Consider the following 223981-nt stretch of genomic DNA (forward strand, 5'->3'; position numbering starts at 1 on the left):
GCCGGACACCGATCTGGGCCCGGAGACCTGGGACGCCTTCCGGAGCTGGGACGGCATGGACGGCCTCGCGGACGCGCTGAAGGCGGTGTCGGCGCCACCCGGCTGGCGCGACGCGGCCGGGCAACGGTACTGGACGGCGGTTCTGGACGAGACCGTGACCGAACTGCGCGGGCAACTGGCCGACTACACGGCACGTGCCAGGGAGGCCGCCAGTGGAGTGGCCCGCCGCGAGGGATGGGAGAAGGAACTCGACATCCTCGACCAGGCGGCCCGGGCCGGTCTCGACGGTCTCGTCGACGAGGTGTTGCGGCGACCGGGGGAGTCGCAGTCCGACGCTCTGCGCGCCGAGATCCAGCGCACCCTCGACACGTGGTTCACCAGGCACCAGGACCGGCTGGAGCGGCTGCGGCAGTCGATCCGAAAGACCCGGGAGCGCGAGCGTGCCCGGCCCTCCTGGGCCGACTTCACGTCGCTGGTCACGGCACTGGAGACCGACGGGACGCCGGCCCCGGACGGGCCCGGCGGCGCCGCGGGACATGTCGAGAAGGTCGGGAGCATGCTGATCGGGGCGCTGAAGGTCGCGAGCGAGGCGGCCGGATCGACGTCCGGCCCCAAGACGCGGGTGGTGAAGGCGGCGGAGGGCGTGGGCAGGCACCTCGGCACCGCTGAGGCCTTCCTTCCCCTCGCCGTCTACCTGACCGACGTCGTCGGCAGCCGGCTGGCCGACCGTGCGCGTGCCGGCCAGGACCGGGCCGCGGCCGGGCAACGGGAGAAGGTCGCCGCCGAGGTCACCCGGCGCGTCCTCGACACCTGGCAGCCGTTCGTCGACGACGTGCGGGACGAGATCATCGCGGAGACCGCGGACCAGGTGGATCTCGACGCCGGTCTGCGCGAACTCGTCGAGCGGTTGCGGGAGGCGGTGGCCGAGGGCGAGAGCCTGCTCCGGCGCGGATAGACGGCGGCGGAGGCACACCCGGCCGGTGTGCCTCCGCCGGCGCGCCCACGGCGTACCGGAAAGGGGGTCTATCCTGCTCCGCCGACCTCGGCGAGGTAGGCGGAGGCCTTCTCCGGGTCGACGAACCAGTTGAGGAAGTCGTTGGGGTCGACGAAACCGGCCGCGAACCGGCGGGCGATCCGCTCGTTCTGCGAGGCGGCGCCGAGCAGCTGCTGCACGTGCGGCGGCAGCGGCTGGAGCATGGCGTTGGTCCAGCCGGTGACCGCCGCACCGTGCGCGACCCAGAAGCCCTCGAACGTCTCGGTCATCCACTGTTCGTCGAACGGCTGGTCGCCGTGGGCCAGGATCGCCTTCAGGTAGTGGTTCGCCGCCTTGGCCGCCGTGTTGCTGCCCTGCCCGGTGATCGGGTCGTTGGCGATGACGACGTCGGCGAGACCGAGGACCTTACCGCCGCCGGGCAGGTGGGCGACGGGCCGGCGGACGGTCGGTGTGTACCGGCCGTGCAGGGTGGACTTGGCGTCGGTGAGCCGCACGTTCGCGGCACGCTCGTGCACCCACGGCAGGTATTCGCGGATCAGGCCGAGCGTGAGGGCGAGGTGCTGGTCGGGTGCCATCCGGCCGTGGTGCCCGGCCCAGCGGTCCAGCGGCCCGCCCGGTACGGCCTCCCAGAACAGGATGTCGCACGGGCCGCTGTGCGTCAGGCCGGGGATGACGAACAGTTCCCCCAGGCCCGGGGTGGCGTGGAAGCCCACGTGCGGGACCGGCCACTCCGGATCCGGTTCCAGACCGTGCACATAGGCGACCGCCAGGCCCCGCTGCGGCGTGGTGTATGGCGACCGGCTCGGATCCCGGTCGAACATGGCGACGAGATCGCCCTTGCCGGCCGCGACGATGGTCAGGTCGTAACGGCCCAGCTGGGTGATCGCGTCCAGGTCCTGTGTGGTGACCGCGTTGTAGATGACGTCGACGCCGCGCTCCTGTGCGTCCTCCAGCCAGCGGGCCATCTTGATCCGCTGGTCGGTGGACTGGGCCGGCTTCTCCAGCGGCGCGGTGATACCCAGGGCCAGCTCCCCGGGCGGGGCGGCGAGGGCGACGCGCAGGCCGTTGATGGGCGGGGTCTGGTCCTCCCAGTGGTTCAGGCCGTAGGCCCGCTCGGTCTCCAGTGCCATGTCGAACATCGCCTGGGTCGAGGTGACCCAGCCGGTGCGGATCTCGTCGGGGGTACGCGCCGACATCAGGGTGACCTCGTAGCCCTCGGCCCGCAGGCTCAGGGCGAGCTGGAGGCCGGCCTGACCGGCCCCCACGATGAGAATGTTGCGCAAGGTTCCGCCTCCTGTAGAGCTTCTTCGTCTATCCGATGGCCTGTTTCGCCGCGTGGTCCACGACGGCCAGCAACGCACTGGCGACCTTGCGGGAGTCGCGGATGTCGGCGGCGATCAACGGCACGTGTGCGGGCAGCGCCAGCGCGTCCCGCACCTCGGACAGCTCGTGGGTGGCTACTCCGTGGAACAGATTGACACAGACGACCCACGGTACGTCCGCATCGTTCTCGAAGTAGTTGACGGCGGCGAACGAATTGGCCAGGTTGTTGGTGTCGACCAGGACCAGTGCGCCGACCGCGCCCCGGACCAGGTCGTCCCACATCGGCCAGAAGCGGGGCTGGCCGGGCGTACCGAACAGGTAGAGCACCAGCGACTCGTCGATGGTGACCCGGCCGAAGTCCATCGCGACGGTGGTGGTCACCTTGTCGATGCCCGGGTCGAGCCGGTCGATCTGGGCGGCGGCCGCGGTCATCCAGGACTCGGTGCGGATCGCCGGGATCTCCGAGATGGCGCCCACCGCGGTGGTCTTGCCGACCCCGAAACCGCCCGCCACGACGATCTTCGCCGAGGTCATCTGGCTCATCCGTACGCCGTCAGGTGAGTCGGGCAAGGCCGGCACGGAGTCTCTCCAGAAGTGCTAGATCTTGTGAGGAGCGGGGGTCGTGGACCTCCAGCTGGCCGATCTTGAGCAGGTCGCTGATCAGCAGGCGGGTCAGGCCCAGGGGCAGCCCGCAGTTGGCCGACAGTTCGGCCACCGAGCACATCCGCCGGGCCTGCTCGTAGAGCGTCCGCGAGGTGGGGGCCAGGCTGGCGGCGAGCACGGGGTCGTACCGGTTGCCGGTGGAGACCAGGGTGTGGATCAGCAGCGGACTACGGCTGCCGGTTCGCCCGCGGGCGGTCATGTACGGGCGCACCTTCCAGTGCAGCCCCGGCCTTCGAACCATGCCGGGCCTCCTAGCGACGTGCCGGTGCGGGCAGGGTGTTCTGGTGCAGCGCGTGCCGGGTCTCCGGGGTCAGGGCGTGACCGACGGACTGGCTGAACGTGGTCATCGCGTACCCGAGGTGGCCGATCTGGGTCTGTGGTTGAGCCGAGACCAGCAGCGCCGCGACGAAGTCGCCGGCCGGGTCGTCGATGCGCAGGAAGGCCAGGTGGCCGTGCGGGTAGCGGATGCTCAGGTTCTCCGGTGCGCCGAGCTGCAGCAGGCCGCCGAGCTGGCCGGTGATGCCGAGGAACCCGGCGGCCAGTGCGGCGACACTCTCCGCGTGGTCGCGGCTGAGGTGGCCGGAGGAGGCGAGTTGCAGCCCGTCGGCGGAGACCAGCACGACCGCGGTGATCGTCGGTACCTCACGGACGAGTTGGTCGATCAGCCAGGAGACGTCCGGCTGTCCGCCGTCGGCGGTGGTGCGGTAGTCGGTCATCGGGGTCCTTCGACGTTCGGGGGGCGCTCGTTGCGGTGGGGGGCCTTGGCCCGGGCGGCGTCGACACCGGCGTTGAAGTCGGCGGCGTCGTCGTGCCAGGTGGTCCGGTGAGCCAGGGTGCTGACCGGCGGGGGCGGCGGGTCGGCGCTGCGGACGCTGGCCGGCACCCGGCGCGGCATGGCCTGTTTCTGCACCGGCAGCACCATGGTCACCTCGTTGCCGGCGAGAGGTTTGCGGCGCGGCTCGGGGATGCTGCCGGCCGGTGCCGGCTCCGGCTCGGGCGGGCGCGGCGTCTCACAGAGCAGGTCCGCGCCGATCAGCAGCATGGCGACGGTGCCGCGCGGCTGACGGGGGACCAGGCGTACGCGCAACGACCGGTGCCGATGGGTGAGGACGGCCGCCACGGACAGTCCCAGGTGCGCCGGCCGCAGCTCGTCGGGGGCCGGGCCGTCCGGGCTGTCCAGGAGCCGTTCGATCCACGGCGTGTGTGCCGGGTTGACGCCGATGCCGCTGTCCTCGACCCGGATCACCACGTCGCCGTCGCCGGTCAGGTGCGCGGCGATGGTGACCGGCTCGGTCGGCGGTGAGTACCGGTCGGCGTTGTCGATCAGCTCGGTCAGGATGCGGATCACGTCGTCGGCGGCGACCGCGGCGACGGCGAGGTCGGCGATCGGGCCGAAATGCAGCCGCTCGTAGTTCTCCACGGCGGCGCCGGCCGCGTGCGTGACGTCCTGCAACGAGGTGACCTGCTGGTCCGGGTCGTCGAGCGGCTCGCCGGTGAGGACCCGCAGGTTCTCGGCGAGGCGCCGGACCCGGGTGACCGAGTGGTCGATGCGGAACAGGACCTTGCGCCGCTCGCTGTCCTGCTCGCGGAACTCGGCCTCGCCGATGTGGTGGACCGCCTCCCACGTGAGGGTCAGCAGCCGGAGGGCGAACTCGCCGGCGACCGGCCGCCAGGGGTCCGGCGCGGGGGGCGTGTCCGGCGCGCCCGGTGTCTCCGGTGCCGGTTCTGCCACCACCTCGACGGGCTCGGCCTGCTCGTGCCGCCGCCTGCGCCACCAGTTCGTCCAGCGGCCTGCCGCAGGCATCGATTGCTCCCCAATCAGCCTCGTGTCGTATCGAAACCGAGCAAAGATCACCGATTACGAAGTCTGTACCGTACCTGCCGGAATGCCGGACCGGCTATACGGTCCCGGCGTGCAGGTCTCCCGGTCACCAGCTTGGAAAGGCTCCTGAGCTGCCCTGTCGTGAACGCGGGAGCAGTCAGCTCCACTGTGGATCTTCCTGCTCTACGGGAAGCTTAGCGACCGCCGTGACCGTGGGGGTCGGGTGCCCTCAGCCTCCCGCCAGCCGAGCATGGCGCTGCGCTGTGACCCGGTGACGGACTGTGCGTACGTTGCCGCGCGGCCCGGGCGTGCGGCACCCGCGCCGGGTCATCGGTAGAACAACTCGGTCTCCAGCTCCTCCACCGTCATCGGCCGGGCGGCGCGTACCGCCTGCTCGAGCAGGGCCTCGTCGACCTCCGTGCCCGCCCCGGCCCGGACGACCGTGTCGCCCACCGTGCGGATGTACTCGTGCGCATCGGGACCGCGCCGGTAGCGCAGGCCGCCGCCCCGGTCCTGGCAGCTGATCTGATCCGGCCGCGGTTGCGGCGGCGGCGCCCGGTTCGGCTCCGGGAGCGGCCGATGGAGCGGGTCGGGGCCGCAGTCGGCACCCTGGACGGCGGTGTGCGTGAGGGCGACCTGGATGTTCTGGTGACCCCAGTACCTCACGGTCGTGTGGTCGGTGGCCTCGTAGGCGGTGGAGGTGGTGACCGGAACCGTCATGCGCCGGTATCCCGGGATCTGCGTGGTCCAGACCAGGTCGAGGGGGGCCTGCAGCATCCTCAGTACCCGGTTCCGGTCGTCCTCGGCGTCGTCGTGTCGCGTCTGCTCCCGCACCGCGTGCCAGGCGCCGCCGGTCAGCGCGACGATGGCGACGACGGCGGCCAGCCGGGTCCAGCGGCCGACGAACAGGGCGGCGACGAGGACGTACGGCACGCCGGCGGCCAGCGCCCAGGGCAGCATCTCGCCGTACCTCATGTCGAGGGCGACGGTGACCCGCGCGCCGCCGATCAGGCCGGCCGCCCCGCCGAGGGTCACGGTCACCGCCCACCAGAACCGCCGGGTGGTGCCGGTCCCCGTGCCGGCCAGGAAGATCAGGCCGCCGGCTCCGGCCAGTGTCGCCAGAAGCCCGGCCGCCGCGACGGCGGTGCCCCCGAAGGCCAGGGTCACGAACAGGAAGGCTCCGACCGGCAGGGTCAGGCAGCCGACCACGTAGACCGCGGCGAGCCGGGCCACGATCGGCGCGATGTCGGCAGGGCGATCCACAGGCACAGAGATCCTCTCGTCGGGCGGCCCCCGAGTCTGGCGTACATCGACAAGGGCTGTTGTCCGCCGGGCGCTTCGGGCGGCACACCGCGACCGGCAGGGGTTAGATTCACCGTCATGGTGGTCAGTGCCCGGGATGTCGAGGTGTTCGAGCGGTCCCGTGGCCGCCTGGAGGCGATCGCCTACCGGATGCTCGGCTCGGCCGGTGACGCCGAGGACGCCGTGCAGGACACGTTCCTGCGCTGGCAGGCCGCCGACCGTGAGCGGGTCGAGATCCCGGAGGCGTGGCTGACCCGGGTCCTCACCAACCTGTGCCTCAATCAGCTGACCTCGGCGCGGGCCCGCCGCGAGACGTACGTCGGCCAGTGGCTGCCGGAACCGGTGCTCGCCGGTGACCGGATGCTCGGCCCGGCCGAGACCGCCGAGCAGCGCGACTCCGTGTCGATCGCCGTGCTGACCCTGATGGAGCGGCTCACCCCGAACGAGCGGGCGGTCTACGTGCTGCGGGAGGCGTTCGGCTACCCGCACGCCGAGATCGCCGGCTTCCTCGACCTGACCGAGCCGAACTGTCAGCAGATCCACCGGCGGGCCCGGCAGCACATGGCCGCCGGGCGGGCGCGTACCGGAACGGATGTGGCCGCCGCCCGCCGGATCGCCGAGCAGTTCCTGGCCGCCGCCCTCAGCGGCGAGGTGGAGCCCCTCGTGCGGCTGCTGGCCAGCGACGCGGTCGGCATCACCGACGGTGGCGGCGAGGTTCCGGCGCGCACCACGCCGATCGTCGGCGGGCTCCAGCTGGCGCGGGTGCTGCGCGGCATCCTGCGGCCCGGCGCCGTCGACCGGTTCCTGCCGGAGGGCCCGCTCACCGTGCACGCGGCCGTCGTCAACAGCGGCCCGGCGATCGTGGCGGTCGCCGGTGGCCAGGTCGTCGGCGTCATCTGCCTCGAGGTGGGCGGCGACGGCATCACCGCCCTGAAGATCCAGGGCAGCCCGTCGAAGCTCAGGCGGTTCACCCGCGAGTGGGCCGCCGCCCACACCGAGTGAGCCAGGTCACTGTCAGGGATGCCGTGCCTGCCCGGTTCAGGTGGTGACCCAGCACCGACCCGGCAGGAGCACACCATGAAGCACCGCATCGTCGTCCTCGGCGCCGGATACGCCGGAGCCCACGCCGCCGGCCGCCTGGCCCGCCGCCTGCACCCCGCCGACACCGAGATCACCGTGGTCAACGCCGAACCGCACTTCGTCCAGCGGGTCCGCCTGCACCAGCTCGCGACCGGCCAGCACGTGGCCGGGCGCCCGCTGCGCGAGGTGTTCGCCGGCACCGGCGTCACGCTCCGGCAGGCCCGCGTCGTCGCCGTCGACGCCGAGAACGGCACCGTCACCTGCGAGGACGGCCTCCACCTCGAATTCGACACCCTGGTGTACGCGCTGGGCAGCACCGCCGCCACCGAAGGCCATCACATCGCCGGCGTCGAGGGTGCGCTGAAGGTGCGTGACCGCCTCGGCGAACTGACCGGCGGCGCGACGGTCCTGGTGGTCGGCGGCGGCCTCACCGGCATCGAGGCGGTCACCGAGATCGCCGAGTCCCGCCCCGATCTCGACGTCCGGATCGCCGTCCGCGGGGACTTCGGCGACTGGCTCAGCGACCGCGCCCGCACCCACCTGCACCGGGTCGCCGCCCGTCTCGGCATCACCGTCCACGAGCACACCGACGGTTCCCGGCTCGCTGCGGACCTGACCGTGTGGGCGACCGGTTTCCAGGCACACCCGATCGCCGCCGCGAGCGGTGTCACCGTCACCGACGGCCGGATCGTCGTCGACGAGACCATGCGCTCGGTGTCGCACCCGCACGTGTACGCCGTCGGTGACGCCGGGTTCGCCGCCGGTCCCGGCGACCGGCCGCTGCGCATGGCGTGCGCCACCGGCGGGCCGATGGCCTGGCAGGCCGCCGACGCGATCGCCGCCCGCCTGACCGGCGGCACGGTCCCGGAGAACACCATCCGCTACTTCGCCCAGTGCGTCAGCCTCGGCCGCCGCGACGGCATCATCCAGTTCGTCACCGCCGACGACCGGGCCACGCCGAAGGCGATCATCGGGCGGCCGGCGGCCCGTCTCAAGGAGATCGTCTGCGCCGGTGCGGCCTGGAACATCGCCCACCCGACGCTGCTGCTGCCCACCCGCCGTCGCCGGCTCGCCCCGGCCACCGCGACGGTCACGGGACAGCACTCTCGGGCGTGACGACGGCGGAGGCCAGCAGGGCGGCGGTGGACAGCGAGAGCAGTCCGTCGGCGCCGCGGTGGGCGGCGGTGTGCCGGTCGTACTCGATCCGGATCCGGTCGACGGTGGCGGCGTCCTGGCGCTGCATCACCGCGCCGTGCGCGCCGATCCCGGAGGCCGGGCCGGCCCACCACGATGCGGGGTCGGTGCGGTGGTTCCAGACGACGGTCTCGCAGCCGGCGTCGGTGAGCCCCGCCCGGCCCAGCAGTGCCGTCAGTCCGTCGGCGGTGCGGGGGAAGTCCCTGTCCGGGGCGACGCGCGGCAGGTCGGCGGGTCGTTCGACGCCCGCGGCGTCGAAGATCGTGCCCCAGAGCCGCTGGGCGGGCGGCGGAGGGTACGGCCAGATGGTGACGGCGACATGCCCGCCGGGCCGGACGACGCGCCGCAACTCGCGGACCGCGGCCACCGGGTCGCCGACGTGGTTGATGACGAAGTTGGCCACCGCCACGTCGAAGGCGCCGTCGGCGAACGGCAGCCGGGGCAGCGTGGCCCGGCGGACCTCGGCGCCGGGCACCCGGCGGCGCGCCATCTCCACCATGCTGGGTTCGGCGTCGACGGCGGTGACCCGCGCCCCCCGCGAACAGGCCAGCGCGGCGACCGTGCCGATGCCGGTCCCGACGTCGAGCACCCGGTCCCCGGCGCCGGTCCGCGCGGCGTCCAGCAGCGCGCCGGCGGGATGCGCGCAGAGGGCGGCGTAGCTGCCCGCGAAGGCTGTCGCCCGCCCCGCCCACTGCACCCGCTCGTACTCGTCGAAAGCCGTCGTCTCCACCGGCTCCGGCACCCGTCCGTCCGCAGTCATGATCGACAACGTAGCCGCCGCCTGCCAGTGGCGATCCGCGCGGTCCTACAGGTCGAGGACGAGACGGGGGCCCCGGGAACGGGACACGCAGAGGAACATGGTGTCGTCGGCGGCGCGTTCCTCCGCGGTCAGGAGGGTGTCGCGGTGGTCGACGGCTCCGGCCAGGACCGTCGTCTCGCAGGTCCCGCACGTGCCCTCCCGGCAGGACGACAGCACGCCGACACCGGCCGCCTCGACCACGTCCAGGATCGACCGGCCCGCGGGTACGGTCAGGGTCCGGCCGCTGCGTGCCAGTTCCACCTCGAACGCCTCGTCCGGGCCCTCGGCCGGGGCGGGGGTGAACCGTTCGAGGCGCAGCGGGCGGCCCGGCCATCGTGCGCAGCCCTCCTCGACGGCCCGCAGCATGCCCTCCGGGCCGCAGCAGTAGACGAGCGTGCCCGGCTCGTGCCGGCTGAGCAGGGCGTCCAGGTCGATCCGGCCGCACTCGTCCTCCGGGTGGAGCGTGACCCGCCGGTCGGCGGGCAACTCGTCGCGGAACGGCATGGAGGCGGCGGTCCGGCCCGCGTAGTGCAGCTCCCACGGTGCCTCGGCCGCGGCCAGCATCGGCAGGATCGGGGTGATGCCGATACCGCCGGCGAGGAACAGATAGCGGGGTGCCGGCAGCAGCGGGAAGTGGTTGCGGGGCTCGCCGACCTCGATCAGGTCCCGCTCCGACAGCCGGTCGTGGACATGCTGCGAACCGCCTCGCCCGGGTTCCTCCCGGCGCACCGCGATCCGCCACACCGACCGGTCGGCGGGGTCCCCGCACAGTGAGTACTGCCGGGTCAGCCCGGGAGCGAGGTGGACGTCGACGTGGGCGCCGGGGGACCAGGCGGGTAGTTCACGGCCGTCCGCGCTGCGCAACTCCAGCGCGACGACGCCTTTTGCGACGGGGGTGAGCCGGGTGATCCGTACCATCAGGGTGGTTGTCATCTGAGGTGCGCCGGAGGTCGCGGCAGGGTCGCTGCCTCGTCGGGGGTCGCGGGGCCGCCGGCCGGATGGTCGGGGTGGGCGAGCAGCCACTCCCACATCGCGACCGGCTCGCCGGCCTCGGCCTGCGCACCGCAGTGGCAGCGGCCGCGCAGCCGGTCGTCGCCGGGCAGCCAGGTGACCTGCAACAACTGGCCGCTCACCGGTCGCGCATCCGGGCGATCATGCGGCGCGCGGCCAGGCCGCCGGTGTCGATGTTGATCGACAGTTCCTGGTATCCGTCCGGCTCGCCGGCGATCACCTTCTCCAGGGTGTCGAGCGCGGCGACGTCCTGGAGCACGACGGTGCGGTTGCTCTTGGCGAGATAGTCGCTGACGTCCTCGTCGTCGAGGGCGAAGTCGCGGGCCACCGCCCAGAAGTCGTGGGTGGAACCCTCGGTCTCCGGCGTGATCGCGTAGACCACCTCGACGTGGAACGCGTCCGGGTCGCTGCCGTCCTCGTTCGGCAGCACCCCGGCCGGCGCGATCCGGCTGTGCAGCAGGTAGAGGCACGGTGGCGTGTACTCGATGTCCTGCCAGCGGGTGATCCGCCCGGTGATGCCGGTCGAGTTGGCGTAGAACGGCGGGCAGGCGGCGTCGGCCATGTGCCGCGAGACGTAGACGATGCCGGCCTCCTCGTCGACCTCGGTGGTGATCGGCGTCTCGGCGACCTCGGGCGTACCGATGTAGCCGCCGTGCAGGTACGTCTCGTGCGACAGGTCCAGCAGGTTGTCGACCAGCAGACTCGCCCGGGCGGCGAGCGGTTCCATGCCGGAGACGACGGTCCAGCCCGGCAGGTCCAGCCACGGCGCCCGCGGGATGCGGGTCGTCGCGGCCAGCGCCGGATCGCCGATGAACACCCAGACGAACGAGTCCTGCTCGACGACCGGGTAGCTGCGCAGCCGCGCGGTCCGCGGCACCCGGGACTGCCCGGGGACCGCGACGCACACGCCGTCGGCGCCGTAGGTGAACCCGTGATAACCGCAGACCACGGTGTCGCCGACCAGATGGCTGGGCTTCTCCGACAGCGGGAAACGGCGATGCACGCACCGGTCCGACATGGCGGTCACGGCACCGTCCACGGTGCGCCAGAACAGGATCGATTCACCGCAGACGGTACGTGTGAAGAGTTCCCTGGTCACTTCGCGTGTGTAGGCCGCCACATACCACTGGTCCGGAACGAATGCCGTCGTCATGCCTCGCAGTTTGTGACCTGGGTCGCAGCGGGTCATCCTGGGTTTCCGACATACGGAAGGAGCCGCCGATGGCACGGCGTGCGGCGACCGGCCCCGTCCTGGGGCGTGCCCTGCTGATCCTGGAGGCGTTCGGGCCGCGGCACACCGTTCTCAGCCTTACCGACCTCGCCCGCCGTGCCGGGTTGCCGCTGTCCACCGTCCACCGGCTGGCGGGGGAACTGGTGGCGTGGGGGGCCCTGGAACGCGACGCCACCGGCCGGTACAGCGTGGGCCTGCGCCTGTGGGAGGTCGGCTCGCTGGCCCCGCGCGGTCTCGGGCTTCGCGAACGGGCGCTGCCGTACCTGGAGGACCTGTCGCAGGTGACCCACGAGAACGTGCAGCTGGCGGTACGCGAGGGCGCCGAAGTGGTGTTCGTCGAACGGATCGCCGGCAGCCGCGCGGTGCCGGTGCACACCCGGGTCGGCGGCCGGTTCGCGCTGTCGGCCACCGGTGTCGGGCTGGTGCTGCTCGCCCACGCGCCCCGGGACCTGCAGGAGGAGGTGATCGGCTCGTCGATCGAACGGTTCACCCCGTACACCGTCACCGACCCGAAGGCCCTGCGGCGCATGCTGGCCGACGTGCGGACCAACGGATTCTCGGTCAGCGACCGGCAGGTCACCGAGGACGCCCTGTCGGTGGGCGCCCCGATCCACGACCCGCACGGGATGGTCGTCGCGGCGTTGTCCCTGGTCGTCCGCTACGGCACGGTCTCGCCGCACGCGCTGTCGCCGCTCGTGCGCTCCAGCGCCCGCGCCATCTCCCGGTCCCTCGACGCGGCCGGCAGCGACAGCACGAAACACGCGCCGCCGGACCGCCTGCGGTAGGCGACCGAGCCGCCGTCGGCCACGATCACCGTCCCCACGCTGATCATGCAGGGCGCCGACATCTGGGAGCCGATGCCCACCACGATGAACACGCTGGCCGGGTCGCTTCCCGCCGCCCGCCGGGTGATCTGGCCGGGCCAGTCGCACTTCGCCACGATGGCCGCGCCCGGCTGGTGGCCGACGCGCTGCGGGACTTCTTCAACCGCCCCTGAAATGCCACCCGCGGGATGCTCAGCGACGGGGCGGCGCGGCCGAACGGTGATCCGTGTCGGAACCCGATCGTCCCGTCTCCCCGCACCCGGGAATCGATGTCCCCGGTGATGCGCCCACCCACCGGCTGATCGCCGCCGTCATCGCGGTCCTCGGGGTGAGCATGCTGCTCACGCTGGTGCTGTCGGTGTGGGAATGGGAGGACGTCCTCGTCGACGGCGAGGCCGCCGAGATCGACGAATGGCTGTCCGTCGTCGCGGTCTGCTCACTACCGATGATCACCGCCGTCCTGGTGCGGTTGCTCGCCCTGCACCGGCGCATGCGTACCACCGCCCGGGCCGCGGTGCAGGCCTTCGAGAGCACCGTCCGGACCGTGACCGGATGGGTCTGGCGTACCGACGGCGACCTGCGCGTGACCTATGCCAGCGACGGTGTCACCACGTTGCTGGGCCTCGAGGCGCACCGGGTCGTCGGCGGCAGCCTGGACGCGGTGCTCTCCGATCAGGATCCGGCGGGCCCGGACGTACGGGCACTGGCCGCCTCCGGCACCACGGACTGGCACACGTCCACCCGGCACGCCGACGGCACGGTCCGGCATCTGCGCAGCAACGCCACCCCGCTGCGCGACGGCCGGGGCCGGGTCGTCGGCTATCACGGGTTCAGCACCGACGTCACCACCGAGGTCGAGGCGACCGCCGGGCAGCGCCGTGAGCAGCAACGGCGCGACGCGCTCCGGGCCGGGATCGCCGCCGTGCTGCACGACGAGGGCGCCCTGCGGATCGTCCTGCAGCCCATCGTCGACCTGCACACCCGGCAGCCGGTCGGCGCCGAGGCCCTGTCCCGTTTCGCGGCGGAACCCTATCGGCCGCCGAACGTCTGGTTCGACGAGGCCTGGGCGGCCGGGCTCGGACCCGATCTCGAACTGCACGCGGTCGCCAAGGCTCTCGCCCGTCTCCCGGAACTTCCCACCCACGCCTACCTGTCGGTCAACGTCGCCCCCGACACGCTCGTCGACCCGCGTTTCCTGGACCTGCTCGACGGGCTCGGCGCGGACCTGGCCCGGGTCGTCGTCGAGGTGACCGAACATGCCGTGGTGAGCGATTACGGCGCGCTCACCGAGGTCGCCGACCGGATCCGTCTGCGCGGTGGGCGCCTGGCCGTCGACGACGCCGGTGCCGGGTACGCGACGATGCAGCACATCCTCCAGTTGCGGCCGGACATCATCAAACTCGACCGCAGCATCGTGGGAAACGCCGACGAGGATCCGGCCCGCCGCGCGCTGACGGCGGCGATGGCCGCGTTCGCGAGCTCGCTCGGCACCACGGTCGTCGCCGAGGGTGTGGAGACCGCCGGGGAGATCGACGTGCTGATCGAGGCCGGAGTACGACTCGGTCAGGGTTTCCTCCTCGGCCGCCCGGCGCCCGGGTGGCCCGCGGTACTGGAGCACAGCCACTGATCGGTGGCAGTGATTTCCGCATTCGACGTATGTGCCGGCCTGTGAGAGGGAAGTGAGGAGGCGTAGTCACGTGGCGTAACGAGGAGAATCATGAGCTGGGCGCAGGCGGTTCGCGAGCGGGCCCGTACCACCTTGGCATCGGCGGCCAGCCGGAACGTGCCACCGCCGTTCACGGTCGGGCCGGAACTGCAGGATGCGGCCACCCCGGTGGTCCTGGTGGACCGGCGGCCGACCACCGACGACGTCCTGCCGTCCGGGGTCCGTACGGCGGGCGCCTGGGCGTGGCGGTTCATCCTGTTCGTCGTCGCGACGTACCTCTTCCTGCGCGTGGTGTCCCTGCTGAGTGTCGTGATCATCCCGGTGGCCGTGGCGACCCTGCTGGCGGCGCTCCTCCAGCCGGCCAGCGCGGCGCTGGTGCGGTGGGGGGTCACCCGGTCGCTGGCGGCCGCGCTGGTGCTGGTCGGCGGCCTGGTCGTCGTCTTCGGTGGGCTGGGCCTGATCGTGCGCACGTTCATCTCGCAGCTCGACGACCTGTCGGCGCGGGTCACCGAGGGCATCGACGAGGTGCAGACGTGGCTGTCGCGTGGTCCCCTGCACCTGACCGACGCGCAGTTGAGTCAGTACGTCGATCAGGCCCGCACCGCTCTCTCCGCGAACCAGGGCGCGGTCACCAGCGGGGCGATCAGCACCGCGACCACGCTGGGCGAGGTGGTGGCCGGATTCTTCCTGGTGCTGTTCACCCTTTTCTTCTTCCTGCGTGACGGCGCCAAGATCTGGTCGTTCCTCTGCCGGCTGCTGCCGCGTGAGGCCCAGGTGCCGATGGCGCGGGCCGGTCACTACTCGTGGCACACGCTGGTGTCGTACGTGCACGCCACGGTGCTGGTGGCGTTCGTCGACGCGGTCGGCATCGGGATCGGCCTGGCGGTGCTGCGGGTCCCGCTGGCCCTGCCGCTGGCGGCCCTGGTGTTCCTCGGCGCGTTCATCCCGGTGATCGGCGCGACCCTGACCGGCACCGTCGCGGTGCTGGTCGCCCTGGTCGCGAACGGGCCGGTGACCGCCGTGACGGTGCTGATCATCGTGATCGCGGTCCAGCAGCTGGAGGGCCACGTACTCCAGCCGCTGATCATGGGCCGGGCGGTGGCGCTGCACCCGCTCGCGGTGATCCTGGCGATCGCCGGTGGCATCGTGGTGGCCGGCATCGTCGGCGGCCTGATCGCGGTGCCGCTGCTCGCCGTGCTGAACACCGCGATCCGCTATCTGGTCCGGCATCCGTCGGGCGAACCGACGCCGGACCGCGAACCGCCGGGCACCGAGCCGACCGACGAGGAGCAGGCCGAGCAGCAGGAGCGGGCCGAGGACGCGCAGCGCGCCGCCGACCCGGCGACCCCGCCGCCGGCCAGCACCTCGGTGTCATGACGGCGGCGCCCGGCTGGTCATGATCAGCCGGGCGCCCGGGTGTCATGAGGCGACGACCACCCCGCCGATGCCGGTGCGCCCGGCGACGCCGGCCACCAGCTCGACCGTGACGCCGTCGCGGACGCGTTCGCCGAAGACATCGACGATCGCGTCGGTGACCACGGCGATGAGGCGGGCGATGATCTCGTCGGAGTCGGGCCGGCTGAACGCGGCCTCCTTGATGCCGAACGTGACGCTCGGCGCCGGTGCCTGCGCCGGCGCGCCGCCGATGCCCCACCGGTGGGGCGGCAGCCCGATCAGTTTCACGTCGACGAGTCCGCGAGCCCACTCGCCGTAGACGGTGACGACCGCGTCGGTCAGCCGACGGATGAGTGTCGTCTCACGGCCGGCCAGGTCGCTCTCCAGCACGTGGACGCTGAGGTGTGGCATACCATCCCCCGTGAACAGGTTTGACAACAAAATATCTTTGCAAACAAAGGTATTGGGAGGGATGGGTGGATGTCAACGGACGACACGGTCCGGGAACTGCTCCTGGTGATGCCCCGGATGGTCGGCCGGATCAAACGGCTGCCGCTACCCGACCAGCTGAAGACGCTCGATCTCGCACCCCGGCACCTGTCCTTGCTGTCCCTGCTCCTGCTCGACGGCCCGCAGACGGTCTCGGACCTGGCCGAGGTGCTGGGCGTCGCCCCCACCACGGTCAGCCTGATTGTCAGTGACCTCAGCCGCCGGGGCGTCCTGGTGCGCCACGAGGACGACGCCGACCGCCGCCGCCGGATCATCGACATCAGCCCGGACAGCCGCGACGCCATCGCCCAATGGCTCTCACCCGGCGCCGAGGCCTGGCGCCGCGCCCTGGCCCCCCTGACCCCGGCCGAGCAGCGAACCTTCGTCGACACCCTGCTGCGTTACGAGGAGGCCGTCGCCCGGCGCTGACCCGAGGCTGCGCTGGTCGTGGGGCAGGGCCAGGCGCAGCAGGGCCTCGGTGGCCGGTCCGGCCGGGGTGGTGGCGGGCAGCGCGACCGCCACCCGCCAGTCCGGGACCGGGCCGGTGACCGGAGCCGTGTGCAGGCCCTTCGCCTGCGGTTTGCGGGTCACCGGGGCCGGGACCAGCGCCACCCCGAGGTCCTGGTGCACGAAGTCGAGCAGGGTGTGCACGTCGTTGACCTCGACGGCGACCCGGCGTTCGGTGTCGGCGCGGGCGAAGGCCAGGTCGTTGACGCGGCGGGCGCCCCAGTCGGCGCTGAAGTCGATGAACTCGGCGCCGGCCAGGTCACCGACCGCGACCGTGTCGCTGTCGGCGAGCGCGTGTGCCGGATGGCAGAGCAGCACCATCTTCTCGGCGGCGATCGGCAGCAGGCGTACGCCGTCGGGCGCCGGACCGGGCAGGGCGACGAAACCGGCCTGCAGCACACCCAGCCGGACCTGCTCGATCAGATGCCCGGAGCCGGCGTAGCGCAGCCGGACCTCGACACCCGGGTGGGCCCGCCGGAACGAGGCGACCAGCGGGGCCATGTCGATCACGCCGAGGCACTGTTCGGCCCCGATGGTGAGGCTGCCGCGCAGCAGTCCACGGACGGCGGCGACGGCGTTGCGGGCGGCCGTGGCGCTGGCCAGCGTGCGGTGTGCCTCGGTGAGCAGGGCGCGCCCGGCGTCGGTCAGCTCGACCCGCCGGGTGTGCCGGGTGAAGAGGTCGGCGTCGAGTTCCCGCTCCAGGGCGCGGATCGAGGCGGACAGCCCGGACTGGGCCACCCGCATCCGCTGGGCGGCACGGGTGAAGTGCCGCTCCTCGGCGACCGCCACGAAGTATTCGAGATGCCGCAGTTCCACGACCGATCACCTTAGCTGCTCAATCCGAGCGGTTTCTTCTGTTGGACGCGGCGTGGGCGGGCATACAGGGTGGAGTCGTACACCATTCTCAGGAGGAACCATGCAGAGCCGTCGCATCGGTGACGTGCAGGTCAGCGCGATCGGACTCGGTGGCATGCCGATGTCGATCGAGGGCCGGCCGGACGAGGACCGCTCGATCCGTACCATCCACGCCGCCCTGGACGCCGGCGTGACCCTGATCGACACCGCCGACGCCTACCACATCGGGGCGGACGAGGTCGGCCACAACGAGTCGCTGATCGCCCGGGCGCTCGCCTCCTACGGCGGCGACACGTCCGGTGTGCTCGTCGCCACCAAGGGCGGTCACCTGCGGCCGGGTGACGGCAGCTGGACCATCGACGGCTCGCCGGACTACCTCAGGCAGGCCTGCGAGGCGTCGCTGAAGCGGCTCGGTGCCGACGCCATCGGCCTGTATCAGCATCACCGGCCGGACCCGCGGGTGCCGTACGCGGATTCGATCGGCGCGATCCGGGACCTGCTGGACGCCGGGAAGATCCGGATGGCCGGCATCTCCAACGCGAACCCGGAGCAGATCCGCCAGGCACAGGAGATCCTGGGTGGGCGGCTGGTGTCGGTGCAGAATCAGTTCTCGCCGGCGTTCCGGTCGTCCGAGCCGGAGCTGGAGCTGTGCACGGAGCTGGGCATCGCGTTCCTGCCCTGGTCGCCGCTGGGTGGCATCCGGGCGGCCGGTGAGCTGGGCGGCGCGTTCGCGCAGGTCGCCGAGCGGTACGGGGTGAGCCCGCAGCGGGTGTGCCTGGCCTGGCACCTGGCGAAGTCGCCGGTGTCGATCCCGATCCCCGGCGCGAGCCGCCCGGAGACGATCACCGACTCGACCGCCGCCGACACGCTGCACCTGACCGCCGACGACCTGGCCGAACTCCCGTAAAGAGGTACGACATGGAATACCGCCGTAGCGGGCGCAGCGGTCTGCAGCTGCCCGCCGTCTCCCTCGGCCTGTGGCACAACTTCGGCGACGACAAGCCGGCGGCCACCCAGCGGGCGATCCTGCGCCGGGCGTTCGATCTGGGCATCACCCATTTCGATCTGGCGAACAACTACGGCCCGCCGTACGGGTCGGCGGAGGAGAACTTCGGCCGGTTCCTGGCCACCGACTTCCGGCAGCACCGCGACGAGCTGGTGATCTCGACGAAGGCCGGTTACGACATGTGGCCCGGGCCGTACGGCAACGGGGGTTCCCGCAAGTATCTGACCGCCTCGCTGGACCAGTCGCTGAAGCGGATGGGTGTGGACTACGTCGACATCTTCTACTCGCACCGCCTGGATCCCGGGACGCCGCTGGAAGAGACGATGGGCGCGCTGGACGCCGCGGTGCGGGCGGGTAAGGCGCTGTACGTCGGCATCTCGTCCTACTCGCCGGAACGGACCGCCGAGGCCGCGACGATCCTGCGTGACCTGGGCACCCCGCTGCTGATCCATCAGCCGTCCTACTCGATGCTGAACCGCTGGATCGAGGGCGGGCTGCTGGACACGCTCGAACAGGTGGGTGCCGGCTGCATCGCGTTCTCCCCGCTGGCGCAGGGCATGCTCACCGACCGGTATCTGACCGGTGTGCCGGAGGACTCGCGGGCGTCGGCGGACAAGTCGCTGAGCACCGACCTGCTCAGCCCGGAGAACCTGGACAAGATCCGGGCGCTGAACGTGATCGCCGAACGGCGTGGCCAGAGCCTGGCGCAGCTGGCGATCGCCTGGGTGCTGCGGGACCCGCGGATGACCTCCACGGTCCTGGGGGCCAGCAGTGTCGCCCAACTGGAGAGCAACGTCGCGGCCCTGGACGGTCTCTCGTTCACCGCCGACGAGCTGGCCGAGATCGACAAGTACGCCACCGAGTCGGGCATCAACCTATGGGCGGACTCCAGTGACCAGTGAGAGCGACGGCAGCGTGAAGGTGAAGCGGGAGCCGCCACCGGGTTCGTCGTCGGCGGTGATGGTGCCGCCGTGTCGTTCCACGATGCGCCGGCAGATCGTCAGTCCCAGCCCGGTGCCCAGGTAGCCGCCGTCGACGTGGGCCCGGTGGAAGTTGCCGAAGATCGCCTCGTGCTGGCCCGCGGGGATGCCGATGCCGTTGTCCACGATCCGTACGGCGACCATCGTCTCGTCCTGCTCCGCGGTGATCCGCAGCGCCGGTAGCACGCCGCGGGCGGTGTACTTGACGGCGTTGCCGATCAGGTTGTCCACCAGCTGCCGGACGAGTACCGGGTCGGCCAGGACCGAGGGGAGGGGGCCGATGGTGAAGCGGGGTACCGGCGCACCGGAGGCCACCGCCGCGTCCGCGCGGGCGAGGGCGATCTCGGCGACCACCTCGGCCAGGTCGACCGGTGCCGGGTCGACCGTCGCCTCCCGTGCGGTGGCGTAGGACAGCAGGCCGTCGATCAGGCCACGCATCCGGGCCGAGGACCGGGCCACCCGGGTCAGGTCGGCGTACGCCTCGCCCACGCTCGGATGGTCCGGCGCGTCCGCCAGCGACTCCATCGCCGCCATCGTCCATCCGTCCACGCTGCTCAGCGGGTTGATCAGGTCGTGTGCCACCACCCCGGCGAAGCTGGTCAGCTCGTCGCGGTGGCGGCGTTCGGCGGTCACGTCGTGGAAGAGCACCACCGCGCTGTCGGCGCAGTCGGGGTGTGGCAGCGGGGTGGCGGTCACCCGGACGACCCGGTCCTCCGGCCCGTCCGGGGGGTGGACCACCAGGTCGGTGCTGGGTACGTCCGCACCGGCCAGCACCCGCAGCAGGGCCAGGTCGGCCTCGGCGAGCAGCCCCTCGGCGGCCGGGTTGCGCAGGGTCACCCGGTTGTCCGGGCCGATCACCGCGAGTCCGTCGGCCATCGAGTCGATGATCGCGGTGAGCAGCCCGGCGTGGTGTTTGACCTGCTCCTTCTCCTGGGCCAGGGCGGTCAGCAGCGCCTGCCGTTCCTCCCGTGCCAGGGCCAGGGCCAGACCGACCACGGCGACCAGGGTGACGAAGAGCTGCACCAGGACGGCGCGGAACGGGGCGTCGTCGACGGTGGCGAACGGTCCGTACCCGGTCAGCGTGTACCGCAGGGCGAGGACACCGACCACCAGGTTGTGCAGGAGCACCCACGGGGTGCTGAGCCGGGCGCCGACCAGGACGGTGATGGCGAGCAGGGCGAACGAGACCGGGAAGCGCTGCTCGTAGGCGAAGACGGCCAGGTGCCCGGCGATGCTGAGGGCGCCGATCCCGGCGATCTCGGCGATCCGGCGGGGTGCGACGGCGGCCGGCCGCCGGGCGGCGGGCCACCGGCTGAGGGCGGCGCCCGCACAGATTCCGGCCGATCCGAGGACCAGGATGCTGGCGGTGTGCCGGGCCACCGACATGGTCGTGACGACGACCGGCAGGGAACCGGTGACCAGCCAGCGGCCCACCAGGCTGACGGCGCTGGCCACGAGGGTCGCGGCGACGCCGGCCCGCAGCAGCGCCCACAGATCCCGCGGGGTGCGCAGCGGTGCGCTGCCGCCGGCGCCCCACAGGTGGGGACTCCAGCGGTGCAGCAGCCGCACGAAGACCAGGGCCTGGACCAGCCCGACCACCCCGGCGACGACACCGACCGCCGGGCTGGTGCCGGTCCACCAGTTGACCGTCCCGAGGATCACCGCCAGCAGCACCATGTCGAGGCGCCGGGTGGGCGCCGTGCGGTGCGCGCAGAACCAGACCACGGCGACGCCGGCGGCCGGCCAGGCCAGGTTGTGGTTGCCGACCAGGACGAGGCGCCGCCCCGCATAGCAGGCGGCGGCGTAGACGAGGGCGAAGCACACGGTCCGGGCCAGGGAGCTCCGGTAGCCAGCCTTCACGGCTTCCTCCCGCTGGACGGTCGACATCTCCCCATCGGCCGGTTCCCGCGGCGGCTGAGACCATCAGGCCACGCTGATCGCCGTCCAGGAGACCGGGGGCAGCGTGACGGTCAGGACGCCGCCGGTGAGCGCGGCGGTGTCGTTGGCCCGCGGGACGACCCGGGCCGGGTCGTCGCGGGTGTTGGCGGCGTACGGATCGTCGTCCCAGATGCCGGTCGCGGTCGCCGACGAGAGGGCGGGGAAGCCGCTCAGGTCCACGGTCACGGTCGCCGGTGTGGTGGTGTCGCGGTTCTGGAGGAACAGCTGGACCGTGCCGTCCTCGGTGGTGGCGGCCGCGGCCACCGCCGGCACGTCGCCGTACCGGGCGGTCGGGACGGTGTCCGCGTCGAGGGTGACCTTGAGGGCCGTACCCCTGGCTGCCTTGGACGTCAGGGCGAAGGGATGAAAGGTGGTCTGGCGCCAGGCGGGGCCGCCGGGCTCGGTCATGATCGGGGCGATGACGTTGACCAGCTGTGCCAGCGACGCCGAGGTGACCCGGTCGGCGTGGTTGAGCAGGCTGATGAGCAGCCCGCCGACGGTGACCGCGTCGGCGACCGTGTAGACGTCCTCCAGCAGGCGCGGTGCCACCGGCCAGTCGTCGATCGCGAAGGTGCCCTCCTGCTCGTTCCAGCGGGTGAAGTACCAGACGTTCCACTCGTCGAACGAGATGTCGATGCGCTTGTCCGAGCGTTTCACGGCCCGCACGTGGTCGATGGTGGCCACGACCGCGTCGATGAAGGCGTCCATGTCGGTGCCGGAGGCGAGGAAACCGGCCAGGTCACCGTCGTGTTCCTGGTAGTAGGCGTGGCAGGAGATGTAGTCGACGTCGTCCCAGGTGTGTTCCAGCACAGTGCGTTCCCAGGTGCCGAAGGTCGGCATGTCCCGGTTCGACGAACCGCACACCACCAGCGTCAGCCGGGTGTCGACCAGTCGCATCGCCTTCGCGACCTGGGAGGCGAGCCTGCCGTAGTCGTCGGCGCTGCGGTGACCGACCTGCCACGGGCCGTCCATCTCGTTGCCCAGGCACCACATCGTCACCCCGAACGGCTCCTCCCGGCCGTTGGCGCGGCGCTGGTCGCTGCGGGTGGTCCCGGACGGCACGTTGGCGTACTCGAGCAGGTCGACGGCCTCCTTCACCCCGCGGGTGCCGAGGTTGACGGCCAGCATCAGCTCGCTGCCGACCAGGTCCAGCCAGTCGTGGAACTCGTGCAGGCCGACCCGGTTGGTCTCGGTGGAGTGCCACGCCAGGTCGAGGCGCCGGGGCCGCCCGTCGACCGGCCCGACACCGTCCTCCCACTGATAGCCGGAGACGAAGTTGCCGCCCGGATAGCGGATCGTGGTGACGCCCAGCTCCTTGACCAGCTCGATCACATCGCGCCGGAACCCGTCCGGGCCGGCCGTGGGGTGGCCCGGTTCGTGGATGCCGTCGTAGACGTGCCGGCCCAGATGCTCGACGAAGCCACCGAACAGCCGCCGGTCGATCGGGCCGACCGGGAACGCCGGGTGCAGTGTGAGATGGGCGCGCGTCACGTGGGAACTCCTTCACGTCGGGCGGTGATCGAGAAAGACTAGGGACCCGTGACATCGTTTCGCACCGAACTGGCCTCCCCTCAGCCGGGCCGCGGCAGCCTTCCGGCCCGCGCCCACCTGCGGTCCGACGCGCCCCACCAGCCACTCGACGGCACCTGGCAGGTGCGCCGGCATCCCGGCGGCGCCTGGTCGGAGATCCGGGTGCCCGGCCACCTGCCGTTGCAGGGCCACGGTGCGCCGATCTACGCCAACGTGCGGTTCCCGTTCCCGGTCGACCCGCCCTTCCCGCCGGACGACAACCCGGTCCACGACCACCGGCTCGAGTTCGAGGCCGATCCCGCCGTGCTCGCCCACCCGTCGGTGCTGCGGTTCGAGGGCGTCGACGGCGCCGCGACGGTGTGGCTCAACGACGTCGAACTCGGCACCCTGCGCGGCAGCCGCCTGACGACCGAATTCGACACCACCGGCGTGCTCCGCGACGGCGTCAACGTGCTCGACGTGCGCCTGGCGCAGTGGTCGGCGCACAGTTACCTCGAGGACCAGGACATGTGGTGGATGCCGGGCATCTTCCGCAGTGTCACGCTGCTCGCGCGCCCCGAGGGCGGCATCCGGGACGTCTTCGTGCACGCCTCCTACGACCACCGCGACGGCTCCGGGACCCTGCGGGTCGACGTCGACAGCGATGCGGTGGTCACCGTCGGCGTGCCGGCTCTCGGCCGCGACGACCTGGGCGCGGGCGAGTCCCATCACTTCCGGTCCGTCGACCCCTGGACCGCCGAGAACCCCATGCTGTACGCCGTCCGCGTCCACACCCCCGCTGAGGTCGTCACCCTGCGCGTGGGTTTCCGGACGGTGCACGTGGCGGACGCGACCCTGATGCTCAACGGGCGGCCGCTGCTGCTGCGGGGCGTCAACCGGCACGAACATCACCCGCTGCACGGCCGGGCCGTCGACCTGGAGACCGCCCGCGCGGAACTGCTGCTGATGAAGAAGCACAACATCAACGCGGTACGGACCTCGCACTACCCGCCGCAGGCAAGCTTCCTGGACCTCACCGACGAACTGGGCCTGTACGTGATGGTCGAGAACGACCTGGAGACGCACGGCTTCGAGCCGAACGGCTGGCGCGGCAACCCCAGCGACGACCCGCAGTGGCGGGACGCCTACATCGACCGGATGCGGCGCACCGTGGAACGCGACAAGAACCACGCCAGCGTGCTCTTCTGGTCGCTCGGCAACGAGGCGGGCACCGGCGCCAACCTCGATGCGATCGCCCAGTGGGCCAAGCGGCGGGACCCGTCGCGGCTGGTGCACTACGAGGGCGACCGGCGTTCGCTGCACGTCGACGTGTACTCGCGGATGTACGCCGACACCGCCGAGGTCGCACGGATCGGCGCGTTCACCGAGCCGGAGGACGAGCACCGGCGCACGCTGCCGTTCCTGCTCTGCGAATACGCGCACGCCATGGGCAACGGGCCCGGCGGCCTCAGCGAGTACCAGGAGCTGTTCCACCGCTGGCCGCGGCTGGCCGGCGGCTTCATCTGGGAGTGGGTGGAACACGCACTGCACGGCGGCACCACCGCGGACGGCCGGACGATCCAGCTCTACGGCGGCGACTTCGGGGAACGTGTCCACGACGGCAGTTTCGTCATCGACGGCCTGGTCCACGCCGACAGGACGCCCGGACCAGGGCTCGCCGACGTGGCCCGGGTCTTCGCGCCGGTCGAACTCACCATCGACGCCTCGGCGTCCACGCTGACGATCGTGAACCGCTACCACAGCCTCGGCCTGTCCCACCTGGACGCCGGTTTCCCGCTGCCGCACGTCCCGGCGGGAGCCACGGTGACCGTGCCGCTGCAGCTGCGGTCAGCCCCGCCGCCGGGTGCGGACGGCGCGGTGGCCGTACCCCCGGATCTGCCGTTGACCGTGTCTCTGCGCGATCGGGACCAGGGGCATGAGGTGGCCTGGGCGCAGTATGTCCCGCCGCGCCCCCCGGTTTCTCTGCGGGCCACCGCCGTGCCGTCGGACGATCTGCGGCTCGGGCCGGCCGTCTTCGATCCGGGCACCGGGATGCCGGTGCGGCTCGGTGATCTGGACCTGCACGATGTGGCGGTGAGCCTGTGGCGGGCGCCGACCGAGAATGATCGCGGCCGGGGCTGGGAGGAGCACGACCTCCCGTCGATGGCCGACCGCTGGGCCGCGGCCCACCTCGACGACCTGCGGACCCGCCTGATCGACGTCACCGTCGACGGTGCCGCGCTGGTCGTGCGGACCCGCAGCGGCCCGCCGGTCATCGACGCCGGCGTGGACGTGACCTGGCGCTGGACCAGCGACGGTGAGGCGCTCGCTCTGGACCTGACCATCGAGCCCTACGGGCAGTGGCCGTGCGAGTGGGCCCGTGCGGGCATCGACCTGCGCCTCGACCGGCCGACGTCGCAGGTCACGTGGACCGGCTGGGGTCCCGGCCCGCAGTATCCGGACACCGGGCAGGGTGCCCGCTACGGCGACTTCACCGCCGACCGGGACACCTACGCCGAGCGAACGGTCCGTCCGCAGGAGCACGGGGCGCGCCGGATCGACGACGCGTTCATCGACGTCGGCGGGATCGGGCTGCGGGTGCGCGGTGTCGACGTGCCGTTGACCGTGCGGCCCTGGTCACGACAGACGGTCGCGGCCACCGCGCACGATCACGAACTGCCGGCCGCCACGTCCACGTGGATCTCGGTGGACGCGGCGGCCTCCGGGGTCGGCACGGCGTCGTGCGGGCCGGGGGTGCTGCCGGCCTACCGGCTCGCACCCTCGGTCCAGCGCCTGCGGGTGGTCCTTCAGCAGCCGATCCGGGAACTGCCGGCCGCCACGTCGTCGTACCAGAGCGTGTCGGAGCCCTCGCCGTAGCTCTCCCAGCCCAGCTTCAGGTCGGTGAGCCTCGGCCGGTACGTCCGGTTGAGCCACTGACCGTCGATGTCGTGCGTCGCCACCCCGTCCTGGAGCAGCCCCGGCACGGACACGTCGTTGAGCCAGGTCTGCATCGTCCCGTCCGCGCCGTTCACCTTGAACTCGACACAGTTCCAGGTGTCCACCGGCAGCGGCCGGGACAGGGCGACGCCGGCCGGGCTCTGTTCGGGCAGCGTGGCGTCGTCGGAGGCCCGGTTCCACTGGAGAGCGCCGTTCTGCCCGCCGAACCGCAGATCCCGGTCGCCGTCGTTGGCGTCCCGCAGCCCGACCATGGTGATGTGCGAGGTGGGCAGCGCGGTGGTGTGCTTCACCCAGTAGCGCACGTACACGGCGTCACCGAGGATGGCGGCGTTGCGGACGAAGACGTGGTTGCAGTAGCCGATCGCGCCGTTGATCCGCAGCGACGTGGTGCCGGTGTGTGCCACGGTCCGGTCCACCGTGGCCGTGCCGGTGCCCTGGCAGTCGGGGTAGGTGACGGCCCAGTCGCCGCCCGGTGTGCCGGCCGCCTGGCTCTCGAAGCCGTCACAGCGGATTCCGGTCCCGCAGACCGGCGCCGGGCCGGTGGACGTGCTGGGACTCGGACCCGTGCTGGGACCGGTGCTCGTGCTGGGGCTTGACGACGGCGGGACGTCGCCCGAGCAGGAGACGCCGTTGAGAGCGAAGTCGGCCGGTTTGACGTTGGACCCGGAGTAGGTCGCCTGGAACCCGAACGACGTCGCCCCACCGGTGGGCAGCGCGCCGTTCCAGCTCAGGTTCGACGCGGTGACCCTGGTGCCGGCCTGGCCGATCTGGGCGTTCCAGCCGTTGGAGACGGTCTGGTTACCGGCGAAGGTCCAGGACAGTGCCCAGGAACTGACGGCCGGGCCGGTGTTGGTGAGCTTGACGTCGGCGGTGAACCCGGTGGCCCACTGATTGACGGCGAAGTCGACGGTACAGACGGTGGCGGCCTGAGCTGCGGGGACGTGCAGCCCGGCGACGATCCCACCGGACGCGACGGCGACCGCCGCGACGGTGAGCAGGGGACGGAGGCGCATGGGGGAGACTCCTCGGGAACGGGGGTATGGGAGCGCTCCCAATATAGATGCTCGTGCATGAACGCGGAACCGTGCCGGGTACGGCTCCCGGCCCTCAGGGGCGGGGCAGCCGGCTCAGCGCCGCCGGGCCCCACCCGGTCGGGTCGTCGCCGGCCGGCACCATCGCCAGGCACTGCCAGAGCAGCAGGATGTCCAGCCAGTCCGCCTCCGCCGGGGTCAGCACCCGCTCGGATTCGTAGCCGGCGCGGAATTCCGCGTGCACCGCGGCCGGCACCGGCCCCCAGTCGTGATACCGGGTACCGAGCAGGACCGCCGCGCGGGCCAGGTCGACGATGCGGTGCTCGTGCCGGGCCTCCTCGAAGTCGAGGATCGCGGCGATCTCCCCGCGATGCCACAGGATGTTGGCCGAGCGGAAGTCGAAGTGGACGAGCTGCCGGGCAGACCGGTCGGCCGGCGCCGCGGCGACGAGCCCGCGCAGCGTGTCGCGGGCCGCCGGCGGCAGATGGCCCGCGGAGGAGTCCAGCCAGCCGGTGATCCGGTCGGCCAACGGCGGGAACGGTCCGGCGGCCCCGGGCAGCCGGCCGGCATCCGGATACGCCGCCAGCTCCTGCTGCAACCGGGCCAGCACGGCCCCGGCCGCCCGCACCTGCCCGGAATCGGCGGTGTCGAGGAGGCCGCCCACGATCTCCCGCTGCACGCCGATGGAGACCCCGTCGACCTCGATCTGCAGGCGCCCGTCCCGCGCCGCAACCGGCGCCGACACCGGCAGCCCCCGCTCGTGGAGCCAGCTGGTGAGCCGTGCCGTCTCCGCCAGGTGGGGGAAGATCCCGGGCACCACCGACCACTTCGCGAGCAGCCGCCCGGACGGCGTGGCGACCCAGGCCAGCGCGTTGCCGGCACTCATCACGATCCGCTCGCAGGAGTCGATGCGAACGCCCCAGTGCTTGTCCAGCGTGCCGGCGACCCAGCGGCCGGCCGCCGCTCCGTCGCTGAAACCGAACCGGCTGCCTAGCGTGTGACCGGGCTCCCGGGACTCCCACAGCATCTCCAGCACCGGCGCCTGCGATTCGACCATGCGGCGAATCCCACCACAGCACCGCAACCCCCGGCCGCCCGGCGCGATCAGGCGGCCGCTGCCGCGCTGCTCATCGTCCTGTCAGTCGTCGAACTCGCCGTTCTTCGCCCTGCCGATGAAGGCCTCCCATCCGGAGCGGGTGAAGGTGAGCGCCGGACCGTTCGGATCCTTGCTGTCCCGCACGGCGACGATGCCGGGCAGATTGTCAGCGACCTCGACGCAGTTTCCGGACGATCCCGAACGGGTGCTCTTACGCCATTTCGCACGAGACAGGTCCATACCCGCGCCCTCCTTGCTACGTCGCCAGGTCCTCAGAGATCTTGCCGAGCGTAGCCCGTGACTCTCTCGGACCGAGCGACAGCGCTTGCAGTTGCTCGTATGCGGCAGCGTAGGCGGAGATCTCACCCGGCCGCTCCAGATATAGCGCGCCGGTGAGGGTGTCGACGTACACCATCCGGTCCTCTGCGGCGTCGGGATACGGCTCGGGCAGCGGCGGGAAGTCGAGGATGACGAAGCTGCCGTCGAAACCGACGCCGGCCGCATACGGAAGCACGAGCACCTGGATGTTGCTCAGCTCCGACTGCTTGATGAGTCGATCGATCTGCGCCTTCATGACCGCAGGCCCGCCCACGAGACGCCGCACCGCTCCTTCGTCGAGTACGACACGCAACAGTGGCGGGTCGTCGGAGGTGAGGATCGCTTGTCGTTCCATCCTCAGGGCGACCTGTTTGTCGACCTCGTCAGGTCGCATCGGCACCGGTGCGCCCTCGAATGCCGCTCGCGCATACTCCTCGGTCTGAAGCAGGCCGGGGATCATCTGACATTCGTAACTGCGAATGACCGACGCCTCGGATTCCATGCCGACGAACGTGGTGAACCAGTCCGGCAGGACATCGTTGTATCGCTGCCACCAGCCGCGCTGCTTGGCCTGCCGAGCCACTGCGATGACCGCCTCGGCTTGATCGCCGTCCACCCCGTACACGTTCAGGAGCGCCCGTACGTCGTTGGGATGCGGCCGGACCTCGGCGTTCTCGATCCGCGAGAGCCAACTGGCGTCGTGGTCCACGCGCCGAGCGGCATCGGCCGCCGACAGGCCGGCGGTTGCCCGAAGTTGTTTGAGCGTGAGAGCGAGGCGCCGCCTGCGGACAGTGGGGCTCTGACGTTGAGTCACGCAATGCATCTTCCCGTTCAAACCGAATGCAGACAACATGACAGAGATTCGCAATACGCGTTTCCGCGAAAGTGTAATCCGCATGTTGCGGATTACATGTCCCCGTGCGACGGTGAGCCGAGGGGGTGCGGTGGTTGTGGATCCCGTGCTGTGGCAGCCGCACCCCTCCTGGCCCGTCACGCGGAAGGAGTGGCCATGCGAAGGCGACGGCATCGGCCGGTGCGTATGTGGCTCAAGCCCTGGAAGAGACGGTGCTCCTGCGGTTGGGGGTGGTTCCCCTGCCCGGACACCGTGACCAACGCCTGCCCGGCGGTCATCGACTCACTGGGTCTACCGCACGTCGATCCAGCCTGGAACGGGCCGGCGGCTCGCTACGCCCTCGCTCCCAGAAGTGACCAGCCGCCCCTGATGACGCGAGGTCAGCGGTGGCGCAGCCGTCACCGGTGACGGTCCATACCCCGCACCGTCCGTCGTGGGATTGCCTGGTATGCCACGAGCCCTGGCCCTGCGACCCGGCGCGCGACGAGCTGAGAGCCGACCACGACCACGTGCAGGTGGCCGTCTACATGTGGCAACAGCTCGAAGACGCGGTGCACGATCTTCCGCCGGCCCCGGCCGTCGTGTTCTTCGAGCGGTTCATCAAATGGACCGGCTGAACGACTCGCGTCGCTCAGTAGAGAGTGATCATCAAATCCAGGCCCCGGGCGGCGACGGTACGGCAATGGTCCGCCCAGGTGCGCAGGTCGCGCAGGTTGCGGGTGAAGCTCTCGTCGTCGTCCTCGTCGCGGTGGACCTTGTAGACGCCGATCTCGGCCATCTCCGCCACGGAGAACCCGCGCCGCGCCGCGACGACGTCGAGTTCGTCGATCAGCCGTACCGCGTCGGTCAGTTGCGCCGCCGTGGAGCACCGCCATGTGACGCCCTGACCGCTCCTGGCATGGTCGGCGAAGACCTCCGCTCCGAAGACCGCCCGGTGGGCCCGGGTCTGTTCGGCCTGCCGCCGGGTCCGGTCGGCGCGGTAGGCGGCCGGGTCCAGCAGATACCCGGCCTGCTCGTGATTCCTGCCCGGGAAGAAGTCATGGGTGAGCCGCGTGCCCTCCGGCAGGACGGCGAGCAGCTGCCGGGTGATCTCCGGCAGCTGCTCGCCCGGCCACGGGCCGCAGAACGGTGGCTGGTCCTCGACGATCGCCCACAGGTCCGGATCGGCGCGGATCCGGCGCATCGGCTCGTTGTCCAGCCGGACGGTCAGGCACGCGAAGTCGAGTCCCATGCGGCGGTCAGCCCTTGAGCAGCTCGGCGCCGATGGCGAGGATGCGGTCGATGGGGGCGCCGTGCGGCTGGCCGCAGTCGTGCACGGTCACGGTCGACGAGGGGGTCGCCACCTCGTACTCGAAGCCGTCGTTGCATGTCGGGGCCTCGGGAAGCGCCGCCTTGCCGCTGAACTCCGGTGTGGTGACCAGGCGGCGCAGCTCGTCGACGGTGGCGGCCGGCACGGTGACCTTCACCGCCGCCCGGTCCCGGGTCGTCACGGTCGCCGAACCGTTCGCCGCGATCTCCGCACGGTCGTCGACTCCGGCGAAACCGCCCCGGCGGCTGATCGTCAGCGGAAAGGCCGCCGACGATGCCGCGGTGGCCGTGGAAGAGGCCGAGGCGGACGCCGAGGGAGCCGTCGCCGAAGGCGACGCCGGCCCGGACGGGGCGGAAGGCGATGCCGGCCCGGCCGTGGCTGGTGACGACGGCGTGGAATCCGGGCTGTCGGCGCCGCATCCGGTCAGGCCGGCGAGCAGCAGGGTGGCCAGGACGATCGACGTGTATGACTTCGGCAACGGGTTTCCTCTGTTCGCGGACGGCATCGGCAATGGTAATTGCCCGCGGATCGGCAGCTTCCACCCATGGCAACCACAGGCTCAGCACAGCTGTGGTGGGGACTCTTCGCCACAGGTGTGCCGGCGTCCGGCCGGCCGCGCCGACCCGAGGAGAAGTCCGTGAAGAAGATCGGTGTGCTGGCCGCAGGTGCTCTCGCGGCCGGTGGCCTGGCCCTCGGCGGTGCCGCGGTGGCCAACGCCGCCCCGGCGACCCCCACGCCGAGCGCGTCGGCCGACGGGCCTGGCGGCAAGGCGGACCGGCCCGGCGGCAAGGCGGACCGGCCAGGCGGAAAAGGTCACGGTGCCGGCGGAAACGGCCGGCACGGCGGCGGTACGGCGGTGACCGGCGACGAGGCGGCGAAGGTGACCGCGGCGGTGACCGCCAAGGACGCGTCGGTCACGGTGTCCCGGGTGGTCAAGGGTGCCGACGGTGCGTATCACGTATTCGGGACCAAGGGCGGCGAGCGGGTGCACTTCGCGGTGAGCGCCGATCTCACGACCGTGACGGAGGGCAAGGCCGGCGGGGGTCGAGGCCACGGCAGGCCCGGCGGCGGTACGGCGGTGACCGGCGACGAGGCGGCGAAGGTGACCGCGGCGGTGACCGGCAAGGACGCGTCGGTCACGGTGTCCCGGGTGGTCAAGGGTGCCGACGGTGCGTATCACGTATTCGGGACCAAGGGCGGCGAGCGGGTGCACTTCGCGGTGAGCGCCGACCTCACGACCGTCACCGAGGGTAAGGCCGGGCGTGGCGGCGGCTTCGGGCCGAAGCGCGAGGGCCAGCGCCCCACGCCGTCGCCGAGCAAGACCAGCTGACCCGGCGGTTGATTAAGCCGAGCAACACCGGCGGACCCGGCTGGCCCGGCCGACCCTGCTGAGTCGGCTGAATCGGCTGAGTCGGCTGATCGCAAGGGTAGGCTGACCGGCTCACGTGTGAAGGAGCCGAGTACCGATGGTGACAGTCCGCCTGCCCGATGCGCCGTGACCGGCGCGCTGCCGTATCCGTCCGAGTTCAGGTGGGCGGATGTCGACCCGGCCGGCCGGACCTTCGACCGTGACACGGTGCCGAAGGTGGTGGCCGCGCTGGTCGGCAGTGCCGACGGGCTTGCGGCGCACCTGCTTCTGGCGACGGTGACAGCCGGGCTCGCCGAGCGGTACGGGTCGTGGACGGTCGGCTGGCGCTGGTCGTCGGGGGAGGACTCCGGCGGCCCGGTCACCGCCTGGTGCTGCCAGACGCATTCGGTGACCACACCGGAGGCGACCGCCGCCACGATCACCGCCGCACTGCTGGAGTGGCACGACTGGCTGACCGACATGGCGCAGCGGTTCGGCCGTTTCCTGCCGCTGCCCGCGGACGATCTGGACGGCTGGGAACGCGCGGTCGCCCACCTGATCACCGCGGTGGGGGAGAGCACCCGGTACGACTCCAGCTGGTACGACTGCTGCGAAACGGTGCTGGGCTGGTTCCTGGAGGCGGCCGGCATCGAGGAGTCACGACGCGCGGACCTGATCATGTACGCGGTCGGCGGCCGTTTCACCAGCTGGACCGATCCGCCACGCGAGTCGGTCCGGGCGGCCGCCGAGGATCTGGCGATCCGGATAGCCGTTGACCGCGACTGATCACCTGGCGGTGTGGCAGCGGGTGCGCGAGCAGGTGCCCTGGCGGGACGTCGTCCCGCATCCGGTCACCCCGGTGCCGGCGGTCCGGGACGGCTACCTGGACTTCGCCCGGCGGCGGCCCGGGCTGCCGGAGGCCTACGACGACGTCCGTGCGCAGGTCGCCGCCGGTGCGATCCTGACCCCGGACCTGCTGGCCCGGTGGAACGGGATCACCCGGGACATCCCGGCCGCCGGGTTCCGGCGCGGCACGGCATACGCCAAGAACGGCCGGGAGCGGTACGCCCTGCACGCCGACACCGAGAAGCGGTTCGCCGCCTGTGTGGCGCAGGCCGCCGACCGGGACGTCCCGGTGACCGCCCGCGCCGCCCGGCTCTATCTCGACGTCGCGTTCTTCCACCCGTTCGACGACGGGAACGCCCGCCTGGCCGGACTCGCGCTCCAGTTCGTCCTTCAGCGTGAAGAGGTACACCTGGACGAACCGGAGCCGATCCTCATCGCGGTACGCCGGGCCGACGACGCCGAGGGGGCGGCCGGGCTGGCCCGCCTCGTCCACGGCATCGCCGGCGCCACGCACCGCCGGTGGATGCGGGTCACGTCGTCGTGCAGGCCGTGCCGTTGAGCGCGAACGAGGTGGGTGCCGGGTTCGCGCCGGTGTGGGTGGCGTTGAAGCCGAAGGTCACCGTGCCGCCCGCCGGCAGGTTCCCGTTCCAGGACGTGTTGGTGGCCGTCACCTGGGTCCCGGCCTGGGTGACCGTGGCCGACCAGCCCTGCGAGACCTTCTGACCCGCGGTGTACGGGAAGGTCAGCGTCCACCCGTTGACCGCGGCCGGCCCGTTGGTGATCGTCACGGCGGCGGTGAAGCCGGAGCCCCAGTCGCTCGTCGTGTAGGCGATCCGGCATCCCGCGGCGGGCGACGGCGACGGCGAGGTCGACGGGGACACCGACACCGAGGGGGACACCGACACCGACGGCGAGACGGAGATCGACGTCGAGGGTGACGGGGACGATCCGCCCGGAACCGCACCCCAGACGAGTGCCGTCCCGTCGTACAGTGCAATCGCGGGGTTGGGGCCGGAGGCCGCCTGGTAGGACGGGTCGTTGGCCGGGTTCCACACGCCGCCCTCGGCGACACCGATCTTGAGCTGCACCTCCATCCGGTGTGCCGACTGCCCGGCGGGCGCGATCGTGTGCCCGGTGCAGTCGACCTCGACGTACCAGACGTCGCCGGCATGCTGCCTCGCCGCCGTCGGGCCGGGGCAGCCCTGGGTGTACGGCGAGCTGACCTGGAGGGCGGTGCCGTCGTCGCGGGTGAAGTAGTAGCGGAACCGTCCGGCGGTCAGCGCGCGGGCCGGGAACGCCGATTTGTTGTAGACGACCACCTTCACGCCGGTCGACCGGGTCTCGTTCTGCATGATCGTCGACTCGACCGACAGTTCCGGGATGTCCGGCGTCTCCGCGACCGGGAAGCCGGTCAGTGGCGCCCCGCCGAACTCGCCGTACAGCCGGGCGAGTGCGGACGTGAACCCGGCGTTGTAGTCGGTCGCCACCTCGTTCATCACGTAGTCGCCGCGGTTGTCGGTGTACTTGTCGTCCGGCGAGGAGGGTCCGCCGACCAGGGCGCCGTAGAGCACGTGCCGGGTCTCGGCCGGCACCTGCTGGCTGTCCCACCAGGAGCCGTGGGCCGTACGGTGATGGGGATTGCGCGGTGAGCCCGCGCCGAACCCGATCACGTAGCTGGAGTTCCGCGGGTTGTCGCCGAGGGCGTAGTTGATCTGCCGGACCGCGAAGTCGTGATAGCGCTGCTTACGGGTGGCGTCGGCGAGGTGGTCGCTGTGCACGAGGGCGACGAACGCGGTGTTGGCGGCGTAACGCAGCGCGCCCCACGAGTCGACGACCACCATGCCGCCCGGTGAGGTGCGCACCTTCTCGCCGTTGACGCCGACGGTGAACCAGTCGAGCCAGCGGTTCGCGTCGTCGAGGTACTTCTGCTTCCCGGTCAGCCGGGCGAGCAGCACGTAGTTGCCGTACTGCTTGTTGTCCCAGGAGATCGTCCACTTGTACATCTTGGTGCTGGTCTGATTCTCGTTGCCCTGCGCGTCGTAGCCGGCCTCGGCCTTCGCGAGGTAGGCGGCGTCGCCGGTGGCCCGGTGCAGCCAGATCGCACCCCACACCAGCTCGTCGGCGTAGCCGCTCCACGACTTGTAGAACGCCGTCGCGTCGGTGATGCACTCGTGGTAGTTCTTGCGCACCCGGTCGGCGAACGCGTACAGCTGCTTGGCGTGGGTGAGCAGGGTGTCGGCATACTGCGGGTCGGTGGGGCGGAAGACCAGGGAGCTGGCCGCCATCGCGGCCGCCGTCTCCGCCGCCAGCTCGCTGCCGCCACAGGTCGCGTCGATCTTGTACGCGGGACGCGCCATCGGCATCACCTCGGCCGGCCCCCACCACTTGTGGTCGTCGTCGCCCTTGCCGACCTGCCCGTAGAGCACGTCTGCCGACGGATGCGCCTTGATGAAGTAGTCGTTGGGCACCCGCAGGTTGTTCAGCAGGTGGGTCAACTGCCCGGAGGAGGCGTACGCGTCGCGGTTCTCCACGGCACCCCAGGCCAGCATGGTGGTGGTGAACGCCATCGGCAGGCCGAACTTGACGTGGTCGCCCGCGTCGTACCATCCGCCGGTCAGGTCCAGGCCCACGTCGGCGCCGTCGGTCATCGCCGAGTCGCCGCGCCAGGACACCCGGTTCCAGGCCGGCTTCTCACCGGCCACCTGCGCCTCGTAGAAGAGCAGTGACTTCTGGAGCGCCTCGCCGTAGCGGTAGGGCGCGGCGGCCGCATCGGACGGTACGGCGGCCCACAGCAGTCCGGCGCTGAGCGCGGCGGCGGTCAGGACGGTGGCGAGTTTCTTCAACATGCGCGGCCCTTCGCGGGGACAGTGACCGTCATCGTCACATGGGAGCGCTCCCACTTCAAGAGTGTGTCCATGGTGTTGCCGGAGAGGGTTCTCCCTGACGGTTCCCGGCCCCCCTGCGGATGGCACTCCGGCGCCGATTGAGAGGCAGATCTCCCGGCGACTCCCGAGAATGTGCCAGGCCACCGCCGCATGCCCGGACTTCGATCGATTGCGGGTCAGCCTTCTCCCCGCCGCGACGATCATGAAAGTGAGGGGCACATGGACGTCTCCGTACCACGGCTGTCGGTGGTGGTTCCGGTTTTCAACGAGGAGGACGTGCTGCCGCTCTTCGCACAGCGGATGCGGCCCGTGCTCGACGCGCTCGACCTGCCCTACGAGGTGCTCACCGTCGACGACGGCAGCCGGGACGCCACCCCGGCCGTGCTGGAGGGGATGCGCCGGCAGTGGCCGCAGCTGCGCGTCGTCCGGCTGCGCCGCAACAGCGGGCACCAGAACGCGCTCACCGCCGGCCTGCACCGCGCCCGCGGGCAGTACGTGGTGAGCATCGACGTCGATCTCCAGGACCCGCCCGAGGTGATCGCCGAGATGCTGCACCTGGCCGAGAGCGCGGGCCTCGACGTGGTCCACGGCGTGCGCGCCGACCGCAGCAGCGACAGCCGGTTCAAACGATGGACCGCCGGGATGTACTACCGCCTGGTGCGCCGGGTCGTCGGCGCGTCCGTACCGCACAACGCCGGCGACTTCCGGCTGCTCTCCCGGACCGCCGTGGACGCGCTCATCGACCTGCCCGAGCACGAGCCGGTCTACCGGCTGCTCGTGCCCTGGCTCGGCCTGCCCGGCGGCGAGGTCACGTACACCCGGGAACGGCGTGCCGCGGGCCGGTCCAAGTACCCCCTCGCCAAGATGGTCCGGCTCGCCCTGGACAGCGTCACCGGGTTCTCCGCCGCCCCGCTGCGGGTCGCCACCTGGCTGGGCTGTGCGGGCATCGCGCTGTGCGTGGCGATCGGCGGGGCGGCTCTGGCGGCGTACCTGTGGGGCACCGTCGTCCCCGGCTGGACGTCGATGTTCGTGGCCCTGATGTTCGTGGGCGCCCTGCAACTGCTCTGCCTGGGACTGCTCGGCGAATACGTGGCCCGGATCTTCACCACCCTCCAGGGCCGTCCGCCGTACGTGGTCACCTTCGACTCGGCGGCGACCGGCCGCCCGCTGGTGGAGACCGGCAAGGGAAGTACGCCGTGGAAACTCTGACCCCCGCTCCACCACAGCCGGTGGCCGCCGCGGTGAGCCACCGGCCCTGGCGGACGGCGTCACTGACCGGCCTGTCCGTCTGGGCCACCATGACCGTCCTGCACCTGGCCGTCAGCGCGCTGGCCCGGCTGCCCCGCCGTGCCGACGAGGCCGGTGGCCTCTGGTCGATCGCCCTGGCGTGGAACGGCTGGGACGCCGGGCACTACGTACGGATCGCCGAGGAGGGCTACCACATCGGGCCCGGCTTCCCGGCGTTCTTCCCGCTCTACCCGCTGCTGATCCGTGCCTTCGACGTCATCACGCCGGGCGGCCCGCTGCTCGCCGCCCTGCTCGTCGCGAACCTCGCCGCCTGGGGCGCCCTGGTCATGCTGCACCGGCTGGCCGACCACGAGTTCGGCCCGCGGGTCGCGCAGCGCGCCACCTGGTATCTGGCCGCCTTCCCGATGGGGTTCTTCCTGTTCATCGGCTACAACGAGTCACTGTTCCTGCTGCTGGCCCTCGCCGCGCTGTACGCCGGCCGCCGCGGGCACTGGTGGCTCGCCGGATCGCTGGGCGCGCTGTCGTCGGCCACCCGCCTGTTCGGGGTGCTGCTGATGGTCCCGCTGGCGGTGGAGTACCTGCGCCAGATCGGCTGGCGGCCCCGCGCGCTGCGGCCCGACGTGCTCGGGATCGCGCTGGTGCCCCTCGGGGTGGTCGCCTACAGCGTGTACTGCGCGATCGATCTGGGCAGCCCACTCGCCTTCAGCATCGCCCAGGACCAGTGGGGACGGCAGTACACCGTTCCGGGCGGAGCATGGCTGACCGCGATCGGGCAGGCCGGGCCGGGAGCGCTGGATCCGGCCACGATCGGCGCGGTCCTCGACGCCGGCACCACCCTGGCCGGTGTGGTGCTGCTGGCCCTCTGCGTGACCGGGCGGTTCAAGTTCCGCCGCGACCAGCTCTACCTGGTGGCCCAGGGCGCGATCACCCTCGTCATGCTGATGTCGACGGAGGTGAGTGGGCGTTCGATGCAGTCCGCCGCCCGCTACACCATGGAGGCCGTGGCGATCTTCCTGGTCCTGGCCCGGATGGGCTCGCATCAGCTGGTCGACCGGATGGTGCTGGTCGTCGGCGTCGGGCTGCACGCGGTGTTCCTGGTGGTCTTCATGTCAGGAACGTTCCTCGTCGCCTGACCCGACCTCGACGGTGGTGGTGATGCGGACCAGCGACGGGGAGCGTGGCGCCGAGCCGAAGCCGAACCGGACCGGCGGATCGACCGGTGCGAGACGGCCGAGGTCGGTGCCGTCGAAGACCGCGGTGGCCGTGGTGACGTGGTGCAGGTCGCGGACGGCGTACCACTCGCGGCGGCCGTTACCGGCGCTGCCGTACGTGCGGACACCCCGCAGGAGCCGGGCGGGCGGGTCGATCAGCCGCACCCACAGCAGATGCCGGGCCAGGGCCGCCGGGACCGCGTGCAGCAGCCGGCCCAGCACGCCCCGGCCACCGGTGGTGAACCGCAGGTGCAGCGGCCCGGCCGTCACCGTCCACGCGGCCGGGGACCGGTCGACGGTGATCGGCACCACGCGTACCTCGTCGAAGGTGTAGGTCCGGGCGACGAACCGGGCCAGCTCCGCGGTCTCCGCCAGCAGCAGGCGATGACCACCGGGCTGCTCGACCATGACGTCGGTGACCGGCCCGAACGGTGAGCCCGGCCAGTGCCCGACCACTAGGCGGGTGCCGCCGGTCGTGCCCAGCCCGGCGATCCATCCGTCGAAACGCAAGTGCACGTGATCCATCCCGATGTCATACCCCGCGGTTAGCGTTACCGCATGACCCGATTCGTCGTCACCAGGGATGTGCGTGCCACCGCCACCGCCACGTGGGACACGCTCGTCGATTGGCCCCGGCACGGTGCGTGGGTGCCGCTGACCGTCCTGCGGGTGGAGAGCGAGCGGGCCGGCGGCGTCGGTGCCCGGTTCGTCGCCCGGACCGGGGTGGGGCCGCTGGCCTTCGACGACCCGATGACCGTGGTGGCCTGGGAGCCACCGGGCGGCGACGACCCGGGCGACCGGCCCGGCCGGTGCGAGATCACCAAACACGGGCGGGTCGTGCACGGCGGCGCCGCGTTCTCGGTGACGCCGCTGCCCGGCCGCCGCTGCCGGGTGGAGTGGCTGGAGGACGTCACCGTCTCCCCGCGCCGCCTCACCCGCTACGCCGGGCCGCTGATCGCCCTCATCGGCCGGGCGGGTTTCGCCGCCACGCTGCGAGGCCTGGCCCGCGATGTGGAGGGGCGGCCGGCGTGACGGCGGTCAGTTCGCACCGGTGATGTCGATGCGCAGGGCGACCGGGAGGCCGTCCGCGTCGACGTCCAGGTGGACGAGGAAGAAGCCGTCACCCACCGAGGTCATCGCCATCAGGATGTCCGCGCCGGCGACCCGGATCACGCCGGCGTCGTGCTCGGAGGCCCGGACCGCCCGCATCACCTGCCAGTGATGCGAGTGCGGCCGGAAGTCGGCGGCGAAGCGCGGTGCGCCGGGCTCGTCGCGGCGGGCCTCCAGGGCCAGCGCCCGCTGGTAGGCGTCCTCGACGGGCAGGTCGAGCCAGCCGTACCGGACGTCGGCGGAGTCGTCGAGCCGGGGGACGCTGAACTCGGCGGCGATCAGGTCCTCGTCGCCGCCCCAGAGGACCAGATCGGCCAGGCCGTCCAGCGGCAGGACGTGTTCCCACGAGTTCAGCGCGCCGGCGTCGGCGAAGACGAAGCGGGCGTGATCGACCCCGAGCTCGCAGAACTCCCACGAGTCGGTGACCGGCTCGTTGCTGAAGGCGACCCGGATGGACTCCCAACCGGACTCACCGGGGACCGCGGTGACGGGCAGCGGCCGGTCGGCCGGGACCTCGATCGGCAGCACCGGGACGCCCATCATCTTGAACTCCGGCTGCCGGGCCTCGACCGCGTGCCGCACCCGCTCCCGGTGCGGGACCTGCCGGTCGAACGCGCGCAGCTTCGCGTCGTGTCCCTGCTCGCGGCAGTGCTCGTCGAACATCGCGGTGACATCGGCGACGGCGTGGACGGGAATGTCGTACAACCGGGTGCCGGTCTGCCGGTCGAAGGAGTCCGCCGCCTCCTCGGCGTCCGGCCCCTCGATCGCGAAGTCGATCGCCGGGTGGTCCTCGTCGTCCGGCACCCGATCACCGGACCACATCTCCAGGTAGCCGCCGTCCGTGATCACCAGGTGCCCGGACGGGCACGTCACCTCGCCGAGTACCACTTCTGTCGCCATGGTCACGGAGTGTACGACCGGAACGGTTTCTCGAAGACCGCGGCGAACAGACGCGCCGTCACCAGGCACAACGGGAGTACCACGGCCACGGTGACGCCGAAGACGACCGGCCGGGAATCGGTGTGCGGCGCGACGAGCAGCGTGCTGACCAGCGCGACCACCGGCATATGGATCAGATAGAGGCTGTAGGAGCAGTCGCCGAGCGACTGCAACGGCCGGCTGCTCAACGACCGGACCAGCCGGGCCGGCCGGCGGGTGGCCACACCGGCCAGGAACATCGCGATCGCGGGCCCCACCGCCAGGTCGATCCAGTAGTAGTTGGCGACCGTCCACACCGAGCCCCGGACGGCGATCAGCGTCAGCACCGGCGCGGCGGCCAGCGCGGAGAGGCTCAGCCACGGCAGGCGCCGGATCCGGTCACCGGCCGTGACGATTCCGGCGGCCAGCACCCCCACGGTGAACAGCGGAGCCAGCTCGAAGGTGTAACCGGTCGGCCGGGACCCGGTGGACAGGGCCGGGAAGAGCAGGCCGGCCACCACGACCGGCACGGTGACCACCGCCAGCGTCACCGCCGTGCCGGCCCGGCGGCGCAGCAGCAGCACCAGCGGGAACAGCAGGTACAGGCAGGCTTCGGCGGCGATCGACCAGAACGCGCCGTTCGGCGCGGGTGCGGCGACGACATCCTGGAGCAGCAGGGCGTAGACGGCGAACGAGTCGAGGGTCGGCGGTTCGCTGTGCGGGAGGTACGGGACGGCGGTCGCGATCACGGCGCTGGCGATGAGGGCCGCCCAGTAGGCGGGCAGGATCCGCCGGGCCCGCCGCAGGGTGTAACGCCGGGCGCCGCCGAGTCGCCAGGCGTTCCGGGCCGGTGCGATGGCCAGCGAGAACCCGGACAGGACGATGAACACGACGACCGCGAGCCGGCCGTGCAGCAGCCAGCCGAGCCAGCCCGGGCCGGTGTTCGCCGGATAGCCGGGGAACGCCAGCAGCCAGCAGTGATGCACCACGACGTAGAGGGCGGTCAGGCCGCGGATGCCGTCGAGCCCCGCCACCCGCCGGTCGTCGCGGGGTGGCCCGGCGGTCACGGCCGCCGGTTCCGCGGTGAGGACAGTCATGGTCGTCTCTGCCTTTCGGGCGCACGCCGGCCACCGGAGCCGGCCTACGGCCGGTCCGTCACACGGTGTGAAGGTGGGGGGTTAGGGGACGCGGACCTGCTGCCAGGTCAGACCGTCTTCAGACAGGTACGCCTCGGCCCCCGAGGACGGCATCAGGTACGGCTGATCCGCCTGCTCCGTGGTGATCTGCACCGACCGGATCGCGGCCTCGGGCATGCCGGACAGGGTGACCTGGGTGTATCGACCGGTACCACGGCCGGCGACGACGCCGGTGTAGGTCGGGATGATGTGCGAATCGTCGGCGGTGACATACCCCGGAAACGCCCGGACGCTTTCGACGGACTCGCCGGCCTTCCAGGTCGCCCCACCGTCGGTGGTGTAGTGGGAGTCGAACGTCCCGTCTTTCCGGCGGGTCATGGCATACGCCGTCGCCCCGGAGCCGGACGCGATCTTCGGCGTGAACAGCCCGGCCGGAAATCCGCTGTCGGCCGGCATCACCGCGGCACCGGTGAAGACATGGGTCTGCCAGGTCCGGCCGCCGTCGGAACTGGTCGCCACCGCCGGTCTCCTCGTGACCGGATCCAGCCCCGGCACCCAGAGCCGCTCGCTGATCGGCACGCTGATCTGATCCGTCCATCCGGGTTCGATCGTGATGCCGGTGGGCTGGGTGGCCAGGGGACTGAACCGGCCGCTGCCCGGGTCGAGCACACCGACCTTGCAGTCCGGGGCTTCCACGAGGTCACAGTCGACCGGTCGGGCACCCTCCGGAACGGCGTCGGCCGGTTCGGTGGCGGCTGCGGCCTGCTCCCAGTGGCGACCGCCGTTGCGGCTCACCCAGGTCTGCATGATCGAGACCGGCGCGGTCGGGCCGGCTGTCGGGCCGCCCGTGCTCTGCGTCTCGATCACGTTGCCGACGGGCACGCGCTGTTCACGCCAGATGAGAAGCCCCGGGCCCGGCGCGGCCAGCGACACCTGGCGCGGAGTGTGAACGTCGCCCGGCGTGGGCGGCACGCTGCGCGCCTGCCAGTTGCCACCGCCGTCCGGCGACACGTACAGCTCGGAGTCGCAGTTCTCGCATGACGTTACGAGTCCGTAGAGTTCGGAGCCGGTGCTCGCCGACGCCGTCATCCAGGGCCAGCTGCAGTCGGCCGTGCAGGTGACCTCCGGGACGGGATCGAGCGAACCGTAGTCGGGCGGGGCGTTCTGGACCGTGTAGCCGAAGCTCGCCGCGGCCAGCACGGTCACCACGAACACCGCACTCGTCGTGGCGGCCCGGCGCCGTCGGACCTTGCCGGCCCGCTGCCGGACGGTGGTGAACTCGGGCTGCCGCACCGCGTCGGCGACGTCCGACCGCAGCCGCTCGAATTGTGGTTCACGCATGGCGTACCCCCTCGGGCAGTGAGACCGGCACGTCGTCGGAGAGGAACTCGGCCAGCGCCGCCCGGCCCCGGGTCAGCCTGGCCTTGACCGTGCCCACCGGAACGCCGAGCGTGGCCGCGACCTCGGCCACCGACAGGTCGGCCAGATGGTGCAGCACCACCGCCTCCCGGGTCGGCCGCGCCAGCCGCCGCAGTGCCGTGACCAGGGCCACCCGATCGCCGGTGACGCCCGGCGTGGCGGCCGGAGTGGCCTCGACCCGGCCCGAACTGACCAGCCGGTCGAACAGCCATCGCCGCCGGTAGCGGGTCCGGGCGACGTTGAGGGCCACGACCCGCAGCCACCGCTCGGCGTCGTCGGCGCGCAGGAACGACCGCGGCGAGGCCAGCACCCGGGCGAACGCCTCGTGCACCGCGTCCTCGGCCTCGGCGAGATCACCGACCAGACCGAAGACCTGCGTCACCAGTCGCCGGTAGTAGGCCTCGTACGCCTGACGTACCGCGTCCTCGGCCTCCACGCACCCTCCCCGTCGTCGGTGCTCGTCCTGTCGTCGTCCCAGGAAGGACCGACACCTCGACCGTACGGTTGCATCGGGGTTCGAAGTTTTTCGGTACGGACACCGAGTGGCGGGCCGGGTCAGCCGGCCGGGGTCCCGTGGATGCGGACGAGGCCGTCGACGCCGCGCAGGAAGGTCTCGCAGATCGCGTCCGGGTCGAAGAGGCAGCCGGCCGCCATCGCGCCGTCGCGGAGCATGACGAAGTGCTGGGCGGCCGGCTCCGCTCTGGCTGCCTGGAGCTCGGCCATCAGCGTGTTGACGGTGTCGAGGAACCACCGCCGGTGGGCGAGGACGGCCTGGTGCACCGGGTGGGCCGGGTCCGGGTATTCGGCGACCGCGTTCAGGAAGGCGCATCCCCGGAAGCCGGGTGTTCTGATGCCGTCGGCGATGGCCGCCGCGATGGCCCGGACGGTGTCGCCGGCTGACGCGCCGGGCACGACGGCCGTGGTGATCTGGTGACGGATGGCCTGGTCGGCGCTCTGCAGATAGGCCAGGACCAGGTCTTCTTTGCCGGGGAAGTGCCGGTAGAAGGTCGCCCGGGTCACCTTGGCCTCGGCGATGATCCGGTCGACGCCGACCGAGTGGATGCCCTCGGCGTAGAAGATCCGGCTCGCGGTGGCGAGGAGCCGTTGCCGTGCCTCGGACGGCCGGGTCTCGGTTTCGGTGCGTGCCATCCACCGATCATAGCCAGACGGCGAGATAGAACGTTCGGTCTTGACAACGCGGCCGCCGCCCGTCATCTTTGGCCGAGACAGAACGTTCGTTCTACCTGTGAGGGATCGCCATGACCACCGTTACCGCCCCCGGCATCTCGACGACTGCGGCCGCCCTGCGGCGGCTGTACTTCGTCCGGTTCGCCTTCGCCGTCATTTGGGCCGGTGTGACGACCGCGGTCGCCGACGAGCTCAGCCCTCTCACCGCCGTGCTCTTCGTGATCTACCCGCTCTTCGACGTGGCCGCCGCGATCGTCGACGCCCGCGCCTCGCGCAGCACCGGCTCGCCCACCCTGCTCCACCTGAACATCGCGGTCAGCTCGCTCACCGCGATCGGACTGGCCCTCGCGAGTACCTCGGGGGTCCCCGCGATGCTGCGGGTGTGGGGTGCCTGGGCGATCGTGGCCGGTGTGATCCAGCTGCTGGTCGGCGTGCGCCGCCGCACGATGGGCGGCCAGTGGCCGATGATCTTCAGTGGCGGCCTGTCGGTGCTGGCCGGTGGCTCCTTCGTCGCGGCCGCCTCGGCGGCCCAGCCGGCGCTCGCCAACGCCGTCGGCTACGCCATCCCCGGCGCGATCTTCTTCCTCATCGCCGCCATCCGTCTCGGCCGCGCGGCGAAGGGCAACTGACCATGACGGAGTTGGCATACGACGTGATCGCGGCCATCCGTCTCGGCCGCGCGGCGAAAGGCAACTGACATGACCGACCTGACGTACGACGTGATCGTGCTCGGAGCCGGACCGGTGGGGGAGAACGTCGCCGACCGGGTCGTGCAGGGTGGCCTGACGGCCGCCGTCGTGGAACGGGAACTGGTCGGCGGCGAGTGCTCCTACTGGGCGTGCATGCCGACCAAGGCGCTCCTGCGCAGCGCCGCCGCACTCCGCGCGGCCCGGCGGCTGCCCGGCGCCCGGGAGGCGGTGACCGGCGACCTCGACGCGGCGGCGGTCCTGGCCCGGCGGGACGCCTTCGCCTCGCACTGGACCGACGACGGGCAGGTCGCCTGGCTCGAGTCGGCCGGTATCGCGCTGCACCGCGGTCAGGGCCGGATCGCCGGCGACCGGGTCGTCGAGGTGACCGGCGCGGACGGGGTCACCACGGTCCTCACCGCCCGGCACGCGGTCGTCATCGCCACCGGCACGGGGGCTCTGCTCCCGGACATCGCCGGCCTGCGCGAGGCGGCACCCTGGACCAGCCGGGAGGCGGCCGCCGCGACCGGGGTCCCGGCCCGCCTCGCCGTGATCGGCGGCGGAGTGGTGGCCACCGAGATGGCGACGGCCTACGCGAGCCTCGGCTCCGCGGTGACGGTACTGGCCCGTGACGGTGTGCTGCCGCAGGCCGAGCCGTTCGCGGGTGAACTGGTCACGGCCGCTCTGCGGGAGTCCGGCGTCACGGTCCGCGTCGGTGCCGAGGCGGCCTCGGTCGACCGCGCCGACGACGGTACGGTCCGCCTCGCGCTCACCGACGGCGACCGGATCGAGGTGGACGAGGTCCTCGTCACGATCGGGCGGACCCCGAACACGCGCGACATCGGCCTCGACACCGTCGGGCTCGAACCCGGCGCGTGGCTCGCGGTCGACGACACGTTGCGGGTGCTCGACGGTGGTGGCTGGTTGTACGCCGCCGGTGACGTCAACCGGCGGGCACTCCTCACCCACCAGGGCAAATACCAGGCCCGCGCGGTCGGCGACGTGATCGTGGCCCGCGCCGCGGGGGCGGTGGTCGAGGACGGCCGGTGGGGCCGGCACGTGGCGACCGCCGACGAGCGTGCCGTACCGCAGGTGGTCTTCACCGACCCGGAGGTCGCGTCGGTGGGGCTGACCGCGGCCGCCGCCGAGGCCGCGGGCCTGCGCACCCGGGTCGTCGATCACGATCTGGCCGCCGTGGCGGGGTCCGCACTGCACGCCGAGGGCTATCGGGGTCACGCCCGGATGGTCGTCGACGAGGACCGTCGGGTGATCGTCGGATTCACGGTCGCCGGCCCGGACGTCGCGGAACTGCTGCACGCCGCGACCGTCGCGATCGTCGGCGAGGTCCCACTGGACCGGCTGTGGCATGCCGTTCCCGCGTTCCCCACGGTCAGCGAGGTGTGGCTGCGACTGCTGGAGGCGTACGGCCGCTGACCCGCTCAGATGCTGACGGTGTCACCGGCGAGCGTCGCCTCGACGAGGGGGCCGTCGGCCAGCGGGAACTCCAGGCGGGTGGCCCCCGCCTGGATGGCCAGGACGTGCACGTCCTCGTAGCGGTGGTGCGGCGTGACCCGGATGTCGGAGATCCTGGCCCGGGGCAGAACGGTCCGGGCCAGCGACAGTTTGTCGCCGGTGCCGGTGAACCAGTCGCGCCGGTGGATGATCTGGATCTCCCGGTGGTCGGCCACGGTGATCGAGGCGTGCAGGGTGGTCGGCCACGGGTTGTTCCACAGCCGGTCGGGCCGGTGGAGCGGGATCACCTCGTGGCGTCCGGCAATGTTGATCAGCCGCATACCCGGCTCCTCGGCGATCATCCGCTGGTACTCGTTGAGCAGGCCGGCGTCCGCGGGATCCAGGGTCGGGCCGGCCCCCCGATAGGCCTCGGCGGCCGTCGACGAACTCTCCGGCAGATACCACCGGCGCAGCAGGGACGTCAGCTCCCGGATCGGGCCGCACGACGAGGCGTTGTACGTGACGGTCACGACCGGGCCGTCGAGCGTGTGCACGGTCAGCCGCCCGTTGAGCAGCCGCACACTGTCGACGATCGCCGCGATCCGGTCGAGGGGGACGTGCACCGTGTAGTAGGCCTCGTCGCGGCGGGCGAGGACGGTGAAGGTCTCCTCGTTGACGGCGAGCAGGTAGTCGTACAGGTGCATGGTCGGATGGGTGTTTCGTCCCTCGATGTCCCGGGGGACCTTGAGAACGCGGCGGTACGCCGCCGGGTCGATCCCGGCCTCCCGATAGAGACGCGGCAGGTCGTCGACGGTTCGCACCTCGTCGATCCACGGTCCGAAGCGGTCGAACTCCGGAGTGTTATCCGCGCTGGTCACAAGCGGTGAGCCTAACAACCGAATCCGTTTCGGGACCCCGGATCAGTGCAGCCCGGCCATCCGGTGGTCAGGGCTCGCGACCGGACTGGCCGAGGTCGTCGAGGAAACGGGTCATCGTCGCCACGTAGTCGGTCAGGAACCGCTCGGCGTGCGCCAGGGCGCGCTGGTACTCGGCCGCGGGCGTGCGCCCTGCGCCTGGCGGCCCGTATCGGCAGCACCGGTGTGCTGCGCCGGCTGACGGCACGGATCGGCCACGTGGCCCGGACCGGCCAGGCGCTTCCGGAGGTGGGCGGTCCGCCACCTCGGTAGGCGCCCGGCCGGCCGATCGGGTCAGAGGTTCAGGGACCAGCTGTTCAGATAACCGGTGTCCAGGTTGGCGGCGTCCTGGACCCGGAGCTTCCAGGCGCCGTCGGCCACCTCCGCGGAGAGGTTCACCGTGTACGTGGCGTCGATGTTGTCGGCGCTGCCCCCGCTGCGGCTGCGGAGCGGGTGGACCGTGCCGTCCGGGGCGACCAGCGACACCGCCAGGTCACCGACGTACGTGTGGACGATGTGCACCTCGACCGTGCTGCTCGCCGACGCGTTGCCGGCGCAGCCGTTGATCACGACGGTGGACTCGACCGTGGTGTTGTCCGGGATCGCCAGGTCGGAGGCGTTGCCGCCGGAGCAGCCGGGCAGGCCGTTGACGGTGAGCGCGACGTTCGCCCGCCGGACCGTCACCGGGGACGTGCCGGTCACGACCACGGTGTACTGGCCGCTGTCGGCGTCCTCGGAGGCGGTGAGCGTCAGGGTCGACGTCTCGCCGGCGGTCACCGACGGCGCGCTGAAGACGGCGGTCACGCCGGCCGGCACCCCGGACGCGGTGAGATCGATGGTCTGAGCCTCGCCGTTGACACTGGCGGTGGTGACCGTGACGGTGGCCGAGGTCCCCGGGTCCAGCGTCACGGTCGCCGGGTCGGCAGCGACCGAGAAGTCGTTGGTGACCGGGCATTCCGGGTCGTTGCCGGCGACGTTGACGGCGGTCCAGGCGGCCTGCACGGTCTTGTACTCGGTGGAGCACAGGCCGTACAGGTCGGTGGCGGCGGACAGGGTGTAGGCGCGGGAGGTGTTCGCCGGGGTGGTGGTGCTGACGTAGCGGGTGTTGGAGGTGAAGTACACGTCCAGCGCCCGGTACCAGATCTTCTCGGCCTTCTCCCGGCCGATGCCGGTGACCGCGGGGGCGTTGCCGCAGACGGGGGAGGTGCCGTACGCGGTGGCGCCGGTGCCCTCGGCCAGGTTGAAGAAGAAGTGGTTGCCCGGCCCGGACGAGTAGTGCACGTCGACACTGTTGGTGCCGGTCGACCAGCAACCGTGCGAGGAACCGTCCAGGGTCGGGTTGTACATGTAGCGCAGCGGTGCCCCGGTGCCCCGGATGTCGATCTTCTCGCCGATGTCGTAGTCGCCCGGGTCGCTCGTGGTGTCGGCGTAGAACTCGACCGCGGTGCCGAAGATGTCGCTGGTCGCCTCGTTGAGACCACCGGACTCGCCGGAGTAGGTCAGGCCGCCGGACACCACGTTCTCGGTCACGCCGTGCGCCATCTCGTGGCCGGCCACGTCGAGGGAGACCAGCGGCTTGGCGTTGCTGGATCCGTCGCCGTAGGTCATCTGGGTGCCGTCCCAGAAGGCGTTGACGTACGCGTTGCCGTAGTGCACCCGCGAGGGCACGCCGCGCCCGTCACCGAAGATGCCGTTGCGGCCGTGCACGTTCTTGAAGTAGTCGAACGTCGTCGCGGCGCCGAAGTGCGCGTCCACGGCCGCCGACTGCCGGCTGGTGGTGGCGCCGGTGCCCCACGCGTTGTCGGCGTCGGTGAAGGTGGTGCAGGTGCTGGTGCCGTTGTTCATGTCGCAGGTGCGGCCGTTGCCGCGGGTCGGGTCGATCATGCTGTACGTGGAGCCGGACAGCGTGGTCTCGACGGCGACGGTGCCGGAGTAGACGCCGGCGCCGGTGCCCGCGACCGCTTCGATCTCGTCGTACTCGCCGATGTGTGCGCCGGTGATCGCGTCGGTGATGACGTGCAGGTGGGAGGGGGTCTGCTTGTCGGGGGCCCAGCCGTGGATCACCGTCTCCCAGGCGAGCCGGCCGCGGGCGGTGCTGGCGTCGACGAACAGTTCCGGCTGGTCGTTCGCGGTCCGGGTGCCTTCGAAGCGGGCCTTGGCCGCCGACAGCGCCGTCGCGCCGGTGACCTTCGGGGTGGTCGCCAGGGTGAGGGGCGCGGCGAGGCCGACCGACGTGCCGGTGAGCGCCCCGGAGGCGTCGGTGTGCACGACGAAGTCACCCCCGTAGACGCGCAGGCCACGATAGGTACGGGTGTAACGGACGTGGGCGTCGCCGTCGGCGTCCACCTTGGTGCGGTAGGCGGTGTACGACTCGCCGCCGGCCGCGACGATCGCTGCCGGGCGGGTGTTGATCAGGCTGTCGGACCGGCTGACGGCCTGGGCCTCGGTGGGTGGGGGCTGCGACGGAGCTGCCGAGGTGCTCGCGGCGGTGGCCACGAGGGCGCTGCCGACCAGCGCGGTGACGCCGGCCAGCGCGAGGGTTTTCTTCACGCGGTTCCTCCCGAAACCAGACATGTACACATGGCAATGTGTGGATGAATTATCGCGTGAAGATAGTGATGAGCTTATATATCCTTCAGGTCATACCGTAAGGGCACACCTCGACCTCGCCGGTCAGGTCGTGAAGACGGTGAACTCGACCTGGTGGACGGCGCCGCCCGCCTGGAACTGGAGGAACATCCGCTTGTCGCCGCGTTCGGCGAACGCCGCGTGGAAGGCCAGCACGCCGTCGGCGGGGGCCTCACCACCGGCGCCGGCCGGGATCGGGTGCAGATGCTTGAGGCCCTGGGTGCGCACCTCGAAGTTGGACAGGTGGGCGTAGGCGCCGAGGTACGGCTCCAGCGCCGCCGGGCGGCCGTCGCGCAGCACCTGGAACTGGAGCGCCGTCTGGGTGCCGGAGGCCAGGTCGGCGGTGCCGTCGAGACGGCGCACCGTGTACGGGCCGGACCGGTCCTGTGCCTCCGGGGCCGGCACCGGGACCATCGTGGTGTCGCCGGCGATGACGAACGGCACGCCCAGCACCGTGGGTTCGGGGCCGTGCGGGCCCGCGGCGCGCCCGTGCGGGACGAACTCGAGGTACACCCGGTAGGCGCCGCCGTCGGGGATGGTCACCGGGGCCGTCCACGCTCCGTCGACGACGTCCGGGTGCAGGTGCTGATAGCCGGACAGGTCGTCGCGTAGCACGTACATGTGCATGGGCCTGGTGTGGATCGATGGGAAGTCGGTGACCGGGCCGGAGGGCCCGGTGATCCGCAGGGACACCGTCGCCGGACCGCGACCGGTGGGCAGCGACAGGGCCTCCACGCGGAAACCGTCGTAGCTGTCGGAGAGGCCGTCGCTGTTGTAGGCGACCGCTGACGGGGCGGGCGCGGGCGGTGCGGCGGGAGCGCGGCTGTCCAGGAACAGGTAGGCGGCGCCCACGAAGCCGGCCAGCGTCACCGCCGCGGTGAGGCGGCGGTGACGCGCGTTCTGGCCGGTCAGCTCACTGCCGCCGCGCCGGTGGGCCGGACCAGGAACAGCCCGACGCCGATGCTCTGGACGGCGACCACCCCGTTCTTCAGGTACGGCAGAGCCATCCAGCTGCCGCTGTAGCCGCTGGCGTTCGACGACGGGTCGACGTCGAAGTAACCGACCTCGGGCAGCTTGGCGGTGGCGGCGCTGGTGGTGTCGAGAATGCGCAGCCCGCCGCGGTAGGACGCCTGGAAGTGGCGGTTGCCGACCGTGTAGCCGTTGTGGTTGACGAAGGTGCCGCGGGTGCCGACGTCCTTGCCCACGTACCGGGCGGCGTCCAGCTTCTCGATGTTGTAGACGAAGTCCGGGCTGCCGCCGGCGGTGCTGATCGTCTCGTCGTTGACGATCATGTGCTTGTAGTCGCTGGTGGCGAAACCCTGGTGGATGAAGCTCGCGCCCGGGTGCGTGACACTGGACAGGACCTTGATGGCGGCCTTGTCGGTGACGTCCAGGATCTGGAACCGCCGGCCCTGACCGGTGTAGTTGAAGGCGATCTCACGGCCGGTGTAGCGGGTGTCCGGGCCGGTGTAGTTCACCACGACCGACTCGTGTGAGTAGACCTCACGGCTGTAGCACCCCGCCGACTTCAGGCTGAGCGGCGTCTTGATGTCGTAGATCGTCAGGCCCTTGCTGCACGTGTTCGCGCCGGACACGTACAGGAAACCGGTGTTCTGGTTGATCGACAGTGTGTGGCTGTTGGTCAGGCCGGTGAACCGCGCGTCGGCGGTGAAGGTCTGCGTCGTCGTCACGCCCTGCAGCTTGTTGAGGTTGAAGATCTGGATGCCGTGCGAGACCGAGTCCTTGCCGATGTAGGCGTAGTTCTTGTACGTGCGGACGTCGCACCAGGACGAGCTGACACCGTTCGACGACGGCAGGTTCCCCAGGTACCGCGGGTTGGACGGGTCCGTCACGTTGACGAAGGAGACGCCGTTGGACCGGCAGTACAGGATGTATTCGTTGCTGTCACGGGTGTCGGTCCAGTACCACATGCTCGACGATCCACCACCGCCCAGCGCCGACTGCGGCAGGAAGCTGAGCAGGTCGACGTTCTTGCACGGGTAGGTCCCGGCCATACCGTTGACGCAGGTCACCGGGGCGCCGGCGAGGGCTGTGCCGCTGCGCCAGGTGGGTTCGTAGATCCGCAGCATCTCGGCCTGTTCGGCCCGGCCCTCCGGGGTTTCCGGGTCGTGTGCCGTGGCCGGCGGGCCGGCCAGTGCCAGAAGGAGGACCGCGGTGGCGGCGAGCGTGATACGACGTACTCCTCGGAGCATGGGTGGGCCCTTTCGCGCGGAGTATGCAGCGCGCGCGGGGGTCGGCACGCGCCTCGAGTGCGTGCCTGAACGCTAAGCGCCAATTTGACTAACGTCAATGTTTGGCGCGTGCTCCACCGTCATATCGGGAAACGGATGGACGCAATGTTATGGAAACGTCCGGACCGTTGACCGTGTCGTTTTAATCAGCTCGTCGAACAGAGAAATTCCCCTTTCCGTCCGAGGTCCCGGAAAGGGGAATCGAGGTGGCGAGGGCCGGAGCGCACGTCGGGCGATCGTGGGCGCCGGCCGTCTGCCGTGATGGGTCGGACGTGATCAGAAAGGTGCGGGGCCACTACCTGCCAGGGACATCAGCACCTGCGTCGCGAGCAGCTTCCGGATGCCGGTGACGGCCACCGCCCCGACCTGATCGTAGGGCAGCTCCAGGAACAGCCCGTCACTTGCGTTGCGCACGTCCGCGCTGATCTGGTCCGGACGGAACGTGCCGCCCCAGCCCTCGACACCACCTCGCTGGTTGGTGCTGAGCGAAGCCATACCGGACACGTATGTGCCACCGACGAGGATCAGCCGCGCGGGACCGGAGTAGGTCGTCATAGTGTCCAACCGTATCCGGCTCCCGGCGCCGTGCCCCGGGCGGGCTCAGTTCCCGGCCGGGCGTGCCGAACAGGAGAACGGGGCTCGGGAGGGACCGGGGGTTGGACGGGCAACGGCGGATCGGGTACGCGGACCGGCTGGCCGCGGTGGATTCCACCGGCCTGCTGGCGCTGCCGCACGCCCCCGGCCTGGACCGGTTGACCCGGCTGGCGTCGCGGCTGCTGGGGGTGCCGACCTCGCTGGTCTCGCTGGTCACCGATGAGCGGCAGGTGTTCGCCAGTCAGCTCGGACTGCCGTCGCCGTGGGCCCGAGCGGGGCAGACACCGCTGTCGCATTCGTTCTGCCAGTACGTCGTGGACAACGATGCGCCGCTGGTCGTCACCGACGCCCGCGCCGACGAACGGGTGCACGACAACCGGGCCGTCGACGAGATCGGCGTGATCGCCTACGCGGGGATGCCGATCCGGATGGACGGGCACACCCTCGGGTCGTTCTGTGCCATCGACGCCGAACCGCGTACGTGGAGTGCCACCGACCTGGCCCTGCTGGAGGACCTCGCGGCGGCCGCGAGTTCCGAGATCGCCCTGATCAAGGCGGCCGGTGACGCCGGGCACGCCGCCCGGACGATGCGGGCCGTCCTGGAGGCGTCGCACGACGCCTACGTGTCCACCGACGCCGAGGGGATCGTGCTGGACTGGAACCCGGCCGCGGAGCGGCTGTTCGGCTGGTCCCGGGCCGAGGCGATCGGTGCGCCCGCGATCAGACTGATCATCCCGCCGGAGCACCGGGCGCGGTACGCCGCCGACGTCGCCCGGGTGCGCGGCGGCGGCGAGTCCGTTCTCGCCGGGCGCCGCATGGAGATGCCGGTCAAGGACCGGAACGGCCGGATCTTCCCCGTCGAGTACACCGTGCAGGTCACCGCCGTCGGCCGGCCGGTCTTCCACGCGTTCCTGCACGACATCAGTGCCCGGCTGCGGGCCCAGGGTGAGCTGGAGCAGCGCAACCGGCAGCTGGAGCAGGCCAACCTGCTGAAGCTCGACCTGATGGGCATGCTGTCGCACGACATCGGCACGCCGCTGGCCGCCATCAGCGGCTTCAGTGAGCTGCTGGCGGACGAGCCGCTGCCGGAGTCGGCGCTCGACCTGATCGGCCGGATCCGCAAGGCCACCCACCGCATCGACGAACTGCGGCACAACGTGCTGGCCATGTGCAGCCTCGACGCCGGCACCCTCACCGCCCGCCGCCAGCCGGTCCAGCTCGCCCACGCCCTGCGGGAGGCCCTCGACGCCGTCGAGGCCGACATTCCGGTCGAGTGTCCGGACAGCCTGTGGGTGCTGGTCAACCCGGCACACCTCACGCAGATCATCGTCAACTTCCTCACCAACGCCGCCAAGTACGGCGGGGGAGCCACCGCCATCACGGCACGGCTGGACGGGAAGGCGGTCATCGTCGCCGTCCACGACGAGGGGCCCGGCGTGCCGCCCGCGTTGCGGCCCACCCTGTTCGACCGCTACACCCGGGCCGAGGACATCTGTGGGCCCCGCGGGCACGGGCTGGGCCTGCACATCGTGGCCAGCCTGGCCGGCGCCAACCACGGCACCGTGAGCCACCACGACAACCATCCCCGGGGCAGCACCTTCCGGCTGACCCTGGACGCCGCCGCCCACCCCTGACCCGCCACGCGTTCGGCATTGACGACTCTCGGTGGACGGCACGGTTCCCCGGCGCGTGTTCGAGTGCGATCGGTATTGAACAGTGCCGATCGAGCGGTGGACGTGACCCTCCCTGCCGCACATATTGCGGTGAGGCGATCCCGCCGAAAGGGGAGAGTCATGAACAACCCGGTATACCGAACGGCGAAGGCCCGTTTCCTGATGGCGGTGGCCGGAGTCGTCGCTCTCGTCCTCGGCGGCCTGGCCGTGCCCCGGCCGGCCGCCGCCGCCACGACGCTGATCTACGCCACCTTCAAGGGTGACGGGGCGGCCGACCAGGAGCTGTGGATCTACCAGTCCACCAACGGCGGCACCAGCTACAACGTCCTGCACGACACCAACTTCCGGGGACCGACCGGGGTGCTGCGCGACCCGAGCATCATCAAGCGGGGCGGCACCTACTACATCGCCTACACGTGGCAGTCCTGGACGACCAACTCGACGTACTTCGCCGTCGCCCGCAGCACGGACCTGCTGAACTGGACCAACATCGCCACGGTCCCGTCCGGGATCAGCAGCACGAGGTTCACGTGGGCGCCCGAGTTCTACATCGAGGGCTCGACCGTCACCATCATCGCCAACGTCGCGCAGACCACCTGCTCCAACTGCTTCCGCCCGTACGTCTACACGGCCCAGAACAGCGACCTCACCTCGTGGAGCGCGCCGCAGCAGATGTGGGGCCTCGGCTTCAACCACATCGACGCCTACGTGGTGAAGTCCGGCGGCACCTGGCACTCCTTCGTCAAGAACGAGACCACCAAGTACATCGAGCACTGGACCAGCACCGACCGGCTCACCGGCGGCTGGATCAACCGGGGCAACCTGTGGAGTTCCGGTTACGAGGGCCCGTCGCTGGTCCGCATGGACAACGGCCAGTACCGCATCTACGTCGACAGGTACACCAACGGCGGCCTCTGGACCGCGACCAGTGCGGACCTCAACACCTGGACCGGTCTGAGCGCGGTCGGCTGCTCCGGCTGCCGGCACGGCACCGCTATTCCCCGCTGAACGGCGCGTCCTTCCCGGGACTCCGCTGTCCGGCCGAACGCCGGCCCGGCTTCCGTGGGGTCACGCCGTCGAGCTGTACTGATTGACATCGAAGTTGCTCGATAAATAGGCTCGTGGTGTCCTGATGCCATGAAACGATTCATGCCCTCGCGTTTCGTGGCTTGTGGGCCGGGCGCATCCCCTGACCATCGCGGCCGGCCGGCAGACGTGCATCCCCACGCGGAGGAACCATGCGCATGCTCCGGCACCTCATCGTCACCGCCCTGGCCGTACCCCTGATGCTGGCCGCCCCCGACGCCGCACCCGGACTCCCCGGATGCGGTTCACGGCCCGCAGCCGCGGCGGCGGCCGCCGCGACCACCACCGTCTGGCTCGCGGGCGACTCCACGATGGCCAACCCGTCGGCCGTCTGCCCGGTCGGCTGGGGCGCCCGGTTCGGCGCGCTCTTCACCAGCGACGTCGTGGTGAACAACCTGGCCCTCGGTGGCCGCAGCATTCAGACGTGGCTCTACGAGGGCAACGTCACCTCGACCATCGGCTCCGACGGCGAATGCGCCCTCACCTCGACCACCGCGTCCGCCCGCTGGCAGCGCGTACTCGACGGGATGAAGGCCGGCGACTACCTGTTCATCCAGTTCGGCATCAACGACGGCTCGGCCACCTGCCCCCGGCATGTCGGCACCGCCCGGTACCAGCGGCTGATGACGATGATGGCGCAGACGGCCAAGGCCCGGGGCGCCCATCCGGTGCTGCTCACCGCGGTCGCGGCGATCACCTGTTCGGGGGGCACCGCCGTCCGGAACCGCGGCTACGTCAACCAGACCCTCGCGGCCGGCGCCGCCACCGGATCGCCGGTCATCGACCTCCAGACGCTCAGCGTCAACCACTACAACGCGGTCCGGCTGTGTCCCCACAACGGCGACTACACGGCCGGGCTCGTCGGACAGTACTTCTGCAACGACCACACCCACTTCGAGGCGTACGGCGCCCAGCGGATCGCCGGCCTCGTGGCGGGCGCACTGCGCAGCCAGAACATCCCGCTCGCCGGATCGCTGCTGTGAAAGCCGTCGTCGCACTGCTCGCGGCCGCCGCTCTCGTTCCGGGCGTCCCGGCGCACCCGGCCGAGGCCGGGCGGCAATCAACCACCGGTGCCCCGGCCGGGCCGGCCACGGTCGAGCCGGAAGCGACGGCCGGGCCGGTCGCGGGGGAGCCGCCATCGACCGCCGGGACGGCTGCGGTGGAGCCGCAGCTGATCGCCAGGTCGACCTGGGCCGGCAGCGGGAGCTGACCGGAGTCGGGGCCGTCTTCACCGCGAGCGGCACGGTCCGGTACTGCGTGGAGACGTCGGCTGACGGGCGCCGGTGGACGACCGTGGCCCGCGACGTCACCGGCGGCCGGACCGGGTTCACCGGCCTGGGCTGGCACGTGCGGATTACGGCCACCGGCTTTACCGGCCCGGTCCGGCTCGATGCGGCGACGGTGCCGGGCACCCGGTAGACCCCGATCCGGTACGCACCACGTGGGCGCCCGGCGCGCGGGGCCCGGGGGTCAGTCGCCCGGCCCGGCCAGGGTGTACGCGACCAGGGCGTTGGCGTGCCCGTGCCCGAGCCCGTGCTCGGTCTTGAGCCAGGTGACCAGTTCGCCGTGCCGGGTCAGCGGGGAGGAGCGGATGAGTTCCGTCCAGTGCGCGATCGGCTGGCCGTACTTCTTCTCGATCGACGGAAAGTAGCTGGCGGGTCCTTTTACCGGTTCGGTCATGCATGGGTGGACCGGCTCGGGGCCGCAAACTCATCGGTCCCCGCAGGATCAGTTGGTGGCATGCGCTCCGTGGTCGCTGACCTGCGCGTCGAACCAGTGGTGCAGGGCTTCACGGAGGCCGGTGTCGGTGGTGGTGTAGGTGACACGGCCACCGTCGGTGGTCGGCGTGTAGTCGATGGCGACACGCCCGCCGTGGGCGCGGAGTTCCCGCAGGCCGGGCATCTCGGTGCCGTGGATGGCGGCCGGGTCGGTGAAGTCGCCGCCGCGGAAGCGTTCCACCTCGGCGGTCAGGTGATCGCGGATGAGGGAGACCTGGGTGGCGTCGCGTGGGTCGTCGGCGACCACGGTCTGCACGCCACCGGTGTCGTTCTTGGCGAACCGGTGGGTGGTGCGCTCCAGGTCGAACGGCATGACCGACGCGCCCCGGGAGGCGACCTCGGCCTGCCGCCCGGGGGTGTCCGCCGGTGTGCCGCCGCCGGTGCATCCGGTGAGAAGCAGGGTCGTGGTGGCGGCGAGCGCCAGGATGCGGTGGATGTCAGGACGTTTCATCGGCGGCCTCCGCGAGGATGTGCAGCGCGGCCACGACGGCGCCGCGCTGGGTGTCGGGAATGCGGTCGAGGACGGAGGTCAGCCGATCGCGGCGGGCGTCGGCCTGCCGGGCGGCGGCGGTGGCCCCGGTCTCGGTGAGCAGCAGCAGGACGCCCCGGCCGTCGTCGCCGGCGGTCTCGCGCCGGATCCAGCCACGGTTGACCAGGTTGGTGACCAGGCGGCTGACGGTGCTCTTCTCCAGCCGCAGCCGGCGTGCCAGGTCGACCTGACGGAGGCGGCCGTCCCGGGCGATCTCCACCATGGCGTGGGCCTCGGAGACCGGTAGCGGTTGCCCGCACGGGGTGCGGTCGGGTTGATGCAGGCCGAACTCGCGGACGAACCGCATGAGTGCTTCCTGGGCGGCGTCGACCTCACCGGGTTGCATGGTTCGACCGTACAACCAGTTGGTTCGATGATGCAACCATCACGTCGGAGAGTGCCGCGGCGCTGCACGAAGGCCTGGTGCCGGGCCCGGACCGGCTCGCCATCCGGACCGCCGGTCCCCGGGGTGTGCGCGGGAGCCGCTCCGGCTGGTTAACTGATGGCATGACCTTCTCCTCACGCCGCGCGGGCCGTCGGTCCGCCGCGACCGTGAGTGTGGTCCTGATGGTGTTCCTGTCCCTGCTGGCCGCGATCGGGTTCGCCCCGGCCGGGCCGGAGGCGGCCGAGGTCACGCGCGTCCATCACGAGGTCGTCTTCCTGGTCACCGACGCCGCGCCGCCGTCGTCGTGCGGGCACGACCACACCGGCGAGGAGTCGCCGTTGCACGGTTACGCCACCGCGTCGACGGTGACGCCGCGCCTGCGCCCGGCCGCCGACGATGCCTGTGTCACGGTCCTGCCCGTGCGTGCCGTCGGGGCCCACGTGTCCGCCGGCGCTCCGGCCGCCGTCGCCATCACCCTGCCTGACGCCGACCCGGCCAGGCTGGGCGTGTTGCGGGTCTAGAAGCCCGCACCCCCGCACCGCACCCCCGCACCGCACCCCCGCACCGGCACCGACGTGTGCCGTGTCCCCGGTGTCGTGTGCCGTTCCGCACTCCTCTTCTGCTCCACCACCACCGCCGGGCCCCGGGCCGCGGGCGGAGCCACCGCATCTCCCGTAACTCCAGAGAGGAACCGCGCCATGCCGTCGAAATCAGCCAGGACGCTCCCGAAGAAGAAGGCCGGCAGGGCCACCCGGCAGCTGACCCGGGCGCCCGGTATGAGTACCAACCTGAAGGTGACCCTGGGTGTCCTCGGTGCGGCCGTGGCCGTGCTGCTGCTCGTGGTCGTGGTCCGGCTGACCGAATCCGGACCGGCCGAGGGCGCCCGGGTGGTGCGCGACGTCAGCCACCGGTTGTCCACCGCCCCCGACGGCAGAGTCACCGTCGTCGAGTTCCTCGACTTCGAGTGCGAGGCCTGCGGTGCGGCGTATCCCGGCGTGGAACGACTGCGTGCCGAATACGGCGACCGGATCACCTACGTGGTGCGGTACTTCCCGATCGCGAGCCACCCGAACGCCTACACCTCGGCCCACGCCGCCGAGGCGGCGGCACGACAGGGCGCCTTCGAGCGGATGTACGTCAAACTCTTCGACAACCAGTCGGTGTGGGGACACCGGCAGGAATCCCAGGCCGCGATCTTCGAGGGGTACGCCGGCGAACTCGGCCTCGACCTGACGAGGTTCCGGGCCGACGTGGCGAGTGACGCGGTCGCCGAGCGGGTCAGGTCGGACGCTGCCGACGGGGAGGCGCTCGGTGTCACCGGCACACCGACGTTCTTCGTCAACGGTGAGAAGTACACCGGGCAGCCGTCCTACGAGGCGCTCAAGGCCACCGTCGACAAGGCACTCGGGCAATGACCGGCGAGGTGCGGACCGGTGAGGTGCGTGCCGGCGGAGTGCGGACCGCCGAGGTGCGGCCGGTGCTGACCGACCGGCTGATCGGCGCGATCCTCACCGTCGGCGGTCTGGCCGGGACGCTGGCGGCGTTCGTGCTGATGGTCGAAAAGGTGGCGCTGCTCAAGGACCCGTCCTACACGCCGTCGTGCTCGATCAACCCGATCCTGTCCTGCGGGTCGGTCATGACGACCGCGCAGGCGGAGGTCTTCGGGTTCCCCAACCCGCTGATCGGGGTGGCGGCCTTCCCGGTGGTGGCGGCGACCGGGGTGGCGTTGCTGGCCGGGGTGCGGCTGCCGTCCTGGTGGTTCCGGGCGGTGCAGGCCGGCGCCCTGTTCGGGGTCGCTCTCGTGCACTGGCTGTTCTACCAGAGCCTCTACCGCATCGGCGCGCTCTGCCCGTACTGCATGGTGGTCTGGGTCGTCATGATCGTGGTCTTCTGCTATCTGACGCTCTTCAACGCCGAACGCGGGTATCTGCCCGCACCGCGCCGCCCGACCCGGCTGCTGCTGATGGTGCACAGCACCGTGCCGCTGGTGTGGCTGCTGGTCCTGGCCGGGCTGATCGGCGTGCGGTTCTGGGGCTACTGGAGCACCCTGCTGTGAGCCGCGGGCCGGTGGGCTCCTCGGCTGAGCGTGCTCCGGGTGACGCTGTGGTGCCTAACGGGTGACGCAATGTGACTACAGGTGGGTTCGTTCTGCCGGCGGGTAGCGGAGGGTGCACAGCCCCCTGGATGAAGGAGCCACAGTGATCACTCGGGAGAAGATCGATTCGCTGTACGGGTACGACGTGTACGACAGCACCGGAGACAAGGTCGGCAGTATCGGAGCGGTGTGGACCGACGGCGCCGGAGAGCCGGCCTGGGCCAGCGTACGGACCGGGTGGTTCGGGCTGGGCGAGTCGCTGGTGCCGTTGCGTGACGCCGACCTGCAAGGGGAGCGGGTGGTGGTGCCGTTCGAGAAGGCGTACATCAAGGACGCCCCCGACGTCGACGCCGAGGTCGACGAGCCGCTGTCCGGCGACGAGGTGGTCCGGCTGTACCAGTACTACGCGATGAGCTGGGACGGCAGTGGCCGTACCGGCCGCGCGAAGGCACAGCGCGGCCGCCGGGCCGGGCAGGGTGGGACCGACGACGCGATGACCCGGTCGGAGGAGCGGCTGGCCGTCGGAACCGAGGCCGAGGCGGTCGGGCGGGCCCGGCTGCGCAAGTACGTGGTGACCGAGCAGCAGCAGGTCAACGTCCCGGTGGCCCGTGAGGAGGCGAGGATCGAGCGGGAACCGATCACCGACGCCAACCGGGCCCGGTCCGTCGACGGTCCGGACATCACCGAGGCGGAGCACGAGACCACCCTGTACGCCCAGCGTCCGGTCGTGGACACGGAGGTGGTGCCGGTGGAGCGGGTCCGGCTCGGCACCGAGACGGTCACCGAGCAGCGCAACGTGCAGGGCCGGGTCCGTAAGGAACGCATCGAGGCCGACCTGCCCGGCGAGGGTCGCCGCCCGGTCGACTGACCGGCGGCCCGGCCGGCGCCGACCCCACCGGTCGACGCCGGCCGGCGCCCGCGGGCCCGCCCGATCGGTCCGGACGGTGCGGTCACCGGCTCGGTAGCCGGGTGGCCGCGCCGGCCGAACGGGCGCGCCCGCCCCGCCGGACGATGACGGCCACCGCCAGCGCGCCCGCCGCCACCAGCACCAGCGCCGCCGGCAGGAGGAACCGGCCGCCGTTCCGGCCGGAGTCCATCGTGCCGGTGATCCATGCGGCGAGACCGTCCGTGCGGGCACCGAGGTCGGCGCCGGTGTGGGGGCATTCCGGGCCGGTGCTGACCACCGCCACCAGTTCGGGCGCTGCGTCCGGTCGTTCCCGGAAGTACGGTCCGCCGGAGTCGTGCGGGCATGCGCTGGTGTCCGGGCGCGGGGAACTGCCGGAGACCTCCAGCACCGACGCACCGACGCCGTCGACGATGAAGACTCCCGTCTGCAGCCGGGGTGACGTCTCGACGTCGGTGTCCTCGGTCCGGCCGTACCCGGTCAGCCGGACCTTCTCCCCGGCGGCGGGCGGGCTGGTGGCCATCCGCAGCGGCTCGATGCCGGTGACGGCCGTCTCCAGTTCGGCGAGTGCGACGTCGCCGGTCTCGGCCTGGTGCACCCCGATGACGTCGATCTGCCGGCCGGCCGTCCCGCGCAGGTCGGTGCGGCCGACGGTCGCGGTCGTGGAGCGGGCCACCGTACGGCTGACATGCCGGCCGTCACCGTCGCGGAAACAGTGACCGGCGGTGATCACCCATCGCGGTGCGATCAGTGCTCCGGAACACGAACTGTCCCGGGTACCGCCGTCGCCGGTCGGCAGTCCGGTCATGGTGAGCCGCACCGAGAAGGGATATCCGCCCTCGGGCACGTCGTCGCCGTAGGCGATCGCCGCCGCCGGCCGGGCGCCACCCATCACCGCGACAACGGCCACCACCAGGACGTGGAGACACCTGAGCAGGACCCGTCGCATGTGAACCACCCCGTCGAACCGAACACGTCAGAGGCGGCCATGATGCCGATCCCGTGGTCGGCGCGGCGTCAGCGGTGTCCTTATGGGATCTTTATCCCCGCGGCCGGGGAAGCTCCGGCCGGCATGTAGTCCTCCAGCAGAGCCGGGGTCAGGCCGGCCCGGTGGATGGCCTTCAGCGCGCCGACGAAATCGGCGCGGAACGCCTCGCGGAAGTGCATCAGAAGGATGTCGCCCGGCTTGACCGGTTTACCGGTCTGGTACCGGACCTTGCCCTTGTGCACCGTCTCGGTCCACATGAAGGCCGCCGTCATCCCGCAGTCCTTCGCCGCACGCAGCGTGGTGGCGTCCTTCTCGCCGTACGGGGGCCGGAACAGTGTCGGCCGCCGCAGGAACCACGCGCCGAGTTCGTCCGCCGAATCGCAGATCTCGCGCCGCTGGAACTCGTAGGACCGCCCGCGCAGCCCCGCATGGGTGACCGTGTGCGCCTCGACGACCGCGCCCGCGTCGATCATCGGCCGGAAGTATCCGGGATCGTCACGGATGGTGTCGGTCGTCAGGAACAGCGTGACCGGCACACCCGCGGCCGCGATCAGCTCCTGCGCCTCCGGCAGCTTCAGGGCACCGTCGTCGATGGTGAGGAAGGCGACCTTCTGGTCGGTCGGGATCCGGTGCAGATACTCCACCGAGTCGCCCTCGGGCAGGGTGATCGGCTGCGGCGGTGGAGCGGGGGCGAAGTCGGGGATGCCGTACCGGGCCCGCCGGGCCGCGAGCGCGGCCCCGTCGTCCGCGGCGGGCGGCGCCGGGGAGACCGCCGGCGATCCGGACGGCACGGGAGCGGACGCCGAGGTGCCCGGCTCCGGCCCGCCGGCGGTCGCCGAGCAGGCGGCCAGCACCGTCACCGCCGCGGCCGCCGTCATCGCCTGAACAATCTTCGCGTAACGCACCGCGCGATACTGGTCGGTCGGGTGTGAAGCAGCGGTGAAGGGGCTGCCGGTGGTGGCCTTGCTCACCCCTGCGGTGAACCCTCGGGGCGCTCCTTCGCGCGGCGGGGAGGGGCGGGCGACCTGGCACCCGACCCTCCCCGGGACGCGCCGGTTCAGCAGCCGCCCACAGTGTGCCAGGGGCCGTACGGGTCACCCGGCTCCTGGTTGCGGGTCCACCACTTCGCCTGCCACAGCCGGCCCTCGTGGTGCACCACCTCGCCGCCGGTGTAGATCCACGACGTCGTCCACCCGAGGTGACTGCCGGTTCCGCAGGTGACCGGTGTGCCGACCTCGGCCCAGGCGCCCCACGGGGAGGTCCCGGGCGTCTGGCCGCGCGTCCACCACTGCGCCGCGTAGTTGCGCCCGTCGTGCCGGACCAGGCTGCCGGTGGTGTAGACCGTGGTCGCCGACCAGGCCGCCGGGACCACCTCGATCCGGTGCGACGCCGACACGTGCGGCAGGGCGGCGGACGTCGCCGTGATGACGGCCGAGCCGTGGGCGATGCCGGTCACCACCCCGCCGGCGGACACACTTGCCACCGCCGGGTTCGACGACTGCCAGGTCACCGCCGGGTCGGCCTGCGCCGGCTCGACCCCGGCCACCAGGGTGACCTGCCGTCCGGGCGTCACCTCCGCCGGCCCGGTGACGGTGACCGCCTTCGGCACCCAGAACGGCGTGACCGGTGCGGAGGGTGCGGAGTGCGGTGAGGTGCCCGCGCCGTTGTGGGCCACGACCGTGAAGGTGTACGCCGTACCGTTGACGAGCCCCGGCACCCGGCATCCACTCACGTCCGTGGCGGTGCAGGTGGCATCGCCCGGCGAGGCCGTCACGGTGTACCCGGTGATCGGTGACCCGCCGTCGGAGTCCGGTGCCGCCCACGTGACCTGCGCGGTGGTGTCCCCGGCGACGGCCGTGACGCCGGCCGGGGCGTCCGGCGTGGTCCGGTTCACGGCGAGCCAGCTGATGACCGGGTCCTGCGATCCGGTCTTCGCCACCGTGTAGGTGACCACGGTCGGCGTGCCGACGGTGAACGACACCGTGCCGGTGGCGCGGGTACTGGTGGCGTTCAGGGTGACCGGGGTGCCGGTCACCGTGGTGCCGCCGACCGTGACGTTCTGCGACATGGGCCGGTTCTGGCCCCACCACTCGGTGAAACCGGCGGTCAGCACGTACCGGCCGGGGTCGAGTGGCAGCCGGTAGCGGATGGTCTTGTTGCTTCCCGCCCAGGTCCCGGTGGAGTACTTGTCCGCCGGGTCGGTGCCGCCCTTGACCGTGATGCCGTCGGCGACGTGGCCCCAGTCGCCGGCGCCGGCCGAGATCTGGTCGGCCGATCCGTTGCGCAGCGTCGTGACGGAACCGGAGACCGCCTGGAACTGCGGGGAGCTCTGCCCGGCGGCCAGTCCGGCGTCGATGTAGTAGACCAGCGACGGCGGTACCACCTCGTAGCGGACGGTGAACGCCTGCTTGCGGCCGTCGGCGTAGGCGTCGTTCGTCCAGCCCTCCAGCGTCACCGTCGTGTAGGCCGCCCGGGTGGTCCTGCGGCTGGCGGCGGTCCAGGTCACCTGGTGCGGCCGGCCGTCGATGACGACCGTGGCCGGCAGGTCTCCGCGGGTCGGCACGGCACCGGCGAGACCGAGGTCGCGCCGGGTGTCGGTGACGTCGGCGGGCCGCAGATCGTCGGCGGCGGCGGTGAGCCGGGCCGCGATCTGCGCGACACCGACCGTGTCCAGGCCCGGCCGGCCGTTCGATGCCGCGGTGGCCTGGTCGCGGGTGGCGGCGAACACCGCCCACGACTGTGGCGACCAGTCGGCCTCGACCGGGTCGCCGGCGGCGGTCAGCGCGTCCCGGACCGGGGTCGTGTCGACGGGCCCGTCCACGTCACCGGAGATCGCGGTGACGGCGTCGAGGACCAGCGTCCCCGACCGCAGCGTGAACGTCGCCGTGTGCGGGCCGTCGGCGAGACCTCTCAGGGTGTACGTGGCCTGGCGCTTACCACTGGCACGGGTGGTGGCACCGGCGGCCAGCGGCTTGCCGTCGACGGTGACGTCCAGGGTGGCGGTGCCGGTGTTGCCGCCGATCAGGTCGAGGCCGGTGCCGGTGAACCCGGCGGTGACCGTGGCGCCGGCGGTCGTGCCGGTGGAGGTCGACCGGTGCCAGTCCATGGCGTCGCCGGACGCGGCCCGGTGACTCCACGTGCCGGTGTAGGCCAGGGAGCCGTCCATGTTGTCGACAAGCGATACGGCGTACGGCGAGAAGCCCTTGATCTTCTCGATCCGGAGATTGTCGAAGCCGGTGCGGTGGAAGTCGCTGGACAGGTTGACCCGGCCGGCGAGTTCCGGCGTGGGGTCGGTCCAGCTGTGGACCGCGGTGCCGTCGACGAAGGCGGTGACGGTCGCGCCCTTGGCCTCCACGGCGAGGTGGTAGCCGTCGGCGGGGGGGCGGGTGCCGGTCGCGACGGTGGTGCCGTGCCTGCTGAAGGTCCAGGTGCCGGCGCGGTTGATCCGGATCAGGTAGGCGGCGCTGTCGGCGGTCATCCCGCTCTGCTGGCGTACGCCGAGGCCGGCGGAGCCACCGGCGGGGTCGGGGAACGAGACGTCGACGCCCGCCTTGTAGTTCTGCCAGTGGAAGTCGCCGACGAGGGTGTTGGGGGTGGTGCGGTTCCAGGCCGCGGTGTCCTTCATCGACTGGTCCATCAGCTGGTACAGGACGTCGCCGTCGACCTGCCAGGCGCCGGTCTGGTCGACCAGGTAGCGGGGTTCGCCGCCCCGTGAGGCCAGGTAGGGCCGGGTCTGCCCGCCGACCTTGACGTCGCCTTCCTCGGCGTAGTCGAAGTCGTCGGCGTACAGGACGGTGTCGCGGGTGTCGGGGGTCTTACCGGTCGCGTCGGTGTCCAGGACCGTACGGGGCAGCGTCTCGGGCAGCGGCTCCACCGGCTCGGCGTCGAGCGTGGTGAAGGTGACGATCGACCGCGGCGGGACCTGATAGGTGTAGTAGCCGTCGCCGGCCGGCCGCAGCGTGTCGACCAGGCGCATGTGGTGGGCGGCCCGGGTCTCCCAGACCTTGAGGGCCGGATCCGCGCCGAGGTCCATGTTGTCGGCCCTGATGCGGTAGGTCTTGATCAGGTCGCTGTCGTTGACCGCGATCGTGGAGAAGTCGGTCCGGTCCGGGGCGGCGAGTGTCAGATAGCTGGCCGCGCCGTTGGAGCCGTCCAGGTTCTCGGTGCCGCTGACCCCGCTGTAACTGGCCTCGGGGACGGTCCGCCAGATGCCGGCGGTGTTGGTGTCGTTCTCCCAGCCGGTGGTGGCGAATCTCGTGAAGTGCCGCATCACGTGGATCGCCGCGTCGTAGTGGATCATGCCGGACCACGGGTCGCGGGCGCTGAGCAGCTCCTTGTGGCTGTACTGGGCGCCCTCGTAGAACGAGCCGATCGCGGGCTGGAAGATGTAGTGGGTGCGTTTGGACCGGTGGTAGCCCTTGACGCTGCGGTTCGCGAGGTCCAGCGCGCTCTGCAGGCCGCCGATGCCGGTGCTCGCGCCGCCGGGGCCCTCGTTGTTGTTGACCCGGTAGTCGGTGAACCCGAACGAGCCGACACCCTCGCTGTACCAGACCTCCTTGTCCCGGAGGGTCGCCAGCTTCGTGTACGGCTCGTAGGTGTTACCGCCGGGGGCACCGTCGTAGCGGTCGTCGGTGTTGTAGTGGTACCCGACCGCGTCGACGATCTCGAACAGGGCGGGGTCGTCGAGCAGCGCCGGCCCGATGTTCTTGGTCTGGTTCTCGTCCGAGGCGACGACCTTGATCTTCCGGTACGCGCCGGCGACCGCTGCCTGCTCCCCGGCGGGGATGCCGTACCGCGGGTCGGCGAAGTCGGTGTCGGTGACGACCGCGTTCTTCCAGTACTTGATGAACCCGAGATCCGGGTTCGTCGTCTCGTTGGTGTCCGGGTTGACGTAGTCGACCATGTACCCGTACTTCTCGTACGCGTCGAGGATCGTCTCCTTGTACCACCGGTACATCTCGTCGCGGCCGGTGCCGGCACTCCACGCCGACTGCACCCAGTACGGCATGGTCCAGCGCAGGATCGACACCTTCAGCCGCGGGTTGACCGTCTTGGCGTCGGCGGCCAGCTGGAAGCCGGGGGAGCGGGAGGCGTCGGCGGGTTCGGTGGCCGTACGCATCGTCGCCGCGTCGGATCCGGTGGAGTTGTTGGTGTCCGAGCCCATCTCCACCTTGACGTGGTTGATCAGGGGGCGGGCGCCGCCGAACAGCACGTCGATGAGCTGCCAGTACCGGCCGGGCTGCTCGGCCTTGTAGTCCATCAGCAGGTTGCTGGTGCTGTTCGCGCTGATCAGCCCGAGTCCCTTGTAGGGCAGGCCGTGCACGTTGTCCGCGCGGACGTCGAGTCCGTCCACGATCACGTCGACCGGGTCGTCGGCGGCCGTGGCCGGCACCGCCGTCAGCGTCCAGGCCAGCGCCGCCGACACCGCGGCACAGCCTGCCGTCCACCGTCTTCTCCGCCGTGTGTTCATCCGCTGCGACTCCCCGGGAGATCGGTCCGATGACGAATCTGTTACGGGAGTAAACCGCTCACAACAACACACGTCAATGCTCGAACGAGCAGAAACGATCGCACCCGGTCACCAGTGAGGGCAGTATGCGGGGTTAGTGATCGAAAACGATCAGATGGTGAACGACGCCCACACGTGTTTGCCGCTGCCTTCGGGGTACCAGCCGACCTCCTCGGCCATCTCCGCCGCCAACCGCAGGCCCAGCCCGCCCGCACCCGGCGCACGCTGCCTGTCGACGGCCGGAACACGGTGGCCGGCATCGTCGGCGACGTCGACGATCACGTGCCCGTCCGTACGCAGCACCACGACCACCGGTGGACCACTGTGGCGCAGGGCGTTCCCGGCCAGTTCGGTCGCGACGATCAGCAGCCGCTCGGTGAGGTCCGGCGGGTCGGCGCGACGTGCGGGCGCCGTGAGCGCCTCGGTCAGGCCGGCCCGTAGGCACCGCAACTGGGCGGCGTCGTCCAGCCGCCACCGGCCGATCTCGTCGTCGCTGCCCGGCGGCCGTCGCATCCCCCATCCGCTCATGGTCATCTACTGCCCGCCACGGGCTGGTCGATGCCTGCGGGGGGTTACGGAACTCGTCCGGCCGTACGTCGTCCCGCCACGTGGAGCCCGTATGCTCCACGGCGCCATCCACGTGATCACCCGGGGGACCGTCGTGAACGACCTGAAGAGCTACATCCAGAACGTTCTGGAAGCCAACCACGCCGACAACGAGAAGATCGAGCGGCGGATCGCCCAACTCGAGAGCGAAGGGCGCCGGATCGTGGCCGGCGGGCAGATCAACGAGACCGCGTGGGACATCGTCGACTGGCGTACCAACGAGATCCTCGCCGCCGGTGACGACGGCCTCGACGGTTTCGAGGCCGCAGGCAAGGACCTCGACCCCGACGACAAGTGGATCCACTACGACCGCGTCCTGGAGGACACCGAACCCACCTGGGTCGAGGACGAGGGCCTGCCGGACGGCCTCGCCGACGTGATCGAGGAATGGGCGCTGTCCGGCGACGCCGAGGAGATCGCGGAGTTCATCGGCTGGCCGGTCGACAAGGTCGAGCTGTACCAGGACTAGGCCGTAGCGGAAGGCGGTGCCGGGATGACTCCGGCGGAGGTACTGATCCTGCTCGGCGGCGGCCTGGTGGCCGGGGCCGTCAACGCGATCGCCGGCGGCGGGTCACTGATCACGTTCCCGCTGCTGGTCGGGCTCGGCCTGCCCGGTGTCGCCGCCAACGTCAGCAACGCGCTGTCGGTGGCCCCGGGGTACGCCGCCGGCGCGCTCGGCAGCCGTCCCGAGCTGGCCGGCCAGGGGCACCGGATCCGGACGATCATCCCGACGATCATGGTCGGCACCCTGTGCGGCAGCGCGATCCTGCTGCTCACCCCCCGGTCGGTGTTCGACCTGGTCGTACCGTTCCTGCTGCTGGCCGCCGCCGGGATGCTGGCCTTCCAGGACCGGCTGCGGGCGCTGGCCGGAAACCCGAAGGCGGACCCGCCCCGCCGGACGGCCCTGCTCGTGCAGGTGGCGGTGTTCGGGTGCGGGGTCTACGGCGGCTACTTCAACGCGGCCATGGGCGTGCTGCTGGTCGCCGCGCTCGCGCTGGTCCTCGACGAGACGCTGCAACGGCTCAACGCGTTGAAGAACGTGTTCTCCGCCGTCGTCGGGGTGACCACGGTGCTGACCTACAGCGTGTTCGGGCCGGTCAACTGGGCGGTCGTCGCGGTGCTCGCCCCCGGCACCGTCGTCGGCGGCTTCGTCGGCGCCCGGCTGGCCCGGAGACTGCCCGCACCGGTCCTGCGCTGGACCATCGTGGTGTTCGCCGTCGTCGTCGCCGTGATTCTGCTGATCACCGGTTCGTGACGGTTCAGCGTGGTGCGAGCCGGCCCAGCGAGGCGTCGAGCAGCCGCTGCCGCAGACCGTCGGCGGTCATCGTGCCGCCGTTCTGCCGGATCTCGGCGACCAGCGTCCGGATCTCCTCGCTGAACCGTGGGTAGTACGGCGTCTGCAGTCGTTGCCGGCTGTGCCTGATCGCCTCCCGGATCGTCACCGCGTACGGGTGGGCGGCCCGGATCTCGTCCCGGTCGTAGGTGGCGCCGGTGGCCGCGGCGAACCCGCCGACCTGCATCAGCAGCCGCTGGGAGGGCTCGCCGGCCAGGAAGGTGATCAGGTCACGGGCGTCGTCGCCGCGGCTGGAGCCGGACACGACGGCCAGGTTCTGACCACCCAGCACGCCCGGACCGGGCAGCGGTGTCATCACGATGTCGGCGGCCGCGACCGTGGCCCGCTGGTCGCTGTCCTCGACCAGGGTCCGGAACGCCACCGGCCAGTTGCGCATGAAGACGACCCGCTTGTGCAGGAACTCCTCGGTGGTCTCGCTCTCCCGGTACGCGGTCGAACCCGGATCGACCACCCCCGGGTCGCCGGGCGTCCCGTACAGACGGGCCACCGCCGTCGACCAGATCGCCGGATCGGTCGACACCCCCAACGGGTGGCCCACCGCGGAGCCGCGCTCCATCTCCACCGTCCAGAGCGCCTCCAGCGCGTTGACGGTCAGGCCCTCGTAGCCGTCCAGCTGCCCCGCGAACGCGGCCCTGGGCGTGGCCGATCCGGCCGGCGGGCGCTGCGCCACGATGTCGGTCCAGGTGAAGGCGGCGGGTGTCGTCGGCGGCGGGGGCCGCAGGAGGCCGCGCCGGGCGAACAGCACCCCGGCATCGGCGTTGAACGGCAGCGCCCACAGCTTCCCGCGGTAGTAGCAGCTCTCGCGGGGCTTCTCCAGCAGCTCGGCGAGCAACTGCCGGGGTGTCGCACCGGCCGGCCACTCGGCGATGTGCCCGAACTCGGCGAACTCGGCGATCGCCGTCACGTCGAGGTTCAGGATGTCGGCCTTGACGGGTTCCTCGCCCTTGGCGTACCGGATCATCGCGTCGTGCTGTTCGTCGGCGCTGCCCGAGACCAGCTCGATCCGGGCCAGCCGGTCCGGATGCGTCTGATTCCACAGGTCGATGAGGGCCTGCCGGGCGCCGCCCTCGCCGTCCTCGACACCGCTGACGATGACCAGTTCGCCCGACGTGGCGGCGGACGGTCGCAGCGCCGCCGGCATCGTGCCGCCGAGCACCGCACCGGCCACCAGCCCGGCGCCGAGCATCAGCCAGGAACGCCGGCCCATCTCACTGATCACGTCGCCTCCTTCTGCCACAGTCGTTCGATCTGTTTCGCCACCTCGACCTCGACCGCCCCGGACGACACCCCGACGCAGTCACCGTGCCTCTGCGTCAGGGCCCGGAGCCGCGGGTCGGGGCATCCCGACATCCCCACGTTGACCACGACGACCCGGACGGCGTCGTCGGTGAGCCGGGGCAGCCGGTGCCCGGTGGTGTCCCTGCCGTCGGTCAGCACCACCAGGATGCGGTGCCGGTCGTCGTGCGGTTTCGCGCGCCGGTCCTCCCGCAGCCTGCGCACGCCGTGGTCCACGGCCAGGTAGAGGGGCGTTTCGCCGGCCGGCCGGTAGCCGCGGGCCCGGTCCATGCTCTTCGCCGCGCTGCCGGTGATCTCCCACAGGTCGCCGCGGACCGCGGTGGAGAAGACGAACAGGCGGAAGTCGTCGCGCGGGCCCATCATGCCGATCGAGGCGGTGATCCCGTCGAGGGCGGCACCGAACCGGGTCCGGCCGCCGTCGGCCGCCGTCATCGAGCCGGACCCGTCGACGGCGACGACGACCGTCGCCGGTCTCTTGGCCGCCTGGTACGCCGACCCGGCCCGCTCCAGGTCCGGCACGCCGGTGGCGTAGCCCTGTTTGGCGTACCAGTTCGGCGAGGCGCCGTTGCGGCTGATGATCCCGGTGTCCGGGCCGGTGTTGCGCGGTCGCAGGCCGCGGTCGGCGAACGCCCGGCCGCCGGCGGGGGAGCGCATCCAGGCGGTGAAGGCGTCGGCCGTACGGCGGATCCGGTCACCGGCCGGGTGCGCCCACTCGGGCTGGGTCGTCGGATAGTCCAGCACCCGCGTGTCACCGGGATACCAGGAGTTCCACGTGACCGCACCGCATCGATGCAGGTTGTGCCGGACCAGCTGCCATTCCGCGACGATGACGCCGGTCCGCCCGGCACACAGCAGGCCGGCGATGTCCGGGGCGCCGATGCCCTGACCGGCGTCCGCCGCGGCGGCGTCGAGGGGCCGCTGCACCTCGTTGCGTGCCGCGGTGGTGCTCTGCCCGGGTGGATACAGCGACACGTTGACCAGCCGGCCGACCGTCGTGGTGTCCGGGTCCGGGCGGACCACGCCGGTGGTCCGCGGCCGCGGCTCCCGACCGGCGAGCAGGCCGCTCCAGGAGGGGACGTGGCGCGACACCGGAGTACTGCCGGGCTCGCCCGGTTCGGCCAGCACGACCGGTGACTCGGCGATCGGCCAGCCGGTCGCGTCCCCCGGGATCCGGACCTCGGCGCCGGGGGTCGCGGCGAGTGCGGCCTGCACCGTCGCCATGTCCGCGGTGAGGTCGGCGATCCACACGTCCGGTGGCAGGCCGACCCGGCCCATCAGGCGCCGGTCCGTCGCGGAGGCGTGCGGCGCGGTACGCCAGGACAGCGCGAACGCCCGTGCGACGTCGTCCCGGGACGCCCCGGCGACGGTGACCCGTACCCGCTGGCAGTTGCCGGCACCCCGGGTGGCGTACTCGTAGGCGTCGGCGATGTCGGTGAACATCGCGACCGTGTCGAGCGGCACCAGCATCCGGATCGCGGCCGGCGCGGCACACGGGGCCCCGGCCGGGGAACCGCCCGCCGAGGCCGTGGCGGTGAGCACGCCGATGCAGAGCCCGCCGCCGACGGCCCGGCGCCAGCCGGGGTGGGCCGCGAGGAGGCCGGTCCGCCGCGGTCGCCGGACGCCGTCGACGGCGGCCGGTTCGCCCGGGAGATCCTCGATCATCGGTACGACCGGTTCGGTCCCGGTGCGGGCCCGGTTGCGCACCAGTGCCGCCTCGCCGACGAGGTTCCCGCTGTACTGCTGGGGGCGGGGCAGCCGGTGGCGGTGCATGTCGCTGTGGACGGCGCGGTAGAGGGCCTGCATCGTCAGCAGTTCCTGCGGGCCGGGCAGCCCCGCGTCGATGTACTTCAGCAGCCGGCCGGTGAAGGCGGTGAACTCGTCGCCCTCGGGAGCCAGGGAGGGTTTGTTGGCGGCACTGGAGGTGAGCACGTACAGGCCGTCGATGTCGAGCTGGGCGGTGGCCTTTTCGACTAACCCGTCGTCGGACATGTGCAGGTGCTGCATCGCCCGCCCGCTGTAGCAGCAGTCCAGGATGACGATCTTGGTCCGGGCGCCGCTCTCCAGGATCTGCCCGGCGAACTCGGCGAATCGCACGCTGGTCCACGGCTGCTGCTCGTGGGAGAGCCGCAGACCCAGGTGCAGCTCGCCGTCACGGTCCAGCAGCCCGTGCCCGGCGTAATACACCAGCAGCAGGTCACGGGCCTCCTCGGCGGCACGCTGCACCGGTCTCAGCACCCGGTCCGGACGCCGGGGGTTCACGATGCCGGTGCAGCGGTCGGCCGGGAACCCGGACAGGGCCGGATCGGTCAGGCGGGCCCGCAGCGCGGCGACGTTGTTGGCCACCGAGGGCAGGTCCGCCAGCCTGCTGCTGCGGTATCTCGCCGTGCCGATGAGCACGGCTCGCGACTGCGCGAAGTCGGGTAGCCGCATGTCACGGTGCCTCGCCCAACTCCGTGCGGAGACGGCGCGCCACGCCCTCCGGGTCCCGCAGCGCCGGCCCCTCCATCTCGACCTCGCGGTCGCCGATCTTCACCCGGATCCTGGTACGCCGGGTGGACGCCCGCGCGGCGGCCCACCCGCCGACGCCGGCGAACAGCGCCGCGAGCAGCCCGGGGTCGGTGACCGTCGCGACCAGAGCCTCGACCAGACCGCCCGACATCTGGTCGGGACGTGCCGCCGCGCCGACCGGATCCACCCGGACGCCGATGAGGTCCTCATCGCTGCGCAACCATTTCCTCAGCTCGGTGAGGGCGCCGTCGGAGTCGTCGCCCTCGAGAATGATCTCTACATGGATCGGGTCACCGGAATCGCGGCTGATGGGCATTCCGACACGGTAGCCGACCAGGACAATCATTTCCCGGACGCGTTGTCCGAATCGGCTGCCGAACGGATCAGAAACGGTCAGGGCATGGAGGCATGCGTCAATACAGAATAGGTATTTCCGGGTCGGGCGGCGTTTTCCGCGCACCTGCAACCGGTTCCCACGGCGGTACCAGGAGCTCTGCACGTGTAACGACGGAACGGGCCGCCGGGTGCGCTACGGCCGCGCCGCGGTCATCGTGCTGGGGATGCCGGCGATCGGGGCGGGTCGGTCGCCAGGGTGCCGGCGAGCGGGATCGTGATGATCATGCAGGTGCCGCCGCCGGGATTGTCGGTGGCCCGGATGGTGCCGTCGTGACGTTGCAGGACCCGTTTGCAGATGGCCAGGCCCAGCCCGGTGCCGGTGTACGCCTTGGTGTGCGCGGCGACCCGGTGGAACTGGTCGAAGACGTGCGGCTGCTCGTCGGCGGGGATGCCGATGCCGCGGTCGGCGATGGTGAGGCGGACCGTCGACGGCTCGTCGTCGGGGTGATGGGCGGCGATGTCGATCCGGGCCGGCTCACCCGGCCTGGTGTACTTCAGGGCGTTGCCGATCAGGTTGTCGAACACCTGCCGGATCATGCTCGGGTCCGCTTCGATGACCGGCAGCGGCCCGACCGAGAACTCCGGGGGCGGCGCCGGATCACGCCCGCGCCCGCCGGCGCGCAGATGTGTGGTGCGTTCGGCGATGATGTCGGCCACCACCTCCCCCAGGTCGACCTTCTGCAGGTTGACGCGGGCGTCGCGGGCGGTGGCGTAGGCGAGCAGATCGTCGATGAGCTGCTGCATCCGGCGTACCCCGACCTTGATCCTGGTGACCGTGGGCTGCATCGACGCCGGCGCGGCCCCGTCCTCCAGATCCTCCGCGAGCAGGTCGGTGTAGCCGGCGACGACCATCAACGGGGCTCGCAGGTCGTGGGCGGCGACCCCGGCGAAGGCGGCCAGGTCGGCTTCGCGTTCGCGGAGCGCGGTGACGTCGTAGGACGAGCCGACGGCGCCGATGCGCGCCCCGGTCCGGTCCAGCAGCGGCTGGGCGTTCAGCACGACGGCCCGGGTCTGTCCGGTGGCGAACCGGATCATGGCCTCCAGGCGTACGGCGTCGGCGCCGCGCAGCACCCGGGGCACCGGCATGTCGTCGGCGCCGATCGGCTGCCCCGCCAGGTCGGTGGCGGTGATCCCGGCGCTCACCTCGTTGATGTGCAGGCCGGTGAGGTTCGGCTGCCCGACCCGGGCGCCGCCGGTGGCGTTGGTGTGCACCAGCATGCCGTCGCTGTCGCACGTGATGACGGTGATCTGGAGCGCGTCGAGCACCTGGGTCAGGTAGTCCTTCTGCGCGGCCAGTTCGTCACGGGCGGCCTCGATCGCCGCGGTGTCGGCACGGCGGGCCGTGACGTCGTGGAAGACCGCGACCGCGGCGGCCCGGCCGCCCTGCAACCGCACCGGGCGGGCGGACACGCTGATCATCATCCCGTCGGGGTGGGTGCCGTTGCGGATGAGCATGTCGACCAGATCGACCTGTTCCCCGGCGAGCGCCCGGACCAGCGGCAACCGGTCGGTGGGGAACGGCCCGCTGTCGTCGGGCAGGAAGATGCCGTAGTGCTCCTGCCAGTGCTGGGCCCCGTTGCGGTCCTCGGGGATGCCGAGCAGCGCCTTGGCGGCCGGATTGTGCAGCAGGAAGTCGCCGTCGTCGTCGACCACCCCCACGCCGTCGCTCATCGCGTCGAGGATCGTGGTCAGCAGGACCGCCTGCTCCCGGGCGCGGGCCTCGGCGGCGGCCAGATCGGTGGTCGCCTGCCGCACCGAGCGCTGGGCCCGGACCCTGCCGGTGGCCAGCACATGCACCAGGGCGGCGAGGACGAGACCGAGCGCGAGAACGGCGATCGCGACCACGCGCGGCAGGGCGCTGGAACCGATCAGGTCCCGGCGGGAGGCGTCGATCCGCAGATGCCAGGCCCGGTCGGCGACCGTGACCGTGCCGTGCTCCGTCATGTCGGGGGCACGGGCCGCGGCGCCCGGATACGCGGCGACGAGCGGACCGTCGCCCCCGGAGGCGGTGGACAGGGTGACGCCGCCGAGCCCGTCGCCGAGGTTCGGCAGGACCGTGCCGAGGAAGTCCCGGCTGCGCAGGCTCATCGCCACCCAGCCCAGGAAGGGCCGCGCACCGCCGGCGCCGGGCAGCCCGTGGACCGGTACGGCCAGTGTGAACGACAACTGGCGCCGGGGCTCGGGAACGGCCTGATCGACCACCAGTCCGTACGGCTCGGAGACCGCCGGCCGGCCGGTGTCGCGGGCGGTGCGCAGCGTGTCCAGCAGGGGTCGCGCCCGGGTGGCGTCGATGCCGGCACGGGCCACCGTCAGCCCGTCCAGCGGGCGCACCATCACCACGAAGATGTGCTCGCCCGTCCCGAACGGCTGTAGCCACAGGTCGGTGACGCCCCGGGAACGCCATTCCGCCTGGGTGGCGGCGATCCGGTCGTCGGCGACGGGCAGCAGGTAGGCCACGGCGGTCGCCCCGGACAGCCGCATCCCGGCCAGGGATGAAATCAACTGCTGGAACTTCGCGTTCGTCAGGGTGTCGTGGGCGCCGACCACGGCGGCCGTCGTGTTCAGCGCGTCCAGATACCGGTTGACCTCGCTCTGCACGGTGGCGGTGACCTGGCCGGCACGCCGCTGCAAGAGCCGCCGTGCCGCTTCGTCGTCACCGTGCGTCATGGCCGCGAACGTCGCTCCGGAGATCATCAGCGTCACTACGATGACCGCGACGGTCAGGGTTCCGGCGGAGCGCAGCCGTGCCGCTACCGCGTTCGTCGCTGTCACCCAGTACCCATCGTCAGGTTGGCTCCCGCACTGAGCCGTGATCCCCGGCCGTCCCGGCGTGCCGGGACGCGATCCCGTCGGCGTTCACCCGGTCCGCCGGTCCGCGTTTCGCCGCCAGGTCGGACGTGGCGCCGACGGTGCTCGTCGCGGTGAGGGCGGCGGCGAACAGCAGCACCTGGTTGACGGCGTTGAGGAAGACCAGCAACCCGACCGAACCGGCGACCAGCCCGTACACCGGATTGGCCTCCACCGCCCGCACGTACCAGCCGCCGACGGTCTTGAGCAGCTCGATGGCCACGCCGGTCAGCAGGGCCGGCCCGAGCAGGCGGCGCCAGGACATCCGGACACGCGGCAGCCCGGCCAGTGCGCCGCAGGCCACGGCCGTGTTCACGCAGGTGCCCACCACGAAGCCGACCACCGAGAGCAGGAACCGGGACAGCCCGTCACCGGCCTCCGCGACCTCGGTGATCCGGCCCGCGACGACGGTCGTCACGTACGCCACCGCCAGCGACGCGGCCAGCAGCACCCCGAGACCGGCGAGCACGGCCAGATCCGCGAGCACCCGGCCGACCAGCCGCCCGGGGTATTCCGGAAGCTCCCAGATCCGGCGGATCGAGGAGCGGAACGCGTCGGTCCAGAACCAGCCGGTGATCGGCAGCCCGATGAACGCGACCACCCCCACGGTGGTACGGGCGTCACGCAGCGCCTGCACGTCGACGCTCGGCAGGTCCTGTGCCACGTAGTGCTCCACCGCACGCAGCACCTCCGGGTCGTCCAGCACGAACCCGAACACGGCGAAGCCCATCAGCCACGCCGCGAAGGTGCCGAAGAACGCGTAGTACGTCACCGCGGCGGCCAGCCGGCCACCATCGGCCTGGTCGTACCGCCGGCCCGCGCGGACCAGATGGTCCAGCCAGCCCGCGTGCTGCCGCAACCGCTGCCAGCGCACCGCGGCCCATCCCGAGAAACGCCCAGCCGTCACACCGGCGTCACTACCCGCCGGGCCCGCCGGTTACGCCCGTGGCGAGTTGCGCCGAATGGATCAGGTGCCGCAAGGTACTGCAGGAAACCGCCCACGGATGGAGTTGCATGCCGCCCGAGCCGCTCGTTCTGCTGTCCGACCACCGGATCGACGCCATCGCTCTGGGCGAGAGCGACGAACCGCTCGTCGACCTGCGCCGGGTCCCGGACCTGCGACTCGACAGCCGTTACGCCGACGAGGACGGGGCGTTCGGTCACCTCCGCGAAGGCGTGGTGGCGCGGCTGCTGGACGCCCAGGCGGCACTGCCCGGCGGTCTGCGTTTCCTGATCACCGAGGGCTACCGGCCACTGGACCGGCAGCAGGAGATCTTCGACGGCTACCTCGGCGAACTGGGCGAGCGGTACCCGCAGTGGGATCCCGATCGGGTGTACGTCGAGGCCACCAAGTTCGTCTCGCCCGTCCACGTGGCCCCGCACAGCACGGGCGGCGCGGTCGACCTGACCCTGTGCGACGCCGACGGCACCGAGGTCGACATGGGCACCCCGCTCGACGCGACACCGGTGGCCAGCGCCAACGCCTGCTTCACCGCCGCCGACAACATCCCGGACCGGGCCCGCCGGCACCGGCGGACCCTGATCACCGCCCTGACCTCGGTGGGGATGGTGAACTATCCGACCGAATGGTGGCACTGGTCGTTCGGCGAGCGGTACTGGGCGTTCGTGACCGGTGCCGGCCGCACCCGGTACGCCCCGGTGCGGCTGGCGATGGCCACCTGACCCGCGGCGGTTCAGGCCGACGGGGCGGTCGCCGCGAGCTCGCGCAGGGCACCCACGATGGCCTGCTGCAACTCGGCCGGCGTCAGGTCGTCCCGGTCGCCGGGCAGGGCCGCGGCCAGCATCGGGGCCAGCGCCCGCGCCAAGGCGACCTCGTCGACCTCGTCCCGGGTGGCCAGGGTGACGATCGCGGCCCGGGCGTCGAGGAGATGGCGGTACGTCCACTGCGCGTACGAGGCCAGCGACCAGTGGGTGTTGACGCTGCCGTCCGTGCCGCGGTTGCCGGGCGGTGCCGGGATGAGGCCGTCGGTCTGCAACATGGCGCCCGCCAGGGCGGCCCGCACGTCCTTGTCCCGCAGCATCGCCAGGAACTCGGCCTTGGTCATGGTGGCGTCCTCCTCAGGGATCAGCCCGATGTGCCGCAGCCAGCGCGTCGCCAGCCGGATCATGCGGTGCCCGTCCGCGTCGCGATGCTCGGACAGGTGGGTGTGTGTCAGGTGGCTGTCGTCGCCGGTCGTGCGCCGGTTGAGCCGGTCCCAGCGGCGTACCGTCCGGCCGTCCGGGCTGTAGATCACCTCCCGCAGGTCGGCGGTGTCCGGGTCACCGGACCGGCACAGCGGGATCAGCCAGGCGTTGAAGTCGTACAGATCGAAGGTGCCCCGTGGTGCGCCGACCCGGAAGAACCCGATGTCCATGGCGCTGGCGTGGTCGTCGAGCCCGTCCCGGTCCCGGCGCGACTCGTCGACCGAATACCGGTCCCGCCCCGCCCGCGCCCGGATCTTGTCGCGGCCCAGGTGGTACGAGTCCCCGCCGGCCGCGTGCCGGGTGTCACCGACCACCCCGGCCTCGGCCGGATCGAGGTCGTCGCCCACCGTACGGTCCGGATGGCGGTCGAGATGGTCCAGTAGCAGTCGCCGTGCCTTGAGATGGTTCGGCTTCGCGGCCGTCATCGGGCTCCCCTCCAGGCGGGACGTGATGCCCTGGACAACGGGTGGCCGGCCGGTTGGTGATGTCCCGTCACCCCGACGGAAGGCGGCCTGGCCGGACCGCCGGACCGGCGGCCGCATCCACGGCGACTTCACCGGGGCGCGGTGTCACCGGCGCTGATCCGCCCAGGCGACCTGATCGGGGAAGGTCCTGTAGGGCAGCCACAGCATGACCAGCCCGGCCCCCGGGCCGAGCAGGTACCCGGGGTGGCGGACATGCCACCGGCACCGCAGGATCTCCATGATGGACATGGTGGCAGTCGATCGCTCACCGTGTGGTCGTGGATGCCGGAGCGGGGGTCGTGATGGGTGCCGACGATCGGATCGAACGGATCAGGACCGTCTATGAACAGGTGGTGTTCGGTGGTGACGCCGGTGGGCTCGACGACGCCGAACGGGGTCTGGACGCCGTGGAGGCCGACGCCGCGGTGGGCCGGGGGCGGCTGCTGCACGCGCGGTTCCTGAACGAGCGCACCGCCGGGTTGGTGCCCGTCGAGGACCCGGCTGCGCTGCCGCTGTTCGAGCGGGCGGCCACGCTGTATCAGGATCTGGGTGACGTACGCGGTGAAGGCGAGGCACTGTTCTGGATCGGCTGCCTGTATCAGGTCGTCCGGCGTGACAACGGTGCCGCGGTACCGATCCTGGAGCGGTCGCGACGGCTGGCGGCGCAGGCCGGCGACGAGGCGACGGAGGCCGACGCGCTGCGGCATCTCGGCATCGCCGCGCACGCGGCCGGCCGGCTCGACGAGGCACGCGAGCGGCTGGAGGAGTCGTCCCGGCTGTGGCGGCGGGCCGGGACCCTGCCGGGCGTGGCGGCCAACATGATCGGGCTGGCCTACATCGACGCCGCCCGGGACCGCCGGGCGGACGCGATGGCGACCCTCGACGAGGCGTACGCGATCGCGACGGCGCACGGCGCCCGGGCCGTCGCCCGGCAGATCGAGCAGGTACGAACGGAGATATGACCGGCCGATCGGCTACCGGCGCGGTCGCCCTGGACACGGTCGTGGACCGGAGTCGGCTACCCGTGCCGATTCCGGTCCACGACCACACTCGTCAGATCACACGGCGTAGATGTACTGCACGCCGGCCACCGGAGTCAGCCAGCGGTACGTGACGGTGTACGGGTTCGGGAAGTTCATCTCGGCGACGTAGATCTGGTTGCCGGAGACCTTCTCGACCCAGGCGGCGTGACCGTACTGCGCGGAGGCGCCGTTCTGGCCACCCTGGAAGATCACCAGGCTGTCGGCCTTGGGAACGGACCCGACCGCCCAGCCGTTGGAGGCCGCGCTGGCCGCGAGGTACTTCGCGTCACCGAACGCCTTCGGGTAGACGCCGGTCAGCTTGTGGAAGCGGTCCAGCGCGTAGAAGACGCAGCTTCCGGCGTACCCCTGGTTGTAGGTGATGGTCGCGCCGCGGGTCGCCGACGGTACCGACGGCGCGGGCGTGGCCGGGAGGGACGGCGCGGGTGTGGTGGGCGCGGTCGTGACCGGCCTGGACGGCGCGGGCGCGGGCGCGGACGTGGTGGGTGCGGGCGTCACCGGCCTGGACGGCGTGGGTGTGGCCGGTGCGGGCGTCGTCGGTGTCGTACCCGGGCGGGCCGGGCCCGCGGCGGGGGCGCAGGTCGACTCGCCGCGCAGGAACCGGTCGGCACGCTGGGTGTCGATCTGGTGGCCCGCGACGTAGCCGGTGACCGGTGACGTGATGTGGTGCCAGACGATGTCGCGGTTGAAGCGGCGTATCCGGACTCCACAGTCGATGGTGATCGCGGTTCCGTCGGTGAGCCTGGCGACGGGCGCCGCATAGACGTTGCGCGGGTCGCTGACGACACGTGCGCCGGCCCCGGCGGTCCCGGCGATGTGATGACCGGTCACGACCGATGCCTGCGCGGGAACCGCGATGCTGACGGCTGCACCCGCGGCGGCTGCTCCCACCATGAGCGACCGGGTCAGGTGACGGCGCCGGCGGGCTCCCGCGGAATCGGTCACGTCGGTGGGCGAGTGCGTCATGCGGCGTCCTCCTGGGGCAGGGGCCGGATCGGTGCGTACCGGCCGGTCGTCACCTACCTTGTCGGCCGGACGCGGCGGAGATCGGTTCGAACGGCGGTGCAGCCGGGTGGCCGTTCGGTCTCCGGCCCCGCCGTCCGCATCGAACTGGCCCGGGGCCGCCCGGACAGGTATGGCACGTGTCCTCGATCAGCTGCGCACGCCCCTACGTTGAACTCTTCGGTTCAGTGTCATATGGTGAACCACATGGTTCAGCAAGCTGCTCTGGACCGGGTGTTCGCCGCCCTGTCCGACCCCACCCGCCGCGGGGTGCTCGTCCGGCTGGGAGACGGCCCGGCCACCGTCGGTGAGCTCGCCGGGCCCACCGGCATGACCCTGACCGGGATGAAGAAGCACCTCCAGGTCCTCGAGGACGCCGGGCTCGTCGTCACCGAGAAGGTCGGCCGGACCCGGCAGTGCCGTCTCAGCGCCGCGCCACTCGACGACGCGATGGCGTGGATCAGCTTCTACCAACGGCTCTGGGCTCGTCGTCTGGACGGCCTCGACGCCTACTTCACCATGCGTACCGAACCGAGAGGACGGCCGGAATGACGTTGGAGATGCGAACGGCGCGCCAGTTGCCCGCCACGCCGGAAGAGGTGTTCGACGCCTACACCGACGCCGAGAAACAGAAGATCTGGTTCAGCATCCTCGACGAGACCCCGGGGATCGTGGAGATCGAGGTGGACCTGCGCGTCGGCGGCGTGCAGACCGCCGTGTGGGGGCCGAGCCCGGACGTGCTGTTCCGGGAGACGCAGACGTTCCTCGAGATCGACCGGCCGCACCGGCTGGTCACCGAGTCCGTCGGGGTCGGTCCGGACGGCCAGAGCATGACCACTCGCATCGAGGTGTCGTTCGAGGCCGCCGGCGGTGGCACGCTGATGACCGTGGTGCAGAGCGGATTCCCGGTGCCGGAGATCCGCGACTTCTTCGCCACCGAGGTGTGGGCCGGCGCGCTCGCCCGGATCGAGACGTACCTGATCCGCCGCCGGACGGCCGCCGATGTCTAGGGTCGCGGTGGTCGCCGCGGCCGCCGCAGTCGCCGCGGCCGTCAACCTGGCCGTCTACGCCGTCGGCCGCCTGGCCGGCGGATCCTTCCGGTTCACCTCGCCGTCCGGGCCGGCCGAGGTGGACGCGGTGACGGTCGCCGCGTTCAGTGTGCTGCCGCTTGTGATCGGCCTGACGGTGGTCGCGCTGCTCGCGCCGCGCGCGGCCTGGGTGGTCCGGGCCGCGTGGGTCGCCGGACCGTTACTGGCGGTCGTCACGATCGCCGGGATGACGCTCCCGGCCGACTTCGACACGATCAGCAAGGTCGGCCTGGCCCTGTGCCACCTGACCCTCGTCCCGATCATCGTCGTCGCGGTCACCGCCCTCGGCCGGCGCGCTCAGGACGCGGTGATCTTGCCGTAGACGTCCTTGGTGGTGATGCGGCCGTCGCGGATCCGGTACACGTCCAGACCGCGCAGGACCGTGCCGTCCGCGGCCGGGGGCCACTGCCATTCGCAGACCACCCGGTCGCCGGAGGCGAAGACGTCGCCGAGGTCCGGGCCTTCGCCGGGGCCGATCTGCCCGGCGAACACCTCGACGACCGCGTCCCTTCCGTGCACGGCGACGGCCGGGCCGTCCCAGGCGTTCGGGCGGTACACCACGTCGTCGTCGAGCGCGGCGGACAGCGCCGGCAGGTCACCGCGCAGCCAGGCGGCGTTGAACCGTTCGATCAGCTCCCGTGAATCCGTCACGGCGGGAACGGTAGTCGAAGCGGGCATCCCGCCGGGTCCTGGCGGGCCGTCGTGACAAGGTGGTTGAGCGATCGCTCAAAACGTGTAATCTTGAGTTTGAGCGATCGCTCAACCGTGACGTCGGCGTACCGGCGCAGGGAAGGAGGGTGACCTGATGCAGGGCCCCCGCATGGTGAGCGTCATCGAGCGCCGCCTCCTGGTGAACTACCGCACCGACCCGGAGATCACCGCCCGCCTGCTGCCCGCCCCGCTGCGGCCGCAGGTCGTCGGCGGGTGGGCGGTGTCCGGTCTCTGTCTGATCCGGCTCGGCGGCGTCCGGCCGGCGGCGATTCCCGTGCCGTTCGGTCTGCGCAGTGAGAACGCGGCGCACCGGATCGCCGTCGAGTGGGACACGCCGGACGGCGTCGAGCGCGGCGTCTACATCCCGCGCCGCGACACCGGTTCCCGGCTCACCGGCTGGGCCGGCGGCCGCCTCTTCCCCGGCCGGCATCACCGCAGCCGGGTCGGCGTCCGCGAGAGCGACGACGAGCTGCGGATCAACGTCGAGGACGACAGCACGGGGGTACGGGCCGAGGTGCACGTCCGCACGGCGGCCACCCTGTCGGGCAGCCGGCTGTTCACCGACACCGGGCAGGCGTCGGAGTTCTTCCGCTGTGGTGGCGCGGGATTCTCGACCACGCCGAACCCGGCCCGGCTCGACGGGGTGCGGCTGCTCACCCACGACTGGCGGGTCTCCCCGGTCGAGCTGGTCTCGGTGCGGTCCACGTTCTTCGACGACCCGGTCCGCTTCCCGCCGGGCTCGGCGATCGCCGACTGCGGGCTGCTGATGCGGGACGTCGCCGCCACCTGGGTTCCGCTGCCGCGGATGACGGTGCGGCCGGCCGGCGATCCCGTCACTGCCCCGGTCCGGTGAAGACGGTGATCGCCGGTGGCTCCGGCGCGCTCGGGCAGCGGATCGCCCGGGACCTGATCGGCCGGGGCGACGACGTGGTGGTGCTGAGCCGGTCGGCGGCGCCGGTCCGCTGGGGCCGCCACGTGCGCTGGGACGGGCGTACCGTCGGATCCTGGTCTGCGGAGCTCGCCGGTGCCGTCCTGATCAACCTGTGCGGTGAGCTGGTGTTCCGGCGGGCGACGCCGGCGAACATCGCGCTCCTGACCCGCTCGCGGACCGAGCCCAGCCGGGCGCTCGCGCAGGCGTGCGCGGGCCTCGACCGGCCGCTGCCGATGCTGGTGCAGATGAGCACGCTGGCGATCTACGGCGACGCCGGTGAGCCGGTGCTCGACGAGTCGGCGGCGCCCGCCGAGGGCCCGCCGCAGATGGCCGGCGTCGCGCGGGCGTGGGAGGAGGCCGCCGCCCAGATCACCGCGCAGCGCCGGGTCACGTTGCGCACCGGCATCGTCCTCGACCCGGGAACGCCCGCGTTCGACCGGCTGGCCGGCTTCGTACGGTGGGGTCTCGGCGGCACGATGGGCGGCGGCGGGCAGTGGATCAGCTGGCTGCACGTCGACGACCTGTGCGCGATCGTGCGCTCCTGCATCGACGAACCGGCCCTGTCCGGCGTCGTGCACGCGACCGCGCCCCATCCGGTGCGCAACCGGGAACTGATGGCCACGCTCCGCCGGGTGCTGCACCGGCCCGTCGGCCTGCCGAGCCCGGCGCTGGTGGTCCGTTTCGGATCGGTCTTCCTGGGCGCCGACCCGATGCTGGTGCTGACCGGCCGCCGGTGTGTGCCGGGCCGGCTGCTCGACGCCGGGTTCAGGTTCACCCACCCGGATCTGGAGTCCGCGCTGACCGACCTGGTCGACGGCCGGGCGGCGCCGGTCGGCACCGCCCGGTAGGGGAGTCAGGCGACGTGCTGCCACCAGGCGTCGATCTCCGGCGGGTTGTCCACGTCGACGCGCTCGCCGGGCCGGGGAACGGCCAGCCGGACACCGCGGGCCTTGGCCTCGCGCCACGTGCGCTCGGCCGGCTCGGACCAGTGGTGCGGCGCCAGGTCGAAGGTCGCCCAGTGCACCGGGATCATCACACCGCCGCGCACGTCGACGTGGGTGGCGACCCCGTCCTCGGGCACCATGTGGATGTCGGACCAGTCGTTGCCGTACGCCCCGACCTGCACCAGCGTGGCGTCGAACGGACCGTACGTCTCCCCGATCGCGGCGAAGCCGGGGAAGTAGCCGGTGTCGCCGGAGTAGAAGACCCGGCGGGTCGGCCCGTTGATCACCCAGCTGGCCCAGAGCGTCTCGTCACGGCTCAGCCCCCGCCCGGAGAAGTGCCGGGCCGGGGTGGCGATCAGTTCGAGGCCGGCGACCCGGGTCGACTCGTTCCAGTCCAGCTCGGTGATGCGGGACTCCGGCACACCCCAGCGCTCCAGGTGGGCGCCGATGCCGAGCGGCACCACGAACATGGTGGCCTGGAGGTCGGCCAGGATCTGGATGCTGGGCATGTCGAGGTGGTCGTAGTGGTCGTGGGAGATCACCACGGCGTCGATCGGCGGCAGGTCGCGCAGGCCGACCGGCGGCTGGTGCAGGCGGCGCGGCCCGGCCAGCGGCGTGGGGGAGCAGCGGTCGCTCCACACCGGGTCGAGCAGGACACGATGGCCCTCGATCTCCACCAGGGCGGACGAGTGCCCGTACCACGTGATGTGCAGCCCCTGCGCGTCGTCGCCGGGGGTGGCCGGGGCGAGCGGGACCGGCCGGTGCGGGCGGCGGGCGTCGCCGCCGGTGAAGGCGGCGACGGCGACGCGGGGCACCGCCGACAGTGAGATGCCGGTGGTGGTGGGCACGTTGTTGCGGAACCGGCCGCCGGAGAACTGCGGTGACGCCTCCATGCGGGCGCGGCGGGACCCGGTGGCCTTCCCGCCGATCTGTGCGGCGATGTTGAACCGGTTGTCCATGAGCGGGCGTCTCCTTCTGCTGGGCCTGTGTGTCCATCGGCCGGCGCGGCGGGACCGGTAGGCTGCACCAAATGTAGGCACTGATAACAATGTAGTCAACGCCCACAATGTGTTCGTCGCCTACATCACGCTAGGATGGGGATCATGAAAGCCCGCCCTTACCATCACGGAGACCTCCGCGCCGCCCTGCTCACGCTCGCCGAGGACACCCTGCGCGCCCGGGGCCCCGCCGAGCTGTCACTGCGCGAACTCGCCCGTGAGGCGGGGGTGAGCCCGGCCGCGCCCAGCCGGCATTTCCGGACCAAACAGGTGCTGCTCGACGCCCTCGCGGTGGAGGGCTTCCAGCGCCTCACCGCGGCGATGGACACCTCCCTCGACCAGGCCGGGGAGACCTTCGGACAGCGGTTGACGGCGCTCGCGCGGGCCTATCTGGGCTTCGCGGCCGCCAACGGCGCGCTGCTCGACCTGATGTACGGCCGCAAGCACGAGCCCGACGCCAGCGCCGAACTCCTCGCCGCCATGCACCGCCTGAAAGACCTGGCCACCGACCTGATCGCGGACGGTCAACGGCGCGGCGAGGTCCGCGACGGCGAGGTCGACCGGCTCTCGCTGCCGCTGTTCGTCGCACTCCAGGGGCTCACCCAGCTGACCGCGAGCGGCGGGTTCCCCGCCGACCAGATCGAGGCGGGCGTCGACGAGACGATCGCGTTCATCTTGCGCGGCTACGCCCCGGACGTCACCACCTGAGGCAGAGGTACGCCGTGGTGGCCCCCGAAACGCGCAAGAGGTCACCACGCCGCCCCGGGTGAGGCTCGGCGGCACCCCGCCCGGGTCGCGATCCCCGGGCCCGCCCGTCCCGTATTGACAGCGGGCGCTTCCCTGGAACCGATCACCGAAACGGGGAGGCGGGATGATGGAGAAGCAGAACCTCGCGGCGGCCGTGCAGGAGCTGGCGTGGGAGCTGGCTCGCCGGCAGGAGACCGGGGCACGGCGGATGGAGGTCACGTCGCCGTGGGAGCCCGGGCTCTCGCAGGAGCAGCGGCGGCAGGCGTGGCTGGCCACCCTGGCCGCGCTGGAGGCCGTGCAGGCCGAGGTCAGCCGGCAGACCGGATCAGCCGTGGAACAGGCCGTGCAGTACGGGGCCGGCCAGGCGGAGATCGCCGAGGCGGCCGGGCGGCAGCGGGCGCGCCGGCGCTGGCCGCGGCTCTTCGGCAGAGGGGGCGGCAGGGCCGGCCGCAGGGGCGAGACCGGCGCGGGCCTGGGGACACTGTCGGCTCACGGGCGGGCGGCGAGCAGCCGTCTCGACAATCTGCCGCCGGTGTAGCCGCCGCCCGGTCGGCACCGTGGCGCCGAAGGTCTCACACGGTACGCAGATCGAGGACGAACCACCGGGTCGAGCCGCCGTCGGTGCCGAACCACCAGACCAGGCCGTTACGGCTCTGTGCGTCGTTCGCGGCGGCGTCCAGCTCGACCGTCGTACCGGTGGAGATGTCGTGGACGAGCAGGCCCGCCGTGCCGGTGCTGCCGGACGCCGGACCGAGATCGGCCAGGATCTCGAAGCGGTCCAGGATCGCGACGTCGGGAACGGCGGCCCGGACCTCGCCGTCGGCGATCCGGCGGCGCTCCGACCCGTCCGGGCGCATCAGGTCGATGCGGGCCGGCTCGTCGCCGTCGAGGACGATCACGCGGCACCACGAGGGGCTGCACGCCGCGAACTCGGCACCGGCGGTGGGCACGGTGATCTCCCGGCCGGTGCTCATGTTGCGCAGCAGGGTGGCGCCGGTACCGCCACTGGCACCGTCGTCGAGCCACGGCCACGGCGCCGTCGTCCACTCGCCCTTCTCCCGGGTGACCTGTACGCGGCCGCCGGTCAACGCGACCGAACGCACCTCGGTGGTCGCCGGGTCGTCCGCCGCCCCGGCCGTCCAGTACACCCGGCCGGCATGGTGCACCAGGTCGTACTCGCTGCCGTGGAAGACCGCGTTGCCGACATCGCCGGTCAGGCGTCGGGCCGGGCCGCGACCCGCGGGGGCGGCGGCCCAGATCTGTGGTGGCCCGGCATCGGTGAACTCGGTCCAGACGACGTCGTCCCCGGCAGCCGTCACGTTCTGGAAGCGGGGATTCGCCGCGGCGTCCAGGCGGCGCAGTTCCCGTACCGTGCCGTCGGTGCCGCGGAGCAGCAGCCGCAAGAACCGGTTGTCGTTGCTGGTCGACACCCCGACCACGGTGGTGGTGTCGAGGAACAGCAGCGGGCGCAGCGGCAGGTCGGCGAGGGTGGCCCGTTCGGCATCGGGCCAGACCGCCGCCGCGGAGGCCGGTCCGGCGGTGGCGGGCGCGGCCGCCGGTTCGGGTTCGAACGGGCTGCCGGTCAGGACCAGGGCGCCCACCGCGCCGAGGGCGACGGCGACGGCGGCGAGGTCGCGTCTGCGGACGGTTCTCATTCGTACGGCCGCCGGGGCGCGGTGGTCTGCTGCCAGTCCGTCACCTCGAGGTACGGCACGTGGGCCTGGTTGACCGGGTCCTTCTCCACCCGGCTGCTCCAGACGCCGACGACCTGGACCCACGTGTCGACCGGCGCCTCGACGGTGACCCCGCCGGCCAGCCCCACCTTGATCGGGCGGCCGTCGGCGGCACAGCACGCCATGGTCATCCGGGTCAGCATCGGCCGTCCGTCCGGGCCGGTGCTGATGAAGCCGATGAGCCGCAGTCGGCGGCCGGCGAGGCTGCGGCCCTCGTCGAAGATCGCCCGGGTGCCGTAGTCCATCAGGCTGAGCGGTACCGGATCACCCGGGGGCAGCGGCGAGAACTCCGACTCGACCTGCGCGGAGGCCAGCGCGCTGCCGGCCTGCCCGGCGGCGTACGAGCCGAGCGCGGGCGGCGCGATCAGCAGGACGGCGAGCGCCGGCAGGATCAGCAGCCAGCCGGCCCGTGACTCGTGATGGTCGTGCCCGTGCCCCTCGTCACCGGCCCGCAGGTCGTAGTAGAGGGTCATCGTGGCCGCCACCAGCAGCAGCGTGCCCGCTCCGAGGAGGAACGGCTGCAGGCCCTCCTTGACGTAGCGCAGATACACGTCGGTGAGGCAGGCCTTCAGGATCGCCCCGCCGAGCAGCGCCATCACGATCGCCTGTGCCCGCCGGTTCACCAGACCACCGTCCCGATGCCGGCGCCGACCAGGACGGCCGCCACGAAGGTGGCCGGCGCGAACCGGGCGGCGAACCGCCGGCCGAACACGCCGGTCTGCATCGCGATCAGTTTGAGGTCGACCATCGGGCCGACCACCAGGAACACCAGTCGCGAGGTCAGCGAGAACTGGGACAGGGAGGCGGCGACGAACGCGTCCGCCTCGCTGCAGATCGACAGCAGGACGGCCAGGACGGCCAGCGCGAGCACGGACAGCAGCGGGTCGGCGGCCAGGGTCTGCAGCCAGGACTCGGGCACGGCGACGTTGATGGTGGCGGCGGCCGCCGCGCCGATGACGAGGAAGCCGCCCGCGTGCATCACGTCGTGCCGGCAGGCCGCCCAGAACGCCCGGGCCTGGGACGTGTCGTCGAGATCGGACCGGCGCGGCAGCCGGATCCACTCGGTCCGGCCCAGCCGCAGCCACAGCCATCCCATCGCGACCGCGACGATCAGACTCGCGGCGGCCCGTGCGGCGACCATCTCCGGGTCGCCGGGGAAGGCGACGGCGGTCGCGGTCAGGACGATCGGGTTGATCGCCGGGGCCGCCAGCAGGAAGGCCAGCGCCGCGGCCGGTGTCACGCCCCGCCGGATCAGCGAACCCGCGATCGGTACGCTGCCGCACTCGCAGCCGGGCAGGACCACTCCGGCGAGACCCGCCACCGGCACCGCCGCCACCGGATGGCGGGGCAGTGCCCGGGCCCAGAAAGACCGTGGCACGAATACCGCGATCACCGCGGACAACACGACTCCGAAGACCAGGAATGGCATCGCCTGAACCATTACCGAGACGAACACGGTGGTCCAGGTCTGCAGTCCGGGACCGGACACCAGAGTGGCGAGCGGATTCCGTAGGGCGACGAGCAGGAGGAGCAGGATGGCCAGCCCTTCCACGGCGCCGGGGCGCCATGGTCGGGTAGTGGCCGCCACGTCGATGGTGGAATTCGACAATGCATTTTCCATTCCGGGGGGAACGACAGTCACGGCCGTCGATCAACTTACCGGATATCGGCGCCGGTGCAAGATGCCCGGCCATTGTCGACAAATGCTCAACTGTTTATATGCGCAGAATGCCATTCAAAAAGCAATCGATATCTGGCGATATGCGCAATATCGCATGGCGTAATCAGCCGATCACATTCAGGTGATGATCCTCTTGGCCCGGTGCCCTTCATGGATTACGTTCGGGCTGAGCCGTCGATGACACGGGGAGTGAGATTGGTCCGATATCTACAGCCGCGCGTGGAGGGTGACCTGCGGTCCCTGCTGGACGATCACCCGTGGCTCCACCAGGTGGCCGGCGCACTCGGATCCCCGCTCAACCTGGTGCTCCCCGATCAGGTGGCGCGCAACGCCGAGCGGTTCCGGGAGGTGTACCGCGCGCATCACCTCAGCGGCGGCATCTACTTCGCACACAAGGCGAACCGGTCGTCCGCGCTGATCCGGGCGCTGGCCGGCGTCGGCGGCGGCGCCGACGTGGCGTCCCTGGGCGAGTTGCAGCACGTGCTCGCCGCCGGGTTCGCCCCGGAACGGATCATGGCCACCGGGCCGAAGAGCCGGGAGTACCTGTGGCTGGCCGCACGGGCCGGAGTGATCGTCAACGCCGACTCCGTCACCGAACTGTCCGATCTGGCCGGTATCGTCGCGGCGCACGCCCTGCCCCGGGTCCGGGTGATGGCGCGCCTGTCCGGATTCGCCACCACCGGGACCACGGTGCTGTCCCGGGCGAGCCGGTTCGGCACACCCGCGACCGGCACGGCCCCGCTCTGGGACGTCCTGGCCGAGCACCGCGACCGGCTCGATCTCCTCGGTGTCGCCTACCACCTGGACACCGTCGGGCTTCCGGAGAAGGCGGCCGCGCTGGACGGCTGCCTGTCCGCCATGGACGACGCCGGCCGGCACGGGCTGAACCCGCGGGCGATCGACATCGGCGGCGGGTTCGGCATGAACTATCTGGCCGACGCCGGCGAGTGGGAGTCCTGGACCAGCGAGCTGACCGCGGCGGTGCTCGGCCGGCGTCCGCCGCTGACCTGGAACGGGCACGGGTACGGGCTGCGCAACGAGGGCGGCACGGTGCGCGGCACCCTCGGCGTGTACCCGGCCCACCGGACCGTCGCCGGGCCGGACTATCTGGACCGGCTGCTGCGCACCGAGTCCACCGCACACCGCCGGCCGCTGGGCGAACTGGTGCTCGACCACCTCTACGAGCTGTACGTCGAGCCCGGCCGGGCGCTGCTCGACCAGTGCGGGGCCGTGCTGCTGCGGGTCGAGGACGTCGGCGACGACGGGCGGGGCGAGACCCTGGTGCGGGTCGCGGGCAACGGCACCGACGTCGGGCTGGAGCAGCACGGCGTACTGATGGATCCGCTTCTCGTGCCCCGCGGCACGCCCGCTCCCGGTGGGCCGGCCGGGGTCTATCTGACCGGGAACCTGTGCCTGGAGGCCGACCTGATCACCCGTCGCAAGGTGTTCCTGCCCAGCCGGCCGCAGCCCGGTGACCTGCTGGCCTTCGCGAACACCGCGGGCTACCTGATGGACTTCAGCGCCGGTGCCGCGCTGATGCAGCCCACCGCCCGGACGATCGCCGCCTACCGGTCCGGCGACGCCTGGCGGTGGTGCCTGGACGACCGGTACTGGCCCGTGACGGGCCGGGAGGGGACAAGGTGAGGTACGACAGCGTCACCGACATGATCGGCGACACGCCACTGGTGCGCATCGACGCGGCGGTGCACGGTCTTCGCAACATCGACCTCTACGCCAAGATGGAGCTGTTCAACCCGTTCGGATCGGTCAAGGACCGGGCCGCGTGGAACATGGTCCGGCACCGGCTGCCGGGCGCGGCCGGGCGCGGCGAGACCGTGGTGGAACTCTCCAGCGGCAACACCGCCAAGGCGCTCGCGGTGATCGCCGGCATGCACGGGCTGCCGTTCCGCAGCGTCACCAACCGGATGCGGGTGCCCGAGATCAAGGACCTGCTGCTGCTGCTGGGCGCCCAGATCGACGAGCTGCCGGGCCGGTCGGAATGCCTCGACCCGACCGACACCGACGATCCGTTGACCCGGATGTACCACGCCGTGTCCGCCGACGGCGCCGGTTACCTGCACACCGACCAGTACTTCAACGATCTCAACGTCCAGGCGCACGTCCACGGCACCGGACCGGAGATCATCGCGGATCTGGACGGCCGGGCACCGGACTACTTCATCGCCTGCGTCGGCACCGCCGGCTCGTCCAGCGGGGTGGCGCGGGTCCTGCGTGCCCACGACCCGGCGGTCACCGTCGTCGGGCTGGTGGCCGAGAAATCCGACTTCATCCCCGGCATCCGCGACATCGACGAGGTGCACGAGGTCGGGCTGTTCGACCCCGGCACCTACGACGTCATCGAGGCGATCAGCTCCGACGAGGCGATCGACGGGCTGCTCACCCTGGTACGCCGCTGCGGCACCCTGGCCGGCCCGACCGGGGGCGGCGCCTACCAGGGCGCGGTCCGCTACCTGCGCGGGATCGACGCCGGCCTGACCGGACGGCGGACCGCGGTGTTCATCGTCTGCGACCGGGTCGAGAGCTACCTGAGCTACCTGCGGGACCGCCGTCCCGAGTTGTTCCGGCAGCCGGCCCGCGCGAACTCGGTGCACAGTCTCACCGGCGACGAGCTGGCGGCGGCGCCTACTCTCGACGTGGCGGCCGCGCAGGCCTGGATCGACGCGGAACAGCCGCTGATCGTGGATCTGCGCAGCCCGTTCGCCTACCGCGCGCTGCACATCGACCGGTCGATCAACATCGTCGACGACCGGTTCGGCGAGATGCTGCACGGTGGGCTGCCCTTCAGCCGGCGGCAACCGGTCCTGCTGGTCTGCCCGGTGGGGGAGAAGTCCGCGCGGTACGCCGCCCTGCTGACCCGGATGGGCCACCCGGACGTGCGGTCGCTGACCGGTGGGGTGATCGCCTGGCGGGACGCCGGAGCCACCCTGGTACGGGACTGAGATGGCCCGCCACAACCACGGCACGGCCTTCCCGGACGAGCTGCGCACCTGGCAGGCGGGGCTGCGCGACCAGTTCCCGATCATCGTCGCCAATCCGGGTACGGCCTACCTGGACAGCGCGGCCACCTCGCAGAAGCCACAGGCCGTGCTGGACGCGGTGATGGGGTATCTCACCACCGGGAACGCCAACGCCGGCCGGGGCACGTACCCGTGGGCGAACCGGACCACCGCCCTGGTGCAGGAGGCCGGGCTGCGGGTGCGGCGGTTCCTCGGCGACCCGGAGCCGGACCGCTCCGGGGTCCACTTCGTCAGCGGCACCACCGAGGGCCTGCGGCTGATCGCCCGTGACTGGCTGGTGCGGCACCTGCGCGACGGCGACGAGATGATCGTGCCGGCGGCTGACCACACGGCCAACGCCCTGCCCTGGCGCGAGGCGGCCGGTCAGCTGGCCCGGGAGGGCGTCACCGTCCGGATCCGCGAGATGCCCTACGACGCGGCCCGCGACTACGACCACCGGGCGCTGCCGGCTCTGGTCACCGGGCGCACCCGGTTCATCGCGGTCACCCACGTGCACCACGTCTACGGCGGTGACATGAACATCCAGCGGATCCGTGCGGCGGCCGGCCCGGACGTGGTGATCTGCCTGGACGCCGCGCAGGGTGTGGGGCATCTGCCGCTGTCGGTGGCCGATCTGGACGTGGACTTCGTGGTCTTCTCCGGGCACAAGGCGATGGCGTTGCCCGGCACCGGTGCGATCTGGGCGGGCAACCGGCGTGGTGCCCGGTTCGTCCCCGGCGGCTGGGCGGGCACCCCCAACACCAGCGGCATCGTGAGCCTGGCCGCCGCGCTGGACTGGCTGGAGCAGGCCGGTGTCGAGCGGATCGCCCGCTGGACGGTGGCCCTCGGCGCCCGGCTCACCGACGGGCTGCACCGGCTGCCCGCCTACGAGGTACTCGGCTGTCAGCGCAGTCTCGAGGCCGGGTCGCCGGTGCAGCAGCGGCATGGCATCGTCACCTTCCGCCATCACCGGATCGGCTCCAACGATCTCGGTTTCATCCTGGCGGCGGAGGGCTTCCTGGTCCGGGCGGACGGTCACTGCCAGGCCGAGGGGGGCGAGAAGACGGCATCGGTACGGGTGAGCGTGCACGCGTACAACACGGTGGAGGAGATCGACCGCCTGCTGGAACTGCTGCGCCGGCTCGACACGGAAGGTTGAGCACCTCACCCTTATTGAAAACGACTTCCGTTAGAGTGGGCGGCGCTGATCTTCTGCCGGCCCGTACTCCCGAGGTTGTCGATGGCATCGTCGCCCCCCGCTGTGCCCGTTCTCGACCGGACGGCCGTCGACCGCTGGCGCCGGGCGTGGGACGAGGTCATGGCCGGCTTTCTGCCCGGCGCGGCCAGCTTCGAGCACGTGCTGCCGGCTGTCGTCGAGGCGGTGTGCGGCGGGGCTCCGCGACGGATCCTGGACCTCGGTGGCGGTCCGGGGGTCTTCGCCGAGCGGATGGCCGGCCGTTGGCCGGGCGCCGAGGTCGCGATGATGGATCTGGACCCGGTGCTGCTGGCGCTCGCCGGCGCCGGTGCCGACGGCCGGGTCCGCGTGCACCGTGGTGACCTCACGTCGTCGTGGTGCGGCGAAGTCGGTCCGGACGGGCCGTACGACCTGCTCACCATCGTCATGACCATCCACTACCTGACCCCGGGCCGGGCGCTGGCCCTCTATCGGGCGGCCCGTTCGGTGCTGCGTCCCGGCGGCCTGCTGATCGTCGCGGACCTGATGCCCGAAGCCGGCCTCGACCGGGTGACGGGGTCGCTGCCGCCCGCCGCCGGGCTCGCCTGGGAGCGCTGGTGGGACGAAGTGCGGGCCGACGGGGCGTTGCGGCAGTTGCTCGACGAACGACGGGCGGTCTTCGCCGGCCGGGTGCCGGCCGAGTTCACCCCGCCCGCCGACTGGCATCGCTCCGCCGCCCTGCGATCCGGTTTCGAGCAGGCCGGCGTCGTCTGGCGGTGGGGTGCCCACGCCGCTCTGGCGGCGATCGCCTGACCGGTGCCGAACATATCGTCACTTTGCGATTAGACGATAACTTTTGACAATGATTATCGTTCCACTCCTCAGCGACAGCAGGAGTGAAACCGATGAAACACCCCCCTCGTCCGGTCCGGATCGCGGCGCTCGCCGCCCTCATCACCGTGATGGCCGGTTGCGGCTCCGCGACCGCCGAGCCCGCCGGATCCACATCGGCCGGCCCGAAGCTCGCCGTCGTCGCCACCACCCCCGAGGTCGCCGACTTCGTCCGCAACATCGGCGGCGATGACGTCGCCGTCACCCAGATCATCAAACCCAACGTGGACCCGCACGACTACGAGCCGACACCCGCCGATCTCCAGGCCATCGCGAGCGCGAAGCTGGTCGTCAAGAACGGTGTGGGCCTGGAGGAATGGCTCGACCGCACGATCGAGTCCGCCGGGTTCACCGGCACGGTCGTCGACTCCAGCCAGGATGTCACCCTGCGCGAGGGCGGTCACCACGAGGAGGAGGGCGCGGAACACGCCGAGGAGGAGGGCGAGGAGCACGACCCGCACATCTGGCACGACCCCCGCAACGCCAAGCTCATGGTGACGAACATCCAAAAGGGTCTCGCTGCGGCCGAACCGGCCAAGGCGGAGACGTTCGCGAAGAATCTCGCCACCTACAGCGCCGAGCTCGACAAGCTGGACGCGGACAACACCGCCGCCTGGGCGAAGATCGGCAAGGCCGACCGGAAGCTGGTCACCAACCACGACGCCTTCGGCTACTACATCGCCCGCTACGACCTCGAGTTCGTCGGCTCGGTCATCCCCAGCCTGGACACCTCCGCCGAACTGTCCGCGGCCCAGCTCACCGACCTGGTCGCGAAGATCAAGGCGACCGGCACGAAGGCGATCTTCGCGGAGAGCTCACTGCCGCCCAAGACGGCCGAGGCCATTGCCCAGCAGGCCGGCGTCAAGGTCGTGGCCGGCGAGGACGCACTGTTCGGCGACAGCCTCGGCGCGCCCGGCAGCCCGGAGGGCACCTACCTCGGCGCCGAGCGGCACAACACGCAGGTCATCGTCGACGCGCTGGCCGGCTGACATGGCGGCCGCCGCCCTGCGCCTGGCCGGGGTCAGCGTGGGCTACTCGGGCAGACCCGTGGTCACCGGCGTCGACCTCGAACTCAGGCCCGGGCAGCGGCTCGCCCTGGTCGGCCCGAACGGCGCCGGCAAGTCCACCCTGATCAAGTCCGTGCTCGGACTCGCCGAGATCATCGACGGCAGCGCCACCGTCCTGGACCGGGCACCGGCCCACGCCCGCGCGTTCACCGGATACGTGCCACAGACCGGCAACCTCGACCCCGACTTCCCGGTCAGCGCACGCCAGGTGGTGATGATGGGCCGCTACCGGCGGCTCGGCTGGTGGCGGCCCGCCCGCGCCGCCGATCGCCGCGCCGTCACCGAGGCCCTCGACCGGGTCGGGCTCGCCGACCGGGCCGGCCTCCGGTTCGGCCTGCTCTCCGGTGGTCAGCGCCAACGGGTGCTGCTGGCCCGCGCGATCGCCGCCCAGCCACGGCTGCTGCTGCTCGACGAGCCGTTCAACGGCGTCGACGCGGTCAGCCAGGAGGCGATCGTGCGGGTGCTGCGGGACCTGTCCGCCGCCGGGACCGCACTGGTGATCAGCACCCACGACCTCGCCGTCGCCCGCGATCTCGCCGACCTGGTCTGCCTCGTCAACGGGCGGCAATGGGCGGTGGGCACGCCCGGCGAGACCCTCACGGCCGGGCCCCTGCGGCAGACGTACGGCAGCTCCGCCATCGATCTGGCCGACGGCCGGATGGTGCTGGTCGAGCCGTGATCGAGCCGTTCGCCGTACCGTTCATGGGCCGTGCCCTCACCGAGATCGCCCTGCTGGCGCTGATCTGTGGCCCGGTCAGTGTGTTCGTCTTCGTCCGCCGGCTGTCGTTCGTCTCCGACGCGCTCACCCACACCGTGTTCCCCGGCGTCGTGATCGGCTTCGTCGCCGGCGGCATGGACGGCCTGTTCACCGGCGCTCTCGTCGCCGCCCTGCTGACCGCCGGGGTGCTGACCGTGCTGACCCGTGGCGCAAGGCTCACCGACGACGCGGCCACCGCGGTCGTGCTCACCGCGATGTTCTCGATCGGCGTCGTCCTGGTGTCGCGGCGCACGTCGTACACCTCCGATCTGACCGCCTTTCTCTTCGGCCGCCTGCTGACCGTGACGCCGCGGCAGATCGCCGAGACCGCCGTCCTCGCCGCGGTGATCCTCGTGGCCCTGGCGATCGGCTGGCGGGCCTGGTTGTTCCGCGCCTTCGACCCGGCCGGAGCCGCCGCGGCCGGGCTGCGGATCGGCCGGCTGGACCTGTGGCTCAACGTCGTGCTCGCGCTGGTGGTGGTCGCCGCGGTCCGTGCGGTCGGCACGATCCTCGTGGTCGCCCTGCTGATCATCCCGGCCGCGGCCGCCCGGATGGTCACCGACCGGCTCGCGGTGATGGCCCTGCTCGGCACCGGCCTCGTCCTGGCCGCCGGATACACCGGGCTCCTGCTGAGCTGGACCGCGTCGCTGCGCTACGGGGTGGCGCTGACCGCCGCCTCCGCCGTGGTCCTGGCCCTCGTTCTGGCCTATCTGCTGCTCCTGCCCGTACGCCGGTGGCGTGACCGGGCCCCGGTGGAGAGGACGTCCCCGCATGAACTGGTGGGATGACGTGATGCACCGCGCCGTCGCCGAGGTGATCCTCGCCGGCGCCCTGACCGGCCTGATCGGGGTGCAGGTGGTGGTACGGCGGCTGTCGTTCTTCACCCTGGCCCTGACCCACGCCACCTTCCCCGGTGTGGTGGCCGCGTCGATCATCGGGGTGAACCTGCTGCTCGGGGGAGTGGTGACCGGGGCGGTCGTCGCGCTGGGCGTGGCCGCGCTGACCCGGCGCCGCGGGCAGGACGCGGCGGCGGCCACCGGGGTACTGGTGTCCGGCGGCTTCGCGCTGGGTGCCGCACTGGTGGCCACGCAGAGCGGATTCAGCCGCGACCTGTCGTCGTTCCTGGTCGGCTCGATCCTCACGGTCAGCGCCGGGGACCTGGTGAGCACCGCCGGTGTGCTGGCCGTCGTCGCGATCGTCCTGCTGGTCTGCGCCCGCCCCCTGCTGTACGCCGGATTCGACCCGGTCGGTGCCCGCGCCGCCGGCATCGCGGCCGGCGGATGGGACGTGGTGCTGCTGCTGACGATTCAGCTGGTCGTGGTCGCCGTCGTGCCCGCCGTCGGCACCATCCTCGCGCTGTCGCTGATCGTCGCCCCGGCCGCCGCCGCACGCCTGTGGTCCGACCGTCTACCGGTGATGACCGCCCTCGCCGTCCTGTTCGCCGTCGGGAGCGGCCTGGCCGGGCTCTTCGCCTCCAGCCGGTGGAACCTCGCCGCGGGCGCGAGCATCTCGCTGGCCGCGACCGCCGTGCTGGCGATGTCGTGGGGCCTGCAGCGGCTGACCGCGACCGTGTCGGCGGCGCGGGCGGTGCCGGCATGAGCGCCGAACCGGTGATCCAGCCGACCGACCTCGACCGTGCGGTCCTGGTCCTGCGGGGCATGGCATACCAGCACCGCCTGCACATCCTGCTGGTCCTGCGCGCCGGGGAGGCGACGCCGGCGGGCCTGAGCGAGATCGTGCCCGCGCATCCCACCGCGATCTCGCATCACCTGCGGCACCTCACCGACGCCGGACTGATCCAGCGCCGGCGGCGGGGGCAGCGGGTCTACTACTCGCTGCCGAGTGAGTCGACGGGCCGGCTGATCGACGGCATCCTCGACTTCGTCACCGGCGGCGGGCACAAGGGCCCGGCCGGCCGGTGAGCGATGTCGTCACCGGCGGCGGGCACCCGGGCCCGGCCGGCCGGTGATCGATCAGACGGTGGTCAGCTCGGCCGCGCCGAACGAGACGGCGAAGCGTTTGCACCAGATGCTGACGCTGCGGAAGTCGGCCGGGTCGACTCCGGCGTCCAGCCGGTACACCTGGTCGCCCTGGTTGCCCTTCAGTTTGCCCAGCTCGGCGTACCGCCCGTCGTCGAAGACCCGCCACCCGGCGGTGCCGGTGCGGACCCGCTGGTCGGAGAGCCACACCCGCAGATCCGGGCCGTCACTGGTGTCCAGTCCGGCGATCTCCAGCTGGTGGCTGCCGTCCGGGTTGAGTACCAGCCGGGCTTTGCCGGTGGTGTCGTGCTCATGGGTGATGAAGGTGCCTTCGGCGATGACCACCGCGGCGACCGGAGCATCGCGAGGTGCGGCGGCCTGGCTGGACGGCGGTGACCCGGCGGACGGCTGGGCCGCGGCGGACGGCTGTGGCCCGGCGGACGGCACGACGGACAGCGCGTCGGTCACGACCGTGTCGGTGAACAGTCGCCACGGCGCGAACCAGTAGAGCGCGCCCGCTCCACCGATGCCGAGTACCGCGATGACGATCCAGGAGGCGGGTTTTCTGAGAAGGCGGCGAATCACGGGTTCAGTCAAACCGCCCGGCGGGCCGATCACCAGGCCGGACGGCTTACGAAACGCTTACGGCGGCCCGGCCGCGGGTCACCCCACCGCCGCGCTGATCGGGAACGTCACGCCGGTGAGCTGCTCGGAGACCGTCCACAGACGCTGCTGGACCGCTCGGTCGTGGGAGGCGGGGCTGGAGGCGACCGGCTTCGGATATCCCCGGATCTCCCAGCGGTTGCCGGGACCGTAGTACTGCCCGCCCACGACGGCCGGGTCGGTGGCGGCGCGCACGGTGGGCAGAGCGCCCATCGCGGCCTTCTGGGTGAGCAGCGGCGCGAGCCAGCCGGCGGCGACGCGGACCACGGGGGGCGTGTTGCGGGCGAGTTCGGTGTCGGACATGCCGGGGTGGGCGGCGACCGCGAGGGTGGTGCCGTGCGGTGCGAGCCGGCGCTGCAACTCGTACGTGAACATCAGGTTGGCGAGTTTGGCCTGGCCGTAGGCGCCGGACCGGCTGTACGAACGCTCCCACTGGAGGTCGTCGAAATGGATGGCGGCCCGGATGCGGTGGCCGGTGCTGCTGACCGTCACGACGCGGGAGCCGGGAACGGGCAGCAGCCGGTCCAACAGCAGGCCGGTCAGGGCGAAGTGTCCGAGATGGTTGGTGCCGAACTGGAGCTCGAAGCCGTCGGCGGTGGTCTGCCGCGGGGTGTACATCACGCCCGCGTTGTTGATGAGCAGGTCGATGCGCGGGTGGGCGGCGCGCAGGTCGGCCGCGGCGGACCGGATCGAGTCCAGAGAGGCCAGGTCGAGGGCCTGGACGGTGACGTCGCCGGTGATGCGGGCGGCCGCCTGCCGGCCCTTCTCGACATCACGGACGGCCAGGACCACCGTCGCCCCGCGTGCGGCGAGCATCCGGGCGGTCTCGAAGCCCAGTCCGGTGTTGGCGCCGGTCACGATCGCCACCCGGCCGTGCTGGTCGGGGATGTGCTGCTCGGTCCAGTCGGCACTCATCACGCACTCCTAAGAAACCATCGGTCTGTTATGTGCCCAACGTAAGAGACCGGCGGTCTGCTGTCAAGGTACCGGCGGTCTTTAAGTTAGGGTGACGGCGTGACATTTCAGCGGGCGCGCAGCGAGGAGCAGCGGGAGATCCGCCGGCGGGCGATCCTGGACACGGCGGCGGCCATGCTCGACGAGATGCCCGTGGCCGACCTCAGCCTCAACGAACTCAGCCGGCGCGTGGGCCTGGCCAAATCGAACGTCCTGCGGTATTTCGAGTCGCGCGAGGCGGTGCTGCTCGAACTGCTGGACGCCTTCCTGGGGAGCTGGCTCGCCGAGCTGGCGGACCGGCTGGCCGAGGGCGTCGAGGCGCAGGCGACCCCGGAGGTACGGGCCGGTCAGCTGGCCGAGATCCTCAGCCGGTCACTGGCCGAGCGGAAGGTGCTCTGCGACCTCTTCGGCGCGCAGGGTGGCGTCCTGGAGCACAACGTCTCGGTCGAGGTGGTCAAACGGCACAAGCGCGCCTCCCTGGCGAGGCTCGAGGCCATGGTCGATCTCGTACTGTGTCACCTGCCGGAACTCGGCGGCGGCGCGCAGCTGTTCTGCCTGCTGAGCCTGGTCTCGGCGGGTGCCCTGTCGGCGTACGTCCCGCCGCCACCCAGCGTCCTCGCCGCCTACGCCGACGAACCGGCCCTCGCCGTGATCCACATGGATCTCCGCGACGCCCTGCGGGCCGCCCTCGCCGCGGCGCTCGTGGGCGTGCTGCCCCGCGCCTGAGTCCGGGCGGCCGAAATGCGGCGCCGGCCGCGGGCCGTCCGTGATCGTGGTGACAGCGGGCGGGCGCGGGACGGCCGATCGGGCATGCTGGGACGGGTACGACGACGAGAGGGGTGCGCGATGGCGTCGGAGAAGGCGGTTCTGGCCGGTGGCTGTTTCTGGGGGATGCAGGATCTGATCCGCAAGCGTCCCGGGGTGCTGTCGACACGCGTCGGCTACACCGGTGGCCACGTGGAGAACGCCACCTACCGCAATCACGCCGGGCATGCGGAGGCCATCGAGATCGTCTTCGATCCGGCGGTCACGTCGTATCGGGAGGTGCTCGAGTTCTTCTTCCAGATCCACGACCCGACCACCCTGAACCGGCAGGGCAACGACATCGGCGACAGCTACCGCTCGGCGATCTTCTACGACGGCGACGAGCAGAAACGGGTCGCCGAGGACACCATCGCCGACGTGGACGCCTCCGGTCTGTGGCCGGGCCGGGTCGTCACCGAGGTGACCGCGGCGGGCCCGTTCTGGGAGGCGGAGCCGGAGCACCAGGACTACCTGGAGCGCATCCCGAACGGCTACACCTGCCACTTCCCCCGGCCGGACTGGAAGCTTCCCCGCCGTACCCGATGAGGCTCGACCCGGCGGTGGCCGCGGCGACATCGGTCGTGTCGTCGCTCGGTCTGGTGGCCGACGAGGCGATCGTCCTGCAGCAGTCGAACCGGATCACGATGCGGCTGCTGCCCTGTGACGTGCTGGCCAGGGTGTCCCGGGCGGGGCACCGGGCCGCCCGGTTCGAGATCGAGATGGCGCAACGGCTGGTCGCCGCGGGCAGCCCGGTGGCGGGCCCGGACCCGCGTGTGGAGCGGCGTGCCTACGAGTGCGACGGCTACGTGGTCACCCTCTGGAGTCATTGGGAGCCGGTGGCCGGCGAGATCGCGCCGGCCGACTACGCCGGGGCACTCGGCCGGCTGCACGCGGGCATGCGGACCCTCGACGTCCCGGTGCCGCATTTCACCGACCGCGTCGAGCGGGCCCGGCGGCTGGTGGCCGACCGGGACCGGACGCCCGACCTGGCCGAGGAGGACCGGGACCTTCTCGGCTCGATGCTGCGGCGGCTGCCCGCGGCGGTCGGCGGCCGTGGCCGGCCGGAGCAGATCCTGCACGGCGAACCGCATCCGGGCAACGTGCTGCTGACCGGGAGCGGTCCGCTCTTCATCGACCTGGAGACGTGCTGCCGGGGACCGGTCGAGTTCGACCTGGCACACGCACCCGAGGAGGTCGGCGAGCACTACCCGGGTGCCGACCCCGACCTGCTGCGCGACTGCCGCATGCTCATGCTGGCGATGATCACGGCGTGGCGCTGGGACCGCGACGACCGGCTCCCGGACGGTCGCCGGCTCGCCGCCGAGTGGATCAGCCGGCTCCGGCGGTGACCGCAGGCGGTGGATCAGCCTGATCCGGCGGTGACCGCACGCGCGGTGGCAGCACGCCCCGGGGCCCCGGCCATGCACGGTGGACCGGCCGGGGTGGAACCCACCGCCTAAGGTCATCGACATGGTTGGATCCGGCGAGCCGGGTCCCCGACGATGACGCAGAGGTGGCGGGTCAGATGAAATTCGGGCTGTACGGTCTGCATCGCGATCGCAACGTCGACCCCGCCCTCCTGGTGCGGCGGGCCAGGTTGGCGGAGGAGGCGGGCTTCGAGTCGCTGTGGGTGGGCGACCACATCGCGCTTCCCGCCGGGGAGGGCAATCCACCCCGGCTGGAGGCCATGGTCGCGTTGACCTACCTGGCGGCGGTGACCAGCCGGGTGCGCCTCGGGGTGGGACTGATCGTGCTCCCGCAGCGTCAGCCGGTGCTGCTGGCCAAACAGCTCACCTCGCTGGACGTGCTGTCCGGTGGCCGGCTGACCGTCGCCGTCGGGGCGGGCTACGTCGAGCCGGAGCTGAACGCGATGGGTGTGTCGCTCGCCGAGCGGGGCGCGCGGACCGATGAGTACCTGGCGGCGATGCGGGCGCTGTGGGCCGCCGAGCCTTCGTTCGCCGGCCGGTTCGTGTCGTTCTCCGGTGTCGTTCAGCACCCGTCGCCGGTCCAGCGCCCGCATCCGCCGATCGTGGTCGGAGGTCACTCCGCCGCCGCGTACCGCCGGGCGGTGCGGCAGGGGAGCGGCTGGTACGGCTGGGGTCTGGATGCCGACCAGACCGGGCAGGCGCTGGGCGTCCTGGCCGAGACCGCCCGCGACGGCCGGCGGCCGGCGGACCTCGGCGACCTGGAGATCACCATCACGCCACCCGGGCCGCCTGACCTCGACACCGCCCGCCGGTACGCCGACGTGGGCGTGGACCGGCTCATCATCGAACTGGAAGGCATCGACGACGACGCCGTCGAGGGTGTGATCACCTCCGTGGGGGAGACCCTGATCGGCCGGGTCTGACCGCCGGGTCGCCCGGGGTCAGCCGGCGAGTGCCAGCCGCGTGGCGTCCACGAAGGTCCAGAACGCCGGCAGGGTGGAGGATCCGCGCCCGGCGCGGGTGTTGACCCCGAACATCCGCGTCCGCAGCGGCGTGGTCAGCTCCAGTTGTGCGCCGGCGCCGCGCAGGGTGCGGTTGACGAGGTTGGCCGGGTCGTCGCCGTTGAGGGCCGGCACCCCGGCCGCGTCGATCGCCTGGACGCCGGCGGCCAGGTACGCCTCGATCAGCGCGGCCTTGAGACCGGTGTCGCGCCCGCCGACGAGCACGGCGGCGGTGGTGTCGGGCAGTCCCGCCTGAGCCGGCGAACAGCCGTGCAGCGACACCGCCCGGCGGCTGCCCGCGACCGTGGCCAGCGCCACCGGGTCGTCGCAGTGCGACGAGGTGACGTGCAGCCCGGCGTTCCCCGACGAGCGGAGCCCCTCGAACATCCAGTAGTCGTAGACGGCGCCGCCGGTGGCACCCCCGGCCGGGTGATAGCCCGCGACGGCGAGGCAGAGCTCGGACGTGCCGGGCTCGATGCCCCCGCCGTGCAGCGCGACGACGACGGTGTCCGGGTAGTCGCCGCCGGCCGTCTCGCTGTCGTCCAGCGCCGCATGCCGCCGGAAGCGCCGGGCGTAGTCGACCCCTTCGGCGAGGGCCGGGTCGGCGTAGAGCGCGGTGTTCGACGGATAGGTGTCCGCGCCGTGGGCCGGCCGGGCACCGGCGGCGACCAGGGGCGGTATCGCGACCGCACCCACGGCGGCCAGGATGCTGCGACGGCTGAGCACGGACACGGAACCCCCCGATTGTCGTATCGACATCGAATGATTCCACACCGGTCCGGGCGCCGGGTGGATTCGCCGACGTGCTCGTGGACGGTCGGCCCTGGGCTATTGACGGGCTCCGATCGCGCACTGCTTCCCGATGTGGACGGAATCGTCATGGAAATGTCATACAGGTGAGGGCGTACCGCCGTCCCTCCGGGGAAACGTGGTAGTCATGAGTGTCGTTCCGGTCATTGATGAGCATGACAACGGCAACAGCGTGGCGAATGTCGTGGGTGATGCCCGGATCGTGGTGCGCCACATGGCCGGCGCCTCCGTCGTCCGGGTCGTCGGGGACGTCGACCTGGCGGTGGCCGGCCGGCTGCGGGCCACGTTCGAGTCGGCGCTCGCGATGGATCCCTGGATCATCGTGGATCTGCGGCGCACCGAAGCCGTCGACTCCGTCGGGCTGGGCGTATTGCTCGCCGCCCGGCAGGCGGCCCGCCGGCGATCCGGTGATCTCGTGCTGGCGGCCGCTCCCGCGTATGTCGTGTCGGTGATCCGGGCCGCCCGGCTCGGCGCGGTCTTCCCGATGTTCGACACCGTGCCGCAGGCGATCACCTATGCGCTGAGGTCGGCCGCCGACCACGGTTGAGATCACGTTCGGGCACCCGCATGCCCGGATCCCGCGAACACCGCTATTGTTTGCGCCGATGCAAGCGTTCGCGTTCGTGGAATCCGGCTGAAGGTGAGCGGTTGTGACCGGTGTGCGTGCCCTCGACGTCCTGATCGTCGATGACGACGATGCCGATGCGATGATGATCGAGGAGGCGCTCCAGGCAGCCCCGGTTCCGCCGGTGGTCCACCGGGTGATCGACGGCAGCCAGGCGCTGGAGTACCTGCGCCGGGAGGGTGAATTCGCCGATGCGGTCCGCCCCGACCTCATCCTGCTCGACCTGAACATGCCACGCATGGGCGGCCGGGAGGTCCTCGCGCACATCAGGCGCGACAGTGATCTGACGGCGATCCCGATCGTCGTGCTGACCACCTCCGACGCGGTGCCGGACATCGTCGCCAGCTACGACGGGCACGCCAACGCGTACGTCACCAAGCCGATGGAACTCGACGCCTTCGAAGCGGCCGTCCAGAAGATCAGCCGCTTCTACGGCCACGTCGCGACGCTGCCCGCCTTCCTGGCCGGAGGCGGCGACCCCGGTCAGGGCCTCGGCTGATCCGGCGGCGGCGGAACGTCGCCGTAAGGCGGCTGCCCGGGTGGCGGCGGCTGGTGGCCCGGCGGCGGATACGATCCCGGCGGTTGGTAGCCCGGCGGGGGATACGACCCCGGCGGCGGGTAGTAGCCCGGCGGTTGCTGACCGGGCGCCGGCGGATAACCCGGCGGCGGGTAGTAGCCCTCCGCACTCCTGCGGGCCGCGGACCGCCTGCGCACCGACTGCACGGCCAGCACGATCGCTGACACGATGGCGCCGACGACGAGCAGGCAGCACAGGAGCCTGCCGACCAGAAAACCGATGTTGTACGACACGTCGTTGGACTCCGCCGCCGCGATGGCGGTCTGCCACTTCATTCCGATGCCTCCCCGGCACTCGCTCAGCGTGCAACATACCGGGCTCCCGTGGAGCGCGACGGTGCCGGGCAGGGGGCCCGTGGTTCAGCCGCGGTGGGCGATCCGCCGGGTCAGCGCGTGCGCGGCCTCCAGCAGCAGCGTGCCCAGCCGGGCCGTACGGTCGCCGTTGAACCGGGACTCCACACCGGTCAGGCTCAGCGCCCACGCCGGCGCCCCGGCACGGTCGAACACGACCGCCCCGACACCCCAGCTGCCGGGTACGACCAGGCCGGGATTCACCGCGTACCCCCGTTTGCGGGTGGCGGCGACCCGCCGGGACAGTGCCGCCCTCTCGTGCTGCCCGCCGTAGGCGGCGGTGAGCTCGCCGGCACGCGAGCGGACGTAGTCCTCCGCGTCGGGCACCGGCAGGTAGGCCAGGATCGCCAGCCCCGCCGACGCCACGCCCAGCGGAAACCGGATCCCCTCGTGCAGGACGTGGGAGCGCAGCGGAAAGCTGCCCTCCGCACCGGCCAGGCACACCGTCTCGTCGCCACGCCGTGCCGAGAAGAAGGCACTCTCCCCGGTCGTGGCCGCCAGCGACCGCAGGATGTCGCGAGCCGTCGACGTCACGTCGTACCGCTCGGCCGCCACCGACCCGAGCAGGAACAGTTCCGGACCGAGATACCAGCGGCCGCGGCGGGCGTCCCGGTCGACGAAGCCCTCCTCGGCCAGCGCCGCCAGCACCCGCTGCGCGGTCGACCGGGGCAGCCCGGTCGCCGCCGCCACCTCCGCGGTCGTCACACCGTCGGCCGCGCCGGACCCGACCCGGCGCAGGACCGCGGCCATCCGGGTCACCAACTGGGATCCCTGCACGCCCACATTATGAGCACATGCTGCCCATCACGGTCGCTGAGCGGTCAACCGGAGGGCCTCGGCACCCTCCGCGCCTACCGTGCCCGGCCATGAGCAAACTCGTCGACAGCGCGGCGAAAGCCGTCGCCGCCGTCGCCCGGGACGGCATGACCGTGGCCGTCGGGGGCTTCGGCCTCTCCGGCATCCCCACCTCGCTGATCACCGCCTTGCGGGACACCGGGGTCAAGAACCTCACCATCGTCAGCAACAACATGGGCGCCGACGGCAAAGGCCTCGGCCTGCTCCTGGAGAACCGGCAGGTCAGCAAGGTCCTGGCCTCCTACGTCGGCGAGAACAGGCTGTTCGCGCGGCAGTACCTCGACGGTGAACTCGACGTCGAGTTCGTGCCCCAGGGGACCCTCGCCGAGCGCCTGCGCGCCGGCGGTGCCGGCATCCCCGCCTTCTACACCCCGACCGGCGCCGGCACCCCGGTCGCCGATGGCAAACCGCAGGAGCACTTCGACGGCACGCGTACGGTGCTCGAGCGCGCCATCGTCGCGGATCTGGCCCTGGTGCGCGCGCATCGTGCCGACCTCGGCGGCAACCTGCGCTACCGGCTGACCGCCCGCAACTTCAACCCCCTGGTCGCGACCGCCGGCCGGACCACCATCGCGGAGACCTCGTTCGTCGAGGACGGCCACCTCGATCCCGACGACGTCCACACCCCCGGCATCTACGTGCACCACCTGGTGCGGTCCGAGATCCGCGAGAAGGACATCGAGCAGAGGACGGTGCGGCCCCGTGTGGACGCGTGACGGGATGGCCGCGATCGCCGCCTCCGAATTGACCGACGGCCAGTACGTCAACCTGGGCATCGGCATCCCGACCCTGGTCGCCAACAACCTGCCCGCGGGGGTAAGGGTGACCCTCCAGAGCGAGAACGGGATCCTCGGGATGGGCCCGTTCCCGTACGAGGGTGACGAGGACCCCGACCTGATCAACGCCGGCAAGCAGACCGTCACGCTGCTGCCCGGGGCCTCGGTGTTCGACTCGGCCACCTCGTTCGGCATGATCCGGGGCGGCCACGTGCAGACCGCGATCCTCGGCGCCCTCCAGGTGGCGGCCAACGGCGACCTGGCCAACTGGACCATCCCGGGCAGGCTGGTCAAGGGCATGGGCGGTGCCATGGACCTGGTCGCCGGCACCCCGCGCGTCATCGTCGTCACCGAGCACGTCGCCAAGGACGGCACCCCGAAGGTCGTCGAGCGGTGCACCCTGCCGCTGACCGGGGCCGGCGTCGTCGACCGCATCATCACCGACCGTGCCGTCTTCGACGTCACCGCCGACGGTCTGGTGCTGCGGAGGCTCGCCGACGGTCAGACGGTGGCCGGCCTTCGGGCGCTGACCGGCGCGGCCTTCACCGTCGACCCGGCTCTCACCGGACGGCAACACCCGCCGCTCTGAAGCACCTCGGCGCCGGCCGCGGCATCGTCGACGTGCACGGGGCGTGATCTCTCCCGGTCAGCCGATCGGTGCCTCCGGCGGGAGTGCCGGGGCCGCCGAGGGCTGACGTCGGCGGCCCCGGCCGGTCCCTTCTACGCGCCGACGGCGCGTTCCAGCAGCGCCCGGTGGCGGATCATCCAGTCCCCGGCGCGGGCCCGCCAGGCCAGCGCCCACAGCGGAGCCGGATCCACCGACTCCGGAGTGATCCGGGCACGGGCCGCCTCGGCGGCACAGTCCCGGACGGTGAACTCGATCATCCGGCTGATCAGGCCGGCCCGGTCCGGCGTGGCCAGGTCGTAGCCGTCCAGGAACAGCCCCAGCTGCCGGGAACGGCTCACCGGATCGGGCAGGTCGTTGCGTGCGGCGACGTCGTCGTCGTGGAGCTGGGCGTTCCACCAGGCGCTGGCGACGACCTCGTCGAGCCGGTCCACCGGTCCGGCCAGGGTCCAGTCGATGAACGCCACCGGCATCCCGTCACGGGCGACGGTGTGCCAGGGCCCGGCGTCGCAGTGGCCGATGACGGTGCCGGGGCCGTGGTGATGCATCCACCACGGCTGCCACCCCGCGCCCGGCGGCGGCCGGAAACCGGCGGTGGCGGTGTGCAGGTCACGCAGCAGCCTGCCGACCTGCCACACTGCCTCGTCCGACCAGGCGCGGGGATGGACGAGGTCACCCTCGATCCAGGTCAGCACCTCGTTGCCGTCGGCGTCGAAACCGTCGCCGGCCACCCGCGGGGAGCCGGTGAACCCGGCTTCCTCCAGGTGGCGCAGCAGGGCGTGAACGGTACTGCTCCACGGTCCGGCGGGACGCCTGACGGTCCGGCCGGTCCGTACGACATGACTGGGTCCTCCCTCGGCCGCGGGCAGCGGCGGGAAGGATGATGCGGAATCCACGATTTCTCCTCGCGTCGGCGTGACAGCGGTGACACGGCGCCGGGAGCGGGCGCCGTGGATCGCCACGGCACGAGGAGTCCGCCCGCGTGGAGGAAGGTCAACCCGCGGTGGACTCACCCGTCGTGGCGCCGGCAGATACCGCACCGGAAACCATGCACGCCATCCCGACCTCCTCGGATTCGCGAATGACGGCAGGCTATCCGTCCAGCCCCGAGGAGACCATCGAATTTCGTGAGTACGTGGTCAGGCGGGAGTGCCGCGGCGGGCGTAGGCGCGGGCCGCGCGGGCCCGGTCGCCGCACCGGACCGAGCACCAGTGCCGGCGACCGCTGCGCAGCAGGTACCGCATGCAGGGCCGGGAGTCGCAGGCGGTCAGCCGGGCGGCGTCGGCGCTGGTGAGCAGGTCGGCGACGTCGGCCGCGAGCACGCCTAGGGCGTGGTCGACGACCTGGTCGGTCGGGTGCGGGGTGGCCCGGAACAGTCCACGGGCCGGATCCCAGCGCAGCGGGGCGGCGGTCGGCACGCGGGTGATGGCCGAGTTGATCGCGGCGAGCGCCTCGGCCGGCGGCTCGGCCGCGTGGACCGCCGCCGCGAACAGGTCCCGGATCTGCTCCCGCAGGGCTCGCAGCCGGCCGGCGCACACCTCGTGCAGGACGCTGCCGACCGGGGCCAGGCCCCGATCGACCAGCCAGCGTGCGGCGTCCCCGGGTGTGGCGAGCAGGTCGACGATCTGGTCGCCGGGCATCGAGAGCCGGCTGTTGGCCAGGTCGAGGCCGGGGTGCCGGTCGGCGCCGGGTGCCGCGGAAATCACGAGCCTCACGGTACAGCTTGCGTTCATCCGTGACAAACGGCTAGCTTCACGGATGACATCCACTCTATCCGTGAGGTTCCCATGGTCGACGCCATCACCGTCCAGACGTTCGGCGGCCCCACCGCCCTGTTCGAGTACGGCGGACTCCGCCTGCTCACCGACCCCACCTTCGACCAGCCCCGGACCTACGTCTCGCCCAGCGGCGTGACCCTGACCAAGCTGGCCCCGCCGGCCGCCCCACCCGCCGAGCTGGGCCACGTCGACGTGGTGCTGCTCTCCCACGACGAACCCGCCGACAACCTGGACGACTCGGGACGTGCCCTGCTCGCCGAGGTTCCGCTCACCCTCACCACGGTCAGCGGTGCCGGCCGGCTGGGCGGCACCGCCCGCGGTCTGGCCCCGTGGGAGTCGGTCCAGGTCGGTGCGGTGACGATCACCGCGGTCCCGGCCCGGCACGGCCCGGAGGGCTGCGAGCCGATCACCGGCGAGGTCACCGGGTTCGTGCTGACCGGGGAGGGGCTGCCGTCGGTCTACGTCAGCGGCGACAACGCCGCCTTGGAGCTGGTCGAGCAGATCGCCGCCCGGTTCGGCCCGATCGACACGGCACTGCTGTTCGCCGGTGCGGTACGGACCGGGCTGTTCGACGGCGCGCTGCTCACCCTCGACAGTGGGCAGGCCGCCGAGGCCGCCCGGATCCTGGGCGCCCGGCAGGTCGTCGTCGTGCACTTCGACAGCTGGGCGCACTTCACCGAGGGACGTGACGACCTGGTGAAGGCGTTCACCGACGCCGGCCTGGCCGACCGGGTGCAGCTCGACCGGCATGGGGTCTGACGCTTGACGGCCGGGGGCGGTCGGGGCGGCTTCGAGGTCACGGCCCGCGGTGTGGTGACGGGCCGTGACCTCGCTGGCCGGCTGGCCGACTCCGTAGTCCGCCGGCTGGGCGGCTCCGTAGTCCGCCGGCTGGCCGGCTTCGAACCGGCGAGGCGGCTCAGGCGGCCGCGCAGGACGGGCTGACGGTGGGGCCGGCGCCGGTGCCCTGGAATCCGAACTCGGTGGCGCCGCCGGCGGCGAGCCGTCCGTTGTAGGAGACGTTGCGGAAGTTCACCGTGCCGGTGGTGCCGCTGTTGCCGGCACTCCACGTGCTGGTCACGGCGCTTCCGGCGGGCAGGTTCACCCCCACGGTCCAGCCGTTGACTCCGGAGGAGCCCGCGGTGACCCGGACGGTGGCCACGAAGCCGCCGTTCCACGAGTTGAGCGACACCGATGCGCTGCAGGCGCCGCCCGGCTGCGGCGAGGTGCTCACGCTAGGCGACGGCGACGAGGGGCCGGGCGACGAGGGGCCACCGGCGTTGAGGGCGTTGAGCACCGAGGTGTACGCGGCCTTCTTGTTGCCGGAATTGTCGAACAGCAGCGGGTTCTCGCCGGTACGCCAGGAGTCGCTGTCGCGGATGCCCCAGACCGTGATGCCTGTGCACCGTGACACCGCCATGCACGCCCGGGTCACGGTGGCGTAGATGTTGGCCTGGTTGCCGCCCTGGGCGACGTCCAGCTCGGTGATCTGCACGTCGACGCCGAGGTCGGCGAAGCGCTGGAGGTTGGCCTGGTAGTCACCGGAGATGGTGGTGCCCAGGTGGGACTGGAAGCCCACGCAGTCGATCGGCACGCCGCGGGCCTTGAAGTCGCGGACCATGTTGTAGATGCCGGTTGACTTCGCGTTGATGCCGTCGGTGTTGTAGTCGTTGTAGCAGAGTTTGGCGGCCGGGTCGGCGGCGCGGGCGGCGCGGAAGGCCGCCTCGATCCAGTCGTTGCCGGTGCGCTGCAGGTTGGAGTCGCGGCGCCCGCCGCTGCCGCCGTCGGCGAAGGCCTCGTTGACCACGTCCCAGGAGTGGATCCGGCCCCGGTAGTGGGTGGCGACCTGCGTGACGTGGTTCATCATGGCGTTGCGCAGCGCGGTGCCGGACATCGACTGCGCCCAGCCCGGCTCCTGCTGGTGCCACAGGAGGGCGTGGCCGCGGACCTTGGCGCCCATGGCGATGCCCTGGTTGAGGATGCGGTCGCCGTTGGTGTAGGTGAACCGCCCCTGGGACGGTTCGGTGGCGTCCCACTTCATCTCGTTCTCGGCCGTGACGGAGTTGAACTCGCGGTTCAGGATGCCGGTGTAGGTGGCGTCGCCGAGCCGGCCGGCGGCGATCGCCGCGCCGTAGTAGCGGCCGGTCTGCGCAGCCGAGGCGCCGAGGGTGGTGGCGGCTTGCGCGGTGCCGATCAGGGCGACACCGGAGCTGACGACGACCGCTGCCACGGCCGAGGCCAGCAGCAGGGAACGGCTTCTTCGTAACAGGGACATGGTGGGGGACCTTTCCGGCGGGCAAATGTCAATGGGAGCGTTCCCATCGGGGGTTTCCCATGGTGCCAGCGCATTTCGGGAAAATGCAAGTCGCGACAATCCCGTGGCGGCCGGGATAACAATTTCCCGGCCCCGATCTCCCGATGACTTCCGGTGACGGTCCTCTATAACACTTTCACGGGTACGAATTCTGGCGCGATGTGAACACAGTCAAACGTCGTAGAAAGAGCCCCTTGAATGTCCCGAAACATCCTGGCAATCTCCGAGTCAGCTGTTAGCGCTCCCATCCCTGGCCCACCCCGCACTGCACCCTCCGATGAGCAGCGCGTGGTGGCGTGTGAGCGATAACAGCGACGCCGATTTTCCCCGAGGAGGCCTCGCCATGCCCACACGAAGACGACGGTTCCGTACGGCCGTACTCACAGCCGTTCTGGCCGTTGCCGGTGTGTTTCTCCATCCCGGCGCGGCGGCCGCGGAATCCAACGGCGGTACCCGGGTCATGCCGCTGGGCGACTCGATCACCGAGGGCACGCAGGTGCCCGGCGGTTACCGGATCGGGCTCTGGCAGCGCATGGCGTCCGCCGGATACCGGGTCGATTTCGTCGGCACCCAGTTCAACGGACCGGCCGCTCTCGGCGACCACGATCACCAGGGGCTTCCCGGGTGGCGGATCGACCAGATCGACGCCAACATCGCCGGCTGGCTGCGCACCACGACGCCACGGACCGTGCTGCTGCACATCGGCACCAACGACGTGCTTCAGAACTACAACCTGTCCGGTGCGCCGGGCCGGGCCTCCGCGCTGATCGACCGCATCACCGGCACCGTGCCCACGGCGGACGTCTTCGTGGCCACGATCATCCCGCTGGGCAACTCCGGCCAGAACGCCGCCGCACGTACCTTCAACGCGGCTCTCGCGAACATCGTGCGCGGCAAGGGCCAGCGCGTGCATCTCGTCGACATGCACGCCGCCCTCACCACCGCCGATCTGATCGACGGCGTCCATCCGACCGCCGGCGGCTACGACAAGATGGCCGCCACCTGGTACGCGGCACTGCGCTCGGTCCAGGGATCCATCGGCGACCCGGTCCCCGGGACCGGCGGCGCGCTGGTCGGCGCCGCCTCCGGCCGATGCCTGGACGTCCCGGGCAGCAGCACCGCCAACGGCACCCAGCCGATCATCTGGGACTGCAGCGGCGCCGGCAACCAGCGCTGGGCCTACGACGGGCAAACCGTCCAGTCGCTGGGCAAGTGCCTCGACTCGCCGACCGGAGCCACCACGGGAGCCAAGGCGCAGCTGTGGGACTGCAGCGGCGCCACCAACCAGCGGTGGTCCTACACGTCCGGCGGCACGATCCGCAACGCGCAGTCCGGCCTCTGCGTGGACGCCGGCGGCACCGCCAACGGCAGCACCGTCACCCTCCGCACCTGCACCGGCGCTACCAGCCAGAACTGGACGAGACGATGAGGAAGATCCTGACCGGCCTGCTGGCCGTGTGCCTGCTGTTGACCGGCGCACCCGCCGCCCGGGCGCTCGACAACGGCGTCGCCCGGACCCCACCGATGGGCTGGAACAGCTGGAACACCTTCGGCTGCAACATCAACGAGTCACTGATCCGCGGCATGGCCGACGCGATGGTCAGCAGCGGCATGCGCGACGCCGGCTACCAGTACGTCGTCGTCGACGACTGCTGGATGAACCCGAACCGCGACTCGGCCGGCAACCTGCAGGGCGACCCGACCCGGTTCCCCAGCGGCATGAAGGCGCTCGGCGACTACATCCACGCCCGGGGCCTGAAGTTCGGCATCTACCAGGCGCCACTGGACAAGACCTGTGCCCAGTACTTCAACAGCTATCCCGGCGCCACCGGCGCTCAGGGACACGAGGCGCAGGACGCCCGGCAGTTCGTCGCTTGGGGCGTCGACTTCCTGAAGTACGACTGGTGCTCCCCGGCCGGCTCCATCAACGACCAGGTGGCGACGTTCGCGAAGATGCGCGACGCGCTGGCCGCGACCGGCCGGCCGATCGTCTACAGCATCAACCCGAACAGCATTCACGCCAAGACCGGCCCCCAGCGCAACTGGGGCGACGTCGCGAACATGTGGCGCACCACCGAGGACATCAGCGCCGCCTGGGACACCGGTCAGACCAACGGCTACCCGATGGGTGTCAAGAACATCGTCGACGTCACCGTCCCGCTCGCCGGGTACGCCCGCCCCGGATCGTTCAACGACCCCGACATGATGGAGGTCGGCAGGTCCGGATTGAACGAGACCGAGCAGCGCAGCCACTTCGCACTCTGGGCGATCATGGCGTCGCCGCTGATCGCCGGCAATGACGTGCGCTCGCAGAGCACGACCACCCGTGACATCCTCACCAACCCCCGCCTGATCGCGATCAACCAGGACACCCTCGGACTGCAGGGGACCCAGGTGTCGTACGACGGCACCCGCCGGGTCCTGGCCAAGAGGCTCGCCAACGGTGACGTCGCGGTCGCCCTGTTCAACCAGGGCGGATCCACCACGACGATCTCCACCACCGCCGCCGCGATCGGCAAGTCCGGCAGTTCCTTCACCCTGCTGGACGCCTGGACCGGAGCGACCAGCAGCAGCACCGGCGGCATCAGCGCCAGTGTGCCCGCGCACGGCACGGCCGTCTTCCGGGTCAGCGGCGGCGGCGTCAACCCGACGCCGACCGGAACCACTCTGGTCAGCGCCGCCTCCGGCCGGTGCCTGGACGTGCCGAACAGCAACACCGCCAACGGCACCCAGCCGGTCATCTGGGACTGCAACGGTCAGACCAACCAGCGCTGGACCGTCAGCGGCCAGAGCGTCCAGGCGCTCGGCAAGTGTCTCGACGCGCCGACCGGTGCCACGGCCGGCTCCAAGGCCCAGCTCTGGGACTGCACCGGCGGGACCAACCAGCAGTGGACGCTCAACGGCGACGGCACCGTCCGCGGGGTCGCCTCCGGCCTCTGTCTGGACGTCGACCGCAACCTCACCGCCAACGGCACGCCGGTCCTGCTGTGGACCTGTTCCGCCGCCGCCAACCAGCGATGGAGCCGGACCTCATGATCAAGAGGATGTTCACCGGGCTGCTCTGCCTGGCCGCCACCGTGTTCCTGGCCGCGGTGGCTCCGGCGCCCGCCCACGCCGACAACCCGATCGTGCAGACCATCTACACCGCCGACCCGGCGCCCCTCGTCCACAACGGCCGCGTCTACCTGTACACCGGCCACGACGAGGACAACTCCACCTGGTTCACCATGAAGGAGTGGCGGGTGTACTCGTCGGCCGACATGGTGAACTGGACCGACCACGGCTCGCCGATGAGCCTGGCCACCTTCAGCTGGGCCAGCCAGGACGCGTGGGCCGGCCAGGTCGTGCAGCGCAACGGCAAGTTCTACTGGTACGTGCCGGTCGTCAACCGGGCCACCGGCCGGATGGCCATCGGCGTCGGCGTGGCCAGCAGCCCGACCGGCCCGTTCACCGACGCGCTCGGGCGGCCGCTGGTGGAGAACGGCGAGATCGACCCGACGGTCTTCATCGACGACGGCGGCCAGGCCTACCTGTACTGGGGCAACCCCAATCTCTGGTACGTGCGGCTGAACACCGACATGATCAGCTACAGCGGCAGCGCCACGAAGATCCCGCTGACCACGGCCGGGTTCGGCACCCGCACCGGTGACGCCAACCGGCCGACGCTGTACGAGGAAGGCCCCTGGGTCTACAAACGCAACGGCCTCTACTACAACGTCTTCGCCGCCAAGTGCTGCTCGGAGTTCATCGCATACTCCACCGCGCCGGGCCCGACCGGGCCGTGGACCTACCGCGGCACCGTCATGCCCACCCAGGGCGGCAGCTTCACGAACCACGCCGGGATCATCGACTTCAACGGCGGTTCGTACTTCTTCTACCACAACGGCGCGCTGCCCGGCGGCGGCGGTTTCACCCGCTCGGTCGCCGTGGAGAAGTTCACCTACAACGCCGACGGCACCATCCCGCAGATCACCATGACCACCGGCGGGGCGCCGCAGAACGGCACGCTCAACCCGTACGCCCGGCAGGAGGCCGAGACGATCGCCTGGAGCTCCGGGGTCGAGACCGAGCGCGCGAGCGAAGGCGGTATGAACGTCGGCTTCCTCGAGAACGGCGACTACATCAAGGTCAAGGGGGTCGCCTTCGGATCCGGAGCGACGTCGTTCTCCGCCCGGGTCGCCTCCGGTACCTCGGGCGGCCGCCTCGAAGTGCGGCTGGGCGGCCCCACCGGTGCGCTGGCCGGCACGTGTGCGGTGCCGGGAACCGGCGGCTGGCAGGCCTGGACCACGGTCACCTGCCCGGTCGGCGGTGCCACCGGCACCCAGGACCTGTACCTGCGTTTCACCGGCGGCAGCGGCTACCTGTTCAACGTCAACTGGTGGCAGTTCGCCGGCGCCGCCCGCACCACCGAAGCGAGGAGCCGATGAGAAGATTCGCCGCAGCCGTCCTGACCGCCGTCCTCGGGGTGGCCCTGGGCCTCACCGGCACCGACACGGCGTCCGCCGCGACGATCGACACCAGCGCCTCCTACGTGCTGGTCAACCGCAACAGCGGCAAGGCACTGGACCTCTACAACCTGGCCACCAACGACGGTGCCCGGATCACCCAGTGGACGCGTAACGACCAGGCACAGCAGCAGTGGCAGTTCGTCGACTCCGGCGGCGGCTTCTACCGGCTGAGGTCCAAGCATTCCGGCAAGGTCCTCGACGTGTCCGGCGGGTCCACCGCCGACGGCGGCGCGATCGTCCAGTGGGCCGACAACAACGCGACCAACCAGCAGTTCAGCGTCCAGGACATCGACGGGTACGTCCAGCTGATCAACCGCAACAGCGGCAAGGCCCTGGAGGTGCAGGGCGCGTCGACGGCTGACAATGCCAACATCGTGCAGTACGCCGACTGGAACGGCACCAATCAGCAGTGGCAGCTGGTCAGACTCGGCACCACCACACCGGGCACCGGCACCTTCACCAACCCGGTGGTGTGGCAGGACTTCGCCGACGGCGACATCATCCGCGTCGGCGACGCCTACTACTACTCGGCGTCGACCATGCACTACTCGCCGGGTGCGCCGATCCTGCGCTCCTACGACCTGGTGAACTGGGAGTACGCCGGGCACTCGGTGCCGCGGCTGGACTTCGACTCGTCCGCCTACGACCTGACCGGTGGCCGTGCCTACGTCAAGGGGATCTGGGCGTCGACGCTCAACTACCGGCCGAGCAACAGCACCTACTACTGGCTGGGCTGCACCGAGTTCAACCGCACCTACGTCTACACCGCGTCGGCGGTCGACGGGGCCTGGTCGAAGAAGGCCCGGATCAACAACTGCTACTACGACGCCGGGCTGATGTTCGACAACGACACCCCGTACGTGGCCTACGGCAACGGCACGATCAGCGTCGCCCAGCTCTCCTCCGATCTGACCTCGCAGGTCCGGGCGCAGACCGTCTACACCACGCCGTCGAACATCGGCACCCTCGAGGGCGCCCGCATGTACAAGCGGGGCAACTACTACTACATCTGGCTGACCCGGCCGGCGAACGGCCAGTACGTCCTGCGGTCGACGAGCCCGTGGGGTCCGTACGAGCAGCGGCAGGTCCTGCTCGATCTTCCCGGTCCGATCTCCGGTGGGGGAGTGCCGCACCAGGGCGGCCTGGTCCAGACCCAGGCCGGTGACTGGTGGTACATGGCGTTCACCGACGCCTACCCCGGCGGCCGGGTCCCGACCCTGGCCCCGATCACGTGGAGCAACGACTGGCCGGTGCTGACCACCGTCAACGGCCGGTGGGGCGCCACCTATCCGAAGCCGAACATCAGCACCACGAAGACGGTGCAGCCGATGACCGGACCGGACACGTTCACCGGGGCCGCCCTCGGGCACCGCTGGGAGTGGAACCACAACCCCGACACCAGCCGGTTCAGCACCGGTAGCGGGCTGCGGCTGTCCACCGCCACGGTGACCAACGACCTGTACAGCGCGCGCAACACGCTCACCCACCGGATCCAGGGCCCGTCCTCGACCGCGACGATCGAACTCGACTACTCGCAGATGGCCAACGGCGACCGGGCCGGCCTGGCGATGCTGCGTGATCAGTCGGCCTGGATCGGGATCCGCAAGGACAACGGCGCCACCCGGGTGTCGATGACCAACGGGCTGACCATGAACTCCAGCTGGGCCACCACCGGCACCGGCAGCGAGGCGGCCGGCGCGAGCGTTTCCGGCGGCAAGATCTGGCTGCGGGTCTCCGCCGACATCCGGCCGGGCTCCGGGCGTACCGCCACCTTCTCCTACAGCACCAACGGGACCACCTTCACCAACCTGGGCCCGGCCTTCACGCTCAACAACGCCTGGCAGTTCTTCATGGGCTACCGGTTCGGCATCTTCAACCACGCCACCCAGTCCCTGGGCGGCGCGGTCACCGTCAACCGTTTCGACCTGACCACGCCCTAGGAGGAAGCATGACCAGATTTCGATCGGTTCACGCCGGCCTGGCGTCGGCCGCCCTGGTGACGGCCTCGGCGGCGGTCGCCATGGCCCTGCCCGCGGGCGCGGCGGCGGCCGGCTGCTCGGTCAAGTACACCGTGTCGTCGCAGTGGCAGAGCGGCTTCAACGCCGACGTGGCCGTCACCAACCTGGGCGACCCGCTGTCGGCGTGGACGCTGACCTGGGCCTATGACGCCGGGCAGAAGGTCGGCCAGGCGTGGAACGCCTCGGTGGCCCAGAGCGGCACGACCGTGACCGCGGCCAACGTGGCCTACAACGGCTCGGTGCCGACCAACGGCTCGGTGTCGTTCGGCTTCACCGGTTCGTGGACCGGCAGCAACCCCGTGCCGTCGGCCTTCAGCCTCAACGGTGTGGCCTGCACCGGAGCGCCGGTGCCGAGCTCGCCGTCCAGCCCGTCGCCGTCGACCTCACCGTCCACGCCCGGCGGCAACTGCACGCTGCCGTCGAGTTACCGGTGGTCGTCGAGCGGGGTGCTGGCGAACCCGAAGAACGGCTGGGTCTCGCTGAAGGACTTCACCAACGTCGTCCACAACGGCAAACACCTGGTGTACGCGTCGAACGTGAACGGCTCCTCGTACGGTTCGATGAACTTCACCCCGTTCACCAACTGGTCCGACATGGCCGGCGCCGCCCAGAACGGGATGAACCAGGGCACCGTGGCGCCCACCCTGTTGTACTTCGCCCCGAAGAACATCTGGGTGCTCGCCTACCAGTGGGGCGCCTGGCCGTTCATCTACCGCACCTCCAGCGACCCGACCAACCCCAACGGCTGGTCTGCGCCGCAGCCACTGTTCACCGGCAGCATCACCGACTCCGGCACCGGCCCGATCGACCAGACCCTGATCGCCGACGGGCAGAACATGTACCTGTTCTTCGCCGGTGACAACGGCAGGATCTACCGGGCCAGCATGCCGATCGGGAACTTCCCCGGCAACTTCGGGTCGTCGTACACCACGATCATGAGCGACACGAGGAACAACCTGTTCGAGGCGCCCGAGGTCTACAAGGTGCAGGGCCACAACCAGTACCTGATGATCGTCGAGGCGATCGGCAGCCAGGGCCGGTACTTCCGGTCGTTCACCGCGACCAGCCTCAACGGCAACTGGACACCGCAGGCGGCCACCGAGAGCAACCCGTTCGCCGGCAAGGCCAACAGCGGCGCCACCTGGACCAACGACATCAGCCACGGCGACCTGGTCCGCAGCAACCCGGACCAGACCAAGACCATCGACCCCTGCAACCTGCAACTGCTGTACCAGGGCAAGAACCCCAGTGCCGGCGGTCCCTACGACCAGCTTCCCTGGCGGCCGGGCCTGCTCACCATGCAACGCTGAACCCCACCGGTGCCGGTGCGCTCGGCCGGGGATCCGAGCGCACCGGCACCCCCTCCTTCCGTCTCGTAAGTATCGGAATCCGATCGGAATTTCCGCTGGACTTCCACTCGGTTCGGCTCCTACGCTGAGGCCCGGCCCGTCGGCGACAGGAGGCACCCCGTGACGGCAAGCCAGTTCCGGCATCGCATCGGCGACACCGTGGTCACCGTGCTCGACGACGACGGACAGCCGCTGGCGGACCGCGATGTCGTCGTCGAGCAGCGCGCCCACGCCTTCGGGTTCGGCAACATCGGCTTCGACTACGTCCCGCTGGCCAACGGCGAGTCCGACGCGCTGCACGACCAGGCCGCCCTCTGGTTCGACGTCTTCAACACCGCGACCCTGCCGTTCTACTGGAGCCTGTTCGAGCCGGAGCGCGGCCGGCCCGACACCGAGCGGCTGCGGCGTGCCGCGCAGTGGTTCGCCGACCACGGCGCCCGCGTCAAAGGCCATCCGCTGGTGTGGCACACCCTGGCGCCCGACTGGCTGCGGGAGCTGCCCACCGCCGAGGTCGAGGCGACGGTCCGCGCCCGGATCCGGCGCGAGGTCACCGGCTTCGCCGACGTCGTCGACACGTGGGACGCGATCAACGAGGTCGTGATCATGCCGGTGTTCAGCAACGAGGAGCAGGTCAACGCGATCACCCGGCTGGCCCGGGAGAAGGGCCGGATCGCCACCGTGCGCCTGGCGTTCGAGGAGGCGCGGGCGGCGAACCCGGGGGCGACACTGCTGCTCAACGACTTCGACATGTCCACGGCGTACGAATGCCTCATCGAAGGCGTCCTCGAAGCCGGCATCCGGATCGACGCGCTCGGTCTCCAGAGCCACATGCACCAGGGCTACTGGGGTGAGGACCGGACGCTGGAGGTGCTCGACCGCTTCGCGCGGTACGGTCTGCCGCTGCACATGACCGAGACCACCCTGGTCTCCGGCGACCTGATGCCCCCGGACATCGACGACCTCAACGACCACCAGCCCGCGTCGTGGCCGTCCACACCGGAGGGCGAGGCCCGCCAGGCCGACGAGATCGAGCGCCACTACCGCACCCTTCTGGCGCACCCGTCGGTGCAGGCGGTCACCTACTGGGGCCTGTCCGACGAGGGCGCCTGGCTCGGCGCGCCGGCCGGCCTCGTCCGCGCCGACGGCACACCCAAGCCGGCGTACGATGCGCTGCGCACCCTGGTGAAGGGGGAGTGGTGGCTCCCGCCGACGACCCTGCGCACCGACCACGCCGGGCGCGTCGAGGTCCGCGGCTTCCTCGGTGACTACCAGGTGCACCACGCCGGCCGTACCGCGTCGTTCACCCTCGCCACCGCCGGCCGTCTCGACCACGTGAAAGGCGTTCTCCGTTGACCGTCGAAGCCGTCATCAACCTGGACATCGACGGCCCCCGGATCAACCGGCACGTCTACGGCCACTTCGCCGAGCACCTGGGCCGCTGCATCTACGGCGGCTTCTACGTCGGCGAGGACTCCGGCATCCCGCACGAGGGCGGCATCCGCCTCGACGTGGTGGAGGCGCTGCGCGCCCTGGACATCCCGAACCTGCGCTGGCCCGGCGGCTGCTTCGCCGACGAATACCACTGGCGGGACGGCATCGGCCCGCGCGAGCAGCGCCCGGTCATGGTCAACACCCACTGGGGTGGCGTCGAGGAGAACAACCACTTCGGTACGCACGAGTTCATGGCCCTGTGTGAGCTGCTCGGCGCGGAGCCGTACATCAGCGGCAACGTCGGCTCCGGCAGTGTCCGCGAGATGAGCGAGTGGGTCGAGTACCTGACCCGTGACGGTGACTCACCGATGGCCCGGCTGCGCAAGGCCAACGGCCGCGACGAGCCGTGGCGGGTCCGGTTCTGGGGTCTGGGCAACGAGGCGTGGGGCTGCGGCGGCAACATGACCGCCTCGCAGTACGCCACCGAGGCCCGGCGGTACGGCACCTACTGCCGTGACTACGGCGACAACAGGCTCTACAAGATCGCCGCGGGGGCCAACGGCACCGACTACGCGTGGACCGAGACGCTGATGAAGCAGCTCGGGCACCTGGGCTGCCGGCGGGTCACCACCACCGCCTTCCACGCCCTGTCCGTGCACCACTACACGCTCACCGGCCCCACCTGGGAGGACAAGGGCTCGGCCACGGCCTTCGACACCGACGAGCACTACCGGACGATGGTGGCCGCCGCCCGGATCGAGGAGGTGCTCGCCGGGCACGCCGCCGTGATGGACTGCTACGACCCGACCCGGAGCGTCGGCCTGGTCCTGGACGAGTGGGGCACCTGGTTCGACGTGGAGCCCGGCACCAACCCCGGCTTCCTCTACCAGCAGAACACGCTGCGCGACGCGCTGGTCGCGAGTGTGCACTTCGACGTCTTCCACCGCCATGCCGACCGTCTCGTGATGGCGAACATCGCCCAGACGGTGAACGTCCTGCAGGCCATGATCCTCACCGACCCGGACTCGAACGCGCTGGTCCTGACCCCGACCTACCACGTCTTCCGGATGAACCGCGGCCACCAGGACGCGACGTCGCTGCGCGTCGACCTGCGCACCGCACCGCCGTCCCGGCCGGTCGGCGACACCACCCTCACCACGGTGTCGATGTCGGCCAGCCACAAGGACGGCCGGCTCCTGGTCTCGCTGTCCAACCTCGACGCCTCCTCCTCCGCCGACGTGGAGATCGACCTGCGCGGCGGCACCGTCGAGGCGGTCGAAGCGCTGATCCTGACGTCGGCGGCACTCCAGGACCACAACACGCCCGGGTCGCCGGGTGCCGTGGAGCCCCGTCTTCACGACGGCGCCGTCCTGGCCGGCGGCCGCCTGCGGGTCCACCTGCCACCCCACTCGTTCGTCACCGTGACCGGCGGGCTCGCCACCGGTTCCCGCGGCTGAACCACCGACGTCCCCGCGCCGTCGACATCGCCGTCCGCACCACCCGGCGTCGCCCCGGACCACCGCCGCCCGCCGGGACGACCCGGCCTCGACCCAGGCCACCGCCGCCCGCCGGGACGACCCCGCGTCGAACCGGGCCACCGCCGCCCGCCGGGACGACGGTTGTAGCGTGCGTTCCATGGTGACGCGATGGACGTTGGGCTGCGACGCCACCGATCCGCGGCGGATGGCGGCGTTCTGGGCCGAGGCCCTCGGCTACGTGCCCGAGCCGGGCTACGAGGATCCCGGCGGCGCCTCGATCGTCGATCCGGAGGGCAGAGGCCCGGCAATCGCCTTCCTCCGTGTGCCCGAGGCCAAATCCGCCAAGAACCGGATGCACATCGACATCCGGGCGGCCGGCGAGCCGCCGGAGGACCCGGCCGACCGCGAACGCCTGATCCGCCGGAAGGCGGCGAGCCTCCTACCGGCAGGGGCGACGATCGTGCGGGAGCAGTTCTATGACGGGCAGTTCGGCCACATCGTCATGCTCGACCCGGAGGGCAACGAGTTCTGCGTCGCGTGACGCGACGCGGCTCCACCGGGCCGGGCTGCCGGTCCCGCGACGCGGGCCGTGTCCGATCCGCGAGCATCGCCCGCCGGGGCACGCGCCACCCGGCGCCGCCGCTGGCGTGCAGCCGTGCCGGTGGCAGCAATTTCGCATAGGTGGCCGATCATCTTCGGTCCATCTGACAGGCCGCCTATGGGTTATTGCTGTCTCCCGGCCCGGGAGACAGCAATAACCCCCAGGCGGAGTTCGAGGATCAGCCGAACGGGCCATCGCGGCGGTTCAGGGCTTCGTTGTTTGATTGCCGACAGTGGGTGCAAGATCGACTCTTGTGATTTCGTCGGATCCATCTGCTAGCTTTTTGCGTCGAGACGCATTCGCATATTATGCGTCGGGCGGCGAAGGGATTGTCTTGCCTGGCGGGCCCTCCTTCGACGCGGCACAGGTGGCCGACGCCTATTCGCAGCTCTCCGGAGTGATCGCCGGTTTTGCTTTCAGCTCCATCGTGGTCCTGCTCACTTATCAGATCGGCGCGGCCAGAGAAGGCCGCAAAACCGATGGGCGCATGCAAAGTGCATTGTTGCTGCTGTTCTCGTGTTTCATGGGGATGACGACGTCGTCCCTGGCGTATTCGGTGCTCTCCGGGATGAAGGAGTTCGCCCGCGCCCTGGAAGTGGGTCACGTTGTCGCCGGTACCGGGTTCGGCGTCTCCGGGCTCATGGGACTACTGGGCATCCACCAGTTGATCCTGTGTTCCAACCTCCGGATCGAGCGGGAGATCGGCATCGTCTCCGGAAGCCTGGCGCCGTTGCTGATAACCGCCTACCAGGTGGCGGGACTCCATCAGGTAGGTGACTCCGCCGCTACCGTATTCGGCGTCTGTGCGGTGGTGGCCGTCCTCGCCGTGGCTTCCGTCGCGCCACATCTCAAGGAGAGCGGCGCCGAACGGCCGGAGAAATCACCTTCGGCCTACTCGACGTTGTCGATCGCCGGTCTCGGTGTTTCTTCGATCCCGTCTCTTGTCGTCTCCATCCTGGCCGCCGCAGGCGGGACCGCAGACGTTCCGGTCTGGCCCGCATACGCGGCGATAGTGGCAACCTTCCTCATGTGTTCCTGGGTGATGGTGACGTTCCAGCGAGAGGTCGGCCGGTCGCCGTCCGCGCCCATGGCTGGATGAGATCCGGGCGCAGGGGGCGATCGCATCCCCGCGATGCTGATCGAGGCGGCCTCACCAGAAGTCGATCAAGCCGCCGTCGAACAGGCCCGGGTGAAATTGTCGAAAGCCTCGTGATGCCATTCGCCGGCCGGGCGGCTGGCGGAAGTGCTCGGGACGGAAACCGTTCCGGTGCCGGTCCGGCGCGCAACGGATGTCGTGCGCGCCGACGGACGCCAGCCGGCTGTAGGCCTCGATGACCACGCCCAAGGCCTGTCCTTTCCGAAACGGTTCCGCGCACGGTACCGCGCCGGTTCAGCCGGTCGTGTAGACGGCCCGGTCGAAGTCGGCGTAGCCGCCCTCGGCGCCCAGGTCCTGGACCCACAGGCCGACGAACGCGCCGGTGAAGCCCCAGGCCTCCGGTTCGCCGGGGACCATGGTCACGGCGTACTCGTCGGAGAGGGTGGTGGCGTCGAAGGTCCGGCCCAGCTCGTGCCAGGAGCCGGGCGTGGTCTGGTAGGCGAAGGTCAGCGCCGGCCCGTCGAGTCTGGCGCGCAACCCCACCCGCCGTACGTCCAGGGGGATCCGCAGGCCCGGGGCGGCGGCGACGCGCCCGCTGTCGCAGCACAGCACGTCCAGCACCGGACGGCCGTCGTCGTCGGCGGTCATGTGCAGGTAGTACCAGTTGCGCGAGTTGTAGTAGGCGGTGATGCCCGCGAGCTGCCGGAAGTTGCGGGGCACGAACTCGACCGTCGCCTCGAAGGTGCAGCGGGAGTCGGTCACGCGGCGGGCCACCAGACTCGGCCGGTGCCGGGCCATCGGCGACTGCCCGCCCTGGATCCGCAGATACGACGGGCGGCTGGTCAGGTCGACCCAGTCCGGTGTGGCGGGGCGGCGCAGCGTCGACCAGTCGGGGCACAGCACCGGGGTGTCGAAATGGTCGTCGGCAAGGGACCCGATGGAGGCGGGCGAGGCCGGCGGCGGTGGCGCGGTGACACCGGCGGGCGCCGGGATCTCCTCGGCCGGAATGCCGTCCGGGACGCGCGGCCATCCGTCGGCCGGCCATTCGACCTTCTGCAGCGCGGTCTCGCGGCCGAGCACACACCGGCCGGACGGCGCGTACGGCCGGGCCACCAGGTGCGCCAGATACCACTCACCGTCGGGCGTCTGTACGAGGCTGCCGTGCCCGGCCTTCTGCAGCGCCAGGTCGGGACGCCCGGCGGAGGTGAGCGTCGGCCCGGCCGGGTCCACCGTGTAGGGCCCGAACAGCCGCCGGGACCGGGCGACGGTGACCTGGTGCGTCAGCGTGGTGCCGCCCTCGGCGGTGACTAGGTAGTACCAGCCGTCCTTGCGGTAGATGTTGGGTGCCTCGGTGAGGCCGGCGTCGGTGCCTTCGAAGATGACGTGCTCCGGCCCGACCAGCCGGCGTGTCCGATGGTCGTACCGCTGGATCGAGATTCCCGCGAAGCGGTTGCGGCCGGGCCGCCAGTCGGCGCGCATCGACAGCATCCAGGTCGTGCCGTCCTCGTCGTGGAACAGTGACGCGTCGAAACCACGGCCGTGCAGCACCACCGGATCCGACCAGGGCCCGGCCATGCTCGGCGCGGTGACCAGGTAGTTCTGCGGATCCCAGTAGCCGCCGGCGAACGTGGCCACGTCGGTGTACAGCAGGTGGAACAGACCGTGCGCGTACGTCAGGTTGGGTGCCCAGACGCCGCACGAGTCGGCGGTCCCGGTGAGGTCGAGCAGCCGCCGTTCGGTGAGCACGCCGCCGAGCGGCCGCCAGTCGACGAGGTCGGTCGAGTGGTGGATCCGCACCCCGGGATACCACTCGAACGTCGACGTCGCGATGTAGTAGTCGGCGCCGACCCGCAGGATCGACGGATCCGGGTGGAAGCCCGGCAGCACCGGGTTACGGATCGTGGTGACGGCGGCCTTGGCGATCGTCATCGGGAACCTTTCGCTGGAGGTGGCGCGGCAGCCGGGGCCGCCGCGCCACTGGAATGCGTTGCGCGGGGTCAGCCCGCTCGGCAGGTGATCGTCGGCCAGGTCCAGTTGCCGTTGGCCATGACGGTCACACCGAAGTTGTTGCCGCTGCCGTTCGGCCGTGCCGTCACCGCTCCGCTGCTGCCGCTGACCGCGGCGTTCCAGCTGTTCTGGATGCTCTGCCCACCGTTGAGGTTGAGCGTGACGGTCCAGTTGGTGGCGTTGCTGACCGCGACGTTGAGGTTGAACCGGTCACCGAACTGCTCACCGGCCGACAGGGTGGCGGTGCAGTTGCTGCCACCCGGCGTCGGGCTGGTCGGGTTCGTCGGGCCGGAGCCCTCGCGAACCGTGATGTCGGAGCTGCCCTGGCTCTGGTAGCCCTCGGTCGCCATGATCTGGTAGCTGTGGTTGGTGCCGAGGTTCAGCCCGGCCCGGGCCCACGCGTCGAAGTGGTTGGCCACGGTGATGGTGCCGGAGCTGCGCTTCTGCTGCCGGACGCTCCAGAACTGGTAGAACGTCTGGTTGCCGTCGATCGACGGGGCGTTGACCCGCTGGCTGCGCAGGATGTCGTACGTGCCGCCGTCGGTGGTGACCGTACCCATCCGGGTGGCGCCGCTGCTCGGGTTGTAGCTGCCGAAGTTCTCGACGACGTAGTACTCGATCAGCGGGCTGCGCGTCCACCCGTACAGGGCGAGGTAGGTGTTGTTGTTGCCCGGGTTGTAGGAGCCCGAGTAGGTGACCGTCCGGCGGTTACCGGTGGCCCAGCCCTTGCCGCCGACCCAGTTGTTGGTACTGCGGTCCCAGCTGCTGGAGTAACGGCCGTCGGCACGCAGCGTCATGCTCGCGTTGCCGCTGTCCTTCCAGAACGAGAAGTAGTACCCGTTGTGGGTGCCGGTGGTGTTGGAGCTGACCGTCCGGTCGGCTTCGGCGTGCGCGGCGCCGGCGACCATCACACCGGAGACGGCCATCGCCGCGGCGCAGGCGGCGCCGAGGAGCATGCGGATGCGGCCACGTCTGTGGCGCTCGGGGCGGGGGAGTTCTGCGGTCATGGGAGTGCGCCTCCTGATGAAGGGCCGGGGAACGGTCCCACGGACACGGCGATCCACATCGGGGGAGGATGCCGTCCCGCGGGGCGGTGGTGACGGCCATCGAGGCCCGTCATTGCGGAGATGGTGGCCCGCGGACCGCAGCCTTGTCAACAACTTACGGAAACCATGCGGAAATACCGAGAAAGATCTCCGCCCGCAAGACGACCGCATAAGCGCAGGTTAAAGCATCAAAAGACGGCAGTTGTACGCGCTACGCGCACCCCCGCGCGCAAGAGGTAGGCACATTGACCCCGAAAGTTACGAGAGTCGCTCGCCGGAAGGCTGGATCATGGAGCCATGACTGATCACGATGAGGTGCTGGACCGGATCGGGAGCGGCCTGCTCTACACCGAGTCCGAGGCGGCGTTCCGGAACCCGCAACGGCGCGCGGACCTGATCTTCGAGTACAACGGCACCCGTCCCGGTGACGACACGGCACGGCGGGCGCTGCTCGAGCGGATCCTGGGTTCGGTGGGCGCCCGGACCGTGCTGCTCTCCCCGTTCCACGCGGGTTTCGGCAGCAACGTGCACATCGGCGACGACTTCTTCGGCAACGTCAACCTGACGTTCGTCGACGACGTCGAGATCCGCATCGGCGACGGCGTCATGATCGCCCCCGGCGTCACCCTGACCACCACCGGGCACCCGATCCACCCGGCCCTGCGGGAGAACTTCCGCCGCTTCTCCGAGCCGATCGTGATCGAGGACCGGGTGTGGATCGGCAGCAACGCCGTGGTCCTGCCCGGCGTGCGCATCGGCTACGGCTCGGTCATCGGCGCCGGCAGCGTGGTCAGCCGCGACATCCCGCCGATGTCGGTCGCCGTCGGTGTCCCGTGCCGGGTGGTCCGCCCGATCACCGACGACGACCTCACCACTGGTGTGCGGGCGGCCGCCCGCGGCGCCGGCCCCGATGGCGCGTAGGGGCACGGCGTCACGACCTCAGGCGGCCGCCCGCGGCGCCGGCTCCCATGACGCGTAGGGGCACAGCGTCACGACCTCAGGCGGCCGCCCGCGGCGCCGGTCCCCGTAGCGCGTAGGCGCCCAGCCCCACGACGGCGACGACGGCCGCCGTGACGGCCGCGGCCCGGCTGTCGTGGGGCTGCGACTGCCAGGTCAGTACCTGACCGGCCACCGCCGTGCCGCCGAACGGGAACAGCGCGGCCGGCAGCGTCCAGCTCAAGGGCAGGAACCAGGACCGTCCCGCACCGAGCACGGCCGCGCCCAGGGCCGCCAGCCCGAGCAGACCCGCGGCATCGCGCAGCACCAGCACCGCCGGCCCGAACCGGGCGGCGGTCACCAGCGTCACCAGGACCAGCGCGAGGATCACGGCCAGGCCGGCGAGCAGATGCGCGGCCCGGCGCGGCGGCCATCGCAGCGAGGAGGTCCGCTCCAGCGCGTCGTCGGCGCCGCCGAACGTGGGTGCCAGCGCGGAGACCAGCAGCAGCACGAGCAGGACGACCATCGTCAGGTCGGCGTCCCGGCTCTCCGCGAAGGCCGCCACCACCGTCCACATCAGCACGGTCACACCGGCGGCCGTGGCCAGCGCCACCGGAACCCGCCGCGAGCGCAGGTGCAGGACCAGGAACCTCACCGGGTGCCCCCGTCGAGCAGACCGGTCATGCCGGTGCACTCCAGGGCGGCCTTGCGGACCGCGGCCACCCGGGCCAGCGCCTCCGCCTCCGGCAGTTGCCGCAGACCCTCCCAGAGCACGGTCGCCTCGGCGTCGTAGTCGGGGACGGGCGGCCCGCCCGGCTCCCGCACCAGCGGGGATTCCTGCGGGTCACGGGCCGGTGGACGGCCGGCCAGGTAGGCGCCCACCGCCCGCGCGACCGGTACGTCGTACCCCTCGGGGCAGGCGGCGGCATCGGCACCGGCGGCCTGCAACAGCCGGGGCAGCAGATGATCGGGGTCGGCGAGGTGACCGTCGCCGCCGACCTCCAGCCGGAACACGACGGTGTCCGGACCGGGCAGCGGATTGTCGTCGTCGAGGTAGTCGTTGGTGTCCTCCTGCACCGCAGTCGGCGGGTCCGGGAGTCGCGCCAGGAGCGTGAGCGCCTGCCGGGCATGCGGGGTGACCTCGGGCAACAGTCCGGCGTGCACCCGGCCGACGCAGACCCGGGGCGCGTCACCGGTGCACACCAGCTGCTGCGCGACCGGGTCGAAGACGATGTTGTCGTGGTCGCGCGGCATCACCGCGACACTGAGCACCAGTCCCAGCACGACCGGGACCAGCGCCACCGCACGCGTACGCCACCGGCCCGCCGCCAGCAGAATCGCACCGGCCACCGCGAGGGCGGCCGCGAGGATCGCCTGCGCCGCGCTGGCCCGGCCCGGCACGGTCTGGAACTCGCTGAACGGGCTCATGCCCCACGACGGCGAGGCGAGCGCCGACTGCCACTCCTGCCGGAACGCCGCCGGCCCGGCGACGATGGCCAGCAGGCCGATCACCGCGAGTACCGGGGCGGTGGCCGGGTTCGGCAGCAGACGCCCCACGGCCAGCCCGATCCAGGCCGCCGCGATCACCGCCAGCACCCCGACCGCGGCGACCGCGACCGCCGCGCCGGGCAGATAGCGGGCGGTCCCGGCGATCCACGGTGCGGTCACCGCCAGCACCCCCAGGTAGCCGCCGGTCACCGCGAGGCCGACCGCCGCGAGCGTCGACAGCACCCGCTGGTGGCGCGGGCGGGGGGTGCCGGCGAACAGTTCCGCCACCTTCGCCCGGTGCTCCTGGCGGGCCAGCCAGGCACCGGCGGCCAGCGCTGCCGGGCACATCAGCATGAGGTATTCGCGCAGGCTCATGGCCAGGGAGATCCAGCCGCCCGACCACGCCACCGTGCGGGAGTAGAGCCCGGCCGTACCGGCCAGCAGGACCAGCACGGCACCCGGCAGGCCGAAACGGCGCAACTGGATCGTCAGGACGCGGTTCACGCGGCACCCGCGCGGTGGCGGCGCAGCAGGGCCGAGTAGCCGCGCTCGGCCGGGCTGTACCCGGCGTCACCCTGATCCCCGTGCGCGATCAGCTCGTCCGGACTGCCCTGGAACACCAGCCTGCCCTCGTTGACCAGGACGACGTCGGTGCACGCCGCGACCACGTCCTCGACCAGGTGGGTGGAGACCAGCACACAGCTGTCGACGCCGATGTCCAGCAGCAGCTCACGGAAGTCCAGGCGCTGCTCCGGGTCGAGGCCCACGGTCGGCTCGTCGAGCAGCAGCACCTGCGGGTCGTTCACGATGGCCTGCGCGATCCCGGCCCGGCGCACCATGCCGCCGGACAGCGTCTTCATCCGCGCGTCCGCCTTCGCGGTGAGCCCCACCCGTTCGATCGCCCGCTGTGCCGCCGCCGGGATCGCCGCCTTCGGCATCTCCTTGAGCCAGGCCATGTACTCGACGAACTCCCGCACCGTGAACCGCGGGTAGAACCCGAAGTCCTGCGGCAGGTAACCCAGCCCGCGCCGCACCCGCCGCAGGTCACCCCGCCCGCTGACCGGTTCACCCAGCAGGGTCAGTTCGCCGCCGGCCGGCCTCAGCACGGTGGCCAGCGCGCGCATCAGGGTCGTCTTGCCCGCGCCGTTCGGGCCCAGCAGACCGTGCACCCCCGTGTGCAACCGCAGGTCCAGCCCGGCGACGGCCAGGTGCCGGCCGGCCCGCACCGTCAACTGCTCGGCGTGCACGGCCCACGCGTAGGTGGCCGGTGCCGTCTCGGCCGTACTCATCGTCCGCATGTCACTCCCTGTGTCTGTTGCCGCTGATGAGGCGGCGGGCCGCCGGAGTCCGGCGACGGTTCGGTCTGTTGCCGCCGATGCGGCTTGTCTGTTGCCGCGGCGGAACCCGCCGGAGGTCCGGCGATGCGGCTTGTCTGTTGCCGTGGCGGTACTCGCCGGTGTCCCGGCGATCAGGCTGGTCAGTTGCCGCTGGTGAGGCGGCGGAACAGGTCGGCGCGGGCGACGGCGAAGCCGGCCATCGCCACGGCGGCGACCGCCCAGACCGCGGCCCCGCCGGGGTGCAGCACGACGGGCAGCTCCGCCGTCGCCAGGCTGGGCACCACGACGGCCAGCGCCCACACCGCGGCCAGCCCGGCCGCCGCACGGCGCACCCCGATCAGGGCGCCCAGCGCGATCGACGCCGCGGTGAACGCCAGGCACGGCGTGAGCAGCAGTGCGAGCGGCGCCCCGGTTCGGGCGCCGGCCAGCGTGAGCAGCGGGATCACCACGGCCAGCACCACGGCGGTGCGGCGCAGCAGCATGCCGAGTCCCGCGGCCGGGGTGCCGGCGACGAGTTCCCAGGCCGGGTCGGTGCGCCGGTTCCACGACACCGCCACGCCGGGTAGCGGCGCCACCGGCGCGAGCAGCAGCACCAGCGACGGCAGTTCGGGATTCACGGCGTGCAGCAGAGCGGCGCAACCCAGCACGGCCGCCGTCATCGTCAGCCACGGCGCCAGGGTCACCGCGAGCCAGCGGCGGCTCACCGCCGACCAGATCCGGCGACGCGGTACGGGCGGGGGCCCCGCCCCGATACCCCGGTCGATACCGGCGGTGACCAGGTCGAGCAGGGCACGGGTGTCCTCGGGCACGTGACCGGCGAGCTGCGCCCGGCAGTCCGCGCACGCCTCCAGGTGGGACTCCACCGACCACACGCTCGCCTCGTCGAGGCCGGGGTCGCCGTCGGCGTACCGGGCCAGCACGGCCAGATCAGGGTGCATGCTCATGACAGCGCCTCCCGCAGCGCGATCCGGGCCCGCCGGGCGCGGGACTTCACGGTGCCCTCCGGCACGTTCAACAGCAGCGCGGTGTCCCGCGCGGACAGCCCGTCGAGCACCATCGCGCGCAGCACCTGCCGTACCTCCGGCGGCAGCCGCAGCAGTGCCTGCTCCAGGTCCTGGCCGACACGGCCGGCCATCACCTCGTCCTCGGCGGCCGGCGCGACGGTCTCGGCGGTCGGCACCGGCGGCACCTGCGCCAGCCGGGCCCGGCGCCGGAACGCGTCGACCATCCGGTTCGCGGCGATCGTCCACAGCCAGCCCACGGCGCTGCCCCGGGCGGTGGAGCCGGCGAAGCTGCCGGCCGCCCGCCACACCGCGAGGTACGTCTCCTGCATCACGTCGGCCACCACGTCGGCGTCCGCGCACCGCCGGCGCAGCCGGACGGCGAGCCACGGCGACGTCCGCCGATACAGCTCGTCGAACGCACGCCGGTCCCCGGCGGCGGTGCGGCGCACGAGTTCTTCCTCGTCAACCGCGTCCAGACTGTCTCTCACGCCCTGATAGACGACCGCGGCACCCCGATCGGATCTTTCCTGACTGTGATCCAGGCCACTGGTTGGCCGGCCGTGCCGGTCCGGGCTGCCGCGAGCGGCGGCCGAGGGTCGCGATTCGCCGGGCGAGACGGGCGCTACCGGTGTCAGCGGGTCCGGATCGTGCTTCGGCCGACGAGAGCGCTGCCCGCGTCGGTAGGTGCGGATTGTGGCTCGCGCGGGGTCGGTGGGTGCGGATCGTGATCGGGCCGGCGGGAGCGGTGCGCCGCCGGTGTCAGCCGGTGAGGACCGCGGTGAAGGCGGCGCGGACCCGGTCGCGCAGCCACGCGTGCGCCGGGTCGGTGTCGAAGCGCTGATGCCAGCCGCAGACGATCGGCGGCTTCGGCAGCTCGATCGGTAGCGGCACGGTGACCAGGCCGAACGCGTCGGCCAGCGGGCGCAGGGCCAGGGCCGGCGCGGTCAGCACGGCGTCGCTGCGGGAGACGGCGTGGGCGGCGGTCGCGGTGGCGGCGACGGCGGCGAGCACCCGCCGGTGCAGGCCGTGCTCCTCCAGGACGCCGTCGACCGGGTCGCTCAACCGGCCGCGGCGCGACACCAGCACGTGCGGCAGAGCCGCGAAAGCCTCGAGATCGACCCCTGCGGCGTACGGATGACCGGCGCGCATGGCCACCACGAAGCGATCGTGGCCCACCACCTCGTGCCGGATCTCCGGCAGCGCCGGCACGGCGGACCCGATCTCCAGATCGACGCGCCCGTGCCGCAGTTCGTCGGTGTCGACGGCCGTCTCGGCCAGGAAGCGCAGCCGCACCCCCGGCGCGGACCCGGTGATGTCGGCCAGCAGGGCCGGAGCGAGTGCAGTGGCCAGCGCGTCGTGGCCCTGGAGCGTGAAGACCCGGTCCAGGCCGGCCAGGTCGAGATCCCGGCTCGGCGCGAGCACCTGCCGGCTCTGTCGCAGCAGTTCGCCGACCTGGTCGCGCACCGCCAGCGCATACGGCGTCGGGGTCATGGTGCGCCCGGTGCGGACCAGGATGTCGTCGCCGGTCAGCCGCCGCAGACGGCCCAGGCTGCGGCTGACCGCCGGCGACGACAGGCGCAGCCGCTGGGCCGCCCCGGTCACGCCGCCCTCCTGGAGGAGGGCGTCGAGCACCGTGAGCAGATTCAAGTCCAGTTGCATGGCGGTAAATCCTACGCTAACAAGATTGCACTGGACTCAACTGTCCGGCGGCCGCAGAGTGGAGCCATGACCACCGAACAACGACTTCTGACCGTCGTGACCGCCGCCGTCCGTGCTGCCGCCGCGCTGGTCACCCACCCGCCGGCGCCGCCGGTCACACGGGCGGAACTCGTCGCCGCCCTGGCCGCCAACGACGACGCCGTCAGCGGTGTCCTCCGGCCGGCCCTCACCGCGGCACTGCCCGGCTCACGGTGGACCGCCGACGAGCACGGGTCCGGGCCGATGCCCACGGGTGACTGGTGGGTGGTCGATCCGGTCGGCGGCAACCTGAACGCGGTGCAGGGCATGCCGGACTGGAACGTCGGCGTCAGCCTCGTCCGGGACGGGCGGCCGGTGCTGGCGGTGCTGCACATGCCGGTCGCCGGTGAGACGTTCACGGCCGTCGCGGGTCAGGGGGCGGCTGCGGACGGCGTACCGCTGAGGGTCTCCGCCAAGACCGACCTGGCGCTGGCGCTGACCGGAACCGGTCAGGCCCGGCCCGGCCGGGACGCCCCGGCCGCGGATCGTGCCGGTGCCGCCGTCGCGGCGATGATGCGGCACGCCCTGTACGTCCGCGCGTCGGTGCCGGTCGGGCATCAGCTGGCGCAGGTCGCGGCCGGGCGGATGGACCTGCACTGGCAGTTCGACAACCTGCGGTCGCACATCGCACCGGTGCTGCTCGTCCAGGAGGCCGGCGGCATCGTCACCGACTTCGACGGCAGGCCGTGGAACGTCACCGGCGACGGCTACCTCGCGGCGGCACCCGGCGTGCACGCGGCCGCCCTCGAGATCCTGCGGCCGCTGCGGTGACCAGGATGGAGACGCATCGGCTCAGCGACGGAGTCTGCGACTCCGGCGACGCCTCGGCACCCTCGACCGTACCGGCTGCCCGTGGCCGGCGGCGGTGACCGGCGTGGAGATCACTGTGCTGGGTGCCTCCGGGGCGACCGGGCTCGAGTTGACCCGCCAGGCTCTCGAGCGTGGGCACACCGTCGTCGCGGTCGCCCGTGACCCGCGCCGGATCGCCCTGCCGGAGACGGCGCGCCTGGTCCGTACCGCCGCCGACGTCCAGGACCCGGACGCCGTCGCCGCCGCCCTGCGCGGCCGGCGGATCGTGCTGTCCGGTCTCGGTGTCGCCAAGGGCGACCGGCCCGGTGTCCTGACCGCGGGAGCCCGGGCCGTCGCCGCCGCCCGCCCCGGCCGGATCGTCTGGCTCGGCGCGTTCGGTACCGGCGCGTCGGCGGCGGCGGCCGGCCCGCTCACCCGCACCCTGCTGCGGATGCTCGCGGACCGGGCCGACAAGGAGACCGCGGACGCGATCATCCGGGACGCCGGCGGAACCGTCTTCCATGCGGGCCCGCTGTCGGACGGTCCGCCCGGCCCCGGCCGCCGCACCGTCGGGCTCGGGCAGGCACCCCGCCGGCTGTTCCCGGCACGGGTCAGCCGCGCCACGGTCGCCGCCGCGATGCTCGACGAGGCCGAGCGTCCCGGGTACGCCGGTGCCGTCGCCGTTCCGCTGCAACGCTGACTCCGACGGTACGGCTTGACGCATTCCGTTATCGGAATATGATGGCTGCCATGGCACGAGCAGCGACGACGTCGGACGCGTTCAACGCGATCGCCGAGCCGCAGCGCCGGGACATCCTGGCGCTGCTGCGGGCGGGGGAGTGGCCGGTCACCGACCTGGCCCAGGAGCTGGGGATGAGCCAGCCGCGGGCGTCCAAGCACCTGCGGGTGCTCCGCGAGGTGGGCCTGGTGCGCGTCCGCGAGTCGGGCAAGCAGCGCCTCTACGGTCTGGACGCCCGCGGGCTGCGGCCGATCCACGAGTGGGTCGGCGGGTTCGAGCGGTTCTGGGCCGACAGCTTCGACCGGCTGGACGCCTATGTGCAGGACCTTCAGCAGACTCCCCGGGAGGATTGATCGATGACAGGGCAGGACACGCGGACGGCCGACCGGGAGATCGTCGTCTCCCGGATCATCGGCGCACCGCCGGAGCTGGTCTTCACGGCGTTCACCGAGGTCCGGCACCTGTCGCGGTGGTGGGGCCCGGAGGGGTTCACCACCACGACGGCGTCGTTCGGCTTCCACGTCGGCGGCGTCTGGGAGTTCGTGATGCACGGGCCGGACGGCACCGACTACCCGGAGTGGATCACCTGGACCGAGATCGTCCCACCGGAACGGATCGTCCTGCTGCACGGTGAGTCGGCCGGCGACCCGAACGCCTTCGAGTCGATCCTCACCTTCGAGCCGGACGGCGCGGCGACCCGGCTCGTGATGCGCACCGTCTTCCCGACCAGAGAGCTGCGCGACGAGGCGGCCGAGAAGTATCACGCGATCGAGGGTGGGCGGCAGACCCTGAGCAATCTGGACACCTACGTCACCGGGGCTCTGCTCTGATGGCCGGCAGGGTCTTCTTCAGCGTGTCGATGTCCCTGGACGGCTACGTCGCGCCCGAGCCGGTGACCACCGTCGACGACATCTTCGCCCCCGAGAATCGCGACGACCCGGAGGTGCGGCGCTGGATGGGGCAGTGGATGGAGCTCCAGCAGTGGATCTTCCCGCTGCGGTTCTTCCGGGAGAACCTCAAGTTCGGCCCCGGCGGCGAGGAGGGAGTCGCCGACGACATCGCCCGGGAGACGTTCGAGCGCACCGGTGCGAGCGTCATGGGCCGGCGCATGTTCGATCTCGGCGAGCGGTCCTGGCCGGAGGAGGCGCCCTTCCACACCCCGGTCTTCGTCGTGACCCACCGCGGCCGCGACCCGTGGGAGCGGCCCGGCGGGACCACCTTCCACTTCGTCACCGACGGCATCGAGGCGGCGCTCGACCGGGCCCGTGAGGCGGCCGGCGACCGCGACGTCCGCCTCGCCGGCGGCGGCACCACGATCCTCCGGTACGTCAACGCCGGCCTGGTCGACGAGTTCACCGTCGCGGTGTCGCCCGTGCTCTTCGGCGCCGGCACCCGCCTCTTCGAGGGCGTCGACGCGTCCCGGGTGGCGCTGGAGCCGATCCGTTCCGAGCCGTCGTCGCGGACCACCCACCTGACCTACGCCGTGCACCGCAGGTAGCCGGCCTGCGGCCGGGGCCCAGGGACGCCGGCGGTGACGGAGACTGGCGGGGTGAACGAGCAGACCCGCGGTGTCATCCTCTACGGGGTCGGCGTGGAGGCCGTCGCCGCGGCGTTGCACGACCTCGACCCCCGCTATGTCCCGAGCGGCGACGGCGACAACGGCCCGGCGCCGGGGTCGGGTCAGGTGCCGGTCGTGTGCCGTCGGCGCGGCCCGGAGGCGGATGCGGTCAGGGTTGCCACGCCGGACGTCGCGTGGCTGGTGGTCGAGTTGTACCGGCCGGGAGTCGAGGTGGAACCCGCCCACGACGTGGGGCTGTGGCTCAACACCTCCCGGGCCGGTCCTCCGCGGGCGGCCCGGGCGATCGACCAGCCCGATCTCGTGACGTGGTACGAGGTCACCGATCCACCTCGCGTCGTCACGACGGACGGCGGGCCCGTCGCGGACGACTACGGCAACATCAGGATCGTCGTACCGGAGGGGAACCGGTCGGTGGCGCACGCGGTCCGGTCGGGTGGAGCGCCACCGCCGTGCCTGCCGCCCGAGGCGGACCTGATCATGCCGACGCATGATCTGTGGATGCTCCTGGAACCCGGGACGACGAGGATGTGCCGGTCCTGCCTCGATCGGCACAGGTGACGTCCACCGGCGTGCGACCGTCCGGAGCCGGCCGCAGGCGATCCGCGTTGCGTCCCGTTGACCGATCCGGCTTTCGCTGAACGCGTACAAATGATAGACATGTGTTGATGTAAAGAAGTCGCAACGTACGCGAAACCTTGGAGCCTGCATGGCTACTCCGGTCAACCGCCGTACCGTTCTCGCGGCAGGTCTGTCCCTGCCCCTCGCCGCCCGCGCCCCCGGCAGGCCGGGGGCGAAGGTGGGGTTCACTCTCGACGCGCGGGTGCTCGACGGCGGCGAGCAGGTCGTCTCGCTCACCCTGGACACCGCCCGGCTGGGGATCGACCCGTCCTCCCTGACGCCCGGCACCTTCGCCGTGCACGCCCGGGCCACCAGCCCGATTCCCATCGCCCCCGGGGATCTGATCTTCAGCGAGTACGACGTGGACCGCACGGTCACCGCCGCCCGGCTCGATCGTCGCGGTGACATCGTGCTCGATCTGGCCCACGCCGAAGGGCAGGTGGGCGGCGGCACCCTCGGCTACATCGTCAGCCGCAGCCGTAACGTACGACTGGACCTCGACTACACGATCACGCAGAACGCCCCGCTGCTGCGGCGCGACGGGCGCCCGGTTCCGATCGCCGCCTTCGTTCAGGGTGGGCTGGCCAACCCCGAGGTGGACGCGTTCAGCCACCACGTCTCCGGCTCGGGCATGAAGTACCGGCTGTTCACGCCGCACGGGCACGGCGGCCGGGGTGGGCGTCCCCTCATCGTCTGGCTGCACGGCGGGGGAGAGGGTGCCTCCCTGCCGGACGGCTACTACGACAACGAGACGACACTGCGGGCCAACCGGGGTGCGCTGGGCTTCGCCACCCGCGAGGCGCAGCGGATCTTCTCCGGCGCCTACGTGGTGGCTCCGCAGAGCACCTCGTTCTGGATGGCGGACGGCCCCGGGTTCGCGCCGCTCATCGAGGAGATCATCACGGATCTGGTACGCCGTCACCCGATTGACCGGCGGCGCATCTACGTCGCGGGGTGCAGCAACGGCGGATACATGAGCCTGAAGATGACCACCACGTACCCCCGCCTGTTCGCCGCGTCGGTGCCGGTCTGCGGCGTCGTCGCGTCGCTGCAGCCGGGCGGCCCGCGGCTGATCACCGACGCCGAGCTCGCCGGGATCACCACTCCCACCTGGCTGGTCACCTCCCGCGACGACACGACGGTGCCGCCGGAGCCGAACACGATCCACGCCCACGACCTGATCCCCGGCTCGCTGATGACGCTCTACGACCAGGTGGTCTGGAACGGCTACCGGTTCAACGGGCACTTCTCGTGGATCTATCTGGGCCGCAACGACCCGAGCGTGGACGGCACGCACGTCTGGCAGTGGATGGCCCGCCGGCGCCGCTGACCGGTGGGGTGCGGTCAGGCGGCGCCGCCGTTGGCGTAGAGGACCTGGCCGTTGATCCACCGGCCGGGGCCGGCGACGAACGCGGTCACCTCGGCGATGTCCTCCGGGGTGCCCAGGCGCTGCATCGGGTTGAGGCTCGCGATGTGCTCGACGACCTGCTCGCTCTTGCCCTCGAAGAACAGCGGCGTGGCGGTCGGCCCCGGCGCGACGGTGTTGACGGTGATGTCCCGGCCGCGCAGCTCGCGGGCCAGGATCAGGGTCATCGCCTCGACGGCGCCCTTGGACGCGGCATACGCCCTCGACGGCGCCCGGTAGCGGACGCGGGTGGTCAGCCGGCCGGTCTCGGGGCGGCGACCGGGCTCCGGTGGCCGGTGGTGTCGACGGCCCGTACGCCGAAGAAGACGTTGTCCTTGGAGAGGTCGACGGTGACCGTGCCGACCTTGCCGACCGGCAGTGAGTGCTGCCAGTCCGGTGCGGTGGTCTCGCGCCACACCACCTCGTATCCGGCGAGGTCCGGCTCGGTGCCGACCTGCCAGCGCAGGGTGGTCGCGTTGGTCAGCTGGGTGGTGTCGACGACCACGCCCTTCGGGGTTCCCGGGGCCTGTGCCAGCGACCAGAGCGCCGTCGCGTTGACCCGGGCCACCCGGGCGATGTATGCGAAGTCGCAGAACTCCGGCAGGTCGCCGTACTGGATGCCGTTCTCCACCCGTACGTCCTGGTGTTCGTGGTCGAAGTTCTCCCGGGGCTCGGTGAAGCGGGCCGCCGGGTAGCCGCGCAGCAGGAACGAGATGTGGTCGCTGCCGCGCAGGTAGCGGTCGCGGCGCCAGACGACGCGGACGTCCATGCCGGCCGGCTCGACGTCCTTGACGAAGCGGCCCAGCTGGCGCGACGGGCCGTCGTTCTCGCCGCCGACGCTTCTGCGGGTGTTGGCCTCGGCGGTGGTCTCCGAGGTGGGCACACCCTCGACGAACAGGCGGACGGTACGCGGGTCGTCGCGGGTGCCGTCGTGGGCGTCGCCGGTGCCGACGATGTCGTTGCTGAACATCGCCTGGATGTCGGCGCCGGCGTCCCGGTACCGCTGAGCCATGTGGTCGGAGCCGTAGAGTCCCTGCTCCTCGCCCGCGACCGCGGCGAACACCAGCGTCGACTCCGGTGCGCGGGTGGCCAGGACCCGGGCCAGCTCCATGATCACGGCCACCCCGGACGCGTCGTCGTCGGCGCCGGGGGCGTCCTTGACGGCGTCCATGACGTCGGTGACCCGCGAGTCGTAGTGGCCGGTGACCACGTAGATCCGTTCGGGGGTGACGCTGCCGCGCAGGGTGGCGATGACGTTGGTGATCCGGGTCGGGGCCGGGATGCGCGGCGAGACCGGCTGGATGAACGACTGGAGCTCGACGGTCATCCGGCCGCCACTGGCCGCGGCGTGGCGCTGGAGTTCGGCGAGGATCCAGTCGCGGGCGGCGCCGATGCCGCGGACAGGGTCGTCCTGCGACGACAGGGTGTGCCGGGTGCCGAAGGAGACCAGTCTGCGGACGATCGCCTCGATCCGTACCGGGTCGATCTCCTTGAGGATCCTCCGCAGTTCCCGGTCGGGTGCGGTGGCTCGGGCCGGTGCGGGGACGGCGACGCCGGCGGCTGTCGCCGCACCCGCCACCAGAAGAGTGCGCCTCGTGGACATGCGGCCCACTGTTCTCCACCCGGCCGCACATGTCCATGTCTGTCGATGTCTCGGCTTGTTTCGGTGCCCGCCGCCGGGGAATCCGACAGCCATGACCGAATTCGTGCTGGTTCCCGGGGCCTGGCACGGCGGCTGGTGGTACGACCCGGTCGTCGAGGCCCTCACCACCCGCGGACACCGGGCCCGTGCGGTGACCCTCGCCGGTCTCGCGGACACCGCCGAGGAGCACCTGGTCACGCTGGAGACCCACATCGACCAGGTGGCCGCGCTGATCACCGGGCCGGTGGTCCTGGTCGGCCACAGCTACGGCGGCATGGTCGTCACCGCGGTCGCCGACCGGGTGCCGCACCTGGTGCGGGCGCTGGTGATGCTCGACGCCGACGTTCCCGACGACGGCGACTCGTGCTGGTCACTGGCCCCGCCCGCGATCCGCGACTCGCTGATCGAGGGCGCCGGCGACGACGGCCTGACCGTCGCCCCACTGCCGTTCTTCGACGACCGGGCCCGCCCGCACCCGCTGGCCACCCTCATTCAGCGGGTGTACCTGACCGGCGCCTGGAAGCAGGTCCCGGAGAAGGTCTTCGCGGCCGCCACGGACACCCCCGGCGGACTGCAGGCCCCAGCGTCGACGGCGAAGGTCCGCGACGACCCGGCGTGGCGCTACGAGGAGTGGCCCACCAGCCACAACGTCCTCCGCGACGGCCCGGACCGGGTGGTCGGCCTGCTGCTCTCGCTCTCCGTCGCGGCGCGGTCCGCTACCCGGTGACCGACGGCATCGACTCGGCGCCGGCCAGCATCGCCTCGCAGCTGCGCAGCACCACCGCGGCGGCCCGCCGCTGGGCCGGGGTCCGGTCGCCGAGCCCGGCCTCCCGGCGCCACCGCTCGGCGCTGTCCTCGGCCACCGCCCAGATGTCGTCCATCGTGGCCTCGGTCGGCAGGCCGAGACGCTCGCCGAGGCTGGTGCCCGCGCCACCGAGCAGCCGCAGTGCCTCCCGCGCGGTCTCCGCGGGCAGCGCCACCCGCCCCGACCGCAACGCCGACAACAGCCGCAACTCCGCGAAGTCGTGCGCCCCGGCCAGCAGCAGTTCCAGTTCGGCCAGCAGATGCCCGGACGCCGCGACCCGTTCGGTGCGCAGCAGATGATCCAGCACGATCAGCGCCGACCGGGCCTTGAGCGCCGCCCGCCGCGCCACGAACAGCTCGGCGATCGAGGCCTGGAGGTCCTTGAGCCCGCTGTACTCCTGCAACCGTTCGGCCAGCGCGGACGTCGTGGCCGCACCGGTGCGCACCAGCGCGAGCGCCAGCCGGATCCCGCCGAGGCCGAACCGTTGCAGCAGATCCAGCCGCGCCCGCGCGCCGACCACGGGCAGCGCCCCGGCCGCGGTGAACCGGTCGGTCGACAACAACGACGGATCGGATGCGGTACGCGGCAGGGCGGCGATCGCGGCGAGCGCCCGGAACTCGTCGTCCCGTAACGTCCGCGCGGCATGCCCGATCAGCGGGGACATCGCGACCACGTCCTGGCAGAGTGCCGCGATCGCCGGTTCACGACGACGGCGCCGGGCGATCCGCCGGGCCTCCAGCAGCCCGTCCGGCAGCCCGTCCCCGTGCATGTCCGCCTTGGTCAGTACCACGAACACATGAATGGGAAAGGCCGCCGGGCCCCGCAGTCCCCGGCCGGCGCGCAGAAAGTCCAGATCCGGTTCACCGATCCGGGGTGTGAGCAGCAGGACCGCGTCGGCTTCCGGCAGCACCTGCCCCGGCGGCGTGGACGGCCCGGTGTCGATCAGCTCGGTACGCCGCAGCACCCGGCTCGGCCACTGCACGACCGCCCGCGGCACCGGGGTGTCCAGCCGCAACCCGCCGGAGGTCCGGGCGACCGGGACCTCGTAGGGCCGCCCGTGCTCCGGCCGGCTCCAGGCCCGCAACTCCGTGCCGTCCCGGTAGGTCACCAGATCGGCCTGTCCGACCGGCGCCACGTCCTCCCCGACGAGCGCGTTGACCAGCGTCGACTTGCCGGTCCGGCCGGCTCCCGCGACGGCGAGGCGCAACGGCCCGGCGAACCGGTCGAGGGTGTGCCGCAGCCGGCCGTCGGCGTTCGGATGGCCGTGATAGACCTGCGCCGCCCGCATCAGCAGGTCGTGCGTACGCCGTTCCAGCTCCTCGCTGATCACGCCCGGGCCCGGTCCGTCAGCGCCTGCGCCTGGGTGTGCAGTTCGGCCAGCCGGGTCAGTTCGTCGCGCAACCGCCGGCCGTGGGCGTCGCGGGCGGCCGCGTCCCGGTCGGCGGCGGCCTTGGCGTTGCGCAGCGACTCCATGGTCTCCTCCTGGAGATCCTCGGTGACGGCCGTGAAGTGGTCGCGCAGCGCCCGCTGGGCCCGCCGGACACTGTCGCGGGCATCCTTGTTGAGCCTGGTGAAGATGTCGTCGACGTGCTGCCGGACCGCGTTGCGCGCCTCGGTCTGCCGACGTTTGAGCAGTGTCTTGCTCTCGTCACGGACACTCTTGCCACCGAACAGGGCGCCACCGCCGATCGAGATCGGGTTGATCAGCGACATCCCGGCGAGACTGGTCGCCAGACCGAACATCACCACCCCGCCGTACGATCCGCGCAGCCCGATGAACAGCTTCTGACCGGGCGTGAACGTCGCCACCGGCGGTGCGTCGAGCGTCGACACGCCCTGCAACGTGCCCCCGTCGGTGATGGCCAGCGCGGTCGACGGCAGCACGTCACCGGCCTCCGGCGGGAACATGTCGGCGGTCCGGCGGGCCATCCACTCGGTCCGCTCGGCCAGCCAGGTCATGCTGGTGGTGGCCAGTTCCTGGAGTGCCTCGCGCAGCCACGGCTCGAATTCGTCCCAGCTCTTGGCCGGATCGTTGGTGGTGAAGAACTCGTCGGCCTCGGCGAGCAGGGCCTTCACCCGTTCCCGCAGGTCGTGTTCGATGTCCGACATCAGGTCGGCGACCTCGTCGGACAGCCGGTTCTGCCAGCGGACCGTACATTTGCGCAGGTCGTCGAGGCGCCGGTGGGTGGCCTGGAGATGCGCCGCCGCGTCCGAGGAGAACCCGTCGCCCTGGCTGTCCAGCTCCGCGCGCAACGGCACCGCGAGTTCCTGGATCGCCAGCCGGCCGAGTGCCCCCGCGGTCGCCCGCGCCAGCCGGTCCGGCTTGGCCTCGACCATCTTGCGCAGGTGTACGAGCAGATCCGCGAACCCGGACTCCCGGTTGAGGGCGTCGTCGCCGGTGCGTACCGCGTGCAGCCGCAACGACGACGAGACCGCGGCCACCGCCGCCGGGATGCCGGCCCGGTTCAGCCGCAGACGGCTGTCGGCCAGGTCGCGGCGCCAGTCGGGGGCGTAGTCGGCCTTGGTCAGCACCACCAGCAGGCCGGGGAAGGAGCGGCCGAGCCCGGTCAGGACGGTCAGCTCGTCGTCGCTGAGCTGCCGTCCGGTCTCGCAGGTGTAGACGACCAGATCGGCGCCCGCCCGGTCGGCCAGATCGTGGGCCGCGGTCACCGCCCGGTCGGGGGCGGCGAAGGTCAGCGCCGGCGCGTCGATCAGCACCAGTCCGCCGGCCAGCAGCGACCGCGGCACACCGACGTCGACGTGCACCGGCGCGCCGGCCGGCAGGGCCGCGGTCGCCTCGGCCAGCGACGCCCCGAGCCGTTCCGGTACCAGCGGGATCCGGGCCTGCAACCCGACCGCGGCCGTCCAGTCGGCGGCCGGTGAGTCGCGCCGGATCAGGTGGGCCGTCGGTGTGTCGGCGTGGCGTACCACGGTCGGCACGCCGGTGTCGGCGTCCGGCAGCACGCCGCACACCGAGGCGTTGATCAGCGCGTTCACCAGCCGGCTGCGGCCCTGCTGGGCGGGGCCGACGACCAGCACCCGCAGCTGCGGGTGCAGCAGCCGGGCCCGGCGGCGGGTCAGCCGTTCGGCGAGATCCGCACGACCGTGCGCCTGGCAGGTGCGGATCACCGCGTCCATGGTGTCCATCCACCAGGGATCACCGGTGGCGGCACCGCGCAGCGGATCGGGCGCCGGCCGCGGATGCGGAATCAGGGAAGCGGGACCCGTCGATGCCGTCGTCCCGGCTTCCCAGCTCGTCATCCGCGTCCGTCAGCCTTTCGTCGTGGCGCCTGTCTAGCCGATGCCGAACACCTCGGCCTGCGTGGCCTGCGGCTCGTCGGCGCCGGACAGCAGACCACCGGTCAGACCGTGCAGGCTGTCACCGACACCGGAGACCGTGCCGGTCACGGTGCCGGTCAGCCCGTCGACCGCGTCGAGAGACGTGACGCCGCTCAGGTCCGGCTGGATCAGCGATCCGATCGAAGAGGTTGCCTCGTGGACCCCGGACACGTCAAGCAGGCCGGAACCGACGGTCTCCGGCAGCGCCGGCACGTTGCTCACCGTGTCCAGAACGCCACCCAGGTCGCCGCCGAGGTCACCGGTCAGGCCGGCACCGAGGTCACCGGTCAGGCCGCTGTCGTAGGGCACCGGGTCGACGGCGAACGTGGACGAGGTGGCCACCGCGCTGTCCACATCGAGCGCCGGGTCGTACTCGGCCGACAGCCCGCCGACCGTCGCCGACGTGCCGGCGCCCAGGTCCAGGGCGCCCGGCAGCACCGACACCTGCGCCAGCCCGTCGGCGTCCAGGCCCAGCACCGTGACGTTGACGCTGCTCGTCGCGTTGATCTCGGCCAGCGGGTCGTGCGTGACCTGGGCGGCGATCGCCTGCAACTGGGCCACCGCCCCGGCGACGTCGAGACTGGCCACCCCGGTGGTCAGGTCGTCCAGCCCGTCCGGGCCGGTCAGCCCGGCCACCGGCGCCGAGTCGATCACCAGCGGCAGCACCTGCTGCACGTCGGTGGCGGTGATGTCGTCCAGCCCGGCGTGCCGCAGGGTCGCCTCCGGGTCCAGTTCGAACGCCGACCGCGCGGCCGGGTCGTAGATCAGGTTGAGAACGAAGTCCTGCAAGGTGGGCGAAGTCATTGTCGAGCTCCTAGACGCTGATGCGGATCGAACGGCGCGGGCCCGGCGCCGAGATGAAAGCTACGGACGGGGCCGGCCGCGGGCATCGGGGCCGAGTCCCCCACTGTGCCCGGCCGCCGGTTAGGGGATTAGGGGATCGGCGGCCCACGATTTTTGGGGGGACGCTTCAAACCCGCCATTTGGTACGAACGTGGGGTACCGACCTCTGAGGAGTTGAACGCGTGTCCTACGTGCTGGGAATCGACATCGGTGTCGGCACCGTCAAAGCGGCCGTCTGCCGGCTCGCCGGCGCCGGCGAACCCGGTGGTTCCGGCTGGGGCCCGGCTCAGCCGGTGTCCCTGGGCGCCCGTTCAGCGGTGGTCGCGTCCGCGCTCCGGATGACCGCGGACGGCACCGTCGTCCCCGCCGAGGTGGGCCGGCATCCGGCCGACGCGGTCGCCGGCTACCTGCACCGGGTCGGTGATCCCCTGCCGATGTTCTTCGCCGGCGGGTACTTCCCGGCACACGGCCTGACCGCCGCGATGGCCCGCTGGGTGGTCGACCGGGTCTGGGAGATCATGGGGGAGCCGCCGGTCCGCGTGGCGATCGCCCACCCGTCCGGTTGGGGTGCCGGCCGGCTCGGGCTGCTCCAGGCCGGGCTGGCCGAGGCCGACCTGATGGGCTGCGTGCTGGTGACCCGGGCCCGCGCCGTCGTCGAGTGCCACCAGGCCGCCGGCCGCGCGCCCACCGCGGGCGGGCTGCTCGGCGTCTACCGGCTGGGCGGCTCCACCGCCGAGGTGTCGCTGGTCGCCCCGCAGCAGCCGGGCCGGATGGAACTGCTCGCGTCCGCCGAGCTCAGCGACGTCGGCGGGTTCGAGGTGGACGGCCGGACCCCGGCCGACGCCCGGGCGCTGATCCGCCCGACGGTCGATCTCGCCGCGGCGCTGGTGCACAGCCGCGGTTACGGAACCGGCGATCTGTCGGCGGTATTGATCGCCGGAGTGGACGGCGCCGTATGTACCTACGTGTCCGATCTGCTCACCGCGGTGTTCCAGGCTCCCGTCGTCCGTGACCCGCAACCGCGCATGACCGTGGCCTTCGGTGCCGCGCTGGCCGGGCGCCCGCCGGTACCCCCGGCCGGTCCCGCCGTGGCCGGCCCCACCGACGCGTTCGCGGTCCTCCCGGCGGCGTCGCAGATCGCCCCGCCCCGTCCGCCGGTCAACCGCGTGGCGGTCCGGGCGGAGACCCGATGACCTCGTCCGTCCTGGCCCGGGTCGCCGCCGACCCGGCCGCACCACTGCACGCCGGGGTCGCCGCACCCGGCGGCTACGGCAAGACCACCCTGCTGCGGCAGCTGACCGACGCGTACCGCGGCGCCGGCGTCAAGGTGACCGGGCCGTGGCCGCCCCGCCTGCCCGCCGCCGACCACGTCCTGCTGATCGACGACGCCCACCTGCTCCCCCCGGAGCAGCTCAACGACCTGCGCGAACACGCCGAACAGCCGGACGCGCGGATCGTCGTCGCCCACCGGCCGTGGCCCCGCCGCCCGGAACTGCTGCGACTGATCGAGGTGCTGCGCCGCGGTGGCCCGGCCATCACCCTGCCGCCGCTCGGCCCCGCCCAGATCGCCGGCCACCTGACCGCCCCCACCGACGAACTGATCACGTGGGTGACCGCCCAGACCGCCGGGATCGCCCGGTACGTGACCCGTCTCGCCGGCGCCCTCACCGGTGCGGTGCCCGCCGGCCCGCCGCACGTACCGGTCGCCGCCCTGGCACCGTTCGCCGCCGAACTCGACGAACTCGACCCCGGCGTCCGCACCCTGCTGCTCGCCGTCGAAGCCGGTGCCGGACTGTCGTTCGACCTGGTCGCGGCCGTCCTGGACCACGACGCCGACGTCGCCGAACTCGTCGACGCGGGCCGCGCGACCGGGATGCTGACCGCCGACGGCACTCTGGTCCCGCTCGCCCGGCGCGCCATCGCCGCCCTCGCCCCGATCAGCCAGCGCATCGACGTACGCCAGCGTCTCGCCGCTCTCCAGATGGCCCGCGGCGGCCCGGTCCTGCCGCTGGTGCGTCCCCTGCTGCGGGTCGCGGCCGCACCCGGCCTGGTCCCCGGCGCCGCCGGCAGCGGCCTCGGCCACGTCTACGAGGCCGCCGGCGAGGAGGCTCTGGGCGACGACCCCGCCCTGGCCGCCGAACTGTTCGCCGCCGCGGCCGGGGCCGGGCGCACCACCGCGGCCCGCCGCGCCCTGGCCACCGCGCTGGCCGGCGACCTCGACCACGCCTCCCGCCTCACCGACCAGGTCCTCGCCGACGGCAGCCCACCGCAACGCGCCGAGGCCGCCTACGTCGCCGCCGCCGTCCTGGCGCACCGTGGACAGACCGCGCAGGCCGTCCGCCTCTACGAATGGGCCGGCACCGACGTGGCCGCCGGATTCGCCGCGGTCGGCCTGATCGCCGTCGGCCGGCTCACCGACGCCCAGCGCCTGATCCGGCCGGACGACACCGCGGCCCACCCGCCGACGTCGCTGAGCGCGGCGGCGGCACTGATGGCTCGCGGCGCCGCCGAATCGGTCACCGGGCCACCGGCCGCGGCCCTGTCCACCCTGGTCCAGGCGGCCACCCTGATCGACCCCGCCGGCCCGGCGACCCTGCTGCCGGACAGCCCCGCCGCGGTCGGCGCACTCCTGGCGATGCACTGCACCGAACTCGACGTCGCCGACACGCTGCTCACCCGCGCCGAGCACCGCGGCACCGGTGGCGCCCTGCTGGCCACCCGGCATCACCTGCTGCGCAGCTGGGTGCTGCTGCTGCGCGGCCGGCTCACCGACGTCGAGCAGCGCCTGCCCGCGGCCACCGCGGCCACCGCCGCCCAGGGCCGCGACGAACTGCTCGCCTCCGCGCTGCGGGTCGGGCTGGCCCGCCGCAACGGCGACCTCGTCGGCCTGCGCAGCGCCTGGCCGGACGCCTGCCAGGCCCTGATCGGGCAGCCGGTCGAACTGTTCAACCTGCTGCCCCTCGGTGAACTGGCGGTCGCCGCGGCACGTCTCGGCGACTCCCACCGGGTCGCCGGGCACCTCGCCGAAGCCGACCGGCTCCTCGCCGGACTCGGCGACCCCCCGGTGTGGACCGTGCTGCCGCACTGGTACCGGTTGCAGGCCGCGATCCTCGCCGACGACCAGGACACCGCGCGCCGCCACGCCGCCCACCTCGACGCCTGCCGGCCCGCCGGGACGTACGCCGCCGCGTTCGCCGACGCCGCCACGGTCTGGCTGGACGTCCTCGCCGGCCACGCCGACCCGGAATCGGTGGTCGCCGCCGCCCGGACCCTCAGCCTGGCCGGGCTCACCTGGGACGCCGCCCGCCTCGCCGGGCAGGCCGCGATCCGCACCTCCGACCGTAAGGCGATGGCCCTGCTGCTGGACTCCGCCCGCGCCCTGCAGGACCGCGGCACCCGGCCCGAACAGGCCACCGGCCAGCAACTGCTGAGCGCCCGGGAACGTGAGGTCGGCGCGCTGGTCCTGGCCGGTATGACGTACAAACAGATCGCCGACCGGCTCTACCTGTCGGCGAAGACCGTGGAGCACCACATGGCACGCATCCGGCAGCGACTCGGCTGCACCGACCGGCACGAACTGCTCAGCCGCCTCCGGGAGATCATCGGCGACCCCGAGGTCACCCCGTGAACCGCCGGATCCGGGTGGTCGGTGCCGTCCTGCTGGTGGCGTTCTGGGGCGCCGCGGCCGTACCCGCGGTCACCGTCGCCGTCCGGGCGCTCGCCGACCGGGTCACCGCCGACCGGCTCGACCGGCCGGTCGACGAGGCGGTGCTGGCCCTGGAAGCGGAACGCCGGCTGTCGGTCACCGAACGCCCCGTCCTGGAACTCACCGCCCAGCGGGGGCGCACCGACGACGCGGCCGGGCGGTTGCGGCAGGCCGACCGGTCCTGGCTGGACCGTCTCACCACCTCGGCCGCCGATCGTACGGCCGACGCGCTCCTCGACCGGATGGACGGGCTCGCCGAGCTACGGGCCTCGGTCGACGCCGGCCGCCTCGACCGCCGGCGGGCCGTCACCGCGTACACCGACATGATCGGCGCGTCCGGCGCGGCACCGCAGGACACCGCGGTCGGCGGCATCCAGGCCCTGAACCGGTCCCGGGAGATCCTCACCGAACAGGACGCCCTGCTGGCCGCCGTGTCGGCGGGGCGCGGGCCGTCCGCCGCCGACCGGATCCGGCTGACCCAGCTGGCCGGTGCCCGGCGGGCCCTGTTCGCCGCCGCCGGAACCGCCCTCCCGGAGCAGGCCACCCGCCGCCACCGGGAGGTGGCCGGCTCGGCGGCGATGGTCCGCCTGCACCGCATCGAGGACGAGCTGGCCGCGTCACCGGACGGCATTCCGGACCCGTCGGCCTGGTCGCCGACGTTCAACGAACTCAACACCGCGCTCTGGGAGCTGCGGGACGGCGCCCGCCGGGAGCTCGCCGACACCGCCACGCCGCGAACGGTCACGGCCACCTTGTGGGCGGGCACCATCGCCGGTGTCGGATTCGTCGCCCTGCTCGGGTTGCTGATCGCCGCCCGCCGCGGCCGGGGCGCGGACCCCGGCACCCCGGCGTCGGCGGGGGCGACCGCCACGTCGGGTCCCTGGCATCGACCCGGTGGCCTGCTCCAGGACCTCGACCGCCGCAATCAGGGCCTGCTCCAGCGCCAGTTGCGTCTGCTCGACGCCCTGGCCCGCCGCGCCGACGACGAGGAGACCGCCGCCGACCTGCGGCGGGCCGGCAACTTCGGGGCCCGGCTGCGGCGCAACATCGAGAAGGGCATCACCCTCACCGGCGGGGTCCCGGAACGCCAGTGGCAGCGGCTCGTACCGATGACCGACGTCCTCCGGGACGCGGCCGCGGAGATCGGCGACCCGGACCGGGTCACGGCCGCCGACGTGGAGTCCGGCTACCTGGCCGGAACCGCGGTGACCGACCTGACCCACCTGCTGGCCGAACTGTTCGAGAACGCGGCGACCTTCGCGCCCGCCGACTCGCTCATCGCGGTCACCGGACAGCACGATCCGGCCGGATACCTGGTCACTATCACCGACGTGGGGCCGGGCATGACCGGCGACGACCTCACCACCGGGCACGACGTGATGGCGGCACCCGAGCCCCCGTCCGGCGGCACCTGGTGGGGGCTGTGGGCGGTCGGCCGGTTCGCGGCCCGCCAGGACGTCGCCGTCCGGCTCGACAACGGGCCCGACGGTGGCCTGGTCGCCACGGTGCGGATCCCGCCGACCCTCGTCACCGGCCGCCCGGAGTCCGCCGGCACCCGCACCGAGCTTCAGACGGTGGTCGAATGAGCCTGCCACCGGACCACGAGGAGGCCCCGGCCCGCGGTCGGCGTTCCCCGGCGGACGTCGTCCGGGACGCCGCGTGGCGGCTCGCCACGGCGATGCTCACCGCGCCGTCACCCGAACCCCGTGTCCGTACGCCCAGGGTCCCGGGAGAACGCTCGGCGGCCGGGCGGTTCCTGCTCGTCGTCGGCGGGCTGGCGGCGGTGGCGGTCACGGTGCTGCTCGTCGTGCTGGTGGTGACCCGGCCCTACCAGCAGTCGGCCCGGCCGGAACAGGCCGCGGGGCTGCCGGAGCGCCCGGCCGCGGCGCCCAGCCCGTCGGCGCCCGCCTCGCCGGCCCCGGCGACCACCTCGCGGGCCGCCGGTTCGCCGTCGCCTCCGCCGCGGGTGGCCGTCAGCTCCGTCTCGCCGCCGGCATCACGGTCGGCCTCGGCGAGTGCGGTCGCGGTTGCGGTGCCGTTGGCCGCCACCTACCGGACCACGCCGTACGTGGCCGGCCTGCTCGGCTACCGGACCGAGGTGACGGTCGCCAACCCGGCCACCGCCGCCCGCGACGGCTGGACCCTGACGGTCACGCTGCCCCGCGCCACGCTCTGGATCAACCAGGTCGAGGGCGCGACCGTCACCCGGCAGGACGCGGTGTGGACCTTCGTGCCCGATGAGTCGACCACCGCGATCCCACCCGGCGGGCAGGTCGGCATCTCCTTCGAGGTGCACGGCGCCACCCTGCTCGACGCGGCGCCCGCCGACTGCCGGATCGACGGTGCCCCGTGCACGTCGTGACGCCGCCCGCGGGTGGGCTACTCCGGAGTCCTGGTGCCGGTGACCGGTAGGCCGCAGGCGCGCTGGGCGTTGCCGAGACTGGTCAACAGGCTGAACCCGATGGCCTCCATCTGCGCGGCCGTCCCGGCACTGACGTCGTCGGTGTGCTCGTATCCCGACCGCTGCAAGGTCACCATCGAGTCCATGGCGTCGGCCAGACCCTCGCCGGCCTCCTTCAGGTCGCCGGAGAAGAGCAGCCGGCCGGACAGCGTGTGGATGCGCTCGGCCGCCGTTTCGATCGCGGTGGACGGATCGCCGCCGTTGGTGGGTGCTTCCACGAGTTTCGAGGTGTGCCCGACCCGGTCGCACAGCTCCGACTTCGCGGCGGAACTCACCCCGGTCGCCACCGCTGCGCCGGCCACCAGGACCGCGGCGAACCCGGCGAGGCCGATGCGCACGTTGCGCGACGCGAACGGCCCGGCGGAGGACGGTACGGGCGCCGGCGGTCCGGCCGGCGGCACCGGGGGACCGTAGTGCTGAGACGGCGGCGGCCACGAGGCTGACACCGGCGCGTGCGTGTACGCGGCGGCCGGCTCGGCGTAGAACGGTGCCGCGGGCGGGGCGGGCTGGGACGGCTGCCACTGCGGCTGCGCGGGCTGGGCGGCGTACTGCTGCTGAAGGCGGTGCTGCTGCTCGAGATACTGCTGCTGGGCCGCATACGACTGCTGATACTGCTGCTCGTACGTTGCCTGCTGATACTGATGCTCGTATGTCGGCTGCTGGTACTGCTGCTCGTGCGGTTGCTGGTACGGCTGCGCGTAGGGCTGCGCAACCGGGTGGCCCGGTCCGCCGGGCGGCCCGTCCGTCCCGGGCTGGTACTGCTGCTGCCAAGCGGCGTTGGTCTGTGGGTCAGCGGACATGAACACCCGTCCCGGCTCTCTGCGTCGATCCGTCGGGTGCCTGTATCGGTTCGCACGGCGTGAACGTGAGGCATGCCGGCCGTGTCTCCCCACTTCGCCGGTGCCGGCGGATCCGTCCGGCGGGAACTCTTCAAGGTGCCGGTCCGGGATCCGATCGGGAACGACGACATGCCGGCCCGCCTCGAAGGTTGCCCCGTGAGTGATATCCCGCGACTGACCTCAGCCGCCCCCACGATCAGCGACCATGCCTTCATGGCTGCTCACGCCTCCGTTCCCGGGACCCCCGCGGGCTGGTACGCCGATCCGGGCGGCGCTTTCGCCCAGCGCTGGTGGGACGGGCGCCAGTGGACCGACATCGTCCGGCAGCCGGTCCAGCCGGCCGCCCCCGCGGCGACGCCGGCCGATCATCCGTCGTCGGCCCGGGGCCGGCACGCCCCCGCCTCGTCTCCGCGATCCCGCGTGGTGCTCATCGGTGTCGCCGGCGCGGTACTCGCCGCGGCCGGCGTCGCCGCGGCGCTGTACGCCGGGGACTCGCCGGCTCCCGCCGGCGTTCAGCCGGGCGTGCCGGCCGAGGGCGTGCTGACGGCGCTCACCGGTGATCCCCAGGCGGCCGACAAGTCGGCGCAGTCCGACGTGCGCGGCGCCATCTCGGAGGTGGAGCAGTACTACACCGAGTACGGCGGCTACCCGGCCACCGGATTCGCCGGCGGCAACCGGGACGGGGGTACGCCCGAGGTGGCGATCGGCACGTCGTCGGAGACGATCACGGTGTCGGCCGGCACGCGGCTGTACTACTACCCCGGCCCGGCCGCCTACACCTACCGGATCTGCGCGACGAACACCGGCGGCACCGGTAAGTGGTACCTCTACGACTCCGCACGCGGCGGCTCCGTCGGCGCGGTGACTGCCCCCGTCTCTCCGGAGACCTGTGGCTGAGGGCTGTCAGATGTCGAGGTCTTCGACGTCGGGGTCGTCCTGGATGGTCCGCAGCGCCAGGACGTAGAGCTCGGCCGGCAACAGCGGCCGGAGCTCCTCGACCGTGTCGACCACGGAGAACGTGGCCTGCGCCGGGGTACGCATCCACGCCTGATCCGGTGACCAGTCGCCGATCCAGCCGCGCCATCCGGTGGACCATTTCCGGCTGCGCTCCGCGCTGGGGCCGACCGGGGTGGTCAGCTCGGACCGGGAGTGGTGCACGGCGAACCGCCCCTTGCCGGTGCGGAACAGCGAGTACGTCTCGTCGCCCTCGTTGCCCGACGCGGTCCACTCGCCGAGAGCGACGCCGAGGAACCGTTTGATCGAGGAACTGCCGAGACCGACCTTGACGGTGATCTCGTCATACCCCGCCTGCTTCGCCTGCTCGATCCGCACCAGCCGGCGCAGCGCCGTGACGATGGCGCCGGACAGGGTGCCCCCGGTCAGCTCCTGGGCCTGCTGCAGCAGCGGCAGGTCGTCGTCGGCGATGTAGATGGTCTTGTTCGGCATGTGACTCCCCTCTGGACGCGAGTGTACTCATACGTGTACTACTACGCACATGAATACGTATACGGATCCCATTGAGGTGGTGGATCTCGCCGTCTCCTACGGGCGGGTCACCGCCCTCGACGGACTCGGCCTGCGCATCGCGGCGGGCACCGTGCTCGGCGTCCTCGGACCCAACGGCGCCGGCAAGACCACCCTGATCAGAGTGCTGTCGACGCTGCTCCGCCCGACCCGCGGCACCGCCCGGGTGATGGGCCACGACGTCGTCGCCGACCCACTGCCGGTCCGCCGCTCGATCGGGCTCGCCGGCCAGTACGCGGCCGTCGACCAGGAACTCACCGGCCGGGAGAACCTGGAGATGGTGGGCCGCCTCTACCGGCTGCCCCGCGCCGAGGCCCGCCGCCGGGCCGGCGAGATCCTCGAGCGCTTCGACCTCAGCGGCGCCGCCGACCGGCGCGTCGGCACCTATTCCGGCGGCATGCGGCGACGGCTCGACCTGGCCGCCGGCCTCACCGGGCGGCCACCCGTCCTGCTGCTCGACGAACCCACCACCGGCCTCGACCCCCGGTCCCGGCAGGAACTGTGGTCGATCGTCGACGAACTGCGCGACGCCGGCACCACCGTGCTGCTGACCACCCAATACCTCGACGAGGCCGACCGGCTCGCCCAGCGGATCGCCGTCATCGCGGCCGGCACCGTGATCGCCGAGGGCACCCCCGACACCCTCAAAGCCGGCATCGGCACCGACATCCTGCACCTCCACCTGCCCGAACCGGCCGCACTGGCCACCGCGGTCCCGCTGCTTGCCGACCTCGCCGCCGCCGGCACCACGGTCACCGCGGACCCGGTCTCCGGCGACCTGACCGTCCACGTCTCCCGTCCGGACGCCTCCGCCGAAGCCCTCCGCCGCCTCGACCGGCACGGCGTGACCGTCGCGACGATCCAGCTCACCCGGCCCAGCCTCGACGACGTCTTCCTGTCCCTGACCGGCCGTTCCGCCACCGCCGTCCCCGAGGAGGCACGATGAGCACCGGAATCGTCATCCGCGGCGGACGGCAACGGCTCACGGCCGGCGCCGTCCTGCACGACAGCCGGGTGATGGCCGGCCGCCAGTTGCGCCGCACCCTGCGCCGGCCCACCTACATCGTGTTCTCGTTCATCCAGCCGGTGATCTTCGTGCTGCTGTTCCGCTACATCTTCGGCGGCGCCATCGACACCGGCGCCACCTCCTACGTCAACTTCCTGATGCCCGGCATCATCGTGCAGACCGCGATCTTCGGCGCCCTGGTCACCGGGCTCGGCCTGACCGAGGACGTCGGCAGCGGTGTCGTGGACCGGCTGCGGTCCCTGCCGATGGCGCGCTCGGCGGTGCTGGTCGGCCGTACCGTCGCCGATCTCGTCATGAACGTCTTCACCCTCACCGTCATGATCGTCGTCGGACTGCTTGTCGGATTTCGCCCCACCCAGCCGGCGTGGCAACTCGGCGCCGCGTTCCTGCTGGTCCTGGCGTTCTCGTTCGTCTTCTCCTGGATCAGTGCGTGGATCGGTCTGTCGGTGCGCAACCCGGAGACCGCGCAGTCCGCCGGATTCATCTGGGTCTTCCCGCTGACGTTCGCGTCGTCGGCGTTCGTCCCGATCGCCACCATGCCGGGACCGGTACGCGCGTTCGCCGAACACAACCCGATCACCCTGGTCGTCGACGCGGTCCGCGGCCTGACCATCGGCGGCCCCGCAGCCGCCGGCCCCGCGGTCCGCGCCCTGCTCTGGCTCACCGCGCTGCTGCTGATCTTCGTGCCACTAACGGTCCACGCCTTCCGGCGCGCCTGACGGGCGCGGCGGTCCGGGTCTGCTGTTCATGATCGGCTTTTGCCGTCCCGGCGGCATGCCGCAGGGACGCGAGGACGCGGCCGCACCCCCGACGGGGTGCGGCCACGTCACCGTCGGCGGGCGAAGGCCGCGCGCAGCCGTCCGGCGATCGGCTGTTCCACGCGACGGTTCACCAGGATCGCCGCGCCGGTCAGTACCACGAGGGCGAGCGCCAGCAGCGGGACCGGGCCGATCGTCGTGTGCTGCCGTACGAAATGGATCAGCGCGAAGCCGACGACATAGTGCAGCAGGTAGAACGGGTAGGTGGCGGTGCCGAGGACGGCCAGCGGCCGCCATCGGATCCAGTCGAGCCGGTGCAGCGCCAGCAGGGCCAGGATCCCGAAGCAGACCGTCACCACGACGCTGGAGGGTGTGTAGGACATACCGTGCCCGGCCTGCCACGGGTTGCCCTCGTAGTAGTGCATCGCCAGGGCCCAGCTCAGGCCGATCAGCAGCCACAACTCCAGCCGGGGCCCGCAGCGGTGGATGAGATAGAACGCGACACCGGCGATGAAGTAGTGCGAGTTCTCCCGCATCACCAGCGTGTCCAGCCAGGGCTGCCCGATCTCCGCGGCCAGCACCGACGACACGCTCCAGAGCAGGCAGAAGGCGACGACGTTGCGGTACGTGACACCGATCCACACCACGGCCAGGAACAGCAGGTAGAACTTGAGTTCCAGCCAGAGCGTCCAGTAGACATCGTCGATGCGGGGTGTGCCGAGCGGGTCCTCCAGCAGGAACAGGTTCGCCGCCAGGGCCCGGAACGGCACCGGTGTGAAGACCCGGGGGTAGGCCATGGTGACCAGCGTCGTGATCGTCGCGCACACCCACAGGGCCGGGAACAGCCGGACGAACCGGGAGACCAGATACTGCTCGGGGGTACGGCCCCACGCCGTCATGCAGATCACGAAACCGCTGATCATGAAGAAGAACGGCACACCGACCCAGCCGTACGCGGCGATCCGGTAGAACCAGCCGAAGACCTCCTCGGCCGGGCGGCCCCAGATGTGCACGCCCCCGGTGCCGGCCACCGCGGCCAGGTGGAAGATGGCGACACCGAGGGCCGCCACGAACCGGAGGAGATCCAGTGCGGGCAGGCGCCTGCCGCGTGCGTCCGGTCGCGGCGGGTCGGCGGTGAGCGGTGCCACGAGCCGGGACGGTGCGACGGCCACGGGGGCGGTGACCGTCATCGGGGTGACCGTCACGGCACGGCCTGCGCCGGTATGGCGGGCCGGACGGTGCGCAGCAGCCGGACCCACAGTGACCGGCGGTGCGGGTGGCGGACCGTGCCGGTGGCCGCGCGTTCGGCGTTGTCGAGCAGCTCGGCGATCAGGGCCTGGTGGGTCCAGCGCATCGCCAGCGGCCAGAACAGTCGCATCGCGCCGCGGGTGCTGGCCACCAGGATGTGCACCATCTCGGAGCGGTCCGGGCCGATGGCGCGTACCCACAGCTCGTGATACCCGTCCAGGGGCGCACCCGGCGGAAATTCGAACCGTACGCGCAGGCCCGGTTCGTACGCGGTCACGGTGTATCTGATCGGTCCGTGGCCTCCGCTCGCGCCGACCCCGAGGGGGCGGTCCAGCCGCAGCGGCTCCCAGTCGTCGGCCGGCCACAGCAGGTCGTCCGGCCCGGCGAGCCGGTCCTGAAGGTTCCGGAGAACCGTGACGGGTGCGGCGATGACGCGCCGTTGCATGTTGATCATGAAACCTCCGTACGGGCATGGCGAAGCCGTCTCGCCACCTGTGGCGTAGACCGGGTCTGGTGTCGCGTTGTCTGTTCGGGTTATCTGCCCACGCCGGGCAGGGCGTCGACGATCTCCGACCACGTCGTCGTGTCGGTGGGGTCGTCGACCCGCATGCCGCGCAGCACGGTGAGCAGTTCGGGGCCGGAGCCCTCCGCGGTGGCGGTGGCCTCGATGAGGTAGGCGCCGTCGGCGGTGTACCGGTAGCAGGCGCTCCTGCCCGGCACGCAGAACGGCGCGACCTCGGCCGTCTGCCCCGACGGGTCCGGCGACCCGTTCGCGGGTTCGGACCACGAGGTGTACGCCGGCCAGTGGGACGCCGACATCGACGGGTCGTCGGCCGGCCGGTACGTGGCCGAGTTCGACGGGCCCCACGACGGGGCGTCCGAGGTGCCGGCACCCGGTGACCGCCCGGCCGTCCAGTCGACCTTCGCCAGGAGACTGTCGCCGTACGACCTCGGATACACCTTCACCCGCAGGTTGTCCGTGCCCGCGCCGGCCAGCGGCTCGGTCAGCCCCGTGTACTCCTCCCGCTCCCGGGTGAACCGGGCATCACCCTGCTGCAGGTGGGCGCCGACGATCCCGTCGTCCGCGGCGATGCCCATCGAGCTGAGGTGATAGCCGGGCGGCAGGTAGCTCATCCGCCAGGGCAGGGTGGCCGGGCGGCTCGGGCCGGGCCGCATCGCCGCGGCCACGTGCAGCATGTCCGTGCGGCTCAGATGGCCGCGCCCGGCGTCGATGACGGCCCACGAGCCCGGCTCGTACTGCCAGGCCAGCGCGGTGTCGGCGAGATAGAGGCCGGTCGAGTCACCGACCGGAACGGACGCGGCGCCCTCGAATCGCACCGGATCGAAGGTCCCGGCGCGGTAGACCGTCAGCACCGAACGGCTCACCGCAACGTTCTCCGAGGTGCCGTCGCCGAGGTCGTACTCGCTCGTCTCGTTCGCCCGCCGGATCCGGGCCTGCTGGTATCCGGGCGTCACGTTGACCGGATCGCTGACCTCGAGGTCGCCGACGGTGTAGCCGCTGAGGGTGTAGGCGAACGCGGAGACCGGATAGGACATCACCGACTGGTCACTCACCGCGACGTCGCGGTGAGTGACCAGCATCTGCGGGACGACGGCGATGCCGGCGACCGCCAGCACCGCTCCGGCCGCACTGGTGGCCCAGACCATGCGCCGCCGGGTCCGCCGGCGCCGTCCGCCCATGATGAAGTCGTCGGTGCTGTGCCGCATCGGCGGGTCGCCCGCCCGCGCCGTCTCCAGCAACTCATGCATGTCGAGTCGCATAGTGCTCCGTCCCGTGCGCATCTCCAGCGGTCAGTGTGGTGTCGGCGCCGAGGACCTCACGCAGCGTCCGCAGGCCGCGGACGGTGTGACTCTTCACGGTCGCTACCGGGCAGTTGAGCGCCTCGGCGGTCTCCTGCACGGTCAGATCCTCGAAATAGCGCAGCACCAGCACGGCCCGTCGGCGGACCGGCAGATGGGCCAGCGCGGCCTGGATCCGCAGGCGCTCGTCGACCTCGTGGGCGCTGTCCGTGCCGGCCCGCTCCGGCATGGCGTGGCTGCCCGGCTGCTCGCGCCGCCACCAGGGCCGGCGGACCTCGTCGATGGCGGCCCGGACCACCATGCTGCGGGCATAACTCTCCGGGCGTTCCACCCGGCGCCACCGGTCGTACAGCTTGGCCAGAGCGGTGAAGACCGCGTCCTCCGCGAGCTGCCAGTCGCCGCACGTGAGGTAGGCGAGTCCGCGAAGCGAGTGCGCCTGCGCGTCGACGAAACTGCGATAGTTCGCCTCTTCATCACTGTTCACCAGCCGGAGCTCCTGTCTGTCCGAGGACTAGACGGCCGGAACGGGGCACGGCGGATGCAGCTGCGCCGAAGTTTTTGAAAAACCTCGCGCCCCGACCCGCTCCGGTGGGGGAGTGCGGCACGGTACCGCTCCCGGTCCAGCACCGTGCCGATGATCGCGGCCACGGTACCGTCCCGGTATGACGCGACTTCTCCACATCACCGAACGGACGAGCTGGGAGGCCGCCCGGGAGACCGGCTGGTATCGCACGTCGACCCGCGGCGTGTCCCTCGACGAGCAGGGCTTCATCCACTGTTCGCTGCCCCACCAGCTGCGCACCGTCGCCGAGTTCCTCTACGCCGACGCCGATGACCTGGTGGTGCTGGTCATCGACGGCGACCGCGTCGGCGCACCCGTGCGGTACGAGAGCCCGGAGCCGGGCGCCGACGAGTTCCCGCACATCTACGGGCCGGTCCCGGCCGGCGCGGTGAGCGAGGTCATCCCGGTCGGGCGGGACGCCGAGGGCCGCATGCTGCTGCCCGAATAGCCGGGGCAGGCAACCGCGCCCGCCGTCAGGGACCACCGGTCCCGTCGGCCGAGGGGGGCCGGTGTTCGGGGAAGAGCCGGGCGACGGTGGCGGAGAGCACCGCCCGGCTCGACGGGTCCCGGTGGCCCGGGCCGGCGTTACGTGCCGGTTGCGGCGACGGGGTCGCCGCGCGCAGGACCGACGCGCGGCGGGGTTCGGTGTTGGCGAGCAGGTGCCGGCGCCGCCCGCCGTCCATGGCCGCCAGAAGCTCGCCCGCCTCGGCCTGCGGCATCACGGCCAGGATGGCGGTGGCCGTCGTGGTGGACAGCGCGGCCAGCAGTGCCGCCCCCTGGTGGGGGTCGGCTTCGGCGAGGATCAGGCCGGCCCGGCCCGGATCGGTCCGGGTCAGCAGATCGCAGCCGCGGGCGGTGGGCAGCCCGGTCAGGAGACCGGCGGCGGCGTCGGGCGCCACCGAGGCGATGATCTTGCCGGCGCGAGCGGCGTCGATGGTGGTGAGCACGCTGGTGGCCCAGGTGTAGTCGGTGCTGTAGAGCACCTCGATGGCGAGCGCGGTGGGCAGTGCCGGGTCGGTCATCAGCGCGGTCTTCCAGGCGGTCGTCATACCGGAGACCAACCCGAGAGCGGCCGTACGGGGCATCTCGAACAGCAGCCGGGAGGCGACGGCGGTGGGCAGTGCCGCGAGAACGGCCTGGCCCACCGGCAGCGGCAACAGTTGCAGCTGGTCCGCCGCCAGTACCAGATCCTCGGCTTGGAGCAGCCGTGCGGCGGCGGCCGGCACCATCGCGGTCAGGCAGTCCAGGACGACATGGGTCGGCATGACGGCCAGGCAGTCGACCGCGGCGGCCTCGGCCATGGCGGTGAGGTTCTGGCCGGCCTCGTACGGCGCGAGCGTCGCCAGATAGCTGGCCGCCACCGTGGCGGGGATGACCGTGAGCACAGCGGCCGTATCGGTGACGGGAGCCGGGAGACCGGCCGTGATCGCGGCGGCCGGCGGGCGGCGGCGGGCCCGGCGGCTGTCCGCGGCGCGCTGGCGTGCCTCGGTCCACAGCGGCAGGTCGTCCTCGGGCAGGCCACAGGCTCGCGCGAACTCGTACACGACCCTGGTCCCGGGCAGCGTGCGCCCGGAGAGGGCGTTGGCGATCGTGGTGAGCGGGACTCCCGTCCGGTCGGCGAGAACCCGCAGAGTGGGCGGATCGGCGGCCGGACCCGGCCGGGCCCACCGGCGCAGCCGGCCCAGGGCGTCGGCGAGTTCCGCGACGGTGTTCACCGACAGGACGTCGGGCGGAGCGGCATAGGGATTCGACACGTATCCATCTTGTTCCACGTCTTCCGGTGTTGTTCCAAGATTCAACCGACCGGGTGACATCGACCGGGAGGCCACCGGATACCGATCCGACCGGCCGCGACAATGCTCAGAAGCGGTTTTCGATCACGGGCGCCGCGGCCCGCACATGGTGTGCGACGGCTGACCGGCCCACCTCTGAGACGATTCGAATTCTTCTCACTGTGCCCGTGTCGGCGACGCGTTCGAATCACGGATCCCCGGAATGCGAGAGGCAGAGATCCGATGGCCCCTACGGGCGGTGTGCCGGGCAGGACCGGACCGGATGACGGCGTCGAGCGGCCGACGCTACTGGCGGAGGCGGTGACCCGATGGGAGTTGCAGGACGAGATCGCCCTGCACGTCCTCGGCCGGCCGTGGCACGACGACGATCTGCGGTCCCCGCACGGATTCGTCCGGGCGGTGTCGCGGCGGGTCGGTGACGGCGGCCTGACCGGCCTGGCCGCTGCCGGCACGGTCGCCGTCGCCGTGCGGCCCCCGGGTGACGAGCTGCCGTCCGGCAGCCGCGTCGAGCACTGGCGCAGACGCCGCGGTCTGACACGGCACGACGTCGCCCGGCGGATGGGGAGATCCGGCACCTGGGTCGCCGCGATCGAGGAGGGCGCCGAGCGGATCTCCGCGGTCGACACCGCCCGCAGGATCGCCGCGGCCCTCCGGATCGACCTGCCGCTGCTGCTGGGCAGGGACCCGCGGCCGCAGTTCCTGCTGGAGAACGACCCGCTCGGTGCGGAGATCGAGCGGGTCCGCGAGTTCCTGGAACGGACCGATGCGATGGCACCCGCGCCGGTCGCCGCCATCCCCTCGACGGCAGCGATCACCGGGATGCTGCGGACCGCCTGGCAGAACTTCGAGCAGGTCGAGTACGGCAGGCTGATGCGGGCCCTGCCGAGGCTGTTGCGGGATGCCGCGGTCTCGGACGGTGCCCGCGCGGGTGGGCCGGACGCGCCCGAGGCGGCCCGCCTGCTCAGCCAGGTGTACCGGCTGACCGCCGTGGCACTGCACAAACTCGGTGAGTACCACCTGTCGTGGCTCACCGCCGACCGGGCGATCGAGACCGCACGCCGCGGCCGGGACCCGCTGCTGGCGGCCACCGCGCTGCGGGCGGTCTCGGCGGCGCTGCTGGCACTCGGCCGTACCGCCGCCGCCCGGGACGTGACCACGACGGACCTTCCGGTGAGCGGGCGCCTGGACGACTCCTGGCTGGTCGTCCGGGGCGCACTGCTGTTGCAGAGCGCGTCGGCGGCCGCCCGGACCGGCGACGCCGTCACCACGCGGGAACTGCTGTTCTCGGCCGACATCGTCGCCGCCCGGCTCGGCCGCGACGCCGTCCGCTACGAGACCTGGTTCGGGCCCACCAGCATCGAACTGGCCCGCGTGAGCACCGCTGTCGACCTGGGTGAGGGGGCGGACGCCATCGCCGTGCACCACCGTCTGAACCAGGCCCGGCTCAACGATCTGACGTGCGAACAGCACGCCGGCCACTATCTGACGCTGGCGCGGGCCCACCTCCAGACCGGCGCGGCCGACCGGGCGGCCACGGCATTCCAGACCGGCGCACGACTCGCTCCCGGTGAGTCCCGTAACCCGCTCCACCAGGCGATCCGGCTACAGATCCAGGCCGCGTGACCTCACCGGGAAAGCCGGCGGCGCGTGGCCAGGTCCGTGGCTGCGGCACGCCACCGCGGGTGGTCGAAGGTGAATCCGGCGTCGGTGAGCCGGGTGGGAACGACGCGCCGGCTCTTCAGGAGCAACTCGGTGTCCGACCTGAGGGCGAAGGCGCCGAGCTCGGCCATGTGGCGGGTGGCCGGCAGGCCGAACGGCATCCGCCAGGCCGCACGCAGGTCACGCATCAGCTCTCGCTGCGTCAGTGGGTGGGGTGCGGCCAGGTTCACGGGCCCGGTCAGGTCGTCCCGCCCGATCAGGAAACGGACGGCCCGGACGAAGTCGCGGTCGTGGATCCACGACACGTACTGCCGGCCACCGGCGACCGGACCGCCGAGGCCGAGTCGCGCGAGCCGGCTCAGGACGTCGAACACGCCGCCGCGGTCCGGGCTCATCACCATGGCCGACCGTAGGGCCAACTTGCGGGTGTGCGGAGTCACCGCCCGTTCCAGCGCGGCCTCCCAGTTGCGGGCGATCTCGACGCTGTAGGCCCAGTAGCCGGGCACTCCCTGCTCGTCGCCGCCGATCACGCCGGTCTGCTCGTCGTTGGGTGCGTCGAAACGGTGCGCATAGATCGTTGCGGTGCTCATCTGCAGCCACACCGCGGGTGGCCGGGCCGCCGCGGCGACGGCCTCACCGACCACACGCGCCGACTCCACCCGCGAGCTCATCATGGCTTCGAGGTTCTCCCTGGTGTACCGGCAGCTCACACTGCGGCCCGCCAGATTGATGACGACGTCGCTGCCGTCCACCTCGGCGGCCCAGTCCCCGAGCGTCGCGCCGTCCCAGTAGACCTGGCGAGCACCCCGCGGCGAGCGGGTCAGGACCACGACCTCGTGGCCGTCCGCGGTCAGCGCCCGCTCCAGGACCCCACCGACCTGGCCGGTTCCCCCGGGGATGACGACCTTCATGGTGCTCCTCGTTTCGGTGATCAGACGGAGCGGAGCCGACCTCCGCCCTCAGGTTGAGCAGTCGCTCAAATACGAGCATAGGCGTTTTTGAGCGACTGCTCAACCGGGGGTGGCGGTCGGCCGTGGCCGCGGTGCCTGCGGTGTTTCACGGTTTCTCCCGGTCCGGCCGCGGCGGCGGGGGCCGGGCTCATTGACTCGGTTCGATCACACCGCAAGGATTTCCGGCAGGTTTGTTAACGATTACGGTTCCGTCGAGAGGTCGCCGCCGCATGACCCGTCCCCGTTTCGCCGGCCTGGTAGCGGGCCTCCTCGCCACCGCCGGTCTCCTCGTCCCGCAGCCCGCCCGGGCGGCCCCCGCCGCGAGTGTGCAGGCGTGGTTCAGCTCCGAGTCGCGCACCGCGGGCTACGAGCCGAGGAGCGCCAACTGGTACACCAGCCCGGCCGCCGGTCTGGCCGGCACCCCGTACCAGCTCAGCAGGCAGGCCGACATCGCCACCGCCGCGGCCGCCGGCACCGCCACGATCGCGGTCGACACCGGGCAGAAGTTCCAGACCGTGCTCGGCGTCGGCTCCTCGCTGGAGGAGTCCACGGTGTTCAACCTGGCCCGGATGAGCCCGGCCGGCCGGACCAACGCGCTGCGCACGCTGGTCGACCCGAACGCCGGGGCCGGTTTCAACGTCGCCCGGATCACGTTCGGCACCAGCGACTTCACCTCGCACGACTTCTACACCTACGCCGACGGCCCCGCCGATCCGTCGATGTCGCGCTTCTCCATCCAGCGCGACATCGACTACAAGATCATCTCGACGCTCCGCGAGGCGCTGGCGATCAACCCGAACCTGAAGATCTTCGCGAGTGCCTGGTCGGCGCCGGCGTGGATGAAGAGCAGCAACTCCCTCATCACCGGCAGCCTGCTCGACCAGCACATCCCCACCCTCGCGTCCTACTACCGCAGATCGATCCAGGCGTACGCGGCGCAGGGCATCCCGATCTACGGGCTGACCCTGCAGAACGAGCCGCTGTTCGAGCCGGCCGACTACCCGGGCATGCGGGTCACCGCCGACCAGGAACGGCGGCTCGCGATCGCGTTGCGGTCCGAACTCGCCGGCCACGGGCTCGGCGCGACGAAGATCTGGGCCTTCGACCACAACTTCAGCGAGGGTGTCTCGTACGCCCAAGGGGTCCTGACCGACGACGCACGGTCCTCGGTCGACGGGATCGCGTTCCACGACTACGCCGGTGACCCGTCCGCGATGGCAACCGTCAAGGCGCAGTTCCCCGACAAGGACGTGCTGATGACCGAGCGCTCGGTCTGGGGCACCGCGGGCGCCGACCGGGTCGTGCAGTACTTCCGCAACCAGTCCACCCTCTACCAGGGCTGGGTCTCGATGCTCGACCAGAACCGCTCGCCGGAACGCTGGAGCGGCTCGCCCGACCCGACGATGCTGGTGCAGAGCACCTCCGACCCGGACACGTTCTGGAAGACCCCCGACTTCAACATGATCGCCCAGTTCTCGAAGTTCGTGCAGGCCGGCGCCAAGCGCGTCGCCACGGGTTACGGCTCCACCGGCACGGTCACCAACGTGGCCTTCGTGAACCCGGACAATTCCCTGGTCACCGTCGTGGTCAACCAGACCGCGTCGGCCCAGACCTTCACGCTGCGCGCCGGCAGCCGCCAGTTCACCGGCACCCTGCCGGCGAAGACCACCGGCACCTACGTGTGGGCCGGCGCGGGCGACGCGGGCACGGTCCCGTCCCGCACGGGCCGGATCACCGGCTACGGCGGCAAGTGCGTCGACGTCCCCGGCGCGTCGTCGGCCAACGGCACCCGGGTGCAGCTCTACACCTGCAACGGTTCGACGGCACAGACCTGGACCGTCGGCGCGGACGGCACCGTCCGCGCTCTCGGCAGGTGCCTGGACGTGAACGGCGCGTCCAGCACCAACGGCACCCCGGTCCAGATCTACGACTGCAACGGCACCGCGGCCCAGCAGTGGACCGCGGGCACCCACGGCACCTTGCGCTCCCTGGGCAGATGCCTGGACGCCACCGGCCCGTCCTCAGCCGACGGCACGAAGCTCCAGCTCTGGGACTGCTTCGCCGGCGACAACCAGCGCTGGACCCTCCCGTAACCTCCGCCCTCCGGCGCCGCCCCCACTGACATGCGGAGGCGGCGCCGGTCCGGTTCGGCGCGGACGCTCCGGCCGGTTCTGTTCGGCGCGGGCACCCCGGCCGGTTCGGTTCGGCGTGCACACCCCGGCCGGTTCGGTTTGGCGCGGGCGCTCCGGCCGGTCCGATTCGCGCGGGCGCCCTGGCGAGCGCCCGCGATTCCGGCTCCTCCGGCACCGATGAATTCCGGGAGGTCGCCCGGTCTACCTCGAAACCGGCAGACCAGGAGAACCCCATGACCTCGATCCAACCCATCGCCAGTACGCCCGACCTGCCCCGGCTGCGCGCCTTCTACGAGACGGTGCTCGGCGCGAAGCAGACCTTCCGCGTTCCCGAGGAGGGCCCCGAGTTCTACGTCGAGCTGCGGATCGGAGCGTCCACGCTCGGACTCGTGCAGACGGAGAACACCGAGATCGGTGCACCGGTGCGGATCATCCTCAGCGCCGACGTCGCGGACGTCGACGCGCTGCTCCCCACCGTCGAGGCGGCCGGTGGGACCGTGCCAGGACCAGCCAACGACATGCCGTGGGGCCAGCGCGTCGCACACGTCCTCGACCCCGACGGCAACATGCTCAACCTCACCAGGTGGCTGTAGAGCACCTCCGGAGTCAGGCCCCCGTTCGCGCATGAGCACGGTGCGCGCGGCGGTGAAGCCGCACGCCTGCGGCGATTACCGCCCGTAGAGCGGCCGGTCCGGCTCCGGCCTCGGCAGCCTCGCCCCAGGCCGCTGGTCCCCGAACGACAACTGTCGGCTGTCTCGCCCGGGGCTGGCGGTCTGCGGGCATCAGCTGTCGGCTGTCTCGCCGGGGGCTGGCGGTCTGCGGGCATCAGCTGTCGGTTGCCTTGCCCGAGGCGAGTGCTTCAGGGCGACGACGGGAGCGCACCCAACGCTTGTGTGGGTTCCTGCCATCGCTATGACCCGGTTGAACGCACGCAATCGGCGGATCGTGTGCGCCTGTGCGTGCCAGGACGAAGCAGGAGCCCACGTTGAGCGATGGGGTGCGCTGATCGACGTCGCCGGCTCTGCCGTCGGCGCCCCGATTGGGCGTCGATCATCCAGGCGGCAAGGGAAAGCGTCAAAGCCGGAACAGGCGGAGAAGCGGGGGGCCAAGGAACGGGAGCGGGAGAGAGGGAGCGGGAGAGGGGGAGAAGCGAGGAACGGCTGGAGAGACGGGAACGGTGGCCCACCAGGCATCGGCTACAGCCGACGACGCACGCCGGTGCGTCCGGCAGCCATGCCCAGACCGGCCAGCCGGCGCGGACGTGACGCCGAAAAAGCGTGCCTCGCCGGTCATGTTGCCGCCGGTCAAACTGCAGCCGGTCAAACTGCAGCCGGTCAAACTGCAGCCGGTCAAACTGCAGCCGGTCAAACTGCAGCCGGTCAAACTGCAGCCGGTCAAACAGCAGCCGGTCAAACAGCAGCCGGTCAAACAGCAGCCGGTCAAATAGCAGCCGGTCAAATAGCAGCCGGTCAGGTCACTGCCGGTGCGGCCGTGCCGGCGGCGGTGTCCGGACCGCGGGTCACCAGTCGCGCCAGGAGTCGGTCAGTTCGCCGCGATGATGGCCGCCGCGGGCGGTCAGGGCCGCGACGTCCACTCCGGCGCCGGTCAGTACCGCGTCGATGTACTCGGCGAGTTCCTCGCGTTCGCCGGTCTCGATCGCCCCGAACTCTTCGTCGGCCTGGTTGAGCCCGACCACGACCGTCTCGACCGTCGCCCAGACGGCTTCGTCGGACGTCGTGTCGACGACGGCGACGTCCTGTTCGTAGGCGGCCAGGACGGTGTCGACAGCGGTGGTGAAGGCGGGTGGCCAGAGCTGGACCGCATATGCCTTCTCCGGTGCCAGGGTGCCCGCGGCGATCTCGGCGTCCTGCTCGGCGATCTGGTTCCGCCAGCGCACGGTGGGTCTCTCGATCATGTTCCGCACGATAGCGGCCGGGTCCGACACTTCCGGTCCCCTGACGTGTTCGCGGACCACCACCGCCGCCGAGGGCCCGCGGCCTGGGCTCGTCGGCCGCCGACAGGGAGTTCGTGATGATGAAGTGGGTAGGCGCGCCTTCTCCGGTTCGGGCGGCGGGACCTGGTGGCCGTGGCCCGGTGACCGCCATGTGCCCAGCGTGCCCGGCCCGGCCGCCATGTGCCCAGCGTGCCCGGCCCGGCCGCCATGTGCCCGGCACGCGGCCCGGCCGCCCTCGTCTCTGCCGGCGTGTTGCGGCCGGGCGGTTGCCTGCCGTACCCGAAGAGCCTGACCCGCGCCGGGCCGATGACCAGGTCGTCGCCGCGTTGAGGGAACGTCAGAGGCGGTGGGTGGGGGAGTCCTTGATCAGGCCGTCGCAGAAGGAGGCCACATCGCTGCCGATGAGTTCGAGGACGTTCTTGCCGGCGGCGGCGCCCTCTTCGAAGAAGTCCACGATTCCGGTCAGCAGGCGGCCGTCGTAGAGGTCGGTGGGGCCGACCTTGAACAGGTATTTCTGCATCTCCTGGTAGACGATCCGATAGTCCGGCGGCAGCGCCTTGACCCGTGCCACGTGCGCCCGCCACTGCTTCTTGCCCTCGATGATGTCCCGGATTCCCATGTCAGCCTCCCAGCCGGCCGAGTTTGCGTGCGACGGTGCTGTTCAACTGCTCGCGCCACCGGTCGCGATAGGTGCGGGCGCCCTCGCCGCCGGCCAGCGCGGTGCAGAAGCCGGGGATGTCGTCGCCGAGCACGTCGTGCGCGCTCTGCCCGTCGGCGGCGGCCTCTTCGAGCAGCACGAGGGCGGTGTCGAAGAGCGGCAGCAGGTTGCGGCCGGAGAAGCCGGCGTACGGGAAGAGGTGGGTCCTGATCTGTCCCCAGGCCTCCCGGTGATCGTCCGGCAGTTGCTGCGCACGGGTTTCGAGCGCCTGCCATTCCCTGGTGAGGTCGCTACCGGTGACGGTTTCCCAGAAGCTCATCGCCCGCCCTTTCTGAGCCTGTCGATGCGTGTCGAGACGTACTGCCACTTAGCCCAGAACGTCGCGAGTTCCCGGCGGCCGGCGTCGTTGAGTGCGTAGAACTTGCGCGGGGGGCCCAGCTCGGACGGTCGTTTGGTCACCTGCACGAGTCCGTTGCGTTCCAGCCGCAGCAGGATGGTGTAGACGGTCCCGTCGATGACGTCGGTGAAGCCCAGGTCGTTGAGCCGTCGCGTGATGGCGTATCCGTACGTCTCCTCGGTGCTGATGATCTCCAGCACGCAGCCTTCGAGCGTGCCTTTCAGCATCTCCGTCAGGTCCTCCATAGAGGCTCCTCTCCGGTACCTCGTACCACTGAGTACCACTATGCGGTACCACCGAGTAGTGCGTCAACAGCCGTCCGCCCCGTGCCGAACAGATGAGGTACCGCGAAGAGGTCAGGGCCTGCGGGCGTGAACCGCCGGCCGGCCACCACACGCCGTGTCGACGGTGAGAGCCAGGATCGCCACGTCGTCCCGGCGCGGTGTGGGCCCGACGCCGGCGTGCAGGATGTGGTCGATCAGCGCGTGCGGGTCGCCCGCCGGCGCCGACCGGACCGCCGCGCACAGGTCGTCCATGCCCCGGTCGATCGGGTACTGCCGGTCCTCGACCAGGCCGTCGGTGTAGAGGACGAGGTCGCTGTGGGGTGGCAGCTCCAGAGCCGTGTCGTGGTAGCGGGCGCCGCGGACACCCAGCGGCGGCTGGGGCGGCAGCGGCAACCGGCGGGTCTCGTCGCCGGCCCGCAGGATCGGCGCGGGGTGACCGGCGAGCACCCCGGTCACGGTGCCGTCGGCCAGGTTCAGTTCCAGATAGCAGCAGGTCGCCATGGCTTCCGGCTCCAGTCGTAGCAACAGGTCGTTGACCCGCCGCAGCACCGCTGCCGGGCCGTGGCCGTCGACGGCGTAGGCCCGCAGCGCGTTGCGCAGTTGCCCCATGGTCGCGGCGGCCGTGACGCTGTGCCCGGCGACGTCCCCGATCACCAGTGCGGCGGTGTCCGGGCCGAGCGGGATGACGTCGTACCAGTCACCGCCGACGTCCGCGCCGTGGGTCCACGGCAGATATCGCACGGCGTGCCGCGCACCGCGCAGCGGAGGCAGCGCGGCCGGCAGCAACGTCCGTTGCAGGTCGGCGGCGATCGACATCTGTGCCTGGAACAGCAGGGACCGTTGCAGTGCCTGGGCGGCGAGCCGGCTGAACGCCATCAGGTCGGCCCGCTCACCGGCGTCGAAGTCCCGCGGCCGCGCATACCCGATCACCAGTGCGCCGAGCAGTTGGCCACCGGTGCTGAGCGGCAGGAACGCCCATGCCCGGCGCCCGCCGCCGGAGATCGCGGTGGTGGTGTCCGGCTGCTCGGCGGCGAACTCGGCCGGTGAGCGGAGGAATCGGGGCTCACCGTCCGTGCCGACCCGGACCGCGGGGTACGGGTGTGTCAACGGCAGCTCGCGGAGCCGGCTGACGACGTCGGGTTCGTAGCCGGCGTGGTAGCGCAGCACCAGCCGGCCGTCCTCGGCCAGCAACACCACCAGGCCGTTCCCGCCGGCCGACGGGCGCAGGACGGTACCCATCGCCGCGTACACCTCGTCGGGGGTGCTCGCCGCGACCAGCGCCGCGGTGACGGCCTGGAGCGCGTCGGTCCGGATCGCCGCGGCGTGGACGGCGGCCGCACCGCGCGCGAGTTGCTCCTGCTGGTCGACGTGGTCGGTGATGTCCCGGTAGGAGACGGCGACCACGTCGACGTCCACCCGGGCGATCTTCACCTCCCAGACCTGCGCGGTGCCGGGTGCGGTGAGCCGCTCCTGCCACACCTCACCGTCGTCGGTCACCTGGCACAGCGGGCCGAACAGGGGGGTGTCGCCGTCGGAGTCCCGGATCCGGCCGCCGACGAGGTCCTCGACGGTACGCCCGGCCAGTTTGGCGCCGACCTGGTTGACGTACTCGCGGGTGAAGTCCTCGATCGCACCGGTGTCGTCGCGAACGGCACGGAGCAGAGCGAATCCGTCGAACGCCGCATCGAGCGCGTCGTACAGATGCACACCGGCGCTCGCCTCCGGCCCCAGCGTCAACTTCGTCAGGTCCACGAAGCGGGCGACGAATCCGTCACCGAACGGCACGACGCGGAACTCGAAGTGCCCGGAGACGGTGGCCCGGTCGTAGTACACCGTGCGATTGAGGGGAGCACGGTCGTTGACGACCTGCCGGTACCGGGGGAGCGTGCCGTCGGTGACGGTCTCCGGCCACAGCTCCCGGTACGTCCGGCCGACCAGCTCGTCCGGCGGGCGGCCCAGGAACCGGGCGCCGGCCGCATTGAGATGCACCAGGGTGAAGTCGACGATCGTGCCGTCGGTGTCGCGGACCGAACAGGCCAGCGCACATCCATGAGGGTCGGCGTCGAGGAGGGCACGAACGTCCGCAAGGTGAGGGGTGTCCGGGCCGTCCGCCATGCACTGCCGCCCCTCGGTGTTCTGATCGCCGACAGCCTACGCCCTCACCGGGCGGCGGTCCGTCGCTGATCTGACCGGTGGGCGGCGGGGTTCGCCGACGGCGATGTCGTCGCCGGCGGCCCGGCTCGCTAATGTTGGCGGATGACGACCTCCGTGGCTTCCGGCGCATGAGCCCGGTGGCCGCGGCCGGCTGCTGGACCCGTCCCGCGTGCGGGTGGAGGTGACCCGGTGAGGACGGGCGCGGCCGCCGGGCACACCGGCTACTTCCACGAGGCGCTCTGTTACGACTCCGACGACCATCTGCTGGCCGTCGCGGTTCCGTTCCTGCTCGGCGGTGTCGCGGCCGGCGAACCCACGCTCGTCGGGCTGGGCGGGCGCACCGCCGACCTGGTGCGCGCCGCCCTGCCGGCCGGTGCACCGGTGACCTTCCTGGCCGGCGGCGCCGTCTACGCCCGGCCGGCCGGGGCCATCCGGTCCTATCGCGAACTGCTCGCCGGCCACGTCGCCGCCGGTGCCGCGCAGATCCGCATCATCGGCGAACTACCGGTGGCGGCGCTCGGCGTGACCTGGGACTGGTGGGCGCGGTACGAGTCGGCGATCAACCACGCGTACGACGAGTTCCCGCTGTGGAGCATGTGTGCCTACGACACCCGGGTGACCCCGGCGCCGGTGCTCGCCGACGTGCTGCGGACCTATCCGCGCACCGCACTGCCGGACGGCCGGCACGTCCCCAACAACGGGTACATCGACCCGGTGTCGTACCTCAGCGAGCCTCGCGCGCCGGTCCCCGATCCGGTCCAGCGGGCCGCGCCGCACGCCGACCTCGTCGATCCCACCCTCTCGGCGGCCCGGCAGGCCGTCCGCGACGCCGACCCCGGAGTGCTGCCGGATCAGGACGTCGACGATCTGATCGTGTCGGTGAGCGAAGCGGTCGCCAACGCGCAACGGCACGGTCGCGGGCCGGTGCGGATGCGGCTGTGGCGCGGAGCCGACCGGATCGTCGTCACGGTCAGGGACACCGGTGGCGGCCCCAAGGACCCGTTCGCCGGTCTGCTACCCGCCGGGGACGGCACCGCCGGTGGTCTCGGCCTGTGGATCGCGCACCAGTCGTGCAGCCATGTCGCCCTGCATCGACGGGACGACGGATTCACCATCCGGCTGACCGCAGGCAATCCGCACCACTGACGCCACCGGCCCCGGACCATCCGGCCCCTCAGCATCGGCGCTCTCCGGCCGAAGGGACAGCTGAGGGGAGCCACTCATGGCGCGATTGCTGGTTGTCGATGACGCGCCGGTATCGCCGGCTCAAACCGGTCAGCCATGACTTTCCCTCGCTCGGCCGCCCGTACCGCCGGTTTCTCGGCGTTGTATCTCGTCGCGATGTTCCTGGGCCGGCAGACGGTGATGGACGGGACGAACCTGAGTCTGGTGTGGCCCGCCGCCGGGGTCCTGGCCCTCTGGTTCGGCACCCAACGTGCCTCGCGCTGGCGCTGGCTGGACGTCCTCAGCCTGGCCGTGATCACCATGACGGTCAACGTCGCGACCGGGGCGACCGCGGCTCTGGCGGCGGTCTTCGTCGCCGCGAACCTGATGCAGGGCTGCACGTTCGCCGTCCTGGTCGGCCGCTGGCTGCCGGAGGCGCTGATCACCGGCGACGACGGCCCCGTGCTGTCCCGGCTGCGGCAGTTCTGGCGCCTGGCCGGGATCGCCGTGCTGTCGTCCGCCGCCGGTACGATGATCGGCCCGACCGGTGCATGGCTGCTGAACAGGCACCTCCTGTGGGAATCCGCAGCCGTCTGGATGACCCGTAACGTCGTGGCCGTCGTGATCGTCGTCGTCGCCGGCAGATACCTCGGCCATCCCGTCCGTGGGTGGTGGCGATGCCGCGGAACCCCGCGTACCGGGCCCGGCCCATGGCGGTCACTGCCGGCTCGCAAGCAGGCCGAGTACGTCGCGGTGCTCGTCGCCTCCGTCGTGGCCTACCACCTGATGTTCGGATTCGGACGCGACCTTCCGGCCGCCTTCGCGCTGATCGCCATCACGGTGTGGGCCGGTCTGCGGCTGAGCACCGGCTTCGTGATCCTGCACGACCTGGTGTTCGGTACGGTGGCGATCCTGTTCACCCTGTGCGGCTACGGCCCGTTCGCGCTCATCGAGTCCCAGGCCGTCCGGGCCCTGATCGCCCAGTTGTTCGTCGGGACCGTCACGGTGGTCGGGCTGTCGCTGGCCCTGTCCCGCGACGAACGCGACGCGCTCACCGCCCGGCTGCGGCAGCAGGCCCGACTGCTGACCACGGTCATCGAGTCGGTCAGCGAGGGCATCGCCGTCGTCGACGAGGAGAACGGATTCCTGGTACGCAACCCGGCGATCGAACGGCTGCTCGGCGGGTTCGACACTACCGGCGACCGGGTCCAGTCCAGCACCTACTACGGCCTGTTCCATCCCGACGGCACGCCCATCGCGGACCGGGACCTGCCGCATCGCCGGGTCTTCGCCGGCGAACGACTCGACCCGGTGGAGATGCTGATCCGCAACGCCGGCATCCCCGAGGGCCGCATCGTCGTGGTCAACACGGCACTCATGCCCGGCCGCATCAACGGCCTGCGGCATGTCGTGGTCGCCATGCACGACGTCACCGAGGACCGCCGGCACCGTGACGAACTGGCGAATTTCGCCGGGGTCGTCGCCCATGACCTGCTCAACCCGCTCGCCACCGTCGAGGGCTGGAGCCAGGCGCTGCTGGAGGACCTCGACGATCCCGGCGCTCTCACCGACGGCATCACCCGCATCCAGCGGGCCTCGACCCGGATGCGCGCGCTCATCGACGATCTGCTCGTCTACACCACCGCCCGGGACGCCGCGCTCGCCCCGGCCCACTGCGACCTCGAGAGCCTGGTCGCGGACATCGCCGCCGGCCGCCGGGATCACGCCCAGAGTGCGGGGGAGACCGTCCCGGTGTTCCGGTTCAGCGGCCTCGACCCGGTCGACGGCGACCCGGTGCTCGTACGGCAGCTGATGGAGAACCTGATCGGTAACGCCATCAAGTACACCGGGTCCGGGGTAACCCCGACGATCACGGTCACCACCTATGCGGACACGGCCGGGCCGGGGATGACCCGCGTCGAGATCACCGACAACGGCATCGGCATCCCGGCGGGGCAGCACGACGCGGTCTTCGGCAACTTCCACCGGGCCCACGTGGACGCCGGTTACTCCGGTACCGGGCTGGGCCTGGCCATCTGCAAAAGGATCGTCGAGCGCCACGGCGGGACGATCTGCGCGTCCGACAATCCCGACGGCCGCGGCACCCGTGTCTCGTTCACGCTGCCCAGCAGCCGTCTCCCAGCGCGCGCACCGACCGGTCCCCACCCGTACCGGCTGCGTCCGTCGTTCGAACGGGCGCGCTGACGGCTCGCGCGGCGACTGACTTTTCAAGGTCCGCCGTGGTGCACTCATCCCACACGTTTAGTTCCGTTTTGCGCGGATATCTGGATAGGGGCCGAGCCTGCCGGGCTTCGCCCCAGTCAACGGAAGGCTTCGGTGGGCAGGATCCTGGTGGTCGACGATGAGCCGGATCTCCGGTTCCTGCTGCGGCGCATCTTCACCCGGGCGGGCCACGAGGTCGGCGAAGCCGGCGACGGAGCGGCCGCCCTCGCCTCGGTACACGCGGCACCACCGGATCTGGTGGTGACCGACATGATGATGCCGGTGATGGACGGCGTCGAACTCATCCGCAGGCTGCGATGCGACCCGGAGACCGAGGCCATCCCGATCCTCGCCGTCAGCGGGGACTGGCAGCTGGCGGTCGGCGCCGACGCCGCACTGGCCAAGCCGTACCAGCAGGACGAGCTACTCGCGGCCGCCGACGGTCTGCTCCGGAAGGGTCGTGAGGTCCGGTGAAGCGGCTGACGACCGGGCTCGCCGACCTGGACATGATCCTCGGTGGTGGTCTGATACCGGGTTCGGTGGTGCTCCTCGCCGGGCCGCCCGGATCCGGCAAGACGATCCTGGCGCAGCAGATCTGCTTCAACCGGGCCACCGCCGAGCACAAGGCCGTCTACTACACGACCCTGTCGGAACCGCATTCCAAACTCGTCGAGCATCTGGAGGAGTTCCCGTTCTTCGACCCCGGCGGCCTCGACTCCCGGGTCGAGTACGTGCATCTGGGCGACATGCTGCGCGACACCGACGACCTCGCCCCCCTGATCGACGAGGTGGTCCGGAAGGCCCTGGACGACGAGCCGGCGCTGGTGGTGATCGACAGCACCAAGATGCTGGCCGACTTCGTCAGCGGCCAGGCACTGCGGACCGCCCTCTACGACCTGACGAGCCGGGTCGCACACAGCGGGGCGGTGCTGCTGCTGCTCGGCGAGTACACCCCCGAGGAGATGCTGACCGGAGCGGAGTCCTCCCTCGCCGACGGCATCGTGCAACTGGCGTACCAGTCCCGCGAGCCGGTCGACCGGCGTACCCTCCGGGTGGTCAAGATGCGCGGCACCACCCACCTCGACGGCGCCCACACGGTGCAGATCACCACCGACGGCTTCCAGGTGTTCCCGCGGGTCGAGTCGTTTGTGACCGACGATGTGCCGCCGGGCGCCGGGCGGGTCCCGACCGGGCTGCCCGGCCTCGACGCGCTGATGGGCGGCGGCATACCGAACGCCGACGCCACCCTCGTCCTCGGGCCCTCCGGCGTCGGCAAGACCGTCGGCTGCCTGAACTACCTCGTCGAAGGCCTGAGCCGTGGGGAACACTGCCTCTACGTCACCTTCCAGGACACCACCGATCAGCTGACCAGGCTGGCCGAGGAATTCGGCTGGGACCTGACCGCCGCCCGCGACGAGGACCGGCTGATGATCTCCCATGTGCCGGTGGGCGAACTCGAGCTCGACGTCGTCGCGGCGGTGATCCGGCACCGGCTCGCCGGCGGCGGGGTCACCCGGATCGTGATCGACAGCCTGGCCGAGATGGCTCATGCCGCCCGCGAGGCCGAACGGTTCCCCGCCTACCTGCGCAGTCTGCTCGGCCTCGTCCGGGCGGCCGGGGCCTCGCTCTGGGTCACCAGCGAGACCCGGACCTTCGGGCCCATGGAGGAACCGCTGGTCGGGCTCATGTTCCTGTTCCACAACGTCGTGCAGATCCGGTACATCGAACACTGCGCCGAAGTCGGCCGGGTCCTCAACGTCCTCAAGATGCGCCACAGCCGCCACGACAACGGCGTCCACGCCTGCCACATCACGGACGACGGTCTGGCCGTCGGTGACCGGCTCGACCACCTCACCGGGGTGCTCGGCTGGACCGTGCTGCGCGACTGCCCCGGGGAGTCATGCGTCACCGACTGACCGGGTCGGCCTCACCTCGAGCCGCTGTTGAGTGTCGTCCTGATCTGGTGCAGGAGCGTTTCCTTGCTGAACGGCTTGTTGACGATGGGCACACCCTCGGGCAACCGGCGATCACTGTCGGCCGTGTAGCCGGACATGAAGACGATCCGGATCGACGGACGGGCGCGCTGGACCGTCTCCACGAACTCCAGCACCGGCATGCCCGGCATGATCACATCCGACAGCAGCAGGTCGAACGCGAGATCGTCGTCCTGGACGAGACGCAGGGCCTCGTCACGGGTGGCGGCGTCGGCGACCGTGTAGCCGCCGCGGGTGAGCAACCGCCGGCTGATGGCGCGGATGTCGTCGTCGTCCTCGACCACGAGGATCCGCTCACCGTGGCCCCGGGCCGTGGTTCCGGTGGTGCCGTCCGGCGGGGCGGCGGTCACCGGCCGGGCCGCGGCCGGCAGGTAGACGGTGATCCTGGTACCGGCCCCGGGTGCCGAGTCGACGGTGATCGCCCCGGCCGCCTCGTGGACGGCGCCGTAGACGGTCGCCAGGCCGAGCCCGCTGCCCTGGCCGGTGCCCCGGGTGGTGAAGAACGGCTCGAACGCACGCCGCTGGACCTCCGGATCCATGCCGCAGCCGGTGTCGGCGACGGTGAGGCACACGAAACGCTCCGAGGACGGCGGGGCACCGACCGCGGTGGCCGGCACCCGGTCCGCACTCGCCGTCCGGATGTCCAGGCGCCCGCCCTCCGGCATCGCGGCGCGGGCGTTCACCACCAGGTTCATGATGATCTGCTCCAGGCGGCTGGGGTCGATGGTGACGCAGTCGAGGCCCGGCTCGACGTCGATGCCGAACTCGATGTCCTCGCCGATCGTGCGGCGCAGCAGCCGTTCGATCTGGCCGACCACCTCGTTCAGGTCGACCACCTCGGGTTGCGACGGTTGCAGGCGGCTGAAGATGAGCAGCTGCCGGGTCAGTGCCGCGGCCCGCCGCGCGGCATCCTCGATGTTCTCCAGATCCGGCCGGCACGGGTGCTCGGGACCCAGCTCGTCGAGGACGAACCCGGTGTATCCGCTGATCACGCCGAGGATGTTGTTGAAGTCGTGCGCCACGCCGCCGGCGAGTTGACCGAGGGAGTCCAGTCGTTCCGCCTGGTGCAGCTGCCGCTCCAGTTCGCGGCGCTGCTCGGCGGCCTGGACCTCGACCAGCCGGAACCGTTCCTCGCTGGTGCGCAGCGCCGCCTCGGTCCGCCGCCGCTCCTGACGGTCCCAGGCGTCGCGCAGTTCGCGCTGCACCGCCGGTGCGAGCCGGGCGAGTTTGTCCTTGAGGACGAAGTCGTGGGCGCCGGCCCGCATCAGCGCGGTCGCCGACTCCTCGCCGATCTGACCCGAGACGACGATGAACGGGATGTCCTGCCCGGTGCTCCGCAGCAGGTGCAGGGCCGCCTCGGCGTCGAACGTCGGCATCCCGTTGTCGGAGATCACGATGTCGGGCGGCCGGTGCCGCAACGCGTCGCGCATCCCGTCGGCGGTCTCCACCCGCTCGTAGTCGATCCGCAGCCCGGACCGGCGCAGCCGGTTGACCACCAGGACGGCGTCGTCCTCGCTGTCCTCGATGAGCAGCAGCCGGATCTGGTCCGGCTCGTCAGTCATGGGGCCGTCCGACCGGCCGGTTCACCAGGAGCCAGTACATGCCGAGCACGCGGACCGCTTCCAGGAATTCGTCGAACGCCACCGGCTTGCGGACGAAGCTGTTGGCGCCGAGATCGTAGGTGTTGACGATGTCGCGTTCCTCGGTCGACGTGGTGAGAACGACGACCGGGAGGTATTTCGTCCGCGGGTCCCCGCGGATGCGCCGCAACACCTCCAGGCCGCTGACCTTCGGCATGTTCAGATCCAGCAGGATGAGCGCCGGCAGCGTGGTCAACTGCCCCTCGGCCGGGAACAGGTACCGGATCGCCTCCTCGCCGTCGCTGGCGACGTCCACGACATTGGTGATGTTGTTCTTCTTCAGCGCGCGCAAGGTGAGCGTCACGTCGTCCGGGCTGTCGTCGATGACCAGGATTCTTCCGTCGACGTTCATACCTTTCCCTTCACCCGGCTCATCAGGTTGAAGTAGAACGTCGCACCGCCGTCGACCTCGGCCTCGGCGAAGATGCGACCGCCGTGGCGGCGCACGACACGGGCCACGATCGCGAGCCCGATGCCGGTGCCCTCGAAGTCGGAGGTGGTGTGCAGTCGCTGGAACGCGTCGAAGAGCTTGCCGGCGTAGACCATGTCGAAACCGACACCGTTGTCGCGGACGAAGAAGAAGGTCTCGCCGGAGCGGACGGTGCGGCCCACCTCGATGATCGCCTCGGGCCGTTTGGCGGTGAACTTCCAGGCGTTGGCGAGCAGATTCTGCAACGCGAGCCGGATCAGGTGCGGGTCGGCCTCGACCAGCAGGCCGTCGGGCACGATCGAGGCGACCGTACGGTCGGGATCGGCGGTACGCAGTTCCGCGAGCACGTCCCGGGCCATCGAGGAGATGTCCACCTCGGCGCGGTCCAGGTCGGCGCGGGTGGCCCGGGACAGGTTGAGCAGAGCGTCGATCATCCGGCCCATCCGGCCCACGTTGCGCTGGAGCCGCTGGAGGTAGTCCTTGCCCACGTCGTCGAGAACGTCGCCGTAGTCCTCCAGCAGCGCGTCGCTGAAACCGTGCAGCGACCGCAGCGGCGCCCGCAGATCGTGCGAGACGGAATAGGCGAACGCGTCGAGTTCCTTGGTGGAGGCCTCCAGTTCGGCGGTGCGCTGGAGAACGCGGGTCTCGAGACTGGCGTTGAGGCGCCGTACCTCGTCCTCGGCCCGCTTGCGGTCGGTGATGTCGGTGGAGATGCCGCAGACGGCGTACGGCTTGCCGGTGCCGTCCATGACCGGGAACTTCACCGAGATGTACGTGCGGATGCCGTCGATGCCGTCCGCGGTCTCCTCGTACTGCACCGACCGGCCGGACGCGGCGACCTTCAGATCGTTGGCCCGCAGCTGGTCGGCGAGTTCACGCGGGAACACGCCGTGGTCGTCGAGTTTCACGACCCGGTCCCGCGAGACACCGAACAGCCTCTCCCATTCCCGGTTGACGAGCAGGTACTGGCCGTTGTCGACGCGCTTCATGTAGATGTTCGATTCGGTGTTGTCGATCAGCTTCTGTAATTGGTTGTGGCTGGCCGCCGCCTCGTTCAGCGCGTCGGCGCGGGCCCGGTCCGCCCGCGCCACCACGTTCAGGCAGTACAGGCCGAGACCGCCGAGCAGGGCGACGTGCGTGCCGGTCAGAGCCGTGGTCGTCCGGTCGCGGTGCCGCCGGATCAGCACGGAGGCGAGTCCCGACGCCGCCACGACGGCGGCGGCCAGAACGCGTCCCACATCGACCGGACGGGCCTCGCGGGGATGCAGACCGCGCAGGACGGCGACCGGCGAGGACCAGGACATGGCCACGATGGTGCGGGCGCGGCCATCACTGAGATGTCTGCCCGCCGCGGCAGTCGTTGCCATAGCGGCCCCCGATGCGCCCGAGCTTCGTCAGGGGATGAGGCTATCACCGTACGTAATCAGCTCGGGCCGGTTTCGTCACTGTCGGGCCTGCGCTCGTACTCGATGTGCAGTGTCCGGCCGACCAGGTCCACCAGGCGGCGCACCCCTCGGTGGTCCGGCGCCGAACCGTGCACGATGCCGACGTAGGCGAGTGTGCCGTGCCGCCAGTCCAGGACCGCACCCGGCTGCGCCACCACCTCGACCGCCTGGATTCCCGGCACCCGGCCCAGCTCGTCGATCCCGCCGAGGCGACGCAACGTCACCGCCTCCATCGGCGGGGTGAGGAAGTACTGGAAGGCGTGCCGCCGGTAGAGGGCCTTCGGTGGCTCGTACGGCCGGCCGAGCGCCACCGCGAGCGCGGCCCGCACCAGGTCGAAACCGCGGGCACGCCGGACCAGATCGGCGACGTAACCGCCGAGGCGGCCGTTCACCTCGATGATCCGCGGGCCGTCCGGGGTGAGCTTGACCTCGGTGTGGGTCACGCCGTGCCGGACCCCGAGGGCGGTCAGCGCCGCGGTCGTCAGCGCCAGCACCCGCGTGTGCCAGGCCGGGTCCAGCGTCGCGGGCACCACGTACCCGGTCTCCCGCAGGGGCGGGGCCAGGGGGAACTTCCCGGTCACCTCGATGTGCCGGATGACGCCGTACGCGGTGACCGACTCGACGGACACGTAGTCGGCCCAGGCCGTCCCGGCCGCCGACGGATCCCCGGCGAGCAACTGCTCGACGACGAACTCGGCGGGGGAGCCGCCCACCGCCGGATCGGTGAAGGCACGTAACCGGGTACGTGCCTCGTCGAGATCGTGCACCGTGCAGGTCCGGGCGCTCGCCGACCCGCTGCGCGGTTTGAGGACGGCCGGCAGGCCGACGGCGTCCAGGGCCGGGCCGAGTTCGGTGAGGTCACGCACGACACGGCACGCGGTGTGCTGCACTCCGGCCTCGGCGAGGAGGCGGCGCTGGGTGAATTTGTCGGTCATCGCCGCCGCGGTGGGCACGCTGAGGAACGGCAGATCACGGCGCTCGGCCAGGGCGGCGGTCCGGTTCAGCTGGCTCTCACTGAAGGTGACGATCCCGGTGAGGTGCGCACATTCCGGCCGGCTGAGGATCTCCTCGTCGGTCGCTCCGGTGATGTCGCAGACCGGCGCCAGCTCACGGAGCTCCGGATAGAGGCTCCGGACGTGCGGCCGCTCCCGGTCGCAGAGGAAGACGACCTCGGCCAGGCCCCGGGCCGAGGCGAGGATCCCCATCGGGCTGGCGGAGCCGAAGTCGAACACCACGGCCAGCCGCGGCGGCGTCCCGGGCGACGTCATGCTGGCCCGGACCGGGAGCCGGTGACCGGCCGGTCACCGCGCGGCGCGGGGAAGAACCCGGAGCTCTGGAAGAACCGGACGTAATGGTGCAACAGCCGGGTGTCGACCGGTGGCATCTCGATGCCCGATCCGGCCAGTGCCCGCCGCGTGTTGCCCCGGCTGAACCGCGGGAACCGGGAGGCGAAGTACATCTCCTTCACCACGAGGCCGCTGAGCGGACTGCGATCCACCCACAGCGGTACGAACGGCGTGAACGGGTGCCGGGGGTCACCCGCGACGAAGTCCACGATCCGGGTCACCCATTCCTGGAACGGAACCTCCTCGATCGGGTAGCCGTGCCCGCGCAGCACCTCGGTCATGTCCCGCAGCGTCGCCGGATGCGGATTGGTCAGATGGTAGGCGTGCGTCTCGCGCGTCCGCGTCAGTGCGATGTGCACGATCTGCGCCGCCACCACGTCGACCGGCACGAGATCGAGCGGGATGTCGGCGTCCGGGGCGAGGCCCGTGTCGATCATCAGCCGTAACAGCGCACAGGTGGCGTTCTCCAGGTTCCACGCCCCCCGGGCGAGATCGCCGGATATCTCGTACGGCCGGTGCACGCCCACCGGCAGCCCGTCGCCGGCCGCATGGGCCAGCACCTTCTCGGCCATCCATTTCGTCTCGGTGTAGCCCATGAACAGATGCTCCGGGTAGGCCGGCGGCGTGTCCTCGCCGACCTCGCGGATCCCGGCCGCCCCGAATCCGGCCAGCACCGCGAGCGTGGACACGAAGTGCACGGGCACGCGCCGCGGCATCGCGAGCCGCACGATCTCCCGGGTGCCACCGACCGTGACCGGCGCCAACCGGGCGTACGGATAGGTGAAGTTCACGTAGGCACCGGCGTGCAGGACCAGGTCCGAACTGCCCGCCAGCTCGTCGAACTCCGCCTCGGTCAGCCCGAGACGGGGCTGTCCGAGATCACCGGGCAGCGCCCGCACCCGGCCCGCCGGCAGGTCACCGAGCCGGTACGCCCGCTGGCCCGCCACCAGTCGGAGGTGGGCCTTCTCCCGGTCCTCGGCGCGGACCAGGCAGGACACCTCCGCGTCGGTGACGGTCAGCAGCCGACGCAGCAGGTAACCGCCGAGGAACCCGGTGGCACCGGTGAGGAACACGCGCCGGATCACGGCAGGCGCCGCCGGATCGGCCGGTCGCCGGGGCCGGACCACCGTCGCGGAGGCGCCCACCGCCCGCAGATCGGCGTCCATGGCGGCGGTGTCCTGATCGAGGAGACCGGTGCGCGCCTCCTGCACGGCGGCGGCCGAACCGGCGAGAGTCGGATCAGCCAGCAGCCGCGAGGTGAGGAACCGGCTCTGGCTCCGGTCGACGCCGAACATCGTCTGCAACCGTACGAACAGGCGTGCCGCCAGCAGCGAGTTGCCACCCAGGTCGAAGAAGCTGTCGTCGAGGCCGACCTCGTCCGGCTCGACGTCGAGGACCTCCGCCCACAACCGGGCGACGCCCACCTCGATCGGTGTTTCGGGCCGCCGGGCGGGAGGGTCCTCGCCGGGCGGGCCGGAGGGGAGGGCGGCGAGAGCCGTGCGGTCGACCTTTCCGGTGCCGGCCAGCGGCAGACGATCCAGCGAGACGACCCGGGACGGGAGCATGTGCCGCGGCAGCCGGTCGGCCAGCGTCGCCCGTACCTCCGCGACCGTGACACCGGGACGGGCCGGCTGGAAGAAGGCGACGACGGCGCGGGTGTCCGGATCGGCGCCGGAGAGCACGACGGCGGCGGCGGCGACACCGTCCACGCCGGCCAGCACCGCCTCGATCTCGTCCAGTTCGACCCGGAAGCCTCGGATCTTCACCATCCGGTCCCGGCGCCCGAGAAAGTCGATGTCCCCGCCCGGCAGCCAACGGGCCCGGTCTCCGGTACGGAACAGTCGCGCACCGGCCCGGCCCGCGAACCGGTCCGGCAGGAAGCGGGCGGCCGTGAGCGCCGGATCGTTGACGTACCCCAGTGCGACCCCGTCGCCACCGACCCAGAGTTCGCCTTCGACGCCGATCGGCACCGGATCGCCGGCCGCGTCCACGATGTGGCAGGTGGAGTTGGCGACCGGCCGGCCGATCGGGATGCGCGTGGTCCCGTCCGGCACGTCGGCGATGTGGTGGGTGGTGGAGAACGTGGTGTTCTCGGTCGGCCCGTAGCCGTTGAGGAGCCGCCCGGGTGGTCCTTCGGTGAGCACCCGGAGGACGAGGGCGGGATCCAGGACGTCGCCGCCCGCGATCAGGCAGCGCAACGGGGCGAACATGCCGGGCCGGGTCCGGGCGCAGTGATGGAAGACGCCGGCGGTCAGCCATGTGACCGTGACGGCCTCGTCGGCGATCAGCGTGCCGAGCCGTACCGGTTCCAGCAGGGTCGCCTGGTCGACGATCACCAGCGCGGCGCCGTTGAGCAGGGCGCCCCAGATCTCGAACACCGAGGCGTCGAAGGCTGGATGGCCGGTGTGCGAGACCCGGTCGGCGGCGGTGATCCGCAGGTAGTCGGCGCCGATGACGAGCCGGGCGACTGCCCGGTGCGGTACCGCGACGGCTTTCGGTACGCCTGTCGACCCGGAGGTGAACATGACGTAGGCCGGATCACCGGCGTCGGTGCCGGTGCCGGGTGGTGCGGGCGCCGGGGTGTCGTCCCAGTGGTCCGCGACGGCGATCTCGGCGCCGTTCGCCGGGAACTCCGCGGCACCGGGGAGCCGGACCAGATGCCGAATGCCGATCTCGGCCGTCAGCACCCGCAACCGGGCGACCGGGTCCGACGGATCCAGCGGCACGTAGGCGGCGCCCGCCTTCAGGATGGCGAGCATTCCCACCGGCGCCTCGAGGCACCGGTCACCCAGCAGGCCCACCAGGTCGCCGGGTCGCACACCGATGCCGGCCAGGCGGGCGGCGACCGCGTCGGACCATCGGTCCAGCTCGGCATAGGTGATACGGCGGTCGTCCTCGATCACCGCCGTCGCGCCGGGTGCGGCCGCGACCCGGCCGGCGAACAGTTCCACCAACGAGGAGCGGTCCGGATAGTCGGCCGGCCGGCCCGACCAGTGGGCGGGCGGGAGCGCCACGCCGGTTCCGTCAACAGCCACGATCAGACCTCCGCCACCGGAGGTGAGCTTCACCCGAGTCCTGGATGGAGCACACCGCCCATCACCTCATGGTGTCCGCGTCGTGTCGCAACGTGAAGGCAAGTACCTCGATCGAAGGAAAACGACACCGGCTCACGTGCGAGATAGTCGACGTACACCACATCCGCCGCAGCCGCGCCGGATCAGCACCGTGCGCCCGGGGGCTTCCTCGCGCGACGGGGGGAGCGGAGCGGATGGCGACCATCGAACCGGCCGAACTGGTACAGCGCCACCTGGACATGCTCGTCGACACCGGCGCGGAGACCGGTGTGCAGGTGGCCGTCTATCGCGACGGCGCGCTGATCGTCGACGCGGTGGCCGGCACCGCCGACCCGGCCACCGGCCGGCCGCTCACCTCCCGCACCCCGATCTTCGGTTTCTCCATCGGCAAGAACGTGACGGCCACCCTCGCGCACCTGCTCGTCGCGCGGGGTCACCTCGGCTACGACAGCCCGGTCACCGACCTCTGGCCCGAGTTCGGTGCGCACGGCAAGGGCACGACGACACTGCGGCACGTGCTCACCCACACGACCGGTCTTCCGGCGATGCCGCGGGAGATCACCCCGCGCGAGCTCCCCGACTGGTCCCGGGTCTGTGGCGCACTGGCCGCCGCCGAACCACTCTGGCGGCCGGGCACCGCGATGGGATACCACTCCTACACCTTCGGATACCTCGTCGGTGAGCTGGCCCGCCGCGCGACCGGGCAACCGGTGCACGCGTTGCTGCGGGAGTGGGTGACCGTGCCGCTCGGCATCGAGGGACAGCTCTTCCTCGCTGTTCCGCGCGCGTCGCTGGCCGGGTTGGCACGTCTGGATCAGGCGCCGTGGGGGACACCCGCGGGCCCGGACGGCACCGAGGTGATCCACGCGCCGTGGGAGACCCGGCCGAGCGCCGGCCTCGGCAACACCGCCGACATTCTGTGCGCCGACATCCCGTCGGTGGGGACCGCGAGCGCCCACGCCCTCGCCGCCATGTTCGACAGCGTGCTCCGGGGCGAGCTGGTGGACCCGGCCGGGCTGTCGGCGATGTCGGCTCTCGCGTACGAGGGAACCGATCAGGTCTTCGGCACGCCTGCGCGAATGACGCTGGGCTTCCCGTCCGGCCGGATCGGCGGCCCGCCCGGCGAGGACTCCGCCGCGTTCGGGTGGCCCGGCGGCGGCGGAAGCTATGCCTACGCAGACCCGGCCCGAGGAGTCGCCTTCGCGCTGACGAAGAACCGGCTCACCCCGCACTTCGACACCGTTCTGTCGGTCACCGCGCTGCTGGCCGACCACCTCGCCTGACAGGGAGAAGATCATGTCCACTCGTACGGCCGGCCCGCTCGTACCGCACACCAGCCTCGGCCCGTACTCCTCGCCGGGCGCCGATCCGATCCCGTGGCCGGTGACCGAGGGCGCACTGCGCCGCATCCAGAAGTTCCAGCTGTGCACGGTGCGCCGGGACGGCCGTCCGCACGTGACACCGGTGCTGGCGATCTGGGCCCTCGACGCCATGTGGTTCACCACCGGCGACAGCGAGCAGAAGGCCGCGAATCTCCAGGCCAATCCGCACTGCGCGCTGACCGCCGGAACCGGCACCCTGACCGGCACCGACGTCATCATCGAGGGCACCGCACGGCTGGTCACCGATCAGGCCACCAGAGACGCCGCGGCGACCGCGTTCGAGCAGGCCTACGGCTGGCAGCTGACCCGTGCCGACGGAACGTGGTATGGCCTGGGTGGGACCATCCGGACCGGGAACGTCCAGCTCTACCGTGTCCAGCCGGACAAGGCGTTCGCCTTCGCCATCGGCGGCGAATCCTCCGAGACGCGCTATCGGTGGAGCCACCCGGCCGACACCGGCCCGCGGTGATCCCGGCGACCCGGCGTACCCACCGGCCGGGTCAGGCGCGGCGGCGGGAGCGGGCCAGCGCCAGCCCGCCGAGGGCCGCGGCCAGCAGGCCGAACGCCACGCCCGCGTAGCCACCGACCACGCCGTTGCCGGTGCCCGGCCCGCCGTCGGCGGTGGCCAGCACCCACACGCCGGCCAGCGTGCCGAGGATCCCCGCGCCGACCGCGATCAGCGGTCGCCGGGTTCCGCCCCGGGCGGGACGGGCCAGGGCCAGCCCGCCGATGATCGCGGCGGCCAGGGCCACCAGCGCGGCGGCGCTGGCCACCGCGCGGTCGGTGGTCAGGGTGGACGCGTCGACGGTGGACGCGGCGAGCTGCACGGATCTGAACATGATGTTCCCCTCATCTACGGCGAACCGGATGCCGTCCATCCTGGTCGCCGACGGAGCCGGGGGCGTCGTACAGCCGTGGGCACTCTGCGCTGCCGCACCGGCAGACCAGGACTACCGCCGACGTGGTCGGTGGGCCGCGGAGATACCACGGCGGCGGTAGCCGACCGGGGGGAGCGGTGGCCGTCCGGACGTACCTAAATGCTTTAGGTTTTTGCCTTCTGCATGTAGTTTCAGGGCGTGGCACGCGCAAACCTGACCTCGGCGGCCGTCATCGCCGCCGCCGCCGAACTGGCAGACCGGGACGGCTTCGACACGCTCACCCTGTCCGCGCTGGCCCGCGGTCTGGGCGTGCAGACCGCGAGCCTCTACTCCCATGTCCGCGACCGGGCGGCGCTGATCGAGGGCGTGCACCGGCTCGCGCTCGGCGAACTCGCCGACCGGATCGCCCTGGCCATCGGCGGCCGCTCCGGCCGGGACGCACTCACCGCCTTCGCCGACACGCACCGTGACTACGCCCGGCAGTTCCCCGGCCGCTGGACGGCACTGCAACGTCCCGCCTCGGCGGCGACCGTGCGGTCCGAGCCGGCCGGCCGGCTGGCCGCGCTCACCCTCGCCATGCTGCGCGGATACCCGCTGCCGGAGACCGAGCTGGTGCATGCCACCCGGCTGCTCGCCGCGACCGTCAACGGTTTCCTGGCTCTGCAGGCCAACGGCAGCATCACCCACCGTCAACCCGCCACCGAGGACTCCTGGCAGTGGGCGCTCGACGCGCTCGACACCGTCTTCCGCTCTCGCGACACCGAAGGGAAACCCTGATGCCCGTACCACCCGAACTGCTCCGTGGTGCCGCCGAGGCCGAGGTGACCGCGCGCGGTCTGCGGCCGCACCGGCTGCCCGCGTGGGTGCGCGAGCAGTTCCCGGACGGTCAGCTGCTGTCGATGGAGAGCCAGCCGTCCGGCGTCCGTCTCGTGTTCGCCACCACGGCGACGCGGATGGACCTGGTGACCCACCCGACCCGGATCCACTACCCGGGTGCCGGGCGCCCGCGCGGCCGCATCGACGTCTACGTCGACGGGGAGCCGGTCGTTCGTGACGTGCTGGACGGCGGCGACCGCATCGAGGTCGACCTCGCCACCGGCGGCACCACCTTCCACACCGGGCAGCCGCACACGACGACGGTCTCCGGCCTGCCCGCCGGCTGGCACCGCGTCGAGATCTGGCTGCCGCACAACGAGAGTGTCGAGCTGATCGACCTGCGCGCCGACGCCCCGATCGAGCCGGACCACCTGGAGCGGCCGGTGTGGGTGCATCACGGCAGCTCGATCAGTCACGGCTCGAACGCGCGGGGGCCCAGCGAGATCTGGCCGGCCGTCGCCGCCCGCCGGGCCGGTGTCGAGCTGCGCAATCTCGGTCTCGGCGGCAGCGCGCTGGTCGATGCGTTCCTGGCCCGGGTGATCCGCGACGCCCCGGCCGACCTGATCAGCGTCAAGCTCGGCATCAATGTGGTGAACCTCGACGGGATGCGGGTGCGGACCTTCGTCCCCGCCGTGCACGGCTTCCTCGACACGATCCGCGACGGCCACCCCGACGTGCCGCTGCTGCTGATCTCGCCGCTGTTCTGCGGCATCCATGAGGACACGCCCGGGCCCGGCGCGATCGACCCCACCTCGATCGGCAGCGGTCAGGTGCGTTTCCTCGCCACCGGGGCGCCGGGGGACACCGCACAGGGGCGCCTGACGTTGCAGGTCATCCGGCGCGAGTTGCGGTCCCTGGCCGAACGCCGTGCGGCCGACGGGAACCTGCACTTCCTCGACGGCACGATGCTGTACGGCCCGGACGACGCCACCGAGCTCCCCCTGCCCGACGGGCTGCACCCCGGCGCCGAGGCCCACCAGCTGATCGGTACCCGTTTCGCCGAGTACGCCTTCACCGGCCGGGGTCCGTTCGCCGGCTGATCACACCGCGTGGCGGCGCAGGCCGTCGAGTATGAGGGTGACGGCGCCGTCGGCGTCGGCCCGGGACCCCGGCGGTTCGCAGGCCGCGCAGATGCCCTGCAGCGCCGTCAGCACGGCGCCGGCACCCACGTCGTCGCGGATGGAGCCCTGCTGGACGCCCGCGGTCAGCAGGTCGGACACGGCCCGGCCCAGCTCCCGGCCACCGTCGGCGAGAGTGCCCGAGCGTGCGGCCATCAGGGTGGCGAGCGTGCGGGCCAGGCCCTCGTGGGTGTGCAGATGGTTCACCAGGCCACGCAGGAACGTGGTCAGCGCCTCCATCGCGGGCTGGGTGGCCTGCAACTCGCGGGCGTGGGCGCACATCGCCTCCAGCTCTTCCCGGTAGACCGCCTCGGCCAGCGCCTCGCGGGTGGGGAAGTGCCGGTAGAGGGTGCCCGTGCCGACGCCGGCCAGCCGGGCGAAGTCGTCGAAGCGCAGGTCGAAGCAGCCGTTGGCGAACAGCTCACGGGCCTTGGCGAGCAGGGCGTCACGGTTGCGCCGGGCGTCGGCGCGCAACGGCTTGCCGGTGGTCACGGCTACCTCCTTTGACAAATGGAAACTGTCTCCATATTTTGGAAGTGGAGACGGTCTCCAATTCTAGGCGACCGATCCGGAGTCATGGGGTGCGGCATGAGGATCCTGATGTTCGGCCGCGGCGTCATCGCCGCGGCGTACGGGTGGGCGCTGGAGCGGGCCGGGCACGAGGTCGAGTTCTACGTGCGTCCCGGCCGGGCCGCGGCGTACGGGGACGCGATCGATCTCGACCTGCTCGACACGCGGCACCGGCTACGGGGGCGGCGCGTCACCGGGAAGTGGCCGGTGCGGTACCGCGAGTCGCTGGAGCCGGACCACGACTTCGATCTGATCGTGGTGAGCGTCCAGCACTACCACTTCGCCGGGGTCGTGTCGTTCCTGGCGCCCCGGGTGGGCCGGGCGACCGTGCTCGTCTTCAACAACCTGTGGGTGGAGCCGGCGGACGCGGTCGCGGCCCTCCCCGCCGACCAGGTGGTCTGGGGCTTCCCCGGTGCCGGCGGCGGTTTCGGTGACGACGGTGTGCTGCGGGCGGCCCTGCTGCCCACGCTCTTCTTCGGTACGCTCGGCGGGCCGCCGGCCGAGCGCGGGCAGGCCGTGCGCACGGCGTTCCGCGAAGCCGGGTTCCGGCTCCAGGAGACCAGCGACTTCCGGGGCTGGCTGCTGATCCACTTCATCCAGAACGCCGGCCTGCACACGCAGAGCCTGCGCCTCGGCTCCCTCGCCGAGTTGGCCCGGAGACCGCGACAGGTGCGCGAGGCGATCCTGGCCACCCGTGAACTGCTGCCCCTCGTCGAGGCCCGCGGTGTCGATCCGCGGCGCCATCGCGGGGTGCTGCTGCCGTTCACCGCCCCCTCGTGGCTGACGGCGCCGGTGCTCGCCGGGATCTTCGGTCACTTCCCGCCGGCGCGGAGGGTGATGGAGGCGCACGCCAATCCCGAGGAACTGCGCGCGGTCTGCCGGGACACCCTGGCCGAAGCGCGCCGCCTCGGCGTGCCGGTGCCGCGCCTGGAGGCGGCCGAGCGCTATTTCGCCGCCGGCACGACGGTGTGAGGCCGGTCCGGGGCCCCGGCCGACAGCCCGCCGGCCGGCCCCGGCTACCGAGGTGCCGCCGTGATCTGCTGCATGAGGCCCGCCATGTCGGGGGACACCCACTCCTCGGCGATCCGGTCGCCTTCGACCCGGTAGATGTCGATGCTGGTGAACGTGACGGGCCGGTGGGTGGCCGGTACGTCCTGGAAGGTTCCGGTGTGGGTGCCGCTGAAGCGCAGGCGCACGGCGACCCGGTCACCGGCACCGAAGATGTCCTCGATGACGATGCTCAGGTCGGGGAATCCGTCGCGCATGGCCTGCACCCCGAACTTCCAGATCTCCCGCCCGTGCAGCGGCCCGGGTAGCCCGGGCAGGTTGACGATGAAGTCCTCGATGAGCTGCTCGGCGCAGGCGTCCAGGTCACCGTGCTGGAGTGTCTCGAAGGCGGTGCGTACGACCGTGACGTTCTTCTCCGCGGATGCCGTCATCATGCTCGCTCTCCCTCGGCCGTTTGCAATACGACTGCACTGTATCCGTGCACGGCCACCCTTCGCAATACGACTGCACTGCAAAGGTGGGGCCGGGAGCCCGTCCGGCGGAACGTGCCGGACGGGCCCCCGGATGCTCAGCGTTTGAGCGTGAACGTGAAGTCGCCGGAGAGCTTGCCGCCCAACCGGACCGCCGACACCAGCCGGCCGTCGAGGATCAGCCGGTCGACCTCGGCCCGGGCGAGACCACAACCCTCGGCGATCAGCCGGACCGGCCGGACCGGGATCCTCGCCGCGAAGCGAACCAGAACGTCGATCACGTCGTCGTCCGGGTCAACCGGCTCGCCCGTGTCGAGACGCCAGGCGCCGTCCCAGTCCAGGGCGATCCGATTGCGGTGCTGCACGACCGGATCCTGAAGCAGTTCGGCTGTCAGGCCCAGGTCGTTGGCATGCAACCGGTCCAATAACTCCGGCGGGATGGAACGGACCGTCATCCGCTCCAGCACCGTCAGCTTCGCCGTGTCCCCGCATCCGGCACAGAGGATGAGGAGCCAGACGTCGAGGAGCTTCTGATTGGCGTTGACGCGGAATTTGCCGCTCGGCCGGAAACGTTGCGACGCGCACGTATGGCAGCGCCGGCGCACGAGTGGCAGGCGAATGGGCACCACGGCCCAGGTTTTGGACATGGAGATACACCGATTCCAGTGAGAAGTCCGCAGCAGGAAGGAGCGCGTCGCACACACGCGACGCGCAACAGATCAGCTCTCGGGATGTCTCACAGGACGTACAACGGCATGTCCTCACCTGGACGACTCGGTCGGCGCACGGTAACGCCGCACCGCGCCGCCGGTCCATCGAATTTCGGCGATCACCGCCGAGCGGGTGGGCGGCCGGGTCACATACCGGCGATCAGACGGTCCACCCGCTCGTCGTAGGCACGGAACGGGTCCTTGCAGAGCACGGTCCGCTGCGCCTGGTCGTTGAGTTTCAGATGCACCCAGTCGACGGTGAAGTCGCGCCGCTTCTCCTGGGCGTGCCTGATGAACTCGCCGCGCAGCCGGGCCCGGGTGGTCTGCGGCGGTGTCTGTTTCGCCTCGAAGATCTGCAGGTCACCGGCGATCCGGTCGACCTGCTTGCGGTTCTCCATCAGGGCGTAGAGGCCGCGTCCGCGGCGGATGTCGTGGTACGCCAGGTCGAGCTGGGCGACCCGTGGATGCGACATCGGGATCTGGTGGCGGGCCCGGTAACGATCGATCAGCTGATATTTCGACACCCAGTCGATCTCGCGGGCCACCGGGTCGAGGTTCTGGCTCTCGACCGCGTCCAGGACCCGCCCCCACAGCTCGACGATCCGCTTGGCGTTGTCGTCGCCGTCGCGCTCGACGAACTCGGTGGCCTTCTCCAGATACTCCTGCTGGATCTCCAGCGCGGACATCTCCTTGCCGTTGGCCAGCCGGATCCGGCGGCGGCCGGTGGTGTCGTGGCTGATCTCGCGGATCGCCCGGATCGGGTTCTCCAGGACGAGGTCACGCATCGCCATCCCGGCCTCGATCATGCGCAGCACCAGGTCGGCGCTGCCGACCTTGAGGAACGTGGTGACCTCGTTCATGTTCGAGTCGCCGACGATCACGTGCAGGCGCCGGTAACGCTCGGCGTCGGCGTGCGGCTCGTCGCGGGTGTTGATGATCGGCCGGGACCGGGTCGTCGCGCTGGAGACGCCCTCCCAGATGTGCTCGGCACGCTGCGACAGGCAGAACACCGCACCGCGCGGGGTCTGCAGCACCTTGCCGGCACCGCAGATCAGCTGCCGGGTCACCAGGAACGGGATGAGCACGTCGGCGAGCCGCCCGAACTCACCCTGCCGGGCGACGGAGTAGTTCTCGTGGCAGCCGTACGAGTTGCCGGCCGAATCGGTGTTGTTCTTGAAGAGATAGATCTGCCCGGCGATGCCCTCGTCGTGCAGGCGGGTCTCCGCCTCGACGAGCAGCCCTTCGAGGATCCGCTCACCGGCGCGCTCGTGGGTGACCAGATCGGTCAGTGAGTCGCACTCGGGGGTGGCGTATTCGGGGTGGGAACCGACGTCGAGGTAGAGGCGGGCTCCGTTACGGAGGAACACGTTGCTGCTGCGTCCCCAGGAGACCACGCGGCGGAACAGGTAGCGGGCTACTTCGTCGGGGGACAGCCGTCGCTGGCCCTGGTAGGTGCAGGTGATCCCGTACTCGGTTTCCAGTCCGAAGATTCGCCGTTGCATGTGCTGCTCCATCCGATCGCCCGTGCGGGCCTGCGGCATGATCCGAGCCTACCGGCCGGAACGGCGAAGGCACCCGGCGGCTGGTCGGGCGACATCGACGAGCCGGGCCGGACGGGAATGACGGCTGCGCTACCTTCTGGGTAACGCGGAAGTCGCGCTTCGGGGCCGAGCAGCGAGCCGTCCGGTCTCGAACAGCCGAAGGAGAGACCGATGACCGACCCTACCGCGGACGCCGGAACGGAACCGGAGACCGGATCCGAGGAGTCACCCGAGCCCTTCGAGAACCGGGCGGCACGCCGGGCCAAGGGCAAGGCAACCGCCGCCAACCAGGTTCAGGGCAGCTCTCAGCGTGTCGGCCGGTCCGGCACCGTGCAGAGCCCGCGCCAGTACGGCAACCGGCGCAGCGGCTGATCCCGGTACCCGCCGGTGCCGCTGCCGGGCCCACCGGCCCGGCAGCGGCACCGCATCCGGCGATAGCTGCAGACGGGCGCCCCCGATTGGCAGATCATGTTCTGGTGGCTTCCTCGACGATGGTGCCGGCCCGCGGCCGCTGGTGGATCCGGGCCGCCTTCGTCGTGGGCGTCCTGCTGCTGATCGCGCAGTTCGCGGGCGCCGTCCCCACGGTACGAGCGTGGGCGGACGGGCATTCCTGGGCCCGGGACGCCCTGCAGGACGCGGTGTACCTGCTGGCCGCGGCACTCGTTCTGGCCCGCGCGGTGATGGTGCGCCAGGATCGCGGCGCCTGGCTGCTGATGGCCGCCGGACTGGCGTTCTACGCGGCCGGCACGGTCTGGTGGATCGCCGTCGTCGTCAAGCAGGACCCGATTCCGTACCCGTCGGTGTCCGATCTGATGTGGCTGGCCTACTACCCGTTCGCCTACGCCGCGGTCGTGCGGCTGCTGCGCGCACGCCGGTCACGGATCAGCCTGTCCTCGTGGCTGGACGGGCTGATCGCCGCCGCCTGCGCCGCGGCCTTCGCCTCGGTGGTGTTCCTGAACGGCGTCACCGGCGACTCGATCGGGTCGGGGATGACGATGCTGGTCAGCGCGGCCTATCCGGTGGCGGACATCGTGCTGGCGGGTGTCCTGCTCGGTTCGTGGGCGCTCAGCAACTGGCGTCTGGACCGGGTGTGGACACTGCTGCTGACCGGCATGGGCATCAACACCGTGGCCAACGGCATCCGGATGCTGGAGACCACGAGCGGGGTCTACATCCCCGGCGGGTGGACGGACGTACTGTGGTCGGTCGCCCTCGCCCTGATCGTCGCGGCCGCCTGGCAGAGCCCTCGGCCCAGCCCCGAACGGCGCCCGGCCCGGGCCCTGGTCGGCATGGTCCTGCCGGCGGTGATGGCGTATGCGTCGATGCTTCTGCTGCTCAGCGAGAGCTGGCGGCAGCATGGGCTGCCACTGGCCAGCAGCGTGCTGGCCGCCACGGCGATCACCGGGGCGATCATCCGGATGCTGGTGACCGTGCGGGTGGTGGAGAACCTCGCCGACGCCCGCCGGCAGGCCCGCACGGACGACCTGACCGGGCTGCCGAACCGGCGACGGTTCCTGGAGCTTCTCGATCGCGCGCTGCCCGAGCACGGCGCGCCGGTCCCGACCGCCGTCGCCATCATCGATCTGGACCGGTTCAAGGACATCAACGACAGCTTCGGCCACCACCTCGGTGACCGCCTGCTGCAGATGGTCGCGGCCCGGCTGGCCGAGGCGGTCGGCACCGACGGGATCCTGGCCCGCCTGGGTGGCGACGAGTTCGGCGTGATCATGCACGACGCCGACTCGGCACGCGGGCAGAAGATCGCCCTCGGGCTGCTCGCCGCGCTCCGGCGCCCCTTCGAGCTGGACCAGATCGCGCTGCACGTCGACGCCAGCATCGGTGTGGCGGTCCACCCCGACCACGGCACCAACCACTACGTGCTGCTGCGCCAGGCCGACAGCGCCATGTACCTCGCCAAGAACGATCATCGCGGAGTGGCCGTGGCGACCGGTGACGCCGCGGACGTCGCCGGCCGGCAGCGCCTGACCACGCTGGAGGAGCTGCGTACCGGACTCGACCGGCGCGAGCTGACGCTGCACTACCAGCCGCAGATGCACCTCGGCACGGGCGTCGTGACGGGCGTGGAGGCTCTCGTACGCTGGGACCACCCGCGCCGCGGCCTGATCTTCCCGGACGTGTTCCTGCCGCTCGCCGAGCACGCCGGACTGATGGGCCGGCTCACCCTCCAGGTTCTCGACATGGCCCTCGAGCAGTGCCGGGACTGGCGCGCCGACGGCCTCGAACTGGTCGTGGCGGTGAACCTGTCCGCCTCGAACCTCCAGGACGCCACCATGCCCGGCCATGTCGCCGACGCACTGGCCCGGTACGACGTGCCACCGGCGGCGCTGCACCTGGAGATCACCGAGGAGATCCTGATGCGTGACGCGGCCCGGGCCACCGTGGTGCTCGCCGAACTCCGGGCCATGGGTGTCCGGCTGGCCGTGGACGACTACGGCACCGGCTACTCCAGCCTGGCCTACCTGCACGCCCTCCCGGTGGACGATCTGAAACTCGACCGCGCGTTCGTCACACACTGTGACACCGATCCGCGGAGTGCGGCCATCGTGAAGAGCACCGTCGAACTCGCCCACAACCTGGGCATGCGGATGATCGCCGAAGGCGTCGAGAGTGAGGCCGCGCTCAGCCGCCTGCGGGAGTGGGACTGCGATCTCGTCCAGGGTTACCACCTGAGCCGCCCTCAGCCGGCCGACCGTCTCGCCACGTGGCTCCGGGAACGGCAACCCGGCCCCCGCGATCCGCGGCGGACCGGGGACGAGGTCACCGTCCTCTGACGGCCACGCGGCCCGTCGCCGGGTCAGGCCGGCGGGCGCCAGTCGGCGTGGCGGGCCATCGAGCGCAACGCCAGGCCGGGCGGGACCAGCCGGATCAGCGTGTTCCGGCACGCCACCGCGAGCGGGTTGTCCAGTTGCTGGCCGAATCTGCCGACCAGGCGTGAGGCCCGGGCGACCCGCTGACTGCGCGGGCGGCGCTGCCGGTCGTAGAGGGCCAGGCCGTCCGGCCGCCCGGCGACGGCGGCGAGGACCACCGCGTCCTCCAGCGCCTGGTTGGCGCCCTGGCCGAGGTTCGGCGTCATGGCATGGGCGGCGTCACCGAGCAGCACGACCCGGCCGTTGACGTACGTCGGCAGCGGCTCGTCGAGGCACGCCAGGTCGTCGCGCAGCACGGTGCCCGTCGCGGCGATCAGCGCCGGGACCGGGTCGTGCCAGCGACGGAACCGGGCATCGATCTCCGGCGGCGCGCTGCCGGGCGCGGCGTTGACGGCGGCGAACCAGTAGACCCGGCCGTCCGCCAGCGGGACGACGCCGAACTCGGCACCCCGGTCCCAGCTGATCGCGACGACGAGGTCGTCGTCCCAGACCGGTGTCACCCCACGCCACGCGGTGACACCGATGTGCACCGGCCCGGCGGCGGAGGGCCACAGCCGTCGGCGCACCGTGCTGCGGATGCCGTCCGCACCGACGACCAGGTCCGCCCGGGCCCGCATCGGACCGTCCGGCCCGGTCCAGGTGATCTCACCGTCGGCGGTGACGTCGGTGACCTCGGCGTCCGTGCGGACCTGTACGTCACCGGGCAGGGCGTCGAGGAGGATCCGGTGCAGGGCGGCACGGTGGATGCCGTACGCCGGTGTGCCGAGGGCCTGCTCCATCCGGTCGGCCCCGATGCGGGCCAGCCAGCGGCCGTCCGCCCGGCGGGTGCCGCCGGACCGGTCGGGGATGCCGCCCCGGCGCACGGCCGGCCCCACCCCGAGAGCGTCGAGGCAGCGCAGCCCGTTCGCCTGCAACACCACACCCGCGCCCACCGGGCGGAACTCGGCGGCCCGTTCGAGGACCGTCACCTGCCAGCCGGCCCGGCTCAGGCCGATGGCGGCGCCCAATCCGCCGATACCGCCGCCGACCACCACTGCGCTGGAAGCCATCACCGTCTCCTTCTACAGATGTAGAAAGCAATACTACAGGCGTAGAAAGAGGTGATGCCGCCATGCCGCCCGACCGGTTCGCCGTCCTGACCGACGCCGCCATCGACGTCCTCGCCGAGGAGGGCATGCGCGCCCTGACCCATCGCGCGGTCGACCGCCGGGCCGCCCTCCCCGAAGGCACGACGTCGGCCTACTTCCGCACCCGCAAGGCGCTCATCGAAGCCGTGGTACGCCGCATCGCCGACCTCGACCGGCTCGACCTGGAGGCCGGACAGCTGCCCGGTGACCCGCGGAACCCCGCCCCGGTCCTCACCGACATCGGCGCGATGGCCGCCACCGTCGCCCGGGTGCTCGACCGGTGGATGAGCGAGGGGCGCAACCGCACCCTCGCCCGCTACGCCTGTCTGCTGGAAGCCACCCACCATCCGGAGATCCGGACGATCCTCGCCTACGGCGACGCCTCCCGCGCCCAGGCGACGGCGATGCTCGCCGCGGCCGGCGCCCCCGAGCCCCGGCAGGCCGGCAGCCATCTCGTCGCCTGCGTCGACGGTCTGCTCTTCGACCGGCTGGCCGGGGCCGGCGCGCGGACCGCCCCACCGCCGGGCACCGAGGCCAACCGCGCCGACCTCACCGTCGCGCTCACCGGCGTGCTGCGCGGCCTTCTCGGCCCGCCCGCCGGAGCCCCGCCCACGTAGCGGGGGCGGCGGCACCTGGTCCAGGATGGACAGATGCCGATTCCGCCGCGGGTGTACGTGCTGGGTGCCGGTCTGCTGCTGGCCGGGGTCGGGATCGCCTCCGGCATCGAGGCGACCAGCGCCTACGACGTCAACATCGCGGAGTCCGGCGACGGGTGCACCAGGGCCGCCATCAACATCGATGCCCGCACCGGCGACTACCTGATGTGTGTCGGCCCCGGCGACGGCCGGAAGTCACCCTTCACCGAGCAGGAGGAGGAGCGGGTGTACGCGCTGGCCCGGCAGCTCGGTGACGACCCCGGCGGACTTACCGCCGAGGACGAGGAACAGGTCGAGGCCTTGGTGGACGAGATCGCCGCGGCGAACGGCGACCCCGACGAGTCCGACGACCGGGCGGGGTCACCCGGCCACTTCGCCTTCCTGCTCGGGGCGCCGCTGGCCATCGGCGGCGGCCTCTTCGTGATCAGCCGCGGGTTCCGCGACCCCGAGTTCTGACCCGGCGACGAACGCCCGGGTGGCGCGCAGGTACTTCAGCAGGTCACGACGGATGGCGGCGGAACCGAGCGCCGGCGCCAGACGTCCAGCCTGGTCGGACGCGTCACGGCACGTCGGGTGCCGGCGGCCCGGCCGCCAGCGCGGTCAGGACGGCGGCCGGATCGCCGGTGAGCAGCGCGCGGACATGGGTGGTGACCTCGGTGGTGAGGCGTGCCGCCGTCGCGCTGTCGTGCAGCTCCGGCCAGTCGAGCGATCCGATCAGATCCGCGATCCAGGGACCCGGCCGGGTGGCGTCGAAGCCGGCCCGCAGCCGGGACAGGAACGCCTCGTCGTCGCGGGCCTCCACCTCCCCGAGGGCGCCGGCATAGCCGGTCAGCAGGCAGGCGAAGGCGAACACCGTGAGCTCGGCCGACCGCCCCTGCGACCACGCGTCGAGCACCACCGGCAGGTTCCTCGTCCGCCACTTGGACAGCGCGTTGAGCCGGATGTCGGCGAGGAGGTGATGCAGCGCGGGATTGCGGAACCGGTCGAGGATCGCGGCGGCATACCGTCGCAGCTCCGCCGGGTCTCCCGAGGCGCCCGGCAGTGACGGCAGCACCTCGTCGTCGACCAGGCGCCGCAGGTAGGCGCCGGCCACCGGGTGCCGCACGACGTCGAGCACGGTCCGGCAGCCCACCAGTGGACCGACGGCCGCGATCGCCGTGTGTGCGCCGTTGAGGACCCGGACCTTGCGTTCACGGTACGGCCGGAGGTCCGGCACGAACCGCACGGGCAGACCGGCACGATCCAGCGGGAACTCGTCGCGGATCGCGGGACCGCCGGCGATCGCCCAGTCGGCGTAGTGCTCACCGCGGACGATCAGCCGGTCGTCGAAGCCCAGCGACGCGCGGAGCCCGGCGGCCTCGTGCTCGGGCAGCCCGGGCACGATCCGGTCCACGAGAGTGTCGTAGAAGTGGCAGTGCCGGGTGACCCAGTCGATGAACCCGGGGGCGAGCGAGGCCTCGGTGGCATGTCGCACCACCAGGGAACGCAGTGTCGCGCCGTTGTCCTCGATGAGCTCGCACGGCAGGAACGACAGGCCCCGCCGGGGGTCCCCGCCGAAGTGGGTCCAGCGTTCGTGCAGCAGCGCCGTCATCTTGGCGGGGAACGAGGCGGGCGGCGCGGCGGTCAGGTCGTCGGCGACGTACGCGATGCCGGCCTCCGTGGTGTTGGAGACGACCAGGCTCAGCTCCTCGCCGTGCATCAGCTCGCGGCACCGGTCCCAGTCGTGATGCGCGTCGGCGACCGACTGCACCGCCGTCACCAGGGTCGTCTCGGTGAACGGGTGGCCGTCGCGAACACCGTCCAGCACGACGTGGTACATCCCGGCCTGTTCGGCGAGCCGTGCGGTGACCAGATCGGGCCGTGGCGTGGCCTTCATGACCGCGATGCCGTGCCGCAGGACGCCCGCGTCGTTGGCCCGGTGCACCATCCAGTCGGCGAAGCCCCGCAGGAAGTTCCCGGCGCCGACCTGGAGGATCCGGATGGGCAGCGCCTCCCGGTCCGGGACGGCCGCGCCGATCGAGCGGAGGCGCTGCTCTGCGCGGGTCACCGGTCGGTCCCACGGGCGGTGCCACGGACGGCGACGGACACGCTCGGCCTCCTCGATCGACGTTGGTGATGCGTAGGTGACCAAACTAGTGCAATCGGTTGCGGTGTTGTCAATCGTAAAGACACTCTCCGGATCTGGAGGTTTTCGGTACATAAGGTTCCTGCGCCTCCGGGGGTGAGCGCTCGGACCGGCCAGCGCGTGCAAACGTTTGCGACAGTCATCGTGACGCAAGGGCGCGGGATCCGGTTCCGCGGGAGAGTGGGTGGCCGCGGTGCCGTGCGATCTCGTCCCGCACGCAGCGCGGAAGCCGGTTCCGGTATTGTTCGTCGACCGGGATTCCTGGAGAACCGGGTCATTCGCCTTCGCATTCACGTTCTTCCGAAAGGATCCGTGCCGCCGTGGAACCTGCCGATTCGATCACCGTTACCGATACCGGAGCGTCGATTGGCGAAGGAGAGGAGCACGCCTCTCTGGCGACGGCACGTCAGCGATCGGCCGAGATCGAGAAAAGGCTTGCCGAGGACGCATCGCAGTTCCGGCTACTGACCGGTGACCGCCCCACCGGCGCATTGCACCTCGGACACTATTTCGGTTCTCTGGAGAACCGGGTCCGCCTGCAGAACGCGGGTGTCACCACATTCGTCGTCATCGCCGACTATCAGGTGATCACCGATCGTGACGGAGTCGGCCCGATCCGGGATCGTGTCCTGTCGCTGATCTGCGACTATCTGGCGGTCGGGCTGGACCCGGCGCGCAGTGTGATCTTCGTGCATTCCGCCGTGTCCGCACTCCATCAGCTGATGCTGCCGTTCCTCGCGCTCGTCACCGACTCCGAGCTGCGCCGTAACCCGACCGTCAAATCGGAGCTGGCCGACACCGACGGGCGCCCGATGTCCGGTCTGATGCTCACCTATCCGGTGCACCAGGCCGCGGACATCCTGTTCTGCAAGGCCAACGTGGTGCCGGTCGGCAAGGACCAGCTGCCGCACCTGGAGCAGGCCCGGGTGATCGCACGCCGGTTCGACGACGTCTACGGCCGGGCCGACCCGCGGCGCCCGGTCTTCCCCCGTCCGGAGGCCCTGCTCTCCCAGGCGGTCAACATCCTCGGTGTCGACGGCCGCAAGATGAGCAAGTCGCGCGGCAACGCCATCGAGATCGGGATGAGCGCCGATCAGACCGCCAAGCTGATCCGCCGCGCGGTGACCGACAGCGATCGCCTGGTCACGTGGGACCCGGAGCGGCGGCCCGGGGTCGCGAACCTGGTGCTCCTCGTCGCGCTGTGCACCGGCCGGGCGCCGCAGGACGTCGCGGACGAGATCGGCAACGGTGGGGCGGCCGCGCTCAAGGCTCTCGCCACCGAGGCGATCAACGAACGGCTGGCGCCGGTCCGGGCCCGCCGCGCCGAACTGGCAGCCGACCCCGGATACCTGCTCAAGGTGCTGACCGAGGGCAACGCCGCCGCCACACGGGTCGCCGAGCAGACCCTCGGCGAGGTACGGGCGGCCATGCACATGAACTACGACCTCCAGCGATGAACGAGCGGGCGAGGCGCCGTGCGCCCGGGCCCGCCCATGCCGGCCGTCGGCTCACCCACGCCGGCCGTCGCCGTCGGCCTGGCGACGGGCGACAGGCGCATGAGCGCGACGTCGGTTAGGGTCGATTGACGACCTGCGCCCCCCGACGACGAGGACCGCGATGAGCCGCATCGACGAGGATGTCGCCCTTCAGGCCGCGCTTGATCCGCTGGTCCTGGCGCTGGACATCGGCTCCACCGCCACCCGCGGCGGCGTCCACGACGCGTCGGGCCGGCGGGTGCACGGCCTTCAGCACAAGGTGCCGCACGCGTTCACGGTCGCCCCCGACGGCACGTCGGTGATCGCCCCCGATCAGGTGGTCGCGGAGGTCGGGCAGGTCCTCGACGCGGTGGCCGGCGACCGGCGGCTGGGTACCCGCATCGCCGGAGTCGCGATGGACACGTTCGCCGCGTCGCTGATCGCGGTCGACGCGTCCGGCCGCGCACTCACCCCCTGCCTGACCTACGCCGACTCGCGCAGCGCCGCCCAGGTCACCGCCCTGCGGCAGGAGCTGGACGAGCACGCGGTGCAGCAGCGCACCGGCACCCGGCTGCACACCAGCTACCACGTACCCCGGCTGCGGTGGCTCGCCGCCACCCGGCCGGACGTCGTCGCGCGGACCGTGTCGTGGTGGTCGCTGGGGGAGTACGTCTGGGCCCGGCTGATCGGCCGGCCACTCGCCGGGACCTCGACGGTGGCGTGGACCGGCCTGCTCGACCGGCGTACCGGTGAGCTGGACGCCGAGCTGCTCGCCGCCGCCGGCGTCCACGCCGGACAGCTCTCGCCGCCGTGCGACATGACCGGGCCGTTGCCCGCCCCGGCCCCGCCGCACCGGCCCACCCTGGCCCGGGCCGCCTGGTTCCCGGTCATCACCGACGGCCTGGCCAGCAACATCGGATCCGGGGCGACGGACGCCACGGTGCTCACCGCGGCGACGGCCACCAGCGGCGCGCTGCGGGTGCTGCTCGACGGTCCCGCGGACCCGCTGCCGTTCGGATTGTGGAACTACCGGGTCGACGGGGGACGCACCCTGCTCGGCGGGGCGATCAACGACGTCGGCCGTGCGATCAGCTGGGCGCAGAGCACCCTGCGCCTCAGCCCGGCGCTCGACCCGGTGCTGACCGCCGCGCCTAGTGACGCCACGCCGCTCGTCCTGCCGTACCTGACCGGTGAACGCGCGCCGGGCTGGGTCGGCGCCGCCCGGGCCGTGATCGGCGGAGTCTCCGCGGCCACCGACGCCGACGCCCTGTTCCGCGGGATCGTCGAGGGCGTGGCGATGACCTACGCCCGCGTCGCCGACGAGCTGCACCCGGCCGCACCGCAGGTGCTGGAGGTCGCGGCGGCGGGCCGGGTCAGCAACGACCGGCCCGCGTGGCTCCAGGTCCTCGCCGACGTGCTCGGGCGGCCCGTCACCCACGTGACCCGCCGCCGCGCCACGCAGCGGGGTACGGCGCTGCTCGCGCTCGACGTGCTGGCCCCCGACGTTCCGCGCGCCGCACGGGCGACCGGGGCGACCTATGAGCCGCGTCCGGCGCACGTCGAGCACTACGCGCAACGGCGCGAACGGTTCGCGAAGGTGTACGACACGCTCCTGCGTACCTGACGACCGGTGGCGGCGCGGGCGAGCGAAAAGCGCCGGCACCGCCACCGGTTCGCGCCCCGGCGGACCGGGGTGCGGTGGTCACGGGGGACGCACTCTTGACGTCCATACCACCGGCGGATCAAGCAACCAACCAGAACCGCAGCGCCGTGACGGATGTAGCTGATCACGTCGGCCGTCCGGCGCCAAGATGATCGGCGGAAGTCGGGACTTTAGGCCTCACTCTTGCGGGACTTTCCGGTTTTATCCGGCGGAACCGCCCACCGGCCGTTAGGCGCGGCCGACACCGAGAGAACATTTCCGCTCAGATTCCGTCAGAGATTGACACCTGACGTATTTAACAGATTGGATTCCTTACGGATTCCGTACGGCATTCACCGGCCGTACCTCCGCTCCCGCTAGGAGTCTGCCCGTGAACCTGCGACGGCTGCCGGCCACCGCCCTCGTCCTCGTCCTGGCCGCCGGCGGCCTCGCCGCCGGCACCGGGCCGGCAGCCGCCGTCGACCCGCCCGGCCCGCTGCCGGCCGTCGGCGCCGGCACCGCATTCCTCAACGCCGACGCCTTCGTCGGCGGGTTCGACGATCCCGCCTGGTACCGGGCGAACATCCCGTTCCTGGAGGTCCCGGACCGGCAGATCCAGGACGTCTACTACTACCGGTGGAAGACCTGGAAGGAGCACCTGGTCTACACCGGGCCGCAGTTCGGCTGGATCTCCAGCGAGTTCCTCGACCCCGTCTCCTACGGCGCACCCTACGGCGGCATCTCGGCCGCGGCGGGCCACCACATCAACGAGGGCCGGTGGGTACGCAACAGCCAGTACCTCGACGACTACATCAACTACTGGTTGACCGGTCCCGGCGCGGGTCCCAAACCGGCGGAGGAGCACGTCAACCCGAACACCACCGACTGGGGGCACGAGTACAGCTTCTGGGCGGCCGCCGCGGTGTGGAACCGGTACCTGGCCAACGGCGACCGGGCCTTCGTGACCGCACAGCAGCCGGCCCTCCAGCGCTTCTACGACCGGTGGAACGTGCAGTACGACGCCGCCGTCGGACTGTACTGGCAGGTGCCCGTCTGGGACGCCAGCGAACTGTCGGCGGCGTCCTACCAGTCCGACGACCCCTACCACGGCGGCGCCGGATACCGGCCCAGCATCAACGCCTACCAGTACGGTGACGCCCGCGCGATCGCGGACATCGCCGCCCTGCGCGGGGACGGCGCCACCGCCGACCTCTACCACGGGCGGGCCGCGGCGCTGCGGAGGACCATGGACGACCGGCTGTGGGATCCGCGGCGCAACTTCTACTACCACGTCATGCGCGACCGGAACCCGGGGCTGACCAGGCTCGACACCCGCGAGCACATCGGGTTCGTACCGTGGATGTTCAACATGCCCGACGCCGGCCGGTCGGTGGCGTGGGCGCAGGTGACCGACCCGCAGGGCTTCTCCTCCGCCTACGGGCCGACCACCGCCGAACGCCGGAGCCCGCAGTTCATGCGTGACGCGCTCACCGGCTGCTGCCGCTGGAACGGGCCGTCGTGGCCGTACGCCACCGCACAGGTCCTCTCCGGGCTGGCGAACCTGCTGCAGGACTATCCGGCGCAGCCGTTCGCCGACAGCGCCGACTACCTCGATCTGCTGCGCCGGTACGCCCTCACCCAGTACCGCAACGGTGTGCCCTACGTGGCCGAGGCCCACCACCCGGACGAGAACCGCTGGATCTACGACGGCCGCGGGCACAGCGAGGACTACAACCACTCCACCTATGTCGACAACGTCATCTCCGGTCTGATCGGCGTCGACGCGCGAGCCGACGACACGGTCACGATCAAGCCGCTCGCCCCGGCGAGCTGGGACTACTTCCTCCTGGAGAACGCGCCCTACCACGGCCACAACCTCACGGTCCTCTGGGACCGGACCGGCACCCGGTACGGCCGTGGCGCCGGACTGCGGATCTTCGTCGACGGCGTACCGAAAGCGGCGCAGCCGGGGTTGAATCCGTTGACCGTCCACGTCGGCGCCCCGGTGACCCCGCCGGCGGGGGAGCGGGTCGACATCGCCGCCAACCCGCAGCGGCACGGCAACGGGGCCACGCAGCCGTTCGCGTCCTACACCTTCACCGTCGACAACGCGTGGCGCGCCATCGACGGCCGCATCTTCGAGCACGACGTCCCGCAGAACACCCGCTGGACCAGCTACAGCTCGCCGAACGCCAGTGATCACCTCGGGGTCGACTTCGGCCGCCCGGTGACCGTCGACGACGTACGCCTCTACTTCTACGACGACGGCGGGGGAGTACGGGTCCCCACGAGTTACGACCTGCAGTACTGGACCGGTGCCGAGTGGCGCACCGTCGCCGGCGGGACCGCCCCGGTCGCGAACGGGCTCACCCGGCACACCTTCGCGGCCGTCACCACGTCACGGCTGCGGGTGCTGGCCCCCAACCGGGGCGGCGGCGTCGGCTGGGGCCTCAGCGAACTACAGGTGTGGACCCGGCCCACCTTCAAGATCTTCAACCGGCACAGCGGGAAACTCCTCGCCGTCGAGAACGCCTCCACCGCCGACGGTGCACCGGTGCAGCAGTACAGCGACACCGGCACTCTCGACCACCGCTGGGAACTCGTCGACAACGGCGACGGATGGTTCCGGATCAGGAACCTGAACAGCGGCAAGGTCCTCGGCGTCGCCGGCATGTCCACCGCCGACAGCGCCCCGATCGTCCAGTACGACGACAACGGCACCGCCGACCACCTGTGGCTGCCGCTCGACGCCGGCGACGGCAACCACAAACTGGTCAACCGGCACAGCGGCAGACTCCTCGCCGTCGAGGCGATGTCCACGGCCGACAGCGCCGCCGTCCAGCAGTACCACGACAACAACACCGACGACCAGCAGTGGCAACTCCGGCCGAGCACCGGCCGCTAGCATCCATGCTGATAAATGCGTGGCGGCCCGGCGCGCCGTTGCCGATACTTCGCCGATGACCGGTTCCGGAGAGTTTCAGCCGCTGTGGCCGCGCGCACTGCGACCGGGCGATCTCGTCGTCATCGCGTCGTTGTCCGGGCCGCTCCCGGCCGTGTACGAGCCCCACATCCGGCAGACGGTGACGGTGCTCGAACGCATGGGCTTCCGGGTGCGCCGGGCACCACTGCTGGAACCGGAGCGGTCCCACTGGTGGAGCGCGGCCACACCGGCCGAGATCGCCGCCGAGTTCAACGGGCTCCTGCGTGATCCCGAGGTACGTGCCGTCATCGCCAGTGACGGCGGCCAGACGGCGTTCGGCTATCTCGACCTGATCGACATGGCGGCGATCCGTGCCGACCCCAAGCCGATCCTCGGCTACAGCGACGTCTCGCTGCTGCATCTGGCTCTCTACGCGCGCACCGGACTGGTCGGGTTCCACGCCGACATGGCGGTCCCCGGCTTCGGCGGGCACTGGCAGACCGCGTCCGCAGCCCGCCGGGCGGAACTCGAGTCCCTCTACTTCCGGCTGCTGACCGGCGCCGGCGCGATCGGTGCGCTGCCCGCCGGCCCGGCATGGGAATGCTGGCGTGCCGGGCGTACCGAGGGCCGGCTCGTCGGCGGAGTGATCAACCGGATCGCGCTGGTGCAGGCGACCCGTTTCGCGGTGCCACCCGAACGCTTCGACGGTGCCGTGCTGTTCTGGGAGGAGATGGGCGGCCACAGCTCGCACGTGTGGAGTTATCTACAGGTGATGCGGCACGCCGGCATCCTCGACCGGATCTCCGGCATGGTCGTGGGCATCCCGCGGGAGATCGCCGGACTCGAGTCGCCCGGGGCGTCCCCGACGCTGGCCGAGATCGTCCTCGACGTCCTCGGCGATCGGGACATCCCGGTGCTCGGCAACGTCGAGATCGGGCACGCCGGCCCGAATCTGCCGATGCCGGTCGGCATCCGGGTCGCCCTCGACGCCCGCCAGCGGACGCTGTCGCTGCTCGAACCGGCGGTACGGGCACACCCGGCGACCGGGCCGGCCGACTGAGGAACCCGGTGGCTGGCGCCGTCTGTCTACGCTGACCGCGACATCGCCGTGGTCGGGAGTGTGCGTGACAGAGGTAGTTCCCCACCGTGTCCGGACGGCCGCCGAGAGCGCGGGTTTCGGCCCGCTGGTGCAACGGTTCCGGCATCCCAACGCCCGCCTCTTCGCGGCCATCACCTGGGCCTACTTCGCGATGGTCGCGAGCCTGCCGCTGGCCCTGCTGGTGTCGATCGTCCTGGCCCTGGCCGGGCGCGGCCCGCAACCACAGTGGCCGGTGGCCCTGATCTCGGTGCTCGTCGGCGGGACGGCGGCCTATCTTCTCGCCCAGCTCGCGATCGGCAACGTCACCCGGCGGGCGATCTACCTCTACCCGGGAGGCTATGTCGCCACCGGACCCTCCGGGCGGGTGATCCGCACCGTCGCGTGGCAGAGGCTCGCGGGCATCGACGGCATGGGCAGCCCGCTGCAGATGCGGGTGCAGGTCGCGGGCACCCGGGCGCGGACCGTCTTCGCGTTCCGGCACCGCGGCGGCTGGCCCCGGCCGATCAAGTTCACCGAGATCACCGGGCGCGAACAGCTCGGCCCGCTCGCCTACCGGCTGTACATCGAGGACACCGGCAAGCCGGCCTGAGAGGGCACGTTCGCGTCGCACGTTCGGCCGTACCCCGGCGCGACTTCGCCGCCGGGGGCACCGTCATGGCGTACCTTCGCAGGTTATGGCCCCTGTAGTGGATTTCGGCGAGGTATCGACCGCCGGCCTGGAGTCGTCGCCGGTCGCGGAGGCGCTCGCCGGGCTGCGGGCCAACGAGGCCCGGTACTTCCGGAACAAGTACGGCCACGTCTTCACCGTGGACACCGTCGAACCCGGCAGCGCCGCCCAGCAGACCGTCGACTGGGTGCACCGCATCCTCCAGGAGGAACGCGGCCTGGTCATCGCCTCCCGGCCACTGGAGGCGACCGCCTTCCAGGTCGAGAACATCAGGATGGCGTACGTGTTCTACGAGAACGGCCTGTCCGTCAACGTGATGTACACCGTCGACGACGGCGGGAAGCGGGCGGTCGGCTTCAAACTCTCCGACGGGATGGAGGTCCCCGCGGAACTCGGCACGTTCAAGTTCGCCCGTCAGCGGTCCAAACTGGCCGGGACCATCCGCGGCTCCTACTTCATCGTCAAGAACGAATACTGACACCGCGGGAGTTCACGGGGTCAGCCCCTGGACGAGGTACAGCACGGCCAGCGCGGTGGCGAGCGCGCCGAGGAGCAACCGCAGCGACTTCTCCGGCAGGCGGGGTTGCAGGCGGGCGCCGAGGTAGCCGCCGACGAGCCCACCGGCGCCGCAGAGCAGGCCGAGTGGCCAGTGCGGGGCGACGTCACCATCGGTGGTGAGGGCCAGCACGCCGTAGGTGGCGGCGCCGGCGATCGACGTGACGAAGGTGGACGCCAGCGCGGCCGGCGCGATCCGGGTCATCGGGGTGCCGCGCCCCGCCAGGATCGGGCCGAGGATCGAGCCGCCACCGATGCCGTAGACGCCACCGACGGTGCCGGTGGCCAGGCTGAGCCCCAGGATCGTACGCCGGGACAGGGCGGGCCGGTCGACGGCGGCCGGGCGCAGCGCGCGGGCGCACAGCCACAGGCCGAGCGGCAGCAGGACCGCGGCGGCGACGAGGCGGAAGGTCCGCGGACCCGGGATGGCGAAGACCCGGACGACCGCGCCGAGGACGACGCCCGGCACACTGCCGGCGATCATCAGCCGGGCGAGCGGGCCGGTGAGCTGGCCGTTGCGCCGGTACCGGGCCAGGGCACCGGGGCCGGAGACGACGTTGAACAGCAGGTTGGTCGGGGTGACCGCCGGGTTCGGCACGTGCAGGACGCTGAGCTGGACCGGAAGCAGGAAGACGGCGCCGGACACCCCGGCGGGCGACGTCACGATCGAGATGAGCAGCCCGGCGAGGAAGCCGGCGAGCCCGGTCTGCCAGGTCATGATCATCACCATACGGCGCGGTCGTTACGTGACCTCCCCGCAACAACCGCACTCCGGCCTTGCCGGTGCCGGCTCTCGTGGGGGCGCAGCGACTGCCCGGCTGGGCCTCACGGGGAACTCAGCCGGGCGCTCGCGGCGACGGTCTCCTCGGTCTCGGTCCGGCGCCGGCGCTCGTAGGCGGCGAACGCGGCCCCCGGGTCGTCGTGGTCCCGCAGCGCCGCGGCGAGCGCCACCGCGTCCTCGGCGGCCATCGACGCGCCCTGGGCGGCGGCGGGGACGGCGGCGTGCGCGGCGTCACCGGCCAGCACCATACGGTCGTCGTGCCAGCGCGGGGTGGTCGGGATGTCGTAGGAGTCGCCGCCCACCACGTCCGGGCCGGAGGCGGCGATCACCGCGGCCGCCGGAGCGGGACACTGCCGCGCGGCCAGGTCACGCCACTGTTCCGGGCTCAGTCCCGCGGCCGGCTCCGTGCCCGGGAGCCGGGCGAACCACCACGTCCGGCCGTCGCCTCCGGGCACGGTGAGACCGGCGAACGCCCGGCTGCCACGGATCATCAGGTACTCGTCCGGGTCGAGGCCGGCCGGATTGCCGGGCGTGTAGCCGTACACGACATGCTGCCCGGACCACCGCGGCGCCGGCGCCTGCGCATCGATCAGCCGGCGGGTCAGCGAATGAATGCCGTCCGCGCCGACCAGCACGTCCCCGGCCGCCCGGCTGCCGTCGGCGAAGCCGGCCTCGACCCCGTCCGGCCCGGCCGACGCCCCGGTCATCCGCCGGCCGTGATGCACCCGGATCCCACGCGCCACCGCCAGCTCCTGCAACGCCCGGTAGAGCGCGGCGCGGGTGAGCGACCGGGCCGGCCCCTCGATCGGCCGGTGCCCGAGCCGGCGCCCCTCCTCGTCGGCCAGCGCCACCGCCCGCGCCGGGAACGACACCGCCTCCACCGCCTCGGCCGCGCCGATCGCCGCGAACGCCGCCATCCCGTTGCGCATCACGGTGAGGAACGCGCCGCCGTCCGCGCCCCCGGACGGATGCGCCTCGAAGACCTCGGCCTCGATCCCGACGTTCAGCAGGGCGAGCGCGGTCGCGGTCCCCGCGACACCACCACCGGCGACAACCACTTTGCGTACGGCCATACGCGCCATCCTGCCGTGTCCTCGGCGCAGACCGCGACGGTGATCTCAGAGAGGGCTGCGCCGCCGTCCCATGGGCCGGGCTCAGGCGGGCGGCGACGTCTGACCGGCCGGGACGCTCACGGCCTTGGAGGCGCGGGCATCGGCCAGTACCTCGGCGGGCACGTGCTGCTCGAGGAACCGGCGTGCCATCCGGGTCGACGGATGGATCGCGACGGTGGCGACCAGGATGATGCCGGCGATCACCAGCCACCCGGCGGCGCCCCAGTTCATCGCGAGGTAGGTGTACACCGCCGGCGCCCACACCTTGCCGAGCGTGCCGCTGAGGTTGGCCGTCCCCTGGTAGGCGCCCCGCTGACGGGGGTCCATGAGCTCGGCCTCGAAGGTCCAGTCGGCGGCGTTGAGGTAGAGCTCCGCCCCGGTCACGGTGATGTGCCCCAGCCAGACCAGGGCGATCGTGATCCATCCGATGGTGTCGTGGGTGGCCAGCGTGATGAGACAGGAGATCACGAAGAACGCCGACGAGATGCGGATCGCGCGCAGCGCGGTGGGCAGCCCGTCGACCCCGCGTGCCGCCGCCATCGGCAGGAAGATGCACATCACGGTGTTGGTGGCGAACAGGAACGCCAGAAGCACCCGCGGTGCGTCGGTCTTCTCCACCAGCCACAGTGGGATCACGACGTTGAGCAGCACCTGGTTGGTCCAGAACACCCCGGCGAAGAAGGTGGTGAGCAGCCATCCGGGATTGCGCATCGGCCCCGGCCCGGGGATCCGCATCCGGCGCTCGGCCGGGGTGCGGTTGTCGTGCGAGGCCCGCGGCAGCTTGGCGACCCCGGCCGCGTTGACCAGGAAGACCAGGGCGGTGAACCAGGGCATCGCGTGCAGCACGGTGTTGGAGTGGAACGCCAGCGCGATTCCCCCGGCGAGCGAGCCGAGGGTGAATCCGAGGTTGAGCGCGGAGTACATGTAGGCCCGTGACCGCACCCGCTCCTCGGGGGGCAGGACGTCGATGGTGTACGCGCCGTGGGCGGCATGCCCCAGCGCGCCGATGACCTCCATCCCGACGGCCATCGCGACGAAGCCGGGGAAGTCGCCGATGAACGGCCACAGCGCGAACATGGCCGCCTGACCGGTCGCGCCGACGGCCCACATCCTCTTCGGCCCGAAGCGGTCGACCAGTTTGCCCATCGGCAGCGCCGCCAGGAACGAGGCGATCCCCGCGCAGGTCAGGCCGAGACCGACCTGGGCGGCCGACAGCCCGACGATCTGCGTGAAGAACACCGCCGACCCGGTCATGAACGCGCCCTCACCGAGCGCGAACATCAGCGACTGGAGGGCGAGCCGCCCGGCCAGAGCCGACGGGGGACGCATGTGTCGAAGGGTGGCGCTGAGTCTCACCCGGCAAGTCTCCGGGTCCCGATGTCAGATGTCGCCCGATTTTCGCCGCCGGCGCGTGGTGCTCAACGCCAGGTGACGACGGCTCTGTCGCGCCAGGACTCCCAGGCAGGCAGGTCGCCGTCGACGTCGAGGCCCTCGATTCCGGCGCGGTTCCACAGCAGCAGGTACAGGTCGGACGCGGTCCCGGCGAGACGGAGGCCGGCCGGCTGTCCACCGGCGTCGACGTACAGCCGATCCGGTTCCATCCGGATGGTCCAGGCCCGCCCGGCGTCGGTGGCGTGCAGCGACATGCGCAGCGGCGGGTCGGCGGCCAGTCGCTCCGGGCGGCGCTGGAAGAAGGCGTGGAGGAGCTCGTCGATGCCGTCGACGGCGAACTCCGGGCTCCATCGCGGGCGGGACCCGGTCGCCGATTCGACGTCGGCGCGGTGGACGGCGGTCTCGTGGGCCTGCCGCCGGGCCCAGAACTCCAGCGGCGAGGCGGCCGGCAGGAACGTCCAGCAGTCGAGTGCCGGGTCGGCGGAGACGAGGGCGGCGACCAGGGAGCGGTGCCCCTCCCGGAACCAGTCGAGCAGGGTGCCGTCGGTGGGGGCGGCGAAGAACTCGTCGGCCGGGACGGGATCCCGGTGCCGCGCGGTGACGTGGGCGGTCGCCCACCGGTGGACGCCGCCCAGGTGATTCAGCAGGTCGGCGATCACCCAGCCGGGGCAGGTCGGCACTGCCGCATCGAGGCCTGCATGGTGGGCCGCCTCGGCCAGACGGTCGCCGTCGGCCTGGAGCGTCTCGATGAATTGATCAACGCGCATCGGGTCATCCTGGCATGCCTCCACGAACGCGTACGGCCCGTCAGTCGGCGATGGCTGTGCCGGGGGGCCTCCCCGTCTCCGGTGGCCCCCCGGGTGGGATCACTCGTTTCTGGAGGCGGCGACGGTTCGCCACCCACTTCTCGACGTCGGCGGCCCGCCACACCTTGCCCTGGCTGAGGTCGGCCACCGGCGCCGGGAAGTCGGGCCGGCAGGTGAGCTGGTAGACGCGCTGCCGGGTGATGCCGCCCAGGAGCATGCGGATCTCGTGGGCGCCCATCAGATACCGTTTGTCGGCCATGCTCATGACTATAGGCCACAGACAAGTGGTCATGAGACCGGAGGGGCGATTCCATCCGTTCGGTGTGCCGGTGGGCGATGTGCCCCGGTGGGCGATCGCTGCTCACGAGTGCGGGCCCCGGCCCCGGAGGCTCTCTAGAGTTGCCGGCATGACGATCGACCTCACCGGGTTCGCGGCGCTCAGCTTCGACTGCTACGGCACGCTGATCGACTGGGAGACCGGGATCGCGGCCGTGCTCGCGCCGTGGGCCCGGGAGCAGGGGCTCCAACTCGGCGACGATCAGCTGCTGCTGACCTACGGCGACCACGAGGCGGCGGTGGAGCGCCGGACGCCGGCCCCGCTCTACCCCGAGGTGCTCGCCGAGGCGTTCCGGCGTACCGGCGCCGCTCTCGGCCGCCCGGTCTCCGACGAGTGGGCCCGGCGGCTGGCCGGGTCCGTGCCGCAGTGGCCGGCCTTCCCCGACTCGCCGGGTGCCCTGGCCCGCCTGGCGCAGCACTACCGGCTGATCATCGTCTCCAACGTGCACCGCGACGGCTTCGCCGGGAGCAACCGGCACCTGCGCGGTGACTTCGCCGCGATCATCACGGCCGAGGACGTCGGCGGCTACAAGCCGGGGGACCGGCACTTCCGGGCACTGGACGCCGCCCTGCCGGGCCTCGGGATCGAGCGCGGGCGGCTGCTGCACGTCGCACAGAGCCTGTTCCACGACCACGTCCCGGCCCGGCGGGAGGGGCTGCCGTCGGTGTGGATCAACCGGCGGCACGACCGGCCCGGCTGGGGTGCCACCCCGGAGCCGGGCGAGGAGTTCAGCTACGACCTGCAGTTTCCGACCATGGAGGCCTTCGCCGACGCCGTCGACCGGGCGTTCGCCGCGAAGAGCGCCTGAGCCGGTGATCCCCTACCTGACGGCGGAGCAGATCGTCGCGCTGCTGCCGCCCGCCGCAGCCGTCGCCGCCGTCGAGGACGCCCTGCGGGCCGGCCTCGACCCGTCAGCCGGTGCCGCCCGCAGTGCCGTGCCGCTGCGTCACGGCTCGCTGCTGCTCATGCCGGCCGAATCCGAGGCGCACGCCGGCGTCAAAATCGTCACCGTCGCGCCCGGCAACGCGGCACTCGGCCTGCCCCGGATCAACGCGCTCTACGCCGTCTTCGACGCCGTCACCCTGCAACCGGCGGCACTGCTCGACGGTACGGCGCTGACCACCCTGCGGACCCCGGCCGTGTCGTTCGCGGCCGTCCGGCGGTTGCTGCCGCCGAACCCACACGTGGTGGTGTTCGGCGCCGGGCCTCAGGGCCGGGGGCACGTCGACACGCTGAACGACCTGGTCACGCCCGCTTCGGTCACGGTCGTCACCCGTACCTCGAACGCCGGGGTGGACAGGTCGTTGCGGGGCGCCGACCTGGTCGTCTGCGCCACCACCGCCCGGGAGCCGCTCTTCGACTCCGCGCTGCTCGGTGACCACGCGATCGTCGTCGCCGTCGGCTCGCACGAACCGGATGCCCGCGAGGTCGACTCGGCGTTCTGCGCGCGGGCCACCGTGATCGTCGAGGACCGGGCGACCGCGTTGCGCGAGGCCGGCGACGTCGTCCGCGCCGTCGCCGACGGTGTCCTCGACCCGGACCGGCTGGCCACCATCGGCGACGAGGTCGATCCGGCCGGGCCCGTCCTTTTCAAGGGGACCGGCATGGCCTGGCAGGACCTCGTCGTCGCGGAGGCGGTCCTGGCCGCGGCACCGGCCACCTAGGATGGCGGGACCGCGTTCGGCTACCGCCCGGTCCACGGTATCCATCGGCTGCTCTAGAGCGCGGTCGCTATCGTCGCGGCATGTATGTGATCGAGATGACCTCGGAACCGGCCGTCGCGGGGGACCGCGACACGGTGGGCGGCCGGCCCATCCTGGAGACGGAGCAGTCCTGGCCGGACTGCACCTGCGGCCGGCGGATGGCGCTGTTCTTCCAGATCGACGTCCCCGCCGACGTCCCGCATTTCGGCGGTGAGCACCTGCTGGTGTTCCAGTGCCCGATCCACAACGACGCCGCGTTCGGGCCCCGGCGACTGCCCGAACGGTATTGGGAGACGCCGTTGGGCGGCAACGAGACGGCGTTCTGGCGGATCCTGCGGCACCGCGGCGGTGTCGTCGCCGCGTCGCCGGACGACATCATCCAGCCGCTGCGGCTGGCGCTGCGCCCCAGCGGGCCGGACGACGAGTGGGACTTCCGCGTCGGCGGGCACCCGGCGTGGATCCAGGAGCCCGAGGACCACATCTGTGCCTGCGGTGCCGACCTGGAGTTCCTGGCCCAGATCCCGGAGAACCTGGGCTTCCCGAAACGTCCGGAGGCACCGGAGCAGATCGACACGTTCGACTTCGACGCCTACGGCCTGTGCCTCGGCAACATGGCGTATCTGTTCGCCTGCCCGCGCCGGTGCGACGCGGCGGCCGCCTGGCCGATCAATCAGCACTGAGGCGTCGTCCGCTCGATCGGTGACAGACCGGCGATGACCAGGGCCAGCCGCTCGGTCCCGCTCCACTCGTGGCGGGCCGCCTGCAACAGGTCCGGCAGGGCGGACAGCGGCGCGGTCATGTCGACGCTCTGCTCCGGGTCGAACGCCGGCTCGTGGTCCTCCAGCCGCTCGCGGAAGGCGTCGGCGGCCAGCGACAGCACCTGGTTCGGGATGTCACCGAAGACCAGCGCCCGGTCGGTGACGGCGTCGGCCAGCGGGACCCCCGCGATGATCTCGAGGGTGCCGATGTCGCCGGCGAGCACCGCCTCGGCGAGAGTGTGGGCGTGTTCGAGGCCGTCGAGCAGCCACTGGTCGGGCCACATCCCCTCCCACGTCTCCGCGGCCAGGCCCGCACCGGGCACATGGGTGGGGCGGGTGTCACCGGTCGGCGCGTCGAACAGGTCACCCAGCGTCCCCGGCTCCCGGTCGGTCCCGGACAGCGCCATGCCGCGCCGGACCCGTTCACGGTTCGTCTCGTACACCCGGTGACCGCGGTGGGAGATGTCATGGCCGTAGTCGACGACCTCGACGTCGGCGACCTGGGCGTCGAGCGCCTCGTACAGATAGGTCAGCAGGTTGGCCCGGGCGTAGTCGGCGGCGAACCGCAGCGCCGCGCCCGTCGTCGCCGGGGCGGCGAATCCACTGCGACGGGCCAGCACCGCGTCGATCCTCGCCCGCCTCGCGGCGGCGGCTTCCCGGTTACCGGCACGGTCCCTGCGTGACATCACCGAACAATACCGCCACCCATGCATCGGGTGCCGGGGCGGCGGAAGAGGGCTTCGGCGGGGTGCGCCGGGAGACGGTCTACGGCTGTCGGTACGGGCATCCGCGTGCTTGGATCGCCGGTATGGGTGTCGACGGGAATGCGCTGGTACTGGGCGGGGGCGGGGTCACCGGCGTCGCCTGGGAGATCGGGATGCTGCACGGCCTGGCCGAACACGGGGTCGACCTGACCGGTGCCGGCCTGTTCGTCGGGACGTCGGCCGGGTCCTCCGTGGCCGCTCAGGTGCTGTCCGGCGTACCGCTGAAGGATCTCTTCGACGCGCAGCTCGCCGACGCGTCCGGTGAGCCGGCGGCCCGCATCGGGCCCGGAGTCATCCTGGGCTTCCTGGTCGCCGGCCTCTGGCCGGGTGATCCGGCGCGCGGGCGCGCCTGGATCGGGCGGCGGGCACTGCGTACCCGTACCGTCCCGGAGGCGGAGCGGCGCGCGGTGATCGCCCGGCGGATCGGCGACGGCGGCTGGCCGGCGGTCCGGTTGCGGATCACGGCGGTCGAGGCCCAGACCGGGGCGGTACGCGTTTTCGACGCCGACAGTGGTGTTCCGCTCGTCGACGCCGTCGCCGCGAGTTGCGCCGTGCCGCAGGTGTGGGCGCCGGTGACGATCGACGGAGTCCGCTACATCGACGGGGGAGTGCGCTCGGTGGCGAACGTGGACCTCGCCGAAGGTTCCCGGCGGGTGGTGGTGCTGGCGCCGACGACCAGGTCGGCACGCCGGTCCGGCCGCCCCGACGTGCAGCTGGCGAGCCTGGGGGTGCCCGGCGCCGTGGTGTCCCCGGACGCCGCCGCAGTCCGGGCGATCGGCGCCAACGTGCTCGACCCGGCCCGCCGGCGCCCGGCCGCGGAGGCCGGCTACGCCCAGGCCGCCGCCGAGGCCGACCGGCTGCGGGCGGTCTGGGTTCAGTAGCGGAAGTGCGAGACCAGCGTGCGGAGGCCGGCCGACATGCCGGCCAGTTCCGCGGTCGCCTGCTGCGCCTCGGTGACGCCGTGGGTGGTGTGCTGGGCGGCCTCGGCGACGGTCGACACGTTGACGGCGATCGCGTCGGCGGCCTGCGCGGTGTCGGAGACACTGCGGTTCATCTCGGCGGTCGTGGCGGTCTGCTCCTCGACCGCCGCGGAGATCGTGGTCTGGTAGTCACTGACCCGCCGGATGACCGCGGCGATCTCGCCGATGGCCGCGACCGCGCTGGTGGTGCCGCTCTGGATGGCGTCGACCCGGCGGATGATGTCCTCGGTCGCCCGCGCCGTCTCCTGGGCGAGTTCCTTGACCTCGCCGGCCACGACGGCGAAGCCCTTGCCCGCCTCACCGGCGCGGGCCGACTCGATGGTCGCGTTCAGGGCCAGCAGGTTGGTCTGCTCGGCGATCGACGTGATCACCTTGACCACCTCGCTGATCTCCCGGGACGACTCGCCGAGGGACGCGACAGTGGTGTTGGCGGCCTCGGCGGCCTGCACCGCGGTGACCGCGACGGCGGCGGCCTCGCTGGTGGAGTGGGCGATCTCGCGGATCGACGCACCCATCTGCTCGCTGCCGGCGGAGACCGCCTGCACGTTGTTCGACACCTGGTTCGCGGCGTCGGCGACGGCCTGCGCCTGCACGGCGGACTCCTCGGCCGAGGCGGCGATCTCGGTGGAGGCGGCCGACATCTGTTCGGTCGCGGTCGCCAGCGCCGTCGCCGAGTCGTCGATCGTGCGCATCACGTTGCCGAGCGAGACGAGGCTGCGGCCCAGCGCACCGGCCATCTCGGCCACCTCGTCGCGGCCGGTGACCTCGACCGGTGTCGCCAGGTCGCCGTCGGCGAGCAGTTCCAGCCGCTGGCGGATCCGTTCCACCGGCCGGGTCACCGACAGGGTGACCATCGCGGCCAGGATCACCGCGAGCACGACCGCGCCGATGCCCACCGCCCAGGTCGTCCTGGTGCCACTGGTGTGGGCGTCGGCGGCGTCGAGTTTGGCCGCGGCGAAGGCGCTGTCGGCCGTGGCGGCCGCCTGATCGAGCAGGTCCCCGATCTCCTCGAACAGTTCGATCTCCCGGCCCAGCACGAGATCGTTGGCGGCCCTGTCACGTCCGGCGGTGTAGAGCCGGGCGATCTCGGCGTCGACGGTCATGAACTCGTCGACCAGCCCGCCGATCCGCTGGAGGGCGTCCTGGGCGGCGCCGGTCGGTGCCAGGCCGGCCGCCGCTTCGGTGCGGGTACGGAACGTGTCGACCGAGGCCAGGAACGCCTTACGTGACGATCCGGTGTCGGCGGCGGCGTCGGCGACATCGCGCAGAGCGTCGAAGGCGTACGCCGTCTGCCAGCCGTTGAAGTCGGCGGCGGAGAACTTCGCGTCCTTGACGGTCGCGACGAACTGCTGGGCGCGTTCCATCCGGTCGGTCGCCGTGTGCTGGCTCGACGACGTCGCCAGTGCCTCCGCCATCATGATCAGCATCAACCCGACGATGATGGCGAAGGCCACCGCCAGGCGTACGCCGAGGCGCATACGGGTCAGCATCGTCACACCGACATGATCGGCCGGACGGCCGGTCGGGTGAGACCGTTTCGCGTGAGTGGTGACGGCCGGGACCGCTGCGACCGGTGAGGCGATCGCCCCACCGGTCACGTGTGGATCAGCTCTCCAGCGGCGGTGAAACGATCAGCCGAGGCGCCAGAACTGGGCGGCCAGGCCGTTGCAGGGGTAGAGGGACAGGCGGGCGCCGTTGGCGGCGTCCCAGTTGTAGTTGTCCAGGCAGGTGTTGCCGGCGACGTTGCGCAGCGAGAACCAGCCGCTGCCCCGGTCCTGGACGATCCACTGCTGGCCGGTGGAGCCGTTGCAGCCGGTGAGGCCGACGTCGGCGTTCGACGCGGTGCCGGCGGCCAGGTTCGCCAGGCAGGTGCCGGTGTTGCGGTTACGGATCTCGTAGTGGGTGCCGTTGCGGTAGTTCCACTCGAACTGCTGGGCGGTGCCGCCGTTGCAGTCGTAGAGCCGCACCAGGGCGCCCGGGGTGGTGTCGCGGTTGTAGTTGTCGACGCACCGGTTGCTGTGCTGGCCGCGGATGCCGGGGTTGACGACGGTGCTGGGGATCGGCTGGCCGAAGAACGGGTCGCCGTTGTCCCGCCACAGCAGCTGCTGCACGCGGGTGTGCCGGTTCGGGTCGGTCAGCGCGTCCGGGGTGGGGTTGGCGTAGTCGCGGGCGTGGTACACCAGCATGTCGGTGACGCCGTCCTCGGCGAGGGTGAAGCTGCCGTGCCCGGGACCGTAGACCCCGTTGGCCGTCTGGAACACCGGGTTGGGGTGCTTGTACCAGGACGCCGGGTTGAGCAGGTCGGCGGTGTCCCAGGAGGAGAGCAGGCCCAGCTTGTAGCGGGAGTCGGTGGCCGACGCGGAGTAGGCGATGTAGACGCGGCCGTTCTTGACCAGCGGCGACGGGCCCTCGACGACGCCGGCGACGCCCTCCTTCTCCCAGGCGACGGTGGGCCGGGCGATCTCCACCGCGGTACCGGTGATGGCGGTCGGGCTGCTCATCCGGGCGATGTACATGTGGCTGTTGAAGTTCGTCGAGGGGCTGTCCTGCGCCCAGGCGAAGTAGCGCACGCCCTTGTTGACGAAGACCGCCGCGTCGAGCTGGAACGACTCCCAGCCGGTGTTGAACCGCTGCGGCGCGCTCCACGTGCCGGTCATCGGGTTCGCGCTGGTGTTGCGGATCCAGTAGAGCCGCTGGTCGAAGACGGCGGTGCCCGGCGACGCGGAGAAGTACATGTACCAGGCGCCGTCGATGTACTGGATGTCGGGCGCCCAGATCCAGCCGCTGAGTGCTCCGCTGGACGGCGCGACGAACGCGTTCGACGTCGCGGCGGTGCCCAGGCCCTGGAGGGTGGTGGCGCGGCGCAGCTCGACCCGCTTGTAATCGGGGACCGAGGCGGTCATGTAGTAGTAGCCGTCGGTGTGCTTGAAGATCGCGGTGTCGGCGCGCTGGTTGATGACCGGGTTGCGCACGGTGATGAACTGGGCCGACGCCGGGGTGGCGAGTCCGGCCAGCATCACGACCATCAGGCCGAGGACGGCCGTGACCTTGCGACGGATGCGAGCGGAGAGATCCATCGGGGACTTCCTTGCAGGTGGGGGGAGGGTAGCGGTGTGATCGTTAACATGCACGTCGATTCGACGTACGTCAAGAAACCTCGTCGAAATCTGCGTGTCATGACGATTCGAGCTTCTTGTTAAGGACGTCTATGTCTCGTAACATGCCGCTCACAATTTGTGAGCGCTAACGAAGGGCAGCCGTATGCGTCTGCGAGGCATGGTCACCGCGTTACTGACGACGGTCGCGCTCATCGTGACCGTCGGCGCCGCCGCGACCCCGGGCGCCGCCGCACCCGGCGCCACCTTCCAGAACCCCGTCGTCGGTACGCCCAACAGCGCCGACCCGTGGATGGGCTACTACAACGGCAACTACTACTACGCCGCCACCACCTGGTCCGGCAGGATCCTCATCCGTCGGTCGGCCACCCTCGCCGGACTGAAGACCGCGCCCGAGACGACCGTGTTCACCATGTCGCAGCCCAGCGCCGTGTCGAACATGTGGGCGCCCAGTCTGCACCTGCTCAACGGGCCCAACGGCCGGCGCTGGTATCTGTACTACTCGGCGGGCCCGTCCGCCTGCTGCGGCGGCCAGCGCCAGCATGTCCTGGAGAGCGCCGGCACCGATCCGATGGGCCCGTACACGTACAAGGGCGCCCTGGTCCTGATGCCGGACAACGGCTGGTCCATCGACGGCAGCGTGATGACCGTCGGCGGGATCGACTACTTCGTGTTCTCGGCGTTCAACAACAACAGCGGTTTCGAGAACGGCGGCCTGCAGAGCCTCTACATCTCCCGGCTGACCAACCCGTGGACACCGGCGGCGCTCGGGACCCTGATCTCCGAACCCACCTACGCCTGGGAACGGGTCGGCAACCCGGTCAACGAGGGGCCGTTCCCGTTGCAGCGCGGCAACCGCACCTTCCTGACCTACTCGGCCAGCTACTGCGGCACCCCCGACTACAAGATCGGGGCGCTGGAGCTGACCGGCGCCGACCCGCTGGCCCGTGGCTCGTGGACCAAGACGGCCACCCCGCTGTTCCAGCGCAGCGACACCAACGGGGTGTACGGGCCGGCCCACCACAGCTTCTTCACGTCGCCGGACGGCACCGAGGACTGGATCGTGTACCACGCCAACGACTCCGCCTCGCAGGGGTGCGGCACCACCCGTACCAGCCGTGCGCAGCGGATCTCCTGGAACGCCGACGGCACTCCCCACCTGGGCGTCCCGGTCTCCACCACGACGGTCCTGGCCGGACCGTCCGGTGAGCTGAGCAATCCGGGCGCGGTCGGGGTCCAGCGACTGCAGTCCTACAACTTCCAGGACCGATTCGTACGCCACACGAACTTCGCCACCCGCATCGACGCGAACGTGACCCCGGCGCTGGACTCCCGGTTCCGGGTCGTCGCCGGGCTGGCCGACAGCACCGCGGTGTCGTTCGAGTCGGTCAACTTCCCGGGCCACTACCTGAGGCACGACAACTACGTGCTGCGGCTGGATCCGAACAACGGGTCGGCGACGTTCCGGCAGGACGCCACCTTCCGCCAGGTCGCCGGCCTCGCCGACAGCGGCTGGTCGTCGTTCCAGTCGTACAACTTCCCGGACCGCTACCTCCGGCACAGCGGCTACCAGCTCCGCATCGACCCGGTCAGCACCGCCACCGACCGCGCCGACGCGACCTTCCGCCGCACCTCCTGACCCCGGTGATCACGGCCGGCGCCGCATACGCTCGATCCCATGACCCGACCGGCCGACCACCGCGAGGTGGAGCAGGCCCTGCTGCGGGACGGGTGGAGCAGGTGCGGCGCCGGTGACTGGGCCATCGCGGTCCACGCCCCGCACGTCGCCCGTCTCGCCGGCATCATCCGCGAGGTCCACGAGCGGGCCCGGCGCGAGCTGCCCTGGTGCGGGCCACTGGACCACAACCCGGCCAACGTCATGCGCGCCGCGGACGGCCGGCTCGTGGTGACCGACCTGTTCTACGCCGACGGCCCGAACCTGTACTCGACCGCCGCCACCGATCCGGACCGGGTCGCCGAGCTGATCCCCGAGGACGAACGCCGATTCCTGACCGGGATACCGCTGGCGGCCTCCGGCCCGTGGGACCCAGCGGACCGGGAGCGGGTCCGCGCCGGACTCGCCGCGGCCGATGCCCGCAGACGTGGCGAGGGCCGCCGCTAGCCGGTGAGCCTTCGGCCGGGTCGCCACGCCCGCTTTCGCCGGCCGGGATCATCGACACACCGCCGGGGCACCGACGGCAACGTCGATCAGCGCACACCGTCGCTCAACGTGCGCCTCCCGCCTCGTCATGGCACGTGTAGACGCACACGATCCGTCGATCGTGTGCGTTCACCGCGGTCATGGCAGTGGCAGCAGCCCACGCAAGCGGTGCGTGCGCCCCTGTCGTCGCTCGCAGAGCACCGGGCCCCAGGCGATGCGGCCGACAGTTGCCGCTCGCAGACGATGTCCCCGGGGCGGTACCCGCGGACATCGGCGCCGGACCGGTCCCCCTGCGGACAGAAGCTCTCTAGGCCACGGCGATGAGGGCGTGCCGGAGGCGGTGGGTGATGGCGTCGGCGGGCATCGGCCGGGCGAGGTGGAAGCCCTGCGCCAGATCGCAGCCGATCTCACGGAGCGCCGCCAGGGTCGGGGCGTCCTCGATGCCTTCGGCGACGACCGTGAGGCCGAGGTTGTGGCCGAGTTCGACGGTCGAGGCGACCAGCGCCCGGTTGCCGCGGTCGGTGCTCATGTCCTGGACGAACGAGCGGTCGATCTTGAGCTCGTCGAGCGGCAGCAGCCGTAGGTAGGTCATCGAGGAGTAGCCGGTGCCGTAGTCGTCCACGGAGACTTTCACGCCCAGCCGGCGTAGCCGGTGCAGGGCCTCGATGGCGGTGTTCGGGTCGCTCATGATGCTGTACTCGGTGACCTCGATACCCAGTTGGTCGCCGGGCACGCCGGTCTGGCGCAGCAGGGCGGCGACCCGGGCCGGGAAGCCGGGGTCCAGCAGCGACCGGGTGGAGATGTTGACGGCCACCGGGATCCGGTGCCCCAGGTCGAGCCAGACCCGCGCCTGCGTCAGTGCCTGCGTGAGCACCTGGTGGGTGAACCGGTGGATCAGCGTGGTGGCCTCCAGCACCGGGATGAAGTCGCCGGGGGAGATGGGCCCCTTGACCGGGTGCCGCCAGCGGGCGAGGGCCTCGACACCGGCCAGCGTCCCACTACTGATGTCGATCTTGGGCTGGTAGTGCAGGGTGATCTCGTCGCCGGTGTCCAGAGCGCGGCGCAGGTCGCCGAGCAGGGTGAGCCGGGCGTTGCTGTCCTCGGTGCGCCCGGCGGCGAACCGCCGGAAACCGAGGCGCTGCTGCTTGGCGGCGGTCATCGCGGTGTCGGCGTGCCGCAGCACGGTCGGCACGTCCTCGCCGGGACCCGCCGTGGCGGCGCCGACGCTGACCTCCAGGTCGACGGTGATGTCGTCGATGACGAACGGCTCCTCGAAGGCGTCGGTCAGCCGGGTGGCGATGGTCTCCCCGATGTCCGGTTCGGCGTCGCGCAGCAGGATCGCGAACTCGTCACCGCCGAGCCGGGCGACGAAGTCCTGACCGCGTACCGAGTCCTT

At 71.6% G+C, this 223981-nt stretch carries 219 protein-coding genes and 1 pseudogene (2 of these 220 cut by a window edge); 111 read left to right on the plus strand and 109 right to left on the minus strand.

All coding sequences use genetic code 11. The features are described 5' to 3' along the window. On the plus strand, positions 1-955 hold the 3' portion of the coding sequence (locus tag BC793_RS15645) for a GTPase (protein ID WP_109593242.1). It extends 620 nt beyond the left edge of the window; the window shows 955 of its 1575 coding nt (coding positions 621-1575); the start codon falls outside the window, past its left edge; its stop codon occupies positions 953-955. A gap of 68 nt (positions 956-1023) precedes the next feature. On the opposite strand, the gene BC793_RS15650 is transcribed toward BC793_RS15645, so the two are convergent. From BC793_RS15650 to BC793_RS15675, 6 genes are all read right to left on the minus strand, one after another. Beyond that, positions 1024-2277, minus strand: coding sequence for a styrene monooxygenase/indole monooxygenase family protein (locus BC793_RS15650; RefSeq protein ID WP_109593243.1), 1254 nt, complete (start codon positions 2275-2277; stop codon positions 1024-1026). 28 nt (positions 2278-2305) lie between these two features. Beyond that, positions 2306-2860, minus strand: a complete 555-nt coding sequence (locus tag BC793_RS15655; protein WP_239170032.1) for a GTP-binding protein — start codon at positions 2858-2860, stop codon at positions 2306-2308. 10 nt (positions 2861-2870) lie between these two features. After that, on the minus strand, positions 2871-3221 hold the full coding sequence (locus BC793_RS15660; RefSeq protein ID WP_109593244.1) for a DUF742 domain-containing protein: 351 nt from the start codon (positions 3219-3221) through the stop codon (positions 2871-2873). A gap of 10 nt (positions 3222-3231) precedes the next feature. Next, positions 3232-3696, minus strand: a complete 465-nt coding sequence (locus BC793_RS15665) for a roadblock/LC7 domain-containing protein (RefSeq protein ID WP_109593245.1) — start codon at positions 3694-3696, stop codon at positions 3232-3234. Then, positions 3693-4784: a sensor histidine kinase gene (locus tag BC793_RS15670; protein ID WP_109593246.1), complete on the minus strand. Its 1092-nt coding sequence runs from the start codon at positions 4782-4784 to the stop codon at positions 3693-3695. The genes BC793_RS15665 and BC793_RS15670 overlap by 4 nt, the downstream gene beginning before the upstream one ends. Before the next feature lie 345 nt (positions 4785-5129). Then, a complete protein-coding gene (locus tag BC793_RS15675) occupies positions 5130-6065 on the minus strand; it encodes a hypothetical protein (RefSeq protein ID WP_109593247.1) in 936 nt (311 codons plus the stop codon). Positions 6066-6182: 117 nt separating this feature from the next. Between BC793_RS15675 and sigJ the strand changes: the two genes are divergently transcribed. Together sigJ and BC793_RS15685 are read left to right on the plus strand one after the other, a co-directional pair. Beyond that, on the plus strand, positions 6183-7106 hold the full coding sequence (sigJ, locus tag BC793_RS15680) for an RNA polymerase sigma factor SigJ (RefSeq protein ID WP_109593248.1): 924 nt from the start codon (positions 6183-6185) through the stop codon (positions 7104-7106). Between the two features lie 75 nt (positions 7107-7181). Beyond that, positions 7182-8300, plus strand: coding sequence for an NAD(P)/FAD-dependent oxidoreductase (locus BC793_RS15685; RefSeq protein WP_109593249.1), 1119 nt, complete (start codon positions 7182-7184; stop codon positions 8298-8300). Here BC793_RS15685 and BC793_RS15690 read toward each other — a convergent pair. The 4 genes from BC793_RS15690 to BC793_RS15705 are packed head-to-tail and all read right to left on the minus strand — an operon-like array spanning position 8275 to position 11341. After that, positions 8275-9138, minus strand: a complete 864-nt coding sequence (locus BC793_RS15690) for a class I SAM-dependent methyltransferase (RefSeq protein WP_109593250.1) — start codon at positions 9136-9138, stop codon at positions 8275-8277. The two genes, BC793_RS15685 and BC793_RS15690, sit on opposite strands and share 26 nt — an antisense overlap. A 45-nt stretch (positions 9139-9183) precedes the next feature. Beyond that, positions 9184-10110, minus strand: coding sequence for a PDR/VanB family oxidoreductase (locus tag BC793_RS15695; RefSeq protein WP_109593251.1), 927 nt, complete (start codon positions 10108-10110; stop codon positions 9184-9186). Next, positions 10107-10310 (minus strand): hypothetical protein, encoded by a 204-nt coding sequence (locus tag BC793_RS15700; RefSeq protein ID WP_109593252.1) that lies wholly within the window; start codon positions 10308-10310, stop codon positions 10107-10109. Before BC793_RS15700 ends, BC793_RS15695 begins: the two co-directional genes overlap by 4 nt. After that, positions 10307-11341 carry an aromatic ring-hydroxylating oxygenase subunit alpha gene (locus BC793_RS15705; protein ID WP_109593253.1) on the minus strand — a complete coding sequence of 345 codons (1035 nt, stop codon included), beginning with the start codon at positions 11339-11341 and terminating at the stop codon, positions 10307-10309. The genes BC793_RS15700 and BC793_RS15705 overlap by 4 nt, the downstream gene beginning before the upstream one ends. A 68-nt stretch (positions 11342-11409) precedes the next feature. On the opposite strand from BC793_RS15705, the gene BC793_RS15710 reads away from it, so the two are divergent. The 3 genes from BC793_RS15710 to BC793_RS15720 all read left to right on the plus strand — a co-directional run bounded on the left by BC793_RS15710 (position 11410) and on the right by BC793_RS15720 (position 15286). Then, positions 11410-12204 carry an IclR family transcriptional regulator gene (locus BC793_RS15710; RefSeq protein WP_109593254.1) on the plus strand — a complete coding sequence of 265 codons (795 nt, stop codon included), beginning with the start codon at positions 11410-11412 and terminating at the stop codon, positions 12202-12204. 265 nt (positions 12205-12469) lie between these two features. Beyond that, positions 12470-13870: a sensor domain-containing phosphodiesterase gene (locus BC793_RS15715; protein WP_109593255.1), complete on the plus strand. Its 1401-nt coding sequence runs from the start codon at positions 12470-12472 to the stop codon at positions 13868-13870. Between the two features lie 90 nt (positions 13871-13960). Further along, the gene (locus BC793_RS15720; RefSeq protein WP_109593256.1) at positions 13961-15286 is read left to right on the plus strand and encodes an AI-2E family transporter; all 1326 of its coding nucleotides are present in this window, start codon (positions 13961-13963) and stop codon (positions 15284-15286) included. 42 nt (positions 15287-15328) lie between these two features. Here BC793_RS15720 and BC793_RS15725 read toward each other — a convergent pair whose 3' ends face one another. Further along, positions 15329-15715, minus strand: a complete 387-nt coding sequence (locus BC793_RS15725; protein ID WP_109593257.1) for a tautomerase family protein — start codon at positions 15713-15715, stop codon at positions 15329-15331. Positions 15716-15784: 69 nt separating this feature from the next. Between BC793_RS15725 and BC793_RS15730 the strand changes: the two genes are divergently transcribed. Beyond that, on the plus strand, positions 15785-16222 hold the full coding sequence (locus tag BC793_RS15730; RefSeq protein WP_109593258.1) for a MarR family winged helix-turn-helix transcriptional regulator: 438 nt from the start codon (positions 15785-15787) through the stop codon (positions 16220-16222). Here the strand turns inward: BC793_RS15730 and BC793_RS15735 are convergent. Then, positions 16112-17116 (minus strand): LysR family transcriptional regulator, encoded by a 1005-nt coding sequence (locus tag BC793_RS15735; RefSeq protein WP_109593259.1) that lies wholly within the window; start codon positions 17114-17116, stop codon positions 16112-16114. The genes BC793_RS15730 and BC793_RS15735 overlap by 111 nt on opposite strands. 100 nt (positions 17117-17216) lie before the next feature. On the opposite strand from BC793_RS15735, the gene BC793_RS15740 reads away from it, so the two are divergent. Next, entirely contained in the window at positions 17217-18062 is an 846-nt protein-coding gene (locus BC793_RS15740) for an aldo/keto reductase (RefSeq protein WP_109593260.1), read from the plus strand. Positions 18063-18073: 11 nt separating this feature from the next. Next, positions 18074-19063 carry an L-glyceraldehyde 3-phosphate reductase gene (mgrA, locus tag BC793_RS15745; RefSeq protein ID WP_109593261.1) on the plus strand — a complete coding sequence of 330 codons (990 nt, stop codon included), beginning with the start codon at positions 18074-18076 and terminating at the stop codon, positions 19061-19063. On the opposite strand, the gene BC793_RS15750 is transcribed toward mgrA, so the two are convergent. Continuing rightward, on the minus strand, positions 19037-21028 hold the full coding sequence (locus tag BC793_RS15750; RefSeq protein ID WP_109593262.1) for an ATP-binding protein: 1992 nt from the start codon (positions 21026-21028) through the stop codon (positions 19037-19039). The two genes, mgrA and BC793_RS15750, sit on opposite strands and share 27 nt — an antisense overlap. 36 nt (positions 21029-21064) lie before the next feature. Further along, positions 21065-22570: an arabinosylfuranosidase ArfA gene (arfA, locus tag BC793_RS15755; RefSeq protein WP_109593263.1), complete on the minus strand. Its 1506-nt coding sequence runs from the start codon at positions 22568-22570 to the stop codon at positions 21065-21067. A 48-nt stretch (positions 22571-22618) separates the two neighbouring features. On the opposite strand from arfA, the gene BC793_RS15760 reads away from it, so the two are divergent. Beyond that, entirely contained in the window at positions 22619-25465 is a 2847-nt protein-coding gene (locus tag BC793_RS15760) for a glycoside hydrolase family 2 TIM barrel-domain containing protein (protein WP_109593264.1), read from the plus strand. Here the strand turns inward: BC793_RS15760 and BC793_RS15765 are convergent. The 4 genes from BC793_RS15765 to BC793_RS15780 form a co-directional block, all read right to left on the minus strand. Next, the gene (locus BC793_RS15765; RefSeq protein WP_109593265.1) at positions 25396-26559 is read right to left on the minus strand and encodes a cellulose-binding domain-containing protein; all 1164 of its coding nucleotides are present in this window, start codon (positions 26557-26559) and stop codon (positions 25396-25398) included. The two genes, BC793_RS15760 and BC793_RS15765, sit on opposite strands and share 70 nt — an antisense overlap. Before the next feature lie 94 nt (positions 26560-26653). After that, positions 26654-27634, minus strand: coding sequence for a phosphotransferase (locus BC793_RS15770; RefSeq protein ID WP_109593266.1), 981 nt, complete (start codon positions 27632-27634; stop codon positions 26654-26656). A gap of 81 nt (positions 27635-27715) precedes the next feature. Then, positions 27716-27913, minus strand: a complete 198-nt coding sequence (locus BC793_RS15775) for a DUF397 domain-containing protein (RefSeq protein ID WP_109593267.1) — start codon at positions 27911-27913, stop codon at positions 27716-27718. A 16-nt stretch (positions 27914-27929) separates the two neighbouring features. Next, positions 27930-28805, minus strand: coding sequence for a helix-turn-helix domain-containing protein (locus tag BC793_RS15780; protein ID WP_239170031.1), 876 nt, complete (start codon positions 28803-28805; stop codon positions 27930-27932). Positions 28806-29248: 443 nt separating this feature from the next. On the opposite strand from BC793_RS15780, the gene BC793_RS15785 reads away from it, so the two are divergent. Continuing rightward, positions 29249-29461, plus strand: a complete 213-nt coding sequence (locus BC793_RS15785; protein WP_109593492.1) for a hypothetical protein — start codon at positions 29249-29251, stop codon at positions 29459-29461. A gap of 14 nt (positions 29462-29475) precedes the next feature. On the opposite strand, the gene BC793_RS15790 is transcribed toward BC793_RS15785, so the two are convergent. After that, the gene (locus BC793_RS15790) at positions 29476-30075 is read right to left on the minus strand and encodes a DUF1877 family protein (protein ID WP_109593269.1); all 600 of its coding nucleotides are present in this window, start codon (positions 30073-30075) and stop codon (positions 29476-29478) included. 7 nt (positions 30076-30082) lie between these two features. Then, positions 30083-30631 (minus strand): hypothetical protein, encoded by a 549-nt coding sequence (locus tag BC793_RS49590; protein WP_158319266.1) that lies wholly within the window; start codon positions 30629-30631, stop codon positions 30083-30085. Between the two features lie 159 nt (positions 30632-30790). Here BC793_RS49590 and BC793_RS50585 point away from each other — a divergent pair, with 159 nt between their 5' ends. From BC793_RS50585 to BC793_RS15810, 3 genes are all read left to right on the plus strand, one after another. Further along, a complete protein-coding gene (locus BC793_RS50585; protein WP_203896211.1) occupies positions 30791-31483 on the plus strand; it encodes a hypothetical protein in 693 nt (230 codons plus the stop codon). A 165-nt stretch (positions 31484-31648) separates the two neighbouring features. Further along, on the plus strand, positions 31649-32287 hold the full coding sequence (locus BC793_RS15805) for a hypothetical protein (protein WP_109593271.1): 639 nt from the start codon (positions 31649-31651) through the stop codon (positions 32285-32287). After that, positions 32274-32906 carry a Fic family protein gene (locus tag BC793_RS15810; protein ID WP_203896210.1) on the plus strand — a complete coding sequence of 211 codons (633 nt, stop codon included), beginning with the start codon at positions 32274-32276 and terminating at the stop codon, positions 32904-32906. The genes BC793_RS15805 and BC793_RS15810 overlap by 14 nt, the downstream gene beginning before the upstream one ends. Here BC793_RS15810 and BC793_RS15815 read toward each other — a convergent pair. After that, on the minus strand, positions 32878-35193 hold the full coding sequence (locus BC793_RS15815; protein ID WP_109593272.1) for a glycoside hydrolase family 9 protein: 2316 nt from the start codon (positions 35191-35193) through the stop codon (positions 32878-32880). The genes BC793_RS15810 and BC793_RS15815 overlap by 29 nt on opposite strands. Positions 35194-35451: 258 nt before the next feature. Here BC793_RS15815 and BC793_RS15820 point away from each other — a divergent pair, with 258 nt between their 5' ends. Both BC793_RS15820 and BC793_RS15825 read left to right on the plus strand, forming a co-directional pair. After that, positions 35452-36441, plus strand: coding sequence for a glycosyltransferase family 2 protein (locus BC793_RS15820; protein WP_109593273.1), 990 nt, complete (start codon positions 35452-35454; stop codon positions 36439-36441). After that, entirely contained in the window at positions 36429-37613 is a 1185-nt protein-coding gene (locus BC793_RS15825) for a mannosyltransferase family protein (RefSeq protein WP_146246298.1), read from the plus strand. Before BC793_RS15820 ends, BC793_RS15825 begins: the two co-directional genes overlap by 13 nt. On the opposite strand, the gene BC793_RS15830 is transcribed toward BC793_RS15825, so the two are convergent. Next, complete coding sequence (locus BC793_RS15830) at positions 37590-38216, minus strand: hypothetical protein (RefSeq protein WP_109593275.1); 627 nt, start codon at positions 38214-38216, stop codon at positions 37590-37592. The two genes, BC793_RS15825 and BC793_RS15830, sit on opposite strands and share 24 nt — an antisense overlap. A gap of 33 nt (positions 38217-38249) precedes the next feature. Here BC793_RS15830 and BC793_RS15835 point away from each other — a divergent pair, with 33 nt between their 5' ends. Beyond that, the gene (locus BC793_RS15835; RefSeq protein ID WP_109593276.1) at positions 38250-38723 is read left to right on the plus strand and encodes an SRPBCC family protein; all 474 of its coding nucleotides are present in this window, start codon (positions 38250-38252) and stop codon (positions 38721-38723) included. 6 nt (positions 38724-38729) lie between these two features. Here BC793_RS15835 and BC793_RS49595 read toward each other — a convergent pair whose 3' ends face one another. The 5 genes from BC793_RS49595 to BC793_RS15860 all read right to left on the minus strand — a co-directional run bounded on the left by BC793_RS49595 (position 38730) and on the right by BC793_RS15860 (position 43423). Next, positions 38730-39701, minus strand: coding sequence for a hypothetical protein (locus BC793_RS49595; protein WP_158319267.1), 972 nt, complete (start codon positions 39699-39701; stop codon positions 38730-38732). A 2-nt stretch (positions 39702-39703) separates the two neighbouring features. Continuing rightward, the gene (locus tag BC793_RS15845) at positions 39704-40816 is read right to left on the minus strand and encodes an acyltransferase family protein (RefSeq protein ID WP_109593278.1); all 1113 of its coding nucleotides are present in this window, start codon (positions 40814-40816) and stop codon (positions 39704-39706) included. Between the two features lie 81 nt (positions 40817-40897). Next, positions 40898-42196: a beta propeller repeat protein gene (locus tag BC793_RS15850; protein ID WP_109593279.1), complete on the minus strand. Its 1299-nt coding sequence runs from the start codon at positions 42194-42196 to the stop codon at positions 40898-40900. Beyond that, positions 42189-42710: a sigma-70 family RNA polymerase sigma factor gene (locus BC793_RS15855; RefSeq protein WP_109593280.1), complete on the minus strand. Its 522-nt coding sequence runs from the start codon at positions 42708-42710 to the stop codon at positions 42189-42191. Before BC793_RS15855 ends, BC793_RS15850 begins: the two co-directional genes overlap by 8 nt. Positions 42711-42829: 119 nt before the next feature. Then, positions 42830-43423: a TetR/AcrR family transcriptional regulator gene (locus BC793_RS15860; RefSeq protein WP_109593281.1), complete on the minus strand. Its 594-nt coding sequence runs from the start codon at positions 43421-43423 to the stop codon at positions 42830-42832. Positions 43424-43533: 110 nt separating this feature from the next. Between BC793_RS15860 and BC793_RS15865 the strand changes: the two genes are divergently transcribed. Both BC793_RS15865 and BC793_RS15870 read left to right on the plus strand, forming a co-directional pair. Then, complete coding sequence (locus BC793_RS15865) at positions 43534-44091, plus strand: hypothetical protein (protein WP_109593282.1); 558 nt, start codon at positions 43534-43536, stop codon at positions 44089-44091. A 69-nt stretch (positions 44092-44160) separates the two neighbouring features. Continuing rightward, on the plus strand, positions 44161-45582 hold the full coding sequence (locus tag BC793_RS15870; protein WP_109593283.1) for a dihydrolipoyl dehydrogenase family protein: 1422 nt from the start codon (positions 44161-44163) through the stop codon (positions 45580-45582). Positions 45583-45587: 5 nt separating this feature from the next. Here BC793_RS15870 and BC793_RS15875 read toward each other — a convergent pair whose 3' ends face one another. The 5 genes from BC793_RS15875 to BC793_RS15895 form a co-directional block, all read right to left on the minus strand. Beyond that, positions 45588-46478 (minus strand): hypothetical protein, encoded by an 891-nt coding sequence (locus BC793_RS15875; protein WP_109593284.1) that lies wholly within the window; start codon positions 46476-46478, stop codon positions 45588-45590. A 330-nt stretch (positions 46479-46808) separates the two neighbouring features. Next, positions 46809-49064: a M4 family metallopeptidase gene (locus BC793_RS15880; RefSeq protein WP_239170030.1), complete on the minus strand. Its 2256-nt coding sequence runs from the start codon at positions 49062-49064 to the stop codon at positions 46809-46811. A gap of 123 nt (positions 49065-49187) precedes the next feature. Further along, positions 49188-50012, minus strand: coding sequence for a hypothetical protein (locus BC793_RS15885; RefSeq protein ID WP_239170029.1), 825 nt, complete (start codon positions 50010-50012; stop codon positions 49188-49190). Positions 50013-50050: 38 nt separating this feature from the next. Next, positions 50051-51355, minus strand: coding sequence for a choice-of-anchor B family protein (locus BC793_RS15890; protein WP_109593286.1), 1305 nt, complete (start codon positions 51353-51355; stop codon positions 50051-50053). 315 nt (positions 51356-51670) lie between these two features. Further along, positions 51671-51949: a hypothetical protein gene (locus BC793_RS15895; protein WP_109593287.1), complete on the minus strand. Its 279-nt coding sequence runs from the start codon at positions 51947-51949 to the stop codon at positions 51671-51673. A gap of 101 nt (positions 51950-52050) precedes the next feature. On the opposite strand from BC793_RS15895, the gene BC793_RS15900 reads away from it, so the two are divergent. From BC793_RS15900 to BC793_RS49600, 5 genes are all read left to right on the plus strand, one after another. Further along, positions 52051-53622 (plus strand): GAF domain-containing sensor histidine kinase, encoded by a 1572-nt coding sequence (locus tag BC793_RS15900; RefSeq protein WP_109593288.1) that lies wholly within the window; start codon positions 52051-52053, stop codon positions 53620-53622. 159 nt (positions 53623-53781) lie between these two features. Further along, entirely contained in the window at positions 53782-54669 is an 888-nt protein-coding gene (locus tag BC793_RS15905; protein WP_239170028.1) for a glycoside hydrolase family 43 protein, read from the plus strand. Positions 54670-54899: 230 nt separating this feature from the next. Further along, complete coding sequence (locus tag BC793_RS15910) at positions 54900-55730, plus strand: GDSL-type esterase/lipase family protein (protein WP_109593289.1); 831 nt, start codon at positions 54900-54902, stop codon at positions 55728-55730. After that, positions 55727-55957 (plus strand): hypothetical protein, encoded by a 231-nt coding sequence (locus BC793_RS15915; protein ID WP_109593290.1) that lies wholly within the window; start codon positions 55727-55729, stop codon positions 55955-55957. The genes BC793_RS15910 and BC793_RS15915 overlap by 4 nt, the downstream gene beginning before the upstream one ends. Positions 55958-56004: 47 nt before the next feature. Beyond that, positions 56005-56166, plus strand: coding sequence for a hypothetical protein (locus BC793_RS49600; RefSeq protein WP_158319268.1), 162 nt, complete (start codon positions 56005-56007; stop codon positions 56164-56166). 51 nt (positions 56167-56217) lie between these two features. On the opposite strand, the gene BC793_RS15920 is transcribed toward BC793_RS49600, so the two are convergent. From BC793_RS15920 to BC793_RS15930, 3 genes are read right to left on the minus strand one after another with little or no spacing between them, the layout of a single operon-like run. After that, positions 56218-56427, minus strand: a complete 210-nt coding sequence (locus BC793_RS15920) for a DUF4287 domain-containing protein (RefSeq protein ID WP_109593291.1) — start codon at positions 56425-56427, stop codon at positions 56218-56220. Positions 56428-56475: 48 nt separating this feature from the next. After that, positions 56476-56976, minus strand: a complete 501-nt coding sequence (locus tag BC793_RS15925) for an aspartate carbamoyltransferase (RefSeq protein WP_109593292.1) — start codon at positions 56974-56976, stop codon at positions 56476-56478. Next, entirely contained in the window at positions 56963-57400 is a 438-nt protein-coding gene (locus BC793_RS15930) for a MarR family winged helix-turn-helix transcriptional regulator (protein WP_109593293.1), read from the minus strand. Before BC793_RS15930 ends, BC793_RS15925 begins: the two co-directional genes overlap by 14 nt. A 161-nt stretch (positions 57401-57561) precedes the next feature. On the opposite strand from BC793_RS15930, the gene BC793_RS15935 reads away from it, so the two are divergent. The 4 genes from BC793_RS15935 to BC793_RS15950 all read left to right on the plus strand — a co-directional run bounded on the left by BC793_RS15935 (position 57562) and on the right by BC793_RS15950 (position 60402). Continuing rightward, a complete protein-coding gene (locus BC793_RS15935; RefSeq protein ID WP_109593294.1) occupies positions 57562-57960 on the plus strand; it encodes a hypothetical protein in 399 nt (132 codons plus the stop codon). Positions 57961-58215: 255 nt separating this feature from the next. Then, positions 58216-58854 carry a DsbA family protein gene (locus tag BC793_RS15940; RefSeq protein ID WP_109593295.1) on the plus strand — a complete coding sequence of 213 codons (639 nt, stop codon included), beginning with the start codon at positions 58216-58218 and terminating at the stop codon, positions 58852-58854. Further along, positions 58851-59495, plus strand: coding sequence for a vitamin K epoxide reductase family protein (locus BC793_RS15945; RefSeq protein ID WP_109593296.1), 645 nt, complete (start codon positions 58851-58853; stop codon positions 59493-59495). The genes BC793_RS15940 and BC793_RS15945 overlap by 4 nt, the downstream gene beginning before the upstream one ends. Before the next feature lie 142 nt (positions 59496-59637). Beyond that, positions 59638-60402: a DUF2382 domain-containing protein gene (locus tag BC793_RS15950; protein WP_109593297.1), complete on the plus strand. Its 765-nt coding sequence runs from the start codon at positions 59638-59640 to the stop codon at positions 60400-60402. Between the two features lie 82 nt (positions 60403-60484). On the opposite strand, the gene BC793_RS15955 is transcribed toward BC793_RS15950, so the two are convergent. The 4 genes from BC793_RS15955 to BC793_RS15970 form a co-directional block, all read right to left on the minus strand. Further along, positions 60485-61387: a S1 family peptidase gene (locus tag BC793_RS15955; RefSeq protein WP_109593298.1), complete on the minus strand. Its 903-nt coding sequence runs from the start codon at positions 61385-61387 to the stop codon at positions 60485-60487. Between the two features lie 80 nt (positions 61388-61467). Then, positions 61468-62397, minus strand: a complete 930-nt coding sequence (locus BC793_RS15960; RefSeq protein WP_239170026.1) for a polysaccharide deacetylase family protein — start codon at positions 62395-62397, stop codon at positions 61468-61470. Positions 62398-62483: 86 nt separating this feature from the next. Continuing rightward, the gene (locus BC793_RS15965) at positions 62484-66851 is read right to left on the minus strand and encodes a fibronectin type III domain-containing protein (RefSeq protein WP_203896209.1); all 4368 of its coding nucleotides are present in this window, start codon (positions 66849-66851) and stop codon (positions 62484-62486) included. Between the two features lie 195 nt (positions 66852-67046). Continuing rightward, on the minus strand, positions 67047-67448 hold the full coding sequence (locus BC793_RS15970; RefSeq protein ID WP_239170025.1) for an ATP-binding protein: 402 nt from the start codon (positions 67446-67448) through the stop codon (positions 67047-67049). A 106-nt stretch (positions 67449-67554) separates the two neighbouring features. Here BC793_RS15970 and BC793_RS15975 point away from each other — a divergent pair, with 106 nt between their 5' ends. Together BC793_RS15975 and BC793_RS15980 are read left to right on the plus strand one after the other, a co-directional pair. Further along, positions 67555-68010: a hypothetical protein gene (locus tag BC793_RS15975; RefSeq protein WP_109593300.1), complete on the plus strand. Its 456-nt coding sequence runs from the start codon at positions 67555-67557 to the stop codon at positions 68008-68010. A gap of 24 nt (positions 68011-68034) precedes the next feature. Next, complete coding sequence (locus BC793_RS15980; protein WP_109593301.1) at positions 68035-68796, plus strand: sulfite exporter TauE/SafE family protein; 762 nt, start codon at positions 68035-68037, stop codon at positions 68794-68796. Positions 68797-68800: 4 nt separating this feature from the next. Here BC793_RS15980 and BC793_RS15985 read toward each other — a convergent pair whose 3' ends face one another. From BC793_RS15985 to BC793_RS16005, 5 genes are all read right to left on the minus strand, one after another. Further along, positions 68801-70114 (minus strand): extracellular solute-binding protein, encoded by a 1314-nt coding sequence (locus BC793_RS15985; RefSeq protein WP_109593302.1) that lies wholly within the window; start codon positions 70112-70114, stop codon positions 68801-68803. After that, positions 70111-72621, minus strand: a complete 2511-nt coding sequence (locus tag BC793_RS15990) for a caspase, EACC1-associated type (RefSeq protein WP_109593303.1) — start codon at positions 72619-72621, stop codon at positions 70111-70113. The genes BC793_RS15985 and BC793_RS15990 overlap by 4 nt, the downstream gene beginning before the upstream one ends. Before the next feature lies 1 nt (position 72622). Beyond that, entirely contained in the window at positions 72623-73015 is a 393-nt protein-coding gene (locus BC793_RS15995; RefSeq protein WP_146246300.1) for an effector-associated constant component EACC1, read from the minus strand. 230 nt (positions 73016-73245) lie between these two features. Continuing rightward, the gene (locus BC793_RS16000; RefSeq protein ID WP_109593305.1) at positions 73246-75867 is read right to left on the minus strand and encodes an ATP-binding protein; all 2622 of its coding nucleotides are present in this window, start codon (positions 75865-75867) and stop codon (positions 73246-73248) included. Between the two features lie 13 nt (positions 75868-75880). Beyond that, positions 75881-76849: a YihY/virulence factor BrkB family protein gene (locus tag BC793_RS16005; RefSeq protein WP_239170024.1), complete on the minus strand. Its 969-nt coding sequence runs from the start codon at positions 76847-76849 to the stop codon at positions 75881-75883. 107 nt (positions 76850-76956) lie between these two features. On the opposite strand from BC793_RS16005, the gene BC793_RS16010 reads away from it, so the two are divergent. Next, complete coding sequence (locus BC793_RS16010) at positions 76957-77625, plus strand: M15 family metallopeptidase (RefSeq protein WP_109593307.1); 669 nt, start codon at positions 76957-76959, stop codon at positions 77623-77625. Positions 77626-77636: 11 nt separating this feature from the next. Here the strand turns inward: BC793_RS16010 and BC793_RS16015 are convergent, their stop codons facing one another. Both BC793_RS16015 and BC793_RS52270 read right to left on the minus strand, forming a co-directional pair. Then, positions 77637-78572: a hypothetical protein gene (locus tag BC793_RS16015; protein ID WP_109593308.1), complete on the minus strand. Its 936-nt coding sequence runs from the start codon at positions 78570-78572 to the stop codon at positions 77637-77639. 144 nt (positions 78573-78716) lie between these two features. After that, the gene (locus BC793_RS52270; RefSeq protein WP_275416182.1) at positions 78717-78851 is read right to left on the minus strand and encodes a hypothetical protein; all 135 of its coding nucleotides are present in this window, start codon (positions 78849-78851) and stop codon (positions 78717-78719) included. 38 nt (positions 78852-78889) lie between these two features. On the opposite strand from BC793_RS52270, the gene BC793_RS16020 reads away from it, so the two are divergent. Beyond that, positions 78890-79573, plus strand: coding sequence for a tetratricopeptide repeat protein (locus tag BC793_RS16020; RefSeq protein WP_239170023.1), 684 nt, complete (start codon positions 78890-78892; stop codon positions 79571-79573). 96 nt (positions 79574-79669) lie between these two features. Here the strand turns inward: BC793_RS16020 and BC793_RS16025 are convergent, their stop codons facing one another. Continuing rightward, positions 79670-80617, minus strand: a complete 948-nt coding sequence (locus tag BC793_RS16025; protein WP_109593309.1) for a CHAP domain-containing protein — start codon at positions 80615-80617, stop codon at positions 79670-79672. A 243-nt stretch (positions 80618-80860) separates the two neighbouring features. Here BC793_RS16025 and BC793_RS16030 point away from each other — a divergent pair, with 243 nt between their 5' ends. The 3 genes from BC793_RS16030 to BC793_RS16040 are packed head-to-tail and all read left to right on the plus strand — an operon-like array spanning position 80861 to position 82063. After that, a complete protein-coding gene (locus BC793_RS16030; protein ID WP_109593499.1) occupies positions 80861-81205 on the plus strand; it encodes an ArsR/SmtB family transcription factor in 345 nt (114 codons plus the stop codon). Next, positions 81202-81663: an SRPBCC family protein gene (locus BC793_RS16035; RefSeq protein ID WP_109593310.1), complete on the plus strand. Its 462-nt coding sequence runs from the start codon at positions 81202-81204 to the stop codon at positions 81661-81663. Before BC793_RS16030 ends, BC793_RS16035 begins: the two co-directional genes overlap by 4 nt. After that, complete coding sequence (locus tag BC793_RS16040) at positions 81656-82063, plus strand: DUF6069 family protein (protein WP_109593311.1); 408 nt, start codon at positions 81656-81658, stop codon at positions 82061-82063. The genes BC793_RS16035 and BC793_RS16040 overlap by 8 nt, the downstream gene beginning before the upstream one ends. Here BC793_RS16040 and BC793_RS16045 read toward each other — a convergent pair. Beyond that, positions 82039-82392 (minus strand): nuclear transport factor 2 family protein, encoded by a 354-nt coding sequence (locus tag BC793_RS16045; protein ID WP_239170022.1) that lies wholly within the window; start codon positions 82390-82392, stop codon positions 82039-82041. The genes BC793_RS16040 and BC793_RS16045 overlap by 25 nt on opposite strands. 154 nt (positions 82393-82546) lie before the next feature. On the opposite strand from BC793_RS16045, the gene BC793_RS16050 reads away from it, so the two are divergent. After that, positions 82547-83305, plus strand: coding sequence for a DUF2071 domain-containing protein (locus BC793_RS16050; protein WP_109593313.1), 759 nt, complete (start codon positions 82547-82549; stop codon positions 83303-83305). Beyond that, a complete protein-coding gene (locus tag BC793_RS16055) occupies positions 83302-84231 on the plus strand; it encodes a TIGR01777 family oxidoreductase (protein ID WP_109593314.1) in 930 nt (309 codons plus the stop codon). The genes BC793_RS16050 and BC793_RS16055 overlap by 4 nt, the downstream gene beginning before the upstream one ends. Positions 84232-84236: 5 nt before the next feature. On the opposite strand, the gene BC793_RS16060 is transcribed toward BC793_RS16055, so the two are convergent. Further along, complete coding sequence (locus BC793_RS16060; RefSeq protein ID WP_109593315.1) at positions 84237-85286, minus strand: MBL fold metallo-hydrolase; 1050 nt, start codon at positions 85284-85286, stop codon at positions 84237-84239. Between the two features lie 144 nt (positions 85287-85430). Here BC793_RS16060 and BC793_RS16065 point away from each other — a divergent pair, with 144 nt between their 5' ends. Then, positions 85431-86033 (plus strand): TetR/AcrR family transcriptional regulator, encoded by a 603-nt coding sequence (locus tag BC793_RS16065; RefSeq protein WP_109593500.1) that lies wholly within the window; start codon positions 85431-85433, stop codon positions 86031-86033. A 163-nt stretch (positions 86034-86196) separates the two neighbouring features. Next, positions 86197-86610 carry a hypothetical protein gene (locus BC793_RS49605; RefSeq protein WP_158319269.1) on the plus strand — a complete coding sequence of 138 codons (414 nt, stop codon included), beginning with the start codon at positions 86197-86199 and terminating at the stop codon, positions 86608-86610. Between the two features lie 34 nt (positions 86611-86644). Here the strand turns inward: BC793_RS49605 and BC793_RS16075 are convergent, their stop codons facing one another. From BC793_RS16075 to BC793_RS16085, 3 genes are read right to left on the minus strand one after another with little or no spacing between them, the layout of a single operon-like run. Continuing rightward, positions 86645-87727, minus strand: coding sequence for a hypothetical protein (locus BC793_RS16075; protein WP_109593316.1), 1083 nt, complete (start codon positions 87725-87727; stop codon positions 86645-86647). Beyond that, positions 87724-88428 carry a TIGR03943 family putative permease subunit gene (locus BC793_RS16080; RefSeq protein WP_109593317.1) on the minus strand — a complete coding sequence of 235 codons (705 nt, stop codon included), beginning with the start codon at positions 88426-88428 and terminating at the stop codon, positions 87724-87726. The genes BC793_RS16075 and BC793_RS16080 overlap by 4 nt, the downstream gene beginning before the upstream one ends. Next, positions 88425-89426 carry a permease gene (locus BC793_RS16085; protein WP_109593318.1) on the minus strand — a complete coding sequence of 334 codons (1002 nt, stop codon included), beginning with the start codon at positions 89424-89426 and terminating at the stop codon, positions 88425-88427. The genes BC793_RS16080 and BC793_RS16085 overlap by 4 nt, the downstream gene beginning before the upstream one ends. Before the next feature lie 249 nt (positions 89427-89675). On the opposite strand from BC793_RS16085, the gene BC793_RS16090 reads away from it, so the two are divergent. From BC793_RS16090 to BC793_RS16130, 9 genes are all read left to right on the plus strand, one after another. Next, positions 89676-91130 (plus strand): type III PLP-dependent enzyme domain-containing protein, encoded by a 1455-nt coding sequence (locus BC793_RS16090; RefSeq protein ID WP_239170020.1) that lies wholly within the window; start codon positions 89676-89678, stop codon positions 91128-91130. After that, complete coding sequence (locus BC793_RS16095) at positions 91127-92446, plus strand: pyridoxal-phosphate dependent enzyme (protein ID WP_109593320.1); 1320 nt, start codon at positions 91127-91129, stop codon at positions 92444-92446. The genes BC793_RS16090 and BC793_RS16095 overlap by 4 nt, the downstream gene beginning before the upstream one ends. 1 nt (position 92447) lies before the next feature. Next, positions 92448-93662, plus strand: a complete 1215-nt coding sequence (locus BC793_RS16100) for an aminotransferase class V-fold PLP-dependent enzyme (RefSeq protein ID WP_109593321.1) — start codon at positions 92448-92450, stop codon at positions 93660-93662. Positions 93663-93743: 81 nt separating this feature from the next. After that, positions 93744-94490, plus strand: coding sequence for a class I SAM-dependent methyltransferase (locus BC793_RS16105; protein WP_109593322.1), 747 nt, complete (start codon positions 93744-93746; stop codon positions 94488-94490). Between the two features lie 92 nt (positions 94491-94582). Beyond that, positions 94583-95557 carry a metal ABC transporter substrate-binding protein gene (locus BC793_RS16110; protein ID WP_109593501.1) on the plus strand — a complete coding sequence of 325 codons (975 nt, stop codon included), beginning with the start codon at positions 94583-94585 and terminating at the stop codon, positions 95555-95557. A gap of 1 nt (position 95558) precedes the next feature. Beyond that, on the plus strand, positions 95559-96314 hold the full coding sequence (locus tag BC793_RS16115) for a metal ABC transporter ATP-binding protein (protein WP_109593323.1): 756 nt from the start codon (positions 95559-95561) through the stop codon (positions 96312-96314). After that, positions 96311-97180, plus strand: coding sequence for a metal ABC transporter permease (locus BC793_RS16120; protein ID WP_109593324.1), 870 nt, complete (start codon positions 96311-96313; stop codon positions 97178-97180). The genes BC793_RS16115 and BC793_RS16120 overlap by 4 nt, the downstream gene beginning before the upstream one ends. Continuing rightward, on the plus strand, positions 97164-97991 hold the full coding sequence (locus BC793_RS16125) for a metal ABC transporter permease (RefSeq protein ID WP_109593325.1): 828 nt from the start codon (positions 97164-97166) through the stop codon (positions 97989-97991). Before BC793_RS16120 ends, BC793_RS16125 begins: the two co-directional genes overlap by 17 nt. Further along, complete coding sequence (locus BC793_RS16130; RefSeq protein WP_170167242.1) at positions 97988-98314, plus strand: ArsR/SmtB family transcription factor; 327 nt, start codon at positions 97988-97990, stop codon at positions 98312-98314. The genes BC793_RS16125 and BC793_RS16130 overlap by 4 nt, the downstream gene beginning before the upstream one ends. Before the next feature lie 51 nt (positions 98315-98365). Here BC793_RS16130 and BC793_RS16135 read toward each other — a convergent pair whose 3' ends face one another. Both BC793_RS16135 and BC793_RS16140 read right to left on the minus strand, forming a co-directional pair. Then, positions 98366-98956 carry a DM13 domain-containing protein gene (locus BC793_RS16135; protein WP_109593326.1) on the minus strand — a complete coding sequence of 197 codons (591 nt, stop codon included), beginning with the start codon at positions 98954-98956 and terminating at the stop codon, positions 98366-98368. A gap of 78 nt (positions 98957-99034) precedes the next feature. Continuing rightward, a complete protein-coding gene (locus BC793_RS16140; protein WP_109593327.1) occupies positions 99035-99949 on the minus strand; it encodes an SDR family NAD(P)-dependent oxidoreductase in 915 nt (304 codons plus the stop codon). A 99-nt stretch (positions 99950-100048) separates the two neighbouring features. Here BC793_RS16140 and BC793_RS16145 point away from each other — a divergent pair, with 99 nt between their 5' ends. The 4 genes from BC793_RS16145 to BC793_RS16160 all read left to right on the plus strand — a co-directional run bounded on the left by BC793_RS16145 (position 100049) and on the right by BC793_RS16160 (position 103142). Then, the gene (locus tag BC793_RS16145) at positions 100049-100714 is read left to right on the plus strand and encodes a TetR/AcrR family transcriptional regulator (protein ID WP_109593328.1); all 666 of its coding nucleotides are present in this window, start codon (positions 100049-100051) and stop codon (positions 100712-100714) included. 120 nt (positions 100715-100834) lie between these two features. Next, positions 100835-101338, plus strand: coding sequence for a peptide-methionine (S)-S-oxide reductase MsrA (gene msrA, locus BC793_RS16150; RefSeq protein ID WP_109593329.1), 504 nt, complete (start codon positions 100835-100837; stop codon positions 101336-101338). Further along, positions 101335-102141, plus strand: coding sequence for a phosphotransferase enzyme family protein (locus BC793_RS16155; protein ID WP_109593330.1), 807 nt, complete (start codon positions 101335-101337; stop codon positions 102139-102141). Before msrA ends, BC793_RS16155 begins: the two co-directional genes overlap by 4 nt. Before the next feature lie 176 nt (positions 102142-102317). Next, the gene (locus BC793_RS16160) at positions 102318-103142 is read left to right on the plus strand and encodes an LLM class F420-dependent oxidoreductase (protein WP_109593331.1); all 825 of its coding nucleotides are present in this window, start codon (positions 102318-102320) and stop codon (positions 103140-103142) included. An 18-nt stretch (positions 103143-103160) separates the two neighbouring features. Here the strand turns inward: BC793_RS16160 and BC793_RS16165 are convergent, their stop codons facing one another. Next, positions 103161-103952 (minus strand): poly-gamma-glutamate hydrolase family protein, encoded by a 792-nt coding sequence (locus BC793_RS16165; RefSeq protein WP_203896207.1) that lies wholly within the window; start codon positions 103950-103952, stop codon positions 103161-103163. A 205-nt stretch (positions 103953-104157) separates the two neighbouring features. Between BC793_RS16165 and BC793_RS16170 the strand changes: the two genes are divergently transcribed. Together BC793_RS16170 and BC793_RS16175 are read left to right on the plus strand one after the other, a co-directional pair. Continuing rightward, positions 104158-104577, plus strand: a complete 420-nt coding sequence (locus tag BC793_RS16170; RefSeq protein ID WP_158319270.1) for an STAS domain-containing protein — start codon at positions 104158-104160, stop codon at positions 104575-104577. Positions 104578-104689: 112 nt separating this feature from the next. Next, complete coding sequence (locus tag BC793_RS16175; protein ID WP_170167246.1) at positions 104690-105154, plus strand: response regulator; 465 nt, start codon at positions 104690-104692, stop codon at positions 105152-105154. On the opposite strand, the gene BC793_RS50590 is transcribed toward BC793_RS16175, so the two are convergent. Continuing rightward, a complete protein-coding gene (locus BC793_RS50590; protein ID WP_203896206.1) occupies positions 105139-105507 on the minus strand; it encodes a hypothetical protein in 369 nt (122 codons plus the stop codon). The two genes, BC793_RS16175 and BC793_RS50590, sit on opposite strands and share 16 nt — an antisense overlap. 84 nt (positions 105508-105591) lie before the next feature. Continuing rightward, a complete protein-coding gene (locus tag BC793_RS16185; RefSeq protein ID WP_203896205.1) occupies positions 105592-106359 on the minus strand; it encodes an IclR family transcriptional regulator in 768 nt (255 codons plus the stop codon). 89 nt (positions 106360-106448) lie between these two features. Between BC793_RS16185 and BC793_RS16190 the strand changes: the two genes are divergently transcribed. Both BC793_RS16190 and BC793_RS16195 read left to right on the plus strand, forming a co-directional pair. Continuing rightward, a complete protein-coding gene (locus BC793_RS16190) occupies positions 106449-107153 on the plus strand; it encodes a CoA transferase subunit A (protein WP_109593335.1) in 705 nt (234 codons plus the stop codon). Next, positions 107140-107802, plus strand: coding sequence for a CoA transferase subunit B (locus BC793_RS16195; RefSeq protein ID WP_275416181.1), 663 nt, complete (start codon positions 107140-107142; stop codon positions 107800-107802). The genes BC793_RS16190 and BC793_RS16195 overlap by 14 nt, the downstream gene beginning before the upstream one ends. 131 nt (positions 107803-107933) lie before the next feature. Here BC793_RS16195 and BC793_RS16200 read toward each other — a convergent pair whose 3' ends face one another. Further along, complete coding sequence (locus BC793_RS16200) at positions 107934-108734, minus strand: aminoglycoside phosphotransferase/kinase family protein (RefSeq protein WP_203896204.1); 801 nt, start codon at positions 108732-108734, stop codon at positions 107934-107936. A 243-nt stretch (positions 108735-108977) separates the two neighbouring features. Then, a complete protein-coding gene (locus BC793_RS16205) occupies positions 108978-109571 on the minus strand; it encodes a CGNR zinc finger domain-containing protein (RefSeq protein WP_109593337.1) in 594 nt (197 codons plus the stop codon). A 54-nt stretch (positions 109572-109625) separates the two neighbouring features. Here BC793_RS16205 and BC793_RS16210 point away from each other — a divergent pair, with 54 nt between their 5' ends. Beyond that, positions 109626-110375, plus strand: coding sequence for an MBL fold metallo-hydrolase (locus BC793_RS16210; RefSeq protein ID WP_109593338.1), 750 nt, complete (start codon positions 109626-109628; stop codon positions 110373-110375). A gap of 157 nt (positions 110376-110532) precedes the next feature. On the opposite strand, the gene BC793_RS16220 is transcribed toward BC793_RS16210, so the two are convergent. Continuing rightward, positions 110533-111888, minus strand: a complete 1356-nt coding sequence (locus BC793_RS16220; protein WP_109593340.1) for a glycoside hydrolase family 10 protein — start codon at positions 111886-111888, stop codon at positions 110533-110535. Positions 111889-112270: 382 nt separating this feature from the next. On the opposite strand from BC793_RS16220, the gene BC793_RS16225 reads away from it, so the two are divergent. The 9 genes from BC793_RS16225 (at position 112271) to BC793_RS16265 (ending at position 124411) form a co-directional block, all read left to right on the plus strand. Continuing rightward, a complete protein-coding gene (locus BC793_RS16225) occupies positions 112271-113356 on the plus strand; it encodes a ricin-type beta-trefoil lectin domain protein (protein ID WP_109593341.1) in 1086 nt (361 codons plus the stop codon). Further along, the gene (locus BC793_RS16230; RefSeq protein WP_109593342.1) at positions 113353-114963 is read left to right on the plus strand and encodes a glycoside hydrolase family 27 protein; all 1611 of its coding nucleotides are present in this window, start codon (positions 113353-113355) and stop codon (positions 114961-114963) included. The genes BC793_RS16225 and BC793_RS16230 overlap by 4 nt, the downstream gene beginning before the upstream one ends. Continuing rightward, a complete protein-coding gene (locus BC793_RS16235) occupies positions 114960-116354 on the plus strand; it encodes a glycoside hydrolase family 43 protein (RefSeq protein WP_109593505.1) in 1395 nt (464 codons plus the stop codon). Before BC793_RS16230 ends, BC793_RS16235 begins: the two co-directional genes overlap by 4 nt. Beyond that, a complete protein-coding gene (locus BC793_RS16240) occupies positions 116351-118375 on the plus strand; it encodes a family 43 glycosylhydrolase (RefSeq protein ID WP_109593343.1) in 2025 nt (674 codons plus the stop codon). Before BC793_RS16235 ends, BC793_RS16240 begins: the two co-directional genes overlap by 4 nt. An 8-nt stretch (positions 118376-118383) precedes the next feature. Continuing rightward, positions 118384-119763: a non-reducing end alpha-L-arabinofuranosidase family hydrolase gene (locus BC793_RS16245; protein ID WP_109593344.1), complete on the plus strand. Its 1380-nt coding sequence runs from the start codon at positions 118384-118386 to the stop codon at positions 119761-119763. A 159-nt stretch (positions 119764-119922) separates the two neighbouring features. After that, positions 119923-121155 (plus strand): endo-1,4-beta-xylanase, encoded by a 1233-nt coding sequence (locus tag BC793_RS16250; RefSeq protein WP_109593345.1) that lies wholly within the window; start codon positions 119923-119925, stop codon positions 121153-121155. Next, positions 121152-122690: an alpha-N-arabinofuranosidase gene (locus BC793_RS16255; RefSeq protein ID WP_109593346.1), complete on the plus strand. Its 1539-nt coding sequence runs from the start codon at positions 121152-121154 to the stop codon at positions 122688-122690. The genes BC793_RS16250 and BC793_RS16255 overlap by 4 nt, the downstream gene beginning before the upstream one ends. Positions 122691-122868: 178 nt before the next feature. After that, on the plus strand, positions 122869-123252 hold the full coding sequence (locus tag BC793_RS16260; RefSeq protein ID WP_109593347.1) for a VOC family protein: 384 nt from the start codon (positions 122869-122871) through the stop codon (positions 123250-123252). Between the two features lie 427 nt (positions 123253-123679). After that, complete coding sequence (locus BC793_RS16265) at positions 123680-124411, plus strand: hypothetical protein (RefSeq protein WP_109593348.1); 732 nt, start codon at positions 123680-123682, stop codon at positions 124409-124411. Between the two features lie 51 nt (positions 124412-124462). Here BC793_RS16265 and BC793_RS16270 read toward each other — a convergent pair whose 3' ends face one another. The 3 genes from BC793_RS16270 to BC793_RS16280 form a co-directional block, all read right to left on the minus strand. Beyond that, a complete protein-coding gene (locus tag BC793_RS16270) occupies positions 124463-124657 on the minus strand; it encodes a hypothetical protein (protein ID WP_146246301.1) in 195 nt (64 codons plus the stop codon). A 45-nt stretch (positions 124658-124702) separates the two neighbouring features. Next, a complete protein-coding gene (locus BC793_RS16275) occupies positions 124703-126337 on the minus strand; it encodes a glycoside hydrolase family 43 protein (RefSeq protein ID WP_109593350.1) in 1635 nt (544 codons plus the stop codon). Between the two features lie 68 nt (positions 126338-126405). Then, positions 126406-127422 (minus strand): glycoside hydrolase family 11 protein, encoded by a 1017-nt coding sequence (locus BC793_RS16280; protein WP_109593351.1) that lies wholly within the window; start codon positions 127420-127422, stop codon positions 126406-126408. A gap of 336 nt (positions 127423-127758) precedes the next feature. On the opposite strand from BC793_RS16280, the gene BC793_RS16285 reads away from it, so the two are divergent. Next, positions 127759-128382, plus strand: coding sequence for a sugar O-acetyltransferase (locus BC793_RS16285; RefSeq protein WP_109593352.1), 624 nt, complete (start codon positions 127759-127761; stop codon positions 128380-128382). 76 nt (positions 128383-128458) lie between these two features. Here BC793_RS16285 and BC793_RS16290 read toward each other — a convergent pair whose 3' ends face one another. The 6 genes from BC793_RS16290 to BC793_RS16315 form a co-directional block, all read right to left on the minus strand. Further along, entirely contained in the window at positions 128459-129052 is a 594-nt protein-coding gene (locus BC793_RS16290; RefSeq protein WP_109593353.1) for a hypothetical protein, read from the minus strand. Beyond that, positions 129049-130389, minus strand: coding sequence for a hypothetical protein (locus BC793_RS16295; protein ID WP_109593354.1), 1341 nt, complete (start codon positions 130387-130389; stop codon positions 129049-129051). Before BC793_RS16295 ends, BC793_RS16290 begins: the two co-directional genes overlap by 4 nt. Next, positions 130386-131183: an ATP-binding cassette domain-containing protein gene (locus BC793_RS16300; protein ID WP_109593355.1), complete on the minus strand. Its 798-nt coding sequence runs from the start codon at positions 131181-131183 to the stop codon at positions 130386-130388. Before BC793_RS16300 ends, BC793_RS16295 begins: the two co-directional genes overlap by 4 nt. A gap of 179 nt (positions 131184-131362) precedes the next feature. Then, entirely contained in the window at positions 131363-132166 is an 804-nt protein-coding gene (locus BC793_RS16305; RefSeq protein WP_109593356.1) for a cupin domain-containing protein, read from the minus strand. Beyond that, on the minus strand, positions 132163-132714 hold the full coding sequence (locus tag BC793_RS16310; RefSeq protein WP_109593357.1) for an RNA polymerase sigma factor: 552 nt from the start codon (positions 132712-132714) through the stop codon (positions 132163-132165). The genes BC793_RS16305 and BC793_RS16310 overlap by 4 nt, the downstream gene beginning before the upstream one ends. Before the next feature lie 271 nt (positions 132715-132985). Then, on the minus strand, positions 132986-133885 hold the full coding sequence (locus tag BC793_RS16315) for a LysR family transcriptional regulator (protein ID WP_109593358.1): 900 nt from the start codon (positions 133883-133885) through the stop codon (positions 132986-132988). Positions 133886-133951: 66 nt separating this feature from the next. Here BC793_RS16315 and BC793_RS16320 point away from each other — a divergent pair, with 66 nt between their 5' ends. The 7 genes from BC793_RS16320 to BC793_RS16350 all read left to right on the plus strand — a co-directional run bounded on the left by BC793_RS16320 (position 133952) and on the right by BC793_RS16350 (position 139018). After that, entirely contained in the window at positions 133952-134734 is a 783-nt protein-coding gene (locus tag BC793_RS16320) for an inositol monophosphatase family protein (protein WP_109593359.1), read from the plus strand. A 103-nt stretch (positions 134735-134837) separates the two neighbouring features. Next, positions 134838-135452 carry an NAD(P)-dependent oxidoreductase gene (locus BC793_RS16325; RefSeq protein WP_109593506.1) on the plus strand — a complete coding sequence of 205 codons (615 nt, stop codon included), beginning with the start codon at positions 134838-134840 and terminating at the stop codon, positions 135450-135452. 50 nt (positions 135453-135502) lie between these two features. After that, positions 135503-135844, plus strand: coding sequence for an ArsR/SmtB family transcription factor (locus BC793_RS16330; RefSeq protein WP_109593360.1), 342 nt, complete (start codon positions 135503-135505; stop codon positions 135842-135844). Between the two features lie 3 nt (positions 135845-135847). After that, complete coding sequence (locus BC793_RS16335; protein WP_109593361.1) at positions 135848-136321, plus strand: SRPBCC family protein; 474 nt, start codon at positions 135848-135850, stop codon at positions 136319-136321. Next, positions 136321-136989 (plus strand): dihydrofolate reductase family protein, encoded by a 669-nt coding sequence (locus BC793_RS16340; protein ID WP_109593362.1) that lies wholly within the window; start codon positions 136321-136323, stop codon positions 136987-136989. The genes BC793_RS16335 and BC793_RS16340 overlap by 1 nt, the downstream gene beginning before the upstream one ends. 33 nt (positions 136990-137022) lie before the next feature. Beyond that, positions 137023-137628, plus strand: a complete 606-nt coding sequence (locus BC793_RS16345) for a hypothetical protein (RefSeq protein WP_146246302.1) — start codon at positions 137023-137025, stop codon at positions 137626-137628. A gap of 148 nt (positions 137629-137776) precedes the next feature. Continuing rightward, positions 137777-139018: a prolyl oligopeptidase family serine peptidase gene (locus tag BC793_RS16350; RefSeq protein WP_109593364.1), complete on the plus strand. Its 1242-nt coding sequence runs from the start codon at positions 137777-137779 to the stop codon at positions 139016-139018. A 14-nt stretch (positions 139019-139032) separates the two neighbouring features. On the opposite strand, the pseudogene BC793_RS16355 reads toward BC793_RS16350, so the two are convergent. Then, positions 139033-139314 (minus strand): annotated as a pseudogene (locus BC793_RS16355) (SDR family oxidoreductase); the annotation flags it as partial. Positions 139315-139346: 32 nt separating this feature from the next. After that, entirely contained in the window at positions 139347-140696 is a 1350-nt protein-coding gene (locus BC793_RS16360) for a M20/M25/M40 family metallo-hydrolase (RefSeq protein WP_109593507.1), read from the minus strand. A gap of 91 nt (positions 140697-140787) precedes the next feature. Here BC793_RS16360 and BC793_RS16365 point away from each other — a divergent pair, with 91 nt between their 5' ends. Then, positions 140788-141462, plus strand: a complete 675-nt coding sequence (locus tag BC793_RS16365) for an alpha/beta fold hydrolase (RefSeq protein ID WP_109593365.1) — start codon at positions 140788-140790, stop codon at positions 141460-141462. Here the strand turns inward: BC793_RS16365 and BC793_RS16370 are convergent. Genes BC793_RS16370 through BC793_RS16380 form a run of 3 tightly spaced genes read right to left on the minus strand, consistent with a single transcriptional unit; the run spans position 141452 to position 145683 of the window. Further along, positions 141452-142870: a P-loop NTPase family protein gene (locus BC793_RS16370; RefSeq protein ID WP_109593366.1), complete on the minus strand. Its 1419-nt coding sequence runs from the start codon at positions 142868-142870 to the stop codon at positions 141452-141454. The genes BC793_RS16365 and BC793_RS16370 overlap by 11 nt on opposite strands. Continuing rightward, positions 142867-144801: a GTP-binding protein gene (locus BC793_RS16375; RefSeq protein ID WP_146246303.1), complete on the minus strand. Its 1935-nt coding sequence runs from the start codon at positions 144799-144801 to the stop codon at positions 142867-142869. The genes BC793_RS16370 and BC793_RS16375 overlap by 4 nt, the downstream gene beginning before the upstream one ends. A gap of 33 nt (positions 144802-144834) precedes the next feature. Beyond that, complete coding sequence (locus BC793_RS16380) at positions 144835-145683, minus strand: IniB N-terminal domain-containing protein (protein WP_109593368.1); 849 nt, start codon at positions 145681-145683, stop codon at positions 144835-144837. Between the two features lie 221 nt (positions 145684-145904). Here BC793_RS16380 and BC793_RS16385 point away from each other — a divergent pair, with 221 nt between their 5' ends. From BC793_RS16385 to BC793_RS16400, 4 genes are read left to right on the plus strand one after another with little or no spacing between them, the layout of a single operon-like run. Then, positions 145905-146915 carry an acetate and sugar kinases/Hsc70/actin family protein gene (locus tag BC793_RS16385; protein WP_109593369.1) on the plus strand — a complete coding sequence of 337 codons (1011 nt, stop codon included), beginning with the start codon at positions 145905-145907 and terminating at the stop codon, positions 146913-146915. Beyond that, positions 146912-149350 (plus strand): helix-turn-helix transcriptional regulator, encoded by a 2439-nt coding sequence (locus tag BC793_RS16390; RefSeq protein WP_109593370.1) that lies wholly within the window; start codon positions 146912-146914, stop codon positions 149348-149350. The genes BC793_RS16385 and BC793_RS16390 overlap by 4 nt, the downstream gene beginning before the upstream one ends. Further along, a complete protein-coding gene (locus BC793_RS16395) occupies positions 149347-151014 on the plus strand; it encodes a sensor histidine kinase (protein WP_158319271.1) in 1668 nt (555 codons plus the stop codon). The genes BC793_RS16390 and BC793_RS16395 overlap by 4 nt, the downstream gene beginning before the upstream one ends. Further along, on the plus strand, positions 151011-151790 hold the full coding sequence (locus BC793_RS16400) for a cellulose binding domain-containing protein (protein WP_109593372.1): 780 nt from the start codon (positions 151011-151013) through the stop codon (positions 151788-151790). The genes BC793_RS16395 and BC793_RS16400 overlap by 4 nt, the downstream gene beginning before the upstream one ends. Before the next feature lie 17 nt (positions 151791-151807). On the opposite strand, the gene BC793_RS16405 is transcribed toward BC793_RS16400, so the two are convergent. After that, positions 151808-152689 carry a hypothetical protein gene (locus BC793_RS16405; RefSeq protein ID WP_146246304.1) on the minus strand — a complete coding sequence of 294 codons (882 nt, stop codon included), beginning with the start codon at positions 152687-152689 and terminating at the stop codon, positions 151808-151810. 252 nt (positions 152690-152941) lie between these two features. Between BC793_RS16405 and BC793_RS51295 the strand changes: the two genes are divergently transcribed. Continuing rightward, positions 152942-153625 carry a DUF2510 domain-containing protein gene (locus BC793_RS51295; RefSeq protein WP_239170019.1) on the plus strand — a complete coding sequence of 228 codons (684 nt, stop codon included), beginning with the start codon at positions 152942-152944 and terminating at the stop codon, positions 153623-153625. Between the two features lie 6 nt (positions 153626-153631). Here BC793_RS51295 and BC793_RS16415 read toward each other — a convergent pair whose 3' ends face one another. Continuing rightward, the gene (locus BC793_RS16415; RefSeq protein WP_109593374.1) at positions 153632-154174 is read right to left on the minus strand and encodes an EXLDI protein; all 543 of its coding nucleotides are present in this window, start codon (positions 154172-154174) and stop codon (positions 153632-153634) included. 49 nt (positions 154175-154223) lie between these two features. Here BC793_RS16415 and BC793_RS16420 point away from each other — a divergent pair, with 49 nt between their 5' ends. Both BC793_RS16420 and BC793_RS16425 read left to right on the plus strand, forming a co-directional pair. After that, positions 154224-155198, plus strand: coding sequence for an ATP-binding cassette domain-containing protein (locus BC793_RS16420; protein ID WP_109593375.1), 975 nt, complete (start codon positions 154224-154226; stop codon positions 155196-155198). Further along, on the plus strand, positions 155195-155998 hold the full coding sequence (locus BC793_RS16425; RefSeq protein ID WP_109593376.1) for an ABC transporter permease: 804 nt from the start codon (positions 155195-155197) through the stop codon (positions 155996-155998). The genes BC793_RS16420 and BC793_RS16425 overlap by 4 nt, the downstream gene beginning before the upstream one ends. A 107-nt stretch (positions 155999-156105) precedes the next feature. Here BC793_RS16425 and BC793_RS16430 read toward each other — a convergent pair whose 3' ends face one another. The 4 genes from BC793_RS16430 to BC793_RS16445 all read right to left on the minus strand — a co-directional run bounded on the left by BC793_RS16430 (position 156106) and on the right by BC793_RS16445 (position 159590). Further along, on the minus strand, positions 156106-157227 hold the full coding sequence (locus BC793_RS16430; protein ID WP_158319272.1) for an acyltransferase family protein: 1122 nt from the start codon (positions 157225-157227) through the stop codon (positions 156106-156108). A gap of 11 nt (positions 157228-157238) precedes the next feature. Then, a complete protein-coding gene (locus BC793_RS49610; RefSeq protein ID WP_109593378.1) occupies positions 157239-157739 on the minus strand; it encodes a hypothetical protein in 501 nt (166 codons plus the stop codon). 80 nt (positions 157740-157819) lie between these two features. Then, complete coding sequence (locus tag BC793_RS16440) at positions 157820-159055, minus strand: hypothetical protein (RefSeq protein ID WP_146246306.1); 1236 nt, start codon at positions 159053-159055, stop codon at positions 157820-157822. Beyond that, positions 159048-159590, minus strand: a complete 543-nt coding sequence (locus BC793_RS16445; protein ID WP_109593380.1) for a SigE family RNA polymerase sigma factor — start codon at positions 159588-159590, stop codon at positions 159048-159050. Before BC793_RS16445 ends, BC793_RS16440 begins: the two co-directional genes overlap by 8 nt. Positions 159591-159768: 178 nt before the next feature. Here BC793_RS16445 and BC793_RS16450 point away from each other — a divergent pair, with 178 nt between their 5' ends. After that, positions 159769-160116: a DUF952 domain-containing protein gene (locus tag BC793_RS16450; RefSeq protein WP_109593381.1), complete on the plus strand. Its 348-nt coding sequence runs from the start codon at positions 159769-159771 to the stop codon at positions 160114-160116. A gap of 25 nt (positions 160117-160141) precedes the next feature. On the opposite strand, the gene BC793_RS16455 is transcribed toward BC793_RS16450, so the two are convergent. Then, the gene (locus BC793_RS16455) at positions 160142-161422 is read right to left on the minus strand and encodes a helix-turn-helix domain-containing protein (RefSeq protein ID WP_146246307.1); all 1281 of its coding nucleotides are present in this window, start codon (positions 161420-161422) and stop codon (positions 160142-160144) included. 261 nt (positions 161423-161683) lie between these two features. On the opposite strand from BC793_RS16455, the gene BC793_RS16460 reads away from it, so the two are divergent. Continuing rightward, positions 161684-163084: a helix-turn-helix domain-containing protein gene (locus tag BC793_RS16460; RefSeq protein WP_158319274.1), complete on the plus strand. Its 1401-nt coding sequence runs from the start codon at positions 161684-161686 to the stop codon at positions 163082-163084. A gap of 2 nt (positions 163085-163086) precedes the next feature. Here the strand turns inward: BC793_RS16460 and BC793_RS16465 are convergent, their stop codons facing one another. Further along, on the minus strand, positions 163087-164031 hold the full coding sequence (locus BC793_RS16465; protein WP_109593384.1) for a TIGR01777 family oxidoreductase: 945 nt from the start codon (positions 164029-164031) through the stop codon (positions 163087-163089). A 269-nt stretch (positions 164032-164300) separates the two neighbouring features. Between BC793_RS16465 and BC793_RS16470 the strand changes: the two genes are divergently transcribed. Together BC793_RS16470 and BC793_RS16475 are read left to right on the plus strand one after the other, a co-directional pair. Continuing rightward, positions 164301-166163, plus strand: coding sequence for a ricin-type beta-trefoil lectin domain protein (locus tag BC793_RS16470; RefSeq protein ID WP_109593385.1), 1863 nt, complete (start codon positions 164301-164303; stop codon positions 166161-166163). Between the two features lie 272 nt (positions 166164-166435). Continuing rightward, positions 166436-166795 carry a VOC family protein gene (locus BC793_RS16475; RefSeq protein ID WP_109593386.1) on the plus strand — a complete coding sequence of 120 codons (360 nt, stop codon included), beginning with the start codon at positions 166436-166438 and terminating at the stop codon, positions 166793-166795. A gap of 481 nt (positions 166796-167276) precedes the next feature. Here BC793_RS16475 and BC793_RS52805 read toward each other — a convergent pair whose 3' ends face one another. The 6 genes from BC793_RS52805 to BC793_RS16505 all read right to left on the minus strand — a co-directional run bounded on the left by BC793_RS52805 (position 167277) and on the right by BC793_RS16505 (position 171610). Next, positions 167277-167660 carry a pentapeptide repeat-containing protein gene (locus BC793_RS52805; RefSeq protein ID WP_158319275.1) on the minus strand — a complete coding sequence of 128 codons (384 nt, stop codon included), beginning with the start codon at positions 167658-167660 and terminating at the stop codon, positions 167277-167279. Between the two features lie 61 nt (positions 167661-167721). Then, complete coding sequence (locus BC793_RS16485; RefSeq protein ID WP_109593508.1) at positions 167722-168117, minus strand: hypothetical protein; 396 nt, start codon at positions 168115-168117, stop codon at positions 167722-167724. 376 nt (positions 168118-168493) lie between these two features. Then, positions 168494-168775 carry a DUF1048 domain-containing protein gene (locus BC793_RS16490; protein ID WP_109593388.1) on the minus strand — a complete coding sequence of 94 codons (282 nt, stop codon included), beginning with the start codon at positions 168773-168775 and terminating at the stop codon, positions 168494-168496. A 1-nt stretch (position 168776) separates the two neighbouring features. Further along, positions 168777-169133 carry a DUF1048 domain-containing protein gene (locus BC793_RS16495; protein WP_109593389.1) on the minus strand — a complete coding sequence of 119 codons (357 nt, stop codon included), beginning with the start codon at positions 169131-169133 and terminating at the stop codon, positions 168777-168779. After that, complete coding sequence (locus BC793_RS16500; RefSeq protein WP_109593390.1) at positions 169130-169456, minus strand: PadR family transcriptional regulator; 327 nt, start codon at positions 169454-169456, stop codon at positions 169130-169132. Before BC793_RS16500 ends, BC793_RS16495 begins: the two co-directional genes overlap by 4 nt. A gap of 111 nt (positions 169457-169567) precedes the next feature. Next, positions 169568-171610: a SpoIIE family protein phosphatase gene (locus tag BC793_RS16505; RefSeq protein WP_109593391.1), complete on the minus strand. Its 2043-nt coding sequence runs from the start codon at positions 171608-171610 to the stop codon at positions 169568-169570. A gap of 228 nt (positions 171611-171838) precedes the next feature. On the opposite strand from BC793_RS16505, the gene BC793_RS16510 reads away from it, so the two are divergent. The 4 genes from BC793_RS16510 (at position 171839) to BC793_RS16525 (ending at position 176952) form a co-directional block, all read left to right on the plus strand. Continuing rightward, positions 171839-172795, plus strand: coding sequence for a sensor histidine kinase (locus tag BC793_RS16510; RefSeq protein ID WP_109593392.1), 957 nt, complete (start codon positions 171839-171841; stop codon positions 172793-172795). 135 nt (positions 172796-172930) lie between these two features. Beyond that, positions 172931-175018, plus strand: coding sequence for an ATP-binding protein (locus tag BC793_RS16515; RefSeq protein WP_109593393.1), 2088 nt, complete (start codon positions 172931-172933; stop codon positions 175016-175018). A gap of 132 nt (positions 175019-175150) precedes the next feature. Further along, the gene (locus BC793_RS16520; protein WP_109593394.1) at positions 175151-175510 is read left to right on the plus strand and encodes a response regulator; all 360 of its coding nucleotides are present in this window, start codon (positions 175151-175153) and stop codon (positions 175508-175510) included. Beyond that, positions 175507-176952, plus strand: coding sequence for a DUF7125 family protein (locus BC793_RS16525; RefSeq protein WP_109593395.1), 1446 nt, complete (start codon positions 175507-175509; stop codon positions 176950-176952). The genes BC793_RS16520 and BC793_RS16525 overlap by 4 nt, the downstream gene beginning before the upstream one ends. Positions 176953-176963: 11 nt before the next feature. Here BC793_RS16525 and BC793_RS16530 read toward each other — a convergent pair whose 3' ends face one another. From BC793_RS16530 to BC793_RS16550, 5 genes are all read right to left on the minus strand, one after another. Further along, complete coding sequence (locus BC793_RS16530) at positions 176964-178592, minus strand: response regulator (protein WP_109593396.1); 1629 nt, start codon at positions 178590-178592, stop codon at positions 176964-176966. Further along, positions 178585-179022: a response regulator gene (locus BC793_RS16535; protein ID WP_109593397.1), complete on the minus strand. Its 438-nt coding sequence runs from the start codon at positions 179020-179022 to the stop codon at positions 178585-178587. Before BC793_RS16535 ends, BC793_RS16530 begins: the two co-directional genes overlap by 8 nt. Then, positions 179019-180404: a sensor histidine kinase gene (locus BC793_RS16540; RefSeq protein WP_158319276.1), complete on the minus strand. Its 1386-nt coding sequence runs from the start codon at positions 180402-180404 to the stop codon at positions 179019-179021. Before BC793_RS16540 ends, BC793_RS16535 begins: the two co-directional genes overlap by 4 nt. Positions 180405-180523: 119 nt before the next feature. Next, on the minus strand, positions 180524-181813 hold the full coding sequence (locus tag BC793_RS16545; protein WP_109593399.1) for an ATP-grasp domain-containing protein: 1290 nt from the start codon (positions 181811-181813) through the stop codon (positions 180524-180526). Further along, positions 181810-184926, minus strand: a complete 3117-nt coding sequence (locus BC793_RS16550) for an amino acid adenylation domain-containing protein (protein ID WP_158319277.1) — start codon at positions 184924-184926, stop codon at positions 181810-181812. Before BC793_RS16550 ends, BC793_RS16545 begins: the two co-directional genes overlap by 4 nt. Positions 184927-185159: 233 nt before the next feature. Between BC793_RS16550 and BC793_RS16555 the strand changes: the two genes are divergently transcribed. Then, entirely contained in the window at positions 185160-186248 is a 1089-nt protein-coding gene (locus BC793_RS16555) for a serine hydrolase domain-containing protein (RefSeq protein WP_109593401.1), read from the plus strand. A 13-nt stretch (positions 186249-186261) separates the two neighbouring features. Next, positions 186262-186816 carry a pyridoxamine 5'-phosphate oxidase family protein gene (locus BC793_RS16560; RefSeq protein WP_109593402.1) on the plus strand — a complete coding sequence of 185 codons (555 nt, stop codon included), beginning with the start codon at positions 186262-186264 and terminating at the stop codon, positions 186814-186816. A gap of 31 nt (positions 186817-186847) precedes the next feature. Here the strand turns inward: BC793_RS16560 and BC793_RS16565 are convergent, their stop codons facing one another. Then, entirely contained in the window at positions 186848-187186 is a 339-nt protein-coding gene (locus tag BC793_RS16565) for a DUF6223 family protein (RefSeq protein ID WP_109593509.1), read from the minus strand. Between the two features lie 237 nt (positions 187187-187423). Here BC793_RS16565 and BC793_RS16570 point away from each other — a divergent pair, with 237 nt between their 5' ends. After that, positions 187424-188002, plus strand: a complete 579-nt coding sequence (locus tag BC793_RS16570; protein WP_109593403.1) for a TetR-like C-terminal domain-containing protein — start codon at positions 187424-187426, stop codon at positions 188000-188002. Beyond that, positions 188002-189141 (plus strand): GDSL-type esterase/lipase family protein, encoded by a 1140-nt coding sequence (locus tag BC793_RS16575; RefSeq protein WP_109593404.1) that lies wholly within the window; start codon positions 188002-188004, stop codon positions 189139-189141. Before BC793_RS16570 ends, BC793_RS16575 begins: the two co-directional genes overlap by 1 nt. Here the strand turns inward: BC793_RS16575 and BC793_RS16580 are convergent, their stop codons facing one another. Then, positions 189142-189711, minus strand: coding sequence for a TetR/AcrR family transcriptional regulator (locus BC793_RS16580; RefSeq protein WP_109593405.1), 570 nt, complete (start codon positions 189709-189711; stop codon positions 189142-189144). Positions 189712-189807: 96 nt separating this feature from the next. Here BC793_RS16580 and BC793_RS16585 point away from each other — a divergent pair, with 96 nt between their 5' ends. After that, the gene (locus tag BC793_RS16585; RefSeq protein ID WP_109593406.1) at positions 189808-190761 is read left to right on the plus strand and encodes a ketopantoate reductase family protein; all 954 of its coding nucleotides are present in this window, start codon (positions 189808-189810) and stop codon (positions 190759-190761) included. A gap of 44 nt (positions 190762-190805) precedes the next feature. Here BC793_RS16585 and BC793_RS16590 read toward each other — a convergent pair whose 3' ends face one another. From BC793_RS16590 to pafA, 3 genes are all read right to left on the minus strand, one after another. Continuing rightward, complete coding sequence (locus tag BC793_RS16590) at positions 190806-191231, minus strand: ester cyclase (RefSeq protein ID WP_203896201.1); 426 nt, start codon at positions 191229-191231, stop codon at positions 190806-190808. A 134-nt stretch (positions 191232-191365) separates the two neighbouring features. Continuing rightward, on the minus strand, positions 191366-191914 hold the full coding sequence (locus BC793_RS16595) for a DUF1062 domain-containing protein (protein WP_109593407.1): 549 nt from the start codon (positions 191912-191914) through the stop codon (positions 191366-191368). Between the two features lie 209 nt (positions 191915-192123). Next, complete coding sequence (gene pafA / locus BC793_RS16600; RefSeq protein ID WP_109593511.1) at positions 192124-193479, minus strand: Pup--protein ligase; 1356 nt, start codon at positions 193477-193479, stop codon at positions 192124-192126. A gap of 210 nt (positions 193480-193689) precedes the next feature. Between pafA and BC793_RS16605 the strand changes: the two genes are divergently transcribed. Both BC793_RS16605 and BC793_RS16610 read left to right on the plus strand, forming a co-directional pair. Next, positions 193690-193890, plus strand: coding sequence for a hypothetical protein (locus BC793_RS16605; RefSeq protein ID WP_109593408.1), 201 nt, complete (start codon positions 193690-193692; stop codon positions 193888-193890). 104 nt (positions 193891-193994) lie between these two features. Then, positions 193995-196310: a putative bifunctional diguanylate cyclase/phosphodiesterase gene (locus tag BC793_RS16610; protein WP_146246308.1), complete on the plus strand. Its 2316-nt coding sequence runs from the start codon at positions 193995-193997 to the stop codon at positions 196308-196310. Between the two features lie 23 nt (positions 196311-196333). Here BC793_RS16610 and BC793_RS16615 read toward each other — a convergent pair whose 3' ends face one another. Then, on the minus strand, positions 196334-197455 hold the full coding sequence (locus BC793_RS16615) for an FAD-dependent monooxygenase (protein WP_109593410.1): 1122 nt from the start codon (positions 197453-197455) through the stop codon (positions 196334-196336). Between the two features lie 62 nt (positions 197456-197517). Here BC793_RS16615 and BC793_RS16620 point away from each other — a divergent pair, with 62 nt between their 5' ends. Together BC793_RS16620 and BC793_RS16625 are read left to right on the plus strand one after the other, a co-directional pair. After that, on the plus strand, positions 197518-198150 hold the full coding sequence (locus BC793_RS16620; RefSeq protein WP_109593411.1) for a TetR/AcrR family transcriptional regulator: 633 nt from the start codon (positions 197518-197520) through the stop codon (positions 198148-198150). Between the two features lie 33 nt (positions 198151-198183). Then, the gene (locus BC793_RS16625) at positions 198184-198645 is read left to right on the plus strand and encodes a hypothetical protein (RefSeq protein WP_146246309.1); all 462 of its coding nucleotides are present in this window, start codon (positions 198184-198186) and stop codon (positions 198643-198645) included. Between the two features lie 103 nt (positions 198646-198748). Here BC793_RS16625 and BC793_RS16630 read toward each other — a convergent pair whose 3' ends face one another. Then, positions 198749-200236, minus strand: coding sequence for a tagaturonate reductase (locus BC793_RS16630; protein WP_158319278.1), 1488 nt, complete (start codon positions 200234-200236; stop codon positions 198749-198751). A gap of 398 nt (positions 200237-200634) precedes the next feature. Between BC793_RS16630 and trpS the strand changes: the two genes are divergently transcribed. The 6 genes from trpS to BC793_RS16660 all read left to right on the plus strand — a co-directional run bounded on the left by trpS (position 200635) and on the right by BC793_RS16660 (position 208598). Continuing rightward, a complete protein-coding gene (trpS, locus tag BC793_RS16635; protein ID WP_239170017.1) occupies positions 200635-201771 on the plus strand; it encodes a tryptophan--tRNA ligase in 1137 nt (378 codons plus the stop codon). A gap of 160 nt (positions 201772-201931) precedes the next feature. Beyond that, positions 201932-203413, plus strand: a complete 1482-nt coding sequence (locus tag BC793_RS16640; protein ID WP_109593414.1) for a gluconokinase — start codon at positions 201932-201934, stop codon at positions 203411-203413. A 409-nt stretch (positions 203414-203822) separates the two neighbouring features. Further along, the gene (locus tag BC793_RS50595) at positions 203823-206336 is read left to right on the plus strand and encodes an MGH1-like glycoside hydrolase domain-containing protein (protein ID WP_109593415.1); all 2514 of its coding nucleotides are present in this window, start codon (positions 203823-203825) and stop codon (positions 206334-206336) included. A gap of 55 nt (positions 206337-206391) precedes the next feature. Continuing rightward, positions 206392-207414, plus strand: a complete 1023-nt coding sequence (locus BC793_RS16650) for a S66 peptidase family protein (protein ID WP_109593416.1) — start codon at positions 206392-206394, stop codon at positions 207412-207414. A gap of 64 nt (positions 207415-207478) precedes the next feature. After that, complete coding sequence (locus BC793_RS16655) at positions 207479-208042, plus strand: hypothetical protein (protein ID WP_146246310.1); 564 nt, start codon at positions 207479-207481, stop codon at positions 208040-208042. 85 nt (positions 208043-208127) lie between these two features. Further along, positions 208128-208598: a phage tail protein gene (locus BC793_RS16660; RefSeq protein ID WP_109593418.1), complete on the plus strand. Its 471-nt coding sequence runs from the start codon at positions 208128-208130 to the stop codon at positions 208596-208598. Between the two features lie 12 nt (positions 208599-208610). On the opposite strand, the gene BC793_RS16665 is transcribed toward BC793_RS16660, so the two are convergent. The 5 genes from BC793_RS16665 to BC793_RS16685 all read right to left on the minus strand — a co-directional run bounded on the left by BC793_RS16665 (position 208611) and on the right by BC793_RS16685 (position 213004). Next, on the minus strand, positions 208611-209393 hold the full coding sequence (locus BC793_RS16665; protein ID WP_109593513.1) for a sulfite exporter TauE/SafE family protein: 783 nt from the start codon (positions 209391-209393) through the stop codon (positions 208611-208613). Positions 209394-209500: 107 nt separating this feature from the next. Then, entirely contained in the window at positions 209501-210529 is a 1029-nt protein-coding gene (locus BC793_RS16670) for an FAD-dependent monooxygenase (protein ID WP_109593419.1), read from the minus strand. 81 nt (positions 210530-210610) lie between these two features. Continuing rightward, a complete protein-coding gene (locus BC793_RS16675) occupies positions 210611-211897 on the minus strand; it encodes an MFS transporter (protein WP_239170016.1) in 1287 nt (428 codons plus the stop codon). An 89-nt stretch (positions 211898-211986) separates the two neighbouring features. Next, entirely contained in the window at positions 211987-212727 is a 741-nt protein-coding gene (locus BC793_RS16680; protein WP_109593421.1) for a maleylpyruvate isomerase family mycothiol-dependent enzyme, read from the minus strand. Between the two features lie 40 nt (positions 212728-212767). Further along, positions 212768-213004, minus strand: a complete 237-nt coding sequence (locus BC793_RS16685) for a helix-turn-helix transcriptional regulator (RefSeq protein ID WP_373871223.1) — start codon at positions 213002-213004, stop codon at positions 212768-212770. Positions 213005-213173: 169 nt separating this feature from the next. Here BC793_RS16685 and BC793_RS16690 point away from each other — a divergent pair, with 169 nt between their 5' ends. The 3 genes from BC793_RS16690 to BC793_RS16700 all read left to right on the plus strand — a co-directional run bounded on the left by BC793_RS16690 (position 213174) and on the right by BC793_RS16700 (position 215486). Further along, positions 213174-213911, plus strand: coding sequence for an HAD-IA family hydrolase (locus BC793_RS16690; RefSeq protein ID WP_203896200.1), 738 nt, complete (start codon positions 213174-213176; stop codon positions 213909-213911). Positions 213912-213915: 4 nt separating this feature from the next. After that, a complete protein-coding gene (locus tag BC793_RS16695) occupies positions 213916-214767 on the plus strand; it encodes an ornithine cyclodeaminase family protein (RefSeq protein ID WP_109593422.1) in 852 nt (283 codons plus the stop codon). Between the two features lie 80 nt (positions 214768-214847). Beyond that, a complete protein-coding gene (locus BC793_RS16700; protein ID WP_203896199.1) occupies positions 214848-215486 on the plus strand; it encodes a hypothetical protein in 639 nt (212 codons plus the stop codon). Here the strand turns inward: BC793_RS16700 and BC793_RS16705 are convergent. Continuing rightward, positions 215477-216250: a hypothetical protein gene (locus tag BC793_RS16705; RefSeq protein WP_109593423.1), complete on the minus strand. Its 774-nt coding sequence runs from the start codon at positions 216248-216250 to the stop codon at positions 215477-215479. The two genes, BC793_RS16700 and BC793_RS16705, sit on opposite strands and share 10 nt — an antisense overlap. On the opposite strand from BC793_RS16705, the gene BC793_RS16710 reads away from it, so the two are divergent. Further along, complete coding sequence (locus tag BC793_RS16710; protein WP_307784571.1) at positions 216244-217209, plus strand: patatin-like phospholipase family protein; 966 nt, start codon at positions 216244-216246, stop codon at positions 217207-217209. The two genes, BC793_RS16705 and BC793_RS16710, sit on opposite strands and share 7 nt — an antisense overlap. Here BC793_RS16710 and BC793_RS16715 read toward each other — a convergent pair. Both BC793_RS16715 and BC793_RS16720 read right to left on the minus strand, forming a co-directional pair. Next, a complete protein-coding gene (locus tag BC793_RS16715; protein ID WP_239170057.1) occupies positions 217203-218798 on the minus strand; it encodes a methyl-accepting chemotaxis protein in 1596 nt (531 codons plus the stop codon). The genes BC793_RS16710 and BC793_RS16715 overlap by 7 nt on opposite strands. Before the next feature lie 141 nt (positions 218799-218939). Beyond that, complete coding sequence (locus tag BC793_RS16720; protein ID WP_109593426.1) at positions 218940-220385, minus strand: family 43 glycosylhydrolase; 1446 nt, start codon at positions 220383-220385, stop codon at positions 218940-218942. Positions 220386-220569: 184 nt separating this feature from the next. Between BC793_RS16720 and BC793_RS51305 the strand changes: the two genes are divergently transcribed. Both BC793_RS51305 and BC793_RS16730 read left to right on the plus strand, forming a co-directional pair. Further along, a complete protein-coding gene (locus BC793_RS51305) occupies positions 220570-222063 on the plus strand; it encodes a family 43 glycosylhydrolase (RefSeq protein WP_158319279.1) in 1494 nt (497 codons plus the stop codon). A 39-nt stretch (positions 222064-222102) separates the two neighbouring features. After that, on the plus strand, positions 222103-222546 hold the full coding sequence (locus BC793_RS16730) for a hypothetical protein (protein ID WP_109593427.1): 444 nt from the start codon (positions 222103-222105) through the stop codon (positions 222544-222546). Between the two features lie 346 nt (positions 222547-222892). On the opposite strand, the gene BC793_RS16735 is transcribed toward BC793_RS16730, so the two are convergent. After that, positions 222893-223981, minus strand: partial view of a putative bifunctional diguanylate cyclase/phosphodiesterase gene (locus tag BC793_RS16735; protein ID WP_158319280.1) — the 3' portion only. Its footprint extends 786 nt past the window's final position; only the last 1089 of its 1875 coding nucleotides appear in the window; its start codon lies beyond the right edge, outside the window; its stop codon occupies positions 222893-222895.

This window comes from Actinoplanes xinjiangensis, from assembly GCF_003148685.1.
Classification (GTDB): Bacteria; Actinomycetota; Actinomycetes; order Mycobacteriales; family Micromonosporaceae; genus Actinoplanes; species Actinoplanes xinjiangensis.

Excerpts from the sequence above, each read along its gene's own strand:
- BC793_RS16430 (WP_158319272.1), bottom strand. The coding sequence starts at position 157,227 with ATGACGGTCACCGCCCCCGTGGCCGTCGCACCGTCCCGGCTCGTGGCA.
- BC793_RS16010 (WP_109593307.1), top strand. The coding sequence starts at position 76,957 with ATGCCGCCCGAGCCGCTCGTTCTGCTGTCCGACCACCGGATCGACGCC.
- BC793_RS15725 (WP_109593257.1), bottom strand. The coding sequence starts at position 15,715 with ATGCCACACCTCAGCGTCCACGTGCTGGAGAGCGACCTGGCCGGCCGT.
- BC793_RS16220 (WP_109593340.1), bottom strand. The coding sequence starts at position 111,888 with ATGTCCCTGTTACGAAGAAGCCGTTCCCTGCTGCTGGCCTCGGCCGTG.
- BC793_RS15685 (WP_109593249.1), top strand. The coding sequence starts at position 7,182 with ATGAAGCACCGCATCGTCGTCCTCGGCGCCGGATACGCCGGAGCCCAC.
- BC793_RS16720 (WP_109593426.1), bottom strand. The coding sequence starts at position 220,385 with ATGGATCTCTCCGCTCGCATCCGTCGCAAGGTCACGGCCGTCCTCGGC.
- BC793_RS16100 (WP_109593321.1), top strand. The coding sequence starts at position 92,448 with ATGGCCCGCCACAACCACGGCACGGCCTTCCCGGACGAGCTGCGCACC.
- BC793_RS16565 (WP_109593509.1), bottom strand. The coding sequence starts at position 187,186 with ATGTTCAGATCCGTGCAGCTCGCCGCGTCCACCGTCGACGCGTCCACC.
- BC793_RS16115 (WP_109593323.1), top strand. The coding sequence starts at position 95,559 with ATGGCGGCCGCCGCCCTGCGCCTGGCCGGGGTCAGCGTGGGCTACTCG.
- BC793_RS16305 (WP_109593356.1), bottom strand. The coding sequence starts at position 132,166 with ATGAGCATGCACCCTGATCTGGCCGTGCTGGCCCGGTACGCCGACGGC.
- BC793_RS16240 (WP_109593343.1), top strand. The coding sequence starts at position 116,351 with ATGAGAAGATTCGCCGCAGCCGTCCTGACCGCCGTCCTCGGGGTGGCC.
- BC793_RS15765 (WP_109593265.1), bottom strand. The coding sequence starts at position 26,559 with ATGCGCCTCCGTCCCCTGCTCACCGTCGCGGCGGTCGCCGTCGCGTCC.
- BC793_RS16235 (WP_109593505.1), top strand. The coding sequence starts at position 114,960 with ATGATCAAGAGGATGTTCACCGGGCTGCTCTGCCTGGCCGCCACCGTG.
- BC793_RS16275 (WP_109593350.1), bottom strand. The coding sequence starts at position 126,337 with ATGACGATCGCCAAGGCCGCCGTCACCACGATCCGTAACCCGGTGCTG.
- BC793_RS16155 (WP_109593330.1), top strand. The coding sequence starts at position 101,335 with ATGAGGCTCGACCCGGCGGTGGCCGCGGCGACATCGGTCGTGTCGTCG.
- BC793_RS16300 (WP_109593355.1), bottom strand. The coding sequence starts at position 131,183 with ATGCGGACGATGAGTACGGCCGAGACGGCACCGGCCACCTACGCGTGG.
- BC793_RS16665 (WP_109593513.1), bottom strand. The coding sequence starts at position 209,393 with ATGACCTGGCAGACCGGGCTCGCCGGCTTCCTCGCCGGGCTGCTCATC.
- BC793_RS16730 (WP_109593427.1), top strand. The coding sequence starts at position 222,103 with ATGACCCGACCGGCCGACCACCGCGAGGTGGAGCAGGCCCTGCTGCGG.
- BC793_RS15990 (WP_109593303.1), bottom strand. The coding sequence starts at position 72,621 with ATGCGGCTACCCGACTTCGCGCAGTCGCGAGCCGTGCTCATCGGCACG.
- BC793_RS15860 (WP_109593281.1), bottom strand. The coding sequence starts at position 43,423 with ATGGCACGCACCGAAACCGAGACCCGGCCGTCCGAGGCACGGCAACGG.
- BC793_RS16595 (WP_109593407.1), bottom strand. The coding sequence starts at position 191,914 with ATGTCCAAAACCTGGGCCGTGGTGCCCATTCGCCTGCCACTCGTGCGC.
- BC793_RS15995 (WP_146246300.1), bottom strand. The coding sequence starts at position 73,015 with ATGCCCATCAGCCGCGATTCCGGTGACCCGATCCATGTAGAGATCATT.
- BC793_RS15975 (WP_109593300.1), top strand. The coding sequence starts at position 67,555 with ATGCTCCACGGCGCCATCCACGTGATCACCCGGGGGACCGTCGTGAAC.
- BC793_RS16350 (WP_109593364.1), top strand. The coding sequence starts at position 137,777 with ATGGCTACTCCGGTCAACCGCCGTACCGTTCTCGCGGCAGGTCTGTCC.
- BC793_RS15865 (WP_109593282.1), top strand. The coding sequence starts at position 43,534 with ATGACCACCGTTACCGCCCCCGGCATCTCGACGACTGCGGCCGCCCTG.
- BC793_RS15955 (WP_109593298.1), bottom strand. The coding sequence starts at position 61,387 with ATGCGACGGGTCCTGCTCAGGTGTCTCCACGTCCTGGTGGTGGCCGTT.
- BC793_RS16015 (WP_109593308.1), bottom strand. The coding sequence starts at position 78,572 with ATGACGGCCGCGAAGCCGAACCATCTCAAGGCACGGCGACTGCTACTG.
- BC793_RS16050 (WP_109593313.1), top strand. The coding sequence starts at position 82,547 with ATGCAGGGCCCCCGCATGGTGAGCGTCATCGAGCGCCGCCTCCTGGTG.
- BC793_RS16405 (WP_146246304.1), bottom strand. The coding sequence starts at position 152,689 with ATGTCCGCTGACCCACAGACCAACGCCGCTTGGCAGCAGCAGTACCAG.
- BC793_RS16225 (WP_109593341.1), top strand. The coding sequence starts at position 112,271 with ATGCCCACACGAAGACGACGGTTCCGTACGGCCGTACTCACAGCCGTT.
- BC793_RS15830 (WP_109593275.1), bottom strand. The coding sequence starts at position 38,216 with ATGGATCACGTGCACTTGCGTTTCGACGGATGGATCGCCGGGCTGGGC.
- BC793_RS16380 (WP_109593368.1), bottom strand. The coding sequence starts at position 145,683 with ATGACTTCGCCCACCTTGCAGGACTTCGTTCTCAACCTGATCTACGAC.
- BC793_RS16065 (WP_109593500.1), top strand. The coding sequence starts at position 85,431 with ATGAAAGCCCGCCCTTACCATCACGGAGACCTCCGCGCCGCCCTGCTC.
- BC793_RS15775 (WP_109593267.1), bottom strand. The coding sequence starts at position 27,913 with ATGGACCTGTCTCGTGCGAAATGGCGTAAGAGCACCCGTTCGGGATCG.
- BC793_RS16340 (WP_109593362.1), top strand. The coding sequence starts at position 136,321 with ATGGCCGGCAGGGTCTTCTTCAGCGTGTCGATGTCCCTGGACGGCTAC.
- BC793_RS16585 (WP_109593406.1), top strand. The coding sequence starts at position 189,808 with ATGAGGATCCTGATGTTCGGCCGCGGCGTCATCGCCGCGGCGTACGGG.
- BC793_RS16390 (WP_109593370.1), top strand. The coding sequence starts at position 146,912 with ATGACCTCGTCCGTCCTGGCCCGGGTCGCCGCCGACCCGGCCGCACCA.
- BC793_RS16025 (WP_109593309.1), bottom strand. The coding sequence starts at position 80,617 with ATGACGCACTCGCCCACCGACGTGACCGATTCCGCGGGAGCCCGCCGG.
- BC793_RS16485 (WP_109593508.1), bottom strand. The coding sequence starts at position 168,117 with ATGATCGAGAGACCCACCGTGCGCTGGCGGAACCAGATCGCCGAGCAG.
- BC793_RS15895 (WP_109593287.1), bottom strand. The coding sequence starts at position 51,949 with ATGACGACCTACTCCGGTCCCGCGCGGCTGATCCTCGTCGGTGGCACA.
- BC793_RS16530 (WP_109593396.1), bottom strand. The coding sequence starts at position 178,592 with ATGACTGACGAGCCGGACCAGATCCGGCTGCTGCTCATCGAGGACAGC.
- BC793_RS16060 (WP_109593315.1), bottom strand. The coding sequence starts at position 85,286 with ATGGACAACCGGTTCAACATCGCCGCACAGATCGGCGGGAAGGCCACC.
- BC793_RS16685 (WP_373871223.1), bottom strand. The coding sequence starts at position 213,004 with ATGGGCGCCCACGAGATCCGCATGCTCCTGGGCGGCATCACCCGGCAG.
- BC793_RS15740 (WP_109593260.1), top strand. The coding sequence starts at position 17,217 with ATGCAGAGCCGTCGCATCGGTGACGTGCAGGTCAGCGCGATCGGACTC.
- BC793_RS15935 (WP_109593294.1), top strand. The coding sequence starts at position 57,562 with ATGACCTTCTCCTCACGCCGCGCGGGCCGTCGGTCCGCCGCGACCGTG.
- BC793_RS16460 (WP_158319274.1), top strand. The coding sequence starts at position 161,684 with ATGGCCCCTACGGGCGGTGTGCCGGGCAGGACCGGACCGGATGACGGC.
- BC793_RS16560 (WP_109593402.1), top strand. The coding sequence starts at position 186,262 with ATGTCCACTCGTACGGCCGGCCCGCTCGTACCGCACACCAGCCTCGGC.
- BC793_RS16280 (WP_109593351.1), bottom strand. The coding sequence starts at position 127,422 with ATGACCGCAGAACTCCCCCGCCCCGAGCGCCACAGACGTGGCCGCATC.
- BC793_RS16105 (WP_109593322.1), top strand. The coding sequence starts at position 93,744 with ATGGCATCGTCGCCCCCCGCTGTGCCCGTTCTCGACCGGACGGCCGTC.
- BC793_RS16615 (WP_109593410.1), bottom strand. The coding sequence starts at position 197,455 with ATGGCTTCCAGCGCAGTGGTGGTCGGCGGCGGTATCGGCGGATTGGGC.
- BC793_RS15890 (WP_109593286.1), bottom strand. The coding sequence starts at position 51,355 with ATGCTCCGAGGAGTACGTCGTATCACGCTCGCCGCCACCGCGGTCCTC.
- BC793_RS16680 (WP_109593421.1), bottom strand. The coding sequence starts at position 212,727 with ATGCGCGTTGATCAATTCATCGAGACGCTCCAGGCCGACGGCGACCGT.
- BC793_RS16700 (WP_203896199.1), top strand. The coding sequence starts at position 214,848 with ATGTATGTGATCGAGATGACCTCGGAACCGGCCGTCGCGGGGGACCGC.
- BC793_RS15870 (WP_109593283.1), top strand. The coding sequence starts at position 44,161 with ATGACCGACCTGACGTACGACGTGATCGTGCTCGGAGCCGGACCGGTG.
- BC793_RS16705 (WP_109593423.1), bottom strand. The coding sequence starts at position 216,250 with ATGTCACGCAGGGACCGTGCCGGTAACCGGGAAGCCGCCGCCGCGAGG.
- BC793_RS49610 (WP_109593378.1), bottom strand. The coding sequence starts at position 157,739 with ATGATCAACATGCAACGGCGCGTCATCGCCGCACCCGTCACGGTTCTC.
- BC793_RS16360 (WP_109593507.1), bottom strand. The coding sequence starts at position 140,696 with ATGTCCACGAGGCGCACTCTTCTGGTGGCGGGTGCGGCGACAGCCGCC.
- BC793_RS51295 (WP_239170019.1), top strand. The coding sequence starts at position 152,942 with ATGGCTGCTCACGCCTCCGTTCCCGGGACCCCCGCGGGCTGGTACGCC.
- BC793_RS16110 (WP_109593501.1), top strand. The coding sequence starts at position 94,583 with ATGAAACACCCCCCTCGTCCGGTCCGGATCGCGGCGCTCGCCGCCCTC.
- BC793_RS16205 (WP_109593337.1), bottom strand. The coding sequence starts at position 109,571 with ATGAACGCAAGCTGTACCGTGAGGCTCGTGATTTCCGCGGCACCCGGC.
- BC793_RS16260 (WP_109593347.1), top strand. The coding sequence starts at position 122,869 with ATGGTGACGCGATGGACGTTGGGCTGCGACGCCACCGATCCGCGGCGG.
- BC793_RS16625 (WP_146246309.1), top strand. The coding sequence starts at position 198,184 with ATGCCGATTCCGCCGCGGGTGTACGTGCTGGGTGCCGGTCTGCTGCTG.
- BC793_RS16440 (WP_146246306.1), bottom strand. The coding sequence starts at position 159,055 with ATGCATGAGTTGCTGGAGACGGCGCGGGCGGGCGACCCGCCGATGCGG.
- pafA (WP_109593511.1), bottom strand. The coding sequence starts at position 193,479 with ATGCAACGGCGAATCTTCGGACTGGAAACCGAGTACGGGATCACCTGC.
- BC793_RS15665 (WP_109593245.1), bottom strand. The coding sequence starts at position 3,696 with ATGACCGACTACCGCACCACCGCCGACGGCGGACAGCCGGACGTCTCC.
- BC793_RS15820 (WP_109593273.1), top strand. The coding sequence starts at position 35,452 with ATGGACGTCTCCGTACCACGGCTGTCGGTGGTGGTTCCGGTTTTCAAC.
- BC793_RS16650 (WP_109593416.1), top strand. The coding sequence starts at position 206,392 with ATGACCGGTTCCGGAGAGTTTCAGCCGCTGTGGCCGCGCGCACTGCGA.
- BC793_RS15655 (WP_239170032.1), bottom strand. The coding sequence starts at position 2,860 with ATGAGCCAGATGACCTCGGCGAAGATCGTCGTGGCGGGCGGTTTCGGG.
- BC793_RS15845 (WP_109593278.1), bottom strand. The coding sequence starts at position 40,816 with ATGACTGTCCTCACCGCGGAACCGGCGGCCGTGACCGCCGGGCCACCC.
- BC793_RS16465 (WP_109593384.1), bottom strand. The coding sequence starts at position 164,031 with ATGAAGGTCGTCATCCCCGGGGGAACCGGCCAGGTCGGTGGGGTCCTG.
- BC793_RS15770 (WP_109593266.1), bottom strand. The coding sequence starts at position 27,634 with ATGGTCGAATCGCAGGCGCCGGTGCTGGAGATGCTGTGGGAGTCCCGG.
- BC793_RS16330 (WP_109593360.1), top strand. The coding sequence starts at position 135,503 with ATGGCACGAGCAGCGACGACGTCGGACGCGTTCAACGCGATCGCCGAG.
- BC793_RS49605 (WP_158319269.1), top strand. The coding sequence starts at position 86,197 with ATGATGGAGAAGCAGAACCTCGCGGCGGCCGTGCAGGAGCTGGCGTGG.
- BC793_RS16715 (WP_239170057.1), bottom strand. The coding sequence starts at position 218,798 with ATGCTGACCCGTATGCGCCTCGGCGTACGCCTGGCGGTGGCCTTCGCC.
- BC793_RS49595 (WP_158319267.1), bottom strand. The coding sequence starts at position 39,701 with ATGGCGACAGAAGTGGTACTCGGCGAGGTGACGTGCCCGTCCGGGCAC.
- BC793_RS16315 (WP_109593358.1), bottom strand. The coding sequence starts at position 133,885 with ATGCAACTGGACTTGAATCTGCTCACGGTGCTCGACGCCCTCCTCCAG.
- BC793_RS16515 (WP_109593393.1), top strand. The coding sequence starts at position 172,931 with ATGACTTTCCCTCGCTCGGCCGCCCGTACCGCCGGTTTCTCGGCGTTG.
- mgrA (WP_109593261.1), top strand. The coding sequence starts at position 18,074 with ATGGAATACCGCCGTAGCGGGCGCAGCGGTCTGCAGCTGCCCGCCGTC.
- BC793_RS15905 (WP_239170028.1), top strand. The coding sequence starts at position 53,782 with ATGAACAACCCGGTATACCGAACGGCGAAGGCCCGTTTCCTGATGGCG.
- BC793_RS15660 (WP_109593244.1), bottom strand. The coding sequence starts at position 3,221 with ATGGTTCGAAGGCCGGGGCTGCACTGGAAGGTGCGCCCGTACATGACC.
- BC793_RS16555 (WP_109593401.1), top strand. The coding sequence starts at position 185,160 with ATGGCGACCATCGAACCGGCCGAACTGGTACAGCGCCACCTGGACATG.
- BC793_RS16535 (WP_109593397.1), bottom strand. The coding sequence starts at position 179,022 with ATGAACGTCGACGGAAGAATCCTGGTCATCGACGACAGCCCGGACGAC.
- BC793_RS16590 (WP_203896201.1), bottom strand. The coding sequence starts at position 191,231 with ATGATGACGGCATCCGCGGAGAAGAACGTCACGGTCGTACGCACCGCC.
- BC793_RS15695 (WP_109593251.1), bottom strand. The coding sequence starts at position 10,110 with ATGACAACCACCCTGATGGTACGGATCACCCGGCTCACCCCCGTCGCA.
- BC793_RS16375 (WP_146246303.1), bottom strand. The coding sequence starts at position 144,801 with ATGACGAGCTGGGAAGCCGGGACGACGGCATCGACGGGTCCCGCTTCC.
- BC793_RS16075 (WP_109593316.1), bottom strand. The coding sequence starts at position 87,727 with ATGAGAACCGTCCGCAGACGCGACCTCGCCGCCGTCGCCGTCGCCCTC.
- BC793_RS15690 (WP_109593250.1), bottom strand. The coding sequence starts at position 9,138 with ATGACTGCGGACGGACGGGTGCCGGAGCCGGTGGAGACGACGGCTTTC.
- BC793_RS16450 (WP_109593381.1), top strand. The coding sequence starts at position 159,769 with ATGACGCGACTTCTCCACATCACCGAACGGACGAGCTGGGAGGCCGCC.
- BC793_RS15705 (WP_109593253.1), bottom strand. The coding sequence starts at position 11,341 with ATGACGACGGCATTCGTTCCGGACCAGTGGTATGTGGCGGCCTACACA.
- BC793_RS16670 (WP_109593419.1), bottom strand. The coding sequence starts at position 210,529 with ATGGCCGTACGCAAAGTGGTTGTCGCCGGTGGTGGTGTCGCGGGGACC.
- BC793_RS15970 (WP_239170025.1), bottom strand. The coding sequence starts at position 67,448 with ATGCGACGGCCGCCGGGCAGCGACGACGAGATCGGCCGGTGGCGGCTG.
- BC793_RS15750 (WP_109593262.1), bottom strand. The coding sequence starts at position 21,028 with ATGTCGACCGTCCAGCGGGAGGAAGCCGTGAAGGCTGGCTACCGGAGC.
- BC793_RS16540 (WP_158319276.1), bottom strand. The coding sequence starts at position 180,404 with ATGTCCTGGTCCTCGCCGGTCGCCGTCCTGCGCGGTCTGCATCCCCGC.
- BC793_RS16470 (WP_109593385.1), top strand. The coding sequence starts at position 164,301 with ATGACCCGTCCCCGTTTCGCCGGCCTGGTAGCGGGCCTCCTCGCCACC.
- BC793_RS15850 (WP_109593279.1), bottom strand. The coding sequence starts at position 42,196 with ATGCGTGAACCACAATTCGAGCGGCTGCGGTCGGACGTCGCCGACGCG.
- BC793_RS16085 (WP_109593318.1), bottom strand. The coding sequence starts at position 89,426 with ATGGAAAATGCATTGTCGAATTCCACCATCGACGTGGCGGCCACTACC.
- BC793_RS15930 (WP_109593293.1), bottom strand. The coding sequence starts at position 57,400 with ATGCAACCCGGTGAGGTCGACGCCGCCCAGGAAGCACTCATGCGGTTC.
- BC793_RS16490 (WP_109593388.1), bottom strand. The coding sequence starts at position 168,775 with ATGGGAATCCGGGACATCATCGAGGGCAAGAAGCAGTGGCGGGCGCAC.
- BC793_RS15790 (WP_109593269.1), bottom strand. The coding sequence starts at position 30,075 with ATGGGACTCGACTTCGCGTGCCTGACCGTCCGGCTGGACAACGAGCCG.
- BC793_RS16505 (WP_109593391.1), bottom strand. The coding sequence starts at position 171,610 with ATGGCGGACGGCCCGGACACCCCTCACCTTGCGGACGTTCGTGCCCTC.
- BC793_RS16190 (WP_109593335.1), top strand. The coding sequence starts at position 106,449 with ATGAGCAAACTCGTCGACAGCGCGGCGAAAGCCGTCGCCGCCGTCGCC.
- BC793_RS16425 (WP_109593376.1), top strand. The coding sequence starts at position 155,195 with ATGAGCACCGGAATCGTCATCCGCGGCGGACGGCAACGGCTCACGGCC.
- BC793_RS16170 (WP_158319270.1), top strand. The coding sequence starts at position 104,158 with ATGAGTGTCGTTCCGGTCATTGATGAGCATGACAACGGCAACAGCGTG.
- BC793_RS51305 (WP_158319279.1), top strand. The coding sequence starts at position 220,570 with ATGCGTCTGCGAGGCATGGTCACCGCGTTACTGACGACGGTCGCGCTC.
- BC793_RS15720 (WP_109593256.1), top strand. The coding sequence starts at position 13,961 with ATGAGCTGGGCGCAGGCGGTTCGCGAGCGGGCCCGTACCACCTTGGCA.
- sigJ (WP_109593248.1), top strand. The coding sequence starts at position 6,183 with ATGGTGGTCAGTGCCCGGGATGTCGAGGTGTTCGAGCGGTCCCGTGGC.
- BC793_RS16125 (WP_109593325.1), top strand. The coding sequence starts at position 97,164 with ATGAACTGGTGGGATGACGTGATGCACCGCGCCGTCGCCGAGGTGATC.
- BC793_RS15710 (WP_109593254.1), top strand. The coding sequence starts at position 11,410 with ATGGCACGGCGTGCGGCGACCGGCCCCGTCCTGGGGCGTGCCCTGCTG.
- BC793_RS16030 (WP_109593499.1), top strand. The coding sequence starts at position 80,861 with ATGGTTCAGCAAGCTGCTCTGGACCGGGTGTTCGCCGCCCTGTCCGAC.
- BC793_RS16035 (WP_109593310.1), top strand. The coding sequence starts at position 81,202 with ATGACGTTGGAGATGCGAACGGCGCGCCAGTTGCCCGCCACGCCGGAA.
- msrA (WP_109593329.1), top strand. The coding sequence starts at position 100,835 with ATGGCGTCGGAGAAGGCGGTTCTGGCCGGTGGCTGTTTCTGGGGGATG.
- BC793_RS16365 (WP_109593365.1), top strand. The coding sequence starts at position 140,788 with ATGACCGAATTCGTGCTGGTTCCCGGGGCCTGGCACGGCGGCTGGTGG.
- BC793_RS16605 (WP_109593408.1), top strand. The coding sequence starts at position 193,690 with ATGACCGACCCTACCGCGGACGCCGGAACGGAACCGGAGACCGGATCC.
- BC793_RS16640 (WP_109593414.1), top strand. The coding sequence starts at position 201,932 with ATGAGCCGCATCGACGAGGATGTCGCCCTTCAGGCCGCGCTTGATCCG.
- BC793_RS16335 (WP_109593361.1), top strand. The coding sequence starts at position 135,848 with ATGACAGGGCAGGACACGCGGACGGCCGACCGGGAGATCGTCGTCTCC.
- BC793_RS16285 (WP_109593352.1), top strand. The coding sequence starts at position 127,759 with ATGACTGATCACGATGAGGTGCTGGACCGGATCGGGAGCGGCCTGCTC.
- BC793_RS50590 (WP_203896206.1), bottom strand. The coding sequence starts at position 105,507 with ATGAAGTGGCAGACCGCCATCGCGGCGGCGGAGTCCAACGACGTGTCG.
- BC793_RS16130 (WP_170167242.1), top strand. The coding sequence starts at position 97,988 with ATGAGCGCCGAACCGGTGATCCAGCCGACCGACCTCGACCGTGCGGTC.
- BC793_RS16415 (WP_109593374.1), bottom strand. The coding sequence starts at position 154,174 with ATGCCGAACAAGACCATCTACATCGCCGACGACGACCTGCCGCTGCTG.
- BC793_RS15980 (WP_109593301.1), top strand. The coding sequence starts at position 68,035 with ATGACTCCGGCGGAGGTACTGATCCTGCTCGGCGGCGGCCTGGTGGCC.
- BC793_RS16690 (WP_203896200.1), top strand. The coding sequence starts at position 213,174 with ATGACGATCGACCTCACCGGGTTCGCGGCGCTCAGCTTCGACTGCTAC.
- BC793_RS16245 (WP_109593344.1), top strand. The coding sequence starts at position 118,384 with ATGACCAGATTTCGATCGGTTCACGCCGGCCTGGCGTCGGCCGCCCTG.
- BC793_RS15670 (WP_109593246.1), bottom strand. The coding sequence starts at position 4,784 with ATGCCTGCGGCAGGCCGCTGGACGAACTGGTGGCGCAGGCGGCGGCAC.
- BC793_RS52270 (WP_275416182.1), bottom strand. The coding sequence starts at position 78,851 with ATGGAGATCCTGCGGTGCCGGTGGCATGTCCGCCACCCCGGGTACCTG.
- BC793_RS15920 (WP_109593291.1), bottom strand. The coding sequence starts at position 56,427 with ATGACCGAACCGGTAAAAGGACCCGCCAGCTACTTTCCGTCGATCGAG.
- BC793_RS16500 (WP_109593390.1), bottom strand. The coding sequence starts at position 169,456 with ATGGAGGACCTGACGGAGATGCTGAAAGGCACGCTCGAAGGCTGCGTG.
- BC793_RS16040 (WP_109593311.1), top strand. The coding sequence starts at position 81,656 with ATGTCTAGGGTCGCGGTGGTCGCCGCGGCCGCCGCAGTCGCCGCGGCC.
- BC793_RS16475 (WP_109593386.1), top strand. The coding sequence starts at position 166,436 with ATGACCTCGATCCAACCCATCGCCAGTACGCCCGACCTGCCCCGGCTG.
- BC793_RS16495 (WP_109593389.1), bottom strand. The coding sequence starts at position 169,133 with ATGAGCTTCTGGGAAACCGTCACCGGTAGCGACCTCACCAGGGAATGG.
- BC793_RS16620 (WP_109593411.1), top strand. The coding sequence starts at position 197,518 with ATGCCGCCCGACCGGTTCGCCGTCCTGACCGACGCCGCCATCGACGTC.
- BC793_RS16420 (WP_109593375.1), top strand. The coding sequence starts at position 154,224 with ATGAATACGTATACGGATCCCATTGAGGTGGTGGATCTCGCCGTCTCC.
- BC793_RS15945 (WP_109593296.1), top strand. The coding sequence starts at position 58,851 with ATGACCGGCGAGGTGCGGACCGGTGAGGTGCGTGCCGGCGGAGTGCGG.
- BC793_RS16160 (WP_109593331.1), top strand. The coding sequence starts at position 102,318 with ATGAAATTCGGGCTGTACGGTCTGCATCGCGATCGCAACGTCGACCCC.
- BC793_RS16400 (WP_109593372.1), top strand. The coding sequence starts at position 151,011 with ATGAGCCTGCCACCGGACCACGAGGAGGCCCCGGCCCGCGGTCGGCGT.
- BC793_RS16660 (WP_109593418.1), top strand. The coding sequence starts at position 208,128 with ATGGCCCCTGTAGTGGATTTCGGCGAGGTATCGACCGCCGGCCTGGAG.
- BC793_RS15925 (WP_109593292.1), bottom strand. The coding sequence starts at position 56,976 with ATGAAACGTCCTGACATCCACCGCATCCTGGCGCTCGCCGCCACCACG.
- BC793_RS15815 (WP_109593272.1), bottom strand. The coding sequence starts at position 35,193 with ATGTTGAAGAAACTCGCCACCGTCCTGACCGCCGCCGCGCTCAGCGCC.
- BC793_RS16320 (WP_109593359.1), top strand. The coding sequence starts at position 133,952 with ATGACCACCGAACAACGACTTCTGACCGTCGTGACCGCCGCCGTCCGT.
- BC793_RS16545 (WP_109593399.1), bottom strand. The coding sequence starts at position 181,813 with ATGACGTCGCCCGGGACGCCGCCGCGGCTGGCCGTGGTGTTCGACTTC.
- BC793_RS15835 (WP_109593276.1), top strand. The coding sequence starts at position 38,250 with ATGACCCGATTCGTCGTCACCAGGGATGTGCGTGCCACCGCCACCGCC.
- BC793_RS15730 (WP_109593258.1), top strand. The coding sequence starts at position 15,785 with ATGTCAACGGACGACACGGTCCGGGAACTGCTCCTGGTGATGCCCCGG.
- BC793_RS15910 (WP_109593289.1), top strand. The coding sequence starts at position 54,900 with ATGCGCATGCTCCGGCACCTCATCGTCACCGCCCTGGCCGTACCCCTG.
- BC793_RS16210 (WP_109593338.1), top strand. The coding sequence starts at position 109,626 with ATGGTCGACGCCATCACCGTCCAGACGTTCGGCGGCCCCACCGCCCTG.
- BC793_RS15940 (WP_109593295.1), top strand. The coding sequence starts at position 58,216 with ATGAGTACCAACCTGAAGGTGACCCTGGGTGTCCTCGGTGCGGCCGTG.
- BC793_RS16675 (WP_239170016.1), bottom strand. The coding sequence starts at position 211,897 with ATGCGTCCCCCGTCGGCTCTGGCCGGGCGGCTCGCCCTCCAGTCGCTG.
- BC793_RS16230 (WP_109593342.1), top strand. The coding sequence starts at position 113,353 with ATGAGGAAGATCCTGACCGGCCTGCTGGCCGTGTGCCTGCTGTTGACC.
- BC793_RS16575 (WP_109593404.1), top strand. The coding sequence starts at position 188,002 with ATGCCCGTACCACCCGAACTGCTCCGTGGTGCCGCCGAGGCCGAGGTG.
- BC793_RS16140 (WP_109593327.1), bottom strand. The coding sequence starts at position 99,949 with ATGAGTGCCGACTGGACCGAGCAGCACATCCCCGACCAGCACGGCCGG.